Below are 230,686 nucleotides of genomic sequence, written 5' to 3'. Positions count from 1 at the left end.
CAGCTGCGAAGCCCGGACACATAACCTGGATATGTCGGGTCCCTTTCTCCGCCAGCATTTTTAACGTTTCGTCGGTATACGGCGTCAGCCAGGGTTCGCGGCCAAAGCGAGACTGGAAGGTCATCATGACTTTTTCCGGCGGCAGACCCAGCGCTGAAACCAACTCACGCGTCGTATCGCGACAGCGCTGCGGGTAGTCATCGCCTTCATCGGCGTAGCGCTGCGGAATGCCGTGATAGGAGAGCAGCAGTAAATCAGGTTCGCCATGTTGAGCAAATGAATCCCTGGCACTCCTGGCCAGCGCATCAATGTAGCTGCTGTCATCGGCGTAATCACGAATAAATGAGACGCCAGGAATACCGCGTTTACGCGCTAAGATGCGCGCCAGCTCGTCCCAGACTGCCGCCACTGTCGAACAGGAATATTGCGGGTACAGCGGTAACACCACCATGTGTTCCACTCCGCTTGCCAACAGTTCATCGACCGCGCTTTCGAGCGATGGCGAACCGTAGCTCATCCCCAGCGCGACAGGGGTATCAGGCAGACGTTGTGCCAGCGCCTGCTGTTGCGCCTTGCTGTAGACCATCAGCGGGGAACCGTCTTCCATCCAGATTGACTGGTACAACTTTGCCACACGCGGCGCTCGCAGCGGCAAAATCACACCACGCAGCAACGGCCACCACAGTGCAGGGGACGTATCGACTACGCGTTGATCGCTTAAAAACTGGCGCAGGTAGCGCTTAACGGCTTCGGGGGTTGGGGCATCGGGAGTGCCGAGGTTTGCCAGCAGGATACCGGTTTTCGTCTGACGCATTACCGCCTCTTATCGATTCAAATTGTTGATAATTGTAGCGGAAAAGCGGTAAAGAAGAACTAATTGCTGTGAGAGGTAAGACGAGAATTTGCCTGATGGCGCTGCACTTATCAGGCCTACAAAAAATCGTAGGCCGGATAAGGTGTATACACCGCCATCCGGCATTAACCGCGTTAAAAATTAACCGAGGATTTTTTCCAGCGCTGCGCGAACGTCAGCCACGGCCTGAGTGCCGTCAACTTTCGCGTATTTAGTGTTACCCGCCTGCGCTTCTTTAGAGTAGTAGCCGATCAGCGGCGCGGTCATCTGATGGTATTCCACCAGGCGCTTGCGTACGGTCTCTTCCTGATCGTCTTTACGGGTGGTCAGCTCTTCGCCGGTCACGTCGTCTTTACCTTCAACCTTAGGCGGGTTGAATTTGATGTGGTAAACGCGGCCAGAAGCTGCGTGTACGCGGCGACCTACAATACGGTCAACGATCAGCTCGTCAGGTACGTCGAATTCCAGAACGTAGTCCACGTTGATACCCGCTTCTTTCATGGCATCTGCCTGCGGAATAGTACGCGGGAAGCCATCGAGCAGGAAACCATTACGGCAGTCTTCCTGAGCAATACGCTCTTTTACCAGCGCGATCACCAGCTCATCAGTCACCAGCTTACCGGCGTCCATGATGTCTTTCGCTTGTTTGCCCAGCTCGGAGCCAGATTTCACGGCGGCACGCAGCATATCACCGGTGGAGATTTGCGGAATACCATACTTCTCCATGATGAACTGAGCCTGAGTTCCTTTACCCGCGCCCGGAGCGCCAAGCAGAATGATACGCATTACGAAAATCCCCTTAAAGGTTGTCGATATTTTTTAAAAAGCGCTAAACGATACCACCATCACGCAATTGGCTCAAGGAAGGTAGTCTGCGCTGAAACGGTTAATGGCGGGAAAATTGAAAATAAGGAAAGAAATTGCCGGATAGCGGTGTAAACACCTTATCCGGCCTACGATCAAAAAGATGTTGTAGGCCGGATAAGCGTTAGCGCCATCCGGCATTAGATGATGGTTATCAGGACACCAGCAACTGGTTCATACGACGGATGAACTGGTTCGGATCTTCCAGCGTGCCGCGCTCGGCGAACAGCGCCTGATCCAGCAGCAGTTCAACCCACTCTTTGAACTGCGCTTCGTCCTGGGTATCCGCCGTGCGTTTTACCAGCACGTGGTCAGGGTTCAGTTCAAAGATATATTTCACTTCCGGCACAGCCTGGCCCGCAGCGGCGAACAGTTTCGCCATCTGGGTACTCATTTCGTCCGCATCGGTGGTGACGATAGCCGGGGTGTCGGTCAGACGGTGAGTCAGACGCACTTCTTTTACGCGATCGCCCAGCAGGGTTTTCACGCGCTCAACAAACGGCGTCAGCGCTTTTTCCGCTTCTTTTGCCGACTCGTCAACTTCATCCGCCAGTTTGTCGATAGACTCGTCGGCTTTCGCCACGGACTGGAACGGTTTGCCATCGAACTCGGTCAGGTAGTTCATCATCCACTCATCGATGCGGTCAGAAAGCAGCAGGACTTCGATGCCTTTCTTACGCAGCAGTTCCAGATGCGGGCTGCTCTTCGCCGCCGCGTAGCTGTCTGCGGTGATGTAGTAGATCTTCTCCTGCCCTTCTTTCATACGGGAGATATAGTCTTCCAGCGACACGGTTTGCGCGGAGGAGTCGGTATGCGTAGACGCGAAGCGCATCAGCTTAGCAATAGTTTCCTGGTTACCATGATCTTCCGCCGGGCCTTCTTTCAGCACCAGACCGAACTGTTTCCAGAAGGTCTGGTATTTTTCCGCGTCGTCTTTCGCCAGTTTTTCCAGCATCTGCAGTACGCGTTTGGTCAGCGCGCTGCGCAGGTTACGGGTGACGGTGCTGTCCTGCAGGATCTCGCGAGAAACGTTCAGCGGCAGATCGTTGGAATCTATCAGACCACGGACAAAGCGCAGGTAGTTCGGCATGAACTGCTCGGCATCGTCCATGATGAATACACGCTGGACGTACAGTTTCAGACCATGCTTGTGATCGCGATTCCACATATCCCACGGCGCCTGCGACGGGATATACAGCAGGCTGGTGTATTCCTGCTTACCTTCCACACGGTTGTGGCTCCAGGTCAGCGGATCGGTGAAATCGTGGGCGATATGCTTATAGAATTCGTTGTACTCGTCGTCTTTGATTTCCGACTTGTTACGCGTCCACAGCGCCTGCGCCTTGTTGATCTTTTCCCAGGAAACCACGGTCTCGCCGTCTTTCTCTTCGGATTTTTCGATCTCTACCGGCAGCGCGATATGGTCGGAATATTTGCTGATGATGGAACGTACGCGCCAGTCATCGAGGAACTCGTCTTCGCCTTCGCGCAGATGCAGAGTAATTTCGGTACCGCGGTCTTCTTTGGTAATATCAGCAACGGTGTACTCACCCTCGCCCGCAGACTCCCAGAACACGCCGTTTTCCGGTTTATCACCCGCAGCACGGGTACGCACGGTGACTTTGTCCGCCACGATGAAGGCAGAGTAGAAACCAACCCCGAACTGACCAATCAACTGGCTGTCTTTCGCCTGATCGGAGCCCATGGATTCGAGGAAAGATTTGGTGCCGGATTTCGCAATGGTCCCCAAATGATCGATAACGTCATCACGGTTCATCCCCACGCCATTATCGGCAATGGTCAACGTACGCTTATCTTTATCGAAGGAAACACGCACACGCAGCTCACCGTCACCTTCATACAGGTCCGGGTTAGACAGTGCGCGGAAACGCAGCTTGTCTGCCGCATCCGAGGCGTTAGAGATAAGCTCACGCAGGAAGATTTCTTTATTGGAATACAGAGAATGGATCATCAGGTGCAGAAGCTGTTTTACTTCTGACTGAAAACCACGAGTTTCTTGTCCTTTCATGTAGATCTACCTCAACAATGCCATATTCAATGGTAAAAACACGTTGAGGGTGAAATGGGGACAGGCGGGAAGGATTTCAAGCGGAAGCCGCCGTCGCGGCCTCCGTTTGTTCAGAATTTAATCTTGTGTCGTCCTGCCAGAGAGTGCGACAGCGTGGTGCCATCGACCATTTCCAGCTCGCCGCCGACCGGAACGCCATGGGCGATACGGCTGGCTTCAACACCATACTGCATGCAAAGCTCAGCAATATAGTTGGCGGTCGCCTCTCCTTCGACCGTAGGATTGGTCGCGAGGATCAGTTCGTTAATTTGCTCAGACGCCAGTCGCTGTTCAAGACGATCCAGCCCGATGTCATCTGGCCCGATACCGTCCAGCGGCGACAGGTGTCCCATCAGCACGAAGTAACGTCCGGAAAATTGCCCGGTTTGCTCAATGGCGTAGATGTCCGCCGGACTCTCCACCACGCAAATCTGACCGTTTTCCTGGCGACGCGGGTTCGAGCAGATGTTGCAGACGTCCTGCTCGGTGAAAGTGCGGCAATCGGCACAGTGGCCGATTTCCGACATCGCCTTCGTTAACGCCTGCGCCAGACGCATCCCGCCGCTGCGATCGCGCTGAAGCAGCGTGAACGCCATGCGCTGCGCCGACTTCGGGCCAACGCCCGGCAGACAGCGCAGTGCTTCCATAAGCTGAGTTAACAGCGGGCTGGTTTGCATCAGAACGGCATCTTAAAGCCAGGCGGCAGCTGCATTCCGGAAGAAACAGAGGCCATCTTCTCTTTCTGCGTCTCTTCAATGCGACGCGCCGCGTCGTTGAATGCCGCAGCAACCAGGTCTTCCAGCATCTCTTTGTCGTCTTCCAGCAGGCTTGGATCGATCTCCACGCGACGGCAGTTATGCGCGCCGTTGATGGTCACTTTTACCAGACCCGCGCCAGATTCGCCGGTCACTTCCAGCTTGGCGACTTCTTCCTGCATCTGCTGCATTTTTTCTTGCATCTGCTGGGCCTGTTTCATCAGGTTACCCAGACCGCCTTTACCAAACATAGGCTTCTCTCTCAATCACGTTAAGGGATGACGACCATCAAACCATTAGGCTGACGATCAAATGGGGCGAATACTTTCTTCGTCCAGGTCCGCATCGAAAAAACGACGCAGCGTCTGGATGTTATTATCCGCAATAATCGACTCACGCGCCTGCGCGAGCTTCTCTTCATAAATGGCCTGACGCCACTCCAGCGGCGTGCGCACCGCAGGATTATCATCTTCAACGATGGTCAATTCAACCGTTGACCCCGTTAAGGCACTCAATGCTTCGGCCAGTTTTTGCTGCGCGCCGCTGGAATTAAGGTGCCGCTGCGAGGAACGCAGGTGCAGGCACACCACGTTGCCATTCTCTTCTTTCCAGGCATTTAGCGCCACCTGCTCCACCAGTTTAGGTAACGAGAGCTGGCTCACCTGGGCGGCCCACGGGTCGCGTTCAATCGCTTCAGCCGCAAGCTTTGCCGCCAGTTCCGGCGTTTTTTCATGCTCAAGCGCTTTTTTCAGCGCTTTCGGCGTGGCAACGACTTCTTTGACTTCTGCAACAGGATTGGTCGCTTTCCAGCGATACGCTTCTTTCTTCGTCGGCGCCTTTTCCAACGCAGAGACCGCCGGACGCGCCTGAACACGTTCCGACACCGAAGCCAGTCTTTCCAGCGCAGCATTATTCACCGGCCGCGCGCGGGAAGCGGCTGCCGGTTCACTCTTTTTTGGTTTGGTTGCTCCCTGAGCGCGTTGCAGCTGGCTGCGTGCCGCCAGCACCTGGCTGGTGGCATCGGAGAGCGGCACATTCTGTTGCGCTGGCGCAGGTGGCTGCTGCGGCACCTGCGTCGGGGTCATCACCGCTGTGGGTGCGACCGGGGCAAACGACTGGCGCGGGACTTCAGGTTCCGGGAGCGGCATGCGCGGATGAAAAGCCAGCGCACGCAGCAGCGTCATTTCGACGCCCATTCGCCTGTCCGGTGCATACGGCAGTTCTTTGCGCCCAATTAACAGGGTCTGATAATAAAGCTGCACATCGGTTGGCGGGACGATTCGCGCCAGTTCACGCATACGCTGTTCAATGGCGGCCATATCGCTGCCGAGCGCGGCAGGTGAAAGCTGAACCATGGCGATACGATGCAGCAAAGCCGACATCTCAACCAGCAGCGCTTCCCATTCAATACCGCGCGCGGCGGCGTCGTTCACCAACGTCATCACGCGTTCGCCGTCGGCGGCCACAACCGCTTCAACAAGTGAGAGCGCCTGGTCGTCGTCCAGCGTGCCGAGCATGGTGCTGACCGCGTCGGTCGAGACCTGGCCATCACCGCTGGCGATCGCCTGATCGGTCAAACTCAGCGCATCGCGCAGGCTGCCGTCCGCGGCGCGAGCCAGCAGTTGCAGCGCACGCGGTTCATGGGCGATATGCTCTTCTTTGAGAATATGCTCAAGCTGATGGCGAATCTGTTCGACATCCAGCGCTTTAAGATGGAATTGCAGACAGCGCGACAGGATGGTCACCGGCAGCTTCTGCGGATCGGTGGTCGCCAGCAGGAATTTGACGTGCGCGGGCGGCTCTTCGAGCGTTTTCAGCAAGGCGTTAAAACTGTGGCGCGACAGCATGTGCACTTCGTCGATCAAATAGACCTTAAAGCGACCGCGCGCAGGCGCATACTGAACGTTATCCAGCAGATCGCGAGTGTCTTCGACTTTGGTGCGTGAGGCGGCATCGATTTCAATCAAATCGACAAAACGCCCCTGCTCAATTTCCCGGCAGTTATCGCATACGCCGCACGGCGTAGCGGTGATGCCGGTTTCACAGTTTAATCCCTTCGCCAGTAAGCGGGCGATAGAGGTTTTTCCGACGCCACGGGTGCCGGAAAACAAATAAGCATGATGAATACGCCCTAACGACAAGCCGTTCGCCAGTGCCGTCAGCACATGTTCCTGGCCGACGACGTCAGCAAAGGTTTGTGGGCGCCATTTTCGGGCTAAGACCTGATAACTCATTGGCAGGCTCTGAAAGGCTGGAGGGTGGATTCACAGGAGGGTAATGCTAACACAACCTCGCAGCAACGGCGAGGTTGTGTGTCTCGGTATTACTTCAGCCGGGATAAGATAGCCCGAAATTAGTGGCCCGGGAATGGAACCAGGCTGTAACAAGTCAGCCCCTGCTTTTCCAGACGCTGTTCGCCGCCCAGATCAAACAGGTTAATAATAAAGGCAGCATCGGTCACTTCGCCACCCAGACGGCGGATCAACTTCACGGTCGCTTCAATCGTGCCGCCAGTTGCCAGCAGGTCGTCTACAACCAGGACTTTATCGCCCGGTTTGATGGCATCAACGTGAATTTCCAGCTGATCGGTGCCGTATTCCAGCTCATAGCTCTCAGCAATCACTTCACGCGGAAGCTTACGGGGTTTACGTACCGGAACAAAGCCGACGCCCAGACCCAACGCTACCGGCGCGCCAAACAGGAAGCCACGCGCTTCGGTGCCAACCACTTTAGTGATACCCGCATCTTTATAGCGTTCAACCAGCAATTCAATGCTGAGGGCGTAGGCTTTCGGATCTTCCAGTAAACTGGTGACATCACGGAAAAGAATGCCCGGTTTTGGGTAATCGTGGATGCTTTTGATGCTATTTTTGAGAAACTCAAGCTGCTGTGCAGTCGCGGTCATAAGTTTGTGCCTGATTGATACAGTATTACTTCACGGCGCACTATACACTTCATCCTCGACGTATCTTGAATGATTTTGTGTCTATATTAAGGGTCAGGGTTACACTTGCTTAACCTTTGACCATCTGCGCCTGTGCTCGAAAACGGTCGAATTTACTGGCTGCGAGAGACAATTGCAACAGCGATTATTGCGCTTTACTGCTTTTGTTGTTTTTCATCAATCACCGGGATCCGCCACATAAAAATCAGTAAACAGGCGAGAATAACCAGCAGCAGACCGCGCACCCACATCATATTGACCAGCCAGAGTGAAATAGCAAATGTCACCAGGATCAACAAAATCGCGCGCGGCTTCGCTCCAGGCGGCATCGCGCGGTGTTTTTGCCAGTGACGCAGATACCCGCCGAACCACGAACGGTACAGCAGCCAGTCGTGAAAGCGCGGCGATGAGCGGGCAAAGCACCAGGCGGCCAGCAGGATAAATGGCGTCGTGGGCAGCAACGGCAATACAACGCCCAGCGTGCCTAACACTACCGCTATCCAGCCAATGATGATTAGAATAATGCGTTGCATAATATCAGTACTTAACACAGAGAATCGCTACTTTAGCATAACAGTTCTCATTTTCATCGGAGTGTTGTCGTGAAAACCGTCATGCTGCTACAGACGCTTGAAAACCAGCTTAACCGCCTGCGGCAGCGTTGTGCCCCGTTGGCACATCACGCCACGCTGAGCGCCCGCTTTGACAGGCATCTGTTTCACACTCGCAGCACGTTGCTGCAGGCCTGTCTGGATGAAGCTGAAGATAATCTCGTCGCCTTGCGCCGTGCAGTCGAACAGCAACAACTGCCACAAATTAGCTGGCTGGCGGAACACCTTGCCTCACAGTTAGAGGCGATTTCGCGTGAAACTGCCAGCTGGTCGCTCCGTGAGTGGGACAACGCATCTCCAGGCCTGGCGCGCTGGCAGCGCAAGCGGGTTCAACACCAGGAGTTTGAACGCCGACTGGTGGAAATGACGCGTGAACGCAAAGAGCGTCTGGCTCAGTCAACGGGTTTTGAAGAACAGCAAAAACTGCATCGTGAAGTAGAAGCATTCGAGGCGCGACTGGCGCGCTGTCGCCATGCACTGGCGAGAATAGAAAACGTGCTGGCGCGTTTAACCCGTTAATCCCGGAGAATTTATGTCATTAGAGAACGCCCCGGACGAGGTCAAACTGGCCGTCGATTTGATTGTTTTGCTTGAAGAGAATCAGGTTGCGCCTGAGACTGTGCTGAAGGCGCTGGAGATTGTTAAACGGGATTACGAAAAGAAACAGCTCTCATCTTCAAAAAACGCGCTATAGCTGAAATGCCTGATAGCGTTGCACTTATCAGGCCTACGAATGAATCGAAGCTCGCAGGCCTGATGAGCTTTTCTATTAACCTACCGAAGGCGTCGGGTCGTCGCCTTTGATGATGTCACGCTTAACCTCTGTCACTGTGTCACCTTTGGCATTATGCAGATGTACTTCGAGTTGGTTAAAGGCAATATCAATGTCGTTTTCACGGCACAAACGATCGACCGCACGGTTAAGTTCATCAACCGTGTGGCTACGATCGCGCAGTTCACGCACGTATAAACGCAGTTCATGATCCAGCGTGCTGGCACCGAAAGCGGTAAAGAACACTGCCGGCTCCGGATCGTGCATCACTTTCGGGTGCTCCATCGCCGCCTGCAGCAGCACTTTCTTCACTTTGTCCAGATCAGAACCATAGGCCACGCCAATGCGGATCACCAGACGCGTGGTGGTATCAGAGAGCGACCAGTTGATCAAACGTTCCGTCACGAATGCTTTGTTCGGGATGATCACCTCTTTGCGATCGAAGTCGGTAATGGTGGTAGCACGAATTCGGATCTTGCTGACCGTTCCTGAGAACGTACCGATAGTAACCGTATCGCCGATGCGGACCGGGCGTTCAAACAGAATAATCAGGCCGGAAACAAAGTTACCGAAGATTTCCTGTAAGCCAAAACCCAGACCAACCGACAGGGCCGCTGCCAGCCACTGGAGTTTGTCCCACGATACGCCGAGCGATCCGAAGACTGTCATTGCCCCGATAGCTATAATCGCGTAATTGAGGATCGTGGTGATGGCATACGATGCGCCCTGGCGCATTTTGAGTCGCGACAGCACCAGCACTTCGAGCAGACCAGGTAAGTTGCGGATCAACGCCCACGCCACCATTGAGGCAATAATCGCAAACAACAGGCTGCCCATGGTGACGTCTTTCACCACCGCCGCCCCCGCTTCGGTGCCGTTGTAATGCCAGAGCGTAATGCTGTCGAGATAGCTGAACACGGTGATCAGATCAGACCAAATGGCCCAGAACAGGACACCAAACAGGGCAATCATCACCAGCATGGTGATACGCAGCGTTTGCTGGTTAACCTGCTCCAGCGCGATGGTCGGCTCTTCCTGCGGCTCTGCGCCCTCCGCCCCTTCTTTCACCAGGTTCTGACGACGCGCCAGCGCACGACGCCAGGCGATACGACGCGCCGCGACGCTCAATCCACGCAGCACAGTCTGGTACAGCAGGTTCCAGAGAATGACCAGATAAACCGTTTCAATCCAGCGTCCCGCCAGGCGCAGCGTGGTGTAGAAATAGCCGGTTGCCGTCAGCACCATTAATGCTATCGGGATAATAGACAACACGGTAATCGTCACCAGACGCAGACCATGCGACTCTTTATCGCGCCAGCTTTCGCGGCACATTGGCCATACCAGGAAGGCGATCAGCAGCAGGTTGAGGAAAATGACCACCTGACCCAGCACATCGTCCATCAGGTTGAGCGGCGACAGCTCAGCAATAACCGACCAGAAGTTCAACGGCAACAGCGCGAGGCTGATGCGCACAATCTGGCGACGCCAGTGGCTGGTCTGTTTCGCAGGCATGCCAAAATGACGAATCGCCACGCCATCTTTTTCCAGCACCTTCCAGCACAAACCAAACACCAGCCAGAAGACGGTCATCTTCTTGCTGAACGCCCACAGCAGGTCGCTGATATTCAACTGCATAGTCAACAAAATCAGACCTATCGCGAGGATAATCAGGCACGCCGGCAAGGCTCTGATGAGATCGATCAGAATCGATTTTGGCGTGTTGAGCTGACTATCATTACGCAGGTTACCCACCGCGGCGGCTAATTTCGCCTGATACTCTTTCAGCCATTTCAGACGCCAGCGGATGAGCCCGGCAATGAGCAGCAGCGGCAACCCCGCCAGGAACGCAATAAACACTGCGGGCCACGCTTTTTCCCAGTTCACCGTGATTTTCATCGACTTAAACTGGTCTTTAAGCGTTTGCGGGAACGCTTTGATCCAGTCCCAGTCCATCGGACGGTTACTGTTAACCCAGAAGATCTGCTGCGTGAGGATCCCTTTCAGGTTTTTCGACACGCTCATTAACTGCTGCTGGTTAATTTGCAGGTTAATCGCCATCATCAGCTGGTTACCCAGTTGCTTATTCAGCTGATCCAACAGTTCACGACGCATATCCACGACCTGCAGTAAGGCATCATGGACTTCGCCGTTAACTTCGTTGCTGTGCCCTTCTTCCAGTTTGGCGACAAACGCATCATTCTGGAACAGGGCGTCGCGCTGTTGGTTGACCTCGAACTGCTCCAGACGCAAGTCGGCGATCCGGTTGGTCATATCGGCAAGTTCATCCGCCGACGGCAGCGTTTGTTGTTGCTGATACAGAATACGCGACAGCAGCAGACTGCCTTTCAGAACGGCGATCTGTTCTTTAATGTTGCGTTCGGATTGCAGCGCGCGGTCAAGCCAGTTTTTGACTTTAATATTTTGCTGCATCAGGCTGTTGCCGTTTTCGGTCGCGGCAATCAGACGCTGGCTGAGTTGATGGTTAATATCAAGTTCTTGCTTAACTAGCGGGTTGGTCTGGATACGGGCCGCTTCGTCAGGCGTGACTGCTTCCTGCGCCGTCTTTTCGGTTAGCGTCAGACGTTTGCTGTTCACCGCTTCCTGCAGCAACTGAAGCTGATGTTCGAGACGATTCGTATTCGCCGTCACATAATCACGCTGTTTCTGCAAGGTATCCTGCAAAACAGTGTTGCCTTCCAGACTCTTACGCTGTTGATCGATCTGCGCGCTCAGCAACGCTTGCTGCGCCTGCAGCAACACCTGTTGACTGGGGCGTAATGCCGCCTCACCCACATTAGTCCCATCCAGGCGATTGCGGATTTGCTGCATTTGCTGTGATGCGGTGTACATCGCATTTTGCACGCGCTCTGGCTGCGTTTGCAGCGAGACCAACTGACTGTTGTAGGCTGCAAGGTCGTTTTGCGCACTTTGCAGATCGTCCAACACCTGGGCGACACGAGATTCAAGCTGGCGCAGAGAGAGCGTGCTCAGCGTTTTCCGCGTTTCATCGTCATTATCGACATCGCTGAGTGAATTCAACGCATCCGTTGCCTGGCGCATTTTTTCCGGCGCCTGAGCCACTTTCTGACGAAGCTGTACGGTCTCATCTTTTACGCGATCGATTTTATCCAGCGTGGCGACGGTATCGATGAGATCCTGTTGGACCAGCTTATCCTGCGCGGAGAGATCTTTTTGTTTACTCAGCGTGTCTAACTGGCTCTGGATATCCGCTTTCGTCGGCAGTTCACCACCCTGTTGCGCCCGCGCAAATGCAGATGACTGGCAGGATAGCAATAGAATGAAGAAAAGAATGCTAATAGCAATTACATGCTGTGAACGTTTATAGAGCTGCAACATAGTCATGAGAATGAATGTTTCTGAACCGGGAAAGTGACCGGAAATAGTCAAGCGGCAAGAATATCACGGCTGTGACCGGCAGAATAGCAGGAGGCAAAATGACCAGGAGAATTCCTGGTGCAGAAATGGTAGGTTAGCGTATTTCCCCTGTCTGCAGGCGCAAGGTTGGACAAAGCAGGCACATCTCCAGCAACACCGCCACGTAGTGGCGAGCCTCATTCTTCAGATCAAATGATTCAGGGGCAAATAACCAGTTCTCCATGATTCCGGAAATATAGCTACGCATTATCACCGCTACCCGACGTGTGTTCAGATTTTCCGGCAGCATGTTGACATCCATACAGTGGCGTAACGTTTTTTCTATACGGTCATAGTTTTCCAGACACAGGCTACGTTCGACTAACTGAACTGATGCTATTTCCCCGACAAATTCGCATTTGTGGAATATAATCTCCATCAATAAACGTCGGCGTTCTTCTGTCACGGTAGTTTCAAGAACGTAAATTAAAATTTCTCTTAATACTGATAGTGGATCGTCAGGGAATTTTGCCTGATACTCAGTCTCTAACTCATCAATGTTAGGTTTTGCTAGCTCCCAGATTTCACTGAATAAATCCGATTTGTTTTTGAAATGCCAATAGATTGCACCGCGCGTTACACCAGCGGCTTTTGCGATCTCCGCCAGCGAGGTGGATGATACCCCTTGCTGCGAAAACAAACGCAGAGCAACATCCAGAATGTGCTGCCGTGTTTCCTGTGCTTGTTGTTTGGTTTTTCGTGCCATATGTCAGTGAATTTACAGGTGTTAGATTTACATACATTTGTGAATGTATGTACCATAGCACGACGATAATATAAACGCAGCAATGGGTTTATGGGCTTTAAGCCATTGATCAATTTGAAATCGGACACTCGAGGTTTACATATGAACAAAAACAGAGGGTTAACGCCTCTGGCAGTCGTTCTGATGCTCTCAGGCAGCTTAGCGCTAACAGGATGTGACGACAAACAGGCCCAACAAGGGGGCCAGCAGATGCCAGAAGTTGGAGTTGTGACGCTCAAAACTGAACCTCTACAGATCACAACTGAACTCCCAGGTCGCACCAGTGCTTTTCGCATTGCGGAAGTTCGCCCTCAGGTCAGCGGTATTATCCTGAAACGTAACTTTACCGAAGGCGGCGACATTGAAGCAGGTGTGTCTCTCTATCAGATTGATCCTGCTACTTACCAAGCCGCGTACGAAAGTGCGAAAGGCGATCTGGCCAAAGCACAAGCAGCGGCAAATATCGCTCAACTGACGGTTAAACGTTATCAGAAACTGTTAGGTACGAAGTACATCAGTCAACAGGACTACGATAGCGCGCAGGCAGATGCACAACAGGCGAACGCTGCTGTTGTCGCTGCGAAAGCCGCGGTAGAAACCGCACGTATTAATCTGGCCTATACCAAAGTCACGTCACCAATCAGCGGCCGCATTGGTAAGTCATCTGTTACTGAAGGTGCACTGGTGCAAAACGGTCAGGCGACCGCACTGGCGACCGTTCAGCAGTTGGATCCCATCTATGTTGATGTGACGCAGTCCAGTAACGATTTCCTGCGCCTGAAACAAGAGTTGGCCAATGGCACGCTGAAGCAAGAGAACGGTAAAGCAAAAGTCGAACTGGTCACCAGCGACGGTATTAAATTCCCGCAGTCCGGTACGCTGGAGTTTTCGGATGTGACGGTTGATCAAACCACTGGGTCAATTACGTTACGCGCAATCTTCCCGAACCCGGATCACACCCTACTGCCGGGCATGTTCGTCCGTGCGCGTCTGGAAGAAGGGACAAACCCAACGGCGATACTGGTTCCACAGCAAGGCGTTACCCGTACACCGCGTGGCGATGCCAGTGCATTAGTTATCGGTGCTGATGACAAAGTTGAAACGCGTCAAATTGTGGCAGCACAAGCAATTGGCGACAAATGGTTAGTCACTGAAGGACTTAAGCCGGGCGACCGCGTGATTGTAAGTGGGCTGCAGAAAGTTCGTCCTGGCGCTCAGGTTAAAGCGCAGGAAGTCACCGCGGATAATAACCAGCCAGCCGCAAGCGGTAGCCAGCCTGAACAGTCCAAGTCTTAACTTAAACAGGAGCCGTTAAGACATGCCTAATTTCTTTATCGATCGCCCCATATTTGCGTGGGTGATCGCCATTATCATCATGTTGGCAGGGGGGCTCGCGATCCTCAAATTGCCGGTAGCGCAATATCCTACTATTGCACCTCCGGCAGTGACGATCTCCGCGACCTACCCTGGCGCTGATGCCAAAACAGTACAGGATACTGTTACGCAGGTTATCGAACAGAATATGAACGGTATCGATAACCTGATGTACATGTCCTCTAACAGTGACTCCACGGGTACCGTGCAGATCACCCTGACCTTCCAGTCTGGTACTGATGCGGATATCGCACAGGTACAGGTGCAGAACAAACTGCAGCTGGCGATGCCGCTGCTGCCGCAGGAAGTACAGCAGCAAGGGGTTAGCGTTGAGAAGTCATCCAGTAGCTTCCTGATGGTTGTCGGCGTTATCAACACCGATGGCACCATGACGCAGGAAGATATCTCGGATTACGTCGCCGCTAACATGAAAGACAGCATCAGCCGTACTTCAGGCGTCGGTGACGTTCAGCTGTTCGGTTCACAGTACGCGATGCGTATCTGGATGGACCCAACCGAACTGAACAAATACCAGCTTACGCCGGTAGATGTGATTTCCGCGATTAAAGCGCAGAACGCCCAGGTTGCAGCCGGTCAGCTTGGTGGTACGCCACCCGTGAAAGGCCAGCAACTGAACGCCTCTATCATTGCTCAGACGCGTCTGACCTCCACCGACGAATTCGGCAAAATTCTGCTGAAAGTGAACCAGGATGGCTCCCAGGTTCGTCTGCGCGATGTAGCGAAGATTGAACTGGGTGGTGAAAACTACGACATCATTGCGAAATTCAACGGCAAACCGGCGTCTGGTCTGGGTATCAAATTGGCTACCGGTGCGAACGCCCTGGATACTGCAGCGGCTATCCGCGCCGAACTGGTGAAGATGGAACCGTTCTTCCCGTCAGGCCTGAAAATTGTTTATCCGTATGACACAACACCGTTCGTGAAAATCTCTATTCACGAAGTTGTGAAGACACTGGCAGAAGCAATCATCCTCGTGTTCCTGGTTATGTATCTGTTCCTGCAGAATTTCCGCGCGACGTTGATTCCGACCATCGCCGTCCCGGTCGTCTTGTTGGGTACTTTTGCTGTGCTGGCAATTTTCGGCTTCTCGATAAACACGCTAACGATGTTCGGGATGGTGCTCGCCATCGGCCTGTTGGTGGATGACGCCATCGTGGTGGTCGAGAACGTTGAACGTGTCATGGCCGAAGAAGGGCTACCACCGAAAGAAGCTACGCGTAAATCAATGGGCCAGATTCAGGGCGCATTGGTGGGTATCGCGATGGTACTGTCAGCGGTATTTATCCCAATGGCCTTCTTCGGGGGTTCTACCGGTGCGATTTACCGTCAGTTCTCCATCACCATTGTTTCCGCAATGGCGTTGTCTGTACTGGTGGCGTTGATTCTGACCCCTGCCCTGTGTGCAACAATGCTTAAACCGATTGCTAAAGGCGATCACGGTGAAGGCAAAACGGGCTTCTTCGGTTGGTTCAACCGCATGTTCGATAAGAGCACGCATCACTATACCGATAGCGTAGGCGGTATTCTGCGCAGCACCGGTCGCTACCTGGCGCTGTATCTGATCATCGTCGTCGGCATGGCTTATCTGTTCGTTCGTCTGCCAAGTTCGTTCCTGCCGGATGAAGACCAGGGGGTATTCCTGTCAATGGCTCAGCTGCCAGCGGGTGCAACGCAAGAGCGTACCCAGAAGGTGCTGGATGAAATGACGGATTACTACCTGACTAAAGAAAAAGCGAACGTTGAATCGGTGTTTGCCGTTAACGGTTTCGGTTTTGCGGGTCGTGGTCAGAACACCGGTATCGCATTCGTCTCTCTGAAAGACTGGAGTGAACGCCCGGGCGAAGAGAACAAAGTTGAGGCCATTACTCAACGTGCGATGGGTGCATTCTCGCAGATTAAAGACGCCATGGTCTTTGCCTTTAACCTGCCGGCCATTGTGGAATTGGGTACTGCTACCGGTTTCGACTTCCAGTTAATTGACCAGGCAGGCCTGGGCCATGAGAAACTGACGCAGGCGCGTAACCAGCTGTTTGGTGAAGTCGCGAAGCATCCTGATCTGTTAGTCGGCGTACGTCCTAACGGTCTGGAAGATACACCGCAATTCAAGATCGATATCGATCAGGAAAAAGCGCAGGCTCTGGGTGTTTCCATTAGCGACATTAATACAACGCTGGGCGCTGCATGGGGCGGAAGCTACGTAAACGACTTCATCGACCGTGGTCGTGTTAAGAAAGTTTACGTCATGTCTGAAGCCAAATACCGTATGTTGCCGGAAGATATTGGAAACTGGTATGTCCGTGGTAGCGATGGACAAATGGTGCCGTTCTCTGCGTTCTCTTCCTCGCGTTGGGAATATGGTTCACCGCGTCTGGAACGCTATAACGGTCTGCCTTCCATGGAAATCCTGGGCCAGGCCGCACCGGGTAAAAGTACCGGTGAAGCGATGGCAATGATGGAGCAACTGGCCAGCAAACTGCCATCCGGTATCGGCTATGACTGGACGGGCATGTCCTACCAGGAACGGCTGTCCGGTAACCAGGCACCTGCCCTGTATGCGATTTCACTGATCGTCGTCTTCCTGTGTCTGGCGGCATTGTACGAGAGCTGGTCAATTCCGTTCTCCGTTATGCTGGTCGTTCCGCTGGGGGTTATCGGTGCGCTGCTGGCGGCAACGTTCCGTGGTTTGACCAACGACGTTTACTTCCAGGTGGGCCTGCTCACAACCATTGGGTTGTCGGCGAAGAACGCGATATTGATCGTCGAATTCGCCAAAGACTTGATGGATAAAGAAGGTAAAGGCCTGGTAGAAGCGACGTTGGACGCAGTTCGTATGCGTTTACGTCCGATTCTGATGACATCGTTAGCCTTTATCCTCGGCGTAATGCCGCTGGTTATCAGCTCCGGCGCAGGTAGTGGCGCACAGAACGCCGTCGGTACTGGCGTAATGGGCGGGATGGTCACCGCAACCGTATTGGCTATCTTCTTTGTTCCGGTGTTCTTTGTGGTGGTCCGCCGCCGCTTTAGCCGCAAGAACGAAGATGTTGAACATAGCCACTCAGTTGAGCATCATTGATACATTCCTAAAGATAAGGCCGCGCAAGCGGCCTTTTTTCTGGAAAAAAATCATAAAAAATGCTTATTGCGATTTCGTTTATTTTCTCTTGTTTAAATAAGCGATATAATCCTTGTGAGTTTAAAGGCCATTCTTAAAAAACGTCACTAACCATTATTTACTTAAATAAATATTAAGACTATTCCTAGTTTTCGTTCACGGAGTCGGTTGTCGCCTTTCGTTGCTAAACCTAAACAAGATAACGTGATGATTGGCCGGGAATAAAGAAGTTGTTCCATTTCGAATACCGGCATTTATCTGTTAAAATGTAAAAATGGACTGCATCATAATTTTACATAATTGTAATTTTTCGTGATATGACGATGAAATCTTTTTTAGAGTAGATTATAGTTAAATCATCAGGAGTCGCGGGCAAGTTCCAGGTCGTTTGTTGTATCCATCCCGAAAGGTGTTCGGTTAGTCTAAACCACTAAGAAGGGGATGCGTTATGGATGAATACTCACCGAAAAGACATGATATCGCGCAGCTTAAATTTCTCTGCGAAACCCTGTATCATGACTGTCTTGCAAACCTTGAACAAAGCAACCATGGTTGGGTAAATGACCCTACCTCCGCAACCAGCTTGCAGCTCAATGAACTGATAGAGCATATTGCAACCTTCGCACTTAATTATAAAATTAAGTACAATGAGGACAATAAGCTGATCGCGCAGATTGATGAATACCTGGATGACACTTTTATGTTGTTCAGTAGTTATGGTATTAATACGCAGGATCTGCAGAAATGGCGGAAGTCAGGTAATCGACTGTTTCGCTGTTTTGTCAATGCCACCAGGGCTAATCCTGTCAGTTTGTCTTGTTAAAAATTATTACAATCATAGGTAAGAGTTATGTCCGATAAACCATTAACTAAAACAGATTATTTGATGCGCCTGCGACGCTGTCAAACAATTGACACGCTTGAACGTGTTATTGAGAAAAATAAATATGAATTGTCTGACAATGAACTGGCTGTATTTTACTCAGCCGCCGATCATCGTCTTGCTGAATTGACAATGAATAAGCTCTACGACAAGATCCCAACATCTGTTTGGAAATTTATTCGTTAATTGCTCATGAGGTTAAGTCAGGTATCGCGAAACATTTGTTTGTCTGACTGACCATTTCCCGTACCAACAACCATTATTTAATTCAAATCACGTGATTACGATCACAGTGAGAAAACGGGAACGTTCCCCTTTCCTGCATTGCGTTTTACTGTACTGTGACGGCCTATCAGCAAACGGGAAAGTTCGTAATGAGTGAAGATAAGAAAAAGATGATCGCCGGCGAATTGTATCGCCCGGCAGATGAAACGTTGCGCAACGACCGTCTCCGCGCACGCCAACTCATCCACCGATACAATGCCACCGCACCCGATGCGCAGAGTGAACGTCAGGCTATCTTGCGCGATCTGTTGGGGCAAAGCGAAGGCGCTTACATTGAGCCCTCTTTTCGTTGCGACTACGGGTATAACATTTATCTCGGCAAAGCGTTTTACGCCAACTTCGACTGCGTCATGCTTGATGTCTGCCCAATCCACATCGGTGATAACTGTATGTTGGCACCGGGAGTCCATATCTATACGGCAACTCATCCACTGGACGCTAACGAACGCAACAGCGGGGTTGAACTAGGGAAACCTGTAACCATCGGGAATAATGTCTGGATCGGTGGTCGCGCAGTAATAAATCCGGGTGTAACACTGGGCGACAACGTGGTTGTGGCGTCAGGGGCGGTGGTGACTAAAAGCGTTCCGGCAAACACCGTCGTCGGAGGCAATCCGGCACGGATCATCAAAACACTGTGATCTGATATGTAACTGTTATGCTAAATTGTGGTTAATCTGTTACTTTTCTCAGACGGTATCCCCTTTTAAAATAGGCTGATCCCTCCTGACTATTGCAGACTTCACGAAGGCAAGAGATGACAGAAATACAACGCCTGCTTACCGAAACCATCGACGACTTAAATATTCGTGAAAAGCGCGACAACAAACCGCGCTTTAGCATCAGCTTTATTCGTAAACATCCTGGGCTATTTATCGGCATGTATGTTGCGTTTTTTGCCACGCTGGCGGTTATGCTGCAATCAGAAACGCTGGTCGATTCGGTATGGCTGTTGGTTGTACTGTTCGCCTTACTCAACGCCTTTTTCTTTTTTGACGTTGCGCCACGTTACCGCTTTGAAGACATTGACGTACTGGATTTCAGAGTCTGCTATAACGGTGAATGGTACAACACGCGCTTTGTGCCACCTTCGCTCATCGACACTATCCTGCACTCTCCCCAAGTCGACAGTGAGCATAAGGCCCAACTGCAAAAAATGATAACGCGGAAAGGCGAACTGTCATTTTATGATGTCTTCACACTAACCCGCGCGCAGGCCAGTCAGTAATCACGCCCTGTCACACACAAAAAAAGTGCGTCCCCCGAGGGGAACGCACTTCAGTCCCTGTAATGCTGGCAAAGTGACTAACGTCTTTTTTTACGACCCTGTACCGCTTTAAAACGCGGATTCGTTTTGCAGATAACGTACAAACGCCCTTTGCGTTTGACTATCTGGCAGTCAGGGTGCCGCTGCTTTGCGCTGCGAAGTGAATTGAGTACCTGCATCTTAACCTCGCTTAGTGCCAATGAAGTGGCCGAAACGTTTCTGGAAACGAGCCGCGCTGCCTTCGTTATCGAAGGTTTTCTGTTTACCGGTGTAGTACGGATGTGACTTAGACGAGATATCAAGCGTTACGTACGGGTACATTTGCCCCTCGAACTCAATCTCGCGTTCGGTTTTGATCGTCGAACCGACCTTAAAGTATTCATTGGCGCTAGTATCGTGAAACACTACCGGGCGATAAAAAGGGTGGATATCCGGTTTCATGGCAACCTCAATTTGTTACGTTATAACATACTCAACAAAATACACCACTCTTGTACGAATCACAACCCGATTTACGTTGTGGGTTATTAAACGGGATGATTAGTGGCCGTAAATATATGATGCCAATCGAATAGCTTTTTCGGCTTTCAGATATACTTTCCCTATGCTGTGTAAATAAGGATATCACTGTGACAACACGACATCTGATAAGCCTGGTGACAGGGGTACTGTTTCTTTCCATCCTCGCCCCCGTAGGTTTAAGCCTGTGGCTGGCGCATCGTCAGGTTGAAACGAAATTTATCGATGAACTCGATATGTTCTCCACACGCGTCGCATTGCGTACAGAACGCGTTGGCGAACAAGCTAAAAAAGCCTTACGCAGTATCGAGACCTTTCAGGGCGTGCCATGCAGCGACGAACATTTGCTGGAAATGCGCCGTTTGTCATACAGTTACCGTAATATTCAGGAAGTGCTGTACCTTAAAGATAACGTTCCGCAATGCTCATCCCTGGAAAAAAGAAGCCAGGCAGTCGCATTTCCTCCGGCAATGAAAGTCACGCCCGATGGCTATCGCGCCTGGCTAACTTCGCAAAACGACCTCGGAATACAGCGTTTTATGGCGGCGCTCGGCAGCGAACATTATGTCGTGATGATCGATCCGGGATCGTTCATTGATGTCATCCCATTTGGTTCATGGCCAATCGAAGTCGCCATTGTGGGTACAGTAAGCAACGTCGTGGTGGCCAGTAGTGCAGATCTCCCTTTAGACGTGTTACATCATCTGCAAAAAGACCGTTCTATCAGCCATTTTCAAAAAGAGGGCAGTATTTATAATTCTCGCCCTTTCCCCGAGCTGGGCATCACTATCGTAAGCTGGGCGTCGGCATTACCTTTGCAAAAATTCTGGCACCGACAGGCGTTGATCTGGCTCCCGGCAGGGCTCATTATTGGCCTGCTCACCGCCCTCTTTATTCTGCGTATTTTGCGCCGCTTGCAGTCCCCCCATCACCAATTGCAAGACGCCATTCAAAACCGGGCTATCAAGGTCCATTACCAGCCCATTATTTCGCTCAAAACAGGAAAGGTTGTGGGTGCAGAAGCACTGGCCCGCTGGCGACAAGCTGACGGTAGCTATCTCTCACCCGATATTTTTATCCCCCTGGCCGAAGAAACCGGCCTGACAGAACCACTCACACGTTTGATTATTGAAAACGTCTTCGAGGATCTAGGGAAATGGCTACATCAACACCCTCAACAGCATATATCACTCAACCTTGAGTCGGCCGATTTGAAGTCCGAAACGCTTCCGGCGCTGCTAAGTCGCATGGTTAACCACTGGCAACTAAAACCCGCACAAATTGCCCTGGAACTGACTGAGCGTGAATTTGCTGACCCGAAAAACAGTGCACCGTTTATCGCCAAATACCGCCAGGCTGGCCACCCTATTTATATTGATGATTTTGGTACAGGCTATTCCAGCCTGAGCTATTTGCAGGATCTGGATGTCGACGTCCTGAAGATAGACAAATCGTTTGTTGATGCGCTGGAATACAATAACGTCACGCCACATATTATCGAGATAGCCAAAACGCTGAAGCTGGAAATGGTGGCAGAAGGCATCGAGACCGAGAATCAGGAAAGCTGGCTACGTCAACATGGCGTACAGTATGGTCAGGGCTGGCTGTACAGCAAAGCACTGCCAAAGGCGGAATTTATTCTGTGGGCGGAAAAACGACTTTAGCCTGACGCTGGCGTGTATTGAGATGGCTGGCGGCACGCCGCACAGCCAGTCACGTCACTCTTCCATAATGGGCGAGAATCCACCGTAGATCATTCGCTTGCTATCAAATGGCATAGATTCACCAAACTCCTTCATACGGGGATCGGACATCATCTTCTGGTTCGCCGCATCGCGGACTTCTTTGGAAGGGTATTCAATCCAGCTGAATACCACTTCTTCATGATCCTGCGCTTTTACCGCCAGACGAAAATCGGTCAACTTACCGTCGGGAACATCATCTGCCCAACACTCCACCACACGCAATGCACCGAACTCCTTGAAAAGCGGAGCTGCTTTTGCCGCCATCGCAATGTACGCCTCCTTGTTTTCAGCGGGTACGGCGACCACAAAGCCATCAACATACTTCATCAGAAAAACCTCCGAAGTGTACTGCGCGGCAAGCCGATTCCGGCCGCGTCAGTCGAGGTTAAGTTTAGTCGCCAGCAGACGATTGTGCCCCAGGCGCATTCCTGGGGCGGATACGCGACTGCGGCTGATGGCGAAACCACGGCAGGCAAATCTGAATGAGCGGCCCGATAGCCAGCGCATACAGCACCGTCCCAACCCCGACGGTTCCCCCCAGCAGCCAGCCGATCAGCAGCACTGACACTTCAATTGCGGTGCGAATTCGTCGTACTGGCCAGCCGGTACGCGCATGAATGCCGGTCATCAAGCCGTCACGTGGGCCCGCACCAAAACCGGCGCCAATGTACAGACTGGTGGCTAACGCGTTCAGGATCACCGCCGCAACCAGCAGTCCACTGCGCGTCAGTAGCGATTCAAATCCAGGGATCACCGCCAGCGCGGCATCTGCCGCCAAACCAATCATAATGACATTGCTGAGAGTGCCAAATCCGGGGCGCTGGCGCAGTGGTATCCATGCCAGCAGAACCAGTCCCCCCACGGCGATGATCACCAGGCCGATATTCATCGATAATAGATTTGCCACGCCCAGGTGAAATACGTTCCATGGGTCAGCCCCTAAATCTGCACGTACAAACATCGCCGTCGACACACCGTACAGCGTCAGCCCAATAAACAGCTGAAGTAAACGACGCAGCATAATTTTCTCCTCACCTCTCAGATAGCTTTCATCTTCACCGCAATTGGCACTATGATTAATGTCCAGTTTTCAAAAAGTGGACTGCTATGTCATCTCGCCGTTATGGAAGCCAGTCCCTGCAGCGCCTGCTTGGGCACTGGCAGGAGACCCCCTCGCGTACACCTATCTGGCGACAGTTGGCAGAGGCACTGCGCCTGCTGATCCTGGATGGTCGATTGGCGCTGGATACCCGCTTACCCGGCGAACGCGAGCTCGCTGCCGTTCTGGAAGTGAGCCGAACTACCATCGCCAGCGCCATGGCGCAACTGCGTGAGGAGGGATATCTGGAAAGCCGTCATGGGAGCGGCTCACGGGTGATCCTGCCGGAACACATTCGTCATGTGCCGACGCGAACCAGTACCGGCACAGCGCTGGATTTGTCCACGGCGGCGCTGAGTGCCGGTCCCGAAATTCACCAGGCTTACCAACAAGCGCTGTTTGCGATGCCGCAGCATTTGCTAAGCTCCGGGTATCTGCCGCAGGGACTGGCGGTTTTGCGTGAATCCATCGCCCGGCATTATTGCGAGCGCGGGCTCCCAACGCAGCCCGATGAGATTATGGTGGTGAACGGCGCAGTCAGCGGTCTGGCGCTGATCCTGCGTTTACTCACCGGCCCCGGCGATCGCGTAGTGGTCGATCACCCCACGTATCCGCTGGCGATTGCAGCAATACAAGGGGCGTCATGTCGCCCCGTCGGCGTTTCGCTGCCTGAGCACGGTTGGGATACAGCGGGTCTGGTTGCCACCCTCGCGCAAACAGCCCCGAGAATGGCCTATCTGATGCCGGACTTTCACAACCCGACCGGACGCTGTATGGACGCCGCAACTCGCCAGGTCGTGGCGGACATTGCGGAAAGAACCCGTACCACGCTGGTGGTCGATGAGACCATGGTAAACCTGTGGTATGACGCCCCGCCTCCGCCTCCACTTGCTGCATTCAATCGCGATGCGCCGGTAATCCTACTGGGATCGGCGGGGAAAAGTTTTTGGGGCGGGTTACGTCTGGGCTGGATTCGGGCCTCGTCGCGTACCATCGCTGCGCTGGTACAGACTCGCGACACATTTGATTTAGGATCACCAGTACTTGAACAGCTTGCCACGGGTTGGTTGCTGGACAATGCGGCCGATTTTCTTCCCAACAGACGGCAATTGCTCACCACCCGGCGCGATCTGTGCCATGACCTGATGGAGACACATTTCCCGGATTGGCAGTTTACTCAACCGCAGGGGGGGCTCTCTTTCTGGGTTGAATTACCCGATACGCTGGCGACGTTGTTTGCCACCCGCGCCGAAAGTGCAGGTATTCAGATGGGTACCGGGACGCGTTTTGGCCTGGATGGCGCATTCGATCGCTTTTTGCGTATGCCCTTCGCACTGCCCGATGACACAATGCGCTCGGCTTTCCGGACGTTGCAACCCATTTGGGACAACCTACGTTTACAGGCAAGTCACGGGAAAATGCGCAAAATAATCTAAGCGACGAGTCAAAGGACTCGTCCTTGAATAGCGTGATGGACGAGGATGTCCCGGCAATATTACCGCTGAGGAGGAACCGGGAACCCCTTCAGGGAAATCACAAAATTCTCGCCGTCTTTCTTAATTTTCGCCCCGGCATCGCACCAGTCAGAAGCGATACGAAAGAACTCATCGCTGCCGACATTCCAGCTCAAACGAACATGTTTAACATAACCGGAACGTAGCAATTCACAGGCTTCGCCATAATTACAGGCGGTTGAGAGCGGTTGTTGTTTCATTTTTTCTTCTTCAGTAATCTGCGCAGCGCTTTGATTTCTTTAGGAGTCAGTGCTTCAACCACGGATTCTTCCGTATGCTGGCTATCAATATCCTCAGCGGAGACTCCCGCCTCTTCAATGGCGGAAAACGCGATAAGCAGCAATTTTTCCGTCGAGATACTTAGGTTCTCATTATTCACTTCAGCGTAATGACGCAGCTTTTCTTTTAGCGCCTCATCAATTTTGACATTCAATACTGCGGTCGACATCGTAGAAAATCCTTGTGGTCAGCCAAAACACACCGGATGTAAGACCATGTCGTTACAGCGCGATGGCAGCGGCAAAAGCATCAAATAACATCCCTGAAACACATTGACAGCATTTGATGACAATAAAATGACAATACGATGACAAAGAAAAGAAGATGAGAAGAACTGAGATTGCCGGACGGCAGAATTGGGTGGGGGCCCTGCCAGCTACATCCCGGCACACACGTCATCTGCCCTGGCTGCTTCCTTCCGGACCTGACCTGGTGAACAGAGTAGCGTTGCGGGAGAACCAACAGAGCCCCCATTGAGAGCGTTGTTAACCAACGCGCAGGCGCATTATCACTTCTGCACCCTGTAATTGCAACCCATCACGCATCGGATGCTGTTTTCTTGTGCAATGAAGCTTCACTACCTCGTCATTCGGGATTATGCTGGAGGATTAGCGCAGGAATAAACGATGGATATACAAGACTCTTTCCCTCAACGCGTCTGGCAAATCGTTGCCTCAATCCCCGAAGGATTCGTCACCACCTATGGCGATGTCGCCAGGCTTGCTGGCTCACCGCGCGCTGCACGTCAGGTGGGCGGTGTACTCAAGCGACTACCCGAAGGCAGCACTCTACCCTGGCATCGAGTGGTCAATCGCCATGGTACCATTTCGCTGACGGGGCCAGACCTGCAACGACAGCGTCAGGCGTTGCTGGCGGAAGGTATTGTGGTTTCAGGGAGTGGACAAATCGATTTACAGCGCTATCGCTGGGTGTACTAACCCCCTCCGGATGGAGAGGGTTAGAATGCCCTTAGTACTGTGTCGGGGCAGGAACTGCGGAAGACGGATTCACCTGCGTGGGTGACGTTGACGGTACCGTTGTCGCGGCACCACCGTTCGCCTGTACTGGAACGGCCGTTTGCTGTACAGGGACCAGCGTCAGGTCAGCTTTTGTCCCCCCCTGATTAATGACCGTCTGCACGGTATCAGTAATAAAGACCAGTTTATCATTCACCGTAATCGCCGCACTCAGCAGAATACGGGCGTTCGGCTGAATATCTGCCGGGTTAAACGGGAGCACGAAGCTGAATGGCGCTTGTTTACCCTCGGTACGCACAACTTTTTGCGACAGCACTTTTGACGGTGCATCGGCAAGCGATGCATCTGACAGTGTGACGGTCAGCACGGCATCCGGCGGTAAGGCAACTTTCTGGCGGATCCACACCGTACCAGACACATTCGGCTGTTGAATTTTTGACTGTGTGTCAGCAATTGACGTATTAGGACTTGGTGCAGGTGTTTGAATATCCGCACTTTTACCAGCACAGGCCGCCAGAGCAACCGCAACCGCTAAACCACTTACCATGTGCACGAGTTTCATTAAATTCTCCTTCTCATCTATGCACCAGCGAGAACTTTCCTCGCCAGAAGAGTGGTTAACAAAAACATAACATGACTAAGTGTGGCACAAATTAGCAATTTCTGCTTGTAATAGGCCTGTAATTCAGACAATTGCACCCATCGGACCACTTTCAAAATTGCGTTATACTCTGCCTACCTCGCTGCGAGAAGGCTATTACCTGGAGAGCACGTATGAGTCTGGCACTGAAAAATTTGCTGGCATTGTTAAATCTGGAAAAAATTGAAGAAGGACTCTTTCGGGGCCAAAGTGAAGACTTAGGGTTACGTCAGGTTTTTGGGGGTCAGGTTGTCGGTCAGGCGTTGTACGCCGCGAAAGAGACCGTGCCGGAAGAGCGTCTGGTGCACTCCTTCCACAGCTATTTTTTACGTCCGGGCGATAGCCAAAAGCCCATCATCTATGATGTCGAGGTGCTGCGCGATGGTAACAGCTTCAGCGCCCGCCGCGTTGCCGCGATCCAGAATGGCAAACCCATTTTTTATATGACCGCCTCTTTCCAGGCACCAGAAGATGGGTTTGAGCATCAAAAAGAGATGCCGGCAGCACCTGGCCCTGAAGAGCTAAAATCAGAAACGGAAATTGCCCGTTCGGTCGCTCACCTGCTGCCGCCGCTGTTGAAAGAAAAATTTATCAACGACCGCCCGCTGGAAGTCCGTCCAGTGGAATTTCATAATCCGTTAAAAGGTCACGTTGCCAACCCGACTCGCCAGGTGTGGATCCGTGCTAACGGCACGCTGCAGGACGATCTGCGTGTTCATCAGTATCTGCTTGGTTACGCCTCTGATCTGAACTTCCTGCCTGTTGCTTTACAACCGTATGGCATTGGTTTTCTGGAAAAAGGGATTCAGATCGCCACCATTGACCATTCCATGTGGTTCCACCGTCCGTTCAATATCAATGAGTGGCTGCTGTATAACGTCGAGAGTACTTCGGCCTCCGGTGCCCGGGGCTTTGTTCGCGGGGAGTTTTATACCCAGGACGGCGTGCTGGTCGCCTCTACCGTGCAGGAAGGAGTCATGCGTAATCGCAATTGATGTCTTATCCGGCCTACAGACTACATCGTCGTAGGCCGGATAAGCGTTTAGCGCCATCCGGCGGATTGAAACATCAGGCGTTGTAAGCGTTCTCGCCGTGGCTGTTCACATCCAACCCTTCGCGCTCCTGCTCTTCCGGTACGCGCAGGCCTACCGTCATGTCCGCCAGCTTATAGCCGATAAATGCCACGACACCGGACCAGACAATGGTGATCGCCACGCTTTCCAGTTGCACCAGCAACTGATGCCCCATGGTCACACCCTCGGCAAAGCCCACGCCACCCAGAGAGCTGGCAGCGAAAACGCCGGTCAGGATACAGCCGACAATACCGCACACGCCGTGAACGCCAAACACGTCACACGGATCGTCCACGCGCAGAAAACGTTTCAGCATGGTTACGCCCCACAGGCCAGCCAGTCCCGCAACGACACCGATAATCAGCGCACCGCCGACACCGATATAGCCACAGGCAGGTGTCACGCCTACCAGACCGGCAATGGCGCCAGAACACGCGCCCAGCAGAGACGGTTTGCCACGCAGCGCCCATTCGCCGAAGATCCAGCCGAGAATAGCGGCCGCAGTAGCAACCACGGTATTGACGAAGGCCAGTGCAGCGATTTCATTCGCCATACCCGCAGAACCAGCGTTAAAGCCAAACCAACCAATGTAAAGGATAGCGGTACCGGTGAAGACCATCGGCAGATTGTGCGGTTTAAAGGCTTCTTTACCAAAACCGACGCGTTTGCCAATCAGATACGCACCCACCAGGCCGGCAATCGCGGCGTTGATATGTACTACCGTGCCGCCTGCAAAATCCAGTGCGCCATGGGAAGCCAGCAAGCCGCCGCCCCAGACCATATGGGCAATAGGGATATAGGATAGCGTTAACCACACCACCACAAAAATCAGCACCGCAGAGAAGCGAATACGTTCAGCCAGTGCCCCGACGATGAGTCCCACGGTGATGCAGGCGAACGAGCCCTGAAAAGCAACGTGAATGTACTGGTAGAAGCTCCCCGTGACCGCCGTCAGCGCGATATTCTTCAGCAATACCCAGTTGAAGTTGCCGAAGAAATTATTCCCCTCGCCAAAGGCCAGTGAGTAGCCATAAACCACCCATAAAATACAAACCAGGGCAAATGTCACCGTAACCTGGGTCAGCATCGACAACACGTTCTTACCGCGAATTAAACCGCCGTAGAACAGCGCAATGCCAGGGATGGTCATAAACAGCACCAGCGCGGTACAGATCATCATAAAAGCGTTATCGGCTTTATCCGCGACCGCTGGTGCCGCCATCGCCAGTCCCGGCAGCAGCGCCAGTGATGCAATACCCGTTTTCATCGTTGCTATCTTCATTTTTTGGTTTCCTATCACTGTGTGCCAGACGTTACAGTGCGGCTTCGTCGGCTTCGCCGGTACGAATACGAATCACGCGTTGTAGCTCGGCGACGAAGATTTTGCCGTCGCCAATTTTTCCGGTGTAGGCAGCCTTACTGATGACATCAATTACGCCATCCAGTTGGTCATCAGCAATTGCCACATCAATCTTCACTTTGGGTAGGAAGTTGACGCTGTATTCAGCTCCCCGGTACAACTCGGCATGACCTTTTTGTCGGCCAAACCCCTTCACTTCGGTGACGGTCAGCCCCTGAATACCAATAGACGACAATGCTTCACGGACGTCTTCCAGTTTGAACGGTTTGATTACCACGGTAACCAGCTTCATAGATCCCCTCCAGTCAGAATTCAGTAGTGCTGCAGATACACATGCTGAACAATGCAAGGGGTGTGCCAGGAATGGAAAACGCGGGATGATTTAGCCGCACGGGGTACGGCGAGGATAGAAAAAGAAAAAACGCACTATAACGGTGCATAGTGCGTTACATTTTTGCACCAGATTGTTGATTGCAGGATGGCGGCAAAACCGCTTTCTCTGGCCTACGAAACCACACTGGCTGCAGGCCTGAGAAACGCAGCGCCATCAGGCGATAATTGAATCCTCATGTGCGCTGGCCGCCAGCTCTTCGCCTGCCAGTTGCAGTTGATACATTTGCCAGTAGCGGCCCTGTGCGGCAAGCAGTTGCTGGTGCGTGCCGCGTTCAACAGCCTGCCCCCGGTGCAGTACCAGAATGGTGTCAGCATCGACAATAGTGGATAACCGATGCGCAATCACCACCAGCGTGGTGTGCTCACGCACCGCAGCCAACGCCTGCTGAATAGCTTGTTCAGTACCGGAGTCAATGCTGGCCGTCGCTTCGTCCAAAATCAGCACCTGCGGCGTTTCAACCAGCACACGCGCCAGCGCCAGCAGCTGTTTCTGCCCGACGGATAAATTATTGCCCTGCTCGCCCAGTCGGGTATGAATACCGTCACTCAGCCCGCGCGCCAGTTCCGCCAGTTGCACCGTCTCCAGCGCCCGCCACACCCGTTCTTCGGAGATATCACGACCCAGTGTCACGTTTGCCAGGAAGGTATCCGCCATCACCACCGGATCCTGCTGCACCATCGCGATGCCCTGACGCAACGCACCGTGGCTCAGTGAAGACAACGGCCGTCCATCAAGACGGATTTCACCCTGCGTCAGCGGGTAGTACCCCATCAGCAGGCTGGCGAGCGTACTCTTGCCGCTACCGGTGTGTCCGACCAAAGCCACAAAACTGCGCGATGGCACGGACAGGCTGATATTTTGCAGCACCAGATTGTCGTCACGATAGGCAAATGAAACGTAATCTACCTCAATGTCCCCGCTCTTCAGCGGTCGATCATCGTCACCATAGCGCTGACGTGGTCCGTCCATCAGCTCGAACACTCGCTCACCGGCGACAACTGCCTGCTGCAACATCGATTGCTGAGTCGTCAACTCAATCAGCGGCTCGTTCAAACGGCCAAGATAGCTGATAAACGCGTACAGCACGCCAACCTCGATGGCGCTGCCAGAAGTAAAGCTAAACAACATCAGCAAACCGCAGAGGATCAGCGCCGAGAACAGGCTCAGCAGCGGACGCAGCAGAAATCCATCCAGGCGCAGAGTCTGCATACGCGCCATATAGTGAGAACGGCTGGCTTCGCCCATTCGCTCACCAAAGCGCGCCTGCTGGCGGAACTGTTGGATAACGCTCATGCCGTTGATAACTTCGTTAAAGCCATCATTAATATCCGCCAGATAGGCGCGAACCCGGCGCACAATCGGGGTGCTGTAGCGCTGATAAATGACCATCACCACCAGCACCGCCGGGAAAATGGCCATCGCCACCAGCGCCATCCGCCACTCAAGGCTGAACATCGCCACCAGCATGGCGCCGATTAAGGCTGCACTGCGCAGTACCGTCGCAACCACCGTCACGTACAGATCGCGGATCACTTCAGTGTCATTGGTCACCCGGGAAATAAGCTGCCCGACAGGTTGCGTATCAAAAGCACTGAGCGGCTGACGCAGCGCGGCATCCATTACGTCGGTGCGTAACTGTTGTACTACGCCAACCGCAGCCTGGTTAAAGAGTAATGACTGCGCGTAATGCAGGCCCGCCGCCAACAGTTGCAGACCGACATATGCCGCCACCAGCCCGGCGACCATTGCCAGCGGCAGATTGTTCTTCGCCACCATGTTATCGATAAAATAGCTAATCAGCAGCGGACCGCTGACTTCCGCCGCTGCCGCCACCCACAGCATGACAACAGCAATAGACAGCTGTTTTCGCCACGGCGAGCCGTACGCCAGCAGCCTTTTCAGGGTCGGCCATAGTTGCCCAAAACTACGCATTAGCCGCCTCCTCGTTTATTTCTGGCGCATCAGACAATGCCGCTTCCAGTTGCTGATAGCGGTACATATCACGATACCAGCCAGGTTGCTGCACCAGCGCATCGTGTTCGCCACGCTGAGCAATATGTCCGTGCTGCATCACGATAATTTCATTGGCTTCCGTCAGAGCCGATAAACGGTGGGCGCTGATAATCACGGTTCTGCCTTCGCCCCACTGACGCAGGTTATGCAGGATCTGATGCTCGGTACGACCATCTACCGCCGACAGCGCATCGTCAAGAATCAGGATTTCAGCATTCAGCAGCAGCGCACGAGCGATAGAAATACGCTGTTTTTGTCCACCGGACAGCATCACGCCGCGTTCACCCACTTCGGTGTCATAGCCCTGAGGAAGACGTAAAATATCCTCATGCACGCTGGCGAGGCGCGCCACATGTTCGATCTCTTCCTGTGTGGCCTGTGGGCGTCCAAGCGCTATGTTGTTGGCGACGGTATCCGAAAACAAGAAAGGTGTCTGGCTGACCACTGCCAGGCGGCTACGCCAGCTATCCAGCTGCAAGCGCGTTAACGGAATATCATGAAAACGCACATCCCCATGAGTGATATCGAAGTGGCGCTGGAGCAGCGATAGTACGGTACTTTTCCCTGCCCCAGTAGGGCCACAAATGCCCAGCATTTGCCCGGGTTTGAGCTGGAAATTCACATTCTCCAGCACCGGATGAGCCGTTTGCGGGTAGCAAAATTCGCGAATGGCCACCGCTAACTCACCACGTCCTTCTGGTACGGGTTCTGTCCCATCATCCACTACGGGAGCTTCAGCCAGCATCGCGCGAATACGGCTGTAGGCGGCGCTGCCGCGCTCGACGATGTTAAACATCCATGCCAGCGCCAGCATCGGCCAAATCATCAGCCCGAGATACATCATAAAGCTGGTTAACTGACCAAGGGTCAGAGAACCATGAACCACCATCCAGCTTCCCCCGGCGATAGCCAGCAGGTTAGCCATACCAATGGCGATATAAATCGTGGGATCAAAACGGGCGTCAATGCGGGCGACCCGCAAGTTTTTCTTGCCGGTATCTTTAGCATCTGCGGCAAATAGCGCCGACTGTCGGTCTTCCAGACCAAAAGCCTTAATCATACGGATACTGGTCAGGCTTTCCTGAGTACGATCGTTAAGGCTGGAGAACGCTGCTTGCGCAACCTTAAAGCGGTTATGAAGTCGATCGCCGTAACGTTTGATCATTATCGCCATCACCGGCATCGGCAGTAGCGCGATCAGCGTCAGCTCCCAACTGATTTGCGTAGACATCACGATCAACACCGCACATCCCATGACCAGCGAATCTACCAGCGTCAGTACGCCTTCCCCGGCGGCGAATACCACGCGGTCAACATCGTTAGTTGCACGCGCCATCAGATCGCCCGTGCGGTGACGCAGATAAAACTCTGGATGCTGACGACTCAACTGACGGTAATAATCTTCCCGCAGCTCAACCGCCAGTTGGTAGGATGCGCCAAACAGCAGCACGCGCCAGACATAGCGCAGTAAATAAACCACCACGGCGATCAGAGCAATGGTTCCCACCCACATCAGCAGCCGCTCGGTGGTGAAACTCTGTGTCGTCACACCGTCCACGATGATACCGACCACTTTTGGCGGGATAAGCTGAAGAATAGCGATGATGATAAGCAAGGCCACCGCCCCGAGGTAGCGACGCCACTCCCGGCGGAAGTACCAGCTTAATTGAGCAAATAATCGCACGCGTTATGTCCTGACAAGATTTCCGGCAATAACCACCGGGAGAGTTATTCAATAGGTAGAGCAGTCGTGTATTTAATCTGTTCCATCGCAAAACTGGAGGTGACATCAGACAGGCCCGGCACGCTATTCACCAGACGCTTATAGAAATCATCATAGCGTTTCATATCAGCAACCTGTACCCGCATCAGGTAGTCGTACTCCCCAGCCATGCGCCAGAAACCCAACACCTCCGGCATCCCTGTCACTTCGGTGACAAAGCGGCAGTACCACTCGCTGCTGTGATGCTGGGTTTTAATCAGCACAAACGCGGTTAAACCCAGCCCCAATTTTTCCGGATCCAGCAGAGCAACCTTGCCCAGCAGAATGCCGTCATCCTCAAGCCGCTTGATCCGTTTCCAGCAGGGGGTGGTCGTCAGATTAACGGCATCGGCTAACGCCTGCAAAGAAAGGGTGCAGTCTTGTTGCAGTAGGCCAAGCAGCTTACGGTCAATTTTGTCTAACATATCCACTCCACAGAGAAGAATTTTCTCCTTACATTCTATTTTAAAGGCTAAATGGCAACAATTTTTTCCGTGCTTTTCGCTATTCTGGGCACAAAATGACAAACGGATATCTATTAATGATGAATAGCTCCTGGGTTAAAAACGCCATCAATGAAATCAACGCGGATTATCAGCGTTCTGCAGATACGCATCTCATTCGTCTGTCGCTTCCGGCGTTTCCGGGTATTCAGCTCTATTTGAAAGATGAGAGCACGCATCCAACCGGTAGCCTGAAGCATCGTCTGGCGCGCTCACTGTTTCTGTACGGATTGTGCAATGGCTGGATCAAAGAAGGCACCACGATTATTGAATCGTCATCGGGTTCAACGGCGGTTTCTGAAGCCTATTTCGCCCGCCTGCTTGGACTGCCGTTTATTGCCGTCATGCCTTCCTGTACGGCGAAACGTAAAGTTGAACAGATTGAATTTTATGGCGGTCGCTGCCACTTCGTGGAAAGCGCCTGCGAAATCTATGCGGCTTCTGAACAGCTGGCACGTGAACTGAACGGGCATTATATGGACCAGTTCACCTATGCTGAACGCGCTACTGACTGGCGTGGTAACAACAATATTGCCGACAGTATCTTCCGCCAGATGCAGTGCGAGCCCAATCCCGTGCCTCGCCATATCGTGATGAGCGCAGGAACCGGTGGTACCTCCGCAACCATTGGTCGCTATATTCGCTGTCAGGGCTACGACAGTCGTCTGATGGTGGTAGACCCAGAGAACTCGGTCTTTCTGCCTTACTGGCAGGATCGCGATGCGTCGTTACGCAGTCCGGTCGGCAGCAAAATTGAAGGCATTGGCCGTCCACGCGTAGAGCCTTCTTTCATTCCTGATGTGGTCGATGAAATGTTGCGCGTTCCGGATGCCGCAAGCGTTGCCACCGCACACTGGCTGGAGACGCAGCTAGGCCGTAAAGTGGGCGCCTCAACCGGAACCAACATGTGGGGAGCGTTACAACTTGCCGCCCGTATGCGCGACGCCGGAGAAACGGGGTCGCTGGTGACGCTGCTGTGCGACAGCGGCGAACGCTACCTGGAAACCTACTACAACCCGCAGTGGGTTGACGCGCACATCGGTGATTTAACGCCGTGGAAAGCGGAACTATCCCTGTTGCTGAATACACACTGATCAGACAAAAAAAAGCCAGACGTGAAGTCTGGCTTGCTGGAAGGGATCTCTCATTCGGGGGAATAAGGTAGATGTGGATTGTCCAGCCAATGCGTCAAAAAGTGTGACACCGCCTGATTACGGCAATGCCCAATCACCGATAAATGCGGCAGTTCAGCCATCAGTTGCGGCATTGCGTTACCCATAATCAGGCCGCGCCCAACGCTGCCTAACATTTCGCGATCGTTCATGGCATCGCCAAACGCCATGCAGTCAGCCATGGAATAACCCAAGTGCTCGCTCAGTACCGCCAGCGCAGAGCCTTTATTACAGCCCAGCGGCAGTACTTCGAGGCAATCAATCGCAGAAAAACAGAGATTCGCCTGTTCGCCCAGCGCGTCATTCAACTGAATGCGCAGGCGAACCAAATCGTCATGATCGCCACAGAAGCAGATTTTCGTGACCTGATGGGCAGGAATACGCTTCACATCCACAATCTGGTAACGAAATCCGCTGTACACATGCGCCTGCAACAGTGACGGAATCTCTTGCCCGGTGAACCAGCCGTTGTCATTAAAGACATGCATGCTGGCCTGCGTTTCCCACCGCTGGTGCAATACGATATCGGCGACTGAGGGATCCAGATCCTGACGATGCAATACATCGCCTTCCAGCGAGTGAATTCGCGTCCCGTTACCGGTGATTAAAAAGGCGTCCAGCGAGATAGAACCCAAAATATGGCGCATTTCCAGCACATGGCGGCCGGTGGCAAATGTCAGGGTGATATCACGTTCACGCAGACGTGCCAGCGTCGAAAGGGTTTCATCACCTAAGTGGTGATTCGGCATCAAAAGGGTGCCATCCATATCAAATGCAGCCAGACGAGCCATTTCTTTCTCCACACTGTGACGCGGTTAACTTGTGATTCAGTATCACCTGAGATATACGGAAGTAATAGTGAATAGATAAAATGAATTGTTCCGGGTTTATCTGCGCAAAAACCGTTAACGGGCATCCAGAAGGATAAAGTATCAATGCGTCTGCTTAATCGTCTGAACCAGTACCAACGCCTGTGGCAACCCTCGCACGGCGAACCGCAGTCGGTGACCGTCGGGGAACTGGCTGAACGCTGCTTTTGCAGCGAGCGCCACGTGCGCACCCTGCTAAAGCAAGCGCAGGATGCTGGCTGGCTGGAATGGCATGCCCGGTCGGGGCGCGGGAAACGCGGGCTGTTACGCTTTTTGGTGACGCCGGATTCCCTGCGCAACACCATGATGGAACAGGCGCTACAAAAGGGTGAACAGCTCAGCGTGCTGGAGCTGGCTCAGCTGGCACCGGGAGAATTAAGAACCCTGCTACAGCCGTTTATGGGCGGTCAATGGCAAAACGACACGCCAACCCTGCGTATCCCCTATTATCGCCAGCTTGACCCTTTGCATCCTGGATTCCTGCCCGGTCGCGCGGAACAACACCTCGCCGGACAAATTTTCTCTGGTCTGACACGTTTTGACAGTCACACGCAACACCCTTGTGGTGATTTGGCCCACCACTGGAATATCTCCACCGACGGTCTGCGCTGGGATTTCTATATTCGTTCCACCCTGTACTGGCATAACGGCGATGCGGTCAGCAGCACGCAGCTACATCAACAGTTGCTGAAGCTGTTAGCGCTACCCGCATTAAATAAGCTGTTTATCAGCGTAAAGCGCATTGAAGTGACGCATCCCCAGTGCCTGACCTTTATTCTGCATCGCCCCGACTTCTGGCTGGCGCATCGTCTGGCAAGCTACAGCAGTCACCTGGCGCATCCAGACCATCCGTTTGTGGGTACCGGCCCGTTCCGGTTGACGCTGTTTACCCCTGAGCTGGTGCGCATCGAGAGTCACGATCACTACCACCTGAGTCACCCGCTATTGAAAGCCATTGAATACTGGATAACCCCGCAGCTTTTCTCCCAGGATTTGGGCACCAGCTGTCGCCATCCGGTACAAATTGCGATAGGTAAACCAGAGGAACTTCCCATGCTAAGCCAGGTGAGCAGCGGGATTAGCCTCGGTTTTTGTTATCTCACGCTCAGAAAAAGCGCACGCCTGAATACGCAGCAAGCCCGTCGGCTGGTCAATATCATTCACCGTTCTTCCCTGCTACAAACGCTTGAGGTGGATGAAAATCTGATCACGCCAAGCAATGCGCTGCTGCCAGGATGGACGATCCCACAATGGGATGAACTGGACGTAGTAGCGTTGCCGGAAAAATTGACGCTGGCTTATCACCTGCCGGTAGAACTGCATGCGATGGCGGAACAGCTTCGCCAGGCGCTGGCGCAGCTCGGCTGTGAATTAACGCTTATTTTTCATAATGCTAAAAACTGGGATGGCAATCATCCCCTAGCCCAGGCCGACCTGATGATGGGCGACAGACTGATTGGTGAAGCACCTGAATATACTCTCGAACAGTGGTTGCGCTGCGATCAACTCTGGTCACACGTTCTGAATGCACCCGCATATACTCATCTGCAGACCACGCTGGATGCCTTGCAAATTCAGGCCGATGAGGACGATCGTCATGCGGCTTTACAGCAGGTTTTCGCCACGTTAATGCATGACGCAACCCTGACGCCGCTGTTCAATTATCACTATCGCATCAGCGCGCCACCAGGGGTGAACGGCGTACGCCTGAATCCTCGCGGCTGGTTTGAGTTCACCGAGGCCTGGTTACCGCCCCCTTCAGCGTGAAGAAGCTGGTCGACACCAGGCCCAGGCGCTACCATATGGGTTTCGTTATTTGTCAGGAAAAGCCATGAAACGTGCCGTTGTTGTATTCAGTGGAGGTCAGGACTCCACGACTTGTCTGGCGCAAGCGCTGCATCAGTATGATGAAGTGCACTGCGTGACCTTTGATTATGGTCAGCGCCATCGCGCTGAGATTGATGTCGCACGTGACCTGGCCTTAAAACTTGGCGCACGTGCGCACAAAGTGCTTGATGTCACGCTGCTCAGCGAACTGGCTGTCAGCAGCCTGACCCGCGATAACATTCCGGTACCCGATTACGAACCGGATGCGAACGGCATTCCCAATACCTTTGTGCCAGGACGCAATATTCTGTTCTTAACGCTGGCAGCAATTTACGCGTACCAGGTGCAGGCAGAGGCGGTCATTACCGGCGTTTGTGAAACGGATTTCTCTGGATACCCGGACTGTCGCGATGAGTTTGTCAAAGCCCTGAACCATGCCGTCAGTCTGGGAATGGCGAAAGATATTCGCTTTGAAACCCCACTGATGTGGATCGATAAAGCCGAAACCTGGGCGCTGGCTGATTACTGGGGCAAGCTGGACCTGGTACGCGAAGAAACACTAACTTGCTATAACGGCATCAAAGGTGACGGTTGCGGTCACTGTGCGGCGTGTAATCTGCGTGCCAACGGCCTGAACCATTATCTGGCGGATAAACCGGCAGTGATGGCGGCAATGAAGCAGAAAACCGACCTGAAATAATAGTGCGAATAGTGCCGGATGGCGGCGTAAACGCCTTATCCGGCCTACCGACAGCATTCATCGTACACAATATCGCCCGTAGGCCTGATAAGCGAAGCGCCATCAGGCAACGTTGAGCTACTGCACCATCTGCTCCAGTTTTTCGCGTAACTCCCCTTCCAGCGGCAGCGCTTTTTGCGTTTTCAAATCAATACAGACGAAGGTTATCAATGCATCTGCCACCACCTGCCCTTCCGGCTCCAGGGTAATTGTCTGGTTTAACACCCCGCTTTTACCATTTAGCTGTTGCACCTGGCTGGTAATGGTCAGCAGGTCGCTCAGCACGGCAGGACGGCGGTAGTTGATATTGATGTTAACAACCACAAAAGCGATGTGGTGTGCAGTCATCCATTGAAAGCTGTCGCTGTTTTCCAGACCATCCCAGCGGGCTTCTTCCAGAAACTCAAGATAGCGGGCATTGTTAACGTGCTGATAGACATCAAGATGAAAACCACGAACTTTGATTTGTGTTTGCATAGCGCAGAAACCTTACGTTGTTTTTATAAGAACATACTTTAGGGTAGAGAGGTCATAACTGGTATGACCTCTCTAGTCTGGCAAATTTTCAGCGCTGTGCAAGTTATTAAAGTGTTAAAACTGCCAGGTTACGTTCCACCAGCGAGCTGCCCATCCCCGGCACCTGCTTTAAATCATCGACTGTTTTAAATGGCCCGTACTCCTCACGATAGCTGACAATCGCCTGCGCTTTCTTCAGACCTACGCCATTCATGACTCGCGCTAAATCCTCCGCAGAAGCGCTGTTGATGCTTACCCTGGTGCCTTCATCGTCGCTTGCTTTAGCGGGCAGTGTGGCTTTGCTTTGTGCCGCCCCTGAGTTTTCCGCTTTGGTTTGTGTCGCCTGGCTTTTGGCGACAGGCTCAGCCGCCAACGCAGTTTGGGCCATGCCGGCGCAGGTCAATGAAAGAGTGATAAGCAAGGCTTTGATTCCATGTTTCATACTGTTTTCTCCTTGTTTGTTAACAGTGGAATCACGATAGCGGGGGGATGAACGGCAGACAAATGGCAAATATCAGAAATGGAAAAGGCCGCGAAAGCGGCCTTTGGTAGATACAACTTTTTGCAATTTTTTGCGAACTGCCTCGGTTATTGCTGCTGTTCCAGCGCATCACCGATTTTAATTTTTGCGGCTTTACGCAGGTTGCTCATCAGCGCTTCGAAGACAATCTGCGCGTTGTTCTGAGTAATCCCCTGAACCATCGCTTTTTTCTGTGCTTCTGGCATAGAGCCTGCTTTTACTTCGTCCAGCGCCAGCAGTACAACGTTACCCTGCATATCGTTCGCAACACCGTAGCTCGGTTTGTCTTTCGCAGGCAGGCTCAGGCCAAAGGCCGCCTGACTCAACGGATCCTGGCCCGTGCGGCTCAGCGTTTTTGCCTCGCCAAAGCGCAGCCCCGCAGCTTTCAGCGCTTCATCGCCTTTACCGGCTTTCAGATCCGCCAGCAGTTTATCGGCATCAAGCTTCGCCTGCTGCTCTGCTTTATTGTGCTTAACGAGCGCAGTTACCTGCTCTTTCACTTCAGCCAGTGGCTTCACGGCTTCGGCTTTGTGTTCGCTAATACGCAGCACAAACGCGCGATCGCCATCCACGGTGATGATATCGGAGTTACTGCCCGGCGTACCGTTTTCGCCAACCAGACCACCATTGAAAATGATGTCAGCGACTGGTTTGAAATTCAGTTCTTCCGGCAGGCTGTCACGGCTAAACCAGCCCGTTTCAACCGCTTTCATCCCTGCAGCCTGCTCCGCACCCGCCAGAGATTCGTTATCGTTGCTGGCCGCATCGCTGACTTTCTGCTGCAACGCATAGTAGGCATCCAGCGCTTTTTCCTGCTTCACTTTCGCCGCAATGTCGTCACGAGCTTCGCTCAGCGGTTTAACCTGCGCAGGCTGTACGTCGTCAAGACGCGCCACGAGGAAACCAACAGAAGACTTAATCACACCTGACAGCTGGCCTTTTTCTTTCAGACCGGCATTTTTCAGTTCATCTGGGGTGGTGGAGTCTTCCAGCCAACCCATATCACCGCCGTTACGGGCAGAGATGATATCAGCAGATTTTTCTTTCGCCAGAGTCGCAAAATCACCGCCTTTGTTCAGCGCATCAAGCACCGCTTTTGCTTCATCTTCCGTTTTGGTCTGGATGATGCTGTAGCGATTACGCTGCGGCTGAGTGAACTGATCCTGATGCTGGTCATAGTAAGACTGAATATCAGCATCGCTGGCCGTCTCCTGCATAGCAGCAGCATCCAGCTTGATGTAGCTCACGCGGAACTGTTCCGGCGTCATAAAGTTGTTTTTATTCTGCTCGTAGTAGCTGGCAACTTCCTGCTCGGTAACCGACTGCTTCGCGGCAAGAGCATTAACATCAATCGTCGCTTCACGCACGATACGTTGCTGTGCAACCAGTGCAGCCAGTTCGTCCGTTTCACCCTTCAGCATGAAGTCGGTCCCGGCAACGCCGTTGATCAACTGTTGCGTGGTGAGCTGGTTACGCAATGCCTGCGCGTACTGATCGGCAGTCATGCCCATCTGATTAACAATCGCGTTATAGCGGTTGTTATCAAATTTACCGTCAACCTGGAAAGCCGGCGTGGCGAAAATAGCCTGCTTAATCTGATCGTCGCTAATGTTGAGCTTAAGCTCACGGGAGTACTGATCCAGCAGCGCTTCGTCCACAAGACGATTCAGCACCTGCTGACGCAGCGTTTTCATATAACCTTCGTTCGCCGCCAGCTCAGAATATTGATCGCCCAGCTGTTGCTGCATGCGGTTACGTTCGCTGTTGAACGCATTCTCGAACTGCCCGCGGCTGATCTCCTGGCCATTCACTTTGGCGGCGTAGTTATTGCCCCCGCCAATCAGGTAACCACTCACGCCGGTCAAAATGAACGACACGATAATGATACCGAAAATAATCTTGAGCACGAGACTGTTAGCAGCCGTGCGTAAGCTGTCCATCATGGTGTAACCACACTCCGCTGTAGATGACTATACGCGTTACCCTTCAGGCCGCCTGCGCGTTGACACAACAACGGCGGCAAGGATTTTGAGTATATATGCTTCACGCAGCATAGCGTTTCCTGAACGCTGCGCACAAAGGCCTATTGTGACAAGAAACAGGGGCAATTGTCAGCCCACAACGCATAGAAAGTACCGGAATCGGAAATAAAAAAGGCACATCGGTTGATGCGCCCTTGTACTTAGTCACATCCCCAAAGGGGAAATCACTTAGTTTACCGCGTCTTTCAGTGCTTTACCTGCACGGAAGCCCGGTACTTTAGCCGCGGCGATGGTGATCTCTTTACCTGTTTGCGGGTTGCGACCAGTACGGGCAGCACGCTCTTTAACGGCAAAAGTACCAAAACCTACCAGTGCTACGTCATCACCTTCTTTCAGGGATTCGGTAACAGAAGCAATAATTGCATCTAACGCACGTCCAGCCGCAGCTTTAGAGATATCAGCCCCTGCAGCAATTTTGTCGATCAGTTGAGATTTATTCACTCTTCTCTTCCTCTTTATAATATATATCGCACCAGAATCCTTCAAAGTGCGACCGCGCAGCAGTTATATCAGGCCTGCCATGCCCTTACAACACCCGATAATGATGGCAAGCCCAATCCGTTATCTAAATTAGCTATACAAAAAAAGGCTGGCAAGCCCGAAATGGCCTGCCAGCCCTGTTTTTATTAATGCTCTTTGCGCGAGGTCACTATTTTGCCGTCACAACCTGCATTCCAGAGGGTTCATTTTGTAACGCAAGAGTCAGAACTTCCTCAATACGTTTCACCGGGTGAATATTAAGATCGGCAATGACGTTGTCCGGAATCTCTTCCAGGTCACGTTTGTTTTCGTCTGGAATTAAGACCGTTTTAATGCCGCCGCGGTGCGCCGCCAGCAGTTTCTCTTTCAAACCACCAATAGGCAGAACCTGACCACGCAGGGTGATCTCGCCAGTCATCGCCACATCGGCACGAACCGGGTTACCGGTCAGACAAGAAACCAGCGCGGTACACATCGCTATACCCGCACTTGGACCATCTTTCGGCGTTGCCCCTTCAGGTACGTGAACGTGGATGTCGCGTTTTTCGTAAAAGTCCGGATTAATACCCAGTTTTTCCGCACGCGCACGCACCACGGTCAGTGCTGCCTGAATGGATTCCTGCATCACTTCGCCGAGCGATCCGGTGTAAGTCAGCTTGCCTTTACCTGGAACACAGGCGGTTTCAATGGTCAGCAGATCGCCGCCCACTTCCGTCCACGCCAGACCGGTCACCTGACCCACGCGGTTTTCGTTATCCGCACGGCCATAGTCAAAGCGCTGTACGCCCAGGTAGTCGTGCAGGTTATCGCCATTGATCTCGATGTGTTTCAGTGATTTATCGAGCAACAATTGCTTAACTGCTTTGCGGCACAGTTTGGAGATTTCGCGCTCCAGACTACGCACGCCCGCTTCACGGGTGTAGTAACGAATGATGCCCACAATGGCGCTATCATCAACCGTCAGTTCGCCTTTTTTCAGCGCATTACGCTCAATCTGTTTTGGCAACAGATGACGTTTCGCAATGTTCAGCTTCTCGTCTTCGGTATAGCCAGACAGACGAATCACTTCCATACGATCCAGCAACGGTGCCGGAATGTTCATGGAGTTCGACGTCGCAACGAACATGACGTCGCTGAGGTCGTAGTCCACTTCCAGGTAGTGATCGCTGAACGCCACGTTCTGCTCTGGATCCAATACCTCAAGCAGTGCTGATGCCGGATCGCCACGCATGTCAGAAGACATTTTGTCGATCTCATCAAGCAGGAACAGCGGGTTTTTAACGCCCACTTTGGCCATTTTCTGGATCAGTTTGCCCGGCATCGAACCGATATAGGTCCGGCGGTGACCACGAATTTCAGCCTCATCACGCACGCCGCCAAGCGCCATACGGATGTATTTACGCCCTGTCGCTTTCGCGATGGACTGACCCAGAGAGGTTTTACCCACCCCCGGCGGTCCAACCAGACACAGGATCGGTCCCTTGATTTTGTTCACACGGCTCTGGACCGCAAGATACTCAAGAATACGGTCTTTCACGCGCTCCAGACCATAATGGTCGGTATCGAGGATTTCCTGCGCCTGACGCAGGTCTTTTTTGACCTTGCTACGCGCATTCCACGGAACCTGTACCATCCAGTCGATGTAGCCACGCACCACCGTCGCTTCCGCCGACATCGGAGACATCATTTTCAGCTTCTGCAGCTCTGCTTCCGCTTTCTCTTTTGCCTCTTTCGGCATCTTCGCCGCGTCGATCTTACGCTTCAGCGCTTCATTTTCATCCGGTGCATCGTCCATCTCGCCGAGCTCTTTCTGAATCGCTTTCATCTGCTCGTTCAGATAGTACTCACGCTGGGACTTCTCCATCTGCTTTTTCACGCGGTTGCGAATGCGTTTCTCAACCTGCAGCAGATCGATTTCAGATTCCATCATTGCCATCAGATATTCCAGACGTTCGTTAACGTCGGACATCTCCAGCACGGACTGTTTGTCAGCCAGCTTCAGCGGCATGTGCGCTGCGATGGTGTCCGCCAGACGTGCAGGATCGTCAATGCTGTTCAGCGACGTCAGCACTTCTGGTGGGATTTTCTTATTCAGCTTGATATAGCCTTCGAACTGGCTGATAGCGGTACGCACCAGCACTTCCTGTTCGCGCTCATCAATAGCAGGCGAATCAAGGTACTCCGCTTTCGCAGAGAAATGCTCGCCGTTGTCAGACAGCGCTGAAATACGCGCGCGCTGTAACCCCTCGACCAGCACTTTTACGGTGCCGTCAGGCAGTTTCAGCATCTGCAAAATAGAGGCCACGGTCCCGACGGTGAAAAGATCGTTTACACCCGGCTCATCCGTTGACGCTTCTTTCTGCGCGACCAGCATGATTTTTTTATCATGGTCCATAGCCGCTTCCAGACAACGGATAGATTTTTCCCGCCCTACAAATAAGGGTATGACCATGTGCGGATAAACCACCACATCGCGCAACGGCAATACGGGGATTTCAATGCGTTCAGAACGCTCAGGATTCATAGAGCTCTCTCTTAGTTTAGTTTCCGCCAGGTAATCAGGTGGTACGACTGTGCTCCACACCACCTTTAACATGTATGTCAGTATATGGGGATGTTTCCCACACATTCAACGCCATGTTTACGGAAAAATAAAAGGGGAGATAAAATCCCCCCTTTTTGGTTAAACGTCTGTATGAATTGATGAATTATTCGCCAGATGCCTGCTGTGCTTCCGGCTTACCGTAAATCAGCAACGGCTTGCTCTGACCGCCAATCACCGACTCGTCGATCACCACTTTTTCAACGTCTTCCATAGAAGGAAGATCGTACATGGTGTCGAGCAGCGCGGCTTCGACGATAGAACGCAAACCACGCGCACCGGTTTTACGAATCATCGCTTTCCTGGCGATAGCATCCAGCGCTTCCTCGCGGAATTCCAGATCCACACCTTCAAGATTGAACAGCGCCTGATACTGCTTGGTCAGGGCATTTTTCGGCTCTTTCAGGATCTGAATCAGCGCTTCTTCGCTCAGTTCGCTCAGGGTTGCCACAACCGGCAGACGACCGATGAACTCAGGGATCAAACCAAATTTAATCAGATCTTCCGGTTCTACCTGCGACAGCAGTTCACCTTCGCTGGCTTTGTCAGACTGCGCTTTTACCGTTGCGCCAAAACCAATGCCGGAGCCGGTTTCAACACGGTTAGCAATGACTTTATCCAGACCGGCAAATGCCCCACCGCAGATAAACAGGATCTTGGAGGTATCAACCTGCAGGAATTCCTGCTGAGGATGTTTACGACCCCCCTGCGGCGGAACGGCGGCAACCGTACCTTCGATCAGTTTCAACAGCGCCTGCTGTACGCCTTCACCGGAAACGTCACGCGTAATAGACGGATTGTCTGATTTACGCGAAATCTTGTCGATCTCATCGATATAGACAATACCGCGCTGCGCTTTCTGCACGTCGTAATCGCACTTCTGCAGCAGCTTCTGAATAATATTTTCAACATCTTCACCCACATAACCGGCTTCGGTCAGGGTGGTGGCATCGGCCATGGTGAACGGAACGTCCAGCAGACGCGCCAGCGTTTCAGCCAACAGCGTTTTACCAGAACCCGTCGGGCCAATCAGCAGGATGTTACTTTTACCCAACTCGACGCCATTGCTGGTGTCGCCGTTGCGCAGACGTTTGTAATGGTTGTATACCGCGACCGCCAGCACTTTCTTCGCCTGTTCCTGGCCAATAACGTAATCGTCCAGGTGGTTGCGAATTTCATGTGGCGTCGGCAGCGCACTGCGTTCACGGTGCGGTGCTACTTCCTTAATCTCTTCGCGAATGATGTCGTTACATAAATCAACACATTCGTCGCAGATATACACGGATGGTCCGGCAATCAGCTTACGCACTTCATGCTGGCTTTTGCCGCAAAAAGAGCAGTACAACAATTTGCCCGAGCCATCTTTGCGTTTATCTGTCATGGGTCAAAACCTCTTCTTTGTTCTTTGTGCCGCACACGACGACGCAAATGCCATTCTCAGGCGCAAGACGCTAGTCAGCGTTGTGCCGCTCCAGGTAATTATAGCGGCACACCTGCGCCCTGGGCATTAATTACGATGGGTCAAAATCGAGTCGACCAGACCGTACTCCACCGCTTCAGAAGCGGAGAGGAAGCGATCGCGCTCGGTATCACGTTCAATCTGCTCAAGAGATTGACCCGTATGATGCGCCATAAGTTCGTTCATGCGCCCTTTTACCTTCAGGATTTCACGGGCATGAATTTCAATATCCGTTGCCTGACCCTGGTAGCCGCCCAGAGGCTGGTGGATCATGACGCGAGAGTTAGGCAGGCAAAAACGTTTACCTTTCGCCCCGGCAGTCAGCAGGAACGCGCCCATTGAGGCCGCCTGGCCCATACAAATGGTGCTGACGTCCGGCTTAATAAACTGCATGGTGTCATAGATAGACATCCCTGCAGTAATCACACCACCAGGGGAGTTAATATACAGGTAGATATCTTTTTCCGGGTTTTCTGCTTCCAGGAACAGCATCTGCGCCACGATCAGGTTAGCCATATGGTCTTCGACCTGGCCGGTCAGAAAAATGACGCGTTCCTTAAGTAGACGAGAATAGATATCAAAAGAGCGCTCACCACGTGAGGTCTGTTCAATGACCATCGGCACCAGCGCCATATGGGGTGCAAAGTTATCTCGTTCGCCGCTGTATGACATTTCCGTCTCCTGGATAAAATTTGAAAAAACCTGCTGTGCTGATTGTAACCTTATGGACGGATTATCAGCTAGTCCCTCAGTAATGGGTACGACATCGCCATAATTCAAGCATAACAATCTTTTGTTGTAACGCTAACACTGAAACGCTGTTTTCGCACCCTTCCCATGCAAAATGCGTGACAAAAAAAAGCCCGCCACCAAAAGGTGACGGGCTTGCGTATGAAATTCGTGCTAAAAAAGCGACGAATTACGCCTGCTGGTTCATCAGTTCGTTGAAGGAAGTGGCTTTTTCAGTCACTTTCGCTTTCGCCAGAACGGCTTCAACAGCCTGCTCTTCCAGAGCGACGTTACGCATGTTGTCCATCAGCTCTTTGTTTTTGCTGTAGAACTCAACAACTTCTTTCGGATCTTCGTAAGCAGAAGCCATTTCTTCGATCAGGCCTTTTACGCGATCTTCGTCAGCTTTCAGTTCGTTGGTACGAATCACTTCGCCCAGCAGCAGACCAACAACTACGCGACGCTTAGCCTGTTCTTCGAACAGTTCACGCGGCAGTTCCAGAGCTTGCTTCTCGTTGCCACCGAAACGCTGTGCAGCCTGACGACGCAGAACGTCGATTTCGCTGTCGATCAGTGCAGCAGGAACGTCGATGTCGTTGGCTTTAACCAGACCTTCGATCGCCTGAGACTTAACACGGTTACGTACAGCACCTTTCAGCTCACGCTCCATGTTTTTACGCACTTCAGCGCGCAGGCCTGCTACGGAACCATCTTCAACGCCGAAACGTTTGATGAATTCTTCGGTCAGTTCCGGCAGTTCACGTTCTTCAACTTTCTTCAGGTTGATAACGAATTTAGCGGCTTTACCTTTCAGGTTTTCAGCGTGGTACTCTTCCGGGAAGGTCACGTCGATGGTGAACTCTTCGCCAGCTTTGTGGCCTTTAACGCCTTCTTCAAAGCCCGGGATCATACGACCCTGGCCCATCGCCAGTACGAAGTCAGACGCTTTGCCGCCTTCGAACTCTTCGCCGTCTACAGAGCCGGTGAAGTCGATGGTTACACGGTCTTCTGCATCAGCAGCGCCGTCTTTGTCTTTCCAGGTTGCCTGCTGCTTACGCAGGGTGTCCAGCATCACGTCAACGTCAGCGTCAGTAACTTCAACAACCGGTTTTTCAACTTCGATTGCTTCCAGGCCAGTCAGCTCAACTTCCGGGTAAACTTCGAACTCTACCGCGTAAGTAAAATCTTCACCCAGTTTGTATTCGCCCGGAACGTAGTTCGGTGCGCCAGCCGGATTGATTTTTTCTTTGATGATCGCGTCAACGAAGTTGCGGCTCATCAGGTCGCCCAGAACGTCCTGGCGAACAGACGCGCCATAACGCTGAGCAACAACATTCATCGGTACTTTTCCTTTGCGGAAACCGTCAATACGCACTTTCTTCGCTACGTTGACCAGCTCGCTTTTCACAGCGGTCTCGATGCTGTCAGCAGCGATAGTAATCGTTACACGGCGGCCAAGGCCTTGAGTGGTTTCAACTGAAACTTGCATCTTGTTACCTCAAAAAATCACAGTGCTCGGTCAACTCTTCTCCGCAAGCACAGGTTGTTGGCTTCGCGGAACTGGGATGTTCTCATAATCAATCACATTCCCTGTCGTCAGAATCATCCCGAAGACATTCCGAAAAATAAGACGCGCATTATAGCGGCATCACTTTTATGAGTCGAGAACGGTTATTGCGCGTTGCTGCGGCTTTTTTCACAATTCCCGGCTAATTTTTGTCTGAATACTGGACGACCTACGCAGAATTCAGACAAAACAAAACGGCCCGTAGGCCGTTTTCACATATTCTGTAGCAACATACTGGAAAAGCGTCGGTTGTTGCAAATCCGTTTTTACGCGATGCTTCCCGCCCCACGACACGGAGGCGATGCAAAAATTGTATCCTGCAATGCTTCCCACTCCTTAATAGTGTAGGTATGCAGGGCAAGGGCATGAACGGTTGTGGAAAGCTCCGCCGTTAACGTGCTGTAAATCATCCGATGACGATTAAGAAAACGTTCACCTGTAAAGCGATCGCTGACCAGCACAACCTTAAAGTGGCTTTCAGAACCTGCCGGGACATTGTGACGATAGCTTTCATCCACAACTTCGAGGAACACGGGTTGGAACGCTGCCCTTAATTTTTCTTCTATTTGCTCACGAATCATCATGAAATTTTTCCTCCGACAACGCTGAGATGTCACCCATCCCTTTAAATACTAGCCGCTTTTACCGTTTTCATTACACCTTAGCAACAAATAATTAGCGCTTGTCTGATTTTCTCACCCAAACGAATGAAGTTTACTGAATCCTCACTTCGATTTATTGCAAAAAGTCCGTTTATGGTCTCTACAAAATCATAAAACGAACAACATGATGAATTTACATGCGTTACCCACTTCCCCTCATCGTTGGCGATGTTATGATGGCGGGAATTTTCTCTAACCATACAATTTAGATTCGCTGAGAGCCCTGGCATGTTTAAAAAAATCCTCTTTCCTTTAGTCGCGCTGTTTATGTTGGCTGGCTGCGCAACTCCGCCCACTACCATCAACGTATCGCCGAAAATTACCCTGCCACAGCAGGATCCGAGTCTGATGGGCGTGACTGTCAGCATCAACGGTGCCGACCAGCGTCAGGATCAGGCACTGGCAAAAGTCACCCGCGACAATCAACTGGTTACTCTGACCGCGTCCCGCGATCTGCGCTTCCTGCTGCAAGAAGTGCTGGAAAAACAGATGACTGCACGCGGTTATATGGTGGGTCCAAACGGTGCAGTTAACCTGCAAATCATCGTAAGCCAGCTTTACGCTGACGTGTCTCAGGGTAGCGTGCGCTATAACATCGCCACCAAAGCAGACATCGCCATTATTGCAACGGCTGCCAACGGTAACAAGATGACCAAAAACTACCGTGCAAGCTACTCTGTTGAAGGCGCATTCCAGGCCTCTAACAAAAATATTGCTGATGCCGTTAACAGCGTCTTGACCGACACCATCGCTGATATGTCCCAGGACACCAGCGTTCACGATTTCATCAAACAGAACGCTCGCTAATTTAAGCCCCCTGACCCGGCATTTCGCCGGGTCAGCTTTTAATGCCCATGTCCAATCACTATTTACGTATTTTTCAGCAACCAAAATCAGCGATTCTGCTGGTGTTAGGTTTTGCTTCCGGTTTACCGCTCGCCCTGACCTCCGGTACGCTTCAGGCGTGGATGACGGTCGAAAATATCGATCTGAAAACTATCGGTTTCTTTTCTCTGGTCGGCCAGGCCTACGTATTTAAGTTTCTCTGGTCCCCGGTAATGGACCGCTATACCCCACCGTTTTTAGGTCGTCGTCGCGGTTGGCTGTTGACTACCCAGGTATTGCTTCTTATATCCATCGCCGCGATGGGTTTTCTGGAACCTGGAACGCAGTTACGCTGGATGGCGGCACTCGCAGTGGTGATCGCATTTTGTTCGGCGTCGCAGGATATTGTTTTTGACGCCTGGAAAACAGACGTTTTACCGGCAGAAGAACGCGGTACCGGTGCAGCAATCAGCGTGCTGGGCTATCGTTTAGGGATGCTGGTTTCCGGCGGGCTGGCACTGTGGATGGCCGACCGCTGGCTCGGCTGGCAAGGTATGTACTGGCTGATGGCCGCGCTACTGATTCCCTGCATTATCGCCACCCTGTTAGCGCCCGAACCCACTGACACCATTCCAGTGCCTAAAACATTGGAACAAGCGGTTGCTGCGCCGCTGCGTGACTTTTTTGGTCGTAACAACGCCTGGCTGATTTTGCTGCTCATTGTGCTGTATAAGCTCGGTGATGCCTTCGCTATGAGCCTGACCACCACCTTTTTGATCCGCGGCGTCGGATTTGATGCGGGTGAAGTCGGCGTGGTGAATAAAACGCTGGGGCTGCTGGCAACCATCGTTGGCGCACTCTATGGCGGGATCCTAATGCAGCGCCTTTCGCTGTTCCGCGCATTGCTGATATTCGGCATCCTACAGGGGGCGTCAAATGCAGGTTACTGGCTACTGTCCATCACTGACAAACACATGTTCAGTATGGCGGCCGCCGTCTTCTTTGAAAACCTGTGTGGCGGGATGGGCACGGCGGCGTTTGTCGCCTTATTAATGACGCTGTGTAATAAATCGTTCTCCGCAACCCAGTTTGCCCTGCTCTCTGCCCTTTCGGCTGTTGGTCGCGTCTATGTGGGCCCAGTGGCAGGTTGGTTCGTCGAAGCGCACGGATGGCCAACGTTTTATCTGTTTTCCGTGTTTGCCGCGATCCCTGGACTCCTGCTGCTGCTGGTTTGCCGCCAGACGCTGGAACATAGCTGGCAAAATGAGAGTTTTATTCCACGCACAGAGTTCCGTGGGGCATACAATCTGGCTTTGATGACGCTAGTAGCGGGCTGCTGTTTGCTGGCTGTTTGGCTGTTGCTGCTCACCATGAACGCGCTGGATTACACCAACTTCTCTTTCCTGGCGGGGCTGCTTGAAGTCTCAGTCGCGGTCGTCATCTGTGGCGTCGTATTTGGTGGGTTACTGGACTATCTTGCACTACGAAAAACACGTCTGATGTAATTTTTCACATTAATTTGGCCGTTGTAATCACCTTGCGTAATTATAACGGCCAAATAAACAGCAGTTAATGAAAATAATATTTGTTGTTTTGTGCGCCATAGAATTTGGAAATTATTGACTCCTTTTATAAATTCTATTTTCCTTACTCGATTCAGCCGAATCAGATTTATTTTTTGTTCATCATTTGTCTTTTTATTGATAATCAATTGTTAAACAATTGTTTTATTTTAGTATTGGTTATACCAATTGCCCTCAGCCTGTCCCCCGTCTGCCTGCTTTCGTTATAACGTGATGTCGCAACAGGTTCTTAAAGTCAAAGCGACATATATTGCAACATATGTGACATGCACGGCAGAACCCAGTAACACAGATCCAAGGATGTTTACAGTAATGTAACCTTCCCGTAAAATGCCCTCACACTTTAAACGCCACCCGGTCCCGTGGAATTGAGGTCGTTAAATGAGACTCAGGAAATACAATAAAAGTTTGGGATGGTTGTCATTAATTGCAGGCACTGCGTTACTCAGTGGCTGTAATTCTGCGCTGCTTGACCCTAAAGGACAGATTGGACTGGAACAACGTTCACTGATACTGACGGCATTTGGCCTGATGTTGATTGTCGTTATTCCTGCCATCTTGATGGCTGTTGGTTTTGCCTGGAAGTATCGTGCAAGCAATAAAGATGCGAAGTACAGCCCGAACTGGTCACACTCCAATAAAGTGGAAGCTGTGGTCTGGACGGTGCCGATCTTAATCATCATTTTCCTTGCCGTACTGACCTGGAAAACCACTCACGCTCTTGAGCCAAGCAAACCGCTGGCGCATGACGAGAAGCCCATTACCATCGAAGTGGTTTCCATGGACTGGAAATGGTTCTTCATCTATCCGGAACAGGGTATCGCTACCGTGAATGAAATCGCCTTCCCGGCGAATACTCCGGTTGAGTTCAAAGTGACATCCAACTCCGTGATGAACTCCTTCTTTATCCCGCGTCTGGGTAGCCAGATTTATGCCATGGCCGGTATGCAGACTCGACTGCATCTGATCGCCAACGAAGTCGGTACTTATGATGGTATCTCCGCAAGCTATAGCGGACCAGGCTTCTCCGGCATGAAGTTCAAGGCTATCGCAACAAAGGACCGCGCCGAATTCGACCAATGGGTTGCTAAAGCTAAACAGTCCACGAACACCATGAGCGACATGGCTGCGTTCGAGAAAGTGGCTGTGCCAAGCGAATACAACCAGGTGGAATACTTCTCCAACGTGAAACCCGATTTGTTTAAAGACGTTATTAACAAATTTATGGCTCACGGTAAGAGCATGGACATGACCCAACCCGAAGGTGAGCACAACGCACACGAAGGCATGGAAGGCATGGACATGAGCCACGCGGAATCCGCTCACTAAGGGGCCGAGGAAGAATACGATGTTCGGAAAATTGACGCTGGATGCAGTGCCGTTCCATGAACCCATTGTCATGGTTACGATCGCTGCCATTATCATCGGTGGTGCGGCCTTACTGGGCCTAATCACTTACTTCGGTAAGTGGACCTACCTGTGGAAAGAGTGGCTGACTTCGGTTGACCACAAACGCCTTGGCATCATGTATGTCATCGTCGCAATCGTCATGTTGATTCGTGGCTTTGCCGACGCCATCATGATGCGTAGTCAGCAAGCGCTGGCTTCTGCAGGTGAAGCGGGCTTCCTGCCTCCTTACCACTACGACCAGATCTTCACGGCTCACGGCGTGATCATGATCTTCTTCGTGGCAATGCCATTTGTTATCGGTCTGATGAACCTGGTGGTTCCGCTGCAGATCGGCGCACGTGACGTTGCGTTCCCATTCCTGAACAACCTGAGCTTCTGGTTCACCGTTGTCGGCGTAATCCTGGTTAACCTGTCTCTGGGCGTAGGTGAATTTGCTCAGACCGGTTGGCTGGCGTATCCGCCGCTCTCGGGAATAGAGTACAGTCCAAGCGTCGGGGTCGATTATTGGATATGGGCAGTCCAGTTGTCCGGTATTGGTACAACGCTGACCGGTATCAACTTCTTTGTGACCATCATTAAGATGCGTGCGCCAGGTATGACCATGTTCAAGATGCCGGTATTCAGTTGGGCGTCTCTGTGTGCGAACATCCTGATTATCGCTTCTTTCCCAATCCTGACTGTCACCGTCGCGTTGCTGACCCTGGATCGCTATCTGGGCACCCATTTCTTTACCAACGATATGGGCGGCAACATGATGATGTACATCAACCTGATTTGGGCCTGGGGCCATCCGGAAGTGTACATTCTGGTTCTGCCGGTCTTCGGGGTATTCTCCGAAATCGCTGCAACCTTCTCGCGTAAACGCCTGTTTGGTTACACCTCGCTGGTGTGGGCAACCGTGTGTATCACCGTTCTGTCGTTCGTTGTTTGGCTGCACCACTTCTTCACCATGGGTGCCGGCGCTAACGTAAACGCCTTCTTCGGTATTACCACCATGATTATCGCCATCCCGACCGGGGTGAAGATCTTCAACTGGCTGTTCACTATGTATCAGGGCCGTATTGTATTCCACTCAGCGATGCTGTGGACAATTGGCTTTATCGTGACCTTCTCAGTCGGCGGCATGACCGGCGTACTGTTGGCGGTGCCGGGTGCGGACTTCGTACTGCACAATAGTCTGTTCCTGATTGCGCACTTCCATAACGTTATCATCGGCGGCGTCGTATTTGGCTGCTTCGCAGGTATGACCTACTGGTGGCCAAAAGCGTTTGGCTTCACGCTGAACGAAACCTGGGGTAAACGCGCATTCTGGTTCTGGATCATCGGCTTCTTCGTGGCATTTATGCCGCTGTACGTGCTGGGCTTCATGGGGATGACCCGTCGTCTCAGCCAGCAGATTGACCCGCAGTTCCATCCAATGCTGGTCGTTGCCGCCTGCGGTGCTGCACTGATTGCACTGGGTATCCTGTGCCAGCTGATTCAGATTTACGTTTCTATTCGCGACCGCGAGCAGAACCGTGACCTGACCGGTGACCCATGGGGTGGCCGTACGCTGGAGTGGGCAACCTCTTCCCCACCTCCGTTCTACAACTTTGCCGTTGTGCCGCACGTTCACGAGCGTGATGCCTTCTGGGAAATGAAAGAAAAAGGTGAAGCGTACAAGCAGCCTGCGCACTATGAAGAAATTCATATGCCGAAGAACAGCGGTGCCGGTATCGTCATTACCGCCTTCGCGACACTGTTTGGTTTCGCCATGATCTGGCATATCTGGTGGCTGGCGATTGCAAGCTTCGCAGGCATGATCATCAGCTGGATTGTGAAAAGCTTTGATGAAGACGTGGATTACTACGTGCCGGTCCCGGAAGTCGAAAAACTGGAAAACCAGCATTTCGATGAGATTACTAAGGCAGGGCTGAAAAATGGCAACTGATACTTTAACGCACGCGACTGCCCACGCGCACGAACACGGGCACCACGATGCAGGCCAGACCAAGATCTTCGGATTTTGGATCTACCTGATGAGCGACTGCATTCTGTTCTCTATTCTGTTTGCAACCTATGCCGTTCTGGTGAACGGCACCGCAGGTGGCCCAACAGGTAAGGACATTTTTGAACTGCCGTTCGTTCTGGTTGAAACATTCCTGCTGTTATTCAGCTCCATTACTTACGGCATGGCGGCTATCGCTATGTACAAGAACAACAAGAGCCAGGTTATTTCCTGGCTGGCGTTGACCTTCTTGTTCGGTGCCGGATTCATCGGGATGGAACTCTATGAATTCCATCACCTGATTGTTAACGGTATGGGCCCGGATCGCAGCGGCTTCCTGTCTGCGTTCTTCGCGCTGGTCGGCACGCACGGTCTGCACGTCACCTCCGGTCTTATCTGGATGGCGGTGCTGATGGTGCAGGTGGCTCGTCGCGGCCTGACCAGTACTAACCGTACCCGCATCATGTGCCTGAGCCTGTTCTGGCACTTCCTGGATGTGGTATGGATCTGTGTGTTCACTGTTGTTTATCTGATGGGGGCGATGTAATGAGTCATGCTAACGAGAGCGGCGGCGCATCCCATGGCAGCGTAAAAACCTACATGACAGGTTTTATCCTGTCGATCATCCTGACGGTCATTCCGTTCTGGATGGTGATGACAGGTTCTGCCTCTCCGGCCGTCATTCTGGGAACTATTCTGGCAATGGCAGTGGTACAGATTCTGGTGCACCTGGTGTGCTTCCTGCACATGAATAGCAAATCTGATGAAGGTTGGAACATGACGGCCTTTGTCTTTACTGTGCTAATCATCGCCATCCTGGTTGTGGGCTCCATCTGGATTATGTGGAACCTTAACTACAACATGATGATGCACTAAGAGCGGCGATTATGATGTTTAAGCAATACCTGCAAGTAACGAAACCAGGCATCATCTTTGGCAACCTGATCTCGGTGATTGGGGGATTCCTGCTGGCCTCGAAAGGCAGCATTGATTATCCCCTGTTTATCTACACGCTGGTTGGGGTGTCACTGGTTGTGGCGTCGGGTTGTGTATTTAACAACTACATCGACAGGGATATCGACAGGAAGATGGAGAGGACCAAAAACCGCGTACTGGTTAAAGGTCTGATTTCCCCTGCGGTCTCGCTGGTATACGCCACCCTGCTGGGTATTGCTGGTTTTATGCTGCTGTGGTTTGGCGCGAACCCTCTGGCCTGCTGGCTGGGGGTAATGGGCTTCGTGGTCTATGTGGGCGTCTATAGCCTGTACATGAAGCGCCATTCCGTTTATGGCACGCTGATTGGCTCACTCTCCGGCGCAGCACCACCGGTGATTGGCTACTGCGCCGTAACCGGTGAGTTCGATAGCGGTGCGCTGATTCTGCTGGCTATTTTCAGCCTGTGGCAGATGCCGCACTCTTACGCGATTGCGATTTTCCGCTTTAAGGATTATCAGGCTGCCAACATCCCGGTACTGCCGGTGGTGAAAGGTATTTCAGTCGCGAAAAACCATATCACGCTGTACATCGTGGCATTTGCTATCGCCACACTGATGCTAACCCTGGGCGGCTATGCAGGTTATAAATACCTGATTGTTGCTGCGGCGGTGAGCGTCTGGTGGTTGGGCATGGCGCTGCGCGGTTATAAAGTGGAAGATGACAAAGTCTGGGCGCGCAAGCTGTTCGGTTTCTCCATCATCGCCATTACCGCGCTTTCCGTGATGATGTCCGTCGACTTTATGGTGCCAAACTCGCAGAACCTGCTGACTTACGTCTGGTAAAATCTGCTGATACGAAAAGGGTGCTTCGGCACCCTTTTTATTGGCAAGAAAGCTATTCAATCATATAGCCATTTCCCGGCCTTTGCTGACTCAATAATCATCCCAACTGTCAGAGGTTTTAACTCAATATCGGGAGGCTCTTTTTTCCAGAAAGGGTATTCTTGTTCAATATAATTCCTCCCATCAAAATTCGAATATTCAATATCAAAATGTTCAAATAAATCAGCTAAAAAATCATATGCATCTTCCGGAACAAACTGAAAATCATCCTCCAGAGTCCATTCTTTAGTAACCTGCCTAAGACCAGGTCTAAACCAGCGTTCCCTGATTGGGTAATTCTTCATGATGTACTCAATAACTTCAGCTTCATAATTTCTCATCAGAAAGATGTCCACTGTATGCGATCTTTAGTCGTACTAATATCATGATATCATTAGACTTTATGATGTATTATTCATACACCCTGTTGGCCTTGGTTGGGTAAATTCAGCGAATGCTAAAAGGGTACTTCGGCATCCTTTTTATTTACTACCCGATTTTGACAGCGTCAGGTCTCGTCTTTTTGTTCATCAGGCCAGATCTCAAACAACCATTTCCCCGCCTCTGCTGACTCCGCAAACATCCTTACGGTTAAAGGTAAACGTGTGCCTTCTACTTCTTCCCATTTAGCTTTGAACCATCTAGTGAATAGTGGCAAATTGTGCCACGGATAATACGGTTTCCAGTTCACACATGATAAATCGACTTTAAACTCTTTCTCATATCGAGTCAGAGCACTGTGGAGGTCATCACCGGGGACATCAAATAGTTCTGAGTCGAGTTCTAAAGGAACCTCTTTCCAGTTTTCATCCAAATACCCGGGTATTTCTTCCCTGAAAAGCTTTAACACATCGTCTTGAATACTCATTAGAATGATGTCCATTGAATACCGTCATCAGCCTGAATCAATTGGTGATATTTATTACGAAATACCATTTTCCTTTTCCCTCTTTCCATTAGAAATAACCACAAAAAGACTACACCTGTAATTATCGCAAGTAAATTAGTTGCAACTGTAACTATTTAAGTTTCCGCGCTACACAATTCCACATATCGTAGAGGTTTACCGCACTCCTTCCCCGCTTTACACTAGGCGCGAAATTAATACAGAGGTGGGAATGAACGATTACAAAATGACGCCCGGTGAGTTGCGCGCCACCTGGGGTTTAGGGACCGTATTCTCGTTGCGCATGCTTGGCATGTTTATGGTTCTGCCGGTTCTGACCACGTACGGTATGGCGCTACAGGGCGCCAGTGAAGCGCTGATAGGCCTTGCCATCGGCATTTACGGCCTGGCACAGGCCGTCTTCCAGATCCCCTTTGGTCTGCTTTCTGACCGCATTGGCCGTAAGCCGCTTATTGTCGGCGGACTGGCGGTATTCGTTCTCGGCAGCGTGATTGCCGCGCTCTCCGATTCAATCTGGGGAATAATTCTTGGCCGCGCCCTACAAGGCTCTGGCGCGATTGCCGCCGCCGTGATGGCGCTGCTTTCCGACTTAACCCGCGAGCAAAACCGCACCAAAGCGATGGCGTTTATCGGCGTCAGCTTTGGTATCACCTTTGCCATTGCGATGGTGCTGGGGCCAATCGTTACCCATGCGCTGGGGCTCCACGCGCTGTTCTGGATGATTGCCGCCCTTGCCACCACCGGTATCGTGCTGACCATTTGGGTCGTTCCCAATAGCACCAGCCATGTGCTGAATCGCGAGTCGGGGATGGTAAAAGATAGTTTCAGCAAAGTGCTGGCGGAGCCCAAACTGCTGAAGCTTAATTTTGGCATCATGTGCCTGCACATTTTGCTGATGTCCACTTTCGTCGCGTTACCAGGACAACTGGCGAAAGCCGGTTTCCCCGCCGCAGAACACTGGAAAATTTATCTGGTGACGATGCTGCTGTCCTTTGTTTCCGTGGTGCCGTTCATCATTTACGCCGAAGTGAAGCGCAAGATGAAACGCGTATTCCTCGCCTGCGTGTTACTGATCCTTATTGCAGAGATTGTATTGTGGAGCGCTAACATTCGTTTCTGGGGTCTGATTGCGGGCGTGCAGATTTTCTTCCTCGCCTTTAACCTGATGGAAGCCCTTCTCCCCTCGCTTATCAGCAAAGAATCACCTGCAGGTTATAAAGGCACGGCGATGGGCGTTTACTCCACCAGCCAGTTTCTTGGCGTGGCGATTGGCGGTTCGCTCGGTGGTTGGGTGGTCGAAATGTTTGATGGTCAGGCGGTATTCCTGGCAGGCGCGTTGCTGGCAGCCATTTGGTTACTGGTGGCAAGCACAATGAAAGAACCGCCGTACGTCAGCAGCCTGCGCGTGGAAATCCCACCAGAGATTGCCGCGGATGACACGTTGAAGCAGCGCCTGCTGGCAAAAGAAGGAATAAGCGAAGTGTTAATTGTGGCGAAAGAGCATTCGGCCTACGTGAAAATCGACAGCAAAGTCACCAATCGGTTTGAGGTTGAGCAGACCATCAGCCAGACGTGATGATTACCGGATGGTAACTAACGTCTCGTCCGGCCTACAAATAGCGTGTGCGACCTGTAGGCCGGATCAGGCATTACGACTTAATCGCGGAAGTTTTTAAACTGGAACGGCTGGCCGAGATCGCCACCGCGAACCAGCGCCATGACGGATTGCAGATCGTCACGCGCCTTACCGGTCACACGAATTTCTTCACCCTGAATCTGCGCCTGCACCTTCAGCTTGCTGTCTTTGATCAGCTTAACGATTTTCTTTTGCACCGCGCTTTCAATGCCCTGCTTCAGCTTAGCTTCAACAAACCAGGTTTTACCGCTGTGCACGAAAGTCTCTGGTACGTCCAGCGACGTGCCTTCAATACCGCGTTTCAGCAGCTTGGCACGCAAAATATCCAGCAGCTGATTAACCTGAAAATCAGATTCGCTCAGCACCTTAATCGTCTTATTTGACTCATTCAGCTCAAAAGTGGCTTCAACGCCACGAAAATCAAAGCGTGACTCGACTTCACGGCTTGCGTTATCCACCGCGTTACGGGCTTCCTGAAGATCAACTTCAGAGACAATATCGAAAGATGGCATCTTTTCCTCTCCCTTCATTTTTGATGCGAAGCATAATACCTGCAAAGTTACTCAACAGACAGCGCTATACTAGGCTGTATCCTTTCATTGTACGTGGTAGTGACATCTGCGAACAATAATGGGGTGCGGTCGATATGGATTAACACCTGGTGCTGTTGCAGGTGAGGAGGAAGAATGAAAATTACCGTACTGGGATGTGGAGCGTTAGGACAGCTATGGCTTACAGCGCTGTGCAAACATGGACATGAGGTGCAAGGGTGGCTACGCGTACCGCAACCCTACTGCAGCGTAAACCTGATCGACACGGATGGCTCAGTTTTTAATGAATCCCTGACGGCAAATGACCCCGACTTTTTGGCAAAAAGCGACCTGCTGCTGGTCACCCTGAAGGCCTGGCAGGTTTCTGATGCGGTAAAAGGCCTGTCTGCAATTCTGCCTGAAACCACGCCCATTCTGCTTATTCACAACGGCATGGGGACGATTGAAGAGTTACATAACATTAAGCAACCCTTGCTGATGGGAACCACCACCCACGCAGCACGCCGTGACGGGAACGTCATCATTCATGTCGCTCAGGGAACAACGCGTATTGGGCCGGCGCGTGAGCAAGACGGCGATTTCAGCTATCTGGCTGAAACCCTGCAAGAGGTGCTGCCGGACGTCGCCTGGCACAACACCATTCGCGCCGAGCTGTGGCGCAAGCTGGCCGTCAACTGCGTCATTAACCCGCTGACCGCATTATGGGATTGCCCAAACGGCGAGCTGCGTCACCATCCGGAAAAAATAGCGCTCATCTGCGAGGAAGTGGCAGCGGTCATCGAACGCGAAGGCCACCACACATCAGCGGATGATTTACGTTATTATGTCGAGCAAGTGATTGACAGTACGGCGGAAAATATCTCATCTATGCTGCAGGACATTCGCGCCATGCGCCATACTGAGATCGACTACATTACCGGTTATTTGTTAAAACGCGCACGCGCGCACGGCATCGCCGTCCCGGAAAACGCCCGCCTGTTTGAAATGGTTAAAAGAAAGGAAAGTGAGTATGAGCGCTCAAGCACTGGTATGTCTCGCCCCTGGTAGTGAAGAAACCGAAGCGGTGACTACTATCGATCTGCTGGTTCGCGGCGGAATTAAGGTCACAACCGCCAGCGTCGCCAGCGATGGCGACCTGACTATAGTGTGCTCACGGGGAGTAAAACTACTGGCGGATGCGCCATTAGTCGACGTTGCCGACGGCGATTTTGACATTATCGTACTGCCTGGCGGTATTAAAGGCGCCGAGTGTTTTCGCGACAGCCCTCTGCTGGTCGAAACCGTGAAGCAGTTTCATCGCTCCGGACGCATTGTCGCGGCAATCTGTGCAGTTGCCGCCACCGTCCTCGTCCCGCACGGCATTTTCCCCATCGGTAACATGACCGGTTTTCCGGCGCTGAAAGACAAGATCCCCGCCGATCAATGGCAGGACAAACGCGTCGTGTGGGATCCGCGCGTTAACCTGTTAACCAGCCAGGGACCGGGAACCTCAATCGATTTCGGTTTAAAGATTATTGATCTGCTGGTGAGTCGCGAAAAAGCCCACGAGGTGGCGTCACAACTGGTGATGGCTGCGGGAATTTATAACTACTACGAGTAAGTGAGCTTGCCGGATGGTTGCTGCCATCCGGCAAAAGATTTAGAACCAGGGCGCCCCGCTCATGACATTACTGTAAAACAGCATTCTTCCCGCCAACTCTCCCGTCGCAATTAACGCCACCCACGCCCAGCTCTGTGTACCATAGTTCAGGCGCGATATTCCCCATATAGCAACGCAAATACTGGCAAATAACTGCCACCAAAGCAGAGGGCTTGACGCATCAGCGCCAGGGATATGATAGCGGAACCACAACCCACTCGTGGACAACACGATTCCAATTATAATCCCCGCATTGCATACCTTTGAAGAGGATTTATACCAATAACCGCACGCCACCGCCACGCTCATAAAACCAAGCAACACCGCCGTTGCCAGAAAGCCAAGCGGCGTGGCTAGAGTATGCCAAAGCGGGTGTAGTGCCATTTGGTAATAGACCTGAGACGTCACAAAAATTGACACCAGGCCAACAAGCGCCGTTACGCCCCCCAGAAGATTCACTCCCGGGTGCCCAGGCTTGAGCCAGCATAGCGCTAGCCAACAAAATATTACGGCATTCAATACGATAAATGCCACCACTTCCCGGCTCAACCAGGATATTCCCAACCCAGCTATTGAACGGTATGCGCCAGTAGGTGTTCCCAAGTGTACAAGGGATGCCAAAGAACCCAGCACAGTGATGACCCAAAATAACAACGCCAGCCGACGATATTGTTCAGCATTGAATTTCAGCGTGCCAAAATTCTGACACAATGTTAGTGCCAGAACACCGCCAATCCCCCATTGAGCGAAGACCGTAAAAAAGACCAATGGCAATTCATAGTGTTCCATTTCTCTCTCCTCAGTCCCGTGGCGCAATAATCACAATATTGGGCTTACTAATATTGTGATCTGGCAGATTGTAACGCTTCTCCAGTACCGTCCACTGTGTTGTATGTTCTTTGCGAAGTTCGTCTATATCACCAAACCGTAATACACTCGCAGGACAAGATTCCACACAGCGTGGTTGCAACCCTTCATCCAGTCGTTCTGCACACAGATTACATTTACTGGTTTTCCCCTCTTGCGCATCATAAACTGGCGCACTCCAGGGGCAGGCCATAATACACATTCGGCAACCAATACAACGGTCATGGTCCTGGACAACAATACCGTCAGCCCGTTTGGTATAGGTTCCGGCAGGGCACACTTTCATACACTGAGGATCGTCGCAGTGATTGCATGACATACTGATAAATGCTTGAGTATTGGGCTCATCGGTACAACGCTCACGTACCCGGCGCCATAGCACGCCAAGCGGCGTCATATTTTCCGATTTACAGGCCATACTGCAGGTCTTACAGCCATAGCAGTTCTGCATATCGATAAGAAATCCATACTGTTTAGCCATGGTTATGCCTCCCTTCTAACGTCAACCAGCGTGCTGTTACAACAGTGTCCATTACCCAGCAGCTCGACCTGATCGTTGGTGACATGGCTGCTACTCCCACCCTGTTGCTCCCACCAACCGTTATCCAGGCTCACAACCCCCCGTTTTATATGCGTCGTAACATCAGCAATTGCCCTGTGCTCTCCACGATGATTGAAAACAACAACCCACTCTCCGGCTTGGATCTGACGATTACGGGCATCTTCGGGATGAATCATCACATTCGGACGATTGCGTTGAATTTCTAGGATCCATTCATTCATACCGTGGCTCGAATGTACGCTACGTGCCAGTTTGCGCTGTACCGCCATTAACGGATACTTGCTTGCCAGTTCAGGCGAACCTTTCACCGACTCTTTCACCTGTTTCCAGGTCACCACCGGCAAGAAGTCTTTTTTGGCCCATTCCTCAATATAAAAATGTGCCTTTCCGGTTGAGGTACGAAACTTCCCATCCTTAAAGGGGATCCAATCCTCTTCAACGGGACATACCGGCCCTTTCTTCAGCATCTCACGGTTGATACCTGAACCTTTGAGACAAGTATCGATGTAATGCTCAATGGGCTGGTTAAAGACTTCGCCAAACCCAAAACGCTCGGCCAGACGTGCAAAAATCCAGTAATCCGGTTTAGCTTCTCCCGGAGGCTCTACCGCTTTCTCCATGAGTTGTACATAATGGCTGCGTACCCCCGCCATTAAACTGACATCTTCAAAAATAGTTGTCACGGGAAGTACCAGATCGGCATACAGTGCAGACGAACTCATCAGGTTGTCCGCAACCACCACAAACGGTACTTTTTTAAAGGCTTCTCTGACCTGGTTTGTATTCGGCAACTGTGTCATCGCGCCCAGCGTCATATTCCACCAGAATTTAATCGAGTGTGGTTTTTCGTGAACAATCCAGTCCCCAATTTTGGAAATGGGGATTGATGGAATTTTGGCTGCATTGGGGGCCGGGGGGATGATGGGTGAAAAATTCGCCATTTGCCTGACCCCACCCGCATCACAGACCCCGGCACCAGGCTTGCCGATATTGCCGGTTATCAACGCCAGATAAAATTGGCTGGCTGCTACGTAAGTACCAAACTCGGTTCTCTGCGCACCAGACATATTCTGAACAATCATCGCAGGTTGCGTAGAAGCATAGTCTCGCGCCAGTCGTAACACAGTTTGCGCTGGCACATCTGTTTCTTCCTCTACTTTCTGCGCTGTCCAGGGCTTCGCCTGCGCCCAAACGTTATCCAGTACGGTAGAGAAATCGCTCCCGTCGGGCAGTTCATCATTCAGCAACGCAGGCACGACGCCTGGCGCATCATGTCGCTTCACGCTTTGTGTCAGGGTATCAAACACCAGATAGCTGTCTGTATCCTGCGGATCGGCTCGCATCAATTTCTGGTGTCCATCAACCAGATAAACCGCACCGGTACGTGCCCGCAGAAAATCCGCGTCATAGCGTTTTTCTTGCATAATAATGTTGATCATCCCCAACGCCAGTGCGATATCCGTCCCCGGCACGATAGGCACCCACTCATCCGCTTTTGCTGCAGTTTCGTTAAATCGCGGATCGATGACCACCATTCGCGCCCCGTTACGTTGCGCGCATGAATATTCCTTGAAGTAAGCATGCATCGTGACGGCCGGGTTATTACCCCAGCAAAGGATATAACGACTTTCCTGTATGGTGTCGCGAGTATCAGCATACCGTAACCCCACCATGGGCATCATCGCAGCAGTGACGGCAGCGCAACATAACGAGCCGACATGCTTTGTCGACCCGCCAAGATAATCAAAAAAAGCTTTACCCATATCATTTTTGATAGAGTCCATATTCCCTGAAGCGGCGGTGAGTAATAGGCCTTTATTGCCATCAGTCGCGATTGTTTCCCTGATTTTCTTTTCAATAAGATCCAGCGCAGCATTCCAGGATATCGGCTTAAATTTTCCCTCACCTTTTTCCCCTGTACGCAGCAAGGGTTGCGTCAAACGTAACGGGTGGTAGACCCATTTCGTGCGGCTAATTCCCCGTAAACAACACTTCACGTTAAAGCCTTTCGTCGCTTCAATTTTCATTAAGCGATTTTTCCAGACATAGGCCGTCAGGTTGCAGTGCAAACATTCCATTGCACAAGTCGAACGAAATGTCTGGTAATCCGATTGCTTAAGACGAAACCGGGGCAAAGGATCACCATTGGCCTGACGTAACCCCAGAAAAGTTGGCCCTAATGCCGCTAGCCCCACTACACCGAACCCTTTTAACAGAGTTCTTCTTTTTAAACGTATATTGCTCAAAGCATCCATGATCTTGCCTCCACAAGAGTTCACCATTAGTGAATCATCGTTCACCAATAATCAACTTGAGGCATATCAAGATCTAATCACTTAGAGGTAGCCATCTTTTTGAATCGCGAAGGCAGTAATGGTTTCTGACTCAATGGTATAATCACGAGATATCTAAAAAAGAGAACGAATATGGCTGAAACATCGCAAGGGGTAAATTCGGTTGATATCGCCGTTAGCATTTTGACGTTTGTCGCCAGCCAGAATGGTCAGGCAAGAGCAATTGATATCGCCGCAGGATGTGATCTGTCGAAAAGCCGTTTACACAAGTATCTGGTCTCACTATGCCGAACCGGCATGCTATGCCAAAACGAAAAGGGTCTTTATTGCATGGGGACAACCGCGCTACAACTGGCAGGAAGTCACGCGACGAGACGCGACACAATAAGTGAACTCAATGCGGTATTGATTACGTTTCGCGATACCTTTAATCATTCGACCGGCGTTGTTGCTGCCTCTGACAAAGGGTTAGTACTCAAACACTACAACCGTAGTTTCCGTAACGTCGATATTGATTTTCTGCCCAATACACCAGTCCCGCTGCATGCCAGCGCTGCAGGCCAGATCTTTATGAGTTATTCCAGTTACCAGGCGCAGAATAACGCTCAGACAAAATTGATTGAACAGGTAATAGCTCAGGGCTATGCCGTGCGGTACAACCCCACACAGGGGATCCCAGGGGCGCAATCTATAGCTTGTCCGCTTCAGAACAATAAAGGCGAGCTCATTGCTATTGCGGTTACAATGGGATTTTTCAGCGCCGAAGCCATCCCGCAGATTGCCAATCAACTGATTAACAGCGTCGCCACGCTCCAGCCACAAAATTAGTGCTGCCCCGGCACAGAAAGCCGGGGCAAACTACGATTACGGGCGATACACCTTCACGTTTTCAAAGCCCTGCTCGCGCAGATAAAGCGCCTGCAGACGGCTCATCACCCCGCGTTCACACCACAGCAGCCAGGTTTTGCTCTGGTCCAAATCGCCGAATTTGGTGCTCAACTTGTAGAACGGCAGAGAAACGACGTCCACACCGTCAACCTTCAGCGGTTTGTCATCCTGTTCATCCACAGAGCGGATATCCAGAATCACATCGTTCGGGCCGAAGCCGCTCACGGTTTCCACTTCCACCACAGTCTGCTGCGTCTGCTGGGCGATATCACGAATATCGATATTGTTCGCTTCTTCAACCACTTTATCGAGGATCGAGAAATCGAAGTTTTCTTCTTCGGCCTCAATCTTCGCCTTAATTGCTTTCACCGTCGGGCTTTTTGAAATCACGCCGCAGTATTCCGGCATGGTACGAGCAAAGTCCTCGGTACCAATTTCACGCGCCAGATTGATAATGTGCTCTTTATCATGGGAGATCAGCGGGCGCAGGATCAGGGTGTCTGAAACGTTATCGATCAGGCGCAGGTTGGTCAGCGTCTGGCTGGAGACCTGGCCCAGCGCTTCACCGGTTATCAGCGCCTGAACGCCGTAGCGCTCAGCCACTTTCGACGCCGCGCGTACCATCATGCGTTTGAGGACCACGCCCATCTGGCCGTCGTCGACTTTCTCCAGGATCTCACCGACTACCGGCTCAAAGTTGATAGCAACAAAGCGTACGCGATGTGAGCTACCAAAGCGGTTCCACAGATAATGCGCCACCTGGCGAACGCCGATTTCATGCGCAGCGCCGCCAAGGTTGAAGAAGCAATAGTGCACGCGGCAGCCACGACGCATCAGCATGTAGCTGGACACGCCGGAGTCGAAACCACCGGAGATCAGCGACAGTACGTCTTCCTGCGTCCCAATTGGGAAACCGCCGATACCTTCATAGCGGCCTTTAACCAGCAGCAGGCGGTCGTTTTCGATTTCAAGATTAACCGTCACGTCCGGCTTCGTCAGCTTCACGCGCGCGGATTCAATATGCTGGTTCAGTCCACCGCCCACATAACGTTCCACCTCAATGGAGCTAAACTCATGCTTGCCACGGCGCTTGACGCGCACACAGAAGGTTTTTCCTTCCAGTTGATCGCGGTATTGCACCAGCGCTTTCTCGAAAATATCGTGCATATCGGTAAACGGCACGTCTTCTACTTCGAGAATATGGTGAATACCCGGGATTCGGGTTAACGCGTCGCGAATGTCCAGGCGCTGGCTTTCATCTTTAGCGCGAACCTCAACGTGATCCCAGTGACGGACAACGGCAAGGTCTTCATCATAGTGCTTTAAAACGTTACGAATGTTCCCTGTCAGAATTTTTATAAAGCGCAAACGCACAGATTGGCTTTTGATGGTGATTTCTGGGAACAATTTAATGATAAACTTCATGGCGGCAATGGTTCTTTGGCAAGTCTGAATGACTTGTAATGGGAAAAAATACAGCAGCCCACACCCTGCGGCTGCATCCAGGCGCGCAAGTATACCACCATCATGGTCATCCTGTGCACATCGCCTTACCATTGCGCGTTATTTGCTTATCAGTGCGAGTCCGTTACCATAGTCTTGTGCTGTCAATACAGAGAGTCAGACATTCATTATGCCGAAGAAAAATGAAGCGCCCGCCAGTTTTGAAACAGCGCTGAGCGAGCTGGAACAGATTGTCACCCGTCTGGAAAGCGGCGATTTGCCGCTGGAAGAGGCGCTGAACGAATTCGAACGTGGCGTACAGCTGGCACGTCAGGGACAAGTCAAATTGCAACAGGCTGAACAGCGCGTGCAAATCCTGCTGTCAGAAAGTGAAGACGCCGCCCTCACGCCTTTTACACCGGATAATGAGTAAATGGATTTTACGCAGCAGCTACAGGCTTGCGTTGAGCAGGCTAACCAGGCACTGAGCCGTTTTATCGCGCCATTGCCCTTTCAGAACACTCCCGTGGTCGAAACCATGCAATATGGCGCATTATTAGGCGGCAAACGTCTGCGCCCGTTTTTGGTGTATGCGACCGGTCAGATGTTTGGCGTGAGCCTGAGTGCGCTTGATGCCCCCGCCGCCGCGGTTGAGTGCATCCATGCCTATTCACTGATGCACGACGATTTACCCGCGATGGACGACGATGATCTGCGTCGCGGTCTGCCGACCTGCCACGTCAAGTTTGGCGAGGCGAATGCGATTCTGGCAGGTGATGCGCTGCAAACGCTGGCATTCTCTATCATCAGCGACGCCCCGATGCCGGAAGTCACCGACCGTGACCGCATCGCGATGATCTCTGAACTGGCTCAGGCCAGCGGTATCGCCGGTATGTGCGGCGGCCAGGCGTTGGATCTGGCAGCTGAAGGGCATCAGGTTGAGCTGGATGCGCTGGAGCGTATTCACCGCCACAAAACCGGCGCATTGATTCGCGCCGCCGTTCGTCTGGGTGCGTTAAGCGCAGGTGATAAAGGGCGAGAATGCCTGGCAATACTCGACAAATACGCCGAAAGTATCGGTCTGGCCTTCCAGGTTCAGGATGACATACTGGATGTGGTAGGCGATACTGCAACATTGGGTAAACGTCAGGGTGCCGACCAGCAGCTTGGCAAAAGTACCTATCCTGCACTTCTGGGTCTTGAGCAAGCCCGGAATAAAGCCCGGGATTTAATTGAAGATGCCCGCCGGTCGTTAAGTTTGCTGGCCGCACAATCTCTCGATACCTCGGCACTGGAAGCGCTAGCGGACTACATAATCCAGCGTGATAAATAAACCAACATATCCAATGAGCTTGCGATGAGTTTTGATATAGCCAAATACCCGACCCTGGCGTTGGTCGACTCCACCCAGGAGTTACGCCTGCTGCCAAAAGAGAGCCTGCCTAAGCTTTGCGACGAACTGCGCCGCTATTTACTCGACAGCGTGAGCCGTTCCAGCGGGCACTTCGCCTCTGGTCTGGGCACGGTGGAACTCACCGTCGCGCTGCACTATGTCTACAATACCCCGTTCGACCAGTTAATCTGGGATGTGGGACATCAGGCTTATCCGCACAAAATCCTGACCGGCCGCCGCGATAAAATCGGCACCATTCGTCAGAAAGGCGGTTTGCATCCGTTCCCGTGGCGCGGTGAGAGCGAGTATGACGTCCTGAGCGTTGGGCACTCTTCAACCTCCATCAGCGCGGGTATTGGTATTGCGGTGGCCGCCGAGAAAGAAGGCAAAGAACGTCGTACCGTCTGCGTGATTGGCGACGGCGCCATCACCGCTGGCATGGCGTTTGAAGCGATGAACCACGCGGGTGATATTAAACCCGACATGCTGGTTATCCTCAACGACAACGAAATGTCGATCTCAGAAAATGTCGGCGCACTGAACAACCACCTGGCGCAATTGCTCTCCGGCAAACTTTACTCATCGCTGCGCGAAGGTGGGAAGAAAGTGTTCTCCGGTGTACCGCCAATTAAAGAGCTGCTCAAACGTACCGAAGAACACATTAAAGGCATGGTCGTGCCGGGCACGCTGTTTGAAGAGCTGGGCTTTAACTATATCGGCCCGGTAGACGGTCACGACGTGCTGGGTCTTATCACCACGCTGAAGAACATGCGCGATCTGAAAGGTCCACAGTTCCTGCACATCATGACCAAAAAAGGTCGTGGTTACGAGCCGGCGGAAAAAGATCCGATTACCTTCCACGCGGTACCAAAATTCGATCCATCCAGCGGATGTCTGCCGAAAAGCAGCGGCGGCCTGCCGAGCTATTCAAAAATCTTCGGTGACTGGCTGTGTGAAACCGCGGCGAAAGACAATAAGCTGATGGCAATCACCCCGGCGATGCGCGAAGGCTCCGGTATGGTGGAGTTTTCCCGTAAATTCCCGGATCGCTACTTCGACGTGGCTATTGCCGAGCAGCATGCAGTGACCTTTGCTGCAGGCCTGGCGATTGGTGGTTATAAACCCATCGTCGCTATCTATTCCACGTTCCTGCAACGCGCTTACGATCAGGTGCTGCATGATGTCGCCATTCAGAAACTGCCGGTCCTGTTCGCCGTCGATCGGGCGGGTATTGTTGGCGCAGATGGGCAAACCCACCAGGGAGCGTTCGATCTCTCTTTCCTGCGCTGCATCCCGGAAATGGTCATTATGACCCCAAGCGATGAGAACGAATGCCGCCAGATGCTGTTCACTGGCTATCACTATAACGATGGTCCAACGGTAGTGCGTTATCCGCGCGGTAACGCGGTGGGCGTTGAGCTGGCGCCGCTGGAACAGCTGCCAATGGGTAAAGGCATCGTGAAGCGTCATGGAGAGAAAGTCGCAATTCTCAACTTCGGCACCCTGATGCCGGAAGCCGCTCAGGTCGCAGAGTCGCTGAACGCCACGCTGGTGGATATGCGCTTTGTGAAACCGCTGGATGAAACGCTGATCCTGGAAATGGCAGCCCAACACGAAGTGCTGGTCACCATTGAAGAGAACGCCATTATGGGCGGGGCTGGCAGCGGCGTAAACGAAGTGCTAATGGCCCATCGCAAGCCCGTTCCGGTACTGAACATTGGCCTGCCTGACTTCTTCATCCCGCAGGGGACTCAGGACGAAGCACGCGCCGATCTGGGACTTGATGCCGCCGGCATTGAGGCCAAAATCAAGGCCTGGCTGGCATAATCCCCTCTCCGCTCCTGCTATGCTTAACTCATCACGAGCTAAGCAGGAGTGGATTGATGAAATACAATACCTTAGGAAAAACCGACCTTCGGGTCTCCCGCCTTTGCCTGGGCTGCATGACGTTTGGCGAACCCAATCGCGGCAATCACGCCTGGACGCTACCTGAAGAAAGCAGCCGTCCGATAATCAAACATGCCCTTGAGGGCGGTATTAACTTTTTTGATACCGCCAACAGTTACTCCGCTGGCAGCAGCGAAGAGATTGTCGGCCGCGCGCTACGTGATTTCGCCCGCCGTGAAGATGTCGTGGTCGCCACCAAGGTTTTTCACCAGGTGGATGATTTAGCGGAAGGATTATCCCGCGCGCAAATCCTGCGCTCGATCGACGACAGCCTTAAACGTCTGGGTATGGACTATGTCGACATCCTGCAAATTCACCGCTGGGATTACAACACGCCGATCGAAGAAACGCTGGAAGCGCTGAATGACGTCGTTAAAGCCGGTAAAGCGCGCTATATCGGCGCCTCATCCATGCACGCTTCGCAATTTGCTCAGGCACTGGCCTTACAGAAACAACACGGCTGGGCGCAGTTCGTTTGCATGCAGGATCACTACAATCTGATCTACCGCGAAGAAGAACGCGAAATGCTGCCGCTTTGCTATCAGGAAGGCGTCGCGGTGATCCCATGGAGTCCGCTGGCACGTGGTCGCCTGACGCGCCCGTGGGGAGAAACCACTGCACGTCTGGTTTCCGATGAAGTCGGCAAAAACTTGTACAAAGAAAGTGATGAAAACGACGCGCAAATTGCCGCACGGCTGACCGGTATCAGTGAGGAACTAGGCGTAACGCGTGCACAGGTTGCGCTGGCCTGGCTGTTAAGCAAACCAGGCGTCGCCGCGCCGATTATCGGTACGTCGCGTGAGGAACAACTGGATGAGTTGCTTAATGCGGTTGATTTAACGCTGAAACCAGAGCACATTGCCGAGCTGGAAACGCCGTACAAACAGCATCCGGTGGTGGGATTTAAATAAGTATTGGCGATGGCTAATTGCAGGCCCGATAAGCATAGTGCATCCGGCACTGATTGCCCGATGGCGCGACGCTTATCGGGCCTACAACAGTCCCCAATAGGGTTAAATAATCCCTACCGGCCAGTGATGACCGATAAAATACAAAATTCCGGCCGAGAGTATCCCGGCCACAATATCATCGATCATAATCCCCGTACCGCCATGCACGTTGCGATCAAACCAGCGGATCGGCCACGGCTTCCACATATCCAGAATACGGAAAATCACAAAACCCGCGGCAACCCACTGCCAGTCGTTGGTTGGTAGCGCCATCAGGGTTATCCACATCCCGACAAACTCGTCCCAGACAATGCTGCCGTGATCGTGCACGCCCATATCTTTCGCCGTTTGATGGCACAGATAAACGCCAATACAGATAGACAACATGACCACCAGCGAATACAGCTGCCACGGCAGAAACGTCATTAAATACCAAAATGGGATCGCCGCCAGCGATCCCATGGTGCCCGGTACAATCGGGCTCAATCCACTGCCAAACCCGGTAGCCAGCAGATGCCACGGATTGCGCATGCTCAAACGGCTTTTTGCGACATCTTTTTTAAGGCGCGGCAAAATGGTCATATCCTTTCCAGTCAAACGTAACGGGCTTTCCATCACGCGTAAAATGAATGCCTTCCACATCCGCGCTCATCTGCCCGATACAGGTAAACGATGCGCCGAGATTCCCCAGCGCGACGTCCAGCGCGCCACGGTTAATTTCCGGTACGGTAAAGCATAACTCATAATCTTCACCACCCGAGAGCGCCCAGCGCAGCGCCTGTTCCGATTCCACGTGTTGGGCAAATGCCGAAGAGTAAGGCAGCGCATCAACGTTAACCCGCGCGCCGCAGCCGCTGGCATTAATAATGTGCCCGAGATCGGAGATCAGGCCGTCGGAAATATCGATAGCCGCACTGGCCAGGTCGCGCAGAGCTTGCCCTTGTAATATTCGCGGCGTGGGACGCAGGTGTCGCTTGAGCAGATAGTCGGCGTCTTGTGCATCTCCAACCTGCAACCGATTCTGTAAAATCGCCAGCCCCGCCGCACTGTCACCAGGCGTGCCGGTAACGTAAATCCAGTCTCCCGGTTTCGCCCCAGAGCGTTTTAAAGCCCGTCCAACCGGGACGTAGCCATGAATACCCAACGTCATCGACAGCGGCCCACGCGTGGTGTCACCGCCAATCAGCTGCATATCATAGTAATTCAGCAGTTCAAACAGGCCATCACTGAAAGCTTCAAGCCAGGCTTCATCGACGTCAGGCAATGTGATTGCCAGCGTCAGCCATGCCGGATCGGCCCCCATCGCCGCCAGATCGCTCAAGTTCACCGCCAGCGCTTTCCAGGCAAGGTCAGTGGGATCGATATCGGGGAGGAAGTGGTTGCCAGCCACCAGCGTATCGGTGCTGATCGCCAGCGTCTGTTTTTCAGGGATGTTCAGAAGTGCGCAATCGTCGCCAATACCGGTTTCGACATCAAGACGAGAGCTTCTTACGCGGTCAAAATAACGGGCAATCAGGGAAAACTCGCCACATGCCATACGTTATGCCTCAGCAGGAAAAAAGAAAAAGCCGGGGACAGTGGAAACAGGTTCCACCCTCCAGCCGGCCTCGGGATCACTTTTTGTTGGGGCGAATCACAGGTGCTGCTTTATCCAATACGCCGTTGACGAATTTGTGGCTATCTTCAGCGCCGAAGGTTTTCGCCAGTTCAATCGCTTCGTTAATGGCCACTTTGTACGGCACATCGCTACGTTTAGACAGTTCAAACAGCGCAATACGCAGCACGGCTTTTTCTACCTGACCCAACTCTTCCAACAGGCGAGACAGGTAAGGCTTCATTAAGCCATCCAGGTACGCGCTGTTAGTCGCCACCCCGGACAGCAGTTCACGGAAATACAGAACGTCGACATCTTTTACGTCCTGTTCCGCCAGGAACTGGTATTCAACATCAGCGATGTCGTTCTGGGACAACTGCCAGGAGTAGAGCGCCTGGACGGCACACTCACGGGCGCGGCGACGAGCAGCAGGTTTCACGGATTTCCCCTTACAAAAATCAGGCCTTGATGGCTTTCAATACATTAATCATTTCAAGCGCAGTCAGTGCAGCTTCTGCGCCTTTGTTGCCGGCTTTAGTGCCAGCACGTTCGATGGCTTGTTCAATACTTTCGGTGGTCAGAACACCGAAGGCTACCGGAATGCCGCTGTCCTGAGCGACATGCGCCAGGCCATTGCTTGCACCGCCAGCTACATATTCGAAGTGCGCGGTACCGCCACGGATCACCGTACCGAGCGCAATCACCGCGTCGTATTTACCGGTTTTCGCCAGAGCGTCAGCCGCCAGCGGCAGCTCATAGGCACCTGGAACCCAAACAACGGTAATGTTTTCATCTTTAACCTGACCAATACGTTTCAGGGCGTCGATCGCACCTTCCAGCAGGCTGTCATTGATAAAGTTGTTGAAACGCGCAATGGTGATGGCGACGCGAGCGTCCGGGGTAGCAACGTTAGCTTCAATAATGTTCATATTCTTCCTTCGGGTTCGATTTATAGCCCCGTAAGGGGGGCGGATTTTATCATAATATTCTGTGCGCTGCTTCCTCTAAATCAGAAAGCCTCACGCAGTCGTTAAATGCAGGCAAACGTCCGGGCCCACCTGGCGTATCTCATTGAATTTGAAATGGGGGGCGTCAACCAGTTTCTCAAGGCCTGGAAGCACACATAATCCTCGCGCATCGCTGCCTAACAGTTTAGGTGCAACATAGACGATTAGCTCATCCACCACGCCGGCCTGCAATAACGCGCCAGCAAGCGTTGGACCAGCCTCAACCCAAATACTGTTAATTTGCTGCTTGCCCAGTTGCATCATCAGCACCACCAGATCCAGATGCCCGTTATGTTCCGGCACCTTCAGGCTACGCACCGTTTCCGGCCAGCTGCGAGGGTCGTCTTTAGTCCGGACAATCCAGGTTTCTCCTGGCTGTTGCACAATACGGTGCTCCGGCGTGACCTGATTCTGGCTATCAAGAACAATGCGGTTCGGCTGACGCAGATTTTCCTGCGGGTAACTGGCCTGGGTAGACTCTCCAAGCTCCGACCAACGCACGGTAAGCTGAGGGTCGTCGGCTAAAACCGTAGCACTGCTGGTTAAAATGGCATGGCTTTGCGCTCGTAACCGTTGCACATCGCGGCGCGCCTGTGGTGAGGTAATCCACTGGCTTTCACCGCTGGCCATCGCCGTACGGCCATCAAGCGACGCGCCGAGCTTAAGCTGCACGTAGGGGAATCCCGTACGCATACGCTTAAGGAAGCCTCTATTAAGCTGCTCAACCTCGCTCATCATCAGCCCGTGGCTGACGTCAATGCCCGCCTGTTGCAAACGGTAGAGCCCACGTCCTGCCACCTGCGGATTCGGATCCTGCATCGCGGCAACCACACGTGACACGCCTGCGGCAATTAGCGCATCGCAGCACGGCGGCGTACGGCCATGATGGCTACAAGGTTCAAGCGTGACATAGGCGGTTGCCCCTTGCGCTTTTTCTCCCGCCATCCGCAGGGCATGGACTTCGGCATGTGGCTCGCCCGCGCGGTGATGATACCCTTCACCGACGATCTCCCCATCTTTAACAATCACGCAGCCCACGTTGGGATTGGGGTGAGTGGTAAAACGTCCGCGCGCAGCAAGCTTCAGCGCGCGCGCCATGTACAATTCATCCTGCATGGCTTAGTCCTGTAGGCGAGCAATCTCTTCGCCAAATTCTTTGATATCTTCGAAACTCCGGTACACCGAGGCAAAGCGGATGTAGGCGACTTTATCGAGTTTTTTCAACTGCTCCATAACCAGGTTGCCAATCATCTTGCTCGGCACCTCACGCTCGCCAGTCGCACGCAGTTGTGATTTGATATGGTTCAACGCCATTTCGACGTCATCAGAGCTAACCGGGCGTTTCTCAAGCGCTCTGAGCATGCCGCTGCGCAGCTTATCTTCATTAAAAGGTTCACGCACATCGTTGCTTTTCACAACGCGCGGCATGACAAGTTCAGCCACTTCAAAAGTGGTGAAACGTTCGTTACAGACCAGACACTGCCGACGGCGGCGTACTGAAGAGCCCTCGCCGACAAGACGAGAGTCAATTACCTTAGTGTCTACGGCGAAACAGAATGGGCAATGCATACGGCGTCCTGTACCTCAGTGGTTGAGCGGAATCTATTTTACCCTGAACTGGCGTGACAACAAAGGCGCAACGCTTTTGAGACAAAGGATCGATGCCTTCGCGCTCTGCGCACACTACCATTATGCTATCGCGACAATAAAGGAAGTAATCACAATGACAAGACGTTACCTAAGAATTCTCCTGGTGGGAAGTCTCTTTAGCCTTAGCGCCTGCGCACAGCAAAGCGAAGTACGCCAAATGCATCAAAGCGTTAGCACGTTGAATAAAGAGATGACGCAGCTCAATCAGGAAACGGTAAAAATTACCCAACAAAATATGTTGAACGCAAAATCAACCAGCGGCGTCTATCTGCTACCCGGTTCAAAAACGCCTGCCCGGCTGGATAGTCAGATCGGCACGTTGCGTATGTCTCTGGTGAATATTGCGCCAAATGCGACAGGAACACGCCTGACACTGCGTATTCAGGGGGAATCGAATACCCCGCTTCCTGCCTTTAGCGGTACTGTAGAGTACGGACAAATTCAGGGCACCACGGACAACTATCAGGAAGTGAATGTACAGAATCAGTTGATAAACGCCCCGGCGAGTATCCTTGCCCCCAGCGATGTAGACATTCCGTTGCAGTTAAACGGGCTGTCTCCTGACCAGTTAGGTTTTGTTCGCATCCACGACATCCAGCCTGTTAGTCAATAAACTTTTTGCGGAACGTTTTTGTGCGTTCCGCAACACCAACCCGCCCCATTTTGTTACTCCCCTGACATAAGCGATATTTCCGGTAAAACTTGGCAACATTCATGAGAGCCAGTACAATTCGCCGCCTAAAGTACGCAAACGTGAACGCAATCGATTACGTAAATGATAGAACTGTGAAACAAGACATATTTTTGTGAACAATGATTTTTATAATAGGCTCCGAAGAATTACGAAATATTTAGAAACGCAAATTGCGCATTTTTCACTCCCGAAAGGGATTTCAAACAGTGGCATACATATGAAAAAAACATTACTTGCAGCCGGTGCAGTTCTGGCGCTCTCCTCGTCTTTTACTGCCAACGCAGCAGAAAATGACAAACCGCAATATCTGTCCGACTGGTGGCACCAGAGCGTTAACGTGGTGGGTAGCTATCACACCCGTTTCTCTCCGAAACTGAACAACGACGTGTATCTGGAATATGAAGCGTTTGCCAAAAAAGACTGGTTTGACTTCTATGGCTACATCGATATTCCTAAAACCTTCGACTGGGGTAACGGCAACGATAAAGGCATCTGGTCTGACGGTTCTCCGCTGTTTATGGAAATCGAACCGCGTTTCTCCATCGACAAGCTGACCGGCGCTGACCTGAGCTTTGGTCCGTTCAAAGAGTGGTATTTCGCCAACAACTACATCTACGATATGGGTGATAACAAAGCCAACCGCCAGAGCACCTGGTATATGGGTCTGGGTACCGATATCGATACCGGTCTGCCAATGGGGCTGTCTCTGAACGTGTATGCTAAATACCAGTGGCAGAACTATGGCGCATCCAACGAAAACGAGTGGGATGGCTACCGTTTCAAAGTGAAATACTTTGTGCCGATCACCCAGGTATGGGGCGGCCAGTTGACCTACATCGGCTTCACCAACTTCGACTGGGGCTCAGATTTGGGTGACGATCCGAACCGTACCAGCAACTCTATTGCATCCAGCCACGTTCTGACGCTGAACTACGATCACTGGCACTACTCCGTCGTGGCGCGTTACTTCCACAACGGCGGTCAATGGAAAGGTGGCGACACTCTGAACTGGGGCGAAGGCGATTTCAGCGCGAAATCTACCGGTTGGGGTGGTTACCTGGTTGTGGGTTACAACTTCTAATCCAGCCAATCTACCGCAGACAAGCCAGCTTAACCGCTGGCTTTTTTATGGCTGGTCTTCACAGCGAACTTTACGTAAAAAGTCACTTAGCGATCGATCCGCTGATTCGCGAAAATGCCTGTTGAGCGGAGTGATCTTCAGACAACGATCAACGCGAAAGCAGCGATAATCATCACGTTTTTCACACCAGGCAACGAGCAGCCAGTGCTCCCCCCAGAAAAATAATCCCAGCGGCTGAACGTCGCGCCAGGAGAGATTCCCGGCCTCATCGCGATAATGCAGCTCCAGAGCCTGCTGCGCCGAAACCGCGCGATGAATGAGATCGAACGCACTGCGTGAATGCGGCTGATTACCAAAATCAGGTGCGAAAATCCGCGTTTGCTCGGCTCTGCGCCGACTCTCTGACGGCAATATCGCCAGCACTTTTTCCTGCGCGGACTCCAGCGCCTGTGAGAGTGAATCCCCGCCCCATGTTTTCAGCAGCCGAATAGCCACCATCAACGCTTCTGATTCGTGTTGCGTTAACATTAACGGCGGCAGATCAAACCCTGCCATTAGGCGGTATCCACTGCCCACTTCGCCTTCAATGGGCACGCCGGATAAAGAGAGATCGCGGATATCGCGATAAATCGTCCGTTCAGAAACTTCAAGACGTTCTGCCAGCAGCGCCGCCGTTGTCACTCGCCTGCCACGCAGGATTTGTACAATCTGAAACAAGCGGTCGGCGCGTCTGCTCATTTTAATCCTCAGTGCTGAAAATATTACACGGGTTGATGTAAACCAACGCGATTGCCTTCGCTGTCAGTAAACAGCGCAATCGTGCCAATGTCCTGCTCCAGTTCGAGTGGGCCAAACACGCACTGGCCGCCAGCGGTGGCGACACGTTCAAGCGTTGCAGCCAAATCGTCCGTATGCAGGTAAATAATAGCGCCCTGCGCTGAAGGCGTAATGCCGTCAAATTTAGCCAGTGCCCCGCCAGGAGAGGGATCCTGATGCGGGAATACGGCCAGCTCGGCGCAGTCCATATTTTCCCGACGCAAAGAAACCTGCATCACGGGCTCATAAAATGCGATGGCGCGCTCCATTTGTGCCACGGGGATTTCAAACCAGTTAATTACGTTATTCATACTTCCTCCTGCCTGTGTGGGTAATCTCAGAAGGACTATAAGACAGGGCTACTGACAGCATACTGTCAGTAGTGTGTCGAGAGAAAAAGATAATGGTTTGCTGCTAAATCGCAGGCAAAAAAAATCCCGACCTTGCGATCGGGATTCCAGTGTTTCCACTCTTGATGGGTTAAGGCAGAATCGACGGTTGATCCGCCCCTTCTTTCTCAACCTTCTGCTGCAGCATGTGCTCACGCTTCATACCCAGCTTCAGCGCCAGCGCCGATGCCACGTAGATAGAGGATGCGGTACCGATGGAAACACCGATCAGCATCGTCAGCGAGAAGCCTTCCAGTACCGGACCACCGAACAGGAACAGCATCAGAATAACCATCAACGTCGTACCGGACGTAATCAACGTACGGTGCAGCGTCTGAGTCAATGACACGTTAAAGATTTCGTAAGGCGTACCGCGACGAATTTTGCGGAAGTTTTCACGAATACGGTCAGATACAACGATACTGTCGTTCAGCGAGTAACCGATTACCGACATCAGTGATGCGACGATAGTCAGGTCAATCTCGATATGGAACAACGACAGGATCCCAAGCGTAATGACCACGTCGTGCGCCAGAGCAATAACCACCCCTGCCGCCAGTCGCCACTCAAAGCGGAAACCAACGTACACCAGGATGGAGATCAGCGCCGCCATCAGCGCCATCGCACCGGTTTGCGCCAGATCTGCACCCACGCTCGGCCCCACGAATTCAATTCGCTTCACCGCCGCATTTTGGTTGGTGGATTCGTTAATCACACTCAACACTTTGCTGCCCAGCACCTGACCGCCGTCTGCGCCTTCAGTTGGCGGCATACGCACCATAATGTCGTGGCTGCTGCCGAAGTTCTGCAGAAGCGGATCAACAAAGCCCGCTTTCTCCAGCGCATCGCGCATCACGTCCATATCGGCCGGTTTTTCCAGCGTGATTTCAATAACCGTACCACCGGTGAAATCGAGCCCCCAGTTAAACCCGCGTACGCCCATCACCACGATGGCCGCAATCAGCAGGAAACCTGAAATGCCGAAAGCCCAGTAGTCCCAGCGCATAAAGTCCCAGACTTTACGGCCGTGGTTCAATTGTTCAACAGTATATTCCTGTGCCACTTCGCACTCCTCAGATTGACAGCTTTTTGACGCGCTTGCCGCCATACAACAGGTTTACGATGGCACGTGTACCGACAATCGCGGTAAACATCGACGTCGCCACACCAATACCGGTAGTAATCGCGAACCCTTTAATTGCCCCAGTGCCAACTGCGTACAGGATAATGACCTTGATCAGCGTCGTAATGTTCGCATCAAAGATGGAGCTAAATGCGCCCGCATAACCTTCATTGATGGCCTGCTGCACCGAACGCCCGTTACTCAACTCTTCTTTGATACGTTCGTTGATCAGTACGTTCGCATCGACCGCGACGGCAAGGGTTAAGACGATCCCCGCAATCCCCGGCATACTCAGCGTAGCGCCTGGCAGCAGCGACATAATACCGACAATCAGCACCAGGTTAGCAATCAGCGCACTGGTCGCGATCAGACCGAACTTCTTATAGAAGAAGATCATGAACAGGATAGACACCACCAGACCGGCCAGACACGCTTCCAGACCCTGTTTAATGTTCTGCATACCCAGGGTTGGGCCGATGGTACGTTCTTCCACAATCTGAATCGGCGCAATCAACGCACCGGCACGTAACAGCAGAGAAAGCTGACGCGCTTCATTCGGGTTGTTGATACCGGTAATACGGAAGCTGTTGCCCAGGCGAGACTGGATGTTGGCGATGTTAATCACCTCTTCCTGTTTCACCAGCATGGCACGACCGTTGGCATCTTTCTTACCGCTGTCTTTGTACTCCACGAACAGGGTCGCCATCGGCTTACCGATGTTGTCCTTGGTGAAGTTGGACATGATGTTACCACCCGCGCTATCGAGCGAGATGTTAACCTGAGGCTGATTGTATTCGTCCTGGCTGGAAGTAGAATCGGTGATATGGTCACCGGTCAGGATCACGCGTTTGTACAGCACAACCGGCTGACCTTCACGAGACTGTTTCACTTCCGAATCACCCGGTACACGCCCGGATGCCGCAGCAGACTGGTCAACGTTGGTGTTTACCAGACGGAATTCCAGCGTCGCGGTCGCGCCCAGAATTTCTTTCGCCCGCGCGGTATCCTGAATACCCGGCAGTTCGACCACAATGCGGTCAGCACCCTGACGTTGTACCACCGGCTCAGCAACACCCAGTTGGTTAACACGGTTACGCAGAATGTTGATGTTCTGCTGTACCGCGTACTCACGGGCTTCGCTCAGGCGCGCATCGGTCATCACCGCACGCAGTGCATTGCTGCCCTGGCTGGAAATAACCAAATCCTGGTGACGCTTGCTCAGGTAAGAGATAGCTTCATCACGGGCGCTGCTATCACGGAAGGTGATGCTCAGACCGTAGTTATCTTCTTTGCGAACGGTAGTATAAGGAATGCCTTTTTCACGCAGATCGCTGCGCAGGCTATCAATATTTTGTTCCTGCAACTTACTCAACGCGGTGTCCATATCCACTTCCATCAGGAAGTGAACGCCGCCACGCAGGTCAAGACCGAGTTTCATCGGTTCAGCGTGAATGGCTGCCAGCCAGCGCGGAGTTGCCGGAGCAAGGTTAAGCGCCACGACGTATTGATCGCCCAATACGCCCATTAACACTTCACGTGCGCGCAGTTGGGTATCAGTGGAGTCAAAGCGCGCGAGAATAGCACCCTCTTCCAGAGCCACAGACTTAGGTGTGATTTTATCTTCTTGTAACGTTTTCTGGACCTGGATCAGCGTTTGCTCACTGGCGGCGGCACCGCGCACGCCAGTGATTTGAACAGCCGGATCCTCACCATACAGGTTGGGAAGCGCATAGAGCAGACCGACGACAATGACGACGATCAGCATGACATACTTCCACAAAGGATAACGGTTTAACACGGCAGTTCCCTTTGGGAAAACAATAAATTACAGCGCCTTCATGGTGCCTTTCGGCAGAACGGCAGCTACGAAATCACGTTTAATAACCACTTCAGTGGTGTCGTTCAGCGCGATAGCGATGTAGCCGGATTCAGCTACTTTGGTCACGCGACCCACCAGACCACCATTGGTCAGCACTTCATCGCCTTTCGCAATGGAGTTCATCAGGTTTTTGTGTTCTTTGGTACGCTTTTGCTGCGGACGCAGGATCATGAAGTAGAAAATCAGACCAAACACCACCAGCATCAGAATCAGAGACATCGGGCTGCCCTGCGCCGGAGCACCTGTTGCCGCTACCGCATCAGAAATAAAAAAGCTCATTCAAATTCCCTCATTATTAAAATTAATCAACATTCACAGGTGGAACTGGTCTACCCTGACGTTGGTAAAAATCGGTCACGAAGCTCTCTAATTTACCCTCTTCAATAGCCTTGCGTAAACCCGCCATCAAACGCTGGTAGTAGCGAAGGTTATGAATCGTGTTGAGTCGCGCACCCAATATTTCGTTGCAACGGTCAAGATGATGCAAGTAAGCGCGCGAATAATTGCGACAGGTGTAGCAATCACACTCAGCATCGAGCGGACTGGTGTCGCTTTTATGTTTCGCGTTACGAATTTTTACCACGCCGTCAGTCACAAACAAATGACCATTACGGGCATTTCGCGTTGGCATCACGCAGTCAAACATATCGATACCGCGACGCACGCCTTCAACCAGATCTTCTGGTTTGCCGACGCCCATCAGGTAACGCGGTTTATCTGCCGGGATCTGCGGGCAAACATGCTCCAGAATGCGGTGCATATCTTCCTTCGGCTCACCAACAGCCAAACCGCCGACAGCGTAGCCATCAAAGCCGATATCTACCAGACCTTTGACGGAGATATCACGTAAATCTTCGTAAACGCTGCCCTGAATGATGCCAAAAAGCGCATTTTTGTTGCCGAGGCTATCAAAACGGTCGCGACTGCGCTTCGCCCAACGCAAAGACATCTCCATCGAGCGTTTAGCATAGTCCCAGTCAGCCGGATACGGTGTACATTCGTCGAAGATCATCACGATATCGGAACCGAGATCATATTGAATCTCCATCGACTTCTCAGGATCGAGGAAAATCGGATCGCCGTTGATCGGGTTACGGAAATGCACGCCCTGCTCGGTGATCTTACGGATGTCGCCCAGGCTGAACACCTGGAAGCCGCCGGAATCGGTGAGGATCGGCCCTTTCCACTGCATGAAATCGTGCAGATCGCCGTGCAGCTTCATGATTTCCTGACCCGGGCGCAGCCACAGGTGGAAAGTGTTGCCGAGGATGATCTGTGCGCCGGTCGCTTCAACTTCTTCCGGCGTCATACCCTTAACAGTGCCGTAAGTACCGACCGGCATAAAGGCAGGCGTTTCCACTACGCCACGATCAAAAACCAGGCGGCCGCGGCGGGCGCGGCCGTCTGTGGTATCCAGTTCAAATTTCATTTTTTCTCCTGCATCAGAGAGACAGTCTGATGATTAAACTTTCCCCACGGAATCACTCCACGGAGTAAAAATATATTAACCTACTGGCGAAGGCGCAATCGGCGCAGCCAGTTTGGGGGCGGCCAGCGCACAGCCACCGGAGCGTACACGCAGTACGTGAGGATGGCGAGCACTGCCCGACATCAAAATGGCAAGTGAGATAGCCTTCTCACGGTCGCTCAGAAATAGCCTGCGGATTGTACGTGATAAACATGGCATCACCGTAACTAAAAAAGCGATATTCCGCTTTTACCGCTTCATGATAGGCGTGCATGGTGTTTTTATAACCAGCAAAGGCGGAAACCAGCATAATCAGCGTCGATTCCGGCAGATGGAAGTTGGTCACCAACGCGTCTATCACTTTGTATTGATAGCCTGGATAGATGAAGATCTGCGTATCGCCGAAGAACGGTTCAATAAGGTCGTTTTTGGCAGCCTGCGCTGCGCTTTCCAGTGAACGCACGGAGGTGGTGCCCACGGCAATAACGCGGTTACCGCGCGCTTTTGCCGCCAGCACAGCATCAACCACATCCTGCGGCACTTCCGCATACTCGGAGTGCATGATGTGATCTTCGATGGTGTCTACGCGCACCGGCTGGAAAGTACCCGCGCCGACGTGTAGCGTGACGAACGCCATCTCAATGCCTTTATCGCGCAGTTTAGCCAGCAGCGGATCGTCAAAGTGCAGACCCGCGGTTGGCGCGGCGACGGCGCCCGGTTTTTCGCTATACACCGTCTGGTACAGTTCGCGGTCAGCGTCTTCATCCGGACGGTCGATATACGGCGGCAGCGGCATATGGCCGATGGCGTTGAGGATATCCAGCACACTGCGTTCGTCGTTAAACTCAACTTCAAACAGCGCGTCATGGCGGGCGACCATCGTTGCTTTAATACTTTCGTCGTCGCCCAGCAGCAGCTCGGCGCCCGGCTTCGGCGCTTTCGACGCACGAATATGCGCCAGAATACGTTTGTCATCCAGCATACGCTCGACCAGTACTTCAATCTTGCCGCCGCTGGCTTTACGACCAAACAGACGGGCCGGGATCACGCGGGTGTTATTAAAGACCAGCAGATCTCCAGGGTTGAGCTTATCGAGCAAATCAGTGAAAGTACCATGCGTCAGCGCGCCCGTCGGCCCATCCAGTGACAGCAAGCGGCAACTGCTGCGCTCAGCTTGCGGATAGTGAGCAATCAGGGATTCGGGTAATTCAAAGGTGAAATCGGTAACGCGCATGACACTGACTCAGACTAAAATAAGAGGCGGGTAGTCTAGTGCCGGGGCGTTCTCCCTGCAACCTTTACCCCTCTGGATAAACGTTTAACTATGAATTTTCTTGCACATTTGCATCTCGCTCACCTTGCCGACAGCTCGCTTTCCGGCAATCTGCTGGCCGATTTTGTCCGGGGTAATCCCCAAACGCACTACTCGCCTGACGTGGTGGAAGGCATTTTCATGCATCGTCGAATTGACGTGATGACCGATAACCTGCCACAGGTGCGTGAAGCCAAGGAGTGGTTTCGTAGCGAAACGCGTCGCGTCGCGCCAATTACGCTGGACGTCATGTGGGATCATTTTTTGTCGCGCCACTGGTCAGAAATCTCTCCCGATTTCCCGCTGACGGACTTTGTGCGCTATGCGCACACCCAGGTTGCCACTATTCTGCCAGAATCACCGCCGCGCTTTATCAATCTGAACAATTATATGTGGTCAGAGAAATGGCTCGAGCGCTATCGCGACATGGATTTTATCCAGGATGTGCTCAATGGCATGGCCAGCCGTCGCCCGCGGCTCGATGCCCTGCGCGATTCATGGTACGACCTGGACACCCATTACGATGCCTTAGAAGAACGCTTCTGGCAGTTTTACCCACAGATGATGGATCTGGCACGGCGTAAGACCCTTTGATTGTCGCCCGCATGACGCGCCGGATAAGCAGTAGCCGTCATCCGGCAAAAGATTGATAGACAAAACCTGTCTCATTGATTGCCAGCGCCTCTTTGTCTTATTCCCGAACACTCTCTATACTGGCCCGCGTTGCGTTCCAAAAACCCCTTAACTTTGCAGGAGAATTTATATGGTACTGGTAACTCGTCAGGCTCCGGACTTCACAGCAGCTGCGGTACTGGGTAGCGGTGAGATCGTTGAAAACTTCAACTTCAAACAGCATACCAACGGTAAAACTACCGTTTTGTTCTTCTGGCCGATGGACTTCACCTTCGTTTGCCCGTCTGAACTGATCGCATTCGACAAACGTTACGAAGAATTCCAGAAGCGTGGCGTTGAAGTGGTTGGCGTTTCTTTTGACTCTGAATTTGTCCACAACGCATGGCGTAACACCCCTGTCGACAAAGGCGGCATCGGTGCAGTGAAATACGCAATGGTTGCTGATATCAAACGCGAAATCCAGAAAGCCTACGGCATTGAGCACCCGGAAGCGGGCGTTGCTCTGCGTGGTTCTTTCCTGATCGATGCTAACGGCGTCGTTCGCCACCAGGTGGTTAACGACCTGCCGCTGGGTCGTAACATCGACGAAATGCTGCGCATGGTTGACGCGCTGCAGTTCCACGAAGAACACGGCGACGTTTGCCCGGCACAGTGGGAAAAAGGTAAAGAAGGTATGAACGCGTCTCCGGACGGCGTGGCAAAATACCTGACCGAAAACGTTTCCAGCCTGTAATTGGCATGAATCGAAAAAAGGCCGCAAAAGCGGCCTTTTTCATTGGCGCTGACCCGTCCCTTAAAACGCGAAGCAGGAACAACCGAGCGCCCCCCAGAAGGCCCGATCATCTGATACCGGTATCCCTGATTTACGCGCAATATCATGCTGATGGCCATGTACACCACAGCTTCCGCAGCACTGATGCATCTGCACCATTGCTCCAACCTTCGCCGCAACCGGCGGCGCTGAGCGATAATGTCCCGGTACCTTCACCACCGGCGACCAGTCAGGGACAACCGGAATCGCTGGAGGGGCCAGCGGGGAGAAATGTCCGGCCGCATAAACCACTTTGCCATCGACAATGGTCATCACTGACTCAATGCCTTTGATCTCTTCTTCCGCCACGCTGAAATAGTCTTTTGACAGCACCACCAGATCTGCCAGTTGATCCTTTTCAATACGCCCTTTCTTACCCTGCTCGCTGGAGAACCAGGCACTGCCAGCCGTCCACAGTTCCAGCGCCACGTCGCGCGGCAAGCGGTTGTTATCATCATACATCGCCATTCCGCCAACGGTACGGCCCGAAACCAGCCAGTAGAGCGCGGTCCACGGGTTGTAGCTGGCCACGCGCGTAGCATCGGTACCCAGACCAACCGGCACATCAGCCGCCAGCATTTTCGCCACCGGCGGCGTATGTTTAACCGCCTCTTTGCCATAGCGATCGACAAAATATTCGCCCTGGAACGCCATTCGGTGCTGAACCGCAATGCCACCGCCCAGCGCTTTTACCCGCTCGATGTTGCGTTCAGTAATCGTTTCGGCGTGATCGAAGAACCAGTGCAGGCCATTGAACGGGATGTCACGGTTCACCTTCTCAAACACGTCCAGCATACGGCTGATGGATTCATCGTAGGTGGCATGCAGGCGGAACGGCCAGCGGTGCTCCACGAGGTGACGAACCACGCGCTCCAGTTCCTCTTCCATCCCTTCCGGTAAATCCGGACGTGGCTGCAGGAAATCTTCGAAGTCAGCCGCCGAGAAGACCAGCATTTCCCCTGCCCCATTAGCACGATAGAAATCGGTTCCCTGCCCGGGTTTGAGCACATCCGTCCAGCGCTCAAAATCTTCCACTTCCTGCTTCGGACGCTGGGTAAACAGATTGTAGGCAATACGCACCGTCATCTGCTGGTTCGCGTGCAGTTGCTCGATGATCTCGTAATCTTCCGGATAGTTCTGGAAGCCGCCGCCGGCATCGATGGCACTGGTCAGCCCGAGGCGGTTCAGCTCACGCATAAACTGGCGGGTCGAGTTAACCTGCATCTCTAACGGCAGTTTTGGCCCTTTCGCCAGCGTCGAATAGAGGATCATGGCATTCGGTTTGGCTATCAACATTCCGGTTGGATTACCATTGCCGTCACGCACAATCTCTCCCCCCGCCGGATCCGGTGTGGCTTTGGTGTAGCCAACGGCTTTCAGCGCGGCGCGGTTCAGCAGCGCTCTGTCATAGAGATGCAGAACAAAAACCGGAGTATCCGGGGCGGCTTCATTGAGTTCTTCGAGGGTTGGCATGCGCCGTTCGGCAAACTGGAATTCGCTCCAACCGCCCACTACGCGTACCCATTGCGGCGACGGCGTTCTGTCCGCCTGCTCTTTGAGCATACGTAGCGCGTCCGCCAGTGACGGTACGCCTTCCCAACGTAATTCCAGATTGTAATTCAGGCCGCCGCGAATCAGGTGCAGGTGTGAATCGTTCAGACCGGGGATCACCGTATGCCCCTGCAGATCGACAACCTGCGTCCCTTCGGTGGCAAAGCTCATGATCCGATCATGGCTACCGGTCGCCAGAATCTTCCCGTTGGCGATCGCCACCGCCTCTACCTGTGGGCTTTGCTTTTCGAGAGTATGAATTTTTCCGTGAGTCAGAATCAGTGTGGCAGTTTGAGACATAACAATCTCCTGAGAAACCGGTCAGGCTTTTTTCAGCCATCCGGCAAACAGACGGGTTACGATGGGCATCCACAACCAGACCACCAACGCAACCACACAGGCATCATTAATCAGATGCAGGAGTAACGAGCCTTTCATTGAAGGCAGCAGAATACCGGTCAGCCACGGTACCAGGTTGGTACTGGGGAAAATCACCAGCAGCGTTATCAAAAACTGCTTCCAACGTTTGGGCTGACGTACATGGGGGGCTGGCGGCGTAAACCAGAAGGCCGCTTCGGTGCGCACTTCTGTTTTATCGCCTTCGGCCAGCAGCGGCGCAATTTCCTCAACCAGCTCCCGGCGCGTATCGGATTGAGTCCAGTTATACAGATGCTCAAGGGTGTCGAAGCGAATGATGATGTTCCACAGGTTTTGTCCATCTGTGGGTCGAATGACATTCGCCCCAAGATGCCCGGGAAACTCGGCGGCCAGCGGCATGATTTTCCCCAACCACTGCTCATAACGCTGCGCCTGGTCAGGCCGCAGGGTGTGAGTAATTACCAACGTCACATGTTTGTTCTGCGCCATGAAAGGTTCCTTGCTAAAGGGAAATTGACCTGCTTAAGCCATGAAAGCAATACACAATTATTCATGAAACATCGAGGCGGCAAGATTGTGTAGCCCCGGTCACTTACATAAGTCAGTGACCAGGGTACGCAAACTAAGCCAACAAAGAGGCAACATGAAAGATGGCGTGTATTCAGGCTTTACGTTCCGGCGCGCCATGCACCATGGTATACGCGTAATCCACACCCATACCGTAAGCACCGCTGTGTTCACGCACCAAATCCATGACGGCGTCGTAGGTTTCTTTGCGGGACCAGTCGCGCTGGTACTCAAGAAGAACCTGTTGCCAGGTCACAGGTACGGCACCCGCCTGCACCATGCGATCGATGGAACGTTCATGGGCATCCACCGACGTGCCGCCTGAAGTGTCTGTTACCACATACACTTCGTAGCCCGCTTCCAGCGCCATCAGCGCCGGGAAGGTCAGGCAGACTTCAGTCCACAACGCGGAAATAATCAGTTTTTTACGCCCGGTCGCTTCTACCGCCTTAACAAAGGATGCATCTTCCCAGGAGTTCATAGACGTACGTTCAATCGGTTTCACATCAGGGTGAACAGCTAACAATTCCGGCCAGATATATCCGCTAAAACTTTTCGTTTCCACTGAAGTATAAATTACTGGAACATTGAATATTTTCCCGGCTTTGGCTAATGCAACGGTATTATTTTTCAATGTCTGGCGATCAATATTCGCCACACCAAATGACATTTGCGGCTGATGGTCAATAAAAATTAGCGTGGAGTTTTGAGGGTCAATCAGTTCCCGAATAGACATAGCACACCTTCTTAATCAATAAGTTAAAAGGCAACGGTCTGTATCTGCCGTCAGCAACAGGATCCTGAACCAGAAAGCTTGTTGAGTATAGCGGGAAATTTCTAACGAGTTATTAAAGAAAACTTACCGTCCTGTGAAACTATTAGTTCTGTGTCGCGATATATCCTAAACAACATCAAAAAAATGCGCATGACTCATCTAATTTATTCACTGGCATTGTTTTTCTCCATTCGGTAAAACAGAGAGGTTTAATTTTCAGGATATTTTCTGCTTATGCGCCTCAATCTGGATGTTCTGCTGATCCTCGATGCACTCGACAAACAGGGGTCATTTGCTGCGGCGGCCGAATCGCTGTTTAAAACCCCTGCGGCACTCAGCTATATGATTCAGAAGCTGGAAAGCGATCTGAACATCGAATTGCTTGACCGTTCCGGACACCGGGCAAAATTCACCGACACCGGACGGATGATGCTGGAAAAGGGGCGTCTACTGCTGAGTGCGGCAAAAGATCTCGAAAAGCAGGCAATACAGCTAAGTTCCGGCTGGGAAAAGGAGCTGGCAATAGCGCTCGATGATTCTTTTCCCTTTGCCGCACTGCTACCCATTATTGATGAATTTCATGCACTTAATAAACAAACCCGTCTCAACTTCACCCACCATACGCTGGCAGGTTCATGGGAAGAACTGACCCATAATGGAGCGGATATTATCCTCGGCGCAATTAATGAACCGCCCACATCCGCCGCCTGGTCCTACAAAATGCTCGGCACGCTGGACAATGTCTTTGTCGTGGCACCTGAACATCCGCTGGCTGCGGCACCCGATGGTCTGACGAACGAGCAATTGTGCCTGCACCGGGCGATTGTTATCAGCGACAGCGCTCGCTTTTGCCACCCATTACAGACCAACCTGATGGATGAACAGGCTCAAATTCGCGTCGATGATTTCCACAGTAAGGTGGTGCTGCTGCGGGCGGGAATGGGCTGCGGATTTCTCCCCCGCCACATTGCCAGCCCATGGATTGCCAGCGGTGAACTGGTGGAAAAGACGGTTATCTCATTTCGTCAAAAAGACGTCGCCTATATGGCATGGCGCAATAGTAGCGAAGGACTGGCGCAGCGCTGGTGGCGAGACGCGCTGCTGGCCAGTGAGGCAATTTCGCGCTTGTATCAATGACTCATCCAGACTGAAGCCGATATTACGGGCAGCGCCAGGATATCATCGACGAGTTGGCCTTTGCCCTCTTTGTGCCGCCATTGACTGACATTGAGCAATGGTGAGGCTGGCAGCACGACTTCACAAGCGTGACCGCGGTTAATCGCCACCAACACGCGCTGGCGGTTTAGCACGCGTACAAACACCACCACGTTATCCTCGGCGTAAATCACCTGACATCCACCGTGGCGGAGCGCCTGGCTCTGGTGACGTAATTTTGCCAGTCGTTGGTATAACGCCAGCAGCGCGCTATCCTGCTTTTCCTTTTGCCACGGGAACGTCTTGCGGCAAAACGGATCGTTATTCCCGTCCAGCCCCACTTCGTCACCGTAGTAAATACAGGGTACGCCAGGCCAGGTAAACAGCCACACCACCGCCAGCGGTAACCGTGCAACGTCTTTGCCAAGCAGAGACTTAAAGCGAGCAGTATCGTGGCTGTCGAGCTGATTAAACATGCGCAACTGCTGCTGATGCGACAACCCCGCGCGGTAGTTATCCATCCACGCCATACAGGTCTGAGCGTCAATATATTGTGGGTCGTATGAAATATCGGTATTGGCGAGGAATCCCCAGAGGGGGAAAGTAAAACCGCGATAGTTCATGGCGGCATCTTCCGCGTCGGCCTGCAACCACTGGCGCGCGTCGCCAAAATGCTCGCCCACCACATACGCCTCTGGCTGGGTTTCTTTCGCCGCCTGTGTAATTCCGGCGACATGCTGCAAGTTATTACGTGCACCACCGGCCTCGCCCAGCATATGCACCACATCCAGACGCCAGCCGTCCATACTCCATGGCGCTTTTAGCCAGTGGCGAACAATACTGTCTTCGCCACGATAAATTTCATTCACCAGGCTTTCAGAGGAAAAGTCCAGTTTGGGTAGGCTTGAGTACCCCAACCAGTCCAGCGCAACCCCATCATCAGAGAAATGGTACCAGTCGCGCCAGGGGGAATCCGGATTATGGCATGCTCCGTCCGTCCCGCGATTATGTCGGTCAAACCAGGCGTGCGAATCGCCGCTATGGTTAAAGACACCGTCGAGAATCAGCCGCATCCCCTGCTGTTTCGTGTTGTGACGCAGGCGTAGCAGCGCCCTGTCGCCGCCAAACTGCGGATCAACATGGCGATAATCTTCAGTATCGTATTTATGTACGCTCGGCGCGGTAAACACCGGATTCAGGTACAGCGCCGTTACCCCTAACGTTTTCAGGTACGGTAGCTTTTCGCTGATGCCGTCCAAATCTCCGCCATAAAACGTCGAACCACCGGCCTGAGCCGTAAGCGGCTCGTCCCACTCGCGCCGCACGATGTCGTGTCCGGCCGCGTGGTGGTAATAGACGTTATCCTGAGCCGCTTCACGCGACTGGCTGCGGGCAAAGCGATCCGGGAAAATCTGATAAAAAATCTGATCGGCAACCCACTGCGGACCGTTATCCGGTACATCAACAGCAAACTGCTCCAGACGCGCAGGCGGAAAGCGGTTGAATCCCTGCGGGGTGAACCACAACTGGCGATCGAGCCACAGTAATTTAAAGCTATAGCGTCGGCGGGGCTGCCCGCTGGTAAGATCGATCGCCGCGCGCCACGCGGTGACACCAGGGTGCGGTTGGCTACGCTGTTTGTGCATGCACAGAGAAATTTCTTCGTTATCGTTTTCCGCGCGTAGCGTCACGCGCTGAGGAGGATTTTCCCCTGCCAGCCATAACGTAATCGTCAGTTGATCTTTGTTTTGCTTCACAAATGGGGCAACCGGAAGGTGCCAGGCGTTCAACATCACGTATCCCCTTTGATGATAATGACGTCACCTTGCCATAGCGACGAGCAGGATCACTCATCATCTTAACGTTTATTGGGGGAGGAGCGCGGGGGAGGAGAAAATTACCGGGTAACGCAAAACTACCCGGTAAAAAAAATGAATACTTATTGGCTATCAGGCAAATTGAAAGTAGGCTTTTCCAAATTTAGATGGGAGAGCACTTCAGGCATATCCCTGAACATAACTTGCGCTACATTATTAAAGTTATAGGTATTTTTATCGGCATTAGCAAAATGCTGCTGCATTGAACCGAGCAATGACACCATTTCGTTGAAAGCATCCTTGGCTGTTTCCTTATCTTGACCACTTTTCATTTCACTGTATGCCTGATTGATGGCATATTTGAATATATTAAAGAAAGCAACTACATCGTCACGATTACCAAGCAGATCTTTATTACCTTTATCCATTTTTTTTATGGTTTGTTGAAAATATCTTTGAGTGTTATTGGCTCCGCTATGCGCCTCCCTAAAAACCCCAAATTCTTCAAGACGTGTTGAGCCATTATCTTTAGGCTCATCGAGAGCAAGAATATTCCTAACACCATTATTAATTGAGTCTCTATTTTCATAAGCTAACGCTTTTCTCTGTTCCACATTTAGCAGGGCATTCTTGCTGCGGTGAATATGAAAAAAATGAAGAATTTTATTCTTAAGTGGTTTTTTTTCTGGAACATCATTTTTTTTCTTTACAACGTCGTTTTTTACCTTAGCAACATTCTCCGCTTGAATAGTTGCATTTTTCGATACATGACTCTTTGGATTACTCGTTACCTTTGTTTCTGGCTGTAGAAGAACTTCACGTTTTAACTCCGGCTTCCACGTGTCTTCTGCTCCAGGGGATGCAGGCTGTGGGGTATTCTGCACCGAAGCCTGCGTGTGCACAGAGTTACGGGGTGGCAGCTGTGGAGGATTCTGCACCGAAGCCTGCTTGAGCACAGAGTTACGGGGTGGCAGCTGTGGAGGATTCTGCACCGAAGCCTGCTTGAGCACAGAGTTACGGGGTGGCAGCTGTGGAGGATTCTGCACCGAAGCCTGCTTGAGCACTGAGTTACGGGGTGGCAGCTGTGGAGGATTCTGCACAAAAATCTCTATACTGGCCTTCTTTATACCAGACTGTAGTAATGGTTGTGATCCTTGCGATATTGAACTACTAACATTTGTGGGTATTTTACCAATATTTGCCACCCCAACTAATTTGTTAGTTGCAGAGTTAAGGACAGAAACCTTACATGTATTATCAACCTTAACCCCAGGGTTATTATAAGTTTTACTCGTTGTAGAACGGTCTGCTGCATTAGTTATTCCACCCATAAAGAGCCTCATTTAATCTCATTAATAATAGTTATGCCTTACAAGAAAGCATATAAAAAACCATAGAAAAAATAACATAAAAGGCTTCATCAAACTTTCAAAAAGCGCTCATAATAATTTGATAACAAACAAAGAAAATAATTATTATTCTTTATTTTTAAACAAAAAGCATTCACCGTTTTTATACAAATAAAAAAACGAAGTTGAGTAATCAACTTCGTTTTTAAAAATAAAGAACAATTGCCAAATTCAACTACGAACCAACATGACTACCCGGCAAAAATATTACTGCGCTTCAGCCAGTTGGCGCTCGCGGCGGCACTTGAAAACCCAACCAGCCAGCAGCAGGATAATCCACGCAATACCGACGTACAGCGAAATGCGGGTATCCGGATGGTAGCCGATGAGCGCGATGATAAAGACCAGGAAAATCAGGCCAATAACGGTCGTAACTACCCCACCCGGTACTTTAAATTTCAGCGCTTTGACCTCTTCCGGCGGCAGACGACGACGGAAAGCAATTTGTGAGAGCAGGATCATAATCCACACCCAAACAGTTGCGAAGGTTGCCAGAGAGGCGATCACCAGGAAGACATTTTCCGGCATGATGTAGTTAAGATACACCGCAAACAACAGCGCGATGGTCATCACCATTACCGTGACCCACGGCACGCCACGACGTGACGTTTTGGCGAACATTTTCGGGGCGCTGCCCTGCTCCGCCATACCGTGCAGCATACGCCCCACGCCGAAGACGTCAGAGTTGATGGCCGACAGCGACGCAGTCAGGACGACAAAGTTGAGGATACCTGCTGCAAAGGTAATGCCCATATGCTGGAACGTCAGGACAAACGGGCTACCGTCGGTACCGACCTGATTCCACGGGTAAATCGACATAATGACGAACAGCGTCCCCACGTAAAACACGAGGATGCGCATCGGTACGGAATTGATGGCGCGCGGAATAGATTTTTCCGGATCTTTGGCTTCACCTGCGGTAATACCGATGATCTCAATCCCGCCGTAGGCGAACATCACCATTTGTAGCGACATCACCATGCCGAGCCAGCCGTTGCTGAAGAAACCGCCGTTGCTCCACAGGTTATGGATCCCGGTAGGCTGCCCGCCGTTGCCAATCCCCCAAATAATGATGCCAAAACCGGCGACAATCATGATGATAATGGTGGCGACTTTGAAGAATGAGAACCAGAACTCCAGCTCGCCAAACACCTTCACGCTCATCAGGTTGATAGCGCAGATAATCAGCACTACGCTGAGTACCCAAATCCAGTGCGGTACGGCCGGGAACCAGACGCCCATGTAAATACCGAAGGCTGTCACGTCGGCAATGGCGACAATCAGGATTTCAAAACAGTAGGTCCAGCCGGTAATGTAACCAGCCAATGGTCCGAGGTTTTCCTGCGCATAGCGCGAGAAAGAGCTGGCTGCGGGGTTATGGACTGACATTTCGCCCAACGCACGCATAATAATGTACGCCGCGACGCCACCGATAATATAGGCCAGCAACACGCTCGGCCCCGCCATTTTGATGGCATCGGCTGAACCGTAGAACAGCCCGGTACCAATTGCTGAACCTAATGCCATAAAGCGGATGTGCCGGGTGCTCAGCCCACGCTTTAGCTTGTTATTACTTTCCATCGATTCCTAACCTGTTAACACAATAAAAAAACCACGGGGCCATATTAATAGCCCCGTGGTTAAAACTTATTGTCAGTGATATTAGTGTGCGCTGGAGGTCACTTGTCGACCCGCTGCGCGATCCCAGATAACGGCCAGGACCACCATCACGACTGTTGGCATCAACCACGCCAGCCCTTGTTCTGCCAACGGTAAACGCTGGGTCCAGGCTGGTAAGACATCACCAATTGCAGAAGCTTTAATGCCATCAAGGATACCAAAAATCAGGCTGATAAACATCGCAGGTGCAATGACGCGGGAAGAATTATGCCACCATGAGCGGGTAAAGCTTAGTACAACCAGTGCGATACATGGCGGATAGATAGCCGTCAGCACCGGAATAGAGATCTGAATCAGATGGCTCAGACCCAGGTTAGAGACCACCATCGAGAAACCGCCAAGGATAAACACCAGCGTACGATAAGACAGCGGAACATACTGCGCGAAGAATTCAGCGCACGCACAGGTCAGGCCAACCGCAGTCACCAGACAGGCGATGAAAATCAACGCCGCCAGCAGGAAGCTGCCTGCACCACCGAAGGTGTGCTGAACATACGCATGCAGAATTGCCGCACCGTTAGCAGATTGATCGACCAGCGTCGCACTGTCTGAACCCAGGCGGAACAGCGCGAGGTACAGCAGCGTTAACCCCACGCCCGCCATCAGGCCAGCCCAGACGGTGTAACGGGTCAACAGACGCGCTTCGGTAACGCCACGCGAGCGGGCGGCGTTAACAATAACAATACCAAATACCATCGCGCCCAGCGTATCCATCGTCAGATAGCCGTTCACAAAGCCATTCGAGAATGCCGCATTTTGATAGGCTTCCATTGCATTGCTGATCGGGCCCGCTGGCCAAACAATCGCCGCCACGGAAAGCACAACCAGCGCCAGAATTTTCAATGGAGCAAGGAAGTTGCCCACGGTATCCAGCAGTTTGCCGGGATACAGTGACACCAGAATCACAATCGCGAAGTACACCACGCTGTAGATGAACAGCGGCAGCGCAGAATCACCGGTCAGCGGTGCAATCCCGACTTCGAAAGAGACCGTCGCGGTACGCGGCGTGGCGAATAATGGCCCCACGGCAAGATAGCAGACGGTAGCCAGCAGCAGACCGGCAACTTTACCGATAGGCGTGCTCAGGCTGTCCACGCCGCCGCCCACTTTCGCCAGTGCGACCACGGTAAGTACCGGCAGGCCCACGGCGGTAATCAGGAAGCCAAAGGCTGCAGTCCAGACGTGCTCGCCTGCCTGCAAACCAACCATTGGGGGGAAAATAATGTTACCTGCACCAACGAACAGTGCAAATGTCATAAATCCCAGAGCGATAATATCGCGCGATTTTAACTGATGGGTCATAAAGTCTTACTGCCTGTGGATGTGGTGTTGAAAACGTTTAATTTTCTGCCTTTCCCTGCGGGATGATACAGCGGCATTTTTAAGCAATTCCAGCGGGAAATTCTCCCTGCCTGGCGCGGCGAAGAATAGTTTTTCGATTTACCGCGTAAATGCAGTCGGTATGACAGCACCTGGAGCGCAATTTAAACGCTTATAACGTTTTAAAGCAAGGTGGGATCTAAAAACCAGAACAATATAGCGATATGAAAAATTGAGCTAGCACAAAACACCATTCCCTGGAAAAAGACATGGGTAATCATGCGAACAAAAAACAATCAAACGTCGTAAAATTCAGGAACTCTTTATTGACTGCAACAAAAAAAGCCAACTTACGCTGGCTTTTGGAAAGATAAGCTTACGAATACGTTTTAACCGCTGTTTTTGGCAATTAAACGTTCCGCGAGCACAAAACTAAAACGAGTCCCTTTGCCTGGTTCGCTGTCGATATTCAAACGGCTGTCGTGATGATGCAGAGCATGCTTCACAATCGCCAGACCTAATCCGCTCCCCCCCGTTTGTCGGGATCGTGCTTTATCTACACGATAAAAACGCTCGGTCAGGCGTGGAATATGCTCGGCGGCAATGCCTGGACCGTTGTCTTCCACACAAAATTCCGCCCCCGAGGCCACATGTCGCCAGCGTACGGTAATGTGTGTTCCCGCAGGCGTATGATTCACCGCGTTATAGACGAGATTCGAGATAGCGCTACGCAACTGCTCCTCGTTCCCCCGCACGTTCAGGCTGTTATCAACATCAAAAGTAAACGTATGTTTGTGCTGGCTCAGCGTTTGCGCTTCGTGCTCGACCACGCGCAGCATCATCGGCACATCCACCTTTTCATTGAGCATCATCGCCGGTGCGGCTTCAATTTTCGACAGTGTCAGCAACTGCTTCACTAACCCTTCCATACGGTACGTTTGTTCACGCATGGTATGCAGCGCTTTTTCGCGCGTCGTCCCTTCCAGCGGATGTTCCTGCATCATTTCTAGGTAGCCCTGCAACACCGTCAGCGGGGTACGTAGCTCATGGCTGGCGTTGGCGAAAAAGTTACGTCGTGAACCTTCCAGTTGGTGCATCTGGGTAACGTCGCGCGCCACCATTAGCAGTTGTTTATCGGTGTAGGGCATTACGCGAATTTCCAGATGCCGTCCGGTGTTGAGTACCAGATTAATTGGCCGACTAAAGTCGCGTGTTTTCAGATATTGTGTGAACTCCGGGTAACGCAGCAAGTTAAGAATATTTTGCCCGCTATCATCCGGCCAGCGTAACCCTAAAACCTGCTGTGCCAGTCCGTTACACCAGAAAATACCGCCTTCTTCGGTGGTTAGCACCACTGCGTCGGGTAGCGATTCCGCCCCGCTGCGAAAGCGTTTAATGAGGTTACCCAATTCGCGACGGCGCTTTTTGTTACGCAACTGCATTTGATGCAGGCCGTAGAGCAGTGGCTCCCAACTGCCACGACCCGGTGGAGGCGTCATACTCCTGTCGACCCACAGCCACCAGGACAAACGCAATAAGTTCCAGAAATGCCAGATAAGCAGGCCCGTTACCGACGCCAGTAAAAACCAGGGTAGATAACCAAAAAAAGCGCTAAGGATAAAAGCCGGTATGCAGCAGAGGATCAGCTCCAGTACCAGCCTTTTCCATGACAATCGTTCAAGCAAACGTCTTACTCCATTTACAGCCTAATCCCTCAGGCTCTTATTACTTGCAGTCAGAAGCGGGTCGAAAAGCGATATCCCGTCCCGCGTACCGTCTGCACCATACGATCGTGTCCGCTATGCTCCAGCGCTTTACGCAACCGGCGAATATGCACATCCACTGTCCGGTCTTCCACGTAGACATTGGTTCCCCAGACATGATTGAGGAGTTGTTCACGGCTGTAGACGCGCTCAGGGTGGGTCATAAAGAAGTGCAACAGTTTGAATTCGGTCGGCCCCATATCCAGCGGATCCTCTCCGGTCATCACGCGATGCGAGGTCGGATCAAGGCTTAGCCCCTGCATCTCAATAACCTCTTCCACCGCCATCGGTGAAATACGACGCAGAACCGCTTTAATACGCGCCACCAGCTCCTTGGGAGAAAACGGCTTGGTAATATAATCATCCGCACCGGTTTCCAGACCCCGGACGCGGTCTTCCTCTTCACCTCTCGCCGTCAGCATCATCACGGGGATATCCCGCGTCATCGCTTCCCGCTTGAGGTGTTTAATAAACTGTAGACCCGAGCCGCCGGGAAGCATCCAGTCAAGCAGGACGAGATCCGGCCAGGGTTCATTAAGTTGGTTCACAGCACTGTCATAGTCTTCGGCTTCTACGGGTTGAAAACCGTTTTGCTCGAGCACGAAGCAGACCATTTCACGAATTGGAGCTTCATCTTCTACGACCAGAATACGTCTCGCCATGATTTGCCCTGTTTATAATTAAATCGTTTGCCATCAATACCGTGGCATTATGCGTCACTTTTATGACAGATTTATGAAAAGATAGTCCAGGTTTAACGCAGCCAGGCGAATTATGACAGCCCGGAAACAAGATATTACCGCCCTTGCAAGGTTATAATCTCCGCCATCGTTTTTTTGTCATGGAACTCTTATGCGCATCCTCCACACGTCTGACTGGCATCTGGGCCAAAATTTCTACAGCAAGAGCCGCGCCGCTGAACACCAGGCCTTTCTCGACTGGCTGCTGGAAACGGCACAATCCCATCAGGTGGATGCCATTATTGTGGCAGGCGATATTTTTGATACCGGCTCACCGCCAAGCTATGCCCGTGAGCTGTATAACCGTTTTGTCGTTAATCTGCAGCAAACCGGCTGTCATCTGGTGGTGCTGGCAGGCAACCACGACTCCGTCGCCACGCTCAATGAGTCCCGCGATATTCTGGCGTTTCTCAACACCACGGTCGTGGCCAGCGCGGGCCACGCGCCGCAAGTGCTACCTCAACGCGACGGCACGCCGGGCGCGATCCTTTGCCCGGTTCCTTTTTTACGTCCACGTGACATCATTACCAGTCAGGCGGGGCTAACCGGTCACGAAAAGCAGCAGCATTTATTAGGTGCAATCACCGACTATTACCAACAGCAATATCAGAACGCCAGCGCGCTGCGTGGCGACCAGAATCTGCCGATTATTGCGACAGGGCATCTGACCACCGTCGGCGCCAGTAAAAGTGACGCCGTACGTGATATTTATATTGGGACGCTGGATGCTTTTCCGGCACAAAATTTCCCACCGGCGGATTACATTGCGCTGGGACATATTCACCGGGCGCAGATCATCGGCGGTACAGAACATATTCGCTATTGCGGCTCGCCGATTGCGCTTAGTTTTGACGAGTGCGGCAAAAGCAAATGCGTCCACCTGGTGAGCTTTGAAAACGGTAAGCTGAGCGCCGTTGAGAATCTCGCCGTACCGGTCACCCAGCCGCTTGCGGTACTGAAAGGCGATCTCGCCGCCATTACCGCCCAGCTTGAGCAGTGGCGCAACGTACAGCAAGATCCGCCGGTGTGGCTGGATATTGAAATTACCACCGATGACTATCTGCATGATATGCAGCGTAAAATCCAGGCCTTGACCGAAGATTTACCGGTAGAGGTGTTACTGGTGCGCCGCAGTCGGGAACAGCGCGAGCGCATCATGGTCAATGAACGTCGTGAAACATTAAGCGAACTGAGCGTGGCGGAGGTTTTTGACCGCCGCCTGGCGCTGGAAGAACTTGAAGAACCACAGCGTGAGCGGCTTAATCAGCTGTTTAGCGCAACCGTACAGACGCTTGCCGGGGAGGCTGAAGCATGAAAATTCTCAGTCTGCGCCTGAAAAACCTCAACTCCCTGAAAGGGGAATGGAAAGTTGATTTCACGGCAGAGCCTTTTGCCAGCAACGGGCTGTTCGCCATCACCGGTCCAACCGGTGCCGGGAAAACCACCCTGCTGGACGCCATTTGCCTCGCGTTGTACCACGAAACACCACGACTCAATACCGTATCGCAGTCGCAAAACGACCTGATGACCCGCGATACGGCGGAATGTCTGGCCGAAGTTGAATTCGAAGTCAGAGGCGAAGCCTATCGCGCATTCTGGAGCCAGAACCGCGCGCGCAATCAGCCTGAGGGCAATCTGCAGGTTCCGCGTGTCGAACTGGCTCGTTGCGCCGATGGCAAAATTCTCGCCGATAAAGTTAAAGACAAGCTGGAAATGACCGCCGAGCTTACCGGGCTGGATTACGGCCGTTTTACCCGCTCGATGCTGCTGTCTCAGGGGCAGTTTGCCGCATTTCTCAATGCCAAACCGAAAGAGCGCGCCGAACTGCTGGAAGAGCTGACCGGCACAGAGATTTACGGCCAAATCTCCGCCATGGTGTTTGAAAAGCACAAAGCAGCGCGCACGGAGCTGGAAAAACTACAGGCCCAGGCCAGCGGCGTGGCGCTGTTAGCACCAGAGCAGGTACAGTCCCTGACAGAAAGTTTGCAGGTACTTACTGACGAAGAAAAACAGCATCTTACCCGTCAGCAAATCCAGCAACAGCATCTTAATTGGCTCATCCGACAAAATGAGCTGCAGGCAGAAGTAAGCCGCCACCAGCAAGCATTACAGACCGCACAAGAGGCGCAAGATAAAGCACAACCGCAGTTGGCGACACTCAGCCTGGCACATCCCGCCAGAGCATTGCGTCCGTACTGGGAGCGAATTCAGGAACAATCCGCCACGCTCAGCCGAACACGACAGAATATTCAGGAAGTAAATGTTCGCTTACAAAGCAGCTTAGCGCTGCGTGGGCGCATCCGTCAGCGGGCACAAATACAGTCGGCGACTCTGCTCACCGAACAGCAGACGCTAACCGACTGGCTGAACGAACATGACCGTTTCCGCTTATGGAGCAGCGAACTGGCGGGATGGAAAGCGCTATTGGCACAGCAATCTGACGCTAACGACCAGCTACGTCAGTGGCAAAAACTCCGCGACAGCGACGTACGCAAGCTGGATGCACTGCCGCTTCCCTCGCTGTCATTTAGCGCGCAAGAAGTCACGGTAGCGCTGGCGCAGCACTCACAGTTGCGTCTATTCCGCCAGCAACTGAGCAATCTGCATGGACAAATTGCGCCGAAACAAAAACAGCTGGTACAGCTACGCGCCACAATACAGCAGCGGCAGCAGGAGCAAGCGCAACGCAACGCGGCCCTGGCAGAAAAACGTCAGCGTTATAAAGATAAAAATCAGCATCTGACCGATGTAAAAACGCTCTGCGAGCAGGAAGCACGGATTAAAGATCTGGAAAGCCAGCGTGCTTTATTGCAATCCGGACAGCCTTGTCCGCTTTGTGGCTCCACGACGCACCCGGCCATTGAGCACTATCAAACACTCGAACTCAGCGTCAATCAGGCGCGGCGTGAAGCATTAGAAAAAGAGGTCAAAACGCTGGCCGATGAGGGGTCAACGCTACGCGGACAGCTCGACGCGATAACCCAACAGCTACTGCGTGATGAACGCGAGGTACAGACGCTTTCTCAGGAGGAGCAAGCACTTACTCAAGAGTGGCAGACGCTGACTGCCAGCCTGAACATAACGTTGCAACCGCAGGATGATATCGCCCCGTGGCTTGCAGCTCAGGAAGAGCACGAGCAGCAGCTTCACCACTTGAGCCTGCGTCATACCTTGCAGGCGCAAATCACCGCGCATACGGAACAGATTACTCAGCTCCAGCAGCATATTGCCCAGCGTCAGGCGACGCTAACCGCCGAACTGGCCCGCCATGGTCTGGCCCTTCCGGCTGAGGGTGACGTCGCCTCATGGCTGAGCGAACGGGCGAACGAAACGCAAATGTGGCAACAGCGCCAGAACGAACTGACCGCATTACAGGCCCGGATTGCCCAGCTTGCGCCGCTGCTGGAAACGCTGCCAGAAACCGATGCGCTTTCTGAAAGCGCTGAGGATCTGGTGCTGGAAAACTGGCGGCAGGTGCACGATGACTGCCTCTCATTACAGGGCCAGTGGCAATCGTTGCAACAGCAGGAAGCCCAGGAAGCACAACGCGCAGCAGAGATTCAGGCGCAGTTTGATACCGCATTGCAGGCCAGTGTTTTTGACGATCGCGACGCCTTCCTTGCCGCCCTGCTGGATGAAGAGGCATTTAACCATCTTGAGCAGCTTAAGCAGTCGCTGGAAGGCCAGCTACAACAGGTGCAAACGCTACTTAACCAGGCTCAGCAGGCGCTGGCAACGCATCAGCAGCAACCGCCTGCCGGCGCGGATCTCACACTCACCGTGGAATATCTTCGCGATGCACTGGCACATCTCACGCAACAACTGCGGGATAACACCACGCGCCAGGGCGAAATTCGCCAGCAGCTCAAACAGGATGCAGACAACCGCCAGCAGCAGCAGACACTGATGCTGGAGATTGAAAAAGTCGCACAGCAGGTCGAAGACTGGGGCTATCTGAATGCCCTGATCGGCTCAAAAGAGGGGGATAAATTCCGCAAGTTTGCCCAAGGGCTAACGCTGGATAATCTGGTCTGGCTTGCCAACAACCAGCTAACCCGTCTGCATGGCCGCTATCTGTTGCAACGCAAGGCCAGTGAGGCGCTGGAACTCGAAGTGGTGGATACCTGGCAGGCCGATGCCGTGCGTGATACCCGCACGCTATCCGGCGGCGAGAGCTTCCTCGTGAGCCTGGCGCTGGCGCTGGCGTTGTCCGACCTGGTCAGTCACAAAACACGCATTGACTCCCTGTTCCTCGATGAAGGCTTCGGCACGCTGGATAGCGAAACGCTGGATACCGCCCTCGACGCGCTGGATGCCCTGAACGCCACAGGCAAGACCATTGGCGTGATAAGCCACGTCGAAGCGATGAAAGAACGTATTCCGGTGCAGATCAAGGTTAAAAAAATCAATGGATTAGGCTACAGCAAACTCGACAAGATATTTGCGGTGGAGTAATCGCCCCATGGGTGCGGTTTCACAGGCCGGATAAGCGTAAGCACCATCCGGCATAATACATAGCACGATCATGAATACACAAAGACGGATATGAAATGGCAATCTCTTTTTCTTATCCGCAAGCTATCCCTTTATTGGCGACGAGCATTCGACGCTGTGGCGCACATCCTGCGTCTTTATTGTTGGCAGGTAGTATGAAAAAAGTCATTTTCTCTTTAGCCCTCGGGACGTTTGGGTTGGGCATGGCCGAGTTTGGCATTATGGGCGTATTAACCGAACTGGCGCGTGACGTGGGCATTTCTATCCCCGATGCTGGCCATATGATTTCGTTTTACGCCTTTGGCGTTGTCATCGGCGCACCCATTATTGCCGTGTTTTCCAATCGTTTTTCGCTCAAGCATATTCTGCTGTTTCTGGTCACACTCTGTGTCGTCGGTAACGCCATCTTCACCCTCTCTTCCAGCTATTTTATGCTGGCGGTAGGCCGGCTGGTCTCCGGGTTTCCACACGGGGCATTTTTTGGCGTCGGCGCGATTATCCTGTCAAAGCTGGCGCGCCCTGGTAAAGTTACCGCCGCGGTAGCGGGCATGATTTCCGGCATGACCGTCGCCAATCTGATTGGCATTCCTGTTGGCACCTGGCTGAGTCAGACGTTTAGCTGGCGCTACACGTTTCTGCTGATTGCCGTGTTTAACATCGCCGTTATTCTATCGGTTATCTTTTGGGTACCCAACCTCCGTGATGAAGCAAAAGGCAGGCTACGCGAGCAATTTCACTTTCTGAAAAGTCCCGCACCGTGGCTCATTTTCTCCGCCACCATGTTTGGGAACGCCGGTGTTTTTGCCTGGTTCAGCTACGTAAAACCCTACATGATGTACATCTCTGGTTTCTCCGCAACGCTAATGACTTTCATCATGATGCTGGTTGGGCTGGGAATGGTGTTAGGCAACCTGCTGAGCGGTCGACTGTCTGGTCGCTACACACCGCTACGCATTGCGGTAGTAACCGATTTTGTGATTGTACTGGCTCTGCTGCTGCTGTTTGCATTCGGCGGCATCAAAGCCGCCTCGCTGACGTTCGCCTTTATTTGCTGTGCGGGTCTATTTGCGCTATCAGCACCGCTGCAAATTTTACTGCTACAAAACGCGAAGGGCGGTGAACTGCTGGGAGCGGCCGGTGGGCAAATGGCCTTTAATCTGGGTAGCGCAATTGGCGCTTACTTCGGCGGCTTAATGTTGACGCTGGGCTTTGCCTACAACTACGTCACGATCCCTGCGGCTCTACTGTCTTTTTCCGCGATGTCATCACTGCTGATCTATGGTCGCCTGAAGCGCGGCGTGCAACAACAGGTTGCACCCGCGACGTAAACGTTTATACCTGCGGCCACAGCCAGGCTGCGCCGCGCACGCCACTGGAGTCACCGTGTAACGCCTTGCGCAGAGGCGTTTCACACTCACCGCCAAAAACAAACTGCTTAATCAGTGACGGAACGTTTTGGTACAGCCTGTCGACATTGCTCATTCCGCCGCCCAGCACAATGACATCCGGGTCGAGAATATTCACCACATGCGCTAATGATTTCGCCAGGCGTAATTCATATCGGCTCAGCGCCTGTTCCGCCAGCGCATCCTGTTCGTTTACCAGACGGATAATTTCACTGCCTTTTAGCGGGTTCCCGCTCAGGCGATGATAATCAGTGGCAAAACCGGTCCCTGAGATAAAGGTTTCAATACAGCCTTGTTTACCGCAATAACAGGGTACTTCCTGCCGATAACGCAGCTCATCATCATCCATCCACGGCAGCGGATTATGCCCCCACTCGCCCGCCGTGCCATTCCCACCGGTATGCACCCGGCCATTTAGCGCCACGCCGGAACCACAGCCGGTACCAATAATTACCGCAAACACGGTCTGCGCCCCCGCCGCTGCGCCATCGACCGCTTCAGACACAGCCAGGCAGTTAGCATCGTTTGCCAGGCGGACTTCGCGGTTCAGACGCGCACTTAAGTCTTTGTCAAAAGGCTGCCCGTTAAGCCAGGTCGAGTTGGCATTCTTCACCACTCCGGTGTAGGGCGAAATTGAACCGGGAATGCCCATCCCTACGGTTCCCGTCTGCCCGGTGGCTTTTTCCGCCATCTCCACCAGCGCGGCGATGGTTTCTATGGTTTGTCGATAATCATCACGCGGCGTCGGCAGGCGATGGCGAAAAAGCTGTTCACCCGCATCGCCAAGCGCGATAACTTCCGTTTTCGTACCGCCTAAATCGATACCTATACGCACGGTTTACTCCTCTTCCCGATTAACAATGCAAGCATAGCGACAATTCGCTATCATGCCCGCTGGATTTAACGACAAGGCCGTGGAAATTATCATGCTGTGGTTCAAAAATTTAATGGTTTACCGTCTTAGCCGCGATGTTTCTTTGCGTGCCGAAGAGATGGAAAAACAGCTGGCATCAATGACGTTCACCCCTTGCGGTAGCCAGGATATGGCAAAAATGGGCTGGGTTCCGCCGATGGGATCGCACAGCGATGCATTAACGCATACCGCCAATGGCCAAATTATTATCTGCGCCCGCAAAGAAGAAAAAATTCTGCCGTCGCCGGTTATCAAACAGGCACTGGAAGCCAAAATAATCAAACTGGAAGCTGAGCAAGGTCGCAAACTCAAGAAGACCGAAAAAGACTCGCTGAAAGATGAAGTGTTGCACTCATTGCTGCCGCGCGCTTTTAGCCGCTTCAGCCAGACAATGATGTGGATCGACACCGTCAATGACCTGATCATGGTCGACTGTGCAAGCGCGAAGAAAGCGGAAGATACGCTGGCGCTGCTGCGTAAGAGCCTCGGTTCGCTGCCGGTCGTTCCGCTGACGATGGAAAACCCTATTGAGCTAACGCTGACCGAATGGGTTCGCTCCGGCACAACGGCGCAAGGTTTCCAGTTACTGGATGAAGCCGAACTGAAAGCGATGCTGGAAGACGGCGGCGTGATCCGCGCGAAGAAACAGGATCTGGTTTGCGATGAAATTGCCGTACACATCGAAGCAGGCAAACTGGTCACCAAGCTGGCGCTCGACTGGCAGCAGCGTATTCAGTTCGTTATGTGTGACGACGGTTCCATTAAGCGTCTGAAGTTCAGCGATGAACTGCGCGATCAAAATGAAGACATCGACCGTGAAGACTACGCTCAACGTTTTGATGCCGATTTCATCCTGATGACGGGTGAACTGGCCGCGTTGATTAAAAGCCTGGTGGAAGGATTAGGCGGCGAAGCACAACGCTGAGTGACTTCGTATTGCCAGATGTCACCCCTTGCGACTTATCTGGCCTACGCATATTGTAGGCCAGATAAGTGAGTACTATCAGGCAATAAACAATTACAGATAGCGGCAAAGATAGGATGTTGGCTCTGCTACCTGCAGATGAAACTCACTGTTGCCCGGTACGTTAAACACGTCTCCTGCGGCATATACTTTCCACTCAGTTTCCCCCGGCAGTAACACATTTAACGCACCGCTTACCACCGTCATCTCTTCAGGTGCCGCTGTACCAAAGGTGTATTCACCTTCCGCCATAACGCCAACGCTGGCGCGGCCAGTACTGCTGCTGGTAAAACCAATCGATTTTACTTTGCCGGAAAAGTATTCATTACTTTGAAGCATACAACTGGCCCTATCTCGTGATTAAGTTGATAACCAATATAGGGGCCTGACGTTGTACCTGTCACGCAAAATTAAGCGAGCAACTCGGATGCCAGTCGGGCAATCAGTACGTTAGACAGAAGAACCGGGACATCCAGCGACTTTTGCAGTAAATCACGATGGCGTTGGTTAAAACCCAAACAATCCAGCATGAGAACATCAGCGCCCTGCTCAAGCAGATCTTTTCCGGCATCAATCAGCTGTTGTTCAGAACCGTGAATCGGGTTTGCCACGGCATAGACGGGGGGCGTCTGTAGCACCTGCCATTTTTGTTCCTGGGTCAGGAGCAATTCGGCGACCGGCACAATCACCCCAACCTGATGCCCTTCCACAATTGAGGCCACCAGGGGAGGAATAATGCGTAAAGGCTCCAGCAAGATACTATTGCGGGCCGCCAGGCGGGTAATTGAGGCCGTGCTCATCAGCAAAATAACGTCAAAACCCTGGTTATCCAGCACTTCAACAATACTTTGCAAATCGCGCTCGACTTTCTGGCGCGAGACATGAGCCAGTTGATGGTCGCTCAGCAGCGTCAATAACGACTCGTCACCGGGCGAGACCGCATACTCGGCCATCACCTCTTCTCGCCGCATCTGTCCCAGCAGGCTGTGGTGAGTTATGTGTTGTTCATCGATATATTCCGTCAGGAGCGGTAACACCTCACACATCGGCACAACACCAATCGTGAGGATAGCCAACGACGTACTCATTTGTTGTTCCACCGTCTTCTTACTTTGCCGTGAATCCCCGGACAAATGCCGGGTACTGACCTGCGCTACAAATGCTCAAAAGCGTAGCAGCAGATCGGCGATGCATAGTGTAAAGATTCCAAATCATTCCAGTACTATATTGTTATCGTTTAATTTTCACTTTCCGCGCTATAGCAGGAGGTGCAAAAATTGTGATACAGGCACGCTCCGGCAGAGGACAGATAATATGTCTGCGCGCCCAGGATTGAGTGGAAAGATCGGTCTATATCGGGAAACCCTTAACAATAAGCTCCGCCCTGTAGCCGTGACCGGGCTTGCGACAGTATCACAAGAATATCAGCCACAACCTGCGAAGGTTCATTCGTCGCATCAACAATATAATGCGCCGCTTCACGATACAGCGTATCGCGCTGTTCAAGAACTTCCTGCACTTCTTCGGTTAATGGCTTGCCGGTCAACGTCGGGCGCAATCCTTCTTCAGGCGCCACTTCCAGGCGGTTTACCAGTACCGATACTGGTGCGTTTAAATAGATGACCATGCCGTGACTACGCATGTAGTGACGATTATATTCAGTAAGAATAATACCGCCGCCGGTCGCCACGACTGTTGAGGGGGCCGTAACGGCCTGCAAGGCGGTCGTTTCCTGGGCGCGAAAACCTTCCCATCCTTCTCTTTCAACAATTTCAGCCACCGTCATCTGCAGGTGTGATTGCAACCAACGATCGGTATCAACGAACTGAAAGTCGATGGCTTTCGCCAGCGCCATACCGGTTGTCGTCTTACCACACCCCCGGGGGCCAACAAGATAAAGCGGTTGTGTCATCACAGAAGTTCCCCAGAGAACCGCAGGTAAGCGGGATCTGATGCTGTTAAAGTTATAATCATACCATCAAACTAGTACATCGCCAAAGTGTAAAGAATATATTCCAATAAGGCGATAAAATCGATTAAACCCTACTATAACAAGAATTCACAACGAAGAAAGTGTAAAAAATAAATTACAATTATTATTTTCCACGTTGAACTTCCAGCCACCACTTGTCCAGTTCAGCCGCAAAATGTTGCCTGTCACGCGGCGAAAGGCTGTCAGGCCCCCCGGTCTGGATCCCGCTGGCACGCAGCGTATCCATAAAATCACGCATCGTCAGACGTTCACGGATCGTCGCCTCGGTATAGCGCTCACCGCGCGGGTTGAGTGCCGCAGCGCCTTTTTCAATGACTTCAGAGGCCAGCGGGATATCCGCCGTGACAACCAGGTCTCCAGCGCTGCACTGGCGCACAATTTCGTTATCGGCGACATCAAACCCGGCCGGAACACGTAAAGTGCGGATAAAACGAGAAGGCGGAACGCGCAAACTCTGATTGGCGACCAAAATGAGCGGCATCTGCATCCGCTCGGAGGCCCGATATAAAATTTCTTTAATCACATTCGGACACGCATCCGCATCCACCCAAATCGTCATAACACCTCCAGACACATGTGCAATTGCACATTGTCTCGTGCTTTTACTTTCAGGCAAAGCGCTGTTTCTCCTTCTGAACGCCTTCATTCCGCGCTAAGCTTAGCTTTCCCAGATTTACCCTAAATAATTCAAGTGACTTGAAGGATGATGGGTATAAAACAATGAATATCACGCATAGGGAGTGACAAGATGGACAAGAAAATTGGTTTTATCGGCTGCGGAAATATGGGTAAAGCGATTCTTGGCGGCCTGATCGCCAGCGGCCAGGTACTCCCCGGACAAATCTGGGTCTATACCCCCTCTCCCGATAAAGTCGCAGCGCTGCACGATCAGTACGGCATAAATGCGGCGCAGTCTGCGCAAGAAGTCGCGCAGATCGCAGATATTGTCTTTGGCGCCGTGAAGCCAGGCATCATGATTAAGGTGCTGAGTGAAATCACCTCCAGTCTGAACAAAGATTCCCTGGTGGTATCCATTGCGGCGGGCGTCACCCTCGATCAACTCGCCCGCGCACTGGGTCATGACCGTAAAATTATCCGCGCAATGCCTAACACGCCGTCACTGGTCAATGCAGGAATGACGTCCGTCACCCCAAATGCGCTGGTAACACCGGAAGATACTGCTGATGTGTTGAATATTTTCCGCTGCTTTGGCGAAGCCGAAGTCATCGCAGAATCGATGATTCACCCGGTCGTTGGCGTCAGCGGTTCAGCCCCGGCCTATGTGTTTATGTTTATCGAAGCCATGGCCGATGCCGCCGTTAAGGGCGGCATGCCACGCGCGCAAGCATATAAATTCGCGGCACAGGCGGTCATGGGATCGGCGAAGATGGTACTGGAAACGGGTAAACATCCTGGAGAACTGAAAGATATGGTGTGCTCGCCTGGCGGAACCACCATTGAGGCAGTGCGCGTCCTCGAAGAGCGCGGCTTCCGTTCGTCAGTCATCGAAGCGATGGTTAAGTGCATGGAACAATCAGAGAAACTCAGCAAATCCTGAGTGCAGGTCGGACGTCAGGCCGCCGCTTCAGTACGGTTACGTCCGGCATTCTTTGCTTTGTAAAGCGCCATATCCGCTGACTTCAACCACTCCCGATAGTGCTCTGTTTCAGAAGTCAGCGGAGCAACACCGACGCTAATCCGCAGGGCAACTTGCGGAGCGCAGGACAAGCGTAACTGGCTAAGTCGTTCATGGACGCGCGACATCGCTGCGATTGCGCTGGCTGCAGGTGTACCGCACATAATTACCGCAAACTCATCGCCACCAAAACGCCCAATCACATCACTGCCGCGCAGCGTCATTTGCAACTGACGCGTCAGCGCAACAATCGCCTGATCCCCTACGTCATGACCCCAGGTATCATTGATGCTCTTAAAATGGTCGATATCGATAATAAGCAACGTGGCATCACGTTGCTGGCGACGGCAATTATCAAATTCATTGCGCAGCAATAGCTCCCAATGGCGCCGATTATAAACCCCGGTCATTCCATCCCGCGTACTCATGACCTGCAGGCGGCGTTTATGCTCCGCCAATTTGATCACCGTCTGGTAGCTAACCCAGGCAAACAGCAGCGGATAAATCACCAGTACCGGCAGCGACAACAGCACGCTCAGTTGCGTACTGCTAAACACGACCGGAATATCCGTTAACTGTTGCGTCACCAGACATGAAACCACCATCAACACAACGCCAGCGATGAATAATCGCACCCCACCTGCGCCCATCAGGTTGATGCAGATAATCATCAGCAGCGCCGTGGATGGCAGCAGGTTTGCCCCCATGATCCCCACCCACATGCCAGCGAGGATCGCATCGGCTTTAATATTCGTAAATTCACTGTATAGCGGATCTTCCGCTTTACTCGCCAACTGCCACGCAAGGTGCGGCCAGACAAACGCCCATCCCACCAGTAATAGCCACCAACCTCCGGTTATGGGTTGCGAGACTAATACCGACGCGATGGGGAAAAACATTCCCCCCAGCCCGACTGCGCGAGGCAGTCTTATCCGTCGGGCAAATCGCAGACCGGAACGTTGGTGGTCGTTTTGATGAAGCGATAAAAATGCTTCATTCGGTACGGCCTTCTTTTGATAAAAGTTTTCATCATTCATCGTATTTGGGAATATTCTGAAACAAATTTCCCAAATTATAGAAAGGGGTCTGGCGGCGGAAGTATGATATTTCGGGTGAGCGATTTTATCCGCTCACCCGTATGTATTACGCAGCTTTTTTCAGGCAAGCGCTCATAAATTTTTTACGATCGTCGCCTTTCAGCGACTGCTCTGTTGCCTGAACGTTACATTCGCGCATTTTCTGCTGCTGCGGCGTCAGACTCTTTTCATCAGGCGCAGACTGACTGTTTTTCAAGCAATCACTCATATATGTCTTCCGGGCATCCCCTTTTAAGGTCTGCGCCGTCGCCTGCTGGTTGCAGGTGGTCATACGTTGTTGTTGCGGGGTTAACGTCTTCTCGGCAGCGCCGACGGTAGTTAAGAAAACCAGGCCAAATAATAGGGTAACGAGTAATGTTATTTTCATAGCACCATCCTGTTGTGAGTATTCACTCTACACGTCACCTTTCAAGCGACCTCGATGTTGGCTGCTTGAAGGATGACGTGTAGTAAGTCTGGTTGCTGACGCAGAAATAGCCACCTCATTATTAAAATTAAGTGACCAAATACAGGTTACTTCAGCCCTAACGCCGCTTTCATGGTGTAAAACAGGTCGGTCTGATCGGTCAGGCCTACCACATTCGCCGCATGCGGGCCATAGGCGGCAATACGCAGCTGGCTGCCGGTATGCTCCTGTGATTCCTCTTCCGAGTTACCATAGCTGATAACCATCACCGCGCCATCTTTGGTATTCAGCGCCTGAGTCAGGCCAGGGGCTTTGGTGTCTGGCGCAACAATCTGGCTGGCATGCGCGTGGTCAGCTGTCACGACGACCAGCGTGTTGCCGTCTTTCTTCGCGAAGGCCAGCGCGCGCTGTACAGCTTCATCCAGATCGACCGTTTCACCAATCTGACCGCACGGGTTTGCGGCGTGATCCTGCTTATCGATAGACGCGCCTTCTACCTGCAGGAAAAAGCCTTTTTCATTCTTACTTAATAGCTCAATCGCTTTATCCGTCATCTGTGCAAGCGTTGGCACCGTGTCGTTACGTTTTGGATTGGGCGTACAGGTCACGACTGGCTTATCAAGGTTACCGTGGTAAGACGCTTTTGGCCCTTCCCAGCGTACCGGCATGTTGCCATCAGAGAACAAACCTAACAGCGGTTTATCCTGATTCGCTTCGGTAATGGCTGCCAGCGTCGCGGTATCACTGACCATCTGATAACCACGGGCCTGAGCCTGTTCACGCAGCGTTTTACCCTGCCACTCGCCCGCAGCAGCGGTCTCAGCAAAGGTTTTTGCCCCGCCGCCCAGCGTAACGTCAGCACGGGCATTCAATAATTGTTCGGTGATTGACCCTTTACCGCCTTTTTCCAGCGCATTCGTCGGGCATTTCTCAGTGGTGACGCTCGGACCGTAACATTTACGCGACGTCACATGCGCAACCAGCGCCGCGGGGGTGGCATCCTGCAATTCAGCAGTGGATACGTTGCCTGTCGCCAGACCGGCAGCTTTGGCCATTTCCAGAATAGTGGCGTGATCTTTTTCGTGAATATCAACGCCCAGCGCACCGTTATATGTTTTAACACCGGTCGTCCATGCCGTCGCAGAGGCTGCGGAATCGGTCACATAGTCAGGTTTACCCGTTTTTTTATCCAACGCGTAGTGCGTGTATTGTCCGGTCAGGGGTAACGCATCAATACCTTTAAAAAAACCACCCGCGCCTTCTGCATAATTTCGCGCAGCGGTAATTTCCGAGTCCCCCATACCATCACCGATCAATAAAATAATATTCTTGGCCGGTTTATCGTTCAAAGAATCTCGTAGTGCTGCCGTTTGATCAGTCGTTAATCGACGCGCGCCACCCGGTGTGGTGATATCTCCCTGTGCGGCACGATTATCCATAGCCGCTACGGTAGATGTTTCTGCATGAATAACCGGGGTAAACAGCAAGGGTAACAGGGCAATAGCGAGTGCGCTTTGTTTCACTTTATTTTCTCCATGTACAAATACGGTAAAATTAAAACAAAGCGACTATAAGTATTTGATGTGACACTTTTATGATAATTCGTCGATAAGTATCTGCAGATATCTCAACACGTTTTAGATACGTTCTCGCCAGCACTGTGCATGGTCGTCAGAAATGCGGGCATTTGACTTACCCCTGCCAGCGCATCTTCTATTTGACGAATCAGTGTTTGCTGCTCATTTGTTGCCATGTTGCGCAGCATTTCCATGATGACCCGCTCTAACGTTGCGACTTGCGCGGCCAGGTCTTGCGACTCTTCTTCTTTTTGGGCGAGCTTAAGTAACAACTCAGTGATGAGATTTTTCATTTTCGTATTCCCTTAACTAAATAAAGGCCACGTTATCACTAAGACTCACAACTTCCTAGAGGATGAAAGTTGTATTTATTGCAGAAATAAAACATTTTGCGAAAACAATCACAACACAAAATAAGGGGGAATGACGCTTTCTGCAGAATAATTCAATATAAAAGGGTAAGGAGATTAATAGTCACCCAGATATATAATCTTCAATTATGGATTAACAACGCTGGCAACCCGCGTTGTTAATCCGCCATTCAGCGAGCGAGACGCCGGCGTCGCAACGCGATAGCCAGTTGCCAGATATTAATAAGCACAATGCTCGCGGTAGCGATAAAGACCCAGCGGAAACCCGCCATGGCCGATACGGTTGCCCCCATCAAGGGTCCAGCGACGTTTCCAAGATACATAAACGACTGGTTATACCCAAAGATGCGCCCGGTAATTTGCTCGCTGGAGTATTTCACTAATAGCGTTTGCACCGCAGGCAGCATTGCACCATCGGCAAAGCCGAGCAGAAAACGTAGTATCCCTAACTGCAGCGGAGTGGTAACCCATGACATAGCGAAAAACAGCACCACGGCGAATATGAGCGTTGCCATCAGGATCCGTTCAGTACCAATTCTGTCGCCCAACTTTCCAAGACGTGGCGCTGAAATCAAAGCGGATATGCCGGGAACCGAGGCAATCAGGCCGCTGAGAAAGGCAATATTTGCGCTATCTGGCACCATCGATTTGATAAACAGCGCCAGAATGGGGCCAATTGAGCCGTTACACAGTTGAATCACCATGGTGGTAAAAAACAGACTAATGACCAGCGCGGGATACGGTAACGAAGCAAAAACAGCTTTCCCGCTTAAACGCTCGCTTTTTTTAATCGTCGGTCGGACACCCTCTTTAATTAAGAACAGTGTGACCATAAAACTCACTACCAACAGTGCGGCGGTAATACAAAATACCGCACGTAAGCCAACATGGTCGGCAATAAAACCGCCCATCAGCGGCCCGCCAATCACCCCACTAATTTGCGCCGTTGAGAGCGTGCTCAACGCCCAACCACTGCGTTCTCGCGGGACTTGCGACGCCACCAACGCCATCGCATTGGGAATGTATCCCGACGTTAACCCCATCACCCCGCGCAGCAGAAAAAGCTGCCAGACGTTAGTGGCAAATGCCTGCAGCAAAATGGCAATTGCCATCCCCAGCGAGGCCCGTAACAGCATCAGCTTACGCCCTTTACGGTCAGCTAAACTGCCCCACATCGGTGAAACAATGGCAGAAATAAGAAACGTGACGCTAAACGTTAACCCGGACCACATTGAGAGCGCTTCGTGCGAGGTGACTCCCAGTTGGGAGATATAGAGCGGCAGAAAAGGCAGGATTTGGCTGATTGCAAGTCCGGTGAAAAAGCAACCGAACCACACGGAAATAAGGTTAACTCTCCAGGATTCCATAAGGACTCATAACGGTAAATAGCTGAAAACTGCGAGCAGCTTAACAAATTACGCCTTCAAACGAGGGTTCAGAGGTGCGATGTTTCACAGTTTGGTATTTTATCTCCCCGCTCATCATATTTGTGATATCCATCACATTAACCCCCTATTAGATACAGGGAATTATGCTGCTAACATGCCCTATGGGTTTGTGCGTATTCATTCCCGGGGAATCCACCAAAACAATCTGCCAGAAGCCGAGGAATCCTGCGTTTTGTCGTGGTAATGTATGTGCTTTGCATTCAAGGAATGGGTTTTTAAGATGGCAAAGTTGCGAGTAGGAATCGTATTTGGTGGTAAATCAGCGGAACATGAAGTGTCATTGCAATCGGCAAAAAATATTGTCGATGCCATCGACAAGACTCGCTTTGACGTTGTGCTGTTAGGTATTGATAAACAAGGGCAGTGGCACGTGAGCGATGCCAGCAACTATCTGCTCAACTCTGACGATCCGGCACGCATTGCGTTGCGCCCTTCCGCCACCAGCCTGGCGCAGGTACCGGGTAAACAAGAACAGCAGCTGATCGATGCACAAAACGGTCAGCCGCTGCCAACGGTCGATGTTATTTTCCCTATCGTGCACGGCACGCTGGGTGAAGATGGTTCACTGCAAGGCATGCTGCGCGTGGCAAATTTACCGTTCGTCGGTTCTGATGTACTGGGCTCTGCGGCCTGCATGGATAAAGATATCACCAAACGTCTGCTGCGCGATGCCGGATTAAACATCGCGCCATTTATTACGCTCACCCGCGCCAATCGCAATGCCATCAGCTTTGCTGAGGTCGAATCGCGTCTGGGTCTGCCGCTGTTTGTGAAGCCAGCCAACCAGGGATCATCCGTTGGCGTCAGCAAAGTCACCAGCGAAGCGCAATACAACCAGGCTGTTGCACTGGCGTTTGAGTTCGATCATAAAGTGGTGGTGGAACAAGGGATCAAAGGCCGCGAGATCGAATGTGCGGTACTGGGTAACGATCACCCGCAAGCCAGCACCTGTGGCGAGATCGTCCTGAACAGCGATTTCTACGCGTACGATACCAAATATATTGACGATAACGGTGCCAAAGTCGTGGTTCCGGCGGCGATCGCCTCAGAAATTAACGACAGGATCCGTGAAATCGCTATTCAGGCTTACCAGACCCTGGGTTGCGCCGGGATGGCGCGAGTGGATGTGTTCCTGACCGCAGAGAATGACGTGGTGATCAACGAGATCAACACGCTACCGGGCTTTACCAACATCAGTATGTATCCCAAACTGTGGCAGGCCAGCGGCTTAGGCTATACCGATCTGATCACACGTCTGATCGAGCTGGCGCTGGAGCGCCACGCTGCCGATAGCGCGCTGAAAACCAGCATGTAAAAGCAGACAGGATGCCCGATAACTATTGGGCATCCTTGACATCTTCATCCTCATCGGCACGGCGGCGAATAATAAGTCCCGCGAGCCAAAAGCTAATCACCCACGTAACCAGCCCCACCGCATAGGTTTGCCATCCTTTCGCTTCAAAACCCAATAATCCCACCACGCCATTCAGAATAAAGATCAGCCCAATGGCAAACGCGTAATAGTGCCAGTCGCGACGAATTTTTACAGGCAGGTTCATAACAGCTCCGGTGGAAGTACATCGTTGAACAGCATCCTCGCACATTTCACTGCGGGCGTCTGTGTCCTGTGCGGAAATTCTGAAATGTGAATCAATTTAACTTAAAGTTACACATTTGTGATGCTCAACAAAAAATCAAAATCCAGGAATAATCTCTACCTGAAATTACCATCATTCTGATATTGACAATCCCGATCACCTGTCAGACTCACTGTCAGTTACTGGTATGGCATCGACAACGCAGGATATTTCCTGGAGGTCCCTATGGCTGATTTTACGCTCTCAAAATCCCTGTTTAAGGGCAAGCATCGAGATACCTCCTCTCTGCCCGGCAACATTGCGTATGCCGTTTTTGTGCTGTTTTGCTTCTGGGCCGGGGCTCAGGTTTTAAATCTGTTAGCCCATGCGCCCGGTATCTATGAAGAACTGATGCAGCTACAGATGCACGAGACCGGGCGCCCACGCGTTGAAATTGGCTTAGGCGTCGGCACCCTGTTTGGACTGATTCCCTTCCTCACTGGCTGCCTTATCCTTGGCGTCATCGCGGCGGTGGTGCGCTGGCGCCATCGTCATCACAACGATGACTGACCCATACACTTCGCCCGACGATCGTCCACGCGTTTGGCAAACCATGCCGTGGTCAAATTACGCGTAATCTTCGGGCTTTCCAGTTGAATACCTGGCAGCATTTCCCGTGGTAACGCTTTTCCTGCCTTCACTTCCGCCAGCTTATACATCTTCTCGTACAGCGCAGTCTCCTCGAAGGCCAGGCTGTCGCCTTTTTGCAACTGACGATGGATATCGCTCTCACTCATCCCCAGCTTCCCGGCAAGCTTGCGTACCGCCAGCTCCGTTTTACCCGGTTCTTTGCTGTTATAGAGAATCAAATCCCCATCCAGCGCCAGCTTCACACCACTGGCTTTGCTGACGGCATTCTGAAACGCCGCATTACGGCTGGCGTACCATCCCGCATTAAAATCCGCGAAACGGAAGATGGGCGCGCTATAGTTCGCCGGGTAATTCAGCAAGTGATACGTGCCGAACCACAGTCCGCCGCGCAGGGTAAAGACTTCCTGGCGCACGGTTCCTTCCATTTGCCACGGATACCCGCTGGTGTGTTGCTCAGCAAAGGCGATGCTGACCTGCATCGGCCCACCGGTATGCACCGGATTAAGCGAACCAAATAACGTCTGCCCCATCGGTACCATGTTGATAAAATCATCAAAGATCGCGCTAAGCTGTTTTTCGGTTTTCACCGTATCCAGACGCTCGCTGTAGCTTTTCCCATTTGGCGAGTTAATCTTCAGCGCGGTATGCACCAAAAACACTGGGATATGCATACGCTCGGCGCGACGGTCAATCTCTTTCCAGGCTATTTTGCTTAAATTCGGGACAACCGGATCGGCCTGATAGTTGGACTCCTGCTGCGCGACCGCCAGCACCGAACAGATATTTTCAACCGTCGGCACCAGCTTCTGGCTGGCAAACGTTTTCGCCAAATCCTGCGCCCACGCGTCCCGGTCTTTCACGCTGGCGGGCATTTTTTGCCGCACCACGCTCGCCACATCGACGGCTTTCTCCCCTTTTTTTAGCGGCTGCGCGGGTTGACTACTACATCCCACCAGCACCAGTGCAGCAAGGCCATACAAGGGGTAAAGACGGGAAACCGTCGACATAACATCTCCTTATTATTAACTCAGCGTATGGGTAACTTCCTGAATATCCTGACCATCAAGCTCTCGTTCAAAGCTGCGCAGACGCTTATAAATAGACATCAGTTCCACTAACGTTGTCCAGGAGTTAATCAGATACTGGAACGAGCCGCGCACCTGGCCAAACACGTTGGTGATTTGCGTCATCAGGCCGAGCGTAATCGTACCGGCAACAATCGATGGAAACAGCAGGAACAAGCCGAAAACGTTATCAACCTGTAGGTAAAGAATACGGGCGATATTGAAGTACATATAGTGAAAATAGAGGCGAAAGTAGTTTTGACGTACCGCGTGGAACAGCTCGCGAACCGTGGGCGGCGTCGCGCGATTACCATCATCTTCACCGTACACCAGCTCTTTACGGTACGCCGCTTCCACCCGCTGATTTTTGAACTCCAGCCCAGGCAGTTTGATCCCCACCACGGCCAGCAGCCCGGTCCCCATCAACGACCAGACAATCGCGGCAATCACCAGACCGTAAGGAATATGTCCAACAATCGGCAGATCCGGGACATGCGCAGAAAGCGTAACCAGTACCGGCAGGAAGGCAATCAGCGTCATAATCGCGTTAATAAAACTTACGCCCATGTCTTCCAGCGTGGAAGCGAAACGCATGGTGTCTTCCTGCACACGTTGCGCCGCACCTTCGATATGACGCAGATGCTGCCAGTGCGCCATATAATGTTCGTTCATCGCGGTACGCCAACGGAAGACGTAATGGCTGACAAAGAAGTTGTTCATCACGCCAATGACGACGGCTATCAGCGCAATCCCGAGAAAGATCCCCACTTCCTGATAGAACTGCTCAATCTTCACCTTATGCGGCGTGCTGAGTGCGGTTTGAATCAGGTCGTAGAACGGGGCATACCAGGCGTTGACAGCGACGCCGACTTCAACCAGAAACCAGGTAACGAAGATAATCAGCGAGGTACCGAGTATCGACCAGTACTGCCAGCGGTGCGGACTGTAGATAAACCAGAACAGCGCAAACACGCCAACGCACAGAATGTAGTATGCATAAAAAATCAGATAATCCAGTGACCAGAATCGCGCCGCGCTAATCGGTACATCCCCCGATGCGCCGGTAATCTGTGCAACCCAGGCTCCCCCACCTGCCTGCCAAAATACAACAGCGACCAGTGCCCAAATAAATGCCGAAATAAAGAACGGCCCCGGCTTTGGGAAAAAAGACTTAAACATAGTGCTCTCCTGCTAACTTCTTATCGTTATGACGACTGCTGTGCATTTGCCACGGTGGTTTACCGCGGCAAGACGGCTTACGCCCAATAAACACAAGCTGAAACCGACAATTGTGACCAGAACCGACGCACTTAGTTCGCTATCTGGTTTTGTAGAATTGTTTCTGCGGTTTTCACACCGACAGCGTTCCGGCATGTTCAGATTATTACAGCGTGAGATCACAAAAGCGAACATCCACTCTCCGGGAAAAGCCCACGTTTACTCATCGTTACGTTTTTCCCACTATCATTGGCTGATAAGCGCTTTGCAATATGCCAACGAGTAGTATAAATACGCATACGCATGTCATCTTTTATTTCCTCTAACTCATGGACACCACCGTTGAAACGTAGTCTGCTTTTTTCTGCCGCGCTGTGTGCGGCGTCATTGACATCAGTCCAGGCGGCACAGCCTATAACCGATCCCGTCTTTGCCTCTGACATCGTCGACCGGTATGCCGATCATATTTTCTACGGCAGCGGAGCTACGGGGATGGCGCTTGTGGTGATTGATGGTAATCAGCGCGTGTTTCGTAGCTTTGGCGAAACGCGTCCCGGTAACAACGTCCATCCACAGCTTGATTCCGTGATTCGAATTGCCTCAATCACTAAATTAATGACCAGCGAAATGCTGGTGAAATTACTCGATCAGGGCACAGTTAAACTCAACGATCCATTGAGTAAATATGCACCACCAGGCGCACGCGTGCCGACTTATCAGGGCACGCCTATCACGCTGGTGAATCTGGCGACGCACACCAGCGCGCTGCCACGCGAGCAGCCTGGCGGCGCGGCAAAACGCCCGGTCTTTGTCTGGCCGACTCGCGAACAGCGCTGGAGCTATCTCTCTACCGCCACGCTAAAAGCCGCACCGGGCTCGCAGGCTTCCTATTCGAACCTGGCGTTTGACCTGCTGGCCGATGCGCTGGGAACTGCCTCTGGTAAGCCTTATCCACAGCTGTTTGAAGAAAAAATTACCCGTCCGTTGGGGATGAAAGACACCACCTTTACCCCATCCCCCGATCAATGCCGACGTCTGATGGTCGCGGAAAAAGGCGCCAGCCCGTGTAACAATACGCTGGCGGCGATGGGCAGCGGCGGCGTCTATTCAACGCCAGGCGATATGATGCGCTGGATGCAGCAGTATCTCTCTTCTGATTTTTACCATCGTAGCCAGCAGGCCGACCGGATGCAGACGCTGATTTATCAGCGTACGCAGTTAACCAAAGTGATAGGGATGGATGTGCCGGGCAAGGCCGATGCGCTTGGTTTGGGCTGGGTCTATATGGCGCCGAAGAATGGGCGTCCAGGAATTATTCAAAAAACCGGTGGCGGCGGTGGCTTCATTACTTATATGGCGATGATCCCACAGCAAAACGTCGGGGCCTTTGTCGTGGTGACCCGCTCCCCGCTGACCCGCTTTACCAATATGAGCGACGGGATCAACAATCTGGTGAGCGAACTGAGCGGCAACAAACCGCAGGTTATTCCCGCCTCCTGATTCAATACTCAAAAGGCAAACGGTTAATGTTCACCAGTTTGCCTTTATTCATTTCAATGTAACCACCTTTACGCAAAGCCGCGAGAACCTCAGCAACAACTGAGCGTGAAATTCGCGTGCGTTGGTGAATATAGTTCATGACGCCGATACGCGAACGCAGAACGTCGTCCCATTCCGTCATGGATATCAGCGTCGCACGGATCTGATCGTAGGAGTTATTGCCAATCAACTGCAAGTCGCGCATTTCAAGCATGCAGTTTTGCCATGCTAACCAGCAAAAAGCTTCGCGCCAAAGCTGGCATTGTTCAATGATATTAATCGTTTGTGAGGCAGGAAGATGATATCCCGTACAATTACTTTCGGTTATTAATCTGTATGGTACATCTGTTTTCATTACGCCATCCGAAAGGCCCATAATAAAAGGTGCCTGTACAATCCCGACCAGCACGCTTTCCCCTCTACGCAGGGAAACAACACCGCTTAAAATAATAAAGGTATCGTCGCCATTTATATCACTGGAATATATAATTTGTTTTTTGTTATCATATTTAAAATGTTTACCATATTTTGACAAACATTTATCAAGCTTACAAAATTCCAAAAGAGGTTTATTTGTAGATAGCATGTGCGCACTCCTTGCAATAAATGCCCGTCAAATCCGTGACGGGCATTTTTCTGGATTAAATTATCTTTTTCTCAATGAGAAATTTATTACCAGGTATATTTAACACCAGCATTCGCAGACCAGTCTTGATCTACATCGCCACCACCGAGGTAGTTAGCATCGGTGTAGGCACTGAAGTTTTTGGTAAAGCTGAACTGAGTCCCCAGTCCAACACGTACCGCAGAACCTTCTACGCCGTTGTCGATGGAGTCACCGTTTACGTTAGAATCATTGTTAGAGTCATCGTAAACGTAGGCCAGTTTGAAGTACGGGGTCAGCGCCTGATCTTCGCTGTAGGCGAAGGTATAACCTGCATCTACACCGAGTTCATAACGCATGCTGTCATAAGACTGACCGTCAACTTTCATGTCGTTGCTCAGTTTATAGTCATCACCAGACTGGAACAGACCGGATACGCTACCATAAGGCGCCACGTAACCAGCATCACCCAGTTTCAGGTCGTAACCCAGTTTCAGACCAAAGCCCCAGGCATCAGCAGAAGTGCTGCCATCAACATATTGACCGTTGCTCATGTTGGCAGAAAGATCGTTGTTGAAGTGGGAGTAGCTTAAGTTACCGTCAACAAAGATGTTGTTGTCAAAGCGAGCAGAAGAGTAGATATAGGCAGTCTGGCTGTCCTGATCCACCTGGCCGGTACGGTCGCTCATATCACCTTTCGCGAAGCCTGCTGCTGCACCGACAATCCACTTGGCGTTGTTACCATCAATTTTGGAATCAACACCGACCATGATGCCATTAACATCCTGATCGTAGTTGATGGTGCCGTTATCCGCATCGAAGCTACCACCGAAGTAGCTAACCCATGCGCCACCGTTATCAACCAGACCATGACGCGCGTTAGTCAGACGAGTACCGACGGTGTCTTGTTCCAGGTTCCAGATATTAGTGTTGGCAGACGGGATGCTCAGAGCCATATTTGCGTAGTCGGTCAGCTCCATCTGCTGCAGAACAACGGTGTTACCCTGCTGCTGCGCCTGATAGGTGTAAGCGCCGAGGTCAGCTTTGTTCGCTGCTGAGAAGGTTGCGGTGCTGTTGGTGTCGTTAACGTAGATCAGCTCGTTACCTTTGTAATCAGCAACAGAACCAGCGCCGGTCGCGTTATCGATACGCACTTTATAGTTACCGGTTGCTGCCGCTACGTGGTCACCATAGTTATCAACTTCAGACTGATCGTAGGAGGTGTCAGAATCGCCGTTACCATTGATAGTCAAGTGACCATCAGAGTTCATTGCGATCACGCCGTAACCGTAGTTAGCCTGAGTTTTGTCGTTAGTACGATCGTTGGTCAAGTCAGCATTCAACACATAGTTGGTGCTGTTGATGTCGAAAACACCCGCATTAACATGGTTGTAAGCGTCGGTATAGCTGGTCAGGTTCAGCGTATCAACCTGCAGTGCATCACCTGTGCTGTTACCCACATCCAGAACACCGTTGTTGGTAACGTTGATGGTGTTGGCATACAGTGCAGCACTACCCACGCTCCAGCCAGCAGATACGTCGTCAGCAATCGTTACAGAACTGTTGTCGATAGACAGCGTATCGGTCGCAACATGACCATCTTCGTTGATGTTCAGGGCAGAAGCACCGGTCAGAGAGATGGTGTCAGAAATCAGGGTAGAATCACCTACGTTGACAACCGAACCGCTGTTGATGCCCAGAGTGTCGATCAGAGACGTTTTGGTGGTATCCCACTGTGAAGCGCCATTCAGCGTAACGTTGAACAGACCGCTCTGGTAGACGGCGTTGCCCACCACATGGCCATTTTCGTCATAAGAAGTTGTGTCGCTATCGATACCATAGGTTGAAACTGGCCACAGGCTGTTAGCCGCGATGTCGATCAACGTAGAGGTGTATTCAGTGCCCGCATCGTAGCGGTCATAAACACCGTCGCCATCAACGTCCACCTGATGGACGGACATCGCCGCGCCCACCCACTTACTGCCGTTGTTGAGGGTAAGATCCAGACGGTCAGTACCATCCCAACCGTTGGTATCCAGGTCGGCATCGGTATCGCGGTAAGTATCAGCGCCGTTCGGGAAGAAGTTCTCATCGAAGTTGCTGGAGAACACCACGTCGCCCATCAGCGTGGAGTTGCTCAACGTGGCAGTCGTCTGCATCGCGTTGTCAGCACCCAGATGTGCAATAACCGCTAATGCAATATCGTCAGCGGTATAAGAGCCGCTGTAGTCGCTTGCATTGCTGGTATTGCCAAACCAGCCGGAGGTTCCTTCATCAGACCATGAACCAGAGGTTACAGTAGAATCGCTGACAGAAAGGGTGTTGTTAAACACTTCGCCGCTGTTTACGCCGGTGCTGACGGTGTTATCGTCAATGTCTTCCCACTCATAACCCTGAGTCAGCGTAATACCCGCAACGTGAGAGTTGTTGGAGATAGACAGATCAACTTCTTGATCCAGCGTGATAGCCGTACCCAGATTATAAACGTCGACAACGTGCGTATCAGCCGCATCGTTATAGGTACCGTTGTAGGTATAATGTTCGTAGTTGTCATCAATCGTTGAGTTGATGACGCTCATCGACAGGCGATCGTAGTCGTAGTCGGTACTCCTATAGTTAGTACAATCCGTGGCCAAACACTCGGATATCACCATACCGTGAATAGTACTATTTTTAATCGTCAGGCTGTTGTTATTAGATAGTTCATCATCCAGATAATATTTAGAAATAGACATAACACCGTTGACAGTGGCGTTATTGATTACCGGATAAATATCACCGTTATAAATACTATCGGTGTCATCATTGTACCAGCCTACATAACCACCGTAATACCAATTATCAGTATGACTATCATCATTATAGTGGGAGAACGTGTTGTACGTGGTTCCAGAAATATCGGTTGAAGCATTCGCCTGAGAAGTGATTGCCAAAGTGCAGGCTAATGCTAATTGTGAGACTACAAGTTTCTTTTTCCAGATGTGCATTTGTCATCCCTCCTCAGGGACGTAATATAGTTGATCCATCAATTATCAATGCAAAGAAAACATTTTATGTTTCGCAGGGTCGATTATGCAGTTTCACAACTAAAAGGTTCAATTATTCTTTGCGCACCGTCCGAAACCGGACAAAATCATGAATTACCCCAGCCTTAACGAGAAAACAAAAATACAAACACTTTCAGTAATATATAGAACATATGATATCTAACACATATAATTATCAAATGATCCACCCAATACTTAAACAAATAAAAAATAAATAGGCGAGAGTTACGTTACGTGCCAAATAAACACATCAACATTTAAAATAATAAAAACAAAAATAAACAAAATAATGAATATAAATAAATTGTCATGCATGTGAATAAATTGCTCTAATGATTCAGCCTTTCGCCACGGGAAATCCAAATATAAAGCCAACTTTCGTAAACCACCCGCCCTCAGGTTCGGGTATACTACGGCCTTCGATTTCACAAACATCAGGCATACCATGACAGACCTAATCCAACGCCCTCGCCGCCTGCGCAAATCACCTGCGCTGCGCGCTATGTTTGAAGAGACAACACTGAGCTTAAATGACCTGGTGTTGCCGATCTTTGTTGAAGAAGAACTCGACGATTACAAAGCTATCGAGGCCATGCCAGGCGTGATGCGCATTCCGGAGAAGCATCTGGCACGCGAAATTGAACGCATTGCTAATGCAGGCATCCGCTCAGTCATGACCTTCGGTATTTCCCACCACACCGATGACACCGGCAGCGATGCATGGAGAGAAGACGGTCTGGTGGCGCGCATGTCGCGTATCTGTAAGCAGACCGTACCTGAAATGATCGTCATGTCCGACACCTGCTTCTGTGAATACACTTCGCACGGTCACTGCGGCGTATTATGCGAGCACGGCGTTGATAACGATTTAACCCTGGCCAATCTTGGCAAGCAGGCGGTGGTTGCCGCCGCTGCGGGTGCTGACTTCATCGCGCCTTCCGCCGCGATGGACGGCCAGGTGCAGGCGATTCGCCAGGCGCTGGACGCTGCGGGCTTCACCGATACGGCGATCATGTCCTACTCCACGAAATTTGCCTCTTCTTTCTACGGCCCGTTCCGTGAAGCTGCAGGCACTGCGCTGAAAGGCGATCGTAAAACCTATCAGATGAACCCAATGAACCGTCGGGAAGCGATCCGCGAATCGCTGCTGGATGAAGCCCAGGGCGCAGACTGCCTGATGGTCAAACCGGCTGGCGCATACCTCGATATTCTGCGCGATATCCGCGAGCGCACCGAGCTGCCGATTGGCGCTTATCAGGTCAGCGGTGAATACGCGATGATCAAATTCGCGGCGATGGCGGGTGCTATAGATGAAGAAAAAGTGGTGCTGGAAAGCTTAGGCTCGATCAAACGCGCTGGTGCAGATCTGATTTTCAGCTACTTCGCACTCGATCTGGCTGAGAAAAAAATCCTACGTTAATTCCTTTCAACGCCCTGCACTGCGGGGCGTTTTATCATAAAACGTCACCAAACCGCCATCTAACCGACACATCGCCCTTCTACTGTCACAAAAGGACAGAGGAGGAGCCGCTATGTTTAGTCTCGACAATGTCATCGACGACCTGTGGCCAGAGGCGAGGCCCGCCCCGTGGCAAAAAAAAGTACTGAGAAAACTGTTACATGAAGAGGAATTCCAACAGTTTGCCGCTCGTCACCGCCATCTGAAAGGGTTAGATACCGTCGAACAGGTGCTGGAGCATCTCAACATTCACTGTCAAATTCCAGTCCGTAGCCTGGAACAAATTCCCGAACAAGGGCCGCTGGTTATCATCGCTAACCACCCTACCGGCACACTCGACGGTCTGGCCTTGCTGTACGCCGTCTCTCGCGTTCGCCGCGATGTTAAAGTCGTCACCAACCGTATGCTCACCCATCTCGAACCGCTCAGTTCGCTGTTTATTCCGGTGGATAATATCAATGGCCGCACCGCTAAAGCGGCGCTACAGCTGATGGAGCGACAGTTGCAAAACGGCGGTGTGCTGATCTTCTTCCCGGCCGGTGAAGTTTCACGCATAACCCGGCGCGGCATTCACGATAAAAAATGGCACTCCGGCTTTATTAAGCTCGCCGCCAAATACCGCGCACCGCTCTTACCTGCGTGGATTGAGGCACGCAACAGTACGCTGTTTTATGCCAGCACCCTGGTGTCGCAAAACCTGCCGATGCTGTTGTTAATGCAGCAGATGTTCCGCCGCCGGAACAGCAACCTGCCGGTGACCATTGGCGAGCAAATTGCGTGGACGACATGGTGTAACCCACAAACTACGCCGCGAGAAATGACAGACAAGTGCTACCGACACGTTCAGCTACTGGGAAAAGGACGGCCGGGCGTCTTTAAAACCGAAAGCGCGATCGCTCGCCCGGAACCCCGGGCCCTGCTCAAGCGCGAGCTACACCAGGCCGAGTGCCTGGGGCGTACAGCAGACGGTAAGGTTATCTATCTATGGCAGCGTAATGGCCAGGAAGAGGTTCCGTTGCTACGTGAGCTGGGCCGCCTGCGGGAAATCGCCTTCCGCGCGGTAGGTGAAGGTAGCGGCAAACGCCGCGACATCGACAGTTACGACGATGACTACCTGCATCTGATCCTGTGGGATGAAGACGATTTGGAGATCGTCGGTGCCTACCGCTTTATGCCAACCGCCCTACAGATGGAAAAGCGCGGGCTGGACGGCATTTACAGCTATAGCCTGTTTCATTACGACGAACGGATGGACGATATCCTCCAGCACGGCATTGAGTTGGGGCGCAGCTTTATTCAGCCACGCTACTGGGGACGCCGCGGACTGGACTATCTGTGGTCCGGTATCGGCGCGTATCTGGCGCGCCATCCACACTATCGCTACCTGTTTGGCCCGGTCTCTATTTCTGGTGGGCTACCGCCTTCGGCTCGCGATTTGCTGGTTGCCTTTTATCGCCTGTGGTTTCCGGCAACGCATCCGCTGGCGGAGTCACGCCGACCGTACCCGGCCTCATTACCCGACGCACTGGCGCAGTTTGGCGGGGAAAATTACAGTGAAGACCTGACGCGGCTGAAGTCGCTGCTCGGCAACCTTGGTTGTGGGATTCCACCACTCTACAAGCAATATTCCGAAGTGTGTGAGCCAGGTGGCGTACAGTTTATCGACTTTGGCAGCGACCCGGACTTTAACAACTGCGTGGATGGCCTGGTACTGGTAGATTTAACGTATCTGAAGGCAAATCGCTACCAGCGGTATATCGGACCGCATTTAGGTTTGTAGGCCGGATAAGGCGTTTACGCTGCCATCCGGCACGATGCCGGATGGCGCTACGCTTATCCGGCCTACAATCGGCACCTGTCAGGAACTCACGACGCACGATAGAACGGCTTATCCCCTAAAATCGTGGCCCGATGCATAATGCGCCGCTGCGGCAGATAATCCGCATTGGCGTAATGCTGCGTCACGCGGTTATCCCAAATCGCCACATCGTCAGGCTGCCAGCGCCAGCGCACCTGAAACTCTGGTTTAGTGACATGCGCAAACAGGAACCCGAGTAGCGCTTCGCTCTCTTTCTCCGTGACATCCACAATCCGCGTGGTAAATCCCTCGTTCACGAACAGCGCCTGCTTCCCGCTTACCGGATGCGTACGCACCACTGGGTGTAACAGAGGCGGATGCTTCGCCACCGCTTCCAGCCAGCGCTGGTGCTCTTCTTCCGTCTTACGGTACTTGAACTCCTGGAACGATTTGCGGAAATCATGCTCTGCCCGCAGGCCGCTCAGCAACTGACGAAACGGCTCAGAGAGCGCCTCATAAGCGGCAATTCCACTGGTCCACAGCGTATCGCCACCAGTCGAAGGCAGCGTTTTTGCTGCCAGAATTGCCCCGGCTGGCGGCGTGTCGATAAAGGTCACATCGGTGTGCCAGTTATCGTTATCCGGCGGATTATCGTTGTGAGTATCCAGCACGATAATCTCCTCCACGTCCTCGGCGTGCGGGTAGACCGGATGAATATGAAGATCGCCAAAACGTAGCGCCAGCGCTCTCTGCTGCTGCGGCGTAATCACCTGCTCACGCAGGAACACCACCTGATGGCGCAGCACCGCATGATAAAGCTGCTCAAACTGGTTATCGCTTAGCGGACGCGTCAGGTCCGCACCGGAAATTTGTGCGCCAATATACGGCCCCAGCGGGGTAATGCTCAGACGTTCACTCATTGTACTTCTCCATGCCAGGGCGTCAGACGACGCTGAAGCGCGCGCAGACCCAGTTCTAAAATAAAGGCGATAACGGCAATCACCGCGATCCCCGCCAGCACCACATCCGTTGCCAGAAATTCACCGGCGGACTGGACCATAAAACCCAAACCTCGCGTGGCGGCAATCAACTCTGCCGCCACCAGCGTCGACCAGCCCACCCCAAGTCCGATACGTAATCCGGTGAGGATCTCAGGTAATGCCCCCGGCAAAATAACAAACCACAGCACCTGCGCACGGCTGGCTCCCAGCGATTGCGCGGCGCGCACTCTCACCTGCTGCGCACTTTTCACTCCCGCCAGCGCCGACATCGCTACAGGGGCAAAAATCGCCAGATAGATAAGCAAGATCTTGGAGGTTTCACCGATGCCAAACCAAATGACCATCAGCGGTAGATAGGCCAGGGGCGGAACCGGACGATACAGCTCAATGATCGGATCGAGAATGCCGCGCATCGTCGGACTCAGCCCCATCGCGATCCCAACCGGGACGCCCAGCAGCACCGCCGCCAGCAGGGCGATAACAATACGCGTCAGGCTGGCCGCCAGATGCTGCCATAGCGTGGCATCCATAAATCCTTGTGGCCCAGCGATGGTGATCAACTTTTGCAGTACCTGACCGGGCGCTGGCAAAAACAGCGGGCTGATTAATTGCAGCGCTGCCACCGTCCACCACACCGCCAGAATGACGACCAGCGTACCAAGGCTTAACGTTATCTGACGTGAAAACGGCCAGCGCCAGTTCAGCGTGCGCTGTCGCGGTTTATCATTAATCACTACGCTCATGAAAACGCCTCCCGTTGCGCAAAGACGCGACTTAGCACGTATTCGCGCATGGCAATAAACTGCGGATCGGACTTAATGCTGCGGCTCGCTTCCCCGGCCACAAAGCGCCGGGCGAAATTCAGCGGCAGACGCTCCATCACCCGACCAGGGCCGGATGAGAGCAGCACCAGCTCGGTGGCCATAAATACCGCTTCTTCAATATCGTGCGTAATCAACAGCACCTGTTTGCCAGTCTCATGCCACAGCTTCAGCAGCAGGGTTTGCATCTGCTCACGAGTAAAGGCGTCGAGCGCGCCAAAAGGTTCATCCAGCAACAACAACTGTGGATTGGCCGCCAGCGCCCGCGCAATGCCGACGCGCTGCCGCTGTCCACCGGAAAGCTGCCAGATAAAGCGTTTGCCCGCGTCCTCCAGCCCGACTTTCTGCAACATCTCCTGGGCGATACGCTGACGCTGCACTTTCTCTACCCCTGCCAGTTGCAGACCAAAGGCCACATTATCCTGCACGTTACGCCAGGGCAGCAGACCTTCGTTCTGGAATACCACCCCGCGTTCCGCGCCCGGACCGTCAACCCTTTTACCCGCCAGCGTGATGCTGCCATGCTGATACGGCACAAACCCGGCAATCAGATTTAGCAGCGTGGTTTTGCCGCAGCCGGAAGGCCCGAGTACCACCAGCAGTTCGCCGCTATCAAGCGACAGGTTGATATCCTCCAGCGCCGGTTTTCCACCGTAGCTGGCTGCGAGGTGAGAGATTTGCAGCATCAGCGCCTCCTTATTTATTGCACGAAGCGATCGGTAACATACTGGCTGTAATCCGTCGCGACAGCGGGGACTTTGCCCTGCTCTTTGAGGAACTGCGCGGTGTCGATAATGGCTTTGTTCACCGATCCGGTCAGTTCGGCAGTCTGCTGTTGCGGCGTCAGGTAAGTGTTACCTTTCACCAGTCCCGGCACATCCGCTTCCGGCACGCCGCTTAAACGCGACAATTTGCTGATATTCTCCGGCTGCTTCAGCCACTCATCGGGATTAGCGATATAAGGTTGCTGCGCATCGATAGCGCTTTTGGCAAAGGCTTTCACCACATCAGGATGCTTCTCGGCAAAATCTTTGCGTACCACCCACACGTCCAGCGTCGGTGCGCCCCACTCGCCAACCTGCGATGAGTCGGTTAACACCTTGCCGTCTTTTTCCAGTGCATTGACCGCAGGAGCCCAGACGTACGCGCCGTCAATATCCCCGCGCTGCCATGCGGCAATGATCGCCGGCGGTTGCAGGTTCACAATCTCCACCTGACCGGGTTTGATACCCCAGTGTTTTAACGCCGCCAGCAGGCTGTAATGGGTGGTGGAAATAAACGGCACCGCAATGCGTTTACCCACTAAATCTTGCGGCTTACTGATATTTTTCTTCACGACCAGCGCTTCAGAGCTACCCAGTTTTGACGCCAGCAGGAAAACCTCAATCGGCACCTGCTGACTGGCAGCGACCGCCAGCGGGCTGGAGCCGAGATTGCCAATCTGCACGTCGCCGGAGGCCAGCGCACGCACGATGCTCGCGCCGCTGTCGAATTTGCGCCAGTCAACGGTGGCCCCGCTCTCTTTAGCAAAGGTGTTATCCGCCTGCGCCACTTTGGCCGGTTCAGCGGAGGTCTGATAGGCGACGGTGACGTTCACCGCCTGCGCCTGAAATGCGATGAATGCCAGTGCACCGAGAAGTGCGTTACGCGATGAAATAGCCATGATTGTCTGCTCCCCTGTCTTGTTATGGAGGCAGTATTTCGTTGCGGCACAATTTGATAAAGGAATTAAAAATTCTGGCTAAGAACAAAGCGTTTTTAGAAAAAAAGCGGCAATAGTTAGCGATTTCGCTCATTACAGATGACATTCGTAGGCCTGATAAGCGCAGCGCCATCAGGCACTGTTGCCGGATGGCGGCGCAAGCGCCTTATCCGGCCTACCACACCCGGAAAATTATTACAATTTTGTTACATCCGTAACATAACTGCGTCTGGATGATTGCCAGCGTGGCGCTGGCAGGCATCATAGATATTCTTGTCAGGCAAGAGAGCAATATCATGATTCATGTTGTGCTGGTGGACGACCATGTGGTGGTGCGTTCCGGTTTTGCGCAATTACTCGGTCTCGAAGAGGATCTCGCCGTTATCGGCCAGTACAGCAGCGCGGCAGAGGCCTGGCCGGCATTACTGCGCGAGGACGTCAATGTTGCGGTCATGGATATCGCCATGCCGGATGAAAATGGTCTGAGTCTGCTAAAACGGCTGCGGGCGCAAAAACCCGGCTTTCGCGCCATTATTCTCAGTATTTATGACGCGCCGACGTTTGTACAAAGCGCGCTGGATGCCGGGGCCAGTGGCTACCTGACCAAACGCTGTGGACCGGAAGAGTTGGTGCAGGCAGTACGATCGGTCGGTATGGGCGGGCATTACCTGTGTGCCGATGCGCTGCGGGCGTTACGCGGCGGCGAACAGCCCGCGCAGGTACTGGAAGTACTGACCCCACGCGAGCGCGAAGTGTTTGAGCTGTTGGTCAAAGGCGACAGCGTGAAAGAGATCGCCTTCAAGCTCGACCTCAGTCATAAAACGGTGCACGTTCATCGCGCGAACGTATTGGGCAAACTGCAATGCCACAGCACCATCGATCTGGTGCATTTTGCCCTCGACCACCAGTTACTGACGGGGCATTAATGTCGCGTAACCTTCGTCATTGGGTTATTTCTCTGTTTATTCTGCTGGCCTGGGGATCGGGCTGGCTAATGCTGTGGACGTTAGGTTTTTACCTGACCCATAACGGTCAGCAGGCGGCGCTATTTCTGCCGCACGGCGTCTATCTCGCGCTATTGATCCTGCTGTCTCGCCGCTACTGGCCCGCGCTGGTATTGCCGCCGGTGCTGATGTTGTTCTGGCTGCACAACGAACAGTTACTCAACGGTTATCTTCTGCTGGCCGCACCGCTGATAAGCCTGATACCGGCCAGTATCGGTCAGTCATACTGGCACCGCTTCCCGCTTTACTGGCAGCGCTTAACGCTGCTGCTGGCCGCGGTGACGATCACTTCATTGCTCAATACCGCCCTGCTTTCACCGTTTATCCAAAGCCCGGCGATGTTGATTGGGCTGGCATCGTTTACCGGCGGTGTGCTGCTCACCCCGTTTGTCTATCTGATCTATGAATTTTTGCGCCAGCAACACCGCTATCATTTGCTCGGGCTGGATACCACCAATCCCCCGCTGCGCACCTCACTTATCATCTGGTGCAGCCTGTTTTTTATTATTGGCATCGGCACCCAGATGGTGCTGTCGCCGGAGATCGAGCGCCTGCTGCTGATCGTGGTGTTCCTACCGAACGTGGTGATGGCGTGGAAATTTGGCTGGCAGGGCGGCGTGTTGTCCGGATTGCTCGGCAGTATGATGATCACCATCGCCCGGCAAATCGGCGTCGGGTTCAGCAACTTAGTGGAGCTGGAGATTTTCCTCGCCACCCAGGCGCTGCTCGGCATCGGGCTGGGGATCGCCATCAGCCGCCAGCAGCATCTGGCGCAAAATCTGCATCATTATCGCCAGCGTCTGGAAACTGAACTGGCGGCGCGTCGCGCACTGACCGAACAGCTGATCCGCACCGAAGAAAACACGCGCAAAAGCCTGGCGCGGGAACTGCACGACGAAATTGGTCAGAACATCACCGCCATTCAAATTCAATCACAACTGGTTAAACGTTCGCAGGGTCCTGAGCAAACGCTCGACGCGGCGAACCAGATCAACGATCTTGCCCGGCGTATCCACCACTCGACCCGTCAGTTACTGCGCCAGCTACGCCCGCCCGCGCTTGACGAGTTGTCTTTTAAAGATGCGCTGCACCATCTGGTCAATGAATTTGCCTTTGCCGAACGGGGTATTCACTGCCAGTTTGATTACCGACTGGCAAATACGCCAGAAAATGAAACGGTGCGCTTTACGCTGTACCGTCTGTTGCAGGAATTGCTCAATAACATCTGTAAACATGCCAATGCCAGCGAGGTGTCGATTGCGCTGCGCCAACGGGATCACTGCCTGTTGCTGGAAGTCACGGACAACGGTGTCGGCATTCTTCCTGAAAAAATTCCCGGTTTTGGTATCCAGGGGATGCGTGAGCGGGTCAGCGCGCTCGGCGGCGAGCTGACGCTCGAATCTAACCACGGCACGCGGGTAATTGTTAACCTGCCCACAAATTTGCAACAAATCAGCCGCTAACCAGGAAAAAGTCTTAGCCACTCTGGACTTTCTCTCATCCCCTTTCGATTTCACTTTCCTATAGTCAGCACAAACGGAGACGGCTATGCGTACCGACATCAACCAACAATACCGGACGCTGCGTCCACAGCTGCTGATGTACATGGTCATCGGGTACGCGGCGTTTTACCTGACGCGCAAAAGCGTTAACTACGTGCTCCCGGCACTGCAAATGGATCTGGGACTGGATAAAAGTGATATAGGTCTGTTGGGATCGCTGTTTTACCTGACCTATGGTTTATCGAAATTCACCGCCGGGCTATGGCACGACAGCCACGGACAGCGCGCGTTTATGGGCATTGGCCTGTTCGCCACCGGCATTTTAAATGTGCTGTTCGCGTTTGGTGAATCGCTGACGCTACTGCTGGCGGTCTGGACGCTCAACGGATTTTTTCAGGGCTGGGGCTGGCCGCCCTGCGCCCGCCTGCTGACCCACTGGTATTCGCGTAACGAACGCGGATTCTGGTGGGGCTGCTGGAATATGTCGATCAACATCGGTGGGGCAATTATCCCGCTGATTAGCGCCTTTGCCGCCCACTGGTGGGGCTGGCAGGCGGCGATGCTGGCACCAGGGATTATCAGCATGGCGTTAGGTATCTGGCTCACCCTGCAACTGAAAGGCACGCCCCGGGAAGAGGGATTACCTACGGTCGGGGAATGGCGGCATGACCCGCTGGAGCTGCGCCAGGAGCAGCAAAGCCCGCCGATGGGGCTGTGGCAAATGTTACGTACCACCATGCTGAAAAACCCGATGATCTGGCTGCTCGGCGTGTCGTATGTATTGGTCTATTTGATCCGCATCGCCCTCAACGACTGGGGCAACATCTGGCTGACGGAAAGCCACGGCGTGAATCTGCTCAGCGCCAATGCCACGGTGATGCTGTTTGAAGTTGGCGGTTTGCTGGGGGCGCTGTTTGCCGGCTGGGGATCGGATCTGCTGTTCAGCGGTCAGCGTGCGCCGATGATTTTGCTGTTCACGCTGGGGTTGATGGTCTCCGTCGCCGCGCTGTGGCTGGCGCCGGTGCACCACTACGCGCTACTGGCGATGTGTTTCTTTACGGTGGGCTTTTTTGTGTTTGGCCCACAGATGCTGATTGGCCTCGCGGCAGTGGAGTGCGGGCACAAAGCGGCAGCAGGTTCAATTACCGGTTTTCTCGGGCTGTTCGCCTATCTGGGGGCCGCGCTGGCGGGTTGGCCGCTGTCGCTGGTCATAGAACATTACGGCTGGTCGGGAATGTTCAGTTTGCTCTCGGTTGCCGCTGTCTTTATGGGTTTATTGCTGATGCCGTTGCTCATTGCGGGCATTACCCCTTCTCTCAGTCAAAGGATAAAACAATGAAACTGACGCTTACCTCTACCCTGATTGCCTCTACTCTGGCGCTGGCGGCCTTCAGCAGTACGGCACAAGCACAAGGTCGTCTGGTGGTCTATTGCAGCGCCACGAACGAGATGTGTGAAACCGAAACCAAAGCCTTCGGCGACAAATATGATGTGAAAACCTCATTCATTCGCAACGGCTCGGGCAGTACGCTGGCGAAAGTAGATGCCGAGAAGAAAAACCCACAGGCGGATGTGTGGTACGGCGGTACGCTGGACCCGCAATCTCAGGCGGGCGAAATGGGTCTGCTGCAACCGTATAAATCACCGAATCTCGAGCAGATCATGGAGAAATTCCGCGATCCGGCAAAAGTAAAAGGCAACCTATCCTCCGCGGTTTATGTCGGTATCCTGGGCTTTGGCGTCAATACTCAGCGTCTGAAAGAGAAAAACCTGTCGGTGCCAAAATGCTGGAAGGATCTGACCAAACCGGAATACAAAGGTGAAATCCAGATTGCTGACCCGCAAAGCTCCGGTACCGCCTATACCGCGCTGGCGACTTTTGCTCAACTGTGGGGTGAAGATCAGGCCTTTGATTACCTGAAACAGCTCAATGCCAACGTCTCTCAATACACTAAATCAGGCATTGCCCCAGCGCGTAACGCCGCCCGTGGCGAAACGGCGATTGGCATTGGCTTCCTGCACGACTACTCGCTGGAAAAAGAACAGGGCGCCCCGCTGGAGCTAATTTCACCGTGCGAAGGTACTGGCTATGAGATCGGCGGCGTTAGCATTCTGAAAGGTGCGCGCAACCTCGATAACGCCAAACTGTTCGTTGACTGGGTGCTGTCAAAAGATGCTCAGGAGCTGGCGTGGAAGAAAGGTAAGTCCTATCAGATCCTGACCAACACCACCGCCGAGACGTCGCCTAACTCGCTGAAACTCGACGATCTGAAGCTTATCAATTACGACATGGATAAGTACGGCTCGACCGACGTGCGTAAAGCGTTGATCAATAAGTGGGTCAGCGAAGTGAAGATGGGTAAATAAGCCTACATCGGCGATCATTTGCCGGGTGCAGCGTAAATACCGCATCCGGCCTGGAATACCGGAACCGCTATGTCACACACACTTGCACTCCATCCTGTGAAAAAACGGGATGCGATATTCCTTTGGGTTTTGCTTGGCTGGCTGGCATTTGCCCTGCTGCCAAGCTGGAGCCTGGACTACGGTCTGCTGGAGTCGACTGGCGAGGAAATACTCGCCGCCTACGGCTGGTCACAGTTCAATATCAGTTGGTTATGGTATCTGCTGCCGAGCCTGCTGCTGGTGCGTCCGTTCCATGAGGCCAGGCGCGAACAGCGCGGCCGCCATTATCTTGATGCGGGCTGGGCTTTTTTCTGTATGGCGTTTATCGTCGCCAGCGCGACTCTTGAGGGGCGCGGCTTAGGCTATGCCACCATAGTGTTGTTTGTGGCACTTGGCGCGATCATGACCCTGGCGCTCACCCGTCTGGAATGGCTGGGCGGCGACCGTTTCGTCATCGGCTCGCTCACCGCGATTGTCGCCTTGATCGGTATTTTTATCGTCTGGCCGAGTATCGCTATTTTTATTCCGATGTTCACCAACGACGCCGGGGAATTTGCCCCGCTGGCGTTTATGAATGTGCTGTCGCAGGCACATATCATTCAGGTGATCCTCAACTCGATTATGCTGTCGATTGCCGTCGGCGTCGGCTGTACCTTCTTTGGTCTGGTACTGGCTATCTATACCACCCGTATCGCCAGACGCAGCGCTATTATTGGACGAATTTTCTCGATTCTGCCGATCGTCACCCCGCCGTTTGTCGTGGGTTTAGGCGTCACGCTGATGATGGGACGCTCCGGCTACATCACCGAATTTATGGTCGAATGGTTTGGCTTAACCAACACCAACTGGTTGTACGGTTTTACCGGCATCTGGCTGGCACAGGTGCTGGCCTTCACTCCGATGGCGTTTATGATCCTCGACGGAGCAATCAAAACCATTCATCCGTCGCTGGAAGAAGCGTCGTACACCCTGCGTGCCAGCCGCTGGCAGACCTTTAACGGCGTGTTTGTCCCGCTGCTGAAACCCGCGCTGGCGAACGCCTTTTTGATTGTGGTGGTGCAATCGCTGGCCGACTTCAGTAACCCGCTGGTGCTCGGCGGTAACTTCGACGTGCTGGCAACGCAAATCTACTTCTACATCACCGGTTCGCAGCTCGACTACCAGGCCGCCAGTACGCTGGGTGCCTTCCTGCTGCTGTTCTCGCTGCTGGTGTTCTGCGTGCAATATATGTGGATTGGTAAACGCTCATACGTCACCGTTTCCGGTAAATCCTACCGGGGCGACGTGCAGCCGTTACCTGTGACGCTGGTATGGAGCGTGGTCGCGCTGCTGGCGGTGTGGATTGCCTTTAACGCCCTGTTGTACGGCAGCATTTTCTACGGCAGTTTCACCGTTAACTGGGGCGTGGACTACACCCTGACGCTGGCGAACTTTACCAAACTGTTCGGCCAGGGGATGAGCGACGGCGCGTGGCCTTCACTGCTCGACACCCTGCTCTACGCCGGGATTGCCGCGCCGATCACCGCCATCTTCGGCCTGCTGATCGCCTGGATTGTGGTGCGTCAGCAGTTCAAAGGTAAGAAGACCATCGAGTTCACCACTATGCTGTGCTTTGCCGTTCCGGGCACCGTCGCGGGTGTGTCATATATTCTGGCCTTTAACAGCGCCCCGGTGTACCTCACTGGCACGGCGGCGATTGTCATTATCTCGATGGTAATGCGTAACGTCCCGGTCGGCATTCGCGCGGGTATTGCGGGACTCGGCCAGATCGATAAATCACTGGATGAAGCCTCACTCAGCCTGCGCGCCGGTTCGCTGCGCACCATTACGCACATCCTGCTGCCGCTGCTGCGCCCGGCAATCCTCTCAGCGCTGATCTACAGCTTTGTGCGTGCCATTACCACCGTCAGCGCCATTGTGTTCCTCGTCACGCCGGATACCCGCGTAGCCACGGCCTACATCCTTAACCGCGTGGAAGACGGCGAATATGGCGTGGCGATTGCCTACGGTTCTATTCTGATCGTGGTGATGCTGGCGATTATTTTCATCTTTGACTGGCTGATCGGTGAATCACGAACCTCCCGTTCAAAAGCCAAAAACCAGGCGTAATGGAGCGCACTATGACTCAGAAAAATTTCGTTGAACTGCGCAACGTCACCAAACGATTCGGCAGCAATACGGTAATCGACAATATCAATCTCACCATTCCGCAGGGACAAATGGTCACGCTGCTCGGCCCGTCCGGTTGTGGCAAAACCACCATTTTGCGCCTGGTCGCCGGGCTGGAAAAACCGAGCGAAGGGCAGATTTTCATTGATGGCGAAGACGTCACCCATCGCTCAATTCAGCAGCGTGATATCTGTATGGTGTTTCAGTCCTATGCCCTGTTCCCGCATATGTCGCTGGGAGAGAACGTTGGTTATGGCCTGAAGATGCTCGGCGTGTCCCGCGCTGAGGTGAAAGCCCGTGTCAAAGAGGCACTGGCGATGGTCGATCTGGAAGGATTCGAAGAGCGCTATGTTGATCAGATCTCCGGCGGTCAGCAGCAGCGCGTAGCGCTGGCCCGCGCGTTGATCCTCAAGCCGAAAGTGCTGCTGTTTGATGAGCCGTTAAGTAACCTCGACGCCAACCTGCGTCGCAGCATGCGCGACAAGATCCGCGAACTGCAAAAGCAGTTTGATATCACCTCGCTGTACGTCACCCACGATCAGAGCGAAGCCTTTGCGGTTTCTGATACCGTGCTGGTGATGAACAAGGGACACATCATGCAGATCGGTTCACCGCAGGATCTTTACCGCCAGCCCGCCTCGCGCTTTATGGCAAGTTTTATGGGTGACGCCAACCTGTTCCCGGCCACCTTCAGTGACCAATACGTTGATATCTACGGCTACCACCTGCCGCGCCCGCTGCACTTTGATACGCAAGGCGAAGGTATGGTCGGCGTGCGCCCGGAAGCGATCACGCTCAGCGATCGCGGCGAAGAGAGTCAGCGCTGCGTGATCCGCCACGTGGCCTATATGGGCCCCCAGTATGAAGTCACGGTGGAATGGCACGGGCAGGAGATCTTATTGCAGGTCAACGCCACGCGTTTGCAGCCGGACGTTGGCGAGCAGTATTACCTCGAAATCCACCCGTACGGGATGTTTGTGCTGGCGGATGTTGCATAAGTTGTGCCGGGTGGCGCTGCGCTTACCCGGCCTACTGTTTGTGCAATTTGTAGGCCGGGTAAGGCGGAGCCGCCACCCGGCATGATTCTCAGCGCTGCGCGTTCAGTTCGGCAATATCCTGCGGCGTCGTCCGACAGCAGCCGCCAATCAGCTTCGCGCCCGCCGCCAGCCACTGGGGTAAATATCCCGCCAGCGTGGCGCATGCTTTGCCGTGATGGTGCCAGGTCTTGGTCACTGAGTCATAGTGCTCACCCGAGTTCGGATACACCACCAGCGGCAGCGCCGTTAAGCCGTATAAATGCTGCAACGCGGCGGTGGTGTTTTCCAGCGCAATGCAGTTAATACCTAACGCCACCACCTGCGGATAACCCGCCAGCAACGCAACTACGTCACGCAGCGCCGTACCGTCGCTCAGGTGCTCGCTGTCGCGCAGGGTAAACGAGAACCACGCCCGTGCGCGCGGATACGCGGTCAACAGCTCAGCCAGCGCGCCAATTTCGGCAAAATTTGGCAGGGTTTCACAGGCTAACAGATCGGCCCCGGCATCCAGCAAGGCTTCCACGCGCGGGCGGTGAAACGCCTGAAATTCTTCTTTACTGCGCACGTAATCGCCACGGTATTCAGAACCATCCGCCAGATACGCGCCATAAGGCCCGACGGACCCCGCGACCAGCAGCGTGCCCGCCTGGGGGTTCTCTGCCAGATACGCTTCACGGGCTTTACGCGCCAGCTCCACGCTTTTACCAATCAGCGCTTTCGACTGCGCTTCATCCAGGCCACGGGCGGCAAACCCCGCCGGTGTCGCCTGATAGCTGGCGGTGATCGCACACTGCGCCCCCGCCCGGTAGTAATCGAGATGGACTTCGCGGATGAGCTCCGGATTTTCGACCAGCACTTTGGCTGACCACAGGCTATCGGCTAAGTTACAGCCACGCGCTTCCAGCTCCGTCGCCATCGCACCATCGAGCAGCAGGAAATCCTGTTTTTCGAGGATGGCGCTTAACGGATTATTCTGCGACATGTTCGGGCTCCTGTTTGGCTTTACGCGATTGAGTAAGGAAATAAGCACCATAACACACTGCCACAAACGGTACCCCGCACCACAGCGCAATTCTCTGCGCTGGATCGAATGCCAGCCCGACGCAAGCCACCAGGCACAGCACAAATCCCAGTACCGGCACCAACGGATACCACGGCGCGCGATAATGCAATTCACTCAATGCCTTACCCTGCTGCAGATGACGGCGGCGAAAGACGAAGTGCGAAGCGCAAATGCTCAGCCACACCGCCACCACCGCGAACCCGGAGATTGCCGACAGCGCGACAAATACCGTGTCCGGGGCCACCACGCTGGAAAACAGTGCCAGCACACCGCCGAGCATACTGACCGACAGCGCCGTCAGCGGCACGCCGTTTTTCGTCACTCGGGAAAAACAGGCTGGCAGCGTGCGTTCATTCGACAGCGACCACAGCATGCGCCCGGAGGCATACAGCCCGGAGTTCGCCGCGGAAAGAATAGCCGTCAGGATCACGAAGTTAAAAATATCGGCGGCATACGGAATCCCCACCTTCTCAAACACCAGCACAAACGGGCTTTTCTCCACGCCCGCCTGCTGCATCGGGATCAGCGCCGCCAGCACAAACACTGTGCCGATAAAGAAAATAATCAGTCGCGCGATGGTGGTACGAATCGCTACCGGAATGACCTTGCGCGGGTTTTCTGTTTCTCCGGCGGCAATACCGATAAGCTCGGTTCCCGAAAAAGCAAAATTCACCGCCACCATCGTCATCAGGATCGGTAAACCACCGTGTGGGAACCAGCCTTCCGCCGTGATATTACTCAGCCCCGGCGCGGGCGAACCATCCTGCATCGGGATGAAACCAAAAATAGCCGCTCCGCCGAGGATAATAAAAGCGATGATAGTGACCACTTTTACCAGCGAGAACCAGAACTCCCCTTCGGCAAAAAAGCGTGTGGAGATAACATTCAGGCCAAAAATAATCGCGCAGAACACCACGCACCAGACCCATACCGGCACCTGGGGAAACCAGTACTGCATACAGAATCCGGCGGCGGTAAAACTCGACCCCAGCGCCACAGTCCAGGTCAGCCAGTAGAGCCAGGCCACGGTATATCCCGTTGCGGGGCCGAGATAACGCGCAGCATAGACGTGAAACGCCCCGGTCTCCGGCATCGCTACCGAAAGCTCGCCCAGACACTGCATGACCAGCCAGACTACCAGCGCGCCAATCAGATAGGCCAGCAGCGTTCCCGCCGCCCCGGTGGTGGAGATGATGTACCCGGTATTGAAGAATAACCCTGTGCCAATCACGCCGCCCAAGGAGAGCATAATCAGATGACGTGTTTTCATTGTGCGCTTCAGTGGCGCATTTTGTTGTGTTGTTTGCATATAACCTTCTGAACGTATGGACATCTAAACATCCAAAGAAGGTTTGTTATACCGCGTTTGTTAACAGAATGCAAAGTCAACCCTGCACCAGGCGCAGATGTCCGCGCCGGGCGCTTAATACCGGGTGGGGATTAATAATCAAATACAAAAAGGGCCGCCAGCTCATAACGCCTCCGTTGCCAGGCTTTATCTAAACTCTGGCAACGTCCTCACCGACTGGCGTTCACCCGGAAGTGGGAACCGTATCTTCCCCACTCATACTAGCGAATGAGCGCTTAAGCACCGCTGGCCGGGATCGGCATCTGCGATTTGCGGTTCATCAGAATAAATACCGCCAGACCCGCCACTAAAATACCCGGCGCTGAAGCTGCCATCACCCCCACTGTTCCGGTGCCAAGCGCTAACATTTTCCCTGCCAACAAGGGACCGCTCATCGCGCCCAGACGCCCAACCGCGACGGCGGTGCCCACGCCGGTGGCGCGGATCTGTGTGCTGTAAAACAGCGGCGCCAGCGCATACAGCACGCTTTGCCCGCCGGTGGCAAACATCCCCGCTACAAATCCCGCCATCAGCATGCCGCTCAATGACGATACCGTGCCCAGCGCCAGTAATGATGCCAGCATCCCGGTGTAGATCAGCAGCGACATGACAACCGGACGCAGTTTGTCCATCAACGCCCCGAGGATTAATGTCCCGCTGGCCGCGCCAATTTGCAGGGCAAACATCACCCCCGCCGCCTGCGAGGGCTGAAAGCCCTGCCCGACCAGCAGCATCGGCAGCCAGTTGATCAGCATATACACCACCAGCAGGGTGAAGAAATAGCACAGCCACAGCAGCAGCGTGGCTGTCGCGGTGGTTGGCGCAAACAGCGCACGCAGCGGCGCGGCAGCCACCTGCGTTTGTTGGGCGTAAACCTGCGATTCCGGCAGCCAGCGCATCAACAGCGGTACCAGCAGCAGCGGGATCACCCCGCCAACCCAGAACACCGTTTGCCAGGCGGAGGACAGACCGCTAAACCCGAGCGCCGCCGCGAGCGCCGCGCCAATTGGCACGCCGCAGTACATCAGGCTCACCGCCGTACCGCGAAAACGCGGACCCGCCGCCTCGGAAGTCAGCGCGATCAGGTTCGGCAATGCCGCGCCCAGCCCGACGCCGGTCATCAGACGGGCAAACACCAGCGACGAGAAATCCCAGGAAACCGCTGTTGCCAGCGAGAACAGACCGAACAGCGCCACGGAGGCAATCAGAATGCGCTTGCGGCCATAGCGATCGGCCAGCATGCCGCCCACCAGCGCGCCGGGCAGCAGCCCGAGAATGCCCGCGCTGAAGATCCAGCCCATCTGCATTTTATCCAGCGCAAATGCATGGGCGATACCGACGGCAGCGATCCCGGCGGCCTGTAAATCCAGCCCTTCCATCAGGGCGACTAAGAAACACAGCCCGACGGTCAGCGTCAGGCGGGAGGATGAGGGGGTACGGGTAGTCATAAGATGTACCTCAGAGGTCACGATGCAGGTGAATCGCGGCTGATGCGTTGCCAGCCGCGTAATCATTTTTATTTGCTGTTGCGCAGATCCAGCGCCACGTCGACGATCATATCTTCCTGGCCGCCCACCATCCGGCGTTTGCCCAGTTCAACCAGAATATCTACCGCGCTCAGGCCATAACGCGCCGCTGCCACTTCGCAGTGGCGCAGGAAGCTCGAGTACACCCCGGCATAGCCCAGCGCCAGCGTTTCGCGGTCCACCCGCACCGGGCGGTCCTGCAGCGGACGCACCAGATCGTCGGCAGCGTCCATCAGCGCATACAGATCGGTGCTGTGCTGCCAGCCAAGCTTATCCGCCGCGGCGATAAACACCTCCAGCGGCGCGTTGCCTGCGCCTGCGCCCATACCGGCCAGGCTGGCATCGATGCGGTCACAACCCTCTTCTACCGCGGCAATCGAGTTCGCCACGCCGAGGCTCAGGTTGTGGTGGGCGTGCATCCCGGTTTCCGTCTCCGGCTTCAGCACCGCTTTCAGGGCGCGGAAGCGGGCGCGAATATCAGACATGTTCATCGCCCCGCCGGAATCGACCACATAGATACAGGTCGCACCGTAGTTTTCCATCAGTTTCGCCTGCTGTGCGAGGTTTTCCGGCGTGGTCATATGACTCATCATCAGAAAGCCGACGGTGTCCATGCCCAGTTCACGCGCATACTGAATATGCTGGGCCGACACGTCCGCTTCGGTGCAGTGGGTCGCCACGCGTACGACGCGCGCCCCAGCCTGATATGCATTTTTCAGGTCGTGAATCGTGCCGATGCCCGGCAACAGCAGCGTGGCGATCTTAGCGTGCTTGACCACGTCCGCCGCCGCTTCAATCCACTCCAGGTCGCTGTGCGCGCCAAAGCCGTAGTTAAAACTGGAACCCTGCAGACCGTCGCCGTGCGCCACCTCAATGGAATCGACCCGCGCGTCGTCCAGCGCTTTGGCAATCTGGCGCACGTTTTCCAGTGAATATTGATGGCGAATGGCGTGCATGCCGTCGCGCAGGGTCACGTCAGAGATATAGAGTTTTTTACCGTTCATGCTGCTTCTCCTGCCTGACGAGTGAGTGACTGCGCCATCTTCTCAGCGGTCGCCAGCGCACTGGAGGTCATAATATCGAGATTGCCCGCGTAGGCTGGCAGATAGTGCGCCGCGCCTTCCACTTCCAGATACACCGCGGTTTTCAGCCCGGAGAACTGACCGATGCCCGGTAGATTGACCGGTTTATCCTGCGGGATCACTTCAAACTGCACGCGCTGTTTCAGGCGATAGCCCGGCACGTACGCCTGTACCGCCGCCGCCATCTCATTAATAGACGCTTCAACTTCAAGCTGGGAAGCCGCTTCGCTCAGCACATACACCGTGTCGCGCATCATCAGCGGCGGCTCGGCTGGATTAAGGACGATAATTGCTTTACCTTTTGCCGCACCGCCAACCACTTCAATCGCCTTCGAGGTGGTTTCAGTAAACTCATCGATATTGGCGCGCGTGCCTGGACCCGCAGATTTACTGGCGATCGAGGCGATAATTTCGGCGTAATGGACTTTTGCCACGCGAGAAACCGCCGCCACCATCGGGATAGTCGCTTGCCCGCCGCAGGTCACCATATTGACGTTCTGTTGGTCAACGTTAGCGTCCAGATTCACCACCGGGACGCAGTACGGACCGATCGCCGCAGGCGTCAGGTCGATCAGGCGGATCCCCGGTTTAGCAGCACGCAGCGCGGCGTCGTTTTTCACATGCGCGCTCGCACTGGTGGCGTCAAACACGATGTCGATATCGGCAAACTCTGGCATGGAGATAAGTCCCGTCACCCCTTCATGAGTAGTGGCGACGCCCATACGACTGGCGCGCGCCAGCCCGTCGGATTGCGGATCGATACCGACCATCACCGCCATTTCCAGATGCACGCCGTGACGCAGAATTTTGATCATCAAATCGGTGCCAATGTTGCCGGAGCCGATAATGGCCACTTTACGCTTACTCATGACTGACTTCCTTTTGTAACCGCCGCTGAAAAGGTGGCGGCGACTGAACCAATACCGTCGATATGGGCTTCAAAACGATCGCCCGCATTCACCGCCACCATCGGGCCTAACGCCCCAGTGAGAATGATGTCTCCGGCGCGCAGCGGCTCGCCGAGGCTGGCCATTTTGCGCGCCAGCCAGACGGCGGCGTTGATCGGATGTCCCAGACATTCGCTACCACGCCCGCTGGAGACCTCTTCGTTATTGCGCGTCATTTTCATCGCGCAGTTTTTCATATCTAATCCTGCCGGACGCTGTGCCGGGCCGCCGACCACATACACGCCGCAGGAGGCGTTATCCGCCACGGTATCAACAAACTTGATTGACCAGTCACGAATACGGCTGCCGACCACTTCCAGCGCGGGCAGTACCCACTCAATGGCGTTGTACAACTCGTCAAAAGTGGTGTCGGCATTGGGCAGATCGCGGTTCAGCACCAGCGCAATTTCCGCTTCAATACGCGGTTGCAGTACGCGCTCAAACGCAATGGTGTCGTTATCGCCGTAACACATGTCGGCAAACAGCGTGCCGAAGTCCGGCTGATCGACGCCCAGCTGCTGCTGCACTTTCGGGTGCGTCAGCCCCACTTTGCGCCCGACCACGCGCCGCCCATGCGCCACGTCGTACTGCACGTTGATGCGTTGAATGGCGTAGGCCGCTTCGCCGTTGTCCATGCCGATCAGTTCACGCAGCGGGGCGATAGCTTCCCCTTTTTCCTCAGCCTGACGTAAATCGGCGGCTAACTGCTCAAGATTAAGATTGGTCATGTCCGTTCCTTAAGGGCGTGCGAGGAAATTCAGCACCAGTTGGTTAAAGGCATTCGCATGTTCCCACTGCGCCCAGTGTCCACAGTCGCGGTAAATGTGCAGCTCAGAACCGGCAATACCGGAGAGCAAGCGCAGTCCTGCGTCCATCGGTACGAAGCGGTCATTGCGTCCCCAAACAATCAAAGTCTGGGCTTTAATTTCCCCCAGACGTGGGCCGAAGTCCGGGAACTGTTTCGGGTTGGCTTCGAGGCTTTTCACAAAGTTGTCCAGGTGATCGCGGCGCGACAGCATATTGTTCAGACGCGCTTCAAACAGCGCCTCAGTAAGATCGCTGGTGTCAAAGACAAAGATCTCCATCATCAGCTTCAGGTGCTCGATGGTTGGCTCGCGGTACAGCTGATTCAGGCGCTTGATACCTTCGGTCGGCATCGGTGTAAACAGGCTCATACCGCCCGTCCCGCCGCCCATCAGCACCAGCTTGCCCACGCGCTCCGGCCAGCTCAGGGTGAACGCCACGGAACTGTGGCCGCCCATCGAGTTGCCCAGTAGGTGAACTTTCTGAATATCCAACTGATCGACCACGCTTTTCAGGATGCGGGCGTTGAGATCCGATCGTGAACCACGGTTAACGATCCCATCGCTTTTTCCCCAGCCAGGACAATCCAGTAGGATCACCCGGTATCCGGCCTGCACCAGCGGATCGATATTGCGGCTGAAGTTCGCCCAGCCCGTCGCGCCCGGACCGGAGCCGTGCAGCAGCACGACGGTCTCTTCGCCCTGCCCACAGTCATTGAAATGCACGCGTAGCGTTTCGCCTGCTTCTTGTACCTCCAGGAAACGACTGGTCGAGGCTTCAGTTTGCGGTTGGTAAGTCATGGTTTTCTCCTGCATGTTCAGTTCTGTTTCAGTTCTGTGTGGTGGCGCTCAGGGAGCCGAATCCGGCGATCCACTCTGGGATCGGGCGGTAATAACGGCCTTCGCTGCGCCAACTGCCAAAGGCAGAAATGGCGGCAAAGGCGGCAACCCAGGTTTTTACTTCGTGCGTTGATTTCCCCGCCATCGCAGACAACTCTTCGTTACTGACCGCGTCCAGCTCCTGCAAACGCCCCTGCTCAAGCAGGGTCATAAAGCGGTTATCCCAGACGGGGTTAAGCGGGTGCAGGGTGTTTTGATCGGCCACGAACTTCTCGGCGGCGCTGATCACCCGCTGCTGTCGCAGCTCGCGTTCGTTTTCGGGCAGTTGCTTACCGCTGCCGAGCAGACGGTCACGCATATGCGCGTCAGCCTTTGCCAGCTCTGGTACCGGCGGCTGATGCGACAGTCCGCCGGAGCCTAAAAACAGTACGCGCTTATTCAGCGAGCTGGCGAAACGGCCAATCGCTTCACCGAGCATGCGGGTACGCTGAAAGCCCGGCAGCGGCGTGGCGACACCGTTAATAAACACCGGCAGCACCGGAACCTTATCCAGACCGCCGAGTAAAAACTCCAGCGGCTGGGCGAAACCATGATCGACCTGCATGTTGTAGGACACGGCGAGATCGATACCGCTTTTCATCACCGCGTGGGCGCAGGCTTCAGCGAGATCCGTCGGCACCGGCAGTTCCCCCGCCGCACTGCCGAAATCACCGATCGCCGTGGCTCCCACGCCTAAACAGAACGGCGGCATCACGTCGTAGAAAAAACCGTTGTAGTGATCGGGGGCAAACAGCACCACCAGTTCAGGGTCAAACGCCGCAATGCGCGCCCGGGCGCTGGCGATCACACCGTTAACCTCGTCGAGCACGGTCTGCGCCGGGTCGACGTAACCCACCAGCGGCGAGTGGGAGAGACAGTGAAGATAAGCGTGCATATCAGGCGACCTTTTCAATGGGAACAGCGGCATTGGCGCGGGTGAGGGTCATCACCGATGCCAGTTTATTCAGGGTGCTGCCCAGAGTTTGCGGAATAGCGATGGCGGCTACGAAGCGGTCCGGGCGCATCACCACCAGCGAAGCGTTGTGCCGGGCAAACCACGTGCGCAGGCGGTTTTGCGTATCGCCAATGCGGATAACGCCGTCATGGTTATCCTGAGCAGTGGCAATCTGCGTATCCGGTACCACCTGGATAAACCGCGTGCCCAACGCCTGCCACTGTTGGATCTGCGCCTCGCTCATGCCCCACCGCGGGTTACAACCCCAGCTAATCACCGCGAAATTCGGCCCAATGACGTTATCGAGCAGCGTCACGTCGCCGGTTTCCAGCGTCACCTTCGGCTGGATAAACATCTTGCCGACCGGAGAAGTTTTCGCGTCGCCCTCACGCACCAGCGCCCCGGAGTGGTATTGCGGCATCGGTTTAAAACGCATTTCAAGGAAGTAGCGTTTGACCGGTGGAAGGTAGTTCAACAACCAGGAGACTCCGTCGCGCACCGCGCCGTGCCAGCGTTTCGGCGGTGCCAGTACGTTGCCTGCGGTCACGGAGAGATCGATCATCGCTTTGGCGTGGTCGCGGCGTTCCTGCTGGTAGGTATCCAGCAGCGCATCTCCGGCTTTGCCGTTAATTACCAGCGCCAGTTTCCACGCCAGATTGAAAGCATCGCGCATGCCGCTGTTGTACCCCTGCCCCTGCCAGACCGGCATAATGTGCGCCGCGTCGCCGGCCAGCAGCACACGGTCAATGCGAAAACGTTCGGCCAGGCGGGCGTTATGGGTATACACACGCTGGCGGATCAGCTCAACGTTATCCGGGTTCGGCAATACTTTGCTCAACAGCTGGCGCATATTTTGCGGCTCGCTGAGCTGCGCTTCGGTTTCTCCCGGCATCACCATAAATTCAAAGCGGCGCACCGCGTGCGGCAGCGCGGCGGAGACATACGGACGCACCGGATCGCAGCACAGATACACATGCGGCGTGCTGAGCGGATCGTTGGCGATATCCACCACAATCCACTGATTTGGCGCGGTTTTTCCTTCAAATGGCACATTCAGCGACCGTCTGACGTTGCTACCGCCGCCGTCGCAGGCCACCAGCCACTGGGCTTTCACCGTTTCGCGTGGGCCGTCCGGGGCTTTCAGATTCAGCGTTACTTCACCGTTCTGTTGGCTGAAGGCTTCCAGTTCGCGGGAAAACAGGCAGCGCACGTTGGGAAAACGCGACAGCCCTTCCAGCATCACCGCGTCCACCTGTGGCTGAATAAACGCGTTGCGCCGCGACCAGCCAAATTCGTCGGTCATCGGCTGGATATCGGCAAAGCAGCGGCCTTTCGGCGTAAGAAAGCGCATCGCGTGCCATGGCGTGGTATGCGGTAGCACGTTTTCGACCAGACCGACGGACTGCATGGTGCGCAGCGCTTCATCGTCAATGCCGATGGCACGGGGATAGTCGATCAGTTTGTCGAGTTTCTCCACCACCAGTACCTCAATGCCCATCTGGCCCAGATAGTTGGCCATCATCAGCCCAACCGGACCGGCTCCGGCAATCGCTACCTGTACAGTGTGCTGTACAGCGGGTTGGATATCCGGGTTTATCGTTGTCATTTCAGAACCTCACTACTCGGACAAAACGCAATTGCAGACCCTGGCGAGGCGCAATTCGTTTTGTTAAAAAGATGTAAATAATTTTTTATTGTGCGGTCAGTATAGGAATGAGTTTTTGCGCTACAATCAAAACATGCCTGGATGTGCACTAAGTGCACCACGTTGTTTTACCTGTAGATTTGTCAATAAATATGAAAAATGACGACGGTACCGAATACAAAACCGTACGCGGATTAACGCGCGGATTAATGTTATTAAATATGTTAAACCGGCTCGATGGCGGAGCCAGCGTTGGCCTGCTGGCTGAACTGAGCGGCCTGCACCGCACTACGGTCAGGCGACTGCTGGAAACGTTGCAGGATGAAGGTTACGTCCGACGCAGCCTGTCCGATGACAGCTTTCGTTTAACCATTAAAGTCCGCCAGCTCAGTGAGGGATTTCGTGACGAGCAGTGGATTTCTGCGCTGGCTGCCCCGCTGCTGGGAGATTTGCTGCGCGAGGTGATCTGGCCGACCGACGTTTCCACGCTGGATGTGGACGCCATGGTGGTGCGTGAAACCACCCACCGCTTCAGCCGCTTATCGTTTCACCGGGCGATGGTCGGGCGTCGATTGCCGCTGCTGAAAACCGCCTCCGGCCTGACCTGGCTGGCATTTAGCCCGGAGAATGAACGTCAGGAACTGATTGAAATGCTGGCCTCACGACCCGGAGAAGAATTCCAGTTGGCGCGCGAGCCACTGAAGCTCAATGCCATCCTGACCCGCGCGCGAAAAGACGGCTTTGGCCAGAACTATCGCGGCTGGGATCAGGAGGAAAAAATCGCCTCCATCGCCGTCCCCATTCGCAGTGAACAGCGGGTGATCGGCTGCCTGAACCTGGTGTATATGGCCAGCGCGATGACCATCGAACAGGCTGCGGAAAAACATCTTCCAGCCTTACAAAAGGTGGCAAAACAGATAGAGGACGGCGTCGAGTCACAGGAGATTTTGGTTGCCGGGAGGTGAGGTGGATCACAGTTATACGCCTCACCTGATGGATAGCTGGAATGATTCACTCATCAGCCGATATCACACGGTGTCATCTTGCTTAAATGATATCTTCATTGCAGAGTGTGCATTCATTTTCTGCCAGGGGGCTACATGTTAAAGGTCATTGCTGAAGATTTTATAAAACCTGAATATATTGAAACCGTTCTCCCTTTGTATCGTGAACTCATATCCGCCACAAAGAAAGAACAGCGCTGTCTTGCTTATGACCTCTATATTGATGAAAAAGATCCTGGGCATTTTATTTTTATAGAAGAATGGCCAAACCACGCGGCGCTCGATGAACATTGTGCGAGTGAGCATTTCAGACGACTTGTGCCGTTAATCGATCAATACACGCGCAAAGAAGCACGTTACATATTGATGAATGACATCGTAAATCCAGGGGCTCAAAGTCTCTTGTGAAGAGGCTTTAATCTTTCCTCCTGTATAAGGATACGCTACTCTCTAAAAAATGCGTTCGCTGGTAACATGCTTCGGGACATGCAACTTGATTACGTCATAGAAAGACTTAGGCTAAAATATGATATTTGATTGCAAATCAAAGGATAAAAAGTGAAAAAAACGACTCCAGAATATACGACTGTTGACTTGTCTCGTTGGCCAAGGAGAGAGCATTTTGAGGTATTTCAGTCTTTTGCTCAAAGTACAATTAACCAAACTGTTCTGTTAGACATTACCGCAGTACTAAAACATATAAAAGAGATTGGCTGGAAATTTTACCCTACTATGATTTTCCTCCTTGCTAAAGTTGTCAACAAGCATACTGAATTCCGTATGGCCATAAAGAACAATGAGCTTGTCATATGGAATGAAATTCATCCAAGCTATACCATTTTCCATAATGAAACTGAGACTTTTTCATCATTATGGAGCCGCTACGATGGCAATATTCATCACTTCCAAAACACTTATTCAGAAGACGTTGCACGCTATTGTCATAATCTTTCTTATTGGCCGAAGGGGGAGTCTCCGGAAAATATATTTTTCGTATCGGCTATCCCTTGGGTCAGTTTTACCAGTTTTAATATCAACATTGCGAACATGCAGAACTTTTTTGCCCCCATGTTCACTCTTGGGAAATACTATGAACAAGATGGGAAAGTGGTGTTACCTCTCGCCGTTCAGGTACATCACTCCGTGTGCGATGGATTCCATTTAGCACGACTAATTAATGAACTACAGGAAATGAGTCATGACCTACGGCACCATTCGGAGGAACGCAACGTCTGATGCAGCAGACGTTTCTTTATATGGCGTGAGCAGCAATAATAGTCGCCATGCCTGCAAACAAGAGGAGTCGACATGAACGGTCTGGGAAGAACATAAATTTGGGTTCGCAATGGCAAGGGTAATACTTAAAGCTTTCGCAAAAGTCTGGCCGGATTGCCAGCATACACGCCTTTTATCAGTACGGGTTTTATTACCACACTACCGGCACCAATCACCGCACCACTGCAAATTTCCGTTGTTAAAATTGTGGCGCCACTGCCCACCGATACTGCGTTACCTAATACAATATTAATCCAGCTTTTTGCAGAAGCGTCGGGACTTCCGCTCTTGAAAAGATCGTTAGCAAAGGTCACGCCATGCCCTATAAAGCAGTCCTCGCCTAAGGTAACGTTCTCACAGATGAAAGTATGGGACTGCACTTTAGTTCTATCGCCTATGACGCATCCCTTTTGTATCTCAACAAATGGTCCGACAAACACATCATGGCCCAGGTTGCATTCATAAAGATTCACAGGCATGACTATTGTGACATTCTTACCTTGTTTTACGTCACGAATACCACTTTCAATAATATTCATATCAGCACTGTCCTTACTCAAGATAATACGCTTCAGTATTGAAGACATGAACTTGCAGGAGCTCCTTTGCCATTTATTATCAGATAGTTTAGGCCAGGAATTTCAATTGATGCGTTTCTTTTAGCGATAGTGTTTTTATCTATTTGTTATAATCAACACATCTTATCAGACATGTTGATTATAACAAACTTACAATTTATAAAATCTGCCATAATGACAGATTTATTTATTTTATAATTAGAGATTTGCAACGTTATGATATACTTTTTGAACATCATCATCATCTTCAAGGGCATCAACAAGTCCTTCAAAGATTTCTAAATCTTCTGGTGAAAGTTCAACTTCTGACTGAGCTATCATTTCTAATTCTGTGGTTGAGAATTCAGTAATCCCAGCGGCTTTGAGGGCTGCAATTCCTTTATGAAGGTCTGTAGACTCAGTATAAATAATGATGTTGCCTTCTTCTTCGGTGACATCACGAACATCAACTTCAGCTTCAAGCAAAATTTCAAAAATATGGTCAGGGTCAGTGCCTTTAAATACGATCACACCAGTATTGTCAAACATGTAGCTGACAGAACCTGCCGCCCCGATATTCCCGCCTTTTTTATTGAAGATTGAGCGAATATTAGCAATCGTGCGGTTAACGTTTGAAGTCAGGGTTTCAGCGATAATCATGGAACCACTTGGACCAAAGCCTTCATAACGCCCTTGCATGAACGTTTCGTCGCTGCCACCTTTGGCTTTATCAATAGCTTTATCAATAACGTGCTTTGGAACCTGGGCTTGTTTCGCACGTTCAATAACGAATTTTAAAGCTGTGTTTAATTCCGGGTCTGGTTCACCTTGTTTAGCCGCAGCATAGATTTCCACACCGAATTTGGAATAAACTTTAGACGTTGCACCGTCTTTAGCCGTTTTTTTACCAACAATATTGGCCCATTTACGTCCCACTGGAATAGTCTCCTCGAAAATTTATTTACATAACGGGCAGGTTAATAAGTTGCCTGTTTTCTCCGCCATATTATATCATCATATGTAAATTCTCGTCTATGAAAAATAAAAAATCCAAACTTTACGGAGTGTTACTTTAATTTCATCAATAATTAACATTATGGATAAGTTACTACATAACTTTCTGCTGATTTTTCTATTTTTATTTTTAACACTGGCGCTGCAGCAATAATAGATAAGACAAGAGAATCAAAAGTAATAATCCCGGCAAAGTACCGCTTTCACTTTTTATATAAAACGTTCACATCTGCTTCTGACACAAAGCAGCTTATGTGCCCACATACCTACCCGATCTGACTGAATGCAAAAAAAACCGAAACCCTGCTTTTGAAAAGAGCAGCGTTTCGGCATTCATTCACTCTGAAGGACGTCAGACTTTCAGCAGCTTCACCGTCTCGTCGATGTCGATTTCATCTTCCGAGAAGATCAGCGTCGTGCCCTGGAAGGTAGTGATCGCCAGCTTTTTCAGTGTGCGCATTTCGCCAGGCTTCACGTCTGATTTCGGTCGGATGCTATTCATCAGCACGCCGACAGACAGCACCGCGTTCTCTTTGTCGATACGGGTTTCAACCGGCACGTCTTCGCTGTACACCAGGTAAGACTTGATTGCCGTGAGCTTCAGGCGCTCGCCTGCGATATAGATGTACTTGCTGTCGGGTATGACTTTCACCGCATAGGCAGACAGGCCTTTGTTGTTGGTGGTGGGTTCAAAAGTCACCGCCGCGTCTTTCTTGATCAGCTCAGGATTAGCAACCTTAATCACATGAAAATAGCGGTTGTCGCCGTTTTCATCTTTGATAAATCCAAAGCCTTTATCTTTAAACCACGTTGTGATTGTTCCGTTCATTGCTGTTTCCGCCTGATTAAACCGAATACTCGTAGAGTATACCTACTCAATTTGCGCGCAGTGTAAAACACAGGCCCCGTCTTTGGCTACTCGTTACCCCAGCGATTGAGGAACTCCGCGATATCATCAATACGCTGTGCGTCGACGCCGGCCACAGTTGCCATCTCCTGCTGCGCGTCTTCGCTGATCTCTTCGTTGTTCATCAAACGGGTGATCAACTGCTGGAAGTAGTGCGCCAGCGCATCGCGTTCGGCATCGCTCACCGGCTTTGCAGCCTCGGTCGCGTACTCATCAGCGATATCATAATATTTTAGCGGAATGTCGTTGTTCATCAGGTGCTCCGGGGTAAATGCCTGTGCCAGCAGTTGCCTGCCGCGTCTGGGGCGAATGATAGCATTGTTATTTCATGGTTCGCGATCTGTTTCCTGGCTGTAATGTGTTGCATATATCAACAATATTGTCTGGAGCCACTTCGCATTTAATTAATCCTCCTGAATTAAAATGACTGTTTCTTTATTCAGTTCGGTATAATAGCTGCAGATTAAATAATGCAGAAAAAAGGAAAGTAGACGTTTATTAATTTAGATAATGAGACAGTGATTAAACGCAATAAATAACGTTCTCTGCAGGCTGGATGCGATTGGCCCAATCCCATCGTTAGTCGCCCATTTGCCCACATTCATCTTCTGGATAACACTCTACGATGACACCACTGACCCAACACGCAGAGCGCACACCATGAACATCACGCAAATCCGTAACGCTACGCAGCACATCACCTTTGGTGGAATGACTTTTCTGGTCGATCCTATGCTGGCCGCGAAAGGCGCATATCCGGGTTTTGCCGGAACAGCACGTGCCGAAATTCGCAACCCAACCGTCGATCTGCCCATCGACATTGATACCCTGCTTAATGTCGATGCGCTGATCGTCACCCATCTGCATGAAGACCACTGGGATGAAGCTGCGGCGCGCATCGTGCCGAAAGACAAACCAATCTATGTGCAAAATGACCATGATGCACACGTACTGCGGGAGCAGGGTTTCACACAACTCACCGTGCTGACGCAAAATACCGTGGTCGGCGCTATCACTCTACGTAAAACCGGCGGCCAGCACGGCTCAGATCGCGCCTATGCCATTCCACAAATGGCAGAGCGCCTGGGTGATGCCTGTGGCGTTATCTTTATGCATCCGGCGGAAAAAACGCTGTATCTGGTCGGGGACACCGTCTGGCGCGACGAGGTGGAAGCCAACATGCATACCTTCCAGCCAGGCGTGGTGGTTCTGAACGCGGGTTTTGCCCACGTCATCGGTTTTGGCCCAATTATCATGGGCGCGGAAGATGTGCTGAAAACCCACTTCACCTTACCCGAAGCACAAATTGTGGCGACCCATATGGAGGCGATTAACCATTGTCTGTTGACCCGCGCGACACTGAAAGAGTACGCCCGCGACAACCAGATTGTGCAATATGTCAACGTGCCGGAAGATGGTGAAACCCTGACATTTTAATTTCTACAAAGGAATCGTATGCAGCCGCTTAACGTCGCCATTGTTGCCGTGGAAGATTTCAGCCCGTTTCACTTCTCGGTGCCGTGCATCATTTTCAGTGACAAAATGGCGGCGAAAAAGCGCTTTGAGGTGCAGATGTGCGGGGAAAAACCGGGCATCATCTCTTCGCAGGATGGTTTCTCCGTTACCGCAACCCACGGCTATGACGCTCTGGAGGCTGCCGACATCGTGGTGATCCCTTACTGGGGCACCACCGCGCATCGTCCGCCACAAAGCCTGCTTGATGCGCTCAACCGCGCGCGACAAAACGGCGCGCAGATTGTCGGGCTGTGTCTGGGCGCGTTTGTCCTCGGCTATGCGGGGTTACTGGATGGTAAACGGGCGGCTACGCACTGGGAGTTCGAGCAGGATTTTCAGGCGCGCTTTCCGGCGGCCCAGTTGGATATCAACGCACTGTACGTGGATGACGACGGCATTATTACCTCAGCAGGTACCGCCGCCGCGCTGGATTGCTGTCTGTATGTCATCCGTCAGCGTTTTGGCAGCACGGTGGCGAATCAGATTGCCCGACGGATGATTGTGCCACCGCATCGTGAGGGCGGTCAGGCGCAGTTTATCGAACAACCTGTAGCGAAAAATACCCAGGATCAACGCATCAACGCCCTGCTCGACTATTTGCGCCAACATCTCCACGAACCGCATAATCTCGACGTTCTGGCGCAGCGGGTGATGATGAGTCGTCGCACTCTCACCCGTCATTTTATGAAGGCCACCGGGTCGAGCGTGGCCGAATGGCTGATTACCGAGCGCCTGCGCCGCAGCCAGATCATGCTGGAGTCCAGTCAGTTACCCGTTGAACGCATCGCCGAACAAGTTGGTTTTCAGTCGCCCGTCACCTGGCGGCAGCATTTTAAATCCCGCTTCGGCGTCAGCCCGGCTGAATGGCGTAAAACTTTTCACGGCGATTAACCTCTTTTTTGCGCCAGCCAGATGGTGTGCCCGGTACAGTGCGGATCTTCCATCACCCTCTCAATCACCGTAAAGTCGTGCGCCGACAGCAATGCGTGGTACTCATCAGGCGCGAGGCTGGCATGAAACAGCGGCTCGCCCTCAAATTGTCCCATAGCGATGCCGTTGTCCGTGCCGCTGGTAAACATCAGCGCGCTGCCGGGATGACTGAGCCGGTCAAAAATGGGGAACATCTTTTGCTGGTCCAACTGGGTTAAATGGAAAAAACTGTCCCAGGCGATCAGACCGTCGAATGTCTCGTTAAGGGCCAGCTCGCGCATATCCTGCTCCAGCCAGCGCTGTGCGGGAAAAGAGTGCCGCGCCCGCGCCAGCATTTCCGGGGAACCATCAACCCCCGTCAGTTGAAAACCTTGCTGGATAAAATAACCCGCAATCGGCTGACCGTTTCCGCAGCCAATATCCACAATATGGCCCTGCCCGCCCATCACCGCGATGAACTTATCCAGCCAGTTTTTTTCAAACAGCGCGCGCGAACGCTGGCGGGCAAAAGCCTCAGCATGGCGTCGGTAGATGGACAGAATATTATTTGCCGCAGAGTCGCTCACGATGTCCTCACTTTTTATTCCGTTAAGCTTAACGACGATAAATCCTCCAGCACACGATCCGCAACCCTGGAATGCGCCTCGCAGAACCTATGCGTAAATCCCCCAAAACCGTCCCGCTGTGGCATCATAGCGCGCAGATAACGTCATGACAGGGGTGATAAACGTGAAACCGGTAACGCTATACGATGTCGCAGACCATGCAGGCGTCTCTTACCAGACCGTCTCACGCGTCGTAAATCAGGCCAGCCACGTTTCCACAAAAACCCGACAAAAAGTTGAGGCCGCGATGGCGGAGCTCAATTACATTCCTAACCGCGTCGCGCAGCAACTGGCAGGCAAACAGACGCCGCTGATTGGCGTCGTGACGGCAAACCTTGCCCTGCACGCCCCCTCGCAAATCGTTGCCGCCATAAAATCCCGCGCCGACCAGTCAGGCGCCAGCGTGGTGATCGCCATGGTTGAGCGCAGTGGCGTTGAGGCGTGTAAAGCCGCGGTACACAACCTGCTTTCTCAACGCGTAACCGGGCTTATCATCAACTATCCGCTGGATGAAGAAGATGCCATTGCCGTGGCCGCCGCCTGCGGTACGGTGCCGGTAATTTTTCTCGATGTCTCTGACCAGGCGCCAATTAATAGCGTCGTTTTCTCCCATGATGACGGCGCACGCCTCGGCGTTGAACATCTTGTACAGCATGGACATCAGCGGATCGCCCTGCTGAGCGGGTCGCACACTTCGGTTTCGGCAAGGCTTCGCCATGCGGGGTGGCATAAATATCTGGCTCACTACCAGCTACGTCCCATTGCAGAACGTGAAGGTGACTGGAGCGCCATGTCCGGCTTTCATCAAACCATGCACATGCTTAACGACGGAATCATTCCAAGCGCTATGCTGGTCGCCAACGATCAAATGGCGCTGGGCGCAATGCGGGCAATCAGCGAGTCTGGGCTGCGAGTTGCAGCGGACATCTCCGTGATCGGCTACGACGACACCGAAGACAGCGCCTGCTACATCCCGCCGCTGACCACCATCAGGCAGGATTTCCCCGCTCTCGGACAGACCAGCGTTGACAGGCTGTTGCAGCTTACGCAGGGTATGTCCGCCCCCGGCAATCTGCTGCTGCCGGTCACGCTGGTCGAACGGAAAACCGTACTGCCGCCTGCCACACAAACCGTCACGCCTCAGGTGCTGGCGGAGTCGTTGATGCAACTGGCGCGTCAGGTCTCTCTGCTGCCATCCGGTAAACGCTAATTACTGTGAGTCAGTTCACCCATTAAACCCGCCCGGCTTTACAGCGTCTCACCGCACGCCTTATGTTTATTAAATTGTGAGCGAATAACAAACATGAGATACCGCTATGACTCTGAGCTCGGACTCACTCGCCGCCGTACTGACGCGCCGTGACTGGGAAAACCCCGGCGTCACACAGATAAACCGTCTGGAGGCACATCCGCCGTTTTGTAGCTGGCGCTGCGTGGATGATGCCCGTAACAACCGACCCTCACCCCAACGAATTTCGTTAAACGGCGAGTGGCAGTTCGCCTGGTTTGTCGCACCAGAGGCAGTGCCAGAAAGCTGGCTTGAGCATGATTTACCGCAGGCCGTTGCCCTCTGCGTGCCGTCTAACTGGCAGATGAGCGGTTATGATGCGCCAATCTACTCCAATATCACCTATCCGTTCCCGGTCAATCCGCCCTCTGTTCCGACGCAGAACCCCACAGGATGTTACTCGCTCACATTTAGTGTCGAAGATGCATGGTTAGATGAGGGTCAGACGCGCATTATTTTTGACGGCGTGAACTCCGCGTTTCATCTGTGGTGCAACGGTCGTTGGGTCGGCTACGGTCAGGACAGCCGCCTGCCGTCTGAATTCGATCTTAGCGATTATCTGCTGCACGGCGTAAACCGCCTGGCCGTCATGGTGCTGCGCTGGAGCGATGGCAGCTATCTGGAAGATCAGGATATGTGGCGCATGAGCGGCATCTTTCGCGACGTTTCTTTGCTGCATAAACCCACAACGCAAATTCGCGACCTGCGCATTAATACCCGTTTTAACAGCGACTTCAGCCGCGCCACGCTGGCAGTGGAAGTCAGAGTGGGGGGCAACGCGAGCGAAGATTTACGCGTAGCCCTGCAATTGTGGGAGGGAGAAACGCTCACAGCCGAAACGACTTCCCCACTCGGCAGCGAGATTGTTGATGAACGCGGCGCTTATCACGAACGCACTACGCTGCGCCTCAACGTTGAACACCCGGCGTTGTGGAGTGCCGAAACGCCTAATCTGTACCGCGCCGTTGTGCAGCTACATACCGCTGACGGTACGCTGATTGAAGCCGAGGCCTGTGACGTCGGCTTTCGTCAGGTTTGCATTGAAAACGGACTGCTGTTACTCAATGGTAAGCCGCTGTTGATTCGCGGTACCAACCGCCATGAGCACCATCCGATCAACGGCCAGGTGATGGATGAGGCGACGATGGTGCAAGACATCATCCTGATGAAGCAGAATAACTTCAACGCCGTACGTTGTTCGCATTACCCAAACCACCCGCGATGGTACACCCTGTGCGACCGCTACGGCCTGTATGTGGTGGATGAGGCCAATATCGAAACCCACGGTATGGTGCCCATGAATCGCCTGAGCGATGACCCAACATGGCTTCCCGCCATGAGCCAGCGCGTCACGCGCATGGTACAGCGTGACCGCAATCACCCAAGTATCATCATCTGGTCGTTGGGCAATGAGTCCGGTCACGGCGCGAACCACGACGCGCTGTATCGTTGGCTGAAATCGGAAGATCCCTCTCGCCCGGTGCAGTACGAAGGCGGCGGTGCGGATACCGTAGCCACCGACATTATTTGCCCGATGTACGCCCGCGTCGATCAGGATCAGCCCTTCCCCGCCGTCCCCAAATGGTCGATTAAAAAGTGGCTGTCGATGCCCGGCGAGCAGCGTCCGTTGATCCTCTGCGAATATGCTCACGCGATGGGTAACAGCCTCGGCGGCTATGCCAAATACTGGCAGGCATTCCGCCAGTATCCGCGTCTGCAAGGAGGATTCGTCTGGGACTGGGTCGATCAGTCGCTCATTAAATATGACGACAACGGTAATCCGTGGTCCGCCTACGGCGGGGATTTTGGCGACACGCCTAACGATCGTCAGTTTTGCATGAACGGACTGGTGTTCGCCGATCGTACCCCACACCCGGCGTTATACGAGGCCAAACATGAACAGCAGTTTTTCCAGTTCACGTTACTGCCGGGCGCTGAACGCCAGATTGAAGTGACCAGCGAATATCTGTTCCGCCGCAGCGATAACGAAGTTCTGCACTGGTCTATTGCCCAGGACGGCAACCCGCTGGCCGCCGGAGAAATCGTTCTGGATATCGCTCCACAGGGTCGCCAGGTGATTACCCTGCCAGATGTCCCGATGCCAGAAACCGCAGGTCAGCTGTGGCTGACGGTTCGCGTGGAACAACCCCAGGCTACTGCGTGGTCAGACGCCGGGCATATCAGTGCCTGGCAGCAGTGGAAGCTGGAAGAGAAACTCAGTCTGGCGCTTAAACCTCGCGCCAGCACAGCGCCACAGCTGACGACCCGCGATGACACGTTTACGGTAATCGTCAGTGATAAACGCTGGGAATTCTGCCGCCGTACGGGCTTACTGACGCAATACTGGCTGGCCGAAAAAGCACAGCTGTTAGCACCGTTAATCGATCAGTTTACCCGCGCGCCGCTGGATAACGACATCGGCATCAGCGAAGTAACCCGCATCGATCCTAATGCCTGGGTCGAACGCTGGAAGGCCGCAGGCCATTACCATGCTGAGCCATGGCTATTGCAATGCGAGGCCGAAGCGCTGTCAGACAGCATCCTTATCACCAACGCGCATGCCTGGCAGTATCAGGGCAAAACGCTGTTTGTCAGCCGTAAGTCGTACCATCTCGACGGCCACGGCGAGATGCAGATTACAGTGGATATCGATGTGGCCAGTGGAACGCCGCACCCGGCGCGTATCGGTCTGAGCTGCCAGTTGGCACAGGTGGCTGAACGGGTGAACTGGTTAGGCCTTGGGCCGCATGAGAACTACCCGGATCGCCTGAGCGCTGCCTGTTTTGATCGTTGGGATCTGACGCTGGATGAGATGTATACGCCGTACGTCTTCCCGAGTGAAAACGGCCTGCGCTGCGGGACACGCGAATTACGCTACGGGGAGCATCTGTGGCGTGGTGACTTCCAGTTCAACATCAGCCGTTACAGCCAGAAGCAACTGATGGAAACCAGCCATCGCCATCTGCTGCAGCCTGAAGCCGGAACATGGCTCAACATTGACGGTTTCCATATGGGCGTCGGCGGGGATGATTCGTGGAGCCCTTCAGTGTCGCCGGAATTTCAGTTGAGCGCAGGGCGCTATCATTATCAGTTGAGTTGGCGCTAACCACGTTGCTTTTGCCGGATAGCGCCGCTTCGCGGCTTATCCGGCCTACGGTGCGCGGTTTCGTAGGCCGGATAAGGCGAAGCCGCCATCCGTCAACGCCCTACTCCTCGATCGCCTGGCGGATTTGCTGTAACGATGTCGGATCGTCAATGGTGGTCAGATCGCCAGGATCGCGGCCTTCGCAGATCGCCTGGATCGTACGCCTGAGCATTTTTCCGGAGCGTGTTTTCGGCAGTTGTGACACAAACCAGACATGTGCCGGACGGCCAAAGTTACCAATCTGGCTGTCCACCAGCGCCATAATCGCCTTCTCTTCAGAATGCGCAATGTCGCGGTCTTCCAGACTGTCACTCTGCTTTGGAATGACAAACGCGACGGCCACCTGCCCTTTTAGCGCATCTTTCACCCCCACTACCGCTACCTCAGCAACGTTCGGATAGCTGGAGATACTCTCTTCTATCTCGCGCGTGCCCAGCCGGTGTCCGGCGACATTGATCACGTCATCTGTACGCCCCAGAATGAAGTAGTAACCGTCGTCGTCACGAATGCCCCAGTCAAAAGTGGCGTACACCTGACGGGAGAACAGCGACCAGTAGGTATTCACAAAGCGTTCGTCATCGCCCCAGATGGTCTGAATACAGCCCGGCGGCAGCGGCCCTTCAATCACCAGCATGCCCTTCTCATTTGCCGCACAAGGTGCGCCAGTCACTTCATTGAGGAGTTGCACGTTGTAGCCGTACATCGGCACGCCAGGACTGCCCAGGCGCGACGGTCGGTCGTCCAGCCCGCGGGCAATCGCCATAATCGGCCAGCCAGATTCGGTCTGCCAGTAGTTGTCGATAACCGGAACACCCAGCGTTTGGGTTACCCAACTGGCGGTCGGTTCATCCAGCGGCTCGCCGGCCAAATACAGCACCTCCAGCGAGGAGAGATCGTGATTGCGGATTTGCGCGGTCGGAAATTTCTTCAGCACGCGGATGGCGGTCGGGGCCGAGAACATCCGGCTGACCTGATACTTCTCAACAATTTTCCACCATACGCCGCAGTCCGGATACGTTGGCAACCCTTCGTACACCACCGTCGCCATCCCCGCCAGCAGCGGGGCATACACGATATAGGAATGTCCCACCACCCAGCCAATATCCGACGCGCAGAAGAACACGCCGCCCGCTTTACCACCAAAAATGGTGTCCATTGAGGTTGCCAGCGCTACCGCATAGCCGCCCACATCACGCTGCACGCCTTTCGGTTTACCGGTTGTTCCGGAGGTATAGAGAATGCAGGAGGTTTCATTCGATTCCAGCCAGACCACCGGCACCCGCGCGCCGAGATGCTGTTGGCGCAGGGCGGCAAAGTCGAGGTCACGCCCCTCGACCCGCGCCATTTTCGCCAGACCACGATCGACCAGCACCACATGACGCGGCTGGTGCTGCGCCTGCTCGATCGCATCATCGAGCAGCTTTTTATACGCCACGATCTTGCCCCCGCGCGCCCCGGCATCCGCCGAGACGATAACCACCGGTCTGGCGTCGTCGATGCGCGCCGCCACGCTGTGCGATGCGAAGCCGCCGAACACCACCGAATGGATCGCCCCAATGCGCGCACAGGCCAGCAGCGTAATGTGCGCCTCGGCGATCATCGGCATATACACCAGCACCCGATCGCCGCGCTGTACGCCCAGCGACAACAGCATTGCCGCCGCGACGTTTACCTCGTCATACAACTGACGAAAGGTAAACGTGCGTTCTTCTTCGGTTTCGGATGACACCGCAATCAGCGCCAGCGCCTCGGGCTGTTTCTCCAGCCAACGGTCGATGGCGTTATGGCACAGATTAGTCGTCCCGCCACAAAACCAACGAGCAAACGGCGGATGACGATGATCCAGTACCTGAGCAAACGGCTGCTGCCAGTCAATACGCTGGGCCTGCTCGGCCCAGAACGACTCCGGTTGCGTAATCGAACGCTGATAAAAATCGCTATAAGACATAATGCTCTCCTGTTGAACTTACGCCTTGCTGCACGCTGGTTTAAATAATGAAGAGATCCATATACTCATTGACCGGCATCTGCTCCAGGCGAGTTCTGTCCAGGGAGACATCCAGGATGCGCTGCTGCTGACGGGTCGGGAACTGACGCGCCAGGTTGATTTTGAATTTTTCGACCAGTTTCGGCATGCCGTCAGTACGACGACGCGCGTGGCCGATAGGATATTCCACCACCACTTCTTCAAAGCGTGAACCGTCGGTGAACTCCAGGGTGATGGCGTTGGCGATGGCGCGTTTTTCCGGATCGTGGTAATCGGCGGTAAAGGCCGGATCTTCGAAGCAGTTGATCTTCTCGCGCAGGGCATCGATGCGCTTGTCCTGCGCCACGCCGTCTTCGTAATCAGCCGCGGTTAAGCGTCCGAACAGCAGTGGGATAGCCACCATGTACTGAATGCAGTGATCCCTGTCCGCTGGGTTATTCAGCGGGCCTTTTTTATCGATGATGCGGATACAGGCTTCGTGCGTACGAATGGTGACTTTTTCGATATCCGCCGCCGTTTTACCCGCCGCCTGCAGTTGTTCATACAGCGTCATCGCCGCTTCAACCGCTGTTTGTGAGTGGAACTCTGCCGGGAAGGAGATTTTAAACAGCACGTTTTCCATCACGTATGAGCCGTACGGGCGCTGGAAGCGGAACGATTCGCCTTTGAAGGAGACGTCGTAAAAGCCCCAGGTTTTCGCCGTCAACGCGGATGGATACCCCATCTCACCGGTTTTCGCCATCAATGCCAGACGTACCGCGCGCGAGGTCGCATCGCCTGCTGCCCAGGATTTACGCGTGCCGGTATTCGGGGCATGGCGATAGGTGCGCAGCGACTGTCCGTCGACCCACGCCAGCGACACCGCATTGAGGATCTCATCGCGGGTCAATCCGAGCATTTCGGCAACAACGGCGGTCGAGGCGACTTTCACCAGCAGGACGTGATCGAGTCCAACGCGGTTAAAGGAGTTTTCCAGCGCGATACAGCCCTGAATTTCGTGGGCTTTAATCATGCCGGTCAGCACTTTTTTCATGGTTAACGGTGCTTTTCCCGCCGCCACCGCATTGCGTGACAACCAGTCAGCTGTCGCCAGAATACCGCCGAGGTTATCGGAAGGATGACCCCACTCAGCGGCAAGCCAGGTATCGTTAAAGTCCAGCCAGCGGATCATCGCACCGATGTTAAACGCCGCCTGCACCGGGTCGAGCTGGAACTGGGTGCCAGGTACGCGCACGCCGTTCGGTACCACTGTACCTGGGACGACCGGCCCCAGCAGTTTTTTACAGGCCGGATATTCCAGCGCTTCCAGGCCGCAGCCTAAGGTATCAAGCAGGCAATAATGCGCGGTGTCATACGCCACCTTCGAGGTGATCTCGTAGTTCATGACGTAATCAACAATATCAACGATTTCACGGTCAAATTCCGGGCGGACGTTCGAAATATGTGCGGACATAGGGTACATTTCCTGTTTTTTATCTTTAGAGGTTTTTGAATTAGCAACGTTTTTCAATCGGGACAAATTCGCGATCTTCCGGGCCGGTGTAATTGGCGGAAGGACGGATAATTTTATTGTCCTGGCGCTGTTCGATGATATGCGCCGCCCAGCCGGTAACGCGGGCGATGACAAACAGCGGGGTGAACATTTCGGTGGGGACACCCATCATGTTGTAAGAAACCGCCGAGAACCAGTCGAGGTTGGGGAACATCTTTTTCGTTTCCCACATTACGTCTTCCAGACGGTCGGCGATGTTGTACATTTTCAGCGAACCACCTTCCTGAGAAAGCTGTTTCGCCACGCGCTTGATCACCTGATGGCGCGGGTCGGCGATGGTGTAAACCGGATGACCAAAACCAATCACCACTTCTTTGTTTTCCACGCGTTTACGAATATCCGCTTCGGCTTCGTCCGGCGTTTCGTAGCGCTGTTGGATCTCCAGCGACACTTCATTCGCCCCGCCGTGTTTCGGTCCACGCAGTGCGCCAATCGCGCCGATAATCGCGGAATACATATCGGAGCCGGTCCCGGCAATCACGCGGCTGGTAAAGGTGGAGGCGTTAAATTCGTGTTCGGCGTACAACACCAGCGAAATATGCATCGCTTTTTCCCAGCTTCGCGACGGCTTGTCGCCATGCAGCAGATGCAGGAAGTGACCGCCAATGGAATCATCGTCAGTTTCCGGCTGAATACGCTCGCCGTTATGGCTGTAGTGATACCAGTACAGAAGGATCGAACTGAGCGACGCCAGTAGCTTGTCGGCAATATCGCGCGCGCCAGAGACGGTATGACCTTCTTTTTCCGGCAGCGTACAGCCCAGCGCGGAGACGCCGGTGCGCATCACGTCCATCGGATGCGAGGCGGCAGGCAGCGCTTCCAGCACAGTGCGCACGTTAGCGGGCAGTCCGCGCAGCGCTTTGAGTTTGCTTTTATAGGCGGTGAGTTCATCGCGGGTAGGTAATTTCCCGTGGATCAGCAGATGCGCGACTTCTTCAAATTCGCACTGCTGCGCCAGGTCGAGAATATCGTAGCCACGATAGTGTAAATCGTTACCGCTTTTACCGACGGTACACAGCGCGGTATTTCCGGCGGCAACGCCGGACAGCGCAACCGATTTTTTAGGTTTAATGACATGGGTACTATTTTGCAGGATCGTTGTGTCGCTCATGTTGTCCTCGTCATTATTGTAATGTGTAGGGTGCTGAGGGTGTGCGAGTAGGCCTGATAAGGCGCAGCCGCCATCAGGCAATGCTGGATGGCACTACGTTTATCCGGCCTACTTTTTGGTGTACAGCGCGTCGAGTTTCTCTTCGAACTGGTAGTAATTGATGCTTTCGTACAGTTCGTTGCGCGTCTGCATAATGTCGATCACACTCTTTTGCGTGCCTTCCTGGCGCAGCACGTTGTAAACTTTTTCCGCAGCACGGTTCATGGCGCGAAAGGCCGACAACGGATACAGCGCCATCGCGACGTTCGCACTGCGCAATTCATCGGTGGTGAACAGCGGCGTAGCGCCAAATTCGGTAATGTTGGCGAGGATCGGCACCTGCACCGCATCGGCAAACTGGCGGTACATCGCAAGCTCGGTGATGGCTTCCGGAAACAGCATGTCCGCGCCTGCTTCGACATACGCCTGGGCGCGATCGATGGCAGCCTCTAACCCTTCCACCGCCAACGCGTCGGTTCGCGCCATGATGACAAAATTAGGATCGGGACGTGCATCCACCGCGGCGCGGATCCTGTCGACCATCTCTTCTTTAGAGACGATCGCTTTGTTCGGGCGATGACCGCAGCGCTTGGCGCCGATTTGATCTTCAATATGCAGCGCGGCAGCCCCAGCTTTGGAAATCGACTTCACGGTACGCGCCACGTTGAACGCTGACGATCCAAACCCGATATCTGCATCCACCAGCAGCGGCAGCGGGCAAACATCAGTAATGCGACGAATATCGGTCAGCACATCATCAAGGGTAGAAATACCAAGATCCGGCAGACCCAGAGACCCCGCCGCGACGCCGCCGCCGGAGAGGTAAATCGCCTGATACCCGGCGCGTTGGGCCAGCAGAGCGTGATTGGCGTTGATGGCGCCAACGATTTGTAATGGATTTTCTTTGCTGAGCGCGGCGCGAAACGCCAGCCCTGGGGAGTGTAGAGACATATCCCGTCCTCTTGTTATCAACTTGTTATCATTAGTTGATTTACTTAAAGCAAGGGGTATGCCAAAAAAATTTTATGAGAAATTTTTTCAAAAAAACTATTAATAACAATGCATTATAATAACAATGCAATAAAAACTTCAAATAACATAATATGTTAATGTTTCAACGGAACGGTATTAAACGTTTCGTTGAAACATTTTTGAAACAGAGTTAAATTTAAATTACTTGATTTTAACCACACAAGGCATCTCGCATTTTTCCAAAAGTATGGTTCATACTTTTGACATTAAAATTTATTTGCAGCCTTCAATAATATTTTAACAAAAAATAACATTGTTGAGATCACCAAGATAAATTTTGAGAATACCTCTGGAGCTGGATACCAGGTCTCTGTAAATGCCACTCCAGCCCCACTAAGTACAGAAGAAGCGATTAACACAGCAACAAAGACCCCAGCTAATCTTATTATTTTTTTCATCATATTTATCAACCATTATCAATAATGGAGGTATCCCTCCATTATTTTCAATTTTTTATCTGCAAACACCCCCCATGCCTCCAGAATTACAATTACTGTTAGTACCAGTTCCTCCACCATTACTATTCTTGCCACCATTAGAAAAACAACCGCCCGCCAACCCCCCGCCCATGATACCTAAAGCCATTCCAGCAGGACCTCCCATTATACCTGCAATAGCCCCGCCAATAATGCCATTATTACAGTCTGTCACATCCTGCCCTAAACTTCCGTAAAAACCTGAACGATTGCTACTACCACCATTTTTGTTATTGTTTCTGGAAGAAGAGCTACCTGCGTTCCTTCCCGACTCATAATTTGAGTTCGCGTTCCCACCTGATACGCAACCTATTTCCATTAATGATAATTCCCTTATACTCATACTCAATTACTCCTTTCAATAAAAACGGACGATTACCTCACTAACACTTTTAACATAAAAGTATATACCAGCAAATAAGCAATTAAAATTAATTATATTTTTGAGACATTCACCGCAAAATTAAAAACTCTTTAATAACAAACCTCAAATACATTTTTTGCGCGAATACAAGTCAAAAAAGCATTCAAAGTAACAACACTTTTATTTAACAGGACTTGACACAAACACGCTGTTAAATCTATTAATAATATGCACACCCAGTCATTCACAAAATACATGAATGGCCTAATATCAATACGCTTTATAAACTATAGATTTAAATGATGGAATTATTCAGAAAAGAAGTTCTCGATAATCACTATAGAGTAACAACCGGAGATATTCTCATACAGTCTTCACTGTGTATGACTATTAGCACTATTGCAACCATCTTACTAATAATTATGTTAGCTATATTTGTTACCTTTGGAGAGTATACGAGAAAAGCTCGTCTCACTGGAATAGTAATGCCTTCATCAGGCTTGATAAAAATAACTCCAAAATTTAATGGCCATGTAACAAAATTAACAGTCAAAGAGGGTGATCATGTAGAAAAGGGACAATTGCTTTATCATATCAGTGGCGAACATTATGATCGTCAGGGGACTGGAACATTCGCAATAATAAATCAATCATTGCAAGCTCAATATGCAATGCTTACCACACAGCAAAATCTTGAAAAACTTGACAACAATCAACAACAGCAAGCAGCAAAACAGCGAATCCCATTAATTTCATTACAAATAAAAAGTGCAGAACACAGGTTATCACTAGCAAAAAACCAAGTAGAGCTTTCATCCGCGACCGTAAAACGTTATCAGAAACTTATTAAACAAAAATATGTATCTGATACTGAGTATCAACAGAAACAGATAGAAGAAACAGCAGCAAAAGAAAATGTGGAAAACCAACGCCAATTACTTCTACAACTTCACACTTTACTAGACACTACCAAAGATAATCTTTCACATCTTACTCTTCAAGGGCAAAGTAGGAATACAGAATTAGAAAGACAGTTACAAGAGATACGAAAACAACAAGTCGAAATTTCCAGCCAAGAAAATTTTGCATTGACAGCACCTGTCTCAGGTACAGTGGCGGCCATTCTTGTAAAACAAGGACAATCAGTCAAAGCATATGAACCTGCATTAACATTAATACCTGAGAATACAAAACTTCAAATCGAGCTTTATGCAACCAGCCAGAATGCAGGCTTTATACGTGCGAATCAGAAAGTATCATTAAGATTTCAGGCTTTCCCATATCAGAAATTTGGTGTTCAATACGGTGTTATTCGTGAAATAAGTCGAACAACGTTATCACCATCAGATTTACTCTCAATTACACCTCTAACCTGGACGGTTAACGAAGGGCACTATCGTGTAATTGTTGAACCTAAATTATCCTATATTCTGGCCTATGGAAAAAAAGAAACACTCCGACCAGGAATGCTGCTTGAAGGGGATGTCAGCCTGGACACCAGATACTTATGGGAATGGCTAACAGAACCAATCTGGTCTCTCAAAGGAAAAATATGATGATAAAAACAAAATTGAACGATAGAAAGTCTCCCCCAATTATAAGACAAACAGAATCTGCGGAATGTGGTTTAGCTTGCCTGGCGATGATATCCAGCTGGCATGGGCTATTAATTGATCTACCCACACTTCGTAACCGTTTTAATATAAGCACGCAAGGGATGACTCTACAGCGTTTAATTGATTGTGCATCAGATATCAATTTTTCATCTCGACCAGTTAGATTGGAACCAAACGATCTTAAATCACTCAATCTTCCCTGCATACTTCATTGGAACATGAATCATTTTGTTGTACTATGTAAGGTTCGCAATAATAAGTTGACAATCCATGATCCCGATAAAGGAAAGTTATCTATTTCTGTCTCAGAAGCAGGGAAACATTTCACAGGAATCGCACTCGAACTAACTCCAAATAATAATTTTACACCTCACAATGAAAAAACAAAAATACGATTAAGGCAGTTAACAGGAAAGACTAAAGGGTTATTTCCTTCCATGCTTCGCATAATAATTTTCGCACTGGCACTAGAAATAATCACTCTTACTGGACCATTAATTAATCAAATTGTTATTGATGAAGTTTTAGTTGCAGCAGATGAAAACCTATTAACTGTTATTGTTATTTCTTTATTTTTACTATCTATAACACAGTTGTTACTTTCCCTTGCCAGACAATTAACCATTATAAACATGTCTGTAAATTTTAACATGCAATGGACTGCTAACGTTTTTCATCATCTATTGAGGCTTCCTCTCACATGGTTTAATGCCAGAAGCCAAGGAAGTGTTGAAGCTCGTTTCAATGCCATAAATAACATTCAGCAAGCTCTAACCTTACAAGTACTCGGCGGTATTCTCGACTTTCTTTTGCTTATAACATCGTTAAGTATGATGTTGCTATACAGCCCAACAATGACCCTAATTGCATTATTATCAGCTTTGGTTTACGGGATATTGAGAATTCTTTGGCATCCAGCTATACGGCAGGCAACGGAGGATGCCTGGGATGCTGAAGCTCGGGAGTCAAGTTATTTTCTGGAAACTTTAAATGGGATTTTAAGCCTCAGAGTAAATGGCGTTACAGCACACAGAGAAGCTGCCTGGCTGAATCTCAATGTATCGAGAAGAAATACACAGTTGCAAGAAAGCCGACTCATCATGGGATTTGATATTGCCAATACTCTCACAAAAAGCATTGCTTCCGTGATTATTCTATGGAAAGGCGCAGGAGAAGTTTTAGATGGCAATTTCACCGTAGGTATGCTTGTAGCCTATCTCTCTTTTCATACCCGATTTTCATCCAGTATTAGTAGCCTAACTAACTCTATTTTTTCCTGGTGCTTACTTGACATTTACAATGAGCGTCTTGCAGATATTGTCATGACTCAAAGAGAGGATAATGCAGCTCAAACTAGTATTGAGTTAAAACACGACCAGTTTCCAATTTTTAACGCAAGTATCGCCCAAACACCAAAAATAAAAGCGGAGTACCCAGTGGTAGTCGAAAATATTTCGTTTCATCACAAAGGGGAAAAATCATTATTATTCAATAAATTATCCCTAACCCTGAACCCAAAAGAAATTTTAGCCATCACAGGAAAACCCGGATGTGGGAAGTCAACCTTATTAAATATTATCTTAGGAATTGACCATCCAACTGAAGGCTCAATACAAACTCTTGGTATAAAAAACAACCACCCAGATTATTTACACATACGCAAAAATATCGGAACTGTTCTTCAAAATGATATTTTGTTTCGAGGCTCAATAGCTGACAACATAATCTTCTTTCATGAAGAAAAAAACCACGAAAGAATGATTCACTGTGCGCAACTGGTCTTAATCAATGACGACATAGTAGCAATGCCCATGGGATATCAGACATTAATTGGTGAAAACGGTAGTGGGCTATCAGGGGGACAAAAGCAACGAATACTCCTTGCCAGAGCATTATACAAAAAACCGCTTTTTTTATTACTAGATGAAGCAACAAGCCACCTAGATGTAGAAAGTGAAATCATTATCAGTCAAACACTACGCCAAATCGGGCTTCCAATACTATTGATAGCTCACAGGCCTGAAACACTGGCATCAGCAGATCGAGTCTTACTTATGGAGCAAGGAACACTTACAGCAGTCAATTACGGGCCTTCTGTAGCAGGAAATTTATCAAAACAAAATTAATAGCAAGAGATTGGATATGTACTGAATAAATTGAAGCTAAAAGCGTGTCAGCTATCGTTTCATGAAACTGGCCTTAACGTTTCATTGCAACATTTATGAAACACAACTAAACCCTAATACTCGGTTCCTTACTTTTTGGGTTGGTTATGGCTGATACGCATCTTCCGCCGCGGGTGAACGACGACAAACCGGTTATCTGGACGGTTTCGGTCACCCGCCTGTTCGAACTGTTTCGCGACATCAGCCTGGAGTTCGACCATCTGGCGACCATCACCCCTATTCAGTTGGGTTTTGAAAAAGCGGTCACCTATATCCGCAAGAAACTGGCTACCGAGCGTTGCGATGCGATCATTGCGGCGGGTTCCAACGGGGCGTATCTGAAAAGCCGTTTATCGATCCCGGTGATCCTGATTAAACCCAGCGGATTTGACGTGCTCCAGGCGCTGGCAAAAGCAGGAAAGCTCACCTCGTCGATTGGCGTCATTACCTACCAGGAAACTATCCCTGCGCTTCTCGCCTTTCAAAAGACCTTCAATTTGCAGCTTGAACAGCGCAGCTATATCACTGAAGAAGATGCTCGTGGGCAAATCAACGAATTGAAGGCCAACGGTACACAAGCGGTAGTCGGCGCGGGGCTGATTACCGACCTGGCAGAAGAAGCGGGTATGACCGGCATCTTTATCTATTCAGCGGCTACCGTGCGCCAGGCCTTTGTCGATGCGCTGGATATGACGCGCCTGACGCTGCGGCGAAACGGTCAATACGCTTCTGGCGATACGCTGCGCACCCGCTATGCACTGGGAGATATGCGCGGTCACTCTGCTCAGATGGAACAGGTGCGGCACACCATAATGCTCTACGCCCGTTCGCGTGCGCCGGTGCTGATTCAGGGCGAAACGGGTACGGGGAAAGAGCTGGCGGCACAGGCCATTCATCGTGAATATTTCACCCGTCAGGAGAATCGACGCGGTAAACCCTCACCGCCGTTTGTTGCCGTCAACTGCGGGGCGATCACCGAATCCTTACTGGAAGCGGAGTTGTTCGGCTATGAGGATGGTGCTTTTACCGGCTCACGGCGGGGTGGACGCGCGGGTCTGTTTGAAATCGCCCACGGCGGGACACTGTTTCTTGATGAGATAGGTGAAATGCCGTTGCCGCTACAAACCCGGTTGCTGCGCGTACTGGAAGAAAAAGAGGTCACCCGGGTAGGCGGACATCACCCCATTCCGGTAGAGGTACGGGTGATTAGCGCCACGCACTGCAACCTGGAGCAAGAGATGAAACAAGGCGAGTTTCGTCGCGATCTGTTTTATCGCCTGAGCATTCTGCGCCTCAAACTCCCCCCGCTACGCGAACGGCTACCCGATATTTTACCGCTGGCGGAAGGCTTTTTAAAACAGTCACTGGCGGAATTGGATGTGCCATTTTCTGAGCCTGTGCGTAAAGGACTAGGGCTCAGCCAACATATGCTGCTGAATTACAACTGGCCGGGGAATATTCGTGAGCTGCGCAATATGATGGAGCGTCTGGCATTATTTTTAAGCGTCGAGCCACAACCAGAACTTAACGTCCATTTCTTGCAGCAATTATTGCCAGAGCTGGCGATTGTCGCCGAAATACCCCAGATATCATTATCACTGACGCCACAACAGGTACTGGCACAATTCAACGGTGATAAAACAGCGGCGGCACGATATCTCGGTATCAGCCGAACCACGTTTTGGCGCAGGTTAAAAGAATAACCCGCCAGTACAGAGGCGGGCGGGTACTTTATCTTTCAATGCAGCGTATTATTTTTTCTTGTAGATATTGGCGGTGCCATGGATTTTATTATCCGTTTGACCGGACGTTAATACCACAACATCGGCGCCTTTCTCTTCGGCTTTCTTCAGCAGCTCTTCTTTGGCATCTGCGACAGAAACTTCATTACTCGTTGAGATATCACCGATTTTTGTGTACTGCGACTCAACCTTTTCAAACTCAAGTTTTGTCATAAATTCCGCTGCATATACGTTGGTCACGACAAAAGCTAATGCACCAATAAGTACTTTAATTCCAGTTTTCATAGACCAGCTCCAGGTTTTGTTATGACGCCATCATCGATCCCTGAACATGAGATAACGCGATTCAAGGATGATTAATAACTAGTCCAGCCTGGATAAAAAATCCACACTCGGCATAAATATATAGAAATTTTGCGGCACAGAAAAAACCGCCCATCGAGTATCAGCGCAGCAACCGGTTCAAAGTTTCAATAGCCAGTGTGAGTTGATCCTCAGAACAACCAGCTCGCTGAAATTATAGTGTTAACTTTATGAATATTTGAGGAATGGTTGCCTATGGAACCGCTACACGCCGTCGTGCTCACCGTCAGCCTGTTTGTTTTAACCTTTTTTAACCCCGGCGCGAACCTGTTTGTGGTGGTGCAAACCAGCCTGGCGTCAGGGCGACGCGCGGGGGTGATGACCGGTCTGGGCGTGGCACTGGGCGATGCGTTCTACTCCGGGCTTGGCCTGTTTGGTATGGCGACGCTTATCACCCAATGTGAAGAGATATTCTCACTGATAAAAATCGTCGGCGGTGTCTACTTACTGTGGTTTGCCTGGAATAGCATACGCCATCAGGCGACACCGCAAATGCCCACGTTACAGCAGCCGATCTCCGCCCCCTGGTATGTATTCTTTCGTCGCGGGCTGTTAACGGATTTATCCAATCCGCAAACCGTACTGTTTTTTATTAGTATTTTCTCGGTCACCTTAAGCGCAGAAACCCCGACCTGGGCCAGGCTGATGGCATGGGCAGGCATTGTGCTTTCTTCTGTGATCTGGCGTATTTTTCTCAGTCAGGCGTTTTCTCTTCCTGCGGTGCGTCGTGCATATGGTCGCATTCAGCGCATTGCCAGCCGGGTAATTGGCGCCATTATCGGCGTCTTCGCCTTAAGGCTGATTTATGAAGGTATTTGCCATCGTTAATGCGTAAAGAGAGTTTCACTTGACCATCGTGACGTAATTGTCCGTAATACCGCCTGAATTTTTCAATCACATTTTGAGTGGCTGTGAGATGGAACAGGTTGATCCCGTAAATGACACATTACTCCTTACAGAATGGCGGGCGCTAATACGCCAGACATCCCCTGACGTTCATACGATCCTCACAGGGTTAAGCGACGATGAGATCCGCCATTTAGTGACCGTTTTTTATGACTACATGCTCTCTCATGCGGAGAGCGCGTTGTTTCTGAATACGGAGCAGGTCAGCACGCGACTGAGCGGCAGTATGTTTGACTGGTTGCGCAGCGTGCTCGGCAGCGCATATGGAGACCTCCCGCGCTTGCTGGCAAAACAGCGTGAAATTGGTGTGGTACACGCCCGTATCGGCCTGCCTATCGATCTGGTTAACCGCGGTGCGCGTAAGCTAAAAGAAGAGCTGTATCAGTTGCTGAAAAGTAAGGCAGACTACTCTGTCAGCCTGTTGACCGATGCTATCTGTTTCAGCAGTCTGGCGATGGACACTGCGCTGGAGGCCATGACCGTTTCCTACTCTCCGAGCTATCAAAACTCGCTGCACACGCAGGAGCAGTATCGCCTGCAGACCATTTACGACGACGTCAACGTCGAGCGCGAACGGCAAATCCGTTCGTTTACCGATTGGGAAAATCAGTTTATCTACAACATTGCGACCGGATTACCGTCCGGCGATCTGGTATTCCTGGCGGACTCAGATTTTGGTATGTGGTTCTCCCATAAAGGAAAACACATTCTTGGCAGCGGTAATCTGCTGGCAGAAATGGAATCCGTGATCGCTGAAATCGATAACCGTCTGACACAGGCACTCTCGAATCAGCAACAACCTGGCGAAACCGAACGGATGAGCTTATTGCAGGATATCCGACAGCTCTCGGCCAAAATCCATTTTCTCCTCGCCTCAATGTTTGAAGCGCTGGTCAAACAGGAAAATGGCAAAGATTCGCTGACCCAGCTGCTTAATCGCCGCTTTATCCCAACTATTATGCGCCGTGAAATCTCGCTGGCGTTACATTCACGAAAACCCTTTACCCTGGCAATGCTGGACATTGATTATTTTAAGCAGATCAACGACAGCTACGGACATAATACTGGCGATATGACGCTGAAAAACGTCGCGGCCGTTATTTATGAGCACATCCGCAGTAGCGATTACGTATTCCGCTATGGTGGTGAAGAGTTTATGATCCTGCTGGTCGAATCAGACGAATCGCAGGCCTCGATTATTCTGGAAACACTGCGCAAGAAAATTGCCGAGCTACGTATCGCCGCTTCCATGACTGAATCCTTCTCTATTACCGTCAGTATCGGCGTTGCCGAATATGACTATCACCCCGACTACAAACAACTGGTTGATAAAGCCGATCGCGCGCTCTATCTGGCAAAAAGCCATGGCCGTAACCGCGTAGAAACGTACCGGGAATGACTGTCGTCCCTCACAGATAAATAAATACCCCGTTCAGGGTATTTATCTGACCTGTGATAAATATCGTGCTGTTATTTTTATACATGTCCATTAGCGTGATAAAAATGGCAGCCGATTAATAAGATGCAAATCAAATACACTATATCTTTATAGCGGTAGCATATCCCGGTGATGAGTCTTCCTGAATGCAGGGGGAAATATGAGGGATAATAAAAGATCATGAACGGGAAAAAGAAAACGCGCTGGCAGCGCCGCCCTGGTACCGTCGGAGGGAAACTGCCGTGGAATGACTGGCGCAATGCCAGTAGCTGGAGAAAAGCCACCCAGTTTCTCCTGTTGGCTATCAATATCTATATTGGCGTGACGTTCTGGTATTGGGTTCGCTATTTCGAAACAGCCGGTACCAGCGTTTATATCCCAAGGCCCGGCGGTATTGAGGGATGGCTTCCCATTGCCGGTCTGATGAATATCAGATACACACTGGAAACCGGCTTTCTTCCCCCCATTCACGCTGCTTCCATGCTGCTGCTTGTTGCCTTTATCCTGATGAGTCTGCTGTTAAAAAAAGCGTTCTGCTCGTGGTTGTGCCCGGTGGGTACGCTGTCTGAGCTGATAGGTAATCTGGGCAAAAAAATAGTGGGTCGCAACTTCACCCTGCCGCGCTGGCTGGATCTCCCCTTGCTGAGCCTGAAATATCTGCTGCTGAGCTTCTTTCTGTATATCGCCCTGTCGATGCCAGCACAGGGGATTCAGTATTTTCTGATGTCAGCCTACGGCATGATTATCGACGTTAAGATGCTCGATTTCTTTCGTAATATCGGCACGACGACGCTCATCGTGGTGGCGGTTATCAGCATCATGAGCCTGTTTATTCGCAATGCGTGGTGCCGTTATCTGTGCCCTTATGGCGCACTGCTTGGCCTGTTCTCTTTGCTTTCGCCGTTTAAGATCCGCCGTAATGCCGACAGTTGCATCGATTGCGGCAAATGCGCAAAGAACTGCCCGTCGAATATTCCGGTCGATCGCTTAATTCAGGTACGCACCGTTGAGTGCACAGGATGTATGACCTGTGTGGAATCCTGTCCGGTAGCCTCGACGCTGACTATGTCGCTGAAAACACCGCCTGGCGCACAATCAGGGCACAGCGCAGCGCCTAAACCATGGTGGCGACAAGGTAGGTTATCAGGGTGGACAATGACGCTACTGCTGCTCGGTATTCTGTTTGCCGCCGTAGGTTATGCGGTGTACGCCAACGTCTGGCAGACGCCGGTGCCGGATCATATGTATTTCCAGTTGATCCCGAAGGCCAGAATGATCGGCCATTAATGGTTTGATCTGTCTGCATTCATGCCGGGTGGCGACGACACCCTACCCGGCCTACACAGCGGATATCACCGGTTTATTTCTTCGCCCCGGATTTACCAATGCCCCGATAGAGTTCGTTAATCCGCTTCACGGATTTAATTGAACGCTGCGGCGCAGTAGAAGCGACAGACAGCACAATCATTTCCAGACACACCAGCACCGTACCGTGGAGCGGCATTTTCCCATTCTCGCCGCCGCGCGGCACGTTAATCACCACATCTGCTTCTTTACTAAAACGGGAGTCCAGCGCGTTCGTCAGTAAAATAACCGGGACACCCAACCGCCTGGCCTCGCGAATGGTCGTCAGCCCTTCCCGGTGCGGAGATTTCTGCGCCATCATGATCAGCACATCTCCACGCTGCAATGCGATCAGTTGCTCCGCGAGGTTAATCCCGGTGCGATTAAATGCTACCGCAGGCAGGCCAATACGGCTGAGCAGACGAGCGGTATAATCCGCCAATACGCCGGATGCGCCAATACCAAAAATTCCCACCTGACGGGCTTCTACCAGTAATGCCACCGCCTGGGCAATTGCATAGCGGTTTTGCGGTGTAGAAAGCGCTTCACAGGTACGCTGATGCCCCTGCAAGACAAAATCAATACTGGAGTTAACATCGCAAGAGAGCGTATTGACCGTGGTGGTCATCTTCTCTTCTGAGGTCACGCCAGGGCCAAACCAGTGTTCAATGGTCTGCTTTAAATCGCGCAACCCGGCAAACCCCAGCGCCTGAATTGCCCTGACCACCGTCGCGTCAGAAGTTTGCGTGGCGGCAGCGATTTCTATCGCCGTAAACTCCAGCACCACTTCGCGGTTTTCGTTGATATAACGCGCCACGGCCTGCATACGTGGCGAGAGCAAATGCGCCCGGGCGCGAAAACGGTCACCATAGACATCAATACGGTTTTTGGCTTTTTTCGCCGTCAGCATGGTTATTTAGCCTCCGGTAGCCATCGTCCGGCGATGTGCGTTTGCACCTGCGCCACCATCAGACTGAGCGAGGCATAGGAATTAGATATCGCCTCTTCACGGGAGAGTAAAACGTAATGTCCGCGCTGGCAGGCGGTCAGGAACTCACACCAGCCAGGCATCACCGCGTCCATCGCCGCGATTTCATCCTGCGGTTTACCACCGGTATCGCCACGCCAGGTCGCGAAGACAAAATCGGCATCCAGTTCAGGCAGACGTTCCGCACTGACATCAATGCGTCCCCCCGGCGGAATACTGTCGATAAGCTTCGGGAAAGTGAAACCGGCATCGCGTAAAACTCGCCCCAGGGAATGATAGGTGTGCAACGCATTGATTTTGCCCTGATTGGCCTGTATTACCGCCACAGAGATGTGCTGCGTATCAACCGTCCGCTTGAGCTGGGCTATTTCTTCACGGTAGCGCCGTTCCAGCAATGCCAGCCGGTTCTGCGTACCGGTAAGCTGCGCCAGCTTGCGGTAGATTTCCGGCGCACCGCCATCAAGATGATCGATGCTGACCGTCGGCGCTATTTTTTCCAGTTGCTCAATCGGCGTGTTACGGCTGGGTTCAGTGATAATTAAATCCGGTTTCGCCGCCACAATGGCTTCAATATCAATGTCTGCCGTACCGATATACGTCATGTTCGAATTATCAAAATCCACGCCGGTCAGCAGCACGCCGGAGCGTAAAAAATGGCTACCGTCAGGACGCGTTCGGCCGTGACTGGCCACCGGAGGCACGCCCAGTTCGATCAGCGGAATAGTGATGTCGAGATCGTGCAATGACACAATGCGCTGCGGATGCCGCGGCACGGTCACCACTCGCCCGAGATCGTCAGTAAATGACTGAACAGGCACCGCCGCCTGGACGGTGCAGCCGACCAGCAGCAGCAATGAAAAGATTAAACGCATATACCCTCTTAACAATTACAAACGATCCCGGCGACGCCAGAGCAACAGCAAAAAGAACGGTCCACCGGCCAGGGCAATGACGATCCCGGCGGGGATTTGCAGTGGTGCGAACGCCAGACGCCCCACGGTATCGGTGACCAGCACCAGCAATGCACCGATCAACGCACTTCCCCACAGCAGCGCTGTTTGTCCGCCACGCAGCCAGAATCGTGCCATGTGTGGCGCCATCAACCCGACAAAACCAAGGCTGCCCACGCAGGCAACACTGGCAGCGGTGAGTACAACCGGCGCGAGAAAACGCAACAACGCCAGTCGGGATAAACGTACCCCCAGCCCCGTTGCCGTCGCATTGCCAAGCAACGCCACATCCGAAGCGCGCGCCGTGGCAAATAAGATGATGGCCGCAGGCAACGTCCAGACCAGTGCCACCAGCAGCAGTGGCCAGGTGGCGGCATGAAGGCTCCCCGCCAGCCAGACCAGAGCAGTCTGTACGTCACGGACATCGGCGGTGGTCATAAATACGCCCATTCCCGCGGCAAAGAACCACGACACGCCAATGCCTATCAACACGAAGCGAGGCCGGGAGAAATCACGGGCCAGCAGCATCACCAGTGCAGCGACCAGTGCGCCGCCGGCCATTCCCGCCAGGGGCCGCCAAACCAGACTTGCGGACGGGAAAAGCAGCACCAGGGCCAGCACCACCACGCAACTCCCTTCTTTGACACCGATAAGCCCGGGATCGGCCAACCCGTTGCGGGTGATAGATTGCATCGCCGCCCCGGCCAATCCGAGCATCGCCCCGCACAGAAGCGCCATCAGCAGTCGCGGCAGTCGTACATCCCAAACGACATACTGTTGCTGAGCCGTCAACGCCTGAGGGTCAAACACCGCCCGTCCGATAGCGGAAGCCGGAACCGGGAGCGACCCCTGCATCACGCCAAACAGCAGTAATGCGATTGCCAGCACCGTCAGGCTGAGGCTGTACAGCACGGTTTTGGGACGAATGACACGAGAAAATCCACCCACCCGCCATGCACGAAGCCCTGCACGTTGCAGCATATCGTTCATTTCAAAAACCTCGACGCAATGAAAATAAACGCCGGTGCGCCCACCAGGGCGGTCATAATCCCTGTAGCCAGCTCCTGCGGAGCCAGCACCGTGCGGGCGGCAATATCCGCCAGCAGCAGCAGCACCGCACCCAGCAATGCCGACGTCGGTAGCATCTGACGAATATCTTCTGTTACCAGACGGCGGGTAACATTAGGCACTAACAGGCCGATAAATCCCAGCGGCCCCACGACAGAAACTGCCGCACCGCACAACAGCGCAATGGCGATCATCGCCAGCAAGCGTATGCGCAGAATATTCACCCCTAACCCACAGGCCATACGGTCGCCGAGAGCCAGAATATTCAGGCCCGGCGCGATAGCGAGCGCCAGCACCATACCGGCAAGCGACGGGGGAACGGCACTTTTGACACTTTCCCAACGCAGACCCGCGAGATCACCTACCAGCCAGGTGCGCATTGCCAACAGGGTTTGTTCATCCAGAATCAGGATGGCCGCAGTAAGCGATGACACCATGGCCGACAGCGCCACGCCGCACAGCGTGACCTTCAGCGGCGTTAAGCCACCGCGCCCGGCAGATGCAAGCGCCATCACCAACGAAAAGAGTGCCGCAGCACCGCCTGCCGCCAGCAATGGCTGGCTTACCCCCGTCACGCCAAGCGCGGTGCACAACACAACGACAAACGCCGCACCGGCATTCAGCCCCAGAATATGCGGCTCTCCCAGCGGATTACGAATCAACGCCTGCAACAGCACCCCCGCAACACCTAATGCCGCGCCGACCAGCATCGCCGCCGTCATGCGCAGCAGACGTAAGGAGACAATAATCCGGTGGTCAAAATTTTTCGCGTCAAAGTGGAACAGCGCCTGCACGACGGTCTGCGGGCTGATAGTGCGTGCGCCCACACCCAGATGCACCACTGCCAGAACACACAACAGCAACGTTAACACGGGGAACGCCAGCATAATCCGGCCACGGCGACGAGCCAGTGTGCTTGCCATGACCGTCATTGCTCTTGCCCGCCCGGCGCGCGGAACGGCATAAAGAACGGTTTGCCGGTGAGAGGATTCACCGACATCTGCACGTCGACGTCAAACACGTGCTTAATCAACTCGGGCGTGCAGTTTTCGCCATCATGCACGACGCCCTGCAACGTCCCCTGTTTGAGGAACACCAGCATGTCCCCGTAATTCACGGCAAAATTCAGGTCATGCAGGACCACAACCACAGTACGGCCATGATGGCGAGTCAGTGAATGCAACAGTTCGAGGATCTCCACCTGATAGCGCAGATCGAGAAACGTAGTCGGCTCATCCAACAAGATGACCGGCGTTTGCTGTGCCAGCGCCATCGCAATCCAGCAGCGCTGACGTTGCCCACCGGAAAGGCTCTCTACCGGCAAATGCGCAAAATCAGCAGTTCCGGTTAACTGGAGTGCCTGCTCCACGGCGCGTTCGTCATCGTCCGTCCATTGCGAAAGCATGTTCTGCCAGGGAAAACGCCCACGCGATACCAGTTCAAAAACGGTAAGCCCTTCGGGCACCAATGGGGATTGCGGCAGGATGCCGAGCTGGCGTGAAACCGCTTTGGTGGGCTGTTGATGAATGGCTTTGCCATCCAGCAATACGCTGCCGCCGTGCGGTTTCAACATACGGGCGATAGTGCTTAACAACGTTGATTTACCCGAGCCGTTCGCCCCCACCAGTACCGTCATTTTGCCTTGCGGAATAGTGAGACAGATATCGTGGACAATGGTGTTATGGCGATAACCCGCAGAAAGCTGTTGTAGTTCAATGCCCGTTCTGTGGGCGATATTTTCCACATGCTGTGGCATGTTCACTCCTGCGCCGCCGCATGGCAAAGCCTGCATGCGTAACTCTCTAAATAAAAATAAAACTCATTCTCTTTGTGATCTTGCTGGCTTGCACTGTAGTAGTCAAGCAATTACACCCTGTAGTTACATCACCTGTCGCCAACAACTAAAGCACAAATAAAAAACGCTGAAAAACCAATGAAAATCATTATTTTTCAATATATTGAAAATTAAATACCCTTAAAAAAACGACGGTTAAATTGCGTCGAATCGCTTGTAGTTTCTTTTTCATTTTTACGTTTACTACTACAAACACCCATGATTGAATGATTCTCAATTACACACCTGACGCCAGTAACGCTGGCTTACAGATGGATAAATGCAGGGCTGGCAAGCCGGGCAATGAATTGAATCAACCTGTTTCCCTGCCCATTTTTGGCAGGGTCTTTTGCGGAATAAATAAAATAATGGCTGAGTTAACGACTTACTTTTCGGGGATGAAAGGGCGGGCATTGTGCTCTGCTCTCTTTCTGGGCATGACAACAACACCTACGGTATTTGCAGCGGAGAAAGAGACGACTCCGCCTAAAGGGGAAGATACCATCACCGTTCGGGCAGATGCGTCGTCTGCCGATCAGGCCGTAACATCGGGTTATCAACCGCTGAGCTCGTCCACCGCGACGCTGACATCCATGCCATTGTTGGATATCCCGCAGGTGGTGAACACTGTCAGCGATAAAGTTCTGGAAGATCAGCATGTCACGACGCTGGACGAAGCGCTGTATAACGTCAGTAACGTCGTGCAAACCAACACATTAGGTGGCACACAGGATGCGTTTGTCCGCCGTGGCTTCGGCGCAAACCGTGACGGCTCGGTGATGACCAATGGTCTGAAAACCGTATTGCCGCGCAGCTTTAACGCCGCCACCTCACGCGTGGAAGTGCTGAAAGGCCCGGCCTCAACCCTGTATGGGATTCTCGATCCCGGCGGCCTGATTAATGTCGTCACCAAACGTCCGGAAACGCAGTTTGGCGGGTCGATTTCAGCAACCTCCAGCAGCTTTGGCGGCGGCACAGGGCAGTTTGACGTGACCGGGCCGATTGAAGGCACGCAGTTAGCCTATCGCCTGATTGGCGAATATCAGCATGAGGATTACTGGCGTAACTTCGGCACCAATCAGAGCAGCTTCATCTCTCCGTCCCTGACCTGGTTTGGCGACAAGGCCACCGTCAACGTGCTCTATTCACATCGCGACTATAAAGCCCCGTTCGATCGCGGCACCATTTTCGATCTCAACACCAAACACGCGGTGAATGTGGATCGCAAAACCCGTTTTGATGAGCCGTTTAATATCACCGATGGCGAATCGGATCTGGCGCAGCTGAATGCCGAATACCGCTTCAACAGTGAATGGACAGCGAAATTCGACTACAGCTTTAGCCAGGATAAATACAGCGACAATCAGGCTCGCGTGATGGCTTATGATTCTGCGACCGGAAATCTGACCCGCCGTGTTGATGCCACTCAAGGCTCCACCCAGCGCATGCACGCCACGCGTGCCGATTTGCAGGGCAACGTCGATATCGCTGGCTTTTATAACGAGATCCTCACCGGTGTCTCTTATGAGAACTACGATCTGCTACGCACCGACATGATCCGCTGCAAGAACGTAAAAGGGTTCAATATTTATAATCCTGTCTACGGTACGTTGGGTAAATGTACTAACGTTTCTGCCGCTGATAGCGATCAGACCATTCAACAAGAAAGCTATTCTGCGTATGTGCAGGACGCACTGTACCTGACCGATAAATGGATTGCCGTCGCCGGGATGCGTTATCAGTACTACACCGAATACGCTGGCAAAGGCCGTCCGTTCAACGTCAACACCGACAGTACCGACCAACAGTGGGTGCCCAAATTCGGTATGGTTTACAAACTGACGCCGTCCGTATCGCTGTTCGGTAACGTGTCGCGATCCTTTATGCCGCAATATTCTATCGCCAGTTATATTGGCGAGCTGCCACCTGAAACCTCAACGGCTTATGAAGTGGGGGCAAAATTTGATATCTTTGACGGTATCACCGCCAATATTGCCCTGTTTGATATTGATAAGCGCAATGTGCTGTACAACGAAATGATCAATGGCGAAACCGTGGCGAAAACGGCGGGTCGCGTGCGTTCACAAGGCGTGGAAGTGGATGTCGCCGGTTCGTTGACCACCAACACCAATATCATCGCCAGCTACGGTTATACCGCCGCGAAAGTGACGGAAGATCCTGATTACAAAGGTAAGCCGCTGCCTAATGTACCGAAGCATACCGGCTCATTATTCCTCACCTACGATATTCAGAATGCCTTTATGGGCAATACCCTGACAATTGGCGGTGGGGGTCATGGGGTGAGTCGCCGTTCCGCAACCAATGGCGCAGACTATTATCTGCCGGGCTATTTTGTCGCCGATGCCTTTGCCGCTTATAAAATGAAGCTGCAGTATCCGGTCACATTGCAGCTCAACGTGAAAAACCTGTTTGATAAGACCTATTACACCTCATCCATTGCCACCAATAATCTGGGTAATCAGATTGGCGACCCGCGAGAGGTACAGTTCACGGTGAAAATGGAATTCTGATCCTCTTCATCCATTAACCCTGCCAATTCTGGCAGGGTTTCCCGCTTATTCCACCATTTTAAGATAATTGCACTTGTGCTGTCGCCGCCCCGTTTATACAACCCTAAAGCTCACCTGTAATGCGATGACGTTTATTTTGTTATAGGCGACTGGGGACCACAATAATGAATGGGATAACATCATGACTAAAACAAAACTGACGCTGCTATTACCTTTATTTTTAGCTGGCTGTTCAATGAGTGACGGGGAATTAAGAAATGCCTATGCTCAGCATTATCAGCAGCCTGCGGCTTACGTTGAAGTCTATAAGCAAAAAATAGCCAGCATGGATATTAATACGCTGGCGCAATATGCCGCCGCAGAAGATAAGAAAAAAATGCGCGGGCAGCCAAGGTTGAAAATTGACGAGTTTATTACCATTGAGAACGTGCAGGCGAAAGGGAATCGGGTGGTCTACGATTACTCGCTGTCCGAGAGCTGGCTGGCGCTGTCCGCAGATAAACAGCGCGAGAAGCAGAGCAATATGAATAAAGATTTGATCTACCGAACCTGTTCGTTGGAAACGGTACGTCTGGCGCAGGCAAAAGGGCTGGAAGAAGAACATAACTATTACCGCCAGTATCCTGACAAGTTAGCCTTCACCCTGAGAACCAGCGCGCAGATTTGTATGCAAAACGGTTTTACTAAATAGCCGCAATCCACTATGCCTGATGCGCTGCGCTTATCAGGCCTACAATTTGCACGCTGCCGTATGCCGGATAAGGTGCCAGCGCCGCATCCGGCTTAAGCATCAGAATTTCCACGACACGCTACCAACAATGCTGCGTTCTGCGCCAAAGTAACAATAAGAAAGCGAGTTGCAGGCCGCTACATAGCGTTTATCGGTCAGATTGTTGACGTTCAATTGCGTGCTCAAACCTTTAATACCAATATTCGTTAAGTCGTAGCCAATCGCCAGATCCACCAGCGTATACGATGGCAGGGTGTGAGTATTCTGGCGATCGCTGGTAATACCGTTGACGTAACGCACACCTGAACCCAGCGTCAGGCCATCCAGCGGGCCGCTTTTTACATCGTAGCTTAACCAGGTACTGGCCTGATTGCGCGGCGCATAAACGGCACGCTTGCCCTGCTCTTCCGGGCTGCTTTTCTTATAGCGAATGTCGGTATAGGTATACGCCGCCTGCAAACGGAAGCTATCCGTCAGTTGGCTAATTGCCTCCAGCTCCACCCCTTCAGATTCAATTTCCCCAATCGAGCGGTATGGATCGGTCGGCTCTTCTTTAGTGGCTATATTCGTCTGATTGATACGGAACACCGACGCGCTGAACTGACTGTTAAGTCCTTCCGGCTCATATTTCAGCCCGGCTTCCCACTGCTTGCCTTTCATTGGATCCAGCAAATTACCGTTCTCATCGGCAAAGCTGGTTGGTGTAAAGGCGGTGGAATAACTCACGTACGGCGCAAAGCCGTTATCAAACAAATAAAGCAGCGCGGCGCGGGTGCTGAAGTTGTTTTTATCCAGATCGCTGCGGGTATCGTTTTGCTTATCAATGTTAGAGACGCTGACCTGATCGTAGCGACCACCGAGCGTAATACGCCAGCGATCCCATGACATCTGATCCTGCAAATAGTAACCCGTCTGGCGCAGCTTGTGCTTTTCACGCGCATACATGTCGATGTAGTCAGGCTTTGCGCCGTACACTGGGTTAAAGGCGTCAATCGGCGGGAACGCCCCGTAGTAGCCGGTGGTATTGTTACTGCGATCCTGATAGTCGATCCCCACCAGCAGACGGTGGTTAACCTGCCAGGTATCAAAGCTGCCGTCGAGCTGGTTATCCAGCGTAATCGCCGACATTTTTTCATCAGAGCCGGAGTAGCCGCGATTAAGCTCGGTTTCATTCAGCCAGCCCGACGCATACACCTGGTTCAACTCCACATCGGTATGCAGGTAGCGCAGCTTTTGCCGCACCGACCAGCCGTTATCAAACAGGTGCTCAATGTTGTAGCCCACCATATTTTCGCGGCGATCGTACTTATCGTAATCATCCTCACCTTCATAAAAGGTGTTGGAGATCTTTTGCCCGTAATGTGGAACCACGGTACCGTCATATGGCAGACCGGAGTGGCTACCGCCTTCGGGGTCACGGTGCAGATAGGCCATCAGATCCAGACGCGTCTGGTCAGTGATGCGCCAGGTGAGGCTCGGCATCAACGCGTAGCGCTCTTCTTTCAACGGGCCGAACTGCGAATCAGCATAGCGCGTCATGCCACTCAGGCGCGCCGCCACGCGGTCGTTATCGTCCAGCGCCCCGGTGACATCAAACGCGGCGCCGCGCTGATTGTTGTTGCCAGCAAACAGCTTCACTTCTCCGCCCGCATCAAACGACGGTTTACGTGATGTCAGCGCCACAATACCGCCCGGAGAGGAACGGCCATACAGTACAGAAGCCGGGCCGCGCACCACTTCGATATCTTCAAGGAACCACGGATCGACCACCAGCGAACTGTGTGAGTTAGTGTCGCCCATCATCTTCAGACCATCGAGATAGACGTTGTCCAGACTACCATCGGAGAAACCGCGCAGCACAATGTAGTCAAAGCGGTTGGAGGCACCAATCTGATTGCTGTACACCCCAGGTGTGTAGCTAACAGCCTGCCGCACGCTGGTTGCGCCCTGCTCTTCAAACTGTTCACGGGTAACGATCGATACCGACTGCGGCGTTTCGATATCCGGTGTGGCAAGCTTGGTCGCCCCACTCTGCATTTGCGAAGTGACAACCACCGTATCGTTTTTTGTTGTTTCCTGCGCCAGCAGAGGAAAAGCTACGCTACCGGTCACCCATCCTACCAGCAGCGCCAACCGAGTCTTTGCGAACATGAACATCTCCCAAGGCACGTCTAATTGTAAATGAGAATTATTGCCATTTTTGTATCAGGAGTCGCTATGCCGAATGCCAGGTTGCGTATGCGCAACGCCAAATTATTAATCTGCCACGCGCATAAAACGGGAAAATGGATTAGCAAAGTTTGAGAACATCACCAGGCGGGAAGCCATAGCGACGACGAAAGGCTGTGGAAAAGTTTGTGGCGTGCTGGTAGCCAGACATCCATGCGGCTTGCTGTACGCTATACCCTTCCAGTAAATAGCCACGCGCGCGTTCCAGGCGGCGGTCGCGCAGGTAGTCAAACACCGAGCAACCATAGGCCATGCGAAATTTACTGCGCAAACTGCTGGGGCTCATTGCTGCGCGCTGCGCCAGCTCGTTAAGCGTGTAGTCATTTTCAGGGGTTTGCTCCAACAGACGACGCACCCTTTCCAGCCGTTGCTGCTCACCACTGGCAGCGAGACATTTACCGCTCTCTACCTGACAAACGCTGAGACCGTGACCAAATAATTGTAGAATCAGTCCTTCCAGCATCAACTGGCGGGAAACATGGCTAAGCGAGCTCTGCTGCGCATATTGTAATCCGCTGAGTAAAAAACCCGGCACCTGCCAAATAAGCGTTGGCGTCTGGCAGTTTTCCCACTCACGCATAAGGGATTCAAGTAATCCTGTGCGCCATGCCCCGTCAGGATACAACCCGAGTGATAGCGTCCGTAGCTTGCAGTCTGCAGGGTGACGGGCGCTCATCGCCTGGCGTTCACTCAGACGCGAACTAAACGCCATGCCGGAACGTACCACATGTTCCTGCCCGTTGAGCGTCAGTATCACGCAACCTTCCAGCACCACCAGCATATACAAGGGGCTACTGTGCCGGGAGGTGGTTTCATACGGTTGCAACACCTGTACATCAGAGTGTGTGACGCACATCCCGCAAGGGAGCATCATCTCCTCTACTTCCCCTTGCAAAACGGCACTGGAACACGGAAGACCCGGTTTTTGTGTCAGCAATGGAAAACGGTAATCGATCCCGTAGCGCTCACCAAAGTCCCTAAACTCACTGACGGAGAAGGTGCGGGTAGAACGTCCGGATGCATTCTGGGCGGTGGTGTTGTTCATGCTGTCTTCTGCACAAGAAATGGAATTTGCAACGTACGATGGGTGGCAACATTACCATTACCCGCACAACACAACAATAATAATGAGAATTGTTATCAATATGGTATTCGGCGGGTTATTCCAGCCAGAGCAGTTCTGCCATGTCAGCCTCAGGTGCAGCTTCTTTTAACCAGCGATACAGCAACTCAATATTTCGAAGCCGGGTTGACGCTTTTGGCCAGACGAGGTAATAGCCTTCTCCTGTCGCGACGGCCTGTTTAAACGGTAACGCCAGCATCCCGGTCTGAATAGCCGTCAGGCTTAATAGCAGATCGGCGACCGCGATCCCATGCCCGCTCATTGCCGCAAGACTCCCCTGTTCCAGGGTATCGAACACTTTGCCACGTGCCAGGTTCAACGCAGGAAATGCCCCGGTACGCTGCAGCCAACGACGCCAGTCGCGGCGATCGGCAGAAGGATGAATCAATTCACAGACGGCGATATCACCTTGCGCCTGAGCCTGCAACGCAGGTGCGCATACCGGGATAAGCCACTCCTGAAACAGCAAACGGCTGTCCGTATCCTCGCCAAAATAACCATTCCCCAACAGGATTGCGCAGTCATACGGTTCGCGGCTGAATGCGACGGAATCGGTGTCCATCCACACGCTGGAGATTTCAATCACCGGCGTTGGATGGGCTTCCCGGAAATGACGTAGCACATCCAGCAGCCAGCGCATGGTCAACGTTGAGGGGGCTTTCAACCGCAGCGCATGACTGCGGCTACGAAAAGCATGGCAGGCGTGTTCTAAACTCTGAAACCCGGCCGTCAGTTGTTGCGCTAACCCCTGTCCTGAAGGCGTTATCTCAATTCGGGGGCCGCTACGAACAAACAGTTCGCAGCCAAACCAGGCTTCCAGTGTGCGGATATGACGGCTTACCGCACCAGGCGTGACGTTCAGTTGAATAGCCGCTTTACTAAATGATCCCAGACGGGCAGCAGCTTCAAAAGCTCTCAGGGCATACAGAGGGGGTAGCGTCATCATCGGCTTCTATGTTGAGTTTTACTCACAGTAGAGCGCAGTTTTATTCGTTTTTCAATGTGACACGCAAGCGGAATACTGATGAAAAATAACGTCAGGATCATCAGATATGAATCTCGCTTTACTGGCTGTATACAGCCTCTCGGTGCTAACACTATTACTAACACCAGGCCCTGTTGTGGCGCTGATTACCGCGACGGCGGCACAGTACGGCTATCGCCAGGCCTTTATGACGCTATGCGGAACTAACGGTGCTTCATTGCTACTACTTGCGCTTGCTGCGCTGATGCTGGCGGGAGTGGTATCACTCTCTCCACTGCTGCTGTGTGTGCTGGGTCTCGCCGGATCGCTGTATATCGGCTATAGCGCGTTTTGCAGCCTGTGGGCAAGAAATCAAGCCGCCAGCGAAGACTCTCGCCAGCCGTCTCATGGGGGATTTATCAACGGTTTTCTGATTGGCGTGTCAAACCCGAAAGATATTCTGTTCTTCGTTTCATTCTTTCCACAGTTCATCACCATTACACATAATTTCGCCACCAGCATGCTGATACTCACGCTGGTATGGATCATTTTTGACGTTGCCGTTCTGTCGTTTTATATCGTGATTTTCAAACGCTGGATGCCCATGCGGTTTGTCAGATACAGCGTTTTTATCTCATCCCTGTTCCTACTGGCGGTAGCGGTGTTTGGCACTATCTATAATGTGGCCGCACTGCGGTTACAGATCACAAATTAGCGTCATAAGGGCTCCCTTCGAGGGACTGCCGGTTATCATTCACCATGTAAATACCTTTCAACTCAATCCGAGGCTTTGATGCTGGAGAATGTCATCATCAGATAATCAGTTTGCCGACCTTATCAGGCCGGACTGGTTATCAATGCGCTGAAATCGAATGCGGACACCGCAGTGTGTTTGCACGTTTTGCACATGATGATCACGTCCACGACAGCGCTGGCCGCGTCACATCCGTTGAATGTTATAGCCGTGAAGGATTGCTGCTCTGCGACTGCACGCTTGAGGTGTTTAAAAAGCTCAGAACCAAAAAGTTGATCAAATCCGTTGCAACGATAATTTTTTGCAGTCGGTATAGCCGGATGGGTTATACCGACCTGCAAAGCCAGTACCCGTTACTTCATTAATACTTCAACAAATTTAGCCAACCAGGCAGGATGAGCAGGCCATGCCGGCGCGGTAATCAGATTGCCGTCGACGTGCGCCTGATCAATCCCGATATCGGCATAATGCCCACCGCTTAACCGAACTTCTGGCGCACACGCTGGATACGCGCTGCAGGTCCGGTTTTCTAACACTCCGGCTGCCGCCAGCAGTTGCGGGCCATGACACACAGCGGCGATAGGTTTACCCGCAGAGTTAAAGTCTTGTACCAGTTGAATGACATCCGGATTCAGACGTAAATACTCCGGCGCCCGCCCACCAGGGATCAACAAGGCGTCATAATCCGCCTCGCGCGCATCAGAGAAATTCGCATTCAAGGTGAAGCGATGCCCTGGTTTCTCACTGTAGGTCTGCGCCCCATCAAAATCGTGAATGGCGGTCTGAACATAGTCACCTTGTTGTTTATCCGGACAGACGGCATCAACCCGATGACCGAGCATTTGCAGAGCCTGGAAAGGCACCATCGTTTCATAATCTTCGACATAATCCCCGACCAGCATCAGAATCTTCTTCATGCACATCCTCCACTCACGGTTATTAATAATGAGAAATAACGGCCATCTTTACTATAGTTCACACGACTCGGGACATTAATAAATACCGCAGAACAATCGGCTGGATCACAGTCTACACAGAGACCCGTCAGAAGGGTCTTTTATGAGTTAGATAACGCAAAGTGCATTTGATAAATATAAATTATCTATAAATATATTGTTGCGAAATTCTAATACCGGCAAGCTTTACCTGTCATATTTAATATCGCTAATTGCAACATATAATCTCTGTGTTACATTTCACCTGGAATTCAGGTGGCTTTTTTTATTTATTATTGAATAAATAAAAAAAGCCATATTATTTATCTTCTATACCCTAAATAATTCGAGTTACAGGAAGGCGGCGATGCAACGAATCCCCAGGAGCGTACACCAGTACGTGACTGGGGTGAGTGAGCGCAGCCAACGCAGGGGCTGCCTGAAGATACACCTCTTACTGCCACCTGGATGGCATTTAGTGCCAGTGCGGGGATCAGAGAAGCTCCCCCATTTCCCGTGGTACGGAAAATTTGGCGCGCCGCAACAGCCTCGTTAGCGGCTCCTCCTTCTTTGCTAATAAAGCGGTGTATTAAAAATAAACGGCAGGTCAATTTATAGGCATCGATAATGAATAAAGCATGGTCTGCGCGGTTTACAGCATGCAAGAACCTTCACTCATACCGAGAGGACAGGACCATGAAGATGCACGCCAGGACGAAAATACTGCCGTTGATTTGCCTGATCTCAGGCGGGCTGCTCTACTCCGCTGCAGCCAGCGCCATGGGAAATGACGATACCACCACACCAACATGCCCGAAGGGTCAGGTTTACGACAACAAAACCCAAAAATGTTTGCCAGAAAAAAGCAGCATGATCGACGATCAGGATAAAACGCAGTATGCGTATCACCTGGCGAAAACCGGCCATTATCAGGATGCCATCAATTTACTCGATACCTTACAGCAGCCCAATACGCGTGAAGCCTGGAACTATCGAGGCTACGCGACACGCAAGCTAGGGCGTACGGATGAAGGGATAAGTTACTACCAACGATCGATTGCCCTTGATCCGCACTATGCGAAAGTGCGCGAATATCTTGGGGAAGCATGGATGGTTAAAGGCCGCCCCGACCTGGCGAAAGCGGAGCTGGCAACCATTAAGAATATCTGCGGCACCCAATGCGAAGAGTATCGCGATCTGAAGGCCGCGATCGACGGACACCCAGAGTCATAGACCGGAAGCGCCAAAAAAATCACCGTCAACGATGCGCATTTTCAATGGATACAGTCGTTGGATCGCATCGTCGACATACCGTTTATTGCCTCAGAAATTTGCGGAGAATGTAGGCAGTTCACAACTCTGTCGTCCCTCGATTACGGTTCGTATTTTCGCATGATAGGCTTTTCAGATGACCCTTTCTGCTCTGGCCGCTGCGGACTACATGAAACTCAGATTGTCCTTTCAGGTAAAGCTGTTCCTCTCACTGGTGGCTTTTTCCTGCCTTCTGCTGGCGCTGCTTGGCGTATTGCTGTTTCACTTTATCGACCGTCAGTTGCACCACGATTTGGGCCAACGCGCGCGCGTACAGGCCAGCGAAATTGCCCTGATTCCCGGTCTGGCAGAAAAAGTACAGCAGCGGGATATTCCCGGTATCGCACAACTGATTCAGCCGCTGCGCGCCGAAAGCGACGCCAGCTATATTGTGATTGGTGATGCGCGTGAACAGCATCTTTACCACTCAGAATCCCCGGAGCGCCTTAACCTGCCGATGATCGGCGGCGACAATGCTGATGTACTGAAGGGCAAAACCATTATCACAGTGCGTAAGGGCGGGATCGGTGTCTCGTTACGCAGTAAGGCACCTATTTTCGATAGCCATCATCAGGTAATCGGCATTGTCTCCGTCGGTTACCTCACCTCCTACATCGCCAATATCAACGCCCGACTGCTGTGGCGCACCGGAATGTACGGCTTTGCCCTGCTGCTGCTGCTGTTTATTTTTTCCTGGTTACTGACCCGCACGCTGAAAAAACAGATGTTCGGCCTGGAACCCAAAGATATCGCCCAGTTGGTGCTACAGCAAAAGGCGTTACTGGAGGCCATGTACGAAGGTGTGTTTGCGGTGAATGCCGATAAGCGGCTAATACTCATCAACCGCGCCGCCAGGGAGATGCTCAATATTCGCCAGAGTGAACAAGCGCTGCTCGGCAAGCCGCTGGATGAGGTGATTCAACTGCCACCGTCGTTTTTCGCGCCAGGCAATACCGCTTATGACAGCCGCCATCACGATCATATTACCGTCCTGAATCAACGGGAAACCATCGTCAACCGCGTGGCTATTGAAGTCGAGCCGGGCACCCAAAGCGGTTGGGTATTCAGCTTCCGCGATAAGAACGATATCAATACGCTCAGCAGCCAACTCAGCCAGGTGACCCGCTATGCCGATAACCTGCGCATCATGCGCCACGAGCAGCTCAACTGGACGGCGACGCTCGTCGGTCTGCTGCAAATGCAGCGCTATGACGATGCGCTGCGTTATATCCAGGTACAGTCAGAGGGGGCCCAGCAGGTGCTGGATTTCCTCTCCAGGCAGTTTGTCTCTCCGGCGCTGTGCGGCCTGCTGCTGGGGAAATATGTCGGTGCCCGCGAGAAAGGCGTTGAGCTGGTTTTCGATCCCGCCTGCCAGCTCTCGCGCCTGCCGGAAGGACTGAGCGAAACGGAGCTGATGTCAGTCATTGGTAATCTGGTGGACAACGCTGTCGATGCCACGCTGAAAACGCCAGCACGTACCGCGCCGGTGGAAGTGTATATATCGGATCGCAACCACGAACTGGTGATTGAAGTGGCTGACCGGGGCTGTGGCGTTGATGAGGCCATGAAGCCGCATATTTTTGAGCAAGGCTTTACCAGTAAACCCACTGACAGCAGTGAACTCACCGGTTCAGAACATGGTATTGGCCTGTACCTGGTCGTGGGCTACGTTCGTCGGGCAGGTGGCAGCATCGAAATAAGCAATAACATCCCACAGGGTACCGTATTTTCGGTTTTCATCCCGTTCCAGATTTCTCTTTCAACAGGATCTTCCCATGACTGATATCCGCCCTCTTGAGGTTGTTATTGTTGAAGATGAGCCGCATCTCGCACAGTTGCATCGGGAGTTTATTGAGCAAAACTTCCATCTGCGCATCGTGGGAATCGCGGGATCGCTGGAACAGGCCCGCGAACTGCTCCTCCTCCATCAGCCACGTCTGCTGCTGCTGGACAACTATTTGCCGGACGGTCAGGGCGTTGAGCTTATTGATAGCCCACTGCTCAAACAGTTTGAATGCTCGGTGATATTCATCACCGCCGCCAGCGATATGCAAACCTGCAGCCATGCTATGCGCAGCGGCGCGTTTGACTACCTGCTAAAACCCGTATTTTCCCACCGTCTGCGGGCCTCGCTGGAGCGCTTTATGTTGCTGGTACACACTCTGCGGCAGGTGAAGGTTGTTGACCAACATGCACTGGATAAACTGTTCAATTTACCCGCGGGTGAGGCATCAACCCAGCCATCAACAAAGGGCATTGAACCTGCAACGCTTGAGCGGGTGAAGCGTATTTTCAGCGAACATCCTGACACCAGTTGGTCAGTCGAACAGGTGGTGGAAGACGCAGGGATCAGTAAAACTACGGGTCGCCGCTATCTGGAGTATTGCGTGGAGATTGGGTTTGTTGTGATTGAGATTCAGTATGGGAATATTGGGCATCCAAGGCGGTTGTACCGGAAGGGGGCTGATTGACAACTCCGTAGGCCGGATAAGCGAAGCGCCATCCGGCTGCGTTCCGTATAGTGCCGGATGGCGCTTCGCTTATCCGGCCTACAGCGGTGAGCATTCCGTTCTCTCAAATCCCTGCGCTCACGGTTTCTATGGTGTTAATTACCGAAACAACGCCAGCAATCACATTTCCACCAGCCGGCTCTCTTCCCCCTCTTGTCTCTCCCCTCTCATCCGCTATGTTGACTTTCAGTTCCCAAAGTGTAACTAGAAGGTTAATAATAATGACAAACACATTCCGCATCTCTCTGATCCCTGCTGCTGTTTTCATGTCGTTTTCTGCCCTGTCCGCGCTACCGCAGGGGTATCCGGCTGACTACCAAAAGGTGGTTGATGCCGCCACCAAAGAAGGCAAAGTCGTGGTTTACTCCACAACGGATACCAAAGCGGCGGGGCCGCTGATTCAGGGCTTTGAAGCCACCTATCCGGGCATCAAAGTTGAATATAACGATATGAACAGCACCGAGCTGTATAACCGTTATATCAGCGAACAGGCTGCTGGCGGCGGCAGCGGTGACGTCATCTGGAGCTCCTCTATGGATACTGCGATGAAGCTCGCGACCGACTATGCCATGGAGTATGTTTCAGCAGAGCAGAACCAGCTACCGAAATGGGCTGTCTGGCACAACAAAGCGTACGGCACCACCTACGAGCCGGTGGTGTTTATTTACAACAAGCGCCTCATCCCGGCGAACGAGGTTCCGGATTCTCACGCCGCGCTGGCAAAGCTGATTGCAGGCCAGGTGGATAAATTCAAAAGCAAAGTCACCACCTACGATATCGAAAAATCCGGGGTTGGCTTCATGCTATCGGTGCTGGATTACAAGGCCGATCCGAACTACTTCAAAACATTGGCCGACGTGGCGAAAGGCGGGTTAGCCGTGCAATCGTCCACCGGTACGATGATGGAGAGGGTTTCATCGGGTGAAAACCTGATTGGTTATAATATCCTCGGCTCTTACGCCGAAGCGCGTGCCAAAAACGACCCGTCACTGGGTATTTCCTATCCGAAGGACTACACCCTGGTGCTGTCACGAGTTTCTTTCATCAGCCAGCAGGCAGAACATAGCAATGCTGCCAAATTGTGGCTGGACTATGTGCTGTCTGAAAAAGGGCAAAACATCCTCGCCAACCAGGCCGATATTCCCTCTATCCGTAACGATATCGAAGGTAAAAATGACATCGACGGTATGACCAAAATGCTGGGTAGCGCGCTGAAGCCGATCCCGGTTGATGAGTCATTACTTGAATACCTGCAACCGAAGAAACGTCTGGACTACATCAAACAATGGCGTGAAGCCGCGGCCAAATAAGAGCCAGAACCAGGTGCACGGTTCACTGGTGCGCCTGGTGCTCGTTTCCTGAATTCGTGTTACCGGATCTCGCTTATGAATGCATTACGCAGAAAGTGGCAAAGCTTGCCGCGCGGCATCGTCGTGCTGTTAACCGCGCTGGTTATCTACACGCCATTGTCGTTCATCGTGATACAAAGCTTTCTGTCCGCGCCGTTTTTCTCGCCGGCAAAGGACTGGAGCCTTGAATCCTTTGGCTTTATTTTTACCGACCCTGACTTCTATAAAGCGCTGAAAAGCGGCTTTATCCTCGCATTCGGTCTGGTCATTATCGCCATTCCTCTGGGCGGCATACTGGCCTTCCTGATGGTACGTACCGACCTACCGGGTAGACGTCTGATTGAGCCGCTGATCCTTGTGCCTATTTTTGTTTCACCGATGGTGCTGGGTTTTGGCTATGTGGTGGCCGCAGGCCCGGTGGGCTTCCTGTCGCTGTGGGCGCAGTCGCTGATTGGCTTCGTGCCGTGGAATATCTACGACATGTCGAGCATCGTGGTCATTGCAGGCCTGACACACGTACCGCACGCTTATCTGTATATCTCATCAGCGCTGCGCAGCGTGAGCTCAGACGTGGAGGAAGCCGCGCGTATCTCCGGCGCTTCCCCGCTGCAGGTGATGACCTCGGTCAGCCTGCCGATGGTTCGCCCGTCTATTCTGTACGCCGTGGTGCTGCTGTTTTTCCTCGGTCTGGAAGTCTTTGGTCTAATGCTGGTGCTGGGCGATCCGGAAGGCAACATGGTGCTGGCGACCTACCTGTACCAGCTGACCAATAAACTGGGTACGCCGTCGTATCACCTGATGGCGGCGGTCGCGGTGGTGCTGATTTGCCTGACCATCCCACTGGTCATGCTACAACGTCGCCTGATGCGTACCGCTAACCGCTTCGTCACCATGAAGGGTAAAGCCTCACAGGCCCGCGCGTTACCGCTGGGTAAATGGCGCTGGATAGCGGGGGCTGTGGTTGCGTTTTGGCTGACCATTACCATTGGCGTACCGTTGATGGGTGTGGTGCTGCGTGCGTTTATCTCCAACTGGGGTGTGGGTGTGTCGCTGTGGGATGAGCTGTCGCTTAGCACCTTCCGTACCATCTGGGAACAGCCGAACCTGCTGCGGGCCATCGTTAACTCCATGGCGATTGGCGTGATTGGCGGCGCGCTGGCGGTAGGTTGCTATCTGTTTATCGGCATCGCGATGCATCGCAAGCCGGATAATACCACGCGTTTTCTCGACTACAGCGTGCTGGTTCCCCGCGCAGTGCCGGGCCTGCTCGCGGGTCTGGCGTTTCTGTGGGTGTTCCTGTTCTTGCCGATGTGGCTCGATAACGCGCTGAAATCCGGCTGGCTATCCGGCATGCCGTGGTCGCAGTGGTTGCGAGACACGCTGATTGTCTGGCTGCGCTCGCTGCGTAGCACCATTTTCAGCGTCTGGCTGGCGTATACGGTGGTATGGATGGCCTACGGCCTGCGCCTCATCTCCTCAACGTTGCTGCAAGTGGGGCCAGAGCTGGAGGAAGCGGCACGCAGCACCGGTGCGACGCGTGGGCAGATTACCCGCCACGTTACCATTCCGCTTTCGCGTTATGGGCTGATTGGCTCATGGCTGCTGATGTTCCTGATCTTTGAGCGTGAGTATTCAACGGGCGTCTATCTGCTGTCGCCGGGCACGGAAACCATCGGTTCGATGCTGGTATCTCTGTGGGCGGCAGGTGCTATCGACATCGTCGCCGCACTCTCGTTTATCAATATTTTGTTGGTGGTGGTGGGCCTGGGTATTGCCCTACGTTTTGGAGTGAAATTACATGATTGAATTATCGGTCGAGAACCTGCACTTAACCTACGGTGATAACCCGGTGCTAAAGGGCGTGACCATGGACCTCAAACGGGGCGAAGTGGTTTCGTTACTGGGACCGTCCGGTAGCGGTAAAACCACCCTCCTGCGCGCGGTGGCCGGGCTGGAAAAACCGACACAAGGGTCAATTACCATCGGCAACAACAAGGTCTACGACGGCACCCCGCGCAGCGAAATCCCAGCCGAAGAGCGTAATCTGGGGCTGGTGTTCCAGTCCTATGCCTTGTGGCCGCATAAAACCGTATTTGAGAATGTGGCTTACCCGCTGAAGTTGCGCAAAGTCTCCACCGCAGAGATCAACCAACGGGTACAGGGTGTGTTGGATCAACTGGGCCTGGGACATCTGGGTAAGCGCCATCCGCATCAACTTTCTGGCGGCCAGCAACAGCGTGTAGCGATTGGCCGGGCGCTGGTTTATAACCCACCCGTGATCCTGCTCGATGAGCCATTATCCAACCTTGATGCAAAACTGCGGGAAGAAGCGCGCGTATTCCTGCGTGAGCTGATTATTAATCTCGGGTTGTCCGCGCTGATGGTGACGCATGACCAGGGAGAAGCGATGTCGATTTCTGACCGCATTTTGTTGCTCAACAACGGCAAAATTGAACAGCAGGGTACACCGCAAGAGATGTATGGTTCCCCAAAAACGCTGTTCACCGCTGAGTTTATGGGCAGCAACAACCGTCTGCATGGCAAAGTCACTGACGTGCGCGACGGCAAAGCACGTATTGAAGGACGCGACTGGGTTCTGTGGGGTCAGGCGGGCGACGGCGTTCAGGTTGGCTATGAGGGCACCGCGGTGATCCGCGTTGAACGAGTGGTGCTGGCCGACGGGCCAGGCGAAAACCAGTTGGCTCTCCCGTTGCTCACCAGCATGTATCTCGGTGATCGCTGGGAGTACCTGTTCCGCACCGTGGCTGATGATTTTGTCATCCGCGCCTATGGCAACGAAGTTCGCGATCCTCAGCACTGCCACCTGGCGTTACCCGAAAAACATGTTTGGGTGTTCCCAAAATCCTGATGCCAGAAGGGAGCGGCTGTCGCTGCTCCTTTTTCTGGAAGGAGGATAGCGGTAATACAGAAGATATATTTGAGTACAATGGGATGATGATGCTGCTCATCGTGCTGATGACATCAAACGATCTGAGCCTGGTACAGGAAATGGGAAAAATCAGTCCGGAGACATAGAAAAATGGTGCCGATAATAGGAGTCGAACCTACGACCTTCGCATTACGAATGCGCTGCTCTACCAACTGAGCTATATCGGCCCTGATAAGGACATGTCCACGAATGCGAACACGGGGTAGAAGGTTAAAACTAACCGGGCGATGCGTCAATGGCCTTGTGAATCAAACGCCTATTTTTGCATCACCCGGTTTCAATTACGCACGAATCGTGTCGTCACCAAAGCCAATCCACTTGTAAGTGGTCAGTGCTTCCAGCCCCATTGGGCCACGAGCGTGTAATTTTTGCGTGCTCACGGCGACTTCCGCACCGAGTCCAAACTGACCGCCATCGGTAAAACGGGTAGAGGCGTTTACGTACACAGCGGAAGAATCGACTTCATTCACAAAACGGTCGGCGTTGCGCAGCGTACGCGTCAGAATCGCATCGGAATGCTGAGTACCATGCTCACGAATATGGGCAATGGCGTCATCCAGATCGGCGACAATCTTCACGTTCAGATCCAGCGATAAAAACTCATCGTCATACTGTTCCGCTTTTACCGCCATGACGTTTGCCGGTCCGGCCTGCAATGCGGCCAGCGCAGCATCATCTGCATGAAGCGTCACGCCGCGTTCTGCCATTTGCTGACTTAGAGCAGGCAGGAAGCGCTCAGCGATACTCTGATTCACCAACAGCGTCTCGACAGTATTGCATGTGCTCGGACGCTGGGTTTTGGCGTTGACGATAATTTTCAGCGCCGGGTCGATCTCCGCGGTATCATCAACATAAATATGACATACGCCAATGCCGCCGGTGATAACCGGAATAGTCGACTGCTCACGACACAGCTTGTGCAGACCCGCGCCACCGCGAGGGATCAGCATGTCGATGTACTTATCCATACGCAGCATTTCAGCGACCAGCGCGCGATCCGGGTTGTCTATCGATTGCACGGCGGCGGCGGGTAAACCGCAGGCTTCCAGCGCCTTTTGGATCACCGCTACGGTCGCGGCATTCGTCCGGCACGTCTCTTTTCCCCCGCGCAGGATCGCCGCATTGCCGGTTTTCAGGCACAGGGAAGCCACGTCGACAGTAACGTTTGGACGCGCTTCATAAATCACGCCAATCACGCCCAGCGGGACGCGACGACGCTCCAGACGCAGACCGCTGTCCAGCAGCCCGCCGTCAATCACCTGCCCGACCGGGTCGGCGAGATGACACACCTGGCGCACATCGTCAGCAATCGCTTTCAGACGCGCCGGCGTCAGGGCCAGGCGGTCGAGCATCGCATCGCTCAGGCCATTGACTCGCGCCTGCTCAACATCTTGTACGTTTGCGCTGAGAATGCTTTCGGTTTGTGCTTCCAGCTCATCAGCGATTGTTTCCAGTACGCGATTTTTTTCGCGACTGGAGAGCAGCGCCAACTTGTATGACGCGGCTTTGGCAGCAATGCCCATTTTTTCCAGCATATGCCTGTTCCTTAACGGGTAATCATGTCATCGCGATGGACAGCAACCGGGCCATATTCATAGCCCAGGATGGTATCAATCTGCTGTGAGTGGTGTCCGGCAATACGGCGCAGCGCGTCGCTGTTATAGCGAGTGACACCGTGGGCAATATCGCGCCCTTCCAGATTGCAGATGCGGATCACTTCACCACGAGAGAAGTTGCCTGTCACGCTTTTAATACCTTTTGGCAGCAATGAGCTGCCGCGCTCCAGAATAGCGCCTGTTGCGCCCTCATCGACGGTAATTTCGCCGGCCGGCGGCGCACCAAAGATCCAGCGTTTACGGTTCTCCAGCGGAGAAGCCTGAGCATGAAAACGCGTCCCAACGGAAACGCCTTCCATCACGTCGCCAATCACGCCCGGCTTGCTACCTGCGGCAATAATGGTGTCGATCCCGGCACGGCACGCGACATCGGCGGCCTGCAGTTTAGTCCCCATGCCGCCAGTACCCAGGCCAGAGACACTGTCTCCGGCAATGGCGCGCAGCGCATCATCAATACCGTGCACATCTTTGATCAGCTCCGCCTGCGGATTGGTGCGCGGATCGGCGGTGAACAGCCCCTGCTGATCGGTCAGCAGCAGCAGCTTATCGGCCCCGGCCAGAATCGCTGCCAGCGCCGACAGGTTGTCGTTATCACCCACTTTAATTTCGGCGGTCGCCACCGCATCGTTCTCATTAATAACCGGAACGATGTTGTTATCGAGCAGCGCGCGCAGCGTATCGCGGGCGTTGAGGAAGCGCTCTCTGTCTTCCATATCCGCACGCGTGAGCAGCATCTGCCCAATATGAATACCGTATATCGAGAACAGCTGTTCCCACAGTTGAATCAATCGGCTCTGCCCTACCGCCGCCAACAGCTGTTTCGAGGCTATCGTTGCCGGGAGCTCAGGGTAACCAAGATGCTCACGTCCGGCAGCAATCGCGCCCGAAGTAACGATAACAATACGATGCCCTGCGGCATGGAGCTGCGCGCACTGGCGAACCAGTTCTACGATGTGGGCGCGGTTCAGGCGGCGCGATCCGCCCGTTAACACACTGGTGCCAAGTTTTACCACCAGCGTCTGGCTGTCACTCATGATTCTCTGCCATTCAAAATTGGGGAAAATGATATCAAACGAACGTTTTAGCAGGACTGGCCCCGGTTGCCAACAACCAGCGCACAAAGCATGAAATTTTATTGCGCAGGATCAGCAAGCGTAGCGGCAGATTTTGACGCCTTTATTACAGAAACAAAAAAACATCTTTTTTTAAAATTACTCTTACTTTGTCATAAAACGTTCATTGCCAGACGTTAAAAACCTTCCTGTCTTTTAACGGGGATCACACCCAGTAAATATTAGCGCGTACTTTTTAATCGGGAATGAAAATGAAAAAGAGCACTCTGGCATTAGCGGTGATGGGAATTGTTGCGTCGGCATCCGTACAGGCAGCGGAAGTGTATAACAAGAACGGCAATAAACTGGATCTGTATGGCAAAGTAAAAGCTATGCATTACATGACGGATTATGACAGCAAAGACGGCGACCAGAGCTATATCCGTTTAGGTTTTAAAGGCGAAACGCAAATTAACGATGAACTGACGGGATATGGCCGTTGGGAAGCGGAGTTTGCCGGTAATAAAGCCGAAAGTGACTCCAACCAGCAAAAAACGCGTCTGGCTTTTGCTGGTCTGAAATTAAAAAATCTTGGCTCATTTGATTATGGTCGTAACCTGGGTGCGCTGTACGATGTGGAAGCGTGGACCGATATGTTCCCGGAATTCGGCGGCGACTCCTCAGCGCAAACCGATAACTTTATGACCAAACGCGCCAGCGGCCTGGCGACCTACCGTAATACCGACTTCTTCGGCGTCGTCGATGGTCTGGATCTTACCCTGCAATATCAGGGTAAAAACCAGGACCGCGATGTGAAAAAACAGAACGGAGACGGTTTTGGTACCTCCGTGACGTATGACTTTGGCGGTAGCGATTTCGCCATCAGTGGTGCGTATACCAACTCCGACCGTACCAATCAGCAGAACCTGCAAAACCGGGGTACTGGCGATAAAGCAGAAGCCTGGGCAACCGGCTTAAAATATGATGCTAACGATATCTATATTGCGACCATGTACTCCGAAACACGCAATATGACGCCTGTTTCCGGCGGCTTTGCCAATAAAACGCAGAACTTCGAAGCGGTTGTTCAGTACCAATTTGACTTTGGTCTGCGTCCGTCACTGGGTTATGTGCTGTCGAAAGGTAAAGATATTGAAGGCGTTGGTAATGAGGATCTGGTGAATTATATCGACGTGGGCGCAACGTACTATTTCAACAAAAATATGTCTGCGTTTGTTGATTATAAAATCAACCAACTGGATAGCGATAATAAACTGGGCATCAACGATGATGATATCGTGGCCGTCGGTATGGTTTATCAGTTCTGATGTAACATAAAAAATGCCGGATGGGGTTGCGCCGCCATCCGGCATTTTGCTGTTCGTTATGCCGTTAATTTAACCGGTTCATCCTTAAAATCATCGGCAGGCTCCAGCGCCAGATTCAGCGTCGTTAACAACCCACGCAACTTTTCATGAAACTCACGTAAGGTGTATTCCAGTCGCTCTACCACTTCAGTCTCTTTAATCGGCACGGCAGTCCAGTTGCCGTCTTTATCGAACAAACCAAACTGGTAGCTGTACGTAAAGCGTTTTTCCTGCGCCTCCAGTTCCATCCACCAGCCCCAAAATTCACGTTTCTCTGGTGCCGGTTTCACGTTGACGCAAACAGCCAGACAATCGAAAAAGAATCGATTATCTTCGCACTGCCCTTCGCGGATGTAAGGGCCAAGCGCGGTGAATTTTTTGATCAATCTGCTTTTCGGATGCCCACTCGGTAACGTCATTACGATCTCCTTAGGTGAAGCACCTGTTTTACCAAATCGCTAAAATTTAGCAAACTTTTAACACAATCTCTGATTGATCCAACCGGTTATTTCCTGAAGACCTTTGTCAAAATTGCGATACACCGGGTTGAATGGAATCTCCAGCAGCTTACCGTCAGAAGATGAAGAGGTGATTAATCGAGACTCCTCTTCCGGGCTAAACGGATCGTTTTTCCAGTATCCCGACAACATTGGCGTCGGACAACGTCTGCCCAGCAGCCCCTGCACTTTTAATGAATAGCGATTAAGCTCAACGCGCAGCGCTTCATCGGAGGCGTCGTGCATCCCCAGACGACTGGCCAGAACGTCAAGATACATTTCCGGAACGCTTGCCTGGCGCTGCGGGTCGCTAAGCAGCGCATGAACCACCGGTCCCAGACAGGCCACCGCCTTCAGACGCGATGATTCCAGATACGCCAGGCGTACTGCGACGTTAGCGCCAAAACGAAAACCGAAGGCTGCCACGCGGGTGTGATCTACCCAGGGAACGTTAGGCAGCGCTTTTAATACGTGCTGGTGCAGCAGGCTGGAATCCTGGGTCAGTTTCCATTTTGACGAGAACCCAACCGACGGCATATCCAGCGTCAGCATGGCGATACCACGCGGAGCGAAATAGCGCTCATACAGGGTGTAGTAGTCGGTTTGCATAGAATCCAGACCACCGCACATCAGCACCGTCGGGAACGGGCCGTCGCCTTTTGGCATGTGCAGGAAGCCAGTGATTGGCGCGCCGCCGGTAATGGCAAATTCCATCTCACGCAGCGTACCCGGCAGACGCTGTGCAGCCTCTTCATAAGCGCGATTAGCCAGAGCCTGAGCCTGCTCTGCCAGCTCATCACCTTTTAAGTGGGGGTAAGCAGCAATGTTGTACAACGTGGAAGCATGCAGCCAGTGGCGTCCGCTCACCTGTGGATCCTCTTCCATAGATGCTTTCTGTTGCCAGTCCATCGCCTGCTTCGCCCACTCGTAGATCCAGTTCCCGCCGCGATAGCCGATGACCGTGTCGTAGAGTTCTTTATCCGTACGCTCGGCTTCGCTCATCACGATGCGGGCCTGCACTTCGAGGATTTCGCGCGGATCGACCCCACGCCAGATCCACATCAGGCGATTCACCATGCGATACCAGTGCGGGATTGTTTTGCCATCCAGAGCGGACTGCACAGACGGATGCGCGCCGTGGTTAAAACGACGAACCAGCGTTGACGTTTCAGGATGTTTGAAGCGGGGTTTAAACAGAACTTCGCTGAGGTTAGCCTGCGACATGATTACGGCCTCCATGAGTACTCACTAAGGCATAGTGTAACCTGACACCGCACAAAAAGAACAACGCCCGACAGTGCGGGCGTTGAAAACTTTTTAGATTAGCGACCAGAGATCGGCGGAACGAATACCACGCCCATATCCCACGGCTGCTCAATCCAGGTATCCTGCGGAATATCAACAATATAATCATTCACCAGCGGGCGACCAGCCGGTTTAGCGAAGATCGTGACGAAATGCGCTTTAGGATACATTTCGCGGATCGCAACGGCGGTACCACCGGTATCAACCAGGTCATCGATGACGATAAAACCTTCACCGTCGCCTTCGGCACGCTTCAGCACTTTCAGTTCGCGCTGGTTGTCGTGATCGTAGCTGGAGATGCATACGGTATCGACATGGCGAATACCCAATTCACGCGCCAGCAATGCGCCCGGCACCAGACCACCACGGCTAACGGCAATAATGCCTTTCCATTGTTCAGAGGGCATCAGGCGGCTTGCCAGTTTACGTGCATGGACTTGCAACATGTCCCAGGTGACGACGTATTTTTCGCTCATGTGAAGTGTCCCAGCCTGTTTATCTACGGCTAATTAATAAATTGAGGGTGAACCAGGTTGCGCGAGATTATAGAGATCTGACGCACTAAAAACCAGTGTTTCGCGGAATCCGCGCCTCTTTTTGCATGCTTTATGCTAGCCGTCGGCGGAGAAAGTGGTATTCTCAATCGCATCGCGCAAGCCTGACTTGTGGTGTTTTTAATTCTGCTAACCCTGTGGCCTGCAAGCAAGTTTTGCAGGACATCGCCAAGGAGACTCAACGTGTCTGAACTGTCTCAATTATCCCCGCAACCGCTGTGGGATATTTTTGCTAAAATCTGTTCTATTCCTCATCCGTCCTACCATGAAGAGCAGCTCGCTGAACACATTCTGAGCTGGGCCCAGGAAAAAGGTTTCCACGTCGAGCGCGATCAAGTCGGTAATATCCTGATTCGCAAACCCGCTACCGCAGGCATGGAAAACCGCAAGCCGGTCGTTCTGCAAGCGCACCTGGATATGGTTCCGCAGAAAAACAACGACACCGTGCACGACTTCACCAAAGATCCTATCCAGCCTTATATTGATGGCGAATGGGTAAAAGCCCGTGGCACCACGCTGGGTGCGGATAACGGTATCGGTATGGCATCCGCGCTGGCCGTTCTGGCTGATGACAATGTGGTACACGGTCCGCTGGAAGTTCTGCTGACCATGACCGAAGAAGCAGGTATGGATGGCGCATTTGGTCTGCAGGCGAACTGGCTGCAGGCGGATATTCTGATCAACACCGACTCAGAAGAAGAAGGTGAGATCTATATGGGTTGCGCAGGCGGGATCGACTTTACCGCTAACCTGCCGCTGTCCCGTGAAGCAATCCCGGCTGGCTTCCAGAGCTTTAAGCTGACGTTAAAAGGTCTGAAAGGTGGTCACTCCGGCGGCGAAATTCACGTGGGTCTCGGTAACGCCAACAAGCTGCTGGTACGCTTCCTGGCAGGTCACGCTGAAGAGCTGGATCTGCGTCTGGTTGATTTCAACGGCGGTACGCTGCGCAATGCAATTCCGCGTGAAGCCTTTGCCACCCTCGCCGTGGCTGCAGATAAAGTTGATGCGTTAAAAGCGCTGGTCAGCACCTACCAGGAGATCCTGAAAAACGAGCTGGAAGCCAAAGAGAAAAACCTGGCTCTGCTGCTGGATGCCGTAACTAACGACAAAGCCGCGCTAACCGCGCAGTCTCGCGACAGCTTTGTGCGTCTGCTGAACGCCACCCCTAACGGTGTGATCCGCAACTCCGACGTCGCCAAAGGCGTGGTAGAAACCTCGCTGAACGTCGGTGTGGTAACCATGACTGACGATAATGTTCAGATCCACTGTCTGGTTCGTTCGCTGATCGACAGCGGTAAAGACTACGTGGTGAGCATGCTGGATTCACTGGGTAAACTGGCTGGCGCCAAAACCGAAGCCAAAGGCGCGTATCCAGGCTGGCAGCCGGATGCAAACTCTCCGGTTATGCACCTGGTGCGTGAAACCTATCAGCGTCTGTTCAATAAAACGCCGAACATTCAGATCATTCATGCTGGTCTGGAATGTGGCCTGTTCAAAAAACCGTATCCGGAAATGGACATGGTTTCCATCGGGCCAACCATCACTGGTCCGCACTCCCCGGATGAGCAGGTTCATATCGAAAGCGTCGGTCACTACTGGCGGCTTCTGACTGAACTGCTGAAGTCTATTCCGGCGAAGTAAGTCTGCGCTAACTGCCGGATGGCGCTGTGCTTATCCGGCCTACAAGCAGATTTGTAGGCCGGACAAAGCGTTTAACGCCACCATCCGGCAATACATCAACGTTAAAGCCCCAATAACAGCTGCCTTTCTATTTGTGGATCGAGCAGCGTGACGTGTAACCCCACCAGCCTCACGCCTCGCCCTCCCCGACGTGCTTCCCAGGTTTTGTGTGCCGTCGCAATTAAGTCGTCTTTATTTAAGCGCGGCCAGACGTGCTCCTGCGTGGTCTGCTGAAAATCATTAAACTTGAGTTTTATCCCCTGGCGGGCGATCAGCAGATCCGGCTTTACCTTTGCCAGACGCCGTTCCAGTTCGGGATAGAGCCGCTCAATAATCGCTTCACACTCTGACCACTGATGAATATCTTCCGCCAGCGTCCGCTCGACGCCGACGGATTTGCGCAGCCTGTCGTTATTGACATCCCGATCGTCAATCCCCTGACTGCGCTCCCACAACACGCGGCCAAACTTACCAAAACGTTTGAGCAGTGTAGCCAGATCGTATTTTTGAACATCTTCACAGGTACGCAATCCCATCGATTCCAGCTTAGCGGCAGAGACTTTGCCGACGCCGGGAATTTTCCCCAACGGCAACGTTTTGAGAAATTCAGGGACATCAGCAGGGGTTATCACATATTGCCCGTTGGGTTTATTGAGATCGGAGGCGATTTTTGCCAGGAACTTAACCGGCGCAATCCCGGCAGAGGCGGTTAGCTGTAGTTCGTTGAAGATCGTCTGGCGGATCTCCTGGGCGATCAGCGTCGCGGAGCCGTGGCAGTGAACGCTGTCGGTGACATCCAGATAGGCTTCATCCAGCGAAAGCGGTTCAATCAGCGAGGTATAACGGGAGAAGATCGCCTGAATCTGGCATGAGGCTTCTTTGTATGCCTCGTAACGACCGGGTAACAGGGTGAGATGCGGGCACAGCTTTAACGCCATTCCGGTTGGCATTGCGCTGCGCACGCCAAATTTACGCGCCGGATAATTAGCCGTGCTGATAACCCCCCGGCGTTCACGACTGCCGCCAATGGCAATGGGAATATCACGCAGGGCGGGATTATCACGCATCTCCACCGCCGCGAAAAAACAGTCCATATCGACATGTATGATTTTGCGCATGACTCACCTCTCACAACACTGTTTAAGTATACAGTGTTTTTGCGATATGAGAAGCCTGTACCTCTGCTACGTTAGTGCGGGTCCATTCATCACAAAGCGCGCATCACACAGATAACGCACAATGTCTTTTGGCGCATGATCGGCGGGATTTCCTGCCGTACTGACAAACAACTTATTCACTTTGCGCACATTTGCCCGCAAAAGTTTTTCAATCGTCATCAGACGAAATGCATCATCTTCGACACAGAACAGCTCGTAGTCACCCAGACGTTCACCACATATTTCACAGTGATTCATCCAGTAACGTAGCCCGGTCGTTTTACTTTTATCCACATAATAATTGCTGGCTTTGATGTTCTTTTTTATCTCTTCCGGCAGCGCGTTGATGTGGAACAAAAACGTATTGCGCTGCACGGACTTCCATCTTTTATCATCCTGATTTTGTTTAATAAACCGGGTAAACATCACACCATGAATATGCGTAGTCTGATGGCAATTCCAGCATTGCATTTTCGACGTAATAACCAGGTAATAAGGGGCCACAATATTAAAATTTTCTGTCGCGTAAACATGCTCGCGCAGCGCCTCATTTAACTCATGAGGTTTGGTGTACCAGATACCTGAAACCGGGTCGAAATGCGCCCCCTGACAAGCCACATCAGTGACGTTATCAGTATGAATATCCAATGGAATAATATGGGTTACATCTATCATATCGCCTTCCTGAGGGATAATTTGCCCCCACGTTGCGTGGGGGGCGGAGAACAGAATTAATGCGTGACGGGAGCAGAGGGTTGACGTAAAGAAGTCACCTGTTTTTGCTTGTCCAGCTTATCAACCAGCGGCTGAACCACCTTCTCGCCGTGCTGACCAAAATATTGATACAGCGTATCGGAAGCACTTTGCGTTAACACCATGATCTCAATACGCCGGTTGCCTGCGCTTTCCGGGTTTTTCGCATCCAGCAGCATTTGGTCCGCCATGGCGCTAACCTGCATGACTTTATCCTGCGGCATGCCGGCATCTTCCAGCACGCGTCGTGCTGATAAAGCACGGTCGCCGGAGAGGTTCCAGTTGTTGTAAATGTTGCTCTTATAGCTCATCGCATCCGTATGCCCGGTGATGATTATCTTGTTATCCAGCGAGTCAAACACGGGGGCCAGCGCAACCAGCAGCGATTTAAAGAACGGCATAATTTTGGCGCTGCCGCGTTCAAACATATTCCGGTTCTGGTCATCTTTAATCAGCACGCGCAGTCCCTGAGGAACAATCTCCATCTCGAGGTTGGTTTCCATATGCGCATTGCGGGCGATGACGTTAATGTCGGTCGCCAGCTCACCCAATTCACGCGCTGATTTTTGCTTCAGCAGCACCGCTTTTTCATTCACATCCAGCGCTTTTTTGGCGTTATCTTCTGTGATCTTCGCCGTCTCTTGCGGGGTAACCATTTTATCCAGCTTGTTGCGTGTGACGTTTTTCTTCTGCGCGCCCGGCGCTATCGGCTGTTTGCCGAGCTTGTTTAACGGCGCCATGCCGCCACCGTTAAAAATAGACTGTCCATGCAGCGCCGCGACGATGTTTTCACGATCGGCCTTACTGACGCTGTTCACAATCAACTTTATCGTGGTTACAAAGGGTGCCGAGCGTATCTCCGAAGTTTCGGCCCGCTTTACGCTGGACGCCATGCCCGGCAAGCAGATGGCGATCGACGCCGATCTGAACGCGGGGCTGATCAATCAGGCCCAGGCGCAGGCCCGGCGTAAAGATGTGGCGGGCGAAGCGGATTTCTATGGCGCAATGGATGGCGCGTCGAAGTTCGTGCGCGGTGATGCCATCGCCGGGATGATGATTCTGGCCATCAACCTGATCGGCGGGGTCTGCATCGGGATCTTTAAATACGATTTAAGCGCTGAAGCCGCCTTCCAGCAATACGTCCTGATGACCATCGGTGACGGTCTGGTCGCTCAGATCCCGTCTCTGCTACTGTCGACGGCAGCTGCGATTATCGTTACTCGCGTGAGCGACAGCGGCGATATCGCCACCGACGTTCGTAGCCAATTGCTGGCAAGCCCCTCCGTACTTTATACCGCCACCAGCATCATGTTTGTCCTGGCGGTGGTGCCGGGAATGCCGCATTTCCCGTTCCTGGTATTCAGCGCCCTGCTGGGGTTTACCGCCTGGCGTATGAGCAAGCGCCCGAAGGTGGCGGAGACCGAAGAAAAAAATCTTGAGACGCTGACCAAAACTATCGTTGAAACCGCCGAGCAACAGGTCAGTTGGGAAACCATCCCCTTAATTGAGCCGATCAGCCTGAGCCTCGGCTACAAGCTGGTGGCATTGGTGGACAAATCCAAAGGAAATCCGCTTACCCAACGTATTCGCGGCGTGCGGCAGGTTATCTCAGACACCAACGGCGTACTGCTGCCGGAAATTCGCATCCGTGAAAACTTCCGTCTGAAGCCGACCCAGTACGCCATTTTTATCAATGGGATCAAGGCTGATGAGGCCGATATTCCCTCAGATAAGCTGATGGCGCTGCCCTCCAGTGAAACTTACGGCGAGATCGATGGTGTTTTAGGTCACGATCCGGCCTACGGTATGCCGGTCACGTGGATTGTCCCGGCGCAAAAAGCCAAAGCGTTAAATATGGGATATCAGGTTATTGATAGCGCCAGCGTTATCGCGACGCATGTGAATAAGGTCATTCGCAGCTATATTCCCGACCTGTTTAACTACGATGATATTACGCAGCTACATAACCGTCTCTCTTCAATGGCGCCTCGCCTGGCGGAAGATCTGAGCGCGGCGCTGAATTACAGCCAGCTATTGAAGGTTTACCGGGCACTGCTGGTTGAAGGCGTGCCGTTGCGCGATATTGTCACCATTGCCACTGTCCTGGTCGCCAGTAGCGCCGTCACCAAAGATCATATTCTGTTAACGGCCGATGTGCGTCTGGCGCTTCGTCGCAGCATAACCCACCCGTTTGTGCGCAAAGATGAGCTGGCGGTATACACGCTGAATAATGAGCTGGAGAATCTGCTGGCTAATGTGGTGAATCAGGCTCAACAAAGCGGCAAAGTGGTGCTCGATAGCGTACCGGTCGATCCGAATATGCTCAATCAGTTCCAGACCACTATGCCGCAGATTAAAGAACAGATGAAAGCGGCGGGTAAAGAGCCGGTGCTGTTGGTTGCACCGCAGCTTCGTCCTCTGCTCGCGCGTTATGCCCGCCTGTTTGCACCGGGTTTGCAGGTACTGTCTTATAACGAAGTTCCGGATGAGCTGGAATTAAAAATCATGGGGGCGCTGAGTTAACCCGTGGCAAGGCGGTGCCATGCGCACCGCCTTGTTGATTACAGAATGGTATTTTCCGTCAGAATACGACGGGCGCCGAGATAATGATCCTGCCAGAAGTCATCGGATAAATTACTCACCCGAATCGTTTCTCCCGTACGCGGTGATTCAATAAATTGACCCTGTCCCAGGTAGACGCCCATATGATCGGCAATATCCCGGCTGTGAATATGAAAGAACAATAAATCACCACGACGAAGGTCACGATTGGCGACAATCGTCGCCCGCCGGTAGTGATACATTTCATTCGCCGTACGCGGCAATTTTGCCACCAGAATTTTGTTGTAGGCATAAAAAATCAGCCCGCTGCAGTCAAAGCCTTGATCCGGACGGATCCCGCCCCACAAATAAGGTTTACCTAACTGCTGCTCAAGACGGTGGATTGCCACTTCGGTCATGTTGTGTAGATGGTCGCTGCTGAGAAAATGGTCATTCTCAGCCAGCTCCTGCCAGCGATGATCGCTCGCTTTCAGCGGCCCTGGGAACCATTCGGGGTGCTGTTTTATCAGCGTCCTGTTCTGCTGGCGCAGCGCGCTTTTACTTTGCGCATTACCTACCACCACATAGCTTGCCTGCTTTTTTACCTGCGCGTGATACTGCTTCAGCAGCCGGGCACGATTACGCATGCGCATTTGCGCCGCATAGCTTACATGGGCGTCAGATAAGAGGGGCTGAACTTTGGCGACAGACGGTGATGACAATACAACACACAAAGACAGCAGACCCGGCAGAAAGCATCGGGGTGCAGAGACAAAAGACATGAAAACAAAAATACCTAATCAAACACGTTCGCCGCAGTCTACCGCTATTGCCGGGTATTCCGTTTTAATATTCGATTATTAAATTATTAATTTTTTAAATTCAATACATTAGGAATTCTATACTAAAAAGACTCAATGAGGTTCGCTAACCCGCAAAATACGCCGGTGTCTGACAGACTTTAAGCACAATTTTCCGTATAAAGAAAATCTAAAGTGTAAACGCAGCACGAGAGACTTGCGAAAAACTTTCTGGGTGATAATGTGAGCGCTCCAGATCCAGATTTATCCGATTTGGGGACTCTTTTTGCCGTCCTGGCGTGTGTAATCGTTTTATCAAGGAATAAGCAGTATGCGTAAAATCGCATTTTTTCTTGCGATGCTTTTATTGCCGTGCGTTTCATTTGCCGGTTTGCTGAGCAGCAGCAGCCCGACCACGCCTGTCAGCAAAGAATATAAGCAGCAATTAATGGGCTCCCCTGTCTATATCCAGATCTTCAAAGAAGAGCGAACGTTGGATCTGTACGTTAAGATGGGCGAACAGTATCAATTGCTCGACAGCTATAAGATCTGCAATTATTCCGGCGGCTTAGGCCCGAAACAGCGTCAGGGTGATTTCAAAAGTCCGGAAGGATTTTACAGCGTACAACGCGGACAGCTGAAACCAGATAGCCGCTTTTACAAAGCGATTAACATTGGTTTCCCTAACGCCTACGACCGCGCACACGGTTATGAAGGTAAATACCTGATGATTCACGGTGCCTGCGTTTCCGTCGGCTGCTACGCGATGACCGATAACGGCATTGATGAGATTTTCCAGTTTGTCACCGGCGCGCTGGTGTTCGGGCAGTCCAGTGTGCAGGTCAGCATTTATCCGTTCCGTATGACCGACGCCAACATGCAGCGTCATAAATTCTCGTATTACAAAGAGTTCTGGTCACAGCTAAAACCGGGATACGATTACTTCGAACAAACGCGTAAGCCACCGACTGTTTCCGTCGTCGATGGCCGTTACGTTATCAGCAAACCGTTGAGTCACGAAGTGGTTCAGCCGCAGCTGGCATCAAACTACGCGCTCCCCGAGACAAAATAATGCCCACTCGCCTGGCATAATCTTTTGCCAGGTTTCATTGCCGGTTAACGGCTGCGTGGCAATCACGGTGACCACATCATTGGGTGTGGTCTCTGAGCTAAAATCGATTTCCACATCCTGATCCAGCAACGTCGCTACGCCAAATGGCGCACGCCGCGTGATCCAAAACAGGTTGGTCGAACAGAAGGCCATCACATAACGCCCGTCAGACAGCAGCATGTTGAAGACGCCCTTCTCCCGCAGTTCTCCTGCCAGCATCGCGATATATTTAAACACTGCCGTCATATTGCCAGGCGTGCGTGGATAACGCTCGGTCAGCTTATGCAGCAGCCAGCAAAACGCTTTTTCACTGTCGGTTTCCCCGACCGGACGAAAATTACCGGTTTCCAGCGATTTATAGCCGCTGAGCTGGCCGTTATGGGCGTACGTCCAGTTACGTCCCCACAGCTCACGCGTAAATGGATGGGTATTTTCCAGTGCCACTTCACCGCGATTCGCCTGACGAATATGGGCAATCACAGAACAGGATTTAATGGGATAGTCTTGTACCAGTTTAGCGATAGGCGAATTAAAGCTGGGTTGCGGATCTTTAAACGTACGGCAGCCCTTACCTTCATAAAACGTAATACCCCAGCCGTCTTTGTGTGGACCAGTGCCTCCGCCGCGCTGAACCAGCCCGGTGAAGCTAAAGCAGATATCGGTTGGCACATTGGCGCTCATCCCGAGCAGTTCGCACATACATCACCTACCTTAAAACCGTGAACTGCCTGATGGCGCTGCGCTTATCAGGCCTACGTGGCGCTCATGTAGGCCGGATAAGGCTTCAGCCACCATCCGGCAATCGTCTTCTTATGGTTTAACCATCTCTTTTTCGATCAACTGGATCAGGATATGGATAACTTTGATATGAATTTCCTGAATACGGTCAGCGTAGCCAAAGTGCGGCACGCGAATTTCGATATCCGCGCTGCCTGCCATTTTACCGCCATCTTTGCCGGTCAGGGTGATGACTTTCATTCCCTTCTCACGCGCCGCAGCAATCGCTTTAATCACGTTACCGGAGTTACCCGAAGTGGAGATGCCTAACAGGACATCGCCCTCGCGGCCCACGGCTTCCACATAACGGGAGAACACATAATCGTAACCGAAATCGTTGCTGACGCAGGAGATATGGCTGACGTCAGAGATAGCGATCGCCGGGTAGCCAGGGCGGTTTTCGCGATAGCGTCCGGTCAGCTCTTCGGCGAAGTGCATCGCGTCGCAATGAGAACCGCCGTTACCGCAAGAAAGTACCTTACCGCCGGCTTTAAAGCTGTCTGCCAACAGGACCGCCGCGCGCTGAATGGCGTGAATATTGGCGTCATCTTTAAGAAAATTAGCCAGCGTTTCCGCCGCTTCGCTCAGTTCGTTACGAATAAGATCCTGGTACATGAGGATATCCTTCAGCATGAATGTAAATGACAAGATGCAGTGTACCGGATAGCGCTACCAGCGAGAAGTACAAGCCACAGGAATGGCTGTCGCTTTTGATTTTTTGTGCCGGTTAAAACGGCAACAATGTGAACTTTGTTGTAATTATTTTGTAAACATATTGCTAAAAGAATTCACATCCACTACAACCATATCATCACAAGTGGTCAGACCTCCTACAAGCAAGGGAGCTTTTCGTTATGATGATTTTGAGTATTATCGCTACGGTTGTTCTGCTCAGCGTTCTGTTTTATCACCGCGTGAGCTTATTCCTCAGCAGCTTAATTTTGCTCGCCTGGACGGCCGCGCTTGGCGTGGCTGGCCTATGGTCAGTCTGGCTGCTGGTTCCTCTGGCCATTATCCTCGTACCGTTTAACTTTACGCCGATGCGCAAATCCATGATCTCTGCGCCGGTATTCCGCGGTTTCCGTAAGGTCATGCCGCCGATGTCGCGCACCGAGAAAGAAGCGATTGATGCCGGTACAACCTGGTGGGAAGGCGACCTGTTCCAGGGCAAGCCAGACTGGAAAAAACTGCATAACTATCCTCAGCCGCATCTGACTGCTGAAGAACAAGCCTTTATTGATGGCCCGGTGGAAGAAGCCTGCCGCATGGCGAACGACTTCCAGATAACCCACGAACTCGCGGATCTCCCGCCGGAGCTGTGGGAATATCTGAAAGAACACCGCTTCTTCGCGATGATCATTAAGAAAGAGTACGGCGGGCTGGAATTCTCCGCCTATGCTCAGGCTCGCGTTCTGCAGAAACTCTCCGGCGTTTCCGGGATCCTGGCGATCACCGTTGGCGTACCTAACTCATTAGGTCCTGGCGAACTGTTGCAGCATTACGGCACCGAAGAGCAGAAGAATCATTACCTGCCACGTCTGGCACGTGGTCAGGAGATCCCATGCTTTGCCCTGACCAGCCCGGAAGCGGGTTCCGACGCGGGCGCGATCCCTGATACCGGCGTGGTTTGTATGGGCGACTGGCAGGGGCAGCAGGTGCTGGGTATGCGCCTGACCTGGAACAAACGCTATATCACGCTGGCTCCTATCGCTACTGTACTGGGTCTGGCATTTAAACTCTCCGACCCGGAAAAACTGCTGGGTGGCGAAGAAGATCTTGGCATTACCTGTGCGCTGATCCCAACCTCAACGCCGGGCGTACAAATTGGACGTCGTCACTTCCCGCTGAACGTACCGTTCCAGAACGGTCCAACGCTGGGTAAAGATGTCTTCGTACCGATTGATTACATCATCGGTGGCCCCAAAATGGCCGGTCAGGGCTGGCGTATGCTGGTGGAATGTCTGTCCGTGGGACGCGGTATTACCCTGCCGTCTAACTCGACGGGCGGTGTGAAATCGGTCGCGATGGCTACCGGCGCGTATGCGCACATTCGTCGCCAGTTCAAAATCTCTATCGGTAAGATGGAAGGTATTGAAGAGCCGCTGGCACGTATTGCGGGTAACGCCTACGTGATGGACGCTGCGGCGTCGCTGATTACCTACGGTATTATGCTGGGTGAAAAACCAGCAGTGTTGTCGGCCATCGTGAAGTACCACTGTACCCACCGTGGGCAACAGTCAATCATCGATGCAATGGATATCACTGGCGGTAAAGGCATTATGCTTGGCGAAAGCAACTTCCTTGCCCGTGCTTATCAAGGTGCGCCAATCGCTATTACCGTTGAAGGTGCCAACATTCTGACCCGTAGCATGATGATCTTCGGTCAGGGTGCGATTCGCTGCCATCCGTATGTTCTGGAAGAGATGGCTGCGGCACAGAGTAACGATGTGAATGCGTTCGACAAGCTGCTGTTCAAACACATCGGTCACGTCGGCAGTAACAAGGTGCGCAGCTTCTGGCTTGGCCTGACGCGTGGCTTAACCAGCAGCACACCAACCGGCGATGCGACCAAACGTTACTACCAGCACCTGAACCGTTTGAGCGCCAACCTGGCACTGCTTTCAGATGTGTCTATGGCCGTATTGGGCGGTAGCCTGAAGCGCCGCGAACGTATCTCTGCGCGTCTGGGCGATGTGTTAAGTCAGCTGTATCTGGCCTCTGCGGTGCTGAAGCGTTATGACGATGAAGGCCGTAATGAAGCAGACCTGCCGTTGGTTCACTGGGGCGTTCAGGATGCGTTGTATAAAGCGGAACAGGCGATGGACGATCTACTGAAAAACTTCCCGAACCGTCTGGTCGCGGGCTTGCTGAATGTGGTTATCTTCCCTACCGGTCGCCACTACCATGCACCGTCTGACAAGCTGGATCATAAGGTTGCGAAGATTTTACAGGTTCCGAGCGCCACCCGTTCTCGCCTTGGTCGCGGTCAATACCTGACGCCGAGCGAGCATAACCCGGTTGGTTTGCTGGAAGAGGCTCTGCTGGATGTGATTGCAGCCGACCCTATCCACCAGCGGATCTGCAAAGAGTTAGGTAAAAATCTACCGTTTACCCGCCTGGATGAACTGGCGCACAATGCGTTGGCTAAAGGGCTGATTGATAAAGACGAAGCCGCAATTCTGGTGAAAGCCGAGGCGAGTCGTCTGCGCAGCATCAACGTGGATGACTTTGAACCCGAGGAGCTGGCGACTCAGCCGGTAAAGCTGCCAGAGAAGGTGCGTAAAGTCGAAGCCGCATAACGACACACGCACAACGTTTAGCCCCGCTCAATGCGGGGCTTTTTATTGCCACATTTTCGTTAAAGCTCATGCTACAGTGTCAAAATGTTGTTCAACGAGGAGCCTCGATCGTGCCTGGTTTGAAAATTACGCTGCTGCAACAACCGCTGAGCTGGATGGATGGCCCGGCTAACCTGCGCCATTTTGACCGCCAACTGGAAACCGTCAACGGGCGTGATGTCATTGTGTTGCCCGAGATGTTTACCAGCGGATTTGCGATGGAAGCGGCAAACAAATCGTTGCCGCAAGAGGAGATTGTAAGCTGGATGCGTAGCAAAGCGAGGCAGACGAATGCCCTGATAGCAGGTAGCGCGGCGATACAGTCTGAACGGGGGCCGGTGAATCGTTTTTTGCTGGTTGAACCCGAAGGTACCGTGCATCTCTATGACAAACGCCATCTGTTCCGTATGGCGGATGAGCATCAGCATTATCAGGCCGGTGACGCGCGGGTGATATTTGAATGGCGCGGCTGGCGCATTCTGCCATTGGTCTGTTATGACCTGCGTTTTCCGGTGTGGTCACGTAACCGTAACGACTACGACCTCGCCTTGTATGTTGCCAACTGGCCAGCGCCGCGCTCGCTGCACTGGCAGATTCTGCTCACCGCACGGGCAATTGAAAATCAGGCGTATGTAGCAGGATGTAACCGTGTGGGAACCGATGGTAACGGCCATCATTATCGCGGTGACAGCCGGGTCATCAACCCACAGGGTGAAGTCATCGCCACCGCCGAGCCGCATCAGGCAACGCGAATTGATGCTGAGCTGTCGCTTTCGGCGCTACGCGAGTACCGCGAGAAATTTCCTGCCTGGCAGGATGCCGACCCGTTCACGCTATAACTATCACCTACCCTCCCGCCACGGACCATGTATCCACGGCGGGATTGTTTCACTCCGTAACCAACCGCAAAACAAATTCGCGTGGCGACACGCTTCTGGCAACGTATTCTGCAAGGGATAATCACTCGTCACCGGCGAGTGGCAGACAATGTCGATAATTCCCTTATCAGGATTTCAATAATGAAAAACTTCGTACGCATGACTTTGCTGGCAGTTACCGTGGCTGGCGCTTCTTTTAGCACGCTTGCAGCAACCACATCTAATGTTCCGGCTCCTGCCCAGGATCCGATAGTACAACATCTTAAGCTGAGCACTGACCAGGTTGCGCAGATTAAAAAACTACACCAGCAGCTTGAAACCAATGTCGGGCAGATTTCGGTGAAGGATGTTAAAGACGGCGCGTTGATTGACGTCATTAAGTCCGGGAAATGGGATGAATCAGCCGTCAAAAAACAGCTTTCGGCGTTCAGCAACATCGAACAGCAGGCGCGTTATTACCGCGTGAAATACTATTTTGACCTGAACAAAGTGCTGACCCCAGAACAACGCCAGCAGGTGCAAAAAGATATCGCACAGACGCTGAGCGAGTAACAGCAAGGCCTGCAATAACATATGGTTGCAGGCTTTTATTTTTTGAGCAGTAAAAACGACGAAAGCCTGAATCATTTCTGATTCAGGCTTTCTGAATAGTGGCGGAATGGACGGGACTCGAACCCGCGACCCCCTGCGTGACAGGCAGGTATTCTAACCAACTGAACTACCACTCCGCGTTGTGTTCCGCTTGGGAACGAAGCGAATATTACGGATTGCCTCGCGCCTCGTCAACGCTTTTTCTCACGTTTTTTAATCGTTTGCTGCAAAAATCACCCGAATGACCATTTCTGTACTGTAAATACCAGAACTAGGCCCGCCAGAGGCAACTTCCGCCCTTCTTCTGTACCAGGTCAAGGCGCGACTCATGGGCTGCCAGCTCTTCATCAGTGGCGAAAACAACGCGTAATTTACTGGACTGACGCACAATGCGCTGGATCCCCGTATCATTCTGCTGCTGGCTGTCACCTTCCATTGAGAACGCCATGGTGGTCTGCCCACCGGTCATCATCAGATAAACGTCGGCCAGAATCTGGGCATCGAGCAATGCGCCGTGCAGGGTACGCTTGCTGTTGTCTATCTCATAACGCGAACATAGCGCATCAAGGCTGTTACGCTTGCCAGGAAACATTTTCCTCGCCAACGCCAGGCTGTCGGTCACTTTACAGAAGGTGTTCGTCTTCGGGATATCACGATTGAGTTTCGCGAACTCGTAGTCCATAAAGCCGATATCAAACGATGCGTTATGGATGACCAGCTCCGCACCACGGATATAGTCGAGAAACTCATCGGCGACATCGGCGAACGTGGGTTTATCCAGCAGGAATTCATCGGCAATTCCGTGTACGCCAAATGCTTCCGGGTCCACCAGCCGATCCGGCTTCAGGTAGACGTGGAAGTTATTTCCGGTCAAACGGCGGTTTACCACTTCAACCGCACCGATCTCAATAATCTTATGGCCTTCGTAGTGGGCACCAATCTGGTTCATACCGGTGGTTTCGGTATCAAGGACTATCTGTCGTGTAATTCCAGTGCTCGTAGCGGTCATTTATGTCAGACTTATCGTTTGATTTCGATTTGCTAAAACAGGAAGTCTACCAGAGATGCTTAAACAGGTAGAAATTTTCACCGATGGTTCTTGCCTGGGAAACCCAGGTCCTGGCGGTTATGGGGCTATTTTACGCTATCGCGGGCGCGAAAAAACCTTTAGCGAAGGCTACAACCTCACTACTAATAATCGCATGGAGCTGATGGCGGCAATCGTTGCGCTGGAAGCCCTGAAAGAACAGTGTGAAGTGATACTCAGCACCGACAGCCAGTATGTGCGTCAGGGCATTACGCAGTGGATCCACAACTGGAAAAAGCGCGGCTGGAAAACCGCAGATAAAAAACCGGTGAAGAACGTCGATCTGTGGAAACGTCTGGATGCCGCGCTGGGACCGCACCAAATCAAATGGGAATGGGTGAAAGGGCATGCGGGCCATCCGGAAAACGAACGCTGCGATGAGCTTGCTCGTGCTGCGGCAATGAGTCCCACCCAGGATGATGTTGGGTATCAGGCAGAGTCTTAAGCGTCTGGCTTGCGGTATTGTCGGGTGGCTCCAACAGCCTGGCGGATGCGTGCCTTACTTTTATTTTGTTTCATCGGGTTGAGCGTAAGCGGAATGGTTCGCTTACGCGCAACCACCAGCTGCAAACATCCCAGCGCAGGGATATGGGCGCTTAACATTTTTCCGCCCTTCTTATTCCAGGGCAGGACGTGAAAACGACTGTAGTGCAGCACTTCAAAATTCAGCAATGAAAGCCAGTCCAATTGCCGCATGAGCGTAAACATCCGGCTGTTGTAGGGCGAGGCTTTACGCAACACGGGCACCAGTTTACGCAACCCCATCAGGCTTACTGGGTTAAAACCGCTCAGAATCAACCAGCCGTCATCAATAAGCACGCGATCGGCCTCACGCAGTAAGCGATGGGGATCGGAACACCACGGTAGCGTATGGGCCAATAAACAGACATCCACGGACTTATCGGCAAAGGGAAGATGCAAAGGATCGGCCGCCACCTGCATAGGAGAGCCTTGCAATGAAACATTTACCTGATGAGAAACCGCGCACGCTTCGGAATCGATTTCTGCGCTTAAATTACCAATCTTAAGCAGATGAAAACCGTACATTTTTGCGAACCACGGATTAAGCTGATGTTCCAGCGCCTCACGATAGTATTCGCCCCAGGGTAAATCATCCCAGCTAACGGGTGCTATGACAGTTTGAGGGAGCCTTGCCGGTTTCATCACAACCTTCCGCTACGCATTGAGAGGTAATTTATGAATCTTAACAGTATTCCCGCATTTCAGGACAATTACATCTGGGTCCTGTCGAATAATGACAAACATTGTCTGATTGTGGACCCGGGCGAAGCCGCTCCCGTTTTGAAAGCCATTGCAGAACATCACTGGGTGCCGGAGGCCATTCTCCTGACTCATCACCATCAGGATCACGTAGGCGGTGTGAAAGAACTTTTGCAACATTTCCCACAATTAGTGGTTTACGGACCGGCTGAAACGCAAGATAAGGGAACGACCCATATAGTCAAAGATGGCGATATTGCACTCGTTTTAGGGCATGAATTTAAGGTAATTGCTACGCCGGGTCACACTTTAGGACATCTCTGTTACTTTAGCCAACCTTACCTATTTTGTGGCGATACGCTCTTTTCAGGCGGCTGTGGCAGACTATTTGAAGGTACAGCTTCACAGATGTATCAATCACTTAATAAATTAAGTGCGCTTCCTGATGATACATTGATCTGCTGCGCCCATGAGTACACATTAGCAAACATGAAGTTTGCCTTAAGCATTCTGCCGCACGATTCGTTTATTAATGAATATTATCGTAAAGTTAATGAGTTACGGGCAAAAAAACAAATAACACTACCCGTAATTCTGAAAAATGAACGACGAAATAATCTTTTTTTAAGAACGGAAGATATTGATTTAATTAATGAAATAAACAAAGAAACAATATTGCAACAACCTGAAGAGCGTTTTGCCTGGTTAAGGTCAAAGAAAGATACGTTCTGACAATTCCGGGTTGCCTTTTGAAAACTTCGCCGTTATGATCGGTCGTCTTTTAAGCAACTATTGACACACACATGAAGGCAAAAGCGATATTACTCGCCTCTGTCCTGCTTGTTGGGTGCCAGAATACTGGTAACGTCCAACAACACGCACAGAGCCTTTCTGCAGCTGGTCAAGGGGAAGCAGGAAAGTTTACAAGTCAGGCGCGATGGATGGACGATGGAACATCTATCGCAGCTGATCAAGATTTGTGGGCTTTCATTGGTGACGAGCTAAAGATGGGAATTCCGGAAAACAACCGGATTCGCGAACAGAAACAGAAGTATTTACGTAATAAGAGCTATCTCCACGATGTAACTTTACGGGCAGAGCCGTATATGTACTGGATAGCCGGGCAGGTTAAGAAACGTAACATGCCAATGGAACTGGTACTACTACCCATAGTGGAGAGCGCTTTTGATCCTCACGCAACGTCTGGCGCCAATGCCGCAGGTATTTGGCAGATCATTCCGAGCACGGGGCGCAATTATGGTTTAAAACAGACCCGCAATTATGATGCACGTCGCGACGTTGTGGCTTCCACCACCGCCGCACTGGACATGATGCAGCGTCTGAACAAGATGTTTGATGGCGACTGGCTGCTGACCGTAGCTGCTTATAATAGCGGTGAAGGTCGTGTCATGAAGGCGATTAAAACGAACAAAGCCCGTGGTAAACCCACTGACTTCTGGTCGTTACCATTGCCTCAGGAAACAAAGCTATATGTGCCTAAAATGCTGGCATTGAGCGATATACTCAAAAACAGCAAACGCTATGGCGTGCGTCTGCCAACCACAGACGAAAGCCGTGCGTTGGCACGTGTTCGCTTGAGCAGTCCCGTTGAAATGGCTCAGGTTGCCGATATGGCGGGTATTTCCGTCAGCAAGCTGAAGACCTTCAATGCAGGCGTGAAAGGCTCCACGTTGGGTGCCAGCGGCCCGCAATATGTGATGGTGCCAAAGAAGCATGCAGAGAAGCTGCGTGAGTCTCTGGCTTCAGGCGAAATTGCAGCCGTACAGTCAACGCTGGTTGCGGATAATACGCCGCTGAACAGCCGTAGCTACAAAGTTCGCTCTGGCGATACGCTTTCTGGCGTCGCTGCACGTCTTGGCGTGAGCACGAAGGATCTGCAGCAGTGGAATAATCTGCGTGGATCATCCCTGAAAGTGGGCCAAAGCCTGACGGTGGGTGCTGGCACCAGTGCACAGCGACTGGCTAACAACAGCGATAGCATCACCTATCGTGTGCGTAAAGGTGACTCTCTGTCGAGCATTGCCAAGCGTCACGGGGTTAACATCAAGGATGTGATGCGCTGGAACAACGATACGGACAATCTGCAGCCAGGCGATCAGCTAACGTTGTTTGTGAAAAACAACGGCATGCCGGACTCCTGATAGCATTGTAGAAATGAAGGCACTGGTTTCCCCCCAGTGCCTTTTTTATTTATCCCGCTTTATGCGCCTCAACCATGATCGTGTCGCTGGTAAACGAGCCATCTTCCTGCAACGCAAAGTAGGTTTTCACTTCAACAGAAGCACTTTGTTGGTAAACACGAATCGCGTCGCTCAACACTGCAGGTGTGCGTATCCTCGCCACCCACGAACTGAACTCCAGCGGCAGGCGATCGGTTAATAAAGCATCGACAATCAGATTGGCATCATTGATTAACGACAACCACTCTCCGCTGGAATAGTTGCGAACGTGCGAGGTATCACGTAATGCCTCGACAGTTTGCAACCAGATATCACGGACCGGATGCCCTGGCGACATCACATCCATCACAATCAGCACGCCGCCGGGCTTCAGAACGCGGTTCACTTCCCGCAGCGCACGGCCGACATCATGCCAGTGATGCGCAGAATAGCGGCTAATCACCACATCAAAGACGTCATCTTCAAATGGCAGGCTCTCAGCATAACCCTGCCGTGTGGCGATATTTTCCAGACCTCTGTCTTTTGCCGCTTTAGAGACCACTTCAAGCATCTGTGACGATAAATCATAGGCCACCACCTGCTTGACGTGTTGCGCAGCTACAAAGCTGGCGTGCCCCGCCCCACATCCCATATCCAATACCCGTGCCTGTGGAAAAGCAGACAGCCTTTCCGCCAGTCGTTGTAAATCACGACCCGTAGCATGTACGGTGCTGGTTAAATAGGCATTAGCCTGAGAGCCAAACTGCTTTTCGACGTTGTCATGGTGGGAGCGTGTTGTCATTGTGTTGTCCTTCGGTTGTTGTGAAATATGAAGGGCAACCATCACAGGCCTGCCCTACGGCAGACCTGACACACCGTTATTGCTCAGGCTTGCCGGGACTGAATTCAACGAGTAGTGGATTGTGATCGGAGGCGCGAGTGACCAGCACAGAGGCCTCACTCACGTTCAGACCACGATAGAACACAAAATCGAGAGGACGACCAAACGCGCGGCGGCGTTGATCGTCGGTAAAGCGCACCTGGCGCAGCGACATTTCACGCGCAAAGCGGTACAGCGCATTCATCCGTCGACGACTCCAGGCATTGAAATCACCAGCCATAATCACCGGGCCGCTGTGATGGGCGATTTGATCCCCGATAGGAAGTAACTGCTTACTATAGACATCAACGCCAAGGCTAAAGTTAACCGCGTGGATATTCACCACCATTAATAGCCGAGTGTCAGGCAACGGGTACACCGTCACCAGCGCCGATTTCGCCAGGCGTAAAATCGGCTCACGCTCGCGCAATGGACAGCAGTAGACCGGATGCGCAGCAGAAAGCGTCATGACGCCAGAGGGATGCTGAGGCAGCACAAAAGCGGGAACCTGATCGGCGGCAAGATAGTTAGCGGTCGCAAACTGCACCAGTTCAGGCGTGGTTTGTGCTTCCTGCAATAACACCAGATGCGCGTCTTTGCCAAAATTCTTCAGCACCGACTGCCATTCTGCTCGCTGCTGTTTAAAAATATTCCATACCAGCACGCGAATGCGATCTTCACTGCTTAACGGCACGCCTGCAGGTAATGCCTGGCCGATATGCGCAAATGACCCAGGCGGTAAAATCCGCTCAACGGGCTGTCCGGCAACATAGCGCATGGCATAGGTGTTTTTTCGCACTTTAGACTTTCAAACCTCTATAACGTCAACCAGCCCGCAGCCGGACTGGTTCTTCTGTTATAGGGACTTTAGCACTCACTTTCAACGAACAATTGCAGTTTGTTTTGTAAGTGGGTACTTACATCAATGATTTATCCCAATACTACCTGCGCCGGCTTATCCAGGCGGCCGCTGATACCCATCAGTAAAAAAGCGACCAGAACAATCAGCGCGCCAATCCACGGAGTCTGTGCTAAACCATAATGCTCTACCGTTTGTCCGCCAATTACAGAACCAAGCGCAATGCCAATATTAAACGCAGCAATATTCAGACCTGATGCCACATCCACCGCATTGGGGGTAAATTGTTCCGCTTTCTGTACCACGTAGACCTGCAACCCCGGTACGTTGCCGAAGGCGAAGATCCCCATCACCAGAATCGTCACTAACGCAGCGTATTGCGTGGAGGCCGTCAGTTGAAAGACCATCAGCAGGACAAACAGCGCCGCGAAGATAAATTTCAGCGCCGGGACAGCACCATATTTATCCGCCAGCTTACCTCCCCAGATATTGCCGATAGCGACCGATACGCCATAGCCCAGTAAGATCCAGCTTACCGCTGCCGGCGAGAAGCCAGCCAGATCCTGCATCATCGGCGCCAGGAAGGTAAATGCCGTGAACACGCCGCCGTAACCCAATGCCGTAACCGCGTAAATCAGCAACAGACGAGGATGAGTCAGCACTTTCACCTGGTCGCGAATGCTGGCGGCCGCTCGACCGGGAATGTTGGCCGGGATCAGCAGTTGGCTACTAATCAGCGCAATCACACCCAACAGAGATACAGCAAGGAAAGTCTCGCGCCAGCCAAAGTGCTGACCGATAAACGTCCCCAGAGGCACCCCTGTTACCAGTGCAACCGTTAAACCACCAAACATGATGGCGATGGCAGAAGCGGCTTTCTCTTTTGGCACCAGGCTCGTCGCAATCGTAGAACCAATTGAGAAGAAGACACCGTGTGCCAGGCCTGTCAGCAGGCGGGCGACAATTAATGTCGTATAACCAGGTGCCTGCCATGCCAGCAAGTTACCGGCCGTAAACAGCACCATCAGCGCAACCAATAGTTGCTTACGTGGCAGGCGTCCGGTCAGAGCGGTCAGTACCGGTGCGCCAATCGCCACACCCAACGCATAGATTGAAACCAGCATCCCGGCAGAAGGTAAAGAGATCGCCAGCTGTTCAGCAATGGTCGGCACCAGGCCGACAATCACAAATTCAGTCGTGCCAATAGCGAAGGCACTTATTGTTAGTGCAAATAAAGCGAGAGGCATAAATAGCTCCATATCATCAGTAATCGGATGACAGGCAGTATGCCGGGATGTTTTAATAACAAAAATATTCAAAATCTCAATATAATTTTGCTTCAGGTGCAAAAATGAAAGCAACCTCCGAAGAACTGGCAATTTTTGTCGCGGTCGTGGAAAGCGGTAGCTTTAGCCGGGCCGCAGAGCAGCTTGGACAGGCCAATTCCGCAGTCAGTCGGGCAGTAAAAAAGCTGGAGATGAAACTGGGCGTGAGTCTGCTTAATCGCACGACCCGGCAGCTCAGTCTGACAGAAGAAGGTGAACGCTACTTCAGGCGTGTACAACAGATACTGCAGGATATGGCTGCAGCGGAAACAGAAATCATGGAGTCACGTAATACGCCGCGCGGTTTGCTGCGTATCGATGCCGCAACACCGGTGATGTTGCATTTCCTGATGCCATTGATCAAACCTTTCCGTGAACGCTATCCCGAGATGACGTTGTCGCTGGTTTCCTCAGAGACATTTATCAATCTTATTGAACGAAAAGTGGATGTTGCGATACGTGCCGGTGCTTTGACTGACTCAAGTCTGCGCGCACGTCCACTCTTTACCAGCTACCGCAAGATTATTGCTTCACCGGACTATATTGCCCGCTTCGGTAAGCCAGAGATTGTTGAAGAGTTAAAGCGGCACCTGTGTCTGGGGTTTTCTGAACCCATTTCGCTCAATACATGGCCCATTGCCTGTAGTGACGGACAATTACATGAGGTTGAGTGCGGCCTGTCTTCGAACAGTGGCGAAACGCTGAAGCAGCTTTGCCTGAACGGCAACGGTATTGCTTGTCTTTCAGATTATATGATTGATAAGGAGATCGCTCAGGGTAAGCTGGTCGAATTGATGGCGGATAAACGGCTGCCAGTCGAGATGCCTTTCAGCGCGGTGTATTATAGCGATCGTGCCGTCAGTACCCGTATTCGGGCATTCATCGACTTTTTAAGTGAATATATAAGAACAGCTCCCGAAGGAGCTGTGAAAGAGGGTTAAAGGCACAGAGGGTCAGGTGATTAATCCCACTCAGGCGCCAGACCTTCCGGGCTAACCAGGCGGTCGTTGCAATCCAGAGCAGCGATTGCCGCTTTATCTTCCGCATCAAGGTGCAGTTCCAGTGCCAGCAGGTTGCTTGCCAGGTTTTCACGTTTGGTAGAAGAAGGGATCACAGAGTAACCTTCCCCCATCGCCCATGCCAGAATCACCTGGGCCGGCGTCGCGTTATGTTTAGTCGCAATGCGAGCAATCACTTCATCTTTCAGCGCCTTACCGTAAGCCAGCGTCATGTATGAGGTGATGTGGATACCGTGCTCTTTCGCCCAGTCAACAACCTTACGGCTTTGCAGATACGGAGATAACTCAATCTGGTTAGTCGCAATATTCTCTGCCCCCACAGCAGCAATAGCTTTTTCCATCAATGGGATAGTGAAATTAGAGATACCAATTTCACGAGTCAGCCCTTGCTCTTTAGCTTCGAGCAATGCATGCATAAACTCTTCAACAGAGACGGCATCATTTGGTGATGGCCAGTGGATCAGCGTCAGATCAACATAATCTGTGCGCAGTTTTTTCAGGCTATCTTTCAGGCTTGGGATCAGCTTGTCTTTGCCAAGATTTTCAATCCAGATCTTGGTGGTGATGTACAACTCATTACGCGGTACGCCGCTTTCGGCAATCGCCAGGCCAACAGCCGCTTCATTATCATAGATTTGAGCAGTGTCAACTGCGCGGTAACCCAGCTCAAGAGCTGTTTTAACAGAAGCGATAACCACGTCGTCTTTCAGGCGGAAAGTGCCCAAACCGAATGCAGGGATAGCCATAGAATTCCTCTTTTTAATCACTATGTTTGTTAATTGAGGGGATTATGACCTTCTGCTCTTTATAGAAAAAGAGCGAAAAATGCAGAGGATTTTTGCGAATTTAGCAATAATAGAGTTACAGGCAAAGAAAAAGCCCTGAGCAAATGCTCAGGGCTCTTAATAAGTGGCGGAACGGACGGGACTCGAACCCGCGACCCCCTGCGTGACAGGCAGGTATTCTAACCAACTGAACTACCG

The 230,686-nt window shown here is 52.5% G+C and carries 211 protein-coding genes, 2 tRNA genes, 1 other RNA gene, 2 pseudogenes and 1 other annotated feature (1 of these 217 cut by a window edge); of the genes and pseudogenes, 86 read left to right on the top strand and 130 right to left on the bottom strand.

All coding sequences use genetic code 11. From position 1 onward, the window contains the following. Nucleotides 1–814, bottom strand: partial view of a ferrochelatase gene (gene hemH / locus OGX91_RS12345; protein WP_188231731.1) — the 5' portion only. Its footprint begins 149 nt before the window's first position; 814 of the gene's 963 nt are visible here — the first part of the coding sequence; the start codon lies at nucleotides 812–814; its stop codon lies off the left edge, out of view. A gap of 82 nt (nucleotides 815–896) precedes the next feature. On the opposite strand from hemH, the pseudogene OGX91_RS24215 reads away from it, so the two are divergent. Next, nucleotides 897–998, top strand: a pseudogene (locus OGX91_RS24215) (hypothetical protein); the annotation flags it as partial. On the opposite strand, the gene adk reads toward OGX91_RS24215, so the two are convergent. The 7 genes from adk to OGX91_RS12310 form a co-directional block, all read right to left on the bottom strand. Next, the gene (gene adk, locus OGX91_RS12340) at nucleotides 995–1,639 is read right to left on the bottom strand and encodes an adenylate kinase (RefSeq protein ID WP_003021773.1); all 645 of its coding nucleotides are present in this window, start codon (nucleotides 1,637–1,639) and stop codon (nucleotides 995–997) included. The pseudogene OGX91_RS24215 and the gene adk overlap by 4 nt on opposite strands. 232 nt (nucleotides 1,640–1,871) lie before the next feature. Further along, the gene (gene htpG, locus OGX91_RS12335; protein ID WP_188231730.1) at nucleotides 1,872–3,746 is read right to left on the bottom strand and encodes a molecular chaperone HtpG; all 1,875 of its coding nucleotides are present in this window, start codon (nucleotides 3,744–3,746) and stop codon (nucleotides 1,872–1,874) included. A 110-nt stretch (nucleotides 3,747–3,856) separates the two neighbouring features. Further along, the gene (gene recR, locus OGX91_RS12330) at nucleotides 3,857–4,462 is read right to left on the bottom strand and encodes a recombination mediator RecR (RefSeq protein ID WP_003021767.1); all 606 of its coding nucleotides are present in this window, start codon (nucleotides 4,460–4,462) and stop codon (nucleotides 3,857–3,859) included. Then, nucleotides 4,462–4,791, bottom strand: coding sequence for a YbaB/EbfC family nucleoid-associated protein (locus tag OGX91_RS12325; protein ID WP_003021764.1), 330 nt, complete (start codon nucleotides 4,789–4,791; stop codon nucleotides 4,462–4,464). The genes recR and OGX91_RS12325 overlap by 1 nt, the downstream gene beginning before the upstream one ends. Before the next feature lie 57 nt (nucleotides 4,792–4,848). Further along, on the bottom strand, nucleotides 4,849–6,774 hold the full coding sequence (dnaX, locus tag OGX91_RS12320; protein WP_155021589.1) for a DNA polymerase III subunit gamma/tau: 1,926 nt from the start codon (nucleotides 6,772–6,774) through the stop codon (nucleotides 4,849–4,851). Next, nucleotides 5,452–5,516: a sequence feature (DnaX frameshifting element), on the bottom strand. Its footprint overlaps the gene before it by 65 nt. A gap of 119 nt (nucleotides 6,775–6,893) precedes the next feature. Next, nucleotides 6,894–7,445 carry an adenine phosphoribosyltransferase gene (apt, locus tag OGX91_RS12315; protein WP_005125198.1) on the bottom strand — a complete coding sequence of 184 codons (552 nt, stop codon included), beginning with the start codon at nucleotides 7,443–7,445 and terminating at the stop codon, nucleotides 6,894–6,896. A gap of 194 nt (nucleotides 7,446–7,639) precedes the next feature. Beyond that, complete coding sequence (locus OGX91_RS12310; protein ID WP_003847534.1) at nucleotides 7,640–8,017, bottom strand: DUF454 family protein; 378 nt, start codon at nucleotides 8,015–8,017, stop codon at nucleotides 7,640–7,642. 69 nt (nucleotides 8,018–8,086) lie between these two features. Here OGX91_RS12310 and priC point away from each other — a divergent pair, with 69 nt between their 5' ends. Both priC and rsmS read left to right on the top strand, forming a co-directional pair. Beyond that, nucleotides 8,087–8,614, top strand: coding sequence for a primosomal replication protein N'' (gene priC, locus OGX91_RS12305; protein WP_182290857.1), 528 nt, complete (start codon nucleotides 8,087–8,089; stop codon nucleotides 8,612–8,614). Nucleotides 8,615–8,627: 13 nt separating this feature from the next. Next, entirely contained in the window at nucleotides 8,628–8,789 is a 162-nt protein-coding gene (gene rsmS, locus OGX91_RS12300; protein WP_003021750.1) for a pleiotropic regulatory protein RsmS, read from the top strand. Nucleotides 8,790–8,864: 75 nt separating this feature from the next. Here rsmS and mscK read toward each other — a convergent pair whose 3' ends face one another. Together mscK and acrR are read right to left on the bottom strand one after the other, a co-directional pair. Further along, the gene (mscK, locus tag OGX91_RS12295; RefSeq protein ID WP_005125196.1) at nucleotides 8,865–12,230 is read right to left on the bottom strand and encodes a mechanosensitive channel MscK; all 3,366 of its coding nucleotides are present in this window, start codon (nucleotides 12,228–12,230) and stop codon (nucleotides 8,865–8,867) included. 127 nt (nucleotides 12,231–12,357) lie between these two features. Beyond that, nucleotides 12,358–13,008 (bottom strand): multidrug efflux transporter transcriptional repressor AcrR, encoded by a 651-nt coding sequence (gene acrR, locus OGX91_RS12290; RefSeq protein WP_005125195.1) that lies wholly within the window; start codon nucleotides 13,006–13,008, stop codon nucleotides 12,358–12,360. A 141-nt stretch (nucleotides 13,009–13,149) separates the two neighbouring features. On the opposite strand from acrR, the gene acrA reads away from it, so the two are divergent. From acrA to OGX91_RS12260, 6 genes are all read left to right on the top strand, one after another. Then, complete coding sequence (acrA, locus tag OGX91_RS12285; RefSeq protein ID WP_040232688.1) at nucleotides 13,150–14,343, top strand: multidrug efflux RND transporter periplasmic adaptor subunit AcrA; 1,194 nt, start codon at nucleotides 13,150–13,152, stop codon at nucleotides 14,341–14,343. A 22-nt stretch (nucleotides 14,344–14,365) separates the two neighbouring features. Further along, the gene (acrB, locus tag OGX91_RS12280; RefSeq protein ID WP_005125193.1) at nucleotides 14,366–17,515 is read left to right on the top strand and encodes an efflux RND transporter permease AcrB; all 3,150 of its coding nucleotides are present in this window, start codon (nucleotides 14,366–14,368) and stop codon (nucleotides 17,513–17,515) included. A gap of 487 nt (nucleotides 17,516–18,002) precedes the next feature. Then, the gene (gene tomB / locus OGX91_RS12275; protein WP_003021733.1) at nucleotides 18,003–18,377 is read left to right on the top strand and encodes an Hha toxicity modulator TomB; all 375 of its coding nucleotides are present in this window, start codon (nucleotides 18,003–18,005) and stop codon (nucleotides 18,375–18,377) included. A 27-nt stretch (nucleotides 18,378–18,404) separates the two neighbouring features. Then, nucleotides 18,405–18,623, top strand: coding sequence for a hemolysin expression-modulating protein Hha (gene hha, locus OGX91_RS12270; protein ID WP_002892050.1), 219 nt, complete (start codon nucleotides 18,405–18,407; stop codon nucleotides 18,621–18,623). Between the two features lie 188 nt (nucleotides 18,624–18,811). Continuing rightward, nucleotides 18,812–19,363 (top strand): maltose O-acetyltransferase, encoded by a 552-nt coding sequence (gene maa, locus OGX91_RS12265; RefSeq protein WP_005125192.1) that lies wholly within the window; start codon nucleotides 18,812–18,814, stop codon nucleotides 19,361–19,363. A 116-nt stretch (nucleotides 19,364–19,479) separates the two neighbouring features. Beyond that, nucleotides 19,480–19,950 carry a YlaC family protein gene (locus tag OGX91_RS12260; protein WP_040232692.1) on the top strand — a complete coding sequence of 157 codons (471 nt, stop codon included), beginning with the start codon at nucleotides 19,480–19,482 and terminating at the stop codon, nucleotides 19,948–19,950. A gap of 77 nt (nucleotides 19,951–20,027) precedes the next feature. On the opposite strand, the gene ykgO is transcribed toward OGX91_RS12260, so the two are convergent. Both ykgO and OGX91_RS12250 read right to left on the bottom strand, forming a co-directional pair. Then, on the bottom strand, nucleotides 20,028–20,168 hold the full coding sequence (ykgO, locus tag OGX91_RS12255; RefSeq protein ID WP_005125190.1) for a type B 50S ribosomal protein L36: 141 nt from the start codon (nucleotides 20,166–20,168) through the stop codon (nucleotides 20,028–20,030). A 1-nt stretch (nucleotide 20,169) separates the two neighbouring features. Continuing rightward, nucleotides 20,170–20,430 (bottom strand): type B 50S ribosomal protein L31, encoded by a 261-nt coding sequence (locus tag OGX91_RS12250; protein ID WP_005125189.1) that lies wholly within the window; start codon nucleotides 20,428–20,430, stop codon nucleotides 20,170–20,172. A gap of 188 nt (nucleotides 20,431–20,618) precedes the next feature. Between OGX91_RS12250 and pdeB the strand changes: the two genes are divergently transcribed. Further along, nucleotides 20,619–22,172 carry a cyclic di-3',5'-guanosine monophosphate phosphodiesterase PdeB gene (gene pdeB, locus OGX91_RS12245; protein ID WP_149691425.1) on the top strand — a complete coding sequence of 518 codons (1,554 nt, stop codon included), beginning with the start codon at nucleotides 20,619–20,621 and terminating at the stop codon, nucleotides 22,170–22,172. A 54-nt stretch (nucleotides 22,173–22,226) separates the two neighbouring features. On the opposite strand, the gene OGX91_RS12240 is transcribed toward pdeB, so the two are convergent. After that, nucleotides 22,227–22,580: a DUF1428 domain-containing protein gene (locus tag OGX91_RS12240; RefSeq protein ID WP_286626389.1), complete on the bottom strand. Its 354-nt coding sequence runs from the start codon at nucleotides 22,578–22,580 to the stop codon at nucleotides 22,227–22,229. 64 nt (nucleotides 22,581–22,644) lie between these two features. Then, entirely contained in the window at nucleotides 22,645–23,274 is a 630-nt protein-coding gene (gene yczE, locus OGX91_RS12235) for a membrane protein YczE (RefSeq protein ID WP_276683108.1), read from the bottom strand. A gap of 86 nt (nucleotides 23,275–23,360) precedes the next feature. Between yczE and yczR the strand changes: the two genes are divergently transcribed. After that, nucleotides 23,361–24,788 carry a MocR-like transcription factor YczR gene (gene yczR / locus OGX91_RS12230; RefSeq protein WP_286626387.1) on the top strand — a complete coding sequence of 476 codons (1,428 nt, stop codon included), beginning with the start codon at nucleotides 23,361–23,363 and terminating at the stop codon, nucleotides 24,786–24,788. Between the two features lie 59 nt (nucleotides 24,789–24,847). Here yczR and OGX91_RS12225 read toward each other — a convergent pair whose 3' ends face one another. The 3 genes from OGX91_RS12225 to ffs all read right to left on the bottom strand — a co-directional run bounded on the left by OGX91_RS12225 (nucleotide 24,848) and on the right by ffs (nucleotide 25,609). Continuing rightward, nucleotides 24,848–25,066 carry a hypothetical protein gene (locus tag OGX91_RS12225; protein WP_005125184.1) on the bottom strand — a complete coding sequence of 73 codons (219 nt, stop codon included), beginning with the start codon at nucleotides 25,064–25,066 and terminating at the stop codon, nucleotides 24,848–24,850. After that, nucleotides 25,063–25,314, bottom strand: a complete 252-nt coding sequence (locus tag OGX91_RS12220; protein ID WP_005125182.1) for a hypothetical protein — start codon at nucleotides 25,312–25,314, stop codon at nucleotides 25,063–25,065. The genes OGX91_RS12225 and OGX91_RS12220 overlap by 4 nt, the downstream gene beginning before the upstream one ends. A 198-nt stretch (nucleotides 25,315–25,512) precedes the next feature. Further along, nucleotides 25,513–25,609, bottom strand: an RNA gene (ffs, locus tag OGX91_RS12215) — signal recognition particle sRNA small type. Nucleotides 25,610–25,771: 162 nt separating this feature from the next. On the opposite strand from ffs, the gene OGX91_RS12210 reads away from it, so the two are divergent. Then, nucleotides 25,772–26,083 (top strand): MGMT family protein, encoded by a 312-nt coding sequence (locus OGX91_RS12210; protein WP_003831028.1) that lies wholly within the window; start codon nucleotides 25,772–25,774, stop codon nucleotides 26,081–26,083. Nucleotides 26,084–26,114: 31 nt separating this feature from the next. Here OGX91_RS12210 and OGX91_RS12205 read toward each other — a convergent pair whose 3' ends face one another. Beyond that, nucleotides 26,115–26,684 carry a YbaY family lipoprotein gene (locus OGX91_RS12205; protein WP_040232697.1) on the bottom strand — a complete coding sequence of 190 codons (570 nt, stop codon included), beginning with the start codon at nucleotides 26,682–26,684 and terminating at the stop codon, nucleotides 26,115–26,117. Between the two features lie 212 nt (nucleotides 26,685–26,896). On the opposite strand from OGX91_RS12205, the gene tesB reads away from it, so the two are divergent. Beyond that, the gene (gene tesB, locus OGX91_RS12200) at nucleotides 26,897–27,757 is read left to right on the top strand and encodes an acyl-CoA thioesterase II (protein WP_005125179.1); all 861 of its coding nucleotides are present in this window, start codon (nucleotides 26,897–26,899) and stop codon (nucleotides 27,755–27,757) included. Between the two features lie 73 nt (nucleotides 27,758–27,830). Here the strand turns inward: tesB and amtB are convergent, their stop codons facing one another. The 5 genes from amtB to decR all read right to left on the bottom strand — a co-directional run bounded on the left by amtB (nucleotide 27,831) and on the right by decR (nucleotide 33,789). Beyond that, a complete protein-coding gene (gene amtB / locus OGX91_RS12195; RefSeq protein WP_040232699.1) occupies nucleotides 27,831–29,117 on the bottom strand; it encodes an ammonium transporter AmtB in 1,287 nt (428 codons plus the stop codon). Nucleotides 29,118–29,148: 31 nt separating this feature from the next. Next, nucleotides 29,149–29,487: a P-II family nitrogen regulator gene (gene glnK, locus OGX91_RS12190; RefSeq protein ID WP_003021657.1), complete on the bottom strand. Its 339-nt coding sequence runs from the start codon at nucleotides 29,485–29,487 to the stop codon at nucleotides 29,149–29,151. Nucleotides 29,488–29,742: 255 nt separating this feature from the next. Then, nucleotides 29,743–31,521 (bottom strand): SmdB family multidrug efflux ABC transporter permease/ATP-binding protein, encoded by a 1,779-nt coding sequence (locus tag OGX91_RS12185; RefSeq protein WP_005125177.1) that lies wholly within the window; start codon nucleotides 31,519–31,521, stop codon nucleotides 29,743–29,745. Beyond that, entirely contained in the window at nucleotides 31,514–33,286 is a 1,773-nt protein-coding gene (locus tag OGX91_RS12180; RefSeq protein WP_286626384.1) for a SmdA family multidrug ABC transporter permease/ATP-binding protein, read from the bottom strand. The genes OGX91_RS12185 and OGX91_RS12180 overlap by 8 nt, the downstream gene beginning before the upstream one ends. A gap of 44 nt (nucleotides 33,287–33,330) precedes the next feature. Beyond that, the gene (gene decR / locus OGX91_RS12175; protein WP_182290863.1) at nucleotides 33,331–33,789 is read right to left on the bottom strand and encodes a DNA-binding transcriptional regulator DecR; all 459 of its coding nucleotides are present in this window, start codon (nucleotides 33,787–33,789) and stop codon (nucleotides 33,331–33,333) included. Between the two features lie 116 nt (nucleotides 33,790–33,905). On the opposite strand from decR, the gene OGX91_RS12170 reads away from it, so the two are divergent. Beyond that, nucleotides 33,906–34,961, top strand: coding sequence for a PLP-dependent cysteine synthase family protein (locus OGX91_RS12170; protein WP_223236836.1), 1,056 nt, complete (start codon nucleotides 33,906–33,908; stop codon nucleotides 34,959–34,961). Nucleotides 34,962–35,011: 50 nt separating this feature from the next. Here OGX91_RS12170 and cof read toward each other — a convergent pair whose 3' ends face one another. Beyond that, nucleotides 35,012–35,830 carry an HMP-PP phosphatase gene (gene cof, locus OGX91_RS12165; RefSeq protein WP_005125173.1) on the bottom strand — a complete coding sequence of 273 codons (819 nt, stop codon included), beginning with the start codon at nucleotides 35,828–35,830 and terminating at the stop codon, nucleotides 35,012–35,014. Between the two features lie 144 nt (nucleotides 35,831–35,974). On the opposite strand from cof, the gene OGX91_RS12160 reads away from it, so the two are divergent. Both OGX91_RS12160 and queC read left to right on the top strand, forming a co-directional pair. Then, complete coding sequence (locus OGX91_RS12160) at nucleotides 35,975–37,675, top strand: SgrR family transcriptional regulator (protein ID WP_286626382.1); 1,701 nt, start codon at nucleotides 35,975–35,977, stop codon at nucleotides 37,673–37,675. Between the two features lie 64 nt (nucleotides 37,676–37,739). After that, nucleotides 37,740–38,435 (top strand): 7-cyano-7-deazaguanine synthase QueC, encoded by a 696-nt coding sequence (gene queC, locus OGX91_RS12155; RefSeq protein WP_149691430.1) that lies wholly within the window; start codon nucleotides 37,740–37,742, stop codon nucleotides 38,433–38,435. A 117-nt stretch (nucleotides 38,436–38,552) separates the two neighbouring features. Here the strand turns inward: queC and OGX91_RS12150 are convergent, their stop codons facing one another. The 9 genes from OGX91_RS12150 to bolA form a co-directional block, all read right to left on the bottom strand. Further along, entirely contained in the window at nucleotides 38,553–38,951 is a 399-nt protein-coding gene (locus OGX91_RS12150) for a YbgC/FadM family acyl-CoA thioesterase (protein ID WP_005125170.1), read from the bottom strand. 106 nt (nucleotides 38,952–39,057) lie between these two features. Further along, entirely contained in the window at nucleotides 39,058–39,432 is a 375-nt protein-coding gene (locus OGX91_RS12145) for a helix-hairpin-helix domain-containing protein (protein ID WP_005125169.1), read from the bottom strand. Between the two features lie 146 nt (nucleotides 39,433–39,578). Then, a complete protein-coding gene (gene ppiD / locus OGX91_RS12140) occupies nucleotides 39,579–41,453 on the bottom strand; it encodes a peptidylprolyl isomerase (protein WP_286626380.1) in 1,875 nt (624 codons plus the stop codon). A 267-nt stretch (nucleotides 41,454–41,720) separates the two neighbouring features. Next, a complete protein-coding gene (gene hupB, locus OGX91_RS12135; RefSeq protein WP_219352570.1) occupies nucleotides 41,721–42,011 on the bottom strand; it encodes a nucleoid-associated protein HU-beta in 291 nt (96 codons plus the stop codon). A 190-nt stretch (nucleotides 42,012–42,201) separates the two neighbouring features. Next, complete coding sequence (gene lon, locus OGX91_RS12130) at nucleotides 42,202–44,556, bottom strand: endopeptidase La (RefSeq protein ID WP_003831014.1); 2,355 nt, start codon at nucleotides 44,554–44,556, stop codon at nucleotides 42,202–42,204. A 184-nt stretch (nucleotides 44,557–44,740) separates the two neighbouring features. Then, the gene (gene clpX / locus OGX91_RS12125) at nucleotides 44,741–46,015 is read right to left on the bottom strand and encodes an ATP-dependent protease ATP-binding subunit ClpX (protein WP_040232704.1); all 1,275 of its coding nucleotides are present in this window, start codon (nucleotides 46,013–46,015) and stop codon (nucleotides 44,741–44,743) included. Between the two features lie 126 nt (nucleotides 46,016–46,141). Next, entirely contained in the window at nucleotides 46,142–46,765 is a 624-nt protein-coding gene (gene clpP / locus OGX91_RS12120; RefSeq protein ID WP_003021624.1) for an ATP-dependent Clp endopeptidase proteolytic subunit ClpP, read from the bottom strand. 247 nt (nucleotides 46,766–47,012) lie between these two features. Further along, nucleotides 47,013–48,311 (bottom strand): trigger factor, encoded by a 1,299-nt coding sequence (gene tig / locus OGX91_RS12115; RefSeq protein WP_003021622.1) that lies wholly within the window; start codon nucleotides 48,309–48,311, stop codon nucleotides 47,013–47,015. Nucleotides 48,312–48,655: 344 nt separating this feature from the next. Continuing rightward, entirely contained in the window at nucleotides 48,656–48,973 is a 318-nt protein-coding gene (gene bolA, locus OGX91_RS12110) for a transcriptional regulator BolA (protein WP_040232707.1), read from the bottom strand. Between the two features lie 306 nt (nucleotides 48,974–49,279). Here bolA and OGX91_RS12105 point away from each other — a divergent pair, with 306 nt between their 5' ends. The 7 genes from OGX91_RS12105 to cyoE all read left to right on the top strand — a co-directional run bounded on the left by OGX91_RS12105 (nucleotide 49,280) and on the right by cyoE (nucleotide 56,634). Then, a complete protein-coding gene (locus OGX91_RS12105; RefSeq protein WP_005125164.1) occupies nucleotides 49,280–49,858 on the top strand; it encodes a lipoprotein in 579 nt (192 codons plus the stop codon). Nucleotides 49,859–49,905: 47 nt separating this feature from the next. Beyond that, entirely contained in the window at nucleotides 49,906–51,381 is a 1,476-nt protein-coding gene (gene ampG, locus OGX91_RS12100; protein WP_286626418.1) for a muropeptide MFS transporter AmpG, read from the top strand. A 459-nt stretch (nucleotides 51,382–51,840) separates the two neighbouring features. After that, on the top strand, nucleotides 51,841–52,788 hold the full coding sequence (gene cyoA, locus OGX91_RS12095) for a cytochrome o ubiquinol oxidase subunit II (protein ID WP_003021613.1): 948 nt from the start codon (nucleotides 51,841–51,843) through the stop codon (nucleotides 52,786–52,788). A 19-nt stretch (nucleotides 52,789–52,807) separates the two neighbouring features. After that, nucleotides 52,808–54,799: a cytochrome o ubiquinol oxidase subunit I gene (cyoB, locus tag OGX91_RS12090; protein ID WP_286626379.1), complete on the top strand. Its 1,992-nt coding sequence runs from the start codon at nucleotides 52,808–52,810 to the stop codon at nucleotides 54,797–54,799. Beyond that, nucleotides 54,789–55,403, top strand: a complete 615-nt coding sequence (locus tag OGX91_RS12085) for a cytochrome o ubiquinol oxidase subunit III (protein ID WP_003021608.1) — start codon at nucleotides 54,789–54,791, stop codon at nucleotides 55,401–55,403. The genes cyoB and OGX91_RS12085 overlap by 11 nt, the downstream gene beginning before the upstream one ends. Further along, a complete protein-coding gene (locus tag OGX91_RS12080; protein ID WP_003021607.1) occupies nucleotides 55,403–55,732 on the top strand; it encodes a cytochrome o ubiquinol oxidase subunit IV in 330 nt (109 codons plus the stop codon). Before OGX91_RS12085 ends, OGX91_RS12080 begins: the two co-directional genes overlap by 1 nt. An 11-nt stretch (nucleotides 55,733–55,743) precedes the next feature. Then, nucleotides 55,744–56,634 carry a heme o synthase gene (cyoE, locus tag OGX91_RS12075; protein WP_137378452.1) on the top strand — a complete coding sequence of 297 codons (891 nt, stop codon included), beginning with the start codon at nucleotides 55,744–55,746 and terminating at the stop codon, nucleotides 56,632–56,634. Nucleotides 56,635–56,690: 56 nt separating this feature from the next. Here the strand turns inward: cyoE and OGX91_RS12070 are convergent, their stop codons facing one another. Further along, nucleotides 56,691–57,014 (bottom strand): DUF1493 family protein, encoded by a 324-nt coding sequence (locus OGX91_RS12070; protein WP_005125159.1) that lies wholly within the window; start codon nucleotides 57,012–57,014, stop codon nucleotides 56,691–56,693. A 167-nt stretch (nucleotides 57,015–57,181) separates the two neighbouring features. Continuing rightward, nucleotides 57,182–57,556 (bottom strand): DUF1493 family protein, encoded by a 375-nt coding sequence (locus OGX91_RS12065; protein ID WP_040232711.1) that lies wholly within the window; start codon nucleotides 57,554–57,556, stop codon nucleotides 57,182–57,184. A gap of 235 nt (nucleotides 57,557–57,791) precedes the next feature. On the opposite strand from OGX91_RS12065, the gene OGX91_RS12060 reads away from it, so the two are divergent. Then, the gene (locus OGX91_RS12060; RefSeq protein WP_286626376.1) at nucleotides 57,792–59,156 is read left to right on the top strand and encodes an MFS transporter; all 1,365 of its coding nucleotides are present in this window, start codon (nucleotides 57,792–57,794) and stop codon (nucleotides 59,154–59,156) included. Between the two features lie 80 nt (nucleotides 59,157–59,236). On the opposite strand, the gene OGX91_RS12055 is transcribed toward OGX91_RS12060, so the two are convergent. After that, the gene (locus OGX91_RS12055; protein ID WP_003831002.1) at nucleotides 59,237–59,728 is read right to left on the bottom strand and encodes a YajQ family cyclic di-GMP-binding protein; all 492 of its coding nucleotides are present in this window, start codon (nucleotides 59,726–59,728) and stop codon (nucleotides 59,237–59,239) included. A gap of 174 nt (nucleotides 59,729–59,902) precedes the next feature. Between OGX91_RS12055 and panE the strand changes: the two genes are divergently transcribed. Both panE and yajL read left to right on the top strand, forming a co-directional pair. Continuing rightward, entirely contained in the window at nucleotides 59,903–60,814 is a 912-nt protein-coding gene (gene panE, locus OGX91_RS12050; protein ID WP_003021593.1) for a 2-dehydropantoate 2-reductase, read from the top strand. Beyond that, on the top strand, nucleotides 60,777–61,367 hold the full coding sequence (gene yajL / locus OGX91_RS12045; protein ID WP_286626375.1) for a protein deglycase YajL: 591 nt from the start codon (nucleotides 60,777–60,779) through the stop codon (nucleotides 61,365–61,367). The genes panE and yajL overlap by 38 nt, the downstream gene beginning before the upstream one ends. Nucleotides 61,368–61,406: 39 nt before the next feature. Here the strand turns inward: yajL and OGX91_RS12040 are convergent, their stop codons facing one another. From OGX91_RS12040 to OGX91_RS12030, 3 genes are read right to left on the bottom strand one after another with little or no spacing between them, the layout of a single operon-like run. Continuing rightward, nucleotides 61,407–62,195, bottom strand: coding sequence for a dimethyl sulfoxide reductase anchor subunit family protein (locus OGX91_RS12040; protein WP_040232719.1), 789 nt, complete (start codon nucleotides 62,193–62,195; stop codon nucleotides 61,407–61,409). Between the two features lie 10 nt (nucleotides 62,196–62,205). After that, nucleotides 62,206–62,754: a 4Fe-4S dicluster domain-containing protein gene (locus tag OGX91_RS12035; protein ID WP_005125151.1), complete on the bottom strand. Its 549-nt coding sequence runs from the start codon at nucleotides 62,752–62,754 to the stop codon at nucleotides 62,206–62,208. 2 nt (nucleotides 62,755–62,756) lie between these two features. Next, nucleotides 62,757–65,090: a molybdopterin-containing oxidoreductase family protein gene (locus tag OGX91_RS12030; RefSeq protein ID WP_040232720.1), complete on the bottom strand. Its 2,334-nt coding sequence runs from the start codon at nucleotides 65,088–65,090 to the stop codon at nucleotides 62,757–62,759. Nucleotides 65,091–65,261: 171 nt separating this feature from the next. Here OGX91_RS12030 and OGX91_RS12025 point away from each other — a divergent pair, with 171 nt between their 5' ends. Next, nucleotides 65,262–65,957 carry a helix-turn-helix domain-containing protein gene (locus OGX91_RS12025; RefSeq protein WP_005125148.1) on the top strand — a complete coding sequence of 232 codons (696 nt, stop codon included), beginning with the start codon at nucleotides 65,262–65,264 and terminating at the stop codon, nucleotides 65,955–65,957. A gap of 36 nt (nucleotides 65,958–65,993) precedes the next feature. Here the strand turns inward: OGX91_RS12025 and thiI are convergent, their stop codons facing one another. Next, the gene (gene thiI / locus OGX91_RS12020) at nucleotides 65,994–67,442 is read right to left on the bottom strand and encodes a tRNA uracil 4-sulfurtransferase ThiI (RefSeq protein WP_286626371.1); all 1,449 of its coding nucleotides are present in this window, start codon (nucleotides 67,440–67,442) and stop codon (nucleotides 65,994–65,996) included. A gap of 208 nt (nucleotides 67,443–67,650) precedes the next feature. Here thiI and xseB point away from each other — a divergent pair, with 208 nt between their 5' ends. From xseB to yajO, 4 genes are read left to right on the top strand one after another with little or no spacing between them, the layout of a single operon-like run. Next, complete coding sequence (gene xseB, locus OGX91_RS12015; RefSeq protein ID WP_005125145.1) at nucleotides 67,651–67,893, top strand: exodeoxyribonuclease VII small subunit; 243 nt, start codon at nucleotides 67,651–67,653, stop codon at nucleotides 67,891–67,893. Next, nucleotides 67,894–68,793, top strand: a complete 900-nt coding sequence (ispA, locus tag OGX91_RS12010) for a (2E,6E)-farnesyl diphosphate synthase (protein WP_286626370.1) — start codon at nucleotides 67,894–67,896, stop codon at nucleotides 68,791–68,793. A 24-nt stretch (nucleotides 68,794–68,817) separates the two neighbouring features. Continuing rightward, nucleotides 68,818–70,680, top strand: coding sequence for a 1-deoxy-D-xylulose-5-phosphate synthase (gene dxs, locus OGX91_RS12005; RefSeq protein WP_286626368.1), 1,863 nt, complete (start codon nucleotides 68,818–68,820; stop codon nucleotides 70,678–70,680). Nucleotides 70,681–70,736: 56 nt separating this feature from the next. Further along, nucleotides 70,737–71,711, top strand: a complete 975-nt coding sequence (gene yajO, locus OGX91_RS12000; RefSeq protein WP_286626366.1) for a 1-deoxyxylulose-5-phosphate synthase YajO — start codon at nucleotides 70,737–70,739, stop codon at nucleotides 71,709–71,711. 102 nt (nucleotides 71,712–71,813) lie between these two features. Here yajO and pgpA read toward each other — a convergent pair whose 3' ends face one another. The 6 genes from pgpA to nrdR all read right to left on the bottom strand — a co-directional run bounded on the left by pgpA (nucleotide 71,814) and on the right by nrdR (nucleotide 75,920). Further along, nucleotides 71,814–72,332 carry a phosphatidylglycerophosphatase A gene (pgpA, locus tag OGX91_RS11995; protein WP_003021578.1) on the bottom strand — a complete coding sequence of 173 codons (519 nt, stop codon included), beginning with the start codon at nucleotides 72,330–72,332 and terminating at the stop codon, nucleotides 71,814–71,816. Continuing rightward, a complete protein-coding gene (gene thiL, locus OGX91_RS11990; protein WP_005125140.1) occupies nucleotides 72,310–73,287 on the bottom strand; it encodes a thiamine-phosphate kinase in 978 nt (325 codons plus the stop codon). Before thiL ends, pgpA begins: the two co-directional genes overlap by 23 nt. A 76-nt stretch (nucleotides 73,288–73,363) precedes the next feature. Further along, a complete protein-coding gene (gene nusB, locus OGX91_RS11985; RefSeq protein ID WP_000801129.1) occupies nucleotides 73,364–73,783 on the bottom strand; it encodes a transcription antitermination factor NusB in 420 nt (139 codons plus the stop codon). A gap of 19 nt (nucleotides 73,784–73,802) precedes the next feature. Continuing rightward, nucleotides 73,803–74,273: a 6,7-dimethyl-8-ribityllumazine synthase gene (gene ribH, locus OGX91_RS11980; protein WP_003021575.1), complete on the bottom strand. Its 471-nt coding sequence runs from the start codon at nucleotides 74,271–74,273 to the stop codon at nucleotides 73,803–73,805. A gap of 90 nt (nucleotides 74,274–74,363) precedes the next feature. After that, the gene (ribD, locus tag OGX91_RS11975) at nucleotides 74,364–75,467 is read right to left on the bottom strand and encodes a bifunctional diaminohydroxyphosphoribosylaminopyrimidine deaminase/5-amino-6-(5-phosphoribosylamino)uracil reductase RibD (protein WP_286626363.1); all 1,104 of its coding nucleotides are present in this window, start codon (nucleotides 75,465–75,467) and stop codon (nucleotides 74,364–74,366) included. A 3-nt stretch (nucleotides 75,468–75,470) separates the two neighbouring features. After that, nucleotides 75,471–75,920, bottom strand: a complete 450-nt coding sequence (gene nrdR / locus OGX91_RS11970; protein ID WP_016152032.1) for a transcriptional regulator NrdR — start codon at nucleotides 75,918–75,920, stop codon at nucleotides 75,471–75,473. A gap of 154 nt (nucleotides 75,921–76,074) precedes the next feature. Here nrdR and OGX91_RS11965 point away from each other — a divergent pair, with 154 nt between their 5' ends. Together OGX91_RS11965 and OGX91_RS11960 are read left to right on the top strand one after the other, a co-directional pair. After that, a complete protein-coding gene (locus tag OGX91_RS11965) occupies nucleotides 76,075–76,614 on the top strand; it encodes a SadB/YajI family lipoprotein (protein ID WP_040232728.1) in 540 nt (179 codons plus the stop codon). A gap of 298 nt (nucleotides 76,615–76,912) precedes the next feature. Next, nucleotides 76,913–77,776, top strand: a complete 864-nt coding sequence (locus OGX91_RS11960; RefSeq protein WP_286626361.1) for a nucleoside-specific channel-forming protein Tsx — start codon at nucleotides 76,913–76,915, stop codon at nucleotides 77,774–77,776. 45 nt (nucleotides 77,777–77,821) lie between these two features. On the opposite strand, the gene OGX91_RS11955 is transcribed toward OGX91_RS11960, so the two are convergent. The 7 genes from OGX91_RS11955 to queA form a co-directional block, all read right to left on the bottom strand. Further along, nucleotides 77,822–78,514 carry a helix-turn-helix transcriptional regulator gene (locus OGX91_RS11955; protein ID WP_286626360.1) on the bottom strand — a complete coding sequence of 231 codons (693 nt, stop codon included), beginning with the start codon at nucleotides 78,512–78,514 and terminating at the stop codon, nucleotides 77,822–77,824. 23 nt (nucleotides 78,515–78,537) lie between these two features. Next, the gene (locus OGX91_RS11950) at nucleotides 78,538–78,903 is read right to left on the bottom strand and encodes a VOC family protein (protein WP_286626359.1); all 366 of its coding nucleotides are present in this window, start codon (nucleotides 78,901–78,903) and stop codon (nucleotides 78,538–78,540) included. 169 nt (nucleotides 78,904–79,072) lie between these two features. Continuing rightward, nucleotides 79,073–80,044, bottom strand: a complete 972-nt coding sequence (secF, locus tag OGX91_RS11945) for a protein translocase subunit SecF (protein WP_005125128.1) — start codon at nucleotides 80,042–80,044, stop codon at nucleotides 79,073–79,075. Between the two features lie 10 nt (nucleotides 80,045–80,054). Then, nucleotides 80,055–81,902, bottom strand: a complete 1,848-nt coding sequence (gene secD, locus OGX91_RS11940; protein WP_005125127.1) for a protein translocase subunit SecD — start codon at nucleotides 81,900–81,902, stop codon at nucleotides 80,055–80,057. A gap of 27 nt (nucleotides 81,903–81,929) precedes the next feature. After that, complete coding sequence (yajC, locus tag OGX91_RS11935; protein WP_003021544.1) at nucleotides 81,930–82,262, bottom strand: preprotein translocase subunit YajC; 333 nt, start codon at nucleotides 82,260–82,262, stop codon at nucleotides 81,930–81,932. Nucleotides 82,263–82,284: 22 nt separating this feature from the next. Further along, complete coding sequence (gene tgt, locus OGX91_RS11930) at nucleotides 82,285–83,412, bottom strand: tRNA guanosine(34) transglycosylase Tgt (protein WP_003021535.1); 1,128 nt, start codon at nucleotides 83,410–83,412, stop codon at nucleotides 82,285–82,287. Between the two features lie 208 nt (nucleotides 83,413–83,620). Continuing rightward, on the bottom strand, nucleotides 83,621–84,685 hold the full coding sequence (queA, locus tag OGX91_RS11925) for a tRNA preQ1(34) S-adenosylmethionine ribosyltransferase-isomerase QueA (RefSeq protein ID WP_005125124.1): 1,065 nt from the start codon (nucleotides 84,683–84,685) through the stop codon (nucleotides 83,621–83,623). A gap of 90 nt (nucleotides 84,686–84,775) precedes the next feature. On the opposite strand from queA, the gene acpH reads away from it, so the two are divergent. Together acpH and OGX91_RS11915 are read left to right on the top strand one after the other, a co-directional pair. Continuing rightward, a complete protein-coding gene (acpH, locus tag OGX91_RS11920; RefSeq protein WP_005125122.1) occupies nucleotides 84,776–85,357 on the top strand; it encodes an ACP phosphodiesterase in 582 nt (193 codons plus the stop codon). A 169-nt stretch (nucleotides 85,358–85,526) separates the two neighbouring features. After that, on the top strand, nucleotides 85,527–86,129 hold the full coding sequence (locus tag OGX91_RS11915; RefSeq protein ID WP_003021524.1) for a peroxiredoxin: 603 nt from the start codon (nucleotides 85,527–85,529) through the stop codon (nucleotides 86,127–86,129). A 60-nt stretch (nucleotides 86,130–86,189) separates the two neighbouring features. Here OGX91_RS11915 and OGX91_RS11910 read toward each other — a convergent pair whose 3' ends face one another. The 3 genes from OGX91_RS11910 to OGX91_RS11900 all read right to left on the bottom strand — a co-directional run bounded on the left by OGX91_RS11910 (nucleotide 86,190) and on the right by OGX91_RS11900 (nucleotide 89,439). Next, nucleotides 86,190–88,058: an amidohydrolase gene (locus OGX91_RS11910; RefSeq protein ID WP_286626358.1), complete on the bottom strand. Its 1,869-nt coding sequence runs from the start codon at nucleotides 88,056–88,058 to the stop codon at nucleotides 86,190–86,192. A gap of 21 nt (nucleotides 88,059–88,079) precedes the next feature. Then, the gene (locus OGX91_RS11905; RefSeq protein WP_005125120.1) at nucleotides 88,080–88,625 is read right to left on the bottom strand and encodes an antibiotic biosynthesis monooxygenase; all 546 of its coding nucleotides are present in this window, start codon (nucleotides 88,623–88,625) and stop codon (nucleotides 88,080–88,082) included. A gap of 172 nt (nucleotides 88,626–88,797) precedes the next feature. Beyond that, entirely contained in the window at nucleotides 88,798–89,439 is a 642-nt protein-coding gene (locus OGX91_RS11900; protein ID WP_286626357.1) for a hydrolase, read from the bottom strand. A 273-nt stretch (nucleotides 89,440–89,712) separates the two neighbouring features. Here OGX91_RS11900 and OGX91_RS11895 point away from each other — a divergent pair, with 273 nt between their 5' ends. After that, the gene (locus OGX91_RS11895; RefSeq protein WP_040232741.1) at nucleotides 89,713–90,615 is read left to right on the top strand and encodes a LysR family transcriptional regulator; all 903 of its coding nucleotides are present in this window, start codon (nucleotides 89,713–89,715) and stop codon (nucleotides 90,613–90,615) included. Here the strand turns inward: OGX91_RS11895 and malZ are convergent. From malZ to phoB, 6 genes are all read right to left on the bottom strand, one after another. Continuing rightward, nucleotides 90,609–92,426, bottom strand: coding sequence for a maltodextrin glucosidase (gene malZ / locus OGX91_RS11890; protein ID WP_286626356.1), 1,818 nt, complete (start codon nucleotides 92,424–92,426; stop codon nucleotides 90,609–90,611). The genes OGX91_RS11895 and malZ overlap by 7 nt on opposite strands. A 146-nt stretch (nucleotides 92,427–92,572) precedes the next feature. After that, nucleotides 92,573–93,781, bottom strand: coding sequence for a hypothetical protein (locus tag OGX91_RS11885; RefSeq protein WP_217124628.1), 1,209 nt, complete (start codon nucleotides 93,779–93,781; stop codon nucleotides 92,573–92,575). A gap of 285 nt (nucleotides 93,782–94,066) precedes the next feature. Next, nucleotides 94,067–95,440: a proline-specific permease ProY gene (gene proY / locus OGX91_RS11880; protein WP_286626354.1), complete on the bottom strand. Its 1,374-nt coding sequence runs from the start codon at nucleotides 95,438–95,440 to the stop codon at nucleotides 94,067–94,069. Nucleotides 95,441–95,521: 81 nt separating this feature from the next. Further along, complete coding sequence (gene brnQ / locus OGX91_RS11875; RefSeq protein ID WP_040232748.1) at nucleotides 95,522–96,841, bottom strand: branched-chain amino acid transporter carrier protein BrnQ; 1,320 nt, start codon at nucleotides 96,839–96,841, stop codon at nucleotides 95,522–95,524. 407 nt (nucleotides 96,842–97,248) lie between these two features. Continuing rightward, nucleotides 97,249–98,544: a phosphate regulon sensor histidine kinase PhoR gene (gene phoR / locus OGX91_RS11870; protein ID WP_005120930.1), complete on the bottom strand. Its 1,296-nt coding sequence runs from the start codon at nucleotides 98,542–98,544 to the stop codon at nucleotides 97,249–97,251. Between the two features lie 50 nt (nucleotides 98,545–98,594). Next, complete coding sequence (gene phoB / locus OGX91_RS11865; RefSeq protein ID WP_003021496.1) at nucleotides 98,595–99,284, bottom strand: phosphate response regulator transcription factor PhoB; 690 nt, start codon at nucleotides 99,282–99,284, stop codon at nucleotides 98,595–98,597. 190 nt (nucleotides 99,285–99,474) lie between these two features. Here phoB and sbcD point away from each other — a divergent pair, with 190 nt between their 5' ends. The 3 genes from sbcD to araJ all read left to right on the top strand — a co-directional run bounded on the left by sbcD (nucleotide 99,475) and on the right by araJ (nucleotide 105,184). Continuing rightward, entirely contained in the window at nucleotides 99,475–100,677 is a 1,203-nt protein-coding gene (gene sbcD / locus OGX91_RS11860) for an exonuclease subunit SbcD (protein ID WP_286626352.1), read from the top strand. Further along, nucleotides 100,674–103,817 carry an exonuclease subunit SbcC gene (sbcC, locus tag OGX91_RS11855; protein WP_286626350.1) on the top strand — a complete coding sequence of 1,048 codons (3,144 nt, stop codon included), beginning with the start codon at nucleotides 100,674–100,676 and terminating at the stop codon, nucleotides 103,815–103,817. Before sbcD ends, sbcC begins: the two co-directional genes overlap by 4 nt. Before the next feature lie 194 nt (nucleotides 103,818–104,011). Next, nucleotides 104,012–105,184, top strand: a complete 1,173-nt coding sequence (gene araJ, locus OGX91_RS11850) for an MFS transporter AraJ (protein ID WP_040232897.1) — start codon at nucleotides 104,012–104,014, stop codon at nucleotides 105,182–105,184. Between the two features lie 4 nt (nucleotides 105,185–105,188). On the opposite strand, the gene mak is transcribed toward araJ, so the two are convergent. Next, entirely contained in the window at nucleotides 105,189–106,097 is a 909-nt protein-coding gene (gene mak / locus OGX91_RS11845; RefSeq protein ID WP_005120934.1) for a fructokinase, read from the bottom strand. A 91-nt stretch (nucleotides 106,098–106,188) separates the two neighbouring features. Here mak and rdgC point away from each other — a divergent pair, with 91 nt between their 5' ends. Next, nucleotides 106,189–107,100, top strand: a complete 912-nt coding sequence (gene rdgC, locus OGX91_RS11840) for a recombination-associated protein RdgC (protein ID WP_005120935.1) — start codon at nucleotides 106,189–106,191, stop codon at nucleotides 107,098–107,100. Nucleotides 107,101–107,193: 93 nt separating this feature from the next. Here rdgC and ppnP read toward each other — a convergent pair whose 3' ends face one another. From ppnP to OGX91_RS11820, 4 genes are all read right to left on the bottom strand, one after another. Continuing rightward, nucleotides 107,194–107,478 (bottom strand): pyrimidine/purine nucleoside phosphorylase, encoded by a 285-nt coding sequence (ppnP, locus tag OGX91_RS11835; protein ID WP_003021477.1) that lies wholly within the window; start codon nucleotides 107,476–107,478, stop codon nucleotides 107,194–107,196. 71 nt (nucleotides 107,479–107,549) lie between these two features. Next, entirely contained in the window at nucleotides 107,550–108,227 is a 678-nt protein-coding gene (locus OGX91_RS11830) for an AroM family protein (RefSeq protein WP_149691337.1), read from the bottom strand. Between the two features lie 278 nt (nucleotides 108,228–108,505). Next, complete coding sequence (aroL, locus tag OGX91_RS11825) at nucleotides 108,506–109,051, bottom strand: shikimate kinase AroL (RefSeq protein WP_040232759.1); 546 nt, start codon at nucleotides 109,049–109,051, stop codon at nucleotides 108,506–108,508. A 184-nt stretch (nucleotides 109,052–109,235) separates the two neighbouring features. After that, nucleotides 109,236–109,691, bottom strand: a complete 456-nt coding sequence (locus OGX91_RS11820) for a YaiI/YqxD family protein (RefSeq protein WP_005120939.1) — start codon at nucleotides 109,689–109,691, stop codon at nucleotides 109,236–109,238. A gap of 189 nt (nucleotides 109,692–109,880) precedes the next feature. Here OGX91_RS11820 and proC point away from each other — a divergent pair, with 189 nt between their 5' ends. After that, complete coding sequence (gene proC / locus OGX91_RS11815; RefSeq protein WP_005120940.1) at nucleotides 109,881–110,690, top strand: pyrroline-5-carboxylate reductase; 810 nt, start codon at nucleotides 109,881–109,883, stop codon at nucleotides 110,688–110,690. A gap of 14 nt (nucleotides 110,691–110,704) precedes the next feature. Here proC and adrA read toward each other — a convergent pair whose 3' ends face one another. From adrA to OGX91_RS11790, 5 genes are all read right to left on the bottom strand, one after another. Then, a complete protein-coding gene (gene adrA, locus OGX91_RS11810) occupies nucleotides 110,705–111,820 on the bottom strand; it encodes a diguanylate cyclase AdrA (RefSeq protein WP_286626417.1) in 1,116 nt (371 codons plus the stop codon). 91 nt (nucleotides 111,821–111,911) lie between these two features. Beyond that, on the bottom strand, nucleotides 111,912–112,232 hold the full coding sequence (gene psiF, locus OGX91_RS11805) for a phosphate starvation-inducible protein PsiF (protein WP_005120942.1): 321 nt from the start codon (nucleotides 112,230–112,232) through the stop codon (nucleotides 111,912–111,914). 146 nt (nucleotides 112,233–112,378) lie between these two features. Then, a complete protein-coding gene (phoA, locus tag OGX91_RS11800) occupies nucleotides 112,379–113,794 on the bottom strand; it encodes an alkaline phosphatase (RefSeq protein WP_040232762.1) in 1,416 nt (471 codons plus the stop codon). Between the two features lie 104 nt (nucleotides 113,795–113,898). Further along, the gene (locus tag OGX91_RS11795; protein ID WP_005120945.1) at nucleotides 113,899–114,141 is read right to left on the bottom strand and encodes a sigma-S stabilization anti-adapter protein IraP; all 243 of its coding nucleotides are present in this window, start codon (nucleotides 114,139–114,141) and stop codon (nucleotides 113,899–113,901) included. A 248-nt stretch (nucleotides 114,142–114,389) separates the two neighbouring features. Beyond that, a complete protein-coding gene (locus tag OGX91_RS11790; RefSeq protein WP_040232763.1) occupies nucleotides 114,390–115,586 on the bottom strand; it encodes a multidrug efflux MFS transporter in 1,197 nt (398 codons plus the stop codon). A 301-nt stretch (nucleotides 115,587–115,887) separates the two neighbouring features. Between OGX91_RS11790 and ddlA the strand changes: the two genes are divergently transcribed. Next, nucleotides 115,888–116,982 carry a D-alanine--D-alanine ligase gene (ddlA, locus tag OGX91_RS11785; protein ID WP_286626346.1) on the top strand — a complete coding sequence of 365 codons (1,095 nt, stop codon included), beginning with the start codon at nucleotides 115,888–115,890 and terminating at the stop codon, nucleotides 116,980–116,982. A 22-nt stretch (nucleotides 116,983–117,004) separates the two neighbouring features. Here ddlA and OGX91_RS11780 read toward each other — a convergent pair whose 3' ends face one another. Continuing rightward, nucleotides 117,005–117,226 carry a DUF2754 domain-containing protein gene (locus OGX91_RS11780; RefSeq protein WP_005120949.1) on the bottom strand — a complete coding sequence of 74 codons (222 nt, stop codon included), beginning with the start codon at nucleotides 117,224–117,226 and terminating at the stop codon, nucleotides 117,005–117,007. A gap of 264 nt (nucleotides 117,227–117,490) precedes the next feature. Between OGX91_RS11780 and OGX91_RS11775 the strand changes: the two genes are divergently transcribed. Next, nucleotides 117,491–117,814 carry a YaiY family protein gene (locus OGX91_RS11775; protein ID WP_286626345.1) on the top strand — a complete coding sequence of 108 codons (324 nt, stop codon included), beginning with the start codon at nucleotides 117,491–117,493 and terminating at the stop codon, nucleotides 117,812–117,814. On the opposite strand, the gene OGX91_RS11770 is transcribed toward OGX91_RS11775, so the two are convergent. Next, nucleotides 117,799–118,902 carry a DUF1615 domain-containing protein gene (locus tag OGX91_RS11770; RefSeq protein ID WP_286626343.1) on the bottom strand — a complete coding sequence of 368 codons (1,104 nt, stop codon included), beginning with the start codon at nucleotides 118,900–118,902 and terminating at the stop codon, nucleotides 117,799–117,801. The genes OGX91_RS11775 and OGX91_RS11770 overlap by 16 nt on opposite strands. 15 nt (nucleotides 118,903–118,917) lie before the next feature. Beyond that, a complete protein-coding gene (gene sbmA, locus OGX91_RS11765; RefSeq protein ID WP_005120954.1) occupies nucleotides 118,918–120,138 on the bottom strand; it encodes a peptide antibiotic transporter SbmA in 1,221 nt (406 codons plus the stop codon). Between the two features lie 381 nt (nucleotides 120,139–120,519). On the opposite strand from sbmA, the gene ampH reads away from it, so the two are divergent. Next, entirely contained in the window at nucleotides 120,520–121,677 is a 1,158-nt protein-coding gene (gene ampH / locus OGX91_RS11760; RefSeq protein WP_149691333.1) for a D-alanyl-D-alanine-carboxypeptidase/endopeptidase AmpH, read from the top strand. Between the two features lies 1 nt (nucleotide 121,678). On the opposite strand, the gene iprA is transcribed toward ampH, so the two are convergent. After that, nucleotides 121,679–122,302: a hydrogen peroxide resistance inhibitor IprA gene (iprA, locus tag OGX91_RS11755; RefSeq protein ID WP_155021610.1), complete on the bottom strand. Its 624-nt coding sequence runs from the start codon at nucleotides 122,300–122,302 to the stop codon at nucleotides 121,679–121,681. A gap of 86 nt (nucleotides 122,303–122,388) precedes the next feature. Beyond that, nucleotides 122,389–125,307: an autotransporter adhesin EhaB gene (gene ehaB / locus OGX91_RS11750; RefSeq protein WP_005120958.1), complete on the bottom strand. Its 2,919-nt coding sequence runs from the start codon at nucleotides 125,305–125,307 to the stop codon at nucleotides 122,389–122,391. A gap of 505 nt (nucleotides 125,308–125,812) precedes the next feature. Here ehaB and hemB point away from each other — a divergent pair. Both hemB and olsF read left to right on the top strand, forming a co-directional pair. Continuing rightward, on the top strand, nucleotides 125,813–126,787 hold the full coding sequence (gene hemB, locus OGX91_RS11745; protein WP_005125012.1) for a porphobilinogen synthase: 975 nt from the start codon (nucleotides 125,813–125,815) through the stop codon (nucleotides 126,785–126,787). 112 nt (nucleotides 126,788–126,899) lie between these two features. Then, entirely contained in the window at nucleotides 126,900–128,606 is a 1,707-nt protein-coding gene (gene olsF / locus OGX91_RS11740; RefSeq protein WP_286626338.1) for a bifunctional ornithine lipid synthase OlsF, read from the top strand. An 86-nt stretch (nucleotides 128,607–128,692) separates the two neighbouring features. On the opposite strand, the gene tauD is transcribed toward olsF, so the two are convergent. The 4 genes from tauD to tauA are packed head-to-tail and all read right to left on the bottom strand — an operon-like array spanning nucleotide 128,693 to nucleotide 132,109. Beyond that, a complete protein-coding gene (tauD, locus tag OGX91_RS11735; RefSeq protein ID WP_040232776.1) occupies nucleotides 128,693–129,544 on the bottom strand; it encodes a taurine dioxygenase in 852 nt (283 codons plus the stop codon). Further along, on the bottom strand, nucleotides 129,541–130,368 hold the full coding sequence (gene tauC / locus OGX91_RS11730) for a taurine ABC transporter permease TauC (RefSeq protein ID WP_286626337.1): 828 nt from the start codon (nucleotides 130,366–130,368) through the stop codon (nucleotides 129,541–129,543). Before tauC ends, tauD begins: the two co-directional genes overlap by 4 nt. Further along, nucleotides 130,365–131,132: a taurine ABC transporter ATP-binding subunit gene (gene tauB, locus OGX91_RS11725; RefSeq protein ID WP_286626335.1), complete on the bottom strand. Its 768-nt coding sequence runs from the start codon at nucleotides 131,130–131,132 to the stop codon at nucleotides 130,365–130,367. The genes tauC and tauB overlap by 4 nt, the downstream gene beginning before the upstream one ends. Before the next feature lie 14 nt (nucleotides 131,133–131,146). After that, nucleotides 131,147–132,109, bottom strand: a complete 963-nt coding sequence (gene tauA, locus OGX91_RS11720; RefSeq protein ID WP_286626334.1) for a taurine ABC transporter substrate-binding protein — start codon at nucleotides 132,107–132,109, stop codon at nucleotides 131,147–131,149. Between the two features lie 335 nt (nucleotides 132,110–132,444). On the opposite strand from tauA, the gene OGX91_RS11715 reads away from it, so the two are divergent. The 6 genes from OGX91_RS11715 to fbpC all read left to right on the top strand — a co-directional run bounded on the left by OGX91_RS11715 (nucleotide 132,445) and on the right by fbpC (nucleotide 140,227). Next, complete coding sequence (locus tag OGX91_RS11715) at nucleotides 132,445–133,074, top strand: response regulator transcription factor (protein WP_005125019.1); 630 nt, start codon at nucleotides 132,445–132,447, stop codon at nucleotides 133,072–133,074. Beyond that, nucleotides 133,074–134,615: an MASE1 domain-containing sensor histidine kinase gene (locus tag OGX91_RS11710; protein ID WP_149691326.1), complete on the top strand. Its 1,542-nt coding sequence runs from the start codon at nucleotides 133,074–133,076 to the stop codon at nucleotides 134,613–134,615. The genes OGX91_RS11715 and OGX91_RS11710 overlap by 1 nt, the downstream gene beginning before the upstream one ends. An 85-nt stretch (nucleotides 134,616–134,700) precedes the next feature. Next, nucleotides 134,701–135,993: an MFS transporter family glucose-6-phosphate receptor UhpC gene (gene uhpC, locus OGX91_RS11705; RefSeq protein ID WP_286626332.1), complete on the top strand. Its 1,293-nt coding sequence runs from the start codon at nucleotides 134,701–134,703 to the stop codon at nucleotides 135,991–135,993. Next, complete coding sequence (locus OGX91_RS11700; protein ID WP_149691324.1) at nucleotides 135,990–137,021, top strand: ABC transporter substrate-binding protein; 1,032 nt, start codon at nucleotides 135,990–135,992, stop codon at nucleotides 137,019–137,021. The genes uhpC and OGX91_RS11700 overlap by 4 nt, the downstream gene beginning before the upstream one ends. A gap of 69 nt (nucleotides 137,022–137,090) precedes the next feature. Continuing rightward, nucleotides 137,091–139,169, top strand: coding sequence for an ABC transporter permease (locus OGX91_RS11695; RefSeq protein WP_040232787.1), 2,079 nt, complete (start codon nucleotides 137,091–137,093; stop codon nucleotides 139,167–139,169). Between the two features lie 11 nt (nucleotides 139,170–139,180). After that, nucleotides 139,181–140,227 (top strand): ferric ABC transporter ATP-binding protein, encoded by a 1,047-nt coding sequence (gene fbpC / locus OGX91_RS11690; protein WP_005125024.1) that lies wholly within the window; start codon nucleotides 139,181–139,183, stop codon nucleotides 140,225–140,227. 88 nt (nucleotides 140,228–140,315) lie between these two features. Here the strand turns inward: fbpC and mmuM are convergent, their stop codons facing one another. The 9 genes from mmuM to OGX91_RS11645 form a co-directional block, all read right to left on the bottom strand. After that, nucleotides 140,316–141,248: a homocysteine S-methyltransferase gene (gene mmuM, locus OGX91_RS11685; RefSeq protein ID WP_286626328.1), complete on the bottom strand. Its 933-nt coding sequence runs from the start codon at nucleotides 141,246–141,248 to the stop codon at nucleotides 140,316–140,318. Then, a complete protein-coding gene (gene mmuP, locus OGX91_RS11680) occupies nucleotides 141,235–142,638 on the bottom strand; it encodes an S-methylmethionine permease (RefSeq protein WP_005125026.1) in 1,404 nt (467 codons plus the stop codon). Before mmuP ends, mmuM begins: the two co-directional genes overlap by 14 nt. Nucleotides 142,639–142,913: 275 nt before the next feature. Next, the gene (gene mhpT / locus OGX91_RS11675; RefSeq protein ID WP_286626326.1) at nucleotides 142,914–144,125 is read right to left on the bottom strand and encodes a 3-(3-hydroxy-phenyl)propionate transporter MhpT; all 1,212 of its coding nucleotides are present in this window, start codon (nucleotides 144,123–144,125) and stop codon (nucleotides 142,914–142,916) included. A 68-nt stretch (nucleotides 144,126–144,193) separates the two neighbouring features. Next, nucleotides 144,194–145,207 carry a 4-hydroxy-2-oxovalerate aldolase gene (gene mhpE, locus OGX91_RS11670; RefSeq protein WP_286626325.1) on the bottom strand — a complete coding sequence of 338 codons (1,014 nt, stop codon included), beginning with the start codon at nucleotides 145,205–145,207 and terminating at the stop codon, nucleotides 144,194–144,196. After that, nucleotides 145,204–146,154, bottom strand: a complete 951-nt coding sequence (mhpF, locus tag OGX91_RS11665) for an acetaldehyde dehydrogenase (protein WP_286626323.1) — start codon at nucleotides 146,152–146,154, stop codon at nucleotides 145,204–145,206. Before mhpF ends, mhpE begins: the two co-directional genes overlap by 4 nt. Then, entirely contained in the window at nucleotides 146,151–146,960 is an 810-nt protein-coding gene (mhpD, locus tag OGX91_RS11660; protein WP_286626322.1) for a 2-keto-4-pentenoate hydratase, read from the bottom strand. Before mhpD ends, mhpF begins: the two co-directional genes overlap by 4 nt. A 9-nt stretch (nucleotides 146,961–146,969) precedes the next feature. Further along, nucleotides 146,970–147,836: a 2-hydroxy-6-oxonona-2,4-dienedioate hydrolase gene (gene mhpC / locus OGX91_RS11655; protein WP_286626319.1), complete on the bottom strand. Its 867-nt coding sequence runs from the start codon at nucleotides 147,834–147,836 to the stop codon at nucleotides 146,970–146,972. Between the two features lie 28 nt (nucleotides 147,837–147,864). Then, on the bottom strand, nucleotides 147,865–148,809 hold the full coding sequence (mhpB, locus tag OGX91_RS11650) for a 2,3-dihydroxyphenylpropionate/2,3-dihydroxicinnamic acid 1,2-dioxygenase (protein WP_071667381.1): 945 nt from the start codon (nucleotides 148,807–148,809) through the stop codon (nucleotides 147,865–147,867). Between the two features lies 1 nt (nucleotide 148,810). Next, entirely contained in the window at nucleotides 148,811–150,475 is a 1,665-nt protein-coding gene (locus OGX91_RS11645) for a bifunctional 3-(3-hydroxy-phenyl)propionate/3-hydroxycinnamic acid hydroxylase (RefSeq protein WP_188232289.1), read from the bottom strand. Nucleotides 150,476–150,666: 191 nt separating this feature from the next. Here OGX91_RS11645 and OGX91_RS11640 point away from each other — a divergent pair, with 191 nt between their 5' ends. The 3 genes from OGX91_RS11640 to catA all read left to right on the top strand — a co-directional run bounded on the left by OGX91_RS11640 (nucleotide 150,667) and on the right by catA (nucleotide 152,754). Further along, nucleotides 150,667–151,479 carry a DNA-binding transcriptional regulator gene (locus OGX91_RS11640; RefSeq protein ID WP_040232802.1) on the top strand — a complete coding sequence of 271 codons (813 nt, stop codon included), beginning with the start codon at nucleotides 150,667–150,669 and terminating at the stop codon, nucleotides 151,477–151,479. 135 nt (nucleotides 151,480–151,614) lie between these two features. Further along, nucleotides 151,615–151,926: a putative quinol monooxygenase gene (locus tag OGX91_RS11635; RefSeq protein ID WP_040232803.1), complete on the top strand. Its 312-nt coding sequence runs from the start codon at nucleotides 151,615–151,617 to the stop codon at nucleotides 151,924–151,926. Between the two features lie 150 nt (nucleotides 151,927–152,076). Continuing rightward, complete coding sequence (gene catA, locus OGX91_RS11630) at nucleotides 152,077–152,754, top strand: type A chloramphenicol O-acetyltransferase (RefSeq protein ID WP_040232806.1); 678 nt, start codon at nucleotides 152,077–152,079, stop codon at nucleotides 152,752–152,754. 125 nt (nucleotides 152,755–152,879) lie between these two features. Here the strand turns inward: catA and OGX91_RS11625 are convergent, their stop codons facing one another. The 4 genes from OGX91_RS11625 to OGX91_RS11610 all read right to left on the bottom strand — a co-directional run bounded on the left by OGX91_RS11625 (nucleotide 152,880) and on the right by OGX91_RS11610 (nucleotide 155,525). Then, complete coding sequence (locus OGX91_RS11625; protein WP_040232903.1) at nucleotides 152,880–153,332, bottom strand: acyltransferase; 453 nt, start codon at nucleotides 153,330–153,332, stop codon at nucleotides 152,880–152,882. A 237-nt stretch (nucleotides 153,333–153,569) separates the two neighbouring features. Beyond that, nucleotides 153,570–154,286, bottom strand: a complete 717-nt coding sequence (locus OGX91_RS11620) for a YebC/PmpR family DNA-binding transcriptional regulator (protein ID WP_005127956.1) — start codon at nucleotides 154,284–154,286, stop codon at nucleotides 153,570–153,572. Between the two features lie 430 nt (nucleotides 154,287–154,716). Continuing rightward, nucleotides 154,717–155,193, bottom strand: a complete 477-nt coding sequence (locus OGX91_RS11615; RefSeq protein WP_005127955.1) for a cold-shock protein — start codon at nucleotides 155,191–155,193, stop codon at nucleotides 154,717–154,719. An 86-nt stretch (nucleotides 155,194–155,279) separates the two neighbouring features. Then, on the bottom strand, nucleotides 155,280–155,525 hold the full coding sequence (locus OGX91_RS11610) for a YmjA family protein (RefSeq protein ID WP_005127954.1): 246 nt from the start codon (nucleotides 155,523–155,525) through the stop codon (nucleotides 155,280–155,282). A gap of 406 nt (nucleotides 155,526–155,931) precedes the next feature. Here OGX91_RS11610 and OGX91_RS11605 point away from each other — a divergent pair, with 406 nt between their 5' ends. After that, nucleotides 155,932–156,708 (top strand): MBL fold metallo-hydrolase, encoded by a 777-nt coding sequence (locus tag OGX91_RS11605; protein ID WP_005127953.1) that lies wholly within the window; start codon nucleotides 155,932–155,934, stop codon nucleotides 156,706–156,708. Between the two features lie 18 nt (nucleotides 156,709–156,726). Then, nucleotides 156,727–157,677 carry a GlxA family transcriptional regulator gene (locus OGX91_RS11600; protein ID WP_286626314.1) on the top strand — a complete coding sequence of 317 codons (951 nt, stop codon included), beginning with the start codon at nucleotides 156,727–156,729 and terminating at the stop codon, nucleotides 157,675–157,677. Here OGX91_RS11600 and OGX91_RS11595 read toward each other — a convergent pair. After that, nucleotides 157,674–158,282 carry a class I SAM-dependent DNA methyltransferase gene (locus OGX91_RS11595; protein ID WP_149691316.1) on the bottom strand — a complete coding sequence of 203 codons (609 nt, stop codon included), beginning with the start codon at nucleotides 158,280–158,282 and terminating at the stop codon, nucleotides 157,674–157,676. The genes OGX91_RS11600 and OGX91_RS11595 overlap by 4 nt on opposite strands. Before the next feature lie 154 nt (nucleotides 158,283–158,436). Here OGX91_RS11595 and OGX91_RS11590 point away from each other — a divergent pair, with 154 nt between their 5' ends. Both OGX91_RS11590 and OGX91_RS11585 read left to right on the top strand, forming a co-directional pair. Further along, a complete protein-coding gene (locus OGX91_RS11590) occupies nucleotides 158,437–159,531 on the top strand; it encodes a LacI family DNA-binding transcriptional regulator (protein ID WP_286626416.1) in 1,095 nt (364 codons plus the stop codon). Between the two features lie 106 nt (nucleotides 159,532–159,637). Further along, nucleotides 159,638–162,715 carry a beta-galactosidase gene (locus OGX91_RS11585; protein WP_286626311.1) on the top strand — a complete coding sequence of 1,026 codons (3,078 nt, stop codon included), beginning with the start codon at nucleotides 159,638–159,640 and terminating at the stop codon, nucleotides 162,713–162,715. 100 nt (nucleotides 162,716–162,815) lie between these two features. Here the strand turns inward: OGX91_RS11585 and prpE are convergent, their stop codons facing one another. From prpE to OGX91_RS11555, 6 genes are all read right to left on the bottom strand, one after another. Continuing rightward, nucleotides 162,816–164,702 carry a propionate--CoA ligase gene (gene prpE / locus OGX91_RS11580; RefSeq protein ID WP_040232812.1) on the bottom strand — a complete coding sequence of 629 codons (1,887 nt, stop codon included), beginning with the start codon at nucleotides 164,700–164,702 and terminating at the stop codon, nucleotides 162,816–162,818. A gap of 40 nt (nucleotides 164,703–164,742) precedes the next feature. Next, the gene (locus OGX91_RS11575; protein WP_199947210.1) at nucleotides 164,743–166,194 is read right to left on the bottom strand and encodes a bifunctional 2-methylcitrate dehydratase/aconitate hydratase; all 1,452 of its coding nucleotides are present in this window, start codon (nucleotides 166,192–166,194) and stop codon (nucleotides 164,743–164,745) included. Between the two features lie 40 nt (nucleotides 166,195–166,234). Then, on the bottom strand, nucleotides 166,235–167,404 hold the full coding sequence (gene prpC / locus OGX91_RS11570; RefSeq protein WP_005127933.1) for a bifunctional 2-methylcitrate synthase/citrate synthase: 1,170 nt from the start codon (nucleotides 167,402–167,404) through the stop codon (nucleotides 166,235–166,237). A 108-nt stretch (nucleotides 167,405–167,512) separates the two neighbouring features. After that, a complete protein-coding gene (prpB, locus tag OGX91_RS11565; protein WP_005127932.1) occupies nucleotides 167,513–168,394 on the bottom strand; it encodes a methylisocitrate lyase in 882 nt (293 codons plus the stop codon). A gap of 287 nt (nucleotides 168,395–168,681) precedes the next feature. Then, the gene (locus OGX91_RS11560; protein WP_199947209.1) at nucleotides 168,682–168,876 is read right to left on the bottom strand and encodes a hypothetical protein; all 195 of its coding nucleotides are present in this window, start codon (nucleotides 168,874–168,876) and stop codon (nucleotides 168,682–168,684) included. Nucleotides 168,877–168,928: 52 nt separating this feature from the next. Continuing rightward, nucleotides 168,929–169,294: a hypothetical protein gene (locus OGX91_RS11555; protein ID WP_233614610.1), complete on the bottom strand. Its 366-nt coding sequence runs from the start codon at nucleotides 169,292–169,294 to the stop codon at nucleotides 168,929–168,931. Nucleotides 169,295–169,800: 506 nt separating this feature from the next. On the opposite strand from OGX91_RS11555, the gene OGX91_RS11550 reads away from it, so the two are divergent. The 3 genes from OGX91_RS11550 to prpR all read left to right on the top strand — a co-directional run bounded on the left by OGX91_RS11550 (nucleotide 169,801) and on the right by prpR (nucleotide 174,799). Beyond that, a complete protein-coding gene (locus tag OGX91_RS11550) occupies nucleotides 169,801–170,871 on the top strand; it encodes an HlyD family secretion protein (protein WP_502873354.1) in 1,071 nt (356 codons plus the stop codon). Then, entirely contained in the window at nucleotides 170,871–173,057 is a 2,187-nt protein-coding gene (locus tag OGX91_RS11545) for a peptidase domain-containing ABC transporter (protein WP_286626415.1), read from the top strand. The genes OGX91_RS11550 and OGX91_RS11545 overlap by 1 nt, the downstream gene beginning before the upstream one ends. 146 nt (nucleotides 173,058–173,203) lie before the next feature. Continuing rightward, nucleotides 173,204–174,799, top strand: a complete 1,596-nt coding sequence (prpR, locus tag OGX91_RS11540; RefSeq protein ID WP_155021625.1) for a propionate catabolism operon regulatory protein PrpR — start codon at nucleotides 173,204–173,206, stop codon at nucleotides 174,797–174,799. 48 nt (nucleotides 174,800–174,847) lie between these two features. Here the strand turns inward: prpR and yahO are convergent, their stop codons facing one another. Then, on the bottom strand, nucleotides 174,848–175,123 hold the full coding sequence (yahO, locus tag OGX91_RS11535) for a DUF1471 family periplasmic protein YahO (protein ID WP_040232817.1): 276 nt from the start codon (nucleotides 175,121–175,123) through the stop codon (nucleotides 174,848–174,850). A gap of 273 nt (nucleotides 175,124–175,396) precedes the next feature. On the opposite strand from yahO, the gene OGX91_RS11530 reads away from it, so the two are divergent. From OGX91_RS11530 to OGX91_RS11520, 3 genes are all read left to right on the top strand, one after another. Beyond that, the gene (locus tag OGX91_RS11530; protein ID WP_040232821.1) at nucleotides 175,397–176,029 is read left to right on the top strand and encodes a LysE family transporter; all 633 of its coding nucleotides are present in this window, start codon (nucleotides 175,397–175,399) and stop codon (nucleotides 176,027–176,029) included. Nucleotides 176,030–176,117: 88 nt separating this feature from the next. Next, nucleotides 176,118–177,506, top strand: a complete 1,389-nt coding sequence (locus OGX91_RS11525) for a diguanylate cyclase (RefSeq protein ID WP_155021626.1) — start codon at nucleotides 176,118–176,120, stop codon at nucleotides 177,504–177,506. A gap of 219 nt (nucleotides 177,507–177,725) precedes the next feature. Continuing rightward, entirely contained in the window at nucleotides 177,726–178,832 is a 1,107-nt protein-coding gene (locus tag OGX91_RS11520) for a 4Fe-4S binding protein (protein WP_005127927.1), read from the top strand. 73 nt (nucleotides 178,833–178,905) lie between these two features. Here the strand turns inward: OGX91_RS11520 and OGX91_RS11515 are convergent, their stop codons facing one another. From OGX91_RS11515 to OGX91_RS11495, 5 genes are read right to left on the bottom strand one after another with little or no spacing between them, the layout of a single operon-like run. Continuing rightward, nucleotides 178,906–179,799 (bottom strand): MurR/RpiR family transcriptional regulator, encoded by an 894-nt coding sequence (locus OGX91_RS11515; protein ID WP_005127925.1) that lies wholly within the window; start codon nucleotides 179,797–179,799, stop codon nucleotides 178,906–178,908. Between the two features lie 2 nt (nucleotides 179,800–179,801). Further along, nucleotides 179,802–180,749 (bottom strand): iron-siderophore ABC transporter substrate-binding protein, encoded by a 948-nt coding sequence (locus tag OGX91_RS11510; RefSeq protein WP_005127924.1) that lies wholly within the window; start codon nucleotides 180,747–180,749, stop codon nucleotides 179,802–179,804. 15 nt (nucleotides 180,750–180,764) lie between these two features. Continuing rightward, nucleotides 180,765–181,817 carry a FecCD family ABC transporter permease gene (locus OGX91_RS11505; protein WP_149691312.1) on the bottom strand — a complete coding sequence of 351 codons (1,053 nt, stop codon included), beginning with the start codon at nucleotides 181,815–181,817 and terminating at the stop codon, nucleotides 180,765–180,767. After that, entirely contained in the window at nucleotides 181,814–182,827 is a 1,014-nt protein-coding gene (locus OGX91_RS11500; RefSeq protein ID WP_155021627.1) for a FecCD family ABC transporter permease, read from the bottom strand. The genes OGX91_RS11505 and OGX91_RS11500 overlap by 4 nt, the downstream gene beginning before the upstream one ends. Then, nucleotides 182,824–183,651 (bottom strand): ABC transporter ATP-binding protein, encoded by an 828-nt coding sequence (locus tag OGX91_RS11495; protein ID WP_040232828.1) that lies wholly within the window; start codon nucleotides 183,649–183,651, stop codon nucleotides 182,824–182,826. The genes OGX91_RS11500 and OGX91_RS11495 overlap by 4 nt, the downstream gene beginning before the upstream one ends. 446 nt (nucleotides 183,652–184,097) lie before the next feature. Between OGX91_RS11495 and OGX91_RS11490 the strand changes: the two genes are divergently transcribed. Both OGX91_RS11490 and OGX91_RS11485 read left to right on the top strand, forming a co-directional pair. Beyond that, the gene (locus tag OGX91_RS11490) at nucleotides 184,098–186,260 is read left to right on the top strand and encodes a TonB-dependent siderophore receptor (protein ID WP_286626303.1); all 2,163 of its coding nucleotides are present in this window, start codon (nucleotides 184,098–184,100) and stop codon (nucleotides 186,258–186,260) included. Nucleotides 186,261–186,441: 181 nt separating this feature from the next. Further along, complete coding sequence (locus OGX91_RS11485; RefSeq protein WP_155021629.1) at nucleotides 186,442–186,951, top strand: hypothetical protein; 510 nt, start codon at nucleotides 186,442–186,444, stop codon at nucleotides 186,949–186,951. A gap of 99 nt (nucleotides 186,952–187,050) precedes the next feature. Here OGX91_RS11485 and foxA read toward each other — a convergent pair whose 3' ends face one another. The 3 genes from foxA to OGX91_RS11470 form a co-directional block, all read right to left on the bottom strand. Then, complete coding sequence (gene foxA / locus OGX91_RS11480; protein WP_286626300.1) at nucleotides 187,051–189,159, bottom strand: ferrioxamine B receptor FoxA; 2,109 nt, start codon at nucleotides 189,157–189,159, stop codon at nucleotides 187,051–187,053. 121 nt (nucleotides 189,160–189,280) lie between these two features. Further along, nucleotides 189,281–190,264 (bottom strand): AraC family transcriptional regulator, encoded by a 984-nt coding sequence (locus OGX91_RS11475; RefSeq protein WP_005127915.1) that lies wholly within the window; start codon nucleotides 190,262–190,264, stop codon nucleotides 189,281–189,283. Nucleotides 190,265–190,379: 115 nt separating this feature from the next. Further along, entirely contained in the window at nucleotides 190,380–191,285 is a 906-nt protein-coding gene (locus OGX91_RS11470) for a LysR substrate-binding domain-containing protein (protein WP_149691364.1), read from the bottom strand. Nucleotides 191,286–191,394: 109 nt separating this feature from the next. On the opposite strand from OGX91_RS11470, the gene OGX91_RS11465 reads away from it, so the two are divergent. Both OGX91_RS11465 and OGX91_RS11460 read left to right on the top strand, forming a co-directional pair. Further along, the gene (locus OGX91_RS11465) at nucleotides 191,395–192,021 is read left to right on the top strand and encodes a LysE family translocator (RefSeq protein WP_005127913.1); all 627 of its coding nucleotides are present in this window, start codon (nucleotides 191,395–191,397) and stop codon (nucleotides 192,019–192,021) included. 173 nt (nucleotides 192,022–192,194) lie between these two features. Next, nucleotides 192,195–192,425 carry a YjhX family toxin gene (locus OGX91_RS11460; RefSeq protein WP_256376056.1) on the top strand — a complete coding sequence of 77 codons (231 nt, stop codon included), beginning with the start codon at nucleotides 192,195–192,197 and terminating at the stop codon, nucleotides 192,423–192,425. Here the strand turns inward: OGX91_RS11460 and OGX91_RS11455 are convergent. Continuing rightward, nucleotides 192,414–192,983 carry a DJ-1/PfpI family protein gene (locus OGX91_RS11455; RefSeq protein ID WP_040232839.1) on the bottom strand — a complete coding sequence of 190 codons (570 nt, stop codon included), beginning with the start codon at nucleotides 192,981–192,983 and terminating at the stop codon, nucleotides 192,414–192,416. The genes OGX91_RS11460 and OGX91_RS11455 overlap by 12 nt on opposite strands. Before the next feature lie 708 nt (nucleotides 192,984–193,691). On the opposite strand from OGX91_RS11455, the gene OGX91_RS11450 reads away from it, so the two are divergent. The 6 genes from OGX91_RS11450 to OGX91_RS11425 all read left to right on the top strand — a co-directional run bounded on the left by OGX91_RS11450 (nucleotide 193,692) and on the right by OGX91_RS11425 (nucleotide 201,034). Then, a complete protein-coding gene (locus OGX91_RS11450; protein WP_149691307.1) occupies nucleotides 193,692–194,228 on the top strand; it encodes a tetratricopeptide repeat protein in 537 nt (178 codons plus the stop codon). A 208-nt stretch (nucleotides 194,229–194,436) separates the two neighbouring features. Continuing rightward, on the top strand, nucleotides 194,437–196,089 hold the full coding sequence (locus OGX91_RS11445; RefSeq protein WP_188232278.1) for an ATP-binding protein: 1,653 nt from the start codon (nucleotides 194,437–194,439) through the stop codon (nucleotides 196,087–196,089). Then, on the top strand, nucleotides 196,082–196,777 hold the full coding sequence (locus OGX91_RS11440; protein WP_005133548.1) for a response regulator: 696 nt from the start codon (nucleotides 196,082–196,084) through the stop codon (nucleotides 196,775–196,777). The genes OGX91_RS11445 and OGX91_RS11440 overlap by 8 nt, the downstream gene beginning before the upstream one ends. 260 nt (nucleotides 196,778–197,037) lie before the next feature. Further along, nucleotides 197,038–198,126 (top strand): ABC transporter substrate-binding protein, encoded by a 1,089-nt coding sequence (locus tag OGX91_RS11435; protein ID WP_286626293.1) that lies wholly within the window; start codon nucleotides 197,038–197,040, stop codon nucleotides 198,124–198,126. Nucleotides 198,127–198,201: 75 nt separating this feature from the next. Then, entirely contained in the window at nucleotides 198,202–199,971 is a 1,770-nt protein-coding gene (locus OGX91_RS11430) for an ABC transporter permease (RefSeq protein ID WP_005133551.1), read from the top strand. After that, entirely contained in the window at nucleotides 199,964–201,034 is a 1,071-nt protein-coding gene (locus OGX91_RS11425; RefSeq protein ID WP_005133552.1) for an ABC transporter ATP-binding protein, read from the top strand. The genes OGX91_RS11430 and OGX91_RS11425 overlap by 8 nt, the downstream gene beginning before the upstream one ends. A 172-nt stretch (nucleotides 201,035–201,206) precedes the next feature. Here the strand turns inward: OGX91_RS11425 and OGX91_RS11420 are convergent. From OGX91_RS11420 to proB, 3 genes are all read right to left on the bottom strand, one after another. Beyond that, nucleotides 201,207–201,282, bottom strand: a tRNA-Thr gene (locus OGX91_RS11420). 114 nt (nucleotides 201,283–201,396) lie between these two features. Beyond that, nucleotides 201,397–202,650 (bottom strand): glutamate-5-semialdehyde dehydrogenase, encoded by a 1,254-nt coding sequence (gene proA / locus OGX91_RS11415; RefSeq protein WP_199947200.1) that lies wholly within the window; start codon nucleotides 202,648–202,650, stop codon nucleotides 201,397–201,399. An 11-nt stretch (nucleotides 202,651–202,661) separates the two neighbouring features. After that, entirely contained in the window at nucleotides 202,662–203,765 is a 1,104-nt protein-coding gene (gene proB, locus OGX91_RS11410) for a glutamate 5-kinase (protein ID WP_005133587.1), read from the bottom strand. Nucleotides 203,766–204,055: 290 nt separating this feature from the next. On the opposite strand from proB, the gene phoE reads away from it, so the two are divergent. Next, complete coding sequence (gene phoE / locus OGX91_RS11405) at nucleotides 204,056–205,111, top strand: phosphoporin PhoE (protein WP_040232850.1); 1,056 nt, start codon at nucleotides 204,056–204,058, stop codon at nucleotides 205,109–205,111. A gap of 56 nt (nucleotides 205,112–205,167) precedes the next feature. Here the strand turns inward: phoE and crl are convergent, their stop codons facing one another. From crl to gpt, 3 genes are all read right to left on the bottom strand, one after another. Next, entirely contained in the window at nucleotides 205,168–205,569 is a 402-nt protein-coding gene (crl, locus tag OGX91_RS11400) for a sigma factor-binding protein Crl (RefSeq protein WP_005133595.1), read from the bottom strand. Between the two features lie 57 nt (nucleotides 205,570–205,626). Then, entirely contained in the window at nucleotides 205,627–206,871 is a 1,245-nt protein-coding gene (gene frsA, locus OGX91_RS11395; protein ID WP_149691245.1) for an esterase FrsA, read from the bottom strand. Between the two features lie 98 nt (nucleotides 206,872–206,969). After that, a complete protein-coding gene (gpt, locus tag OGX91_RS11390) occupies nucleotides 206,970–207,428 on the bottom strand; it encodes a xanthine phosphoribosyltransferase (protein WP_005133597.1) in 459 nt (152 codons plus the stop codon). A gap of 261 nt (nucleotides 207,429–207,689) precedes the next feature. On the opposite strand from gpt, the gene pepD reads away from it, so the two are divergent. Next, nucleotides 207,690–209,147, top strand: a complete 1,458-nt coding sequence (gene pepD / locus OGX91_RS11385; protein WP_005133598.1) for a cytosol nonspecific dipeptidase — start codon at nucleotides 207,690–207,692, stop codon at nucleotides 209,145–209,147. Nucleotides 209,148–209,248: 101 nt separating this feature from the next. Here pepD and dinB read toward each other — a convergent pair whose 3' ends face one another. From dinB to lafU, 3 genes are all read right to left on the bottom strand, one after another. Further along, nucleotides 209,249–210,304: a DNA polymerase IV gene (gene dinB, locus OGX91_RS11380; protein ID WP_040232856.1), complete on the bottom strand. Its 1,056-nt coding sequence runs from the start codon at nucleotides 210,302–210,304 to the stop codon at nucleotides 209,249–209,251. Between the two features lie 66 nt (nucleotides 210,305–210,370). Continuing rightward, complete coding sequence (locus tag OGX91_RS11375) at nucleotides 210,371–211,018, bottom strand: DNA primase (protein WP_199947199.1); 648 nt, start codon at nucleotides 211,016–211,018, stop codon at nucleotides 210,371–210,373. Between the two features lie 56 nt (nucleotides 211,019–211,074). Continuing rightward, the gene (lafU, locus tag OGX91_RS11370) at nucleotides 211,075–211,989 is read right to left on the bottom strand and encodes a putative lateral flagellar export/assembly protein LafU (RefSeq protein ID WP_286626286.1); all 915 of its coding nucleotides are present in this window, start codon (nucleotides 211,987–211,989) and stop codon (nucleotides 211,075–211,077) included. Between lafU and OGX91_RS11365 the strand changes: the two are divergent. Beyond that, nucleotides 211,901–213,619, top strand: a pseudogene (locus OGX91_RS11365) (flagellar biosynthesis protein FlhA); the annotation flags it as partial. The gene lafU and the pseudogene OGX91_RS11365 overlap by 89 nt on opposite strands. 38 nt (nucleotides 213,620–213,657) lie before the next feature. Here the strand turns inward: OGX91_RS11365 and OGX91_RS11360 are convergent. Further along, a complete protein-coding gene (locus OGX91_RS11360) occupies nucleotides 213,658–214,419 on the bottom strand; it encodes a C40 family peptidase (protein ID WP_199947197.1) in 762 nt (253 codons plus the stop codon). Nucleotides 214,420–214,768: 349 nt separating this feature from the next. Here OGX91_RS11360 and dpaA point away from each other — a divergent pair, with 349 nt between their 5' ends. Then, nucleotides 214,769–215,509, top strand: coding sequence for a peptidoglycan meso-diaminopimelic acid protein amidase (gene dpaA, locus OGX91_RS11355; protein ID WP_003843847.1), 741 nt, complete (start codon nucleotides 214,769–214,771; stop codon nucleotides 215,507–215,509). On the opposite strand, the gene OGX91_RS11350 is transcribed toward dpaA, so the two are convergent. Together OGX91_RS11350 and lpcA are read right to left on the bottom strand one after the other, a co-directional pair. Next, nucleotides 215,480–216,247, bottom strand: a complete 768-nt coding sequence (locus OGX91_RS11350; protein WP_003031388.1) for a class II glutamine amidotransferase — start codon at nucleotides 216,245–216,247, stop codon at nucleotides 215,480–215,482. The two genes, dpaA and OGX91_RS11350, sit on opposite strands and share 30 nt — an antisense overlap. A gap of 111 nt (nucleotides 216,248–216,358) precedes the next feature. Then, nucleotides 216,359–216,940, bottom strand: coding sequence for a D-sedoheptulose 7-phosphate isomerase (gene lpcA, locus OGX91_RS11345; RefSeq protein ID WP_003031390.1), 582 nt, complete (start codon nucleotides 216,938–216,940; stop codon nucleotides 216,359–216,361). 239 nt (nucleotides 216,941–217,179) lie between these two features. On the opposite strand from lpcA, the gene fadE reads away from it, so the two are divergent. The 3 genes from fadE to OGX91_RS11330 all read left to right on the top strand — a co-directional run bounded on the left by fadE (nucleotide 217,180) and on the right by OGX91_RS11330 (nucleotide 221,093). Then, on the top strand, nucleotides 217,180–219,624 hold the full coding sequence (fadE, locus tag OGX91_RS11340; RefSeq protein WP_149691242.1) for an acyl-CoA dehydrogenase FadE: 2,445 nt from the start codon (nucleotides 217,180–217,182) through the stop codon (nucleotides 219,622–219,624). 110 nt (nucleotides 219,625–219,734) lie between these two features. Next, complete coding sequence (locus OGX91_RS11335) at nucleotides 219,735–220,502, top strand: amidohydrolase (RefSeq protein WP_121584241.1); 768 nt, start codon at nucleotides 219,735–219,737, stop codon at nucleotides 220,500–220,502. Between the two features lie 180 nt (nucleotides 220,503–220,682). Next, nucleotides 220,683–221,093: a Spy/CpxP family protein refolding chaperone gene (locus OGX91_RS11330; protein WP_040232868.1), complete on the top strand. Its 411-nt coding sequence runs from the start codon at nucleotides 220,683–220,685 to the stop codon at nucleotides 221,091–221,093. 99 nt (nucleotides 221,094–221,192) lie between these two features. Here OGX91_RS11330 and OGX91_RS11325 read toward each other — a convergent pair. Together OGX91_RS11325 and dnaQ are read right to left on the bottom strand one after the other, a co-directional pair. Beyond that, nucleotides 221,193–221,269, bottom strand: a tRNA-Asp gene (locus OGX91_RS11325). A 134-nt stretch (nucleotides 221,270–221,403) separates the two neighbouring features. Continuing rightward, nucleotides 221,404–222,141 (bottom strand): DNA polymerase III subunit epsilon, encoded by a 738-nt coding sequence (gene dnaQ / locus OGX91_RS11320; RefSeq protein WP_040232869.1) that lies wholly within the window; start codon nucleotides 222,139–222,141, stop codon nucleotides 221,404–221,406. A gap of 55 nt (nucleotides 222,142–222,196) precedes the next feature. Here dnaQ and rnhA point away from each other — a divergent pair, with 55 nt between their 5' ends. Further along, entirely contained in the window at nucleotides 222,197–222,664 is a 468-nt protein-coding gene (gene rnhA, locus OGX91_RS11315; RefSeq protein ID WP_048212540.1) for a ribonuclease HI, read from the top strand. Here the strand turns inward: rnhA and OGX91_RS11310 are convergent. Then, nucleotides 222,661–223,383 (bottom strand): class I SAM-dependent methyltransferase, encoded by a 723-nt coding sequence (locus OGX91_RS11310; RefSeq protein WP_040232874.1) that lies wholly within the window; start codon nucleotides 223,381–223,383, stop codon nucleotides 222,661–222,663. The two genes, rnhA and OGX91_RS11310, sit on opposite strands and share 4 nt — an antisense overlap. A 33-nt stretch (nucleotides 223,384–223,416) precedes the next feature. Between OGX91_RS11310 and gloB the strand changes: the two genes are divergently transcribed. Both gloB and mltD read left to right on the top strand, forming a co-directional pair. Continuing rightward, a complete protein-coding gene (gloB, locus tag OGX91_RS11305; RefSeq protein WP_040232875.1) occupies nucleotides 223,417–224,172 on the top strand; it encodes a hydroxyacylglutathione hydrolase in 756 nt (251 codons plus the stop codon). A 71-nt stretch (nucleotides 224,173–224,243) separates the two neighbouring features. Next, nucleotides 224,244–225,602 carry a murein transglycosylase D gene (gene mltD, locus OGX91_RS11300; RefSeq protein ID WP_040232876.1) on the top strand — a complete coding sequence of 453 codons (1,359 nt, stop codon included), beginning with the start codon at nucleotides 224,244–224,246 and terminating at the stop codon, nucleotides 225,600–225,602. Nucleotides 225,603–225,651: 49 nt separating this feature from the next. Here mltD and OGX91_RS11295 read toward each other — a convergent pair whose 3' ends face one another. From OGX91_RS11295 to OGX91_RS11285, 3 genes are all read right to left on the bottom strand, one after another. Continuing rightward, complete coding sequence (locus tag OGX91_RS11295; RefSeq protein WP_040232878.1) at nucleotides 225,652–226,422, bottom strand: class I SAM-dependent methyltransferase; 771 nt, start codon at nucleotides 226,420–226,422, stop codon at nucleotides 225,652–225,654. A 76-nt stretch (nucleotides 226,423–226,498) separates the two neighbouring features. Further along, nucleotides 226,499–227,299, bottom strand: a complete 801-nt coding sequence (locus OGX91_RS11290; protein WP_005133618.1) for an endonuclease/exonuclease/phosphatase family protein — start codon at nucleotides 227,297–227,299, stop codon at nucleotides 226,499–226,501. A 131-nt stretch (nucleotides 227,300–227,430) separates the two neighbouring features. Then, nucleotides 227,431–228,606, bottom strand: a complete 1,176-nt coding sequence (locus OGX91_RS11285; protein ID WP_005133619.1) for an MFS transporter — start codon at nucleotides 228,604–228,606, stop codon at nucleotides 227,431–227,433. Nucleotides 228,607–228,710: 104 nt separating this feature from the next. Here OGX91_RS11285 and yafC point away from each other — a divergent pair, with 104 nt between their 5' ends. Next, complete coding sequence (gene yafC, locus OGX91_RS11280; RefSeq protein ID WP_005133620.1) at nucleotides 228,711–229,625, top strand: DNA-binding transcriptional regulator YafC; 915 nt, start codon at nucleotides 228,711–228,713, stop codon at nucleotides 229,623–229,625. A gap of 20 nt (nucleotides 229,626–229,645) precedes the next feature. Here yafC and dkgB read toward each other — a convergent pair whose 3' ends face one another. Continuing rightward, a complete protein-coding gene (gene dkgB / locus OGX91_RS11275; RefSeq protein ID WP_199947196.1) occupies nucleotides 229,646–230,449 on the bottom strand; it encodes a 2,5-didehydrogluconate reductase DkgB in 804 nt (267 codons plus the stop codon). Nucleotides 230,450–230,686: the final 237 nt, after the last annotated feature.

Source organism: Citrobacter sp. Cpa228, from assembly GCF_030333085.1.
Classification (GTDB): domain Bacteria; phylum Pseudomonadota; class Gammaproteobacteria; order Enterobacterales; family Enterobacteriaceae; genus Citrobacter; species Citrobacter pasteurii.
Note: the sequence above shows the minus strand (reverse complement) of the source record. Positions and strands in the feature narration are given on the sequence as shown.

Bases quoted from the DNA above. Each gene is read 5' to 3' on its own strand.
- ppiD (WP_286626380.1), bottom strand. From the start codon at position 41,453: ATGATGGACAGCTTACGCACGGCTGCTAACAGTCTCGTGCTCAAGATT.
- phoB (WP_003021496.1), bottom strand. From the start codon at position 99,284: ATGGCGAGACGTATTCTGGTCGTAGAAGATGAAGCTCCAATTCGTGAA.
- OGX91_RS11440 (WP_005133548.1), top strand. From the start codon at position 196,082: ATGACTGATATCCGCCCTCTTGAGGTTGTTATTGTTGAAGATGAGCCG.
- OGX91_RS11435 (WP_286626293.1), top strand. From the start codon at position 197,038: ATGACAAACACATTCCGCATCTCTCTGATCCCTGCTGCTGTTTTCATG.
- OGX91_RS11515 (WP_005127925.1), bottom strand. From the start codon at position 179,799: ATGCTGACGGCGAAAAAAGCCAAAAACCGTATTGATGTCTATGGTGAC.
- OGX91_RS12065 (WP_040232711.1), bottom strand. From the start codon at position 57,556: ATGGACATCATTCTAATGAGTATTCAAGACGATGTGTTAAAGCTTTTC.
- ispA (WP_286626370.1), top strand. From the start codon at position 67,894: ATGGATTTTACGCAGCAGCTACAGGCTTGCGTTGAGCAGGCTAACCAG.
- gloB (WP_040232875.1), top strand. From the start codon at position 223,417: ATGAATCTTAACAGTATTCCCGCATTTCAGGACAATTACATCTGGGTC.
- prpC (WP_005127933.1), bottom strand. From the start codon at position 167,404: ATGAGCGACACAACGATCCTGCAAAATAGTACCCATGTCATTAAACCT.
- OGX91_RS11555 (WP_233614610.1), bottom strand. From the start codon at position 169,294: ATGAGTATAAGGGAATTATCATTAATGGAAATAGGTTGCGTATCAGGT.
- yajL (WP_286626375.1), top strand. From the start codon at position 60,777: ATGAGCGCTCAAGCACTGGTATGTCTCGCCCCTGGTAGTGAAGAAACC.
- OGX91_RS12310 (WP_003847534.1), bottom strand. From the start codon at position 8,017: ATGCAACGCATTATTCTAATCATCATTGGCTGGATAGCGGTAGTGTTA.
- OGX91_RS11695 (WP_040232787.1), top strand. From the start codon at position 137,091: ATGTCACACACACTTGCACTCCATCCTGTGAAAAAACGGGATGCGATA.
- OGX91_RS11600 (WP_286626314.1), top strand. From the start codon at position 156,727: ATGCAGCCGCTTAACGTCGCCATTGTTGCCGTGGAAGATTTCAGCCCG.
- OGX91_RS12085 (WP_003021608.1), top strand. From the start codon at position 54,789: ATGGCAACTGATACTTTAACGCACGCGACTGCCCACGCGCACGAACAC.
- apt (WP_005125198.1), bottom strand. From the start codon at position 7,445: ATGACCGCGACTGCACAGCAGCTTGAGTTTCTCAAAAATAGCATCAAA.
- OGX91_RS11710 (WP_149691326.1), top strand. From the start codon at position 133,074: ATGTCGCGTAACCTTCGTCATTGGGTTATTTCTCTGTTTATTCTGCTG.
- dpaA (WP_003843847.1), top strand. From the start codon at position 214,769: ATGCGTAAAATCGCATTTTTTCTTGCGATGCTTTTATTGCCGTGCGTT.
- ppnP (WP_003021477.1), bottom strand. From the start codon at position 107,478: ATGCTTCAAAGTAATGAATACTTTTCCGGCAAAGTAAAATCGATTGGT.
- brnQ (WP_040232748.1), bottom strand. From the start codon at position 96,841: ATGACCCATCAGTTAAAATCGCGCGATATTATCGCTCTGGGATTTATG.
- OGX91_RS11470 (WP_149691364.1), bottom strand. From the start codon at position 191,285: ATGACGCTACCCCCTCTGTATGCCCTGAGAGCTTTTGAAGCTGCTGCC.
- OGX91_RS11905 (WP_005125120.1), bottom strand. From the start codon at position 88,625: ATGGCGCAGAACAAACATGTGACGTTGGTAATTACTCACACCCTGCGG.
- OGX91_RS12035 (WP_005125151.1), bottom strand. From the start codon at position 62,754: ATGGCTAAACAGTATGGATTTCTTATCGATATGCAGAACTGCTATGGC.
- yajC (WP_003021544.1), bottom strand. From the start codon at position 82,262: ATGAGCTTTTTTATTTCTGATGCGGTAGCGGCAACAGGTGCTCCGGCG.
- OGX91_RS11490 (WP_286626303.1), top strand. From the start codon at position 184,098: ATGGCTGAGTTAACGACTTACTTTTCGGGGATGAAAGGGCGGGCATTG.
- OGX91_RS11625 (WP_040232903.1), bottom strand. From the start codon at position 153,332: ATGAATATTATTGAAAGTGGTATTCGTGACGTAAAACAAGGTAAGAAT.
- fbpC (WP_005125024.1), top strand. From the start codon at position 139,181: ATGACTCAGAAAAATTTCGTTGAACTGCGCAACGTCACCAAACGATTC.
- OGX91_RS11965 (WP_040232728.1), top strand. From the start codon at position 76,075: ATGACAAGACGTTACCTAAGAATTCTCCTGGTGGGAAGTCTCTTTAGC.
- OGX91_RS11915 (WP_003021524.1), top strand. From the start codon at position 85,527: ATGGTACTGGTAACTCGTCAGGCTCCGGACTTCACAGCAGCTGCGGTA.
- OGX91_RS11615 (WP_005127955.1), bottom strand. From the start codon at position 155,193: ATGAACGGAACAATCACAACGTGGTTTAAAGATAAAGGCTTTGGATTT.
- dnaX (WP_155021589.1), bottom strand. From the start codon at position 6,774: ATGAGTTATCAGGTCTTAGCCCGAAAATGGCGCCCACAAACCTTTGCT.
- hha (WP_002892050.1), top strand. From the start codon at position 18,405: ATGTCCGATAAACCATTAACTAAAACAGATTATTTGATGCGCCTGCGA.
- adk (WP_003021773.1), bottom strand. From the start codon at position 1,639: ATGCGTATCATTCTGCTTGGCGCTCCGGGCGCGGGTAAAGGAACTCAG.
- OGX91_RS11550 (WP_502873354.1), top strand. From the start codon at position 169,801: ATGCCTTCATCAGGCTTGATAAAAATAACTCCAAAATTTAATGGCCAT.
- phoE (WP_040232850.1), top strand. From the start codon at position 204,056: ATGAAAAAGAGCACTCTGGCATTAGCGGTGATGGGAATTGTTGCGTCG.
- rsmS (WP_003021750.1), top strand. From the start codon at position 8,628: ATGTCATTAGAGAACGCCCCGGACGAGGTCAAACTGGCCGTCGATTTG.
- OGX91_RS11465 (WP_005127913.1), top strand. From the start codon at position 191,395: ATGAATCTCGCTTTACTGGCTGTATACAGCCTCTCGGTGCTAACACTA.
- fadE (WP_149691242.1), top strand. From the start codon at position 217,180: ATGATGATTTTGAGTATTATCGCTACGGTTGTTCTGCTCAGCGTTCTG.
- OGX91_RS11950 (WP_286626359.1), bottom strand. From the start codon at position 78,903: ATGAATAACGTAATTAACTGGTTTGAAATCCCCGTGGCACAAATGGAG.
- tauD (WP_040232776.1), bottom strand. From the start codon at position 129,544: ATGAGTGAACGTCTGAGCATTACCCCGCTGGGGCCGTATATTGGCGCA.
- dkgB (WP_199947196.1), bottom strand. From the start codon at position 230,449: ATGGCTATCCCTGCATTCGGTTTGGGCACTTTCCGCCTGAAAGACGAC.
- OGX91_RS11795 (WP_005120945.1), bottom strand. From the start codon at position 114,141: ATGAAAAATCTCATCACTGAGTTGTTACTTAAGCTCGCCCAAAAAGAA.
- proB (WP_005133587.1), bottom strand. From the start codon at position 203,765: ATGAGTGACAGCCAGACGCTGGTGGTAAAACTTGGCACCAGTGTGTTA.
- OGX91_RS12170 (WP_223236836.1), top strand. From the start codon at position 33,906: ATGATGAATAGCTCCTGGGTTAAAAACGCCATCAATGAAATCAACGCG.
- crl (WP_005133595.1), bottom strand. From the start codon at position 205,569: ATGACGTTACCGAGTGGGCATCCGAAAAGCAGATTGATCAAAAAATTC.
- OGX91_RS11645 (WP_188232289.1), bottom strand. From the start codon at position 150,475: ATGACAACGATAAACCCGGATATCCAACCCGCTGTACAGCACACTGTA.
- OGX91_RS12220 (WP_005125182.1), bottom strand. From the start codon at position 25,314: ATGTCGACCGCAGTATTGAATGTCAAAATTGATGAGGCGCTAAAAGAA.
- acrB (WP_005125193.1), top strand. From the start codon at position 14,366: ATGCCTAATTTCTTTATCGATCGCCCCATATTTGCGTGGGTGATCGCC.
- OGX91_RS12225 (WP_005125184.1), bottom strand. From the start codon at position 25,066: ATGAAACAACAACCGCTCTCAACCGCCTGTAATTATGGCGAAGCCTGT.
- OGX91_RS11770 (WP_286626343.1), bottom strand. From the start codon at position 118,902: ATGTCGACGGTTTCCCGTCTTTACCCCTTGTATGGCCTTGCTGCACTG.
- OGX91_RS11955 (WP_286626360.1), bottom strand. From the start codon at position 78,514: ATGAGCAGACGCGCCGACCGCTTGTTTCAGATTGTACAAATCCTGCGT.
- OGX91_RS11430 (WP_005133551.1), top strand. From the start codon at position 198,202: ATGAATGCATTACGCAGAAAGTGGCAAAGCTTGCCGCGCGGCATCGTC.
- mmuM (WP_286626328.1), bottom strand. From the start codon at position 141,248: ATGTCGCAGAATAATCCGTTAAGCGCCATCCTCGAAAAACAGGATTTC.
- OGX91_RS11605 (WP_005127953.1), top strand. From the start codon at position 155,932: ATGAACATCACGCAAATCCGTAACGCTACGCAGCACATCACCTTTGGT.
- htpG (WP_188231730.1), bottom strand. From the start codon at position 3,746: ATGAAAGGACAAGAAACTCGTGGTTTTCAGTCAGAAGTAAAACAGCTT.
- pgpA (WP_003021578.1), bottom strand. From the start codon at position 72,332: ATGACCATTTTGCCGCGCCTTAAAAAAGATGTCGCAAAAAGCCGTTTG.
- mmuP (WP_005125026.1), bottom strand. From the start codon at position 142,638: ATGCAAACAACACAACAAAATGCGCCACTGAAGCGCACAATGAAAACA.
- OGX91_RS11635 (WP_040232803.1), top strand. From the start codon at position 151,615: ATGTTAAAGGTCATTGCTGAAGATTTTATAAAACCTGAATATATTGAA.
- OGX91_RS11715 (WP_005125019.1), top strand. From the start codon at position 132,445: ATGATTCATGTTGTGCTGGTGGACGACCATGTGGTGGTGCGTTCCGGT.
- OGX91_RS11790 (WP_040232763.1), bottom strand. From the start codon at position 115,586: ATGGAATCCTGGAGAGTTAACCTTATTTCCGTGTGGTTCGGTTGCTTT.
- nrdR (WP_016152032.1), bottom strand. From the start codon at position 75,920: ATGCATTGCCCATTCTGTTTCGCCGTAGACACTAAGGTAATTGACTCT.
- yahO (WP_040232817.1), bottom strand. From the start codon at position 175,123: ATGAAAACTGGAATTAAAGTACTTATTGGTGCATTAGCTTTTGTCGTG.
- tauA (WP_286626334.1), bottom strand. From the start codon at position 132,109: ATGGCTATTTCATCGCGTAACGCACTTCTCGGTGCACTGGCATTCATC.
- OGX91_RS11350 (WP_003031388.1), bottom strand. From the start codon at position 216,247: ATGTGCGAACTGCTCGGGATGAGCGCCAATGTGCCAACCGATATCTGC.
- OGX91_RS11610 (WP_005127954.1), bottom strand. From the start codon at position 155,525: ATGAACAACGACATTCCGCTAAAATATTATGATATCGCTGATGAGTAC.
- mscK (WP_005125196.1), bottom strand. From the start codon at position 12,230: ATGACTATGTTGCAGCTCTATAAACGTTCACAGCATGTAATTGCTATT.
- glnK (WP_003021657.1), bottom strand. From the start codon at position 29,487: ATGAAGCTGGTTACCGTGGTAATCAAACCGTTCAAACTGGAAGACGTC.
- yafC (WP_005133620.1), top strand. From the start codon at position 228,711: ATGAAAGCAACCTCCGAAGAACTGGCAATTTTTGTCGCGGTCGTGGAA.
- lon (WP_003831014.1), bottom strand. From the start codon at position 44,556: ATGAATCCTGAGCGTTCTGAACGCATTGAAATCCCCGTATTGCCGTTG.
- mhpC (WP_286626319.1), bottom strand. From the start codon at position 147,836: ATGACTTACCAACCGCAAACTGAAGCCTCGACCAGTCGTTTCCTGGAG.
- mltD (WP_040232876.1), top strand. From the start codon at position 224,244: ATGAAGGCAAAAGCGATATTACTCGCCTCTGTCCTGCTTGTTGGGTGC.
- OGX91_RS11485 (WP_155021629.1), top strand. From the start codon at position 186,442: ATGACTAAAACAAAACTGACGCTGCTATTACCTTTATTTTTAGCTGGC.
- malZ (WP_286626356.1), bottom strand. From the start codon at position 92,426: ATGTTGAACGCCTGGCACCTTCCGGTTGCCCCATTTGTGAAGCAAAAC.
- OGX91_RS11310 (WP_040232874.1), bottom strand. From the start codon at position 223,383: ATGAAACCGGCAAGGCTCCCTCAAACTGTCATAGCACCCGTTAGCTGG.
- dxs (WP_286626368.1), top strand. From the start codon at position 68,818: ATGAGTTTTGATATAGCCAAATACCCGACCCTGGCGTTGGTCGACTCC.
- queC (WP_149691430.1), top strand. From the start codon at position 37,740: ATGAAACGTGCCGTTGTTGTATTCAGTGGAGGTCAGGACTCCACGACT.
- OGX91_RS11450 (WP_149691307.1), top strand. From the start codon at position 193,692: ATGAAGATGCACGCCAGGACGAAAATACTGCCGTTGATTTGCCTGATC.
- tig (WP_003021622.1), bottom strand. From the start codon at position 48,311: ATGCAAGTTTCAGTTGAAACCACTCAAGGCCTTGGCCGCCGTGTAACG.
- OGX91_RS12150 (WP_005125170.1), bottom strand. From the start codon at position 38,951: ATGCAAACACAAATCAAAGTTCGTGGTTTTCATCTTGATGTCTATCAG.
- OGX91_RS12070 (WP_005125159.1), bottom strand. From the start codon at position 57,014: ATGAGAAATTATGAAGCTGAAGTTATTGAGTACATCATGAAGAATTAC.
- OGX91_RS12250 (WP_005125189.1), bottom strand. From the start codon at position 20,430: ATGAAACCGGATATCCACCCTTTTTATCGCCCGGTAGTGTTTCACGAT.
- ampG (WP_286626418.1), top strand. From the start codon at position 49,906: ATGTCCAATCACTATTTACGTATTTTTCAGCAACCAAAATCAGCGATT.
- OGX91_RS11830 (WP_149691337.1), bottom strand. From the start codon at position 108,227: ATGAGTACGTCGTTGGCTATCCTCACGATTGGTGTTGTGCCGATGTGT.
- OGX91_RS11700 (WP_149691324.1), top strand. From the start codon at position 135,990: ATGAAACTGACGCTTACCTCTACCCTGATTGCCTCTACTCTGGCGCTG.
- clpP (WP_003021624.1), bottom strand. From the start codon at position 46,765: ATGTCATACAGCGGCGAACGAGATAACTTTGCACCCCATATGGCGCTG.
- yajO (WP_286626366.1), top strand. From the start codon at position 70,737: ATGAAATACAATACCTTAGGAAAAACCGACCTTCGGGTCTCCCGCCTT.
- OGX91_RS12160 (WP_286626382.1), top strand. From the start codon at position 35,975: ATGCGTCTGCTTAATCGTCTGAACCAGTACCAACGCCTGTGGCAACCC.
- OGX91_RS11885 (WP_217124628.1), bottom strand. From the start codon at position 93,781: ATGGGTGGAATAACTAATGCAGCAGACCGTTCTACAACGAGTAAAACT.
- sbcD (WP_286626352.1), top strand. From the start codon at position 99,475: ATGCGCATCCTCCACACGTCTGACTGGCATCTGGGCCAAAATTTCTAC.
- OGX91_RS12240 (WP_286626389.1), bottom strand. From the start codon at position 22,580: ATGAAGTATGTTGATGGCTTTGTGGTCGCCGTACCCGCTGAAAACAAG.
- proA (WP_199947200.1), bottom strand. From the start codon at position 202,650: ATGCTGGAAAAAATGGGCATTGCTGCCAAAGCCGCGTCATACAAGTTG.
- prpB (WP_005127932.1), bottom strand. From the start codon at position 168,394: ATGTCTCTACACTCCCCAGGGCTGGCGTTTCGCGCCGCGCTCAGCAAA.
- OGX91_RS11575 (WP_199947210.1), bottom strand. From the start codon at position 166,194: ATGTCCGCACATATTTCGAACGTCCGCCCGGAATTTGACCGTGAAATC.
- araJ (WP_040232897.1), top strand. From the start codon at position 104,012: ATGAAAAAAGTCATTTTCTCTTTAGCCCTCGGGACGTTTGGGTTGGGC.
- lafU (WP_286626286.1), bottom strand. From the start codon at position 211,989: ATGGCGTCCAGCGTAAAGCGGGCCGAAACTTCGGAGATACGCTCGGCA.
- OGX91_RS12260 (WP_040232692.1), top strand. From the start codon at position 19,480: ATGACAGAAATACAACGCCTGCTTACCGAAACCATCGACGACTTAAAT.
- tesB (WP_005125179.1), top strand. From the start codon at position 26,897: ATGAGTCTGGCACTGAAAAATTTGCTGGCATTGTTAAATCTGGAAAAA.
- OGX91_RS12040 (WP_040232719.1), bottom strand. From the start codon at position 62,195: ATGGAACACTATGAATTGCCATTGGTCTTTTTTACGGTCTTCGCTCAA.
- panE (WP_003021593.1), top strand. From the start codon at position 59,903: ATGAAAATTACCGTACTGGGATGTGGAGCGTTAGGACAGCTATGGCTT.
- OGX91_RS11900 (WP_286626357.1), bottom strand. From the start codon at position 89,439: ATGTCTATTCGGGAACTGATTGACCCTCAAAACTCCACGCTAATTTTT.
- thiL (WP_005125140.1), bottom strand. From the start codon at position 73,287: ATGGCATGTGGCGAGTTTTCCCTGATTGCCCGTTATTTTGACCGCGTA.
- OGX91_RS11295 (WP_040232878.1), bottom strand. From the start codon at position 226,422: ATGACAACACGCTCCCACCATGACAACGTCGAAAAGCAGTTTGGCTCT.
- uhpC (WP_286626332.1), top strand. From the start codon at position 134,701: ATGCGTACCGACATCAACCAACAATACCGGACGCTGCGTCCACAGCTG.
- OGX91_RS11505 (WP_149691312.1), bottom strand. From the start codon at position 181,817: ATGAACGATATGCTGCAACGTGCAGGGCTTCGTGCATGGCGGGTGGGT.
- tgt (WP_003021535.1), bottom strand. From the start codon at position 83,412: ATGAAATTTGAACTGGATACCACAGACGGCCGCGCCCGCCGCGGCCGC.
- OGX91_RS11510 (WP_005127924.1), bottom strand. From the start codon at position 180,749: ATGCGTTTAATCTTTTCATTGCTGCTGCTGGTCGGCTGCACCGTCCAG.
- proY (WP_286626354.1), bottom strand. From the start codon at position 95,440: ATGGAAAGTAATAACAAGCTAAAGCGTGGGCTGAGCACCCGGCACATC.
- ehaB (WP_005120958.1), bottom strand. From the start codon at position 125,307: ATGCACATCTGGAAAAAGAAACTTGTAGTCTCACAATTAGCATTAGCC.
- OGX91_RS12185 (WP_005125177.1), bottom strand. From the start codon at position 31,521: ATGCGTAGTTTTGGGCAACTATGGCCGACCCTGAAAAGGCTGCTGGCG.
- gpt (WP_005133597.1), bottom strand. From the start codon at position 207,428: ATGAGCGAAAAATACGTCGTCACCTGGGACATGTTGCAAGTCCATGCA.
- thiI (WP_286626371.1), bottom strand. From the start codon at position 67,442: ATGAAGTTTATCATTAAATTGTTCCCAGAAATCACCATCAAAAGCCAA.
- tomB (WP_003021733.1), top strand. From the start codon at position 18,003: ATGGATGAATACTCACCGAAAAGACATGATATCGCGCAGCTTAAATTT.
- OGX91_RS11530 (WP_040232821.1), top strand. From the start codon at position 175,397: ATGGAACCGCTACACGCCGTCGTGCTCACCGTCAGCCTGTTTGTTTTA.
- aroL (WP_040232759.1), bottom strand. From the start codon at position 109,051: ATGACACAACCGCTTTATCTTGTTGGCCCCCGGGGGTGTGGTAAGACG.
- mhpF (WP_286626323.1), bottom strand. From the start codon at position 146,154: ATGAGTAAGCGTAAAGTGGCCATTATCGGCTCCGGCAACATTGGCACC.
- dinB (WP_040232856.1), bottom strand. From the start codon at position 210,304: ATGCGCAAAATCATACATGTCGATATGGACTGTTTTTTCGCGGCGGTG.
- ribH (WP_003021575.1), bottom strand. From the start codon at position 74,273: ATGAACATTATTGAAGCTAACGTTGCTACCCCGGACGCTCGCGTCGCC.
- OGX91_RS11775 (WP_286626345.1), top strand. From the start codon at position 117,491: ATGGCTGATTTTACGCTCTCAAAATCCCTGTTTAAGGGCAAGCATCGA.
- mhpT (WP_286626326.1), bottom strand. From the start codon at position 144,125: ATGACTACCCGTACCCCCTCATCCTCCCGCCTGACGCTGACCGTCGGG.
- OGX91_RS11445 (WP_188232278.1), top strand. From the start codon at position 194,437: ATGAAACTCAGATTGTCCTTTCAGGTAAAGCTGTTCCTCTCACTGGTG.
- amtB (WP_040232699.1), bottom strand. From the start codon at position 29,117: ATGAAGATAGCAACGATGAAAACGGGTATTGCATCACTGGCGCTGCTG.
- OGX91_RS12210 (WP_003831028.1), top strand. From the start codon at position 25,772: ATGGATATACAAGACTCTTTCCCTCAACGCGTCTGGCAAATCGTTGCC.
- ykgO (WP_005125190.1), bottom strand. From the start codon at position 20,168: ATGCAGGTACTCAATTCACTTCGCAGCGCAAAGCAGCGGCACCCTGAC.
- acrA (WP_040232688.1), top strand. From the start codon at position 13,150: ATGAACAAAAACAGAGGGTTAACGCCTCTGGCAGTCGTTCTGATGCTC.
- rnhA (WP_048212540.1), top strand. From the start codon at position 222,197: ATGCTTAAACAGGTAGAAATTTTCACCGATGGTTCTTGCCTGGGAAAC.
- OGX91_RS11560 (WP_199947209.1), bottom strand. From the start codon at position 168,876: ATGATGAAAAAAATAATAAGATTAGCTGGGGTCTTTGTTGCTGTGTTA.
- OGX91_RS11455 (WP_040232839.1), bottom strand. From the start codon at position 192,983: ATGTGCATGAAGAAGATTCTGATGCTGGTCGGGGATTATGTCGAAGAT.
- sbcC (WP_286626350.1), top strand. From the start codon at position 100,674: ATGAAAATTCTCAGTCTGCGCCTGAAAAACCTCAACTCCCTGAAAGGG.
- acrR (WP_005125195.1), bottom strand. From the start codon at position 13,008: ATGGCACGAAAAACCAAACAACAAGCACAGGAAACACGGCAGCACATT.
- rdgC (WP_005120935.1), top strand. From the start codon at position 106,189: ATGCTGTGGTTCAAAAATTTAATGGTTTACCGTCTTAGCCGCGATGTT.
- prpE (WP_040232812.1), bottom strand. From the start codon at position 164,702: ATGTCTTATAGCGATTTTTATCAGCGTTCGATTACGCAACCGGAGTCG.
- OGX91_RS11895 (WP_040232741.1), top strand. From the start codon at position 89,713: ATGCGCCTCAATCTGGATGTTCTGCTGATCCTCGATGCACTCGACAAA.
- OGX91_RS11285 (WP_005133619.1), bottom strand. From the start codon at position 228,606: ATGCCTCTCGCTTTATTTGCACTAACAATAAGTGCCTTCGCTATTGGC.
- maa (WP_005125192.1), top strand. From the start codon at position 18,812: ATGAGTGAAGATAAGAAAAAGATGATCGCCGGCGAATTGTATCGCCCG.
- OGX91_RS12145 (WP_005125169.1), bottom strand. From the start codon at position 39,432: ATGAAACATGGAATCAAAGCCTTGCTTATCACTCTTTCATTGACCTGC.
- OGX91_RS11525 (WP_155021626.1), top strand. From the start codon at position 176,118: ATGGAACAGGTTGATCCCGTAAATGACACATTACTCCTTACAGAATGG.
- psiF (WP_005120942.1), bottom strand. From the start codon at position 112,232: ATGAAAATAACATTACTCGTTACCCTATTATTTGGCCTGGTTTTCTTA.
- tauC (WP_286626337.1), bottom strand. From the start codon at position 130,368: ATGAGCGTAGTGATTAATGATAAACCGCGACAGCGCACGCTGAACTGG.
- OGX91_RS11500 (WP_155021627.1), bottom strand. From the start codon at position 182,827: ATGACGGTCATGGCAAGCACACTGGCTCGTCGCCGTGGCCGGATTATG.
- cyoB (WP_286626379.1), top strand. From the start codon at position 52,808: ATGTTCGGAAAATTGACGCTGGATGCAGTGCCGTTCCATGAACCCATT.
- acpH (WP_005125122.1), top strand. From the start codon at position 84,776: ATGAATTTTCTTGCACATTTGCATCTCGCTCACCTTGCCGACAGCTCG.
- OGX91_RS12060 (WP_286626376.1), top strand. From the start codon at position 57,792: ATGAACGATTACAAAATGACGCCCGGTGAGTTGCGCGCCACCTGGGGT.
- mhpB (WP_071667381.1), bottom strand. From the start codon at position 148,809: ATGCACGCTTATCTTCACTGTCTCTCCCACTCGCCGCTGGTGGGTTAC.
- clpX (WP_040232704.1), bottom strand. From the start codon at position 46,015: ATGACAGATAAACGCAAAGATGGCTCGGGCAAATTGTTGTACTGCTCT.
- tauB (WP_286626335.1), bottom strand. From the start codon at position 131,132: ATGCTGCAAATCTCTCACCTCGCAGCCAGCTACGGTGGAAAACCGGCG.
- OGX91_RS11640 (WP_040232802.1), top strand. From the start codon at position 150,667: ATGAAAAATGACGACGGTACCGAATACAAAACCGTACGCGGATTAACG.
- yczR (WP_286626387.1), top strand. From the start codon at position 23,361: ATGTCATCTCGCCGTTATGGAAGCCAGTCCCTGCAGCGCCTGCTTGGG.
- hemB (WP_005125012.1), top strand. From the start codon at position 125,813: ATGACAGACCTAATCCAACGCCCTCGCCGCCTGCGCAAATCACCTGCG.
- OGX91_RS12055 (WP_003831002.1), bottom strand. From the start codon at position 59,728: ATGCCATCTTTCGATATTGTCTCTGAAGTTGATCTTCAGGAAGCCCGT.
- OGX91_RS11495 (WP_040232828.1), bottom strand. From the start codon at position 183,651: ATGCCACAGCATGTGGAAAATATCGCCCACAGAACGGGCATTGAACTA.
- OGX91_RS12030 (WP_040232720.1), bottom strand. From the start codon at position 65,090: ATGGATGCTTTGAGCAATATACGTTTAAAAAGAAGAACTCTGTTAAAA.
- OGX91_RS12080 (WP_003021607.1), top strand. From the start codon at position 55,403: ATGAGTCATGCTAACGAGAGCGGCGGCGCATCCCATGGCAGCGTAAAA.
- OGX91_RS11360 (WP_199947197.1), bottom strand. From the start codon at position 214,419: ATGTCTTTTGTCTCTGCACCCCGATGCTTTCTGCCGGGTCTGCTGTCT.
- olsF (WP_286626338.1), top strand. From the start codon at position 126,900: ATGTTTAGTCTCGACAATGTCATCGACGACCTGTGGCCAGAGGCGAGG.
- prpR (WP_155021625.1), top strand. From the start codon at position 173,204: ATGGCTGATACGCATCTTCCGCCGCGGGTGAACGACGACAAACCGGTT.
- OGX91_RS11475 (WP_005127915.1), bottom strand. From the start codon at position 190,264: ATGAACAACACCACCGCCCAGAATGCATCCGGACGTTCTACCCGCACC.
- OGX91_RS12025 (WP_005125148.1), top strand. From the start codon at position 65,262: ATGGCTGAAACATCGCAAGGGGTAAATTCGGTTGATATCGCCGTTAGC.
- iprA (WP_155021610.1), bottom strand. From the start codon at position 122,302: ATGCTATCTACAAATAAACCTCTTTTGGAATTTTGTAAGCTTGATAAA.
- yczE (WP_276683108.1), bottom strand. From the start codon at position 23,274: ATGCTGCGTCGTTTACTTCAGCTGTTTATTGGGCTGACGCTGTACGGT.
- mhpD (WP_286626322.1), bottom strand. From the start codon at position 146,960: ATGACCAATCTTAATCTTGAGCAGTTAGCCGCCGATTTACGTCAGGCT.
- OGX91_RS11375 (WP_199947199.1), bottom strand. From the start codon at position 211,018: ATGATAGATGTAACCCATATTATTCCATTGGATATTCATACTGATAAC.
- OGX91_RS11330 (WP_040232868.1), top strand. From the start codon at position 220,683: ATGAAAAACTTCGTACGCATGACTTTGCTGGCAGTTACCGTGGCTGGC.
- sbmA (WP_005120954.1), bottom strand. From the start codon at position 120,138: ATGTTTAAGTCTTTTTTCCCAAAGCCGGGGCCGTTCTTTATTTCGGCA.
- OGX91_RS12205 (WP_040232697.1), bottom strand. From the start codon at position 26,684: ATGAAACTCGTGCACATGGTAAGTGGTTTAGCGGTTGCGGTTGCTCTG.
- bolA (WP_040232707.1), bottom strand. From the start codon at position 48,973: ATGATGATTCGTGAGCAAATAGAAGAAAAATTAAGGGCAGCGTTCCAA.
- ddlA (WP_286626346.1), top strand. From the start codon at position 115,888: ATGGCAAAGTTGCGAGTAGGAATCGTATTTGGTGGTAAATCAGCGGAA.
- dnaQ (WP_040232869.1), bottom strand. From the start codon at position 222,141: ATGACCGCTACGAGCACTGGAATTACACGACAGATAGTCCTTGATACC.
- cyoA (WP_003021613.1), top strand. From the start codon at position 51,841: ATGAGACTCAGGAAATACAATAAAAGTTTGGGATGGTTGTCATTAATT.
- OGX91_RS11425 (WP_005133552.1), top strand. From the start codon at position 199,964: ATGATTGAATTATCGGTCGAGAACCTGCACTTAACCTACGGTGATAAC.
- decR (WP_182290863.1), bottom strand. From the start codon at position 33,789: ATGTTAGACAAAATTGACCGTAAGCTGCTTGGCCTACTGCAACAAGAC.
- OGX91_RS11910 (WP_286626358.1), bottom strand. From the start codon at position 88,058: ATGTCTCAAACTGCCACACTGATTCTGACTCACGGAAAAATTCATACT.
- queA (WP_005125124.1), bottom strand. From the start codon at position 84,685: ATGCGCGTTACCGATTTCACCTTTGAATTACCCGAATCCCTGATTGCT.
- OGX91_RS12325 (WP_003021764.1), bottom strand. From the start codon at position 4,791: ATGTTTGGTAAAGGCGGTCTGGGTAACCTGATGAAACAGGCCCAGCAG.
- OGX91_RS11820 (WP_005120939.1), bottom strand. From the start codon at position 109,691: ATGACGATTTGGGTGGATGCGGATGCGTGTCCGAATGTGATTAAAGAA.
- frsA (WP_149691245.1), bottom strand. From the start codon at position 206,871: ATGTCGCAGGCTAACCTCAGCGAAGTTCTGTTTAAACCCCGCTTCAAA.
- recR (WP_003021767.1), bottom strand. From the start codon at position 4,462: ATGCAAACCAGCCCGCTGTTAACTCAGCTTATGGAAGCACTGCGCTGT.
- proC (WP_005120940.1), top strand. From the start codon at position 109,881: ATGGACAAGAAAATTGGTTTTATCGGCTGCGGAAATATGGGTAAAGCG.
- OGX91_RS11520 (WP_005127927.1), top strand. From the start codon at position 177,726: ATGAACGGGAAAAAGAAAACGCGCTGGCAGCGCCGCCCTGGTACCGTC.
- cof (WP_005125173.1), bottom strand. From the start codon at position 35,830: ATGGCTCGTCTGGCTGCATTTGATATGGATGGCACCCTTTTGATGCCG.
- ribD (WP_286626363.1), bottom strand. From the start codon at position 75,467: ATGCAGGATGAATTGTACATGGCGCGCGCGCTGAAGCTTGCTGCGCGC.
- OGX91_RS11545 (WP_286626415.1), top strand. From the start codon at position 170,871: ATGATAAAAACAAAATTGAACGATAGAAAGTCTCCCCCAATTATAAGA.
- OGX91_RS11960 (WP_286626361.1), top strand. From the start codon at position 76,913: ATGAAAAAAACATTACTTGCAGCCGGTGCAGTTCTGGCGCTCTCCTCG.
- OGX91_RS11780 (WP_005120949.1), bottom strand. From the start codon at position 117,226: ATGAACCTGCCTGTAAAAATTCGTCGCGACTGGCACTATTACGCGTTT.
- cyoE (WP_137378452.1), top strand. From the start codon at position 55,744: ATGATGTTTAAGCAATACCTGCAAGTAACGAAACCAGGCATCATCTTT.
- OGX91_RS11585 (WP_286626311.1), top strand. From the start codon at position 159,638: ATGACTCTGAGCTCGGACTCACTCGCCGCCGTACTGACGCGCCGTGAC.
- lpcA (WP_003031390.1), bottom strand. From the start codon at position 216,940: ATGTACCAGGATCTTATTCGTAACGAACTGAGCGAAGCGGCGGAAACG.
- mhpE (WP_286626325.1), bottom strand. From the start codon at position 145,207: ATGAACGGTAAAAAACTCTATATCTCTGACGTGACCCTGCGCGACGGC.
- xseB (WP_005125145.1), top strand. From the start codon at position 67,651: ATGCCGAAGAAAAATGAAGCGCCCGCCAGTTTTGAAACAGCGCTGAGC.
- OGX91_RS12105 (WP_005125164.1), top strand. From the start codon at position 49,280: ATGTTTAAAAAAATCCTCTTTCCTTTAGTCGCGCTGTTTATGTTGGCT.